Raw genomic sequence first — 230,686 nt, forward strand, 5'->3', positions numbered from 1 at the left:
TAACAAATGAAAAATGCCTGCTCCAAAAATTTAGGGGTAGGTCTTGGAGTAGGCAAGGCAAATTAATGCTAGTAGACTAAACCTTAAGAAAACACTTGACCTTGAAGTATTACCTCACCTATGCGGTCAGATCCTAATTGAGGCCTGACTTCAGCTATTATAGTAGGTAATGTTCCACCAAATTCCAATAAGGTTGTGCCCACCCAGTTCTCTTTATCCTTTGTGGGTATTAACGGTATTGTGGCTAATGGTTCAAGGGAATCTGGAACTGTGAGAGTAGCCACGTAGCTGTCATATGGACCGAAGGTATCTGGGTCAGGCAGGTTGATTCCCAAGATTGTAACTCGCTGAAGTGGTGGGGTAAATGTTGTTATTTCAAAGACCGAAGCTCCTGCTATAAAGAGGTCCTCAGCATGTTCCGTGGGGTACAAAGGGTTAGTTTCAATAAATAGTTGTCCCGTGTCGTTATTGTTTTGATTTTCAGTAATATTTTTTTTAGTCCAATTATTATCAGCGTCTGCCATAGTATACACCTCCTCTTCTCTTAGATGCTATATAGGCGTTTGCAAAACGCCGCAACCCTTGCAAATTCTATCTTTTTTCTTGCTTAGTTATATAGAACTCCTCACTTGTCTTGTGTAAAATATAGTTAACAGGCAATATCTACATTCAACAAGAAAGGAGATCTATTCTGTGAAATTTAAACAATTATCCCTATCTGATATTTATGACGGTTGTCTTGATTTCGTTGATAAGGATAAACCTCGGTTTCTAGCGCTTCTTGAAGAGCATATTCAACTTTCAGAGTATATTTCGCTGAGTTTCTATCAGGCTTTTTACAAGCACTTTGGTCGCAAACGAAAATTTAAGCTTGAGTCTTTTCTTTATGCACTCATCATTCAGAGAATCTTTTCTATTCCTACAGATGCGCTTCTGATTATTTTTTTGAATTTTTCCAAGGAAATCCGTGAATTCTGTGGTTTTTCTAAAGTACCTGATGCATCAAAATTTACACGATTTAAGCAAGATTTTTCTAAACATCTTCAAACACTTTTTGATAACCTTGTTGATCAAACTGAACCTATTTGTGAGCAAATTAACTCAGAACTTGCTTCATATCTCGTCTTTGATACCTCTGGCGTTGAAGCTTACGTTACTGAGAATAATCCTAAGTTTATCAATCGCTTAATCAAGCAGCTTAAGTCTCAATACAAAGGCAACTCTTCTGTTGACCCATACAAAATGGCATACGGCATTATGCCTTCCTGCGCATCATCAAATCCAAATGTCAAACAGCTTTACATCAATGGCCATTTTTGCTATGTCTATAAATTTGGTATGCTCACAAATGGCCTTGGTATAGTCAGAAATATTTCCTTTTTTGATGAAGACTTTATAAATGCACACCCTGAAATCCCAATAGAGAAAAAGTCTGATTCCCCTGATGAAGATAAATCCTTATCCGATTCTAAAGCACTTAAACCTGTTCTGCGCGACTTTTTTAAAACACATACTCATTTTAAACCCAGCACGTTTATTGGCGATGCTGCTTTTGATACAAACGATTCCTATAACTTTTTATTGAAGGATTGTCACTTTTTAAAAACAGTCATTCCTCTGAACGAACGAGGTTCTAAGAACCTCCCTGAACCCGGGTTCAACGAATCTGGACAACCTCTGTGTCCGTTAGATTCTTCTTTACCCATGAAATATGAAGGTAAAGCGCCCTTAAGGAGTGGCGTTGTTAGAGATAAATGGGTTTGCCCAAAAATGAAGTGGAAAGGTTCTAAACGCATTACTTTATGTGAACATCCTTGCTCCGACTCTCCTTCTGGTAGAATGTTTTATACCTATCCTGAAAAAGACTTAAGACTTTATCCTGGCATTATTAGAGACACCCCTGAATGGATTGATATCTACAAAAATCGTTGCGTTATTGAGCAAACCATTCAACACTTTAAATCCAATTTTGGCGTCGCCAACAGAAAAACTACAAATGCTTTAACCATTAAGGCTGACTTACTCCTTGCAGGAATTACTCAACTGCTTACCGTTATTCTTGCAGACAAACTCCATAAACACGAACTCATCAGAAGCCTTAAACCTCTTTTGGCTTAGCAAATCCTTTATACTTGCTCTTTCAACCCGCAAAATACTTGCGGTTATTTGTGCCGAATTTTTTCTGTCCAACCTCTGCTTAAAATTTTCTGTCCTCTTTATTAAACTTTCTGATTAGCTGCCTACGTTAAATTTTGAATTTCGCAATTACCTATAGATGCTATATAGTACGCTGCATAATGAGAGCGTGTGCAGAAAAAATACAGGCATTGTAAATATTGCTTTATGCATACCGAAAAACTATAGATTTTTTATGTTGGATTACTTGCGCAGCATAAGGTTATCTGCTATAATCCTGAGTTTTACAGCAAAAACGATTAAAAAAACCCGTTGCCCCAGTATTACCAAGGGCTAGCGGGTTTTGTATTTTGTCAAAAACTTGTAGTGTATTGACACTTATTTTTTGTATTGCAAAATTTTTTTGATCGCTGCCTGAGACATAATCTTTTTACTTAAGTCAAAGCCAAAGACAGACTCAATGGATTCTATTACATCATCTCGATAATCAAACAGGTAATAGTTTTGTTCCAAATAGGAGCAGGAATAGCTAATCAAAGAATTGCGAATCTGCTTCACAGTATGTTTTTTCTCTAGCATCTGTTCAAGAACCCGCATGATTACGAGTGCTACAAAACATACCAGAAAATGTGCTTCTACATGTGCATCTTTTTTTACATATACAGGTCTCGCCTTGAATTCACTCTTGATTACTTTAAAGGATTCTTCGATTTCCCAAAGTCCCTTGTAAATATCACGAATTTCTCTATCTGATAAATGCTTTTCACTGGTAACAATGGAATAGTATCCATCATATTTTTCTTCCTTCTGAATTCTTGCTTCATTCAGGGAAAGAACAAGCCCGTCAGGTATTTCACCTGTTTGTTTTAAGAATTTGATATTGCTTACATAGCCGGCAGCTCCAATGCTGGTAGCTCTTGTATATTTTCCGGGTTTGGCAATCAGTTCCTTTGCCTTCGCAATAGCCTTATCTCTGTCTTTTTTCTGTTTTTTGGCGTATTTATCGGAATAGTAGACCATCTGTTTCTGAAATATTTCCATCTTTTGGGCACGCTTGCCATCTGTTCCCTTTAACTGTATTTTCTTTGCATGAATGCGGAATTTGTGCTTAAAAAAGACGGTATTTCCATCCTTATCTTCTTCTTTGTCTATTAAATAATCTTCCTGATTTAATACCCATTCTTTAAATTCTTTGTCAGCACCGAGAACACTCTGTCCATAAACATAGCCGTCATTACCTGCCATGTCATCATGGTTCTTTCCCGAAAGAAAAGTGGTATTATCACTAGTGTTAAGCCCCCTGTCTGCTACAACGATAATACGTTCCAAGGCGAAATCTCTCTTTACACGGCGAATTGTTGGAAGTAGAGAGAGTTTTTCACTTTCGCCACCAGAAAAAGTATTGAAGGCCATGGGGATTCCATTAGTATCCATCAGGAGTCCCATTTGAATGATGGGATCTTTACGGTGCTCTTTAGATGGGCCACGTTTTTTTTGACCCTTTTTAATCATATTCCCGTCTTCATCGTATTCATCTTCATCCTCATAAGGGATCTCGAAGTAGTAGTTGGTGACATCATAATATCCAAGCTGGTTATCTCTTGCTATAAGTTCCGATATTCTACTATGGAGATGCCGTTGGATCTCATTTGAATATCCGGCAAAGTAATCCAGAGCACGGTAAATGTCAGCCAGTGAAAAGTCAAAGGATTCAAAGAAATAATCCTTGGTTTCAAAGGCGTGTCTTTTTGATGAAGGAAATAAAAAGCGGTTGAAAATGAGCAGACTGAATATGCTGTTTAGGTTATAATCTACGATTAAATGCCTTTGCTTGTTCTGGAAATATTCTCTAAGACCAAGTAGAGAGTATACTGATTTTGGCACAGTATAACCAAGATTTTTGCGCAATGCTGCTTGATCCGGAAGCTTAGCTAACAGGTCAAGTTCTAGTTTTTTTTGCGGAACTTCGTTCTTGGTACGTTCCTTTGCAACCCGCTTGAAATGTGCAATAGGATCAGGATATTCCTTTTCCAGATCTTCAAGATAGCCAAGTTTCTCAACTGTTTTTTGTTTTACCTTTCCATTCTGTCTATAACCTTGGACAAAAGACAAATAGACCTTACCATTACTGATACTTTTCTTTACATACATAAATTCACCTCTAATCCCATAATATCACAATACACGACGATATACAACATATAAATGCATAAAGATTGACAAAAGAAAAGCCCGACTTCTCGGGCTTCAGAGCGGTTTTTTATATGTAGTTGGTGTAAAACAACGGTGTCCAACCTCTGCTTAAAATTTTCTGTCCTCTTTATTAAACTTTCTGATTAGCTGCCTACGTTAAATTTTGAATTTCGCAATTACCTATAGATGCTATATAGTACGCTGCATAATGAGAGCGTGTGCAGAAAAAATACAGGCATTGTAAATATTGCTTTATGCATACCGAAAAACTATAGATTTTTTATGTTGGATTACTTGCGCAGCATAAGGTTATCTGCTATAATGGCATCAAGCACCATCCCTATAGAAATCTGGTTCAAATGTTCTTGAAAGACCATTTTGGTTTTTGCAGGTAGTTTAATCAGTCTAAGGATAGTGTTTTTTTCTTTACCAAAGTTGTTTCAATTTTGTTAGGGTTTGATTAGTTGAAGTATAAGTTAGGAAGTGTATTAAGTATCTGTATGGTTACAAATCTAGGTAAGTTCAAATTAAGTATGTTAAGTTGTTCGGTTAAACTATAGGGATGGTTGCTAAAAGGGGTTTGCAATATTGCAAACCCCTTTTTAATTATTTTTGGAGGAAAGGTTTTTAGAAAAACTTGCGCCGGAATGTACGTACATGACAGGTTTCAGGCCCCTCAGCATAGGGCGCGGTTTTCATAAGTTATAATGGCTTTGCCGATTAGTTTAGGCGAAATTCTGATATGCAGAAGAGGATATGTCTTCTAATAAGCGTTAACTATAGAGTGCTATTATGATAAAATAAGACTATACTAGCTGGTATAGGAAAGGTGAGGCCCATGTGGCAGCTGATAATAGCTCTGGGACTGCGAATGAGCGTAGTGGCGACTTTAGCATTTATATTCACGAGGACAAGGTTGTCCAGGAAGCTTATTAAAAGACAACTTACATGGAAGGATAAAGTACCCCTTATTCTAATTTTTGGCGGCATGGGAGTGTTGGGTACCTACAATGGTATCCAGATGGAAGGCGGTGCTATTGCCAATTCCCGTGTGGTAGGAGTCATGACCGGGGGTCTGCTGGGGGGACCTGTAGTGGGAATAGCTGCTGGTCTAATTGCCGGTATTCACCGTTATTTTGCGGGCGGGTTTACTGCTCTGTCCTGTGCCCTGGCAACCGTCGTTGAAGGAGCTGTGGGCGGGCTGGTTTACCGTCATGTTGGCCTTGAAAAACTTAACTGGCAGGTTGCTCTTTGGGCTGGTTTTGCGGCGGAAATTGTTCAAATGATAATAATCTTGATAGTTGCTAAACCTTTTTCTATGGCCTTGGAACTAGTAAAAGTTATCGGTATTCCAATGATTCTTGTAAATTCTGCCGGTGCCGCATTATTTATTATGATAATTCTTAGTATCTTTCAAGATCAGGAAAAAGCTGGTGCTGTACAAGCTCAAAAGTCTTTGGAAATTGCCGGTAAAACACTTTCGCACTTGCGGAAGGGCTTAAACATGGAGTCGGCTGCGAAGGTGGCAAGAATTATTTATGATAATTGTGATTTTAAAGCGGTGGCCATAACTAATCAAGAGCAAATCCTTGCTCATATTGGTGCGGGAGGTGACCACCACCGCCCTGGCGCAACTAACTTTACGGGTGCCACAAGAAAATGTTTAGCCGGTGGGCAAATTACATTAGCTAGAAGCAAAAAGGATATAAACTGCCAAAACTCTAATTGTCCCCTTGGCTCGGCGGTACTTGTTCCGCTTCGGCGTAAAGAGGCCATACTTGGAACTTTGAAATTATATCATGTTTCGGAGGGTTCCGTTAACACCATTGACCTTGAGTTTGCTAAGGGATTGGCACACCTGTTTTCCACCCAGTTGGAATTGGCAGCATTGGAAGAACAATCGAGGATGTTAGATAGTGTTAAACTAAAGGCCCTTCAGGCTCAGATTAACCCTCACTTCCTATTTAATGCGCTAAATACTATCGTTTCCCTGGTAAGGACAAAACCTGAAACAGCAAGGGAACTATTAATAGAATTAGGAGATTTTTTCCGGAATAATTTAAAATATGGAGAGGATTTTGTATCATTGAAGCAGGAACTGCAGCATGTTCAGTCGTATCTGGCAATTGAAGTGGCCAGGTTTGGTGAAAAAATCCAGGTTCAATATGATATGGATGAAAGTTGCTTTGACAGGAGGTTTCCTGCCTTATTACTACAGCCATTGGTGGAAAATGCAGTTAAACATGGTATTCTTCCGCAAAAGGGTGGTGGTAAAATCATTATAACAGCTAAAGAGGACGATCAAGAGATGCAGGTATCTGTGGAAGACAACGGTGTCGGTATGAATAGTAACACCATTAGTACACTATTTGAAAAGAAGTGTTCTTCAGCTTCCGGCATCGGCATCGGTATCGGTTTAACTAATGTAAATGAACGTTTAAAAAGTATATACGGAGTAGATTTTGCACTAATTATTAGAAGTTCACCCGGCGAGGGCACTGTTATGAGTTTTACTATACCATTTAAAACCATACGGGAGGTGGAAACGGATGTTGGAACCACCGGTGTTACGAGTGGTGTTGGTCGATGACGAGGCTCCCGCTCGGGATGAAATTCAATATTTATTGGCTGAGTTACCGGATATAATAATATGTGGGCAGGCGGATAATGGTAAATCAGCCTTGGATATTATTAGGGAAATTAAACCGGATGTTATATTTCTTGATATACAGATGTATGACTTAAATGGTTTTACAGTAGCTGAAATGCTGTTGCGAATGGAAAATCCCCCTTTAATTATTTTTATAACCGCCTATGAAGAGTACGCTGTACGTGCCTTTGAAGTTAATGCTATTGATTACGTTTTAAAGCCTTTTTCAAGAAAACGTCTTTATGATTCAGTTGACAAAGTACGAACCATTATTGCTAATAACGAGAAGGTAGATTTTTTAAAACGGGTTACTTCTCTAATTGAAGCAAAAAGTAATTTATCAAAAGAAAATTTGCTAGTGCCCTCATGTAATAAATATTTCAAGTTTACTGTGGAAAGAGACGGGAAAATATTTCCCCTTGATACAGACGAAATATATTTTGCTTATGTGGAAAATAAAGAAACTAAATTAGTTACCCAAAAAGGCGAATTTTTTGTTAATCGCTCACTTCAGTCTTTAGAGGAAGAGTTTGCGGACAAAGGTTTTTTTCGTACACACAAAGCCTGCGTGGTAAATTTAGATCAGATTGATGAAATAATTCCCTGGTTTAACTGTACCTTTAAACTGGTAATGAAAGATACAAACAAGACAAAAGTACCGGTTAGCAGGACTTATGGTAAAGAACTAAAGAAGCTTTTTAATCTGTAGGTTAGGCTGCCAAAAGTGCAGCTTAGCCCTTTTTTTGTGTATTTTGGCGGCAATTGTTCCTGCTAAGGGCAAATTTTGTATATAATTTTCTATAAATTCAGTTTATTCGGGAGAGTTCTTAGGAATAGTTGATACTTTTACTTTCTATTATGTTGAAGCAAAAATACCATTTGCCATAACCATAATAGGGTTGACTCTGTTGAGTAATTGGCGGGGGGAGATATCATGTAAATATTAGATGTAATTATACTTTAATTGGTGGTTTATTAAGGGTTAATTTAGAAAGGAGGAACTATATTGAACTCTCTTATTATTGCTGTACTGGCTTATGTAGGTTTTATCATTGCTTACCGCACATATGGTACGTATTTAAGCAAACGCATTTTCAATCTAGATCCAAATAGGCAGACTCCGGCCCACGAGTTTGAAGACGGTATGGACTTTGTACCCACCAAAAAGGAAATCTTATTTGGTCATCATTTTACTAGTATTGCCGGGGCTGCGCCCATTGTCGGGCCGGCTATTGCCGTAATGTGGGGGTGGGTGCCGGCGCTATTATGGGTTGTCTTTGGTTCAATTTTTATGGGTGCAGTGCATGATTTTGGTGCATTGGTATTATCAGCCAGACACCAGGGACGATCAGTCAGCGATATTACAAAAGATTTAATCGGCCCTCGGGCCAGAACGCTCTTCTTACTGCTTACAATGTTTGCCCTTTTGATAGTTATTGCGGTATTTGGATTGGTAATCGCTGTTCTCTTTACTTCTTATCCTCAGAGTGTACTGCCTATCTGGTTTGAGATACCAATTGCCATTGCTGTAGGCTATTATCTTTATAAGAAGTCGGGTAACAGCACTTTGGCCGGATTGGTGGCTGTTGTCTTAATGTACGTATTTGTGATTATTGGGGTATATTTTCCCATCGAAATACCGGCATTTATTGGCGGAAATATTATTTATACTTGGGTAGTTATCTTATTAATATACGCATATATCGCTTCAACCCTGCCGGTGTGGGTGCTGCTTCAACCCCGCGATTATATCAATTCCCACCAATTATATGTCGGTTTGGGATTGATGTTCTTAGGACTGGTGGTCAGTCACCCGCCAATTGTGGCACCTGCAGTTAATATGAATGTGGCCGACGGGCCGGCATTTTTACCATTTTTATTCATCACCATCGCCTGCGGGGCCCTGTCCGGATTTCACAGCATGGCGGCATCAGGTACCACGGTTAAGCAGCTAGACAACGAAACCGATGCCAAAGCTATTGGTTATGGTGCTATGCTGATGGAAGGTGCCCTGGCTGTTATGGCTATTTTGGCAGCGACTGCCGGGTTTAAGTCGTTGGAGGCCTGGAATGGGCATTATGCCAGTTGGGCAGCTGCCTCCGGTCTTGGGGCAAAGGTAGGTGCTTTTGTGGAAGGTGGAGCAACTTTCGTAAACGGGTTGGGTATCCCCTTGGATATCGCCACGGGCGTTCTAGCGGTGCTGGTAGTCAGCTTTGCCTCTACCACCCTGGATTCTGCCACCAGAATTCAGCGGTATATTATTGCCGAGTTGGCGGAAGACCTCAATATTAAGGTATTTACTAAGAGGCACCCGGCCACACTGTTGGCGGTAGTAAGCGCCTTTATTCTTGCTTCCATTAACGGTGGTAAAGGAGGCTTAATCCTGTGGCCGTTATTTGGTGCTACCAACCAGTTAATGGCGGGCTTGGCTTTATTGGTAGTTACCGTATGGCTGCTGAAATTGAAAAAGCCCACGGCAATCGCCATGGTGCCCATGATATTTATTATCTTTATGACATCCTGGGCCATGCTCATCAATGTACGTAATTTCATTGCCAGCGGAAATACGCTGCTGTTGGTGCTCAGTGTATTGATGATAGCTTTGGAGATTTGGGTAATTATTGAGGCGATTTTTGTCTATAGCAGTACTAAGAAAACAATAATGGATGAAAATATTAAGGCTTAGAAAAACTTGGCAGGTGAAAAACTAAAATAAAATAGTGTAACAAAAGGGCACTCCTGTTCAGCAGGGGTGCCCTTTTGAGGTGCTAAAAACAAGTAGCCAGTGCAGCCGGAGAGATACTTAAATTTAAGTTGATCAGACCTATTGTAAAGTATAAACAGTATGATACAATAGCTAGTATGCTTTAATTCAAATATGTAAAACTTTTAATATTTGCAATTACTAAAGGGAGGCTTCTTGTGGTGGAGTCAGCACAGATGATGTTAATTGCTATAAGTGTTTTTGGAATTGGTGCCTTTAGCGGTTTATTACTGGGTAGAAAAAGTAGGCTTAATAAAGAACTGCCTCTAATAATGGCGGGACTGGGCAGTGGTTTTTTTTTGGTTTTAGCTTTGGAAAATTTACTGCTAGGAGTACAGGTGGAGTTACTACTGCCAACAGGACTTCCTTTCGGATCTTTTAGTTTAGTAATTGATAAACTAGCAGCTTTTTTTGTACTCTTGACCTCGATAATGGGTTTATTGGTTAGCCTCTTTTCTTGGGGGTATATGGAGGGGTTACGTGAAAAACATAATTTAGGTTACATAGGTTTTTTGTATAATTTATTTCTTTTATCTATGTTTTTGGTGGTTACTGTGGCTAATGGTTTTTGGTTTTTAGTGGTTTGGGAGGTCATGTCGGTAACATCTTTGCTGCTGGTGTTGGTTGAACACCAGCTTAAGGAAGTGCGCCAAGCGGGTTTTATCTATGGAGTAATGACTCATTTTGGTACAGCCTTTATCATTGCCGCTTTTATGATTCTCTTTATCCAGGCAGGAACCTTTGACTTTTCAGGCTTTAAAGCGATTAGCCAGAATATTGACCTGCGATTAGCCGGAATGGTCTTTATGGCTAGTACAATTGGCTTTAGTACAAAAGCTGGTGTAATCCCTCTGCATGTCTGGCTGCCCCGGGCCCATCCGGCTGCACCCAGTAATATTTCAGCTTTAATGTCCGGAGTCATGGTTAAAACGGCTATCTATGGGATGCTGCGATTTTACTTTGACCTGTTACCTAGTGGCCCGCCTTGGTGGGGAATAAGCTTGATCTCTATAGGGGTTGTTTCAGCTCTGTTAGGAGTAATTTATACAGTTGTCCAACAGGATATTAAAAAACTTTTGGCCTACAGTACGGTGGAGAATATGGGGATATTATTTACCGGAATTGGACTAGCCCTTGTTTTTAGGGCCCAGGGGCTGCCAAGTTGGGCAGCTTTTGCCATGATAGCAGTTCTTTATCATGCCATAAATCACGCTGTTTTTAAAGGACTGCTTTTTATGGGTGCAGGTTCTGTTTTACATGTCACCCATACTAAGGATATGGAAAAGCTGGGTGGCTTAATTCATAAGATGCCTTATACATCGTTTTTCATGTTGATAGGGGTAATGGCAGTAATGGCGCTGCCGCCTCTCAATGGTTTCATGGGTGAGTGGTTGCTCTTCCAAGCTTTACTAGGGTTAAGCTGGAATCAGCTAGGTACCATTAGTTATGTCGGTGGCCCAATTTTAATCACAATTATTGCTTTGACTGGGGGGTTGGTTTTGGCCAGCTTTGTAAGGATGTATGGCATTACCTTTCTGGCGTTACCGCGAAGTTCCCAGGCGCAAGATGCTGTTGAAGTACCCGGAACTATGAGTTCAAGTATGGGGGTTTGCGCAGCACTGTGCATATTGCTAGGAATATTTCCTGGTGTAGTAGTGAGTATACTATCGGGAATTAGTTTAGCTTTAATCGGAGACCAAAAGGTGACTTCAGGAGACTTACTTGAACAGTTGACCATGACCACCGGGCAGATTTATCCACTTATAATATGGACTTCACTCATTTTGCTTGTTCCGGTCATCGTAATGGTCACTAGATTGCTTGGCGGTAAAACAACCAGGCGCAGAGCGGAGACTTGGTCTGGCGGAGTTTCAGCAAATCACTATATGGAATATACAGGTGCTGCTTTTGCCGAACCCCTCAGGATAATTTTTGCGCGGGTGTTACAACCCCATCGAGAGGTTTTGCCTAATGCTGATCAGGCACCCTATTTTTCCAGCGGTCTATGTTACCGGGAAAAAGTAGTTTCAGTCGTTGAAATTTACTTATACCGTCCTGTGATGAGTATTTTCTATCAAACATGTAAATATGTACAGTGGATGCAAACAGGTAATCTTCATACTTATTTGACTTATATGTTTATTACTCTTGTATTAGTTTTGTTGTTTACCAGATAGGAGGATGTAGCTGATGAATATAGTATTGACTGCGGTTTTGCAGGTTATCTTATTGGTGGTTTTAGCCCCTTTGGTTACAGGTGTTATAAAAAAAATCAAGGCACATTTGCAATGCCGTATGGGAGCAGGAATTTTTCAGGTTTACTATGATATTGGCAAACACATGAAAAAGGAAACGGTTATTGCTAACTCTGCTTCATGGATCTACATTGTTTCGCCCTACCTCGTCTTTTCCGCTTTAATTACTGCTGCTATGCTGCTACCGGTAATTGCAAAGGCACCTTTAAGTTTTACCGGGAATATATTTGTTCTAATCTACTTACTAGCTTTAGGGCGTCTAATGATGACTCTGGCTGCCTTAGAAAGTGGCAGTGCCTTTGGCGGCATGGCTAGCAGCCGTGAAGTATCTTTATCAGCTTTAATTGAACCCAGCTTAGTATTGGCATCAATTAGTTTGGCAATTAGTGGCGGTTCTACAAATCTTAGTACTATTATGGCCAATTTATCTGATCAGGGAGCAGGCCTACTAAACCCGGCGCATTTTTTGTCCGCTGCAGCACTATTAATAGTAGTGTTTGCCGAAATAGGTAGAATTCCTGTAGACAACCCGGACACCCATTTAGAGTTGACCATGATTCATGAAGGGATGCTGTTGGAGTATTCAGGTAAGGAACTGGCGCTGTTGATCTGGGCTGCCGCTGTAAAACAATTAATAATGCTCACTTTATTCTCTAATCTGTTTTTTCCATGGGGAATGGCTACTGGCTGGGGATGGGCACAGATTCCAATAGCAGTAATACTATATCTATTAAAAATTTTGGTTTTATCGGTACTTCTAGCCTTAATTGAAAGTGGTTATGCCAAAATGCGGCTTTTTAAAGTACCGGGCTTGTTGGCAACCAGTTTAGTACTGGCTTTTTTAGCAATAGTATCTCAGCTGATTTTAAGGGGGTAAGCAAATGAATGTCCTATTTTCGCTAATTGTAATTAGCGCTTTTTTGATGGTGGCAGGTAAGCGCATCGATTACGCCATCTGGCTGATGTCACTCCAAGGGTTTTTATTGGCACTAATCGGCACTGTTTTAGGTTTACAAGCAGGAAATGGCTATTTATATGCTAGCGCTTTTTTGTTGTTGATTGTGAAAGGAATATTAGTTCCCGCGGCCTTGTTTTACATTGTGAGAAAGATCCAGATTCGCAGGGAGATAGACTTGGTTTTTAGCCCCAATGTTCTATTTTTACTAGCGGCTGGATTGGTATTATTGTCATACTGGGTAGTATCGCCGCAAATTTTGCCCAGCGGTCTAGCAGCCAAGAGCGGGTTGCCGGTGGCCCTATCATTGTTGTTAATCGGCCTTTTAATTATGATTACCCGGAAAGTGGCTCTCAGTCAGTTAATAGGACTACTGATTATGGAAAACGGTTTATCGATGGCGGCAATGGCTGTCAGTCATGGGATGCCATTGATGGTGGAATTGGGAATATTTTTTGATTTGCTTGTTGCGGTTTTAATTATGGGGCTATTTCTTTTTCGTATCGATAAGACATTTGGCAGCATTAATACTGATAAATTGAAAAGCTTGAAGGGATGAGGCAGATGGTCATTTTAACATTATTTGCTCCTTTGGTTACGGCCATCAGCGGTTATTTGATAGGTAAGCCGGCATTGCGGAATTGGGTTACCGGCATAGGGGCATTGACCACTTTCGTCTCCAGCTTAATATTGACTTGGCAAGTACTAACTGGGGAAGCGTTAACGGCAATGGACAGTTGGCTATATATTGATGCCTTTAGTGCATATTTGTTGGTTATTATTGGTTTAATTGGGCTAATAGCCACCCTTTACTCAATCGACTATATGCAACATGAGGTTGAAATAGGGATGATTGGAGTATCCCAATTAGCTACCTATTACTTATTGTTCAACATTTTCATCTTTACAATGGTTCTGACTGTGATGGCTAATAACCTGGGACTGTTATGGATAGCTATCGAGGCTACTACGTTAGCCTCAGCAATGCTAGTAGGTTTTTACAAGCAGAAAGGTTCTTTGGAGGCAGCCTGGAAATATATTATTCTATGTACGGTCGGAATTGCTTTTGCACTATTGGGAGTTATCTTAACTTACTATGCCGCAAGTCAAATTGAGAGTGAAAGTGTACGCAGTTTACAATGGACTTTTTTAATGGCCAACAAGCAACAGTTAGATCCCCAGGTACTCAAACTGGCTTTTGTCTTTATTCTAATTGGATTTGGCACAAAGGCCGGACTAGCACCTTTACACCATTGGCTGCCGGATGCCCATAGTCAGGCCCCTTCTCCTGTCAGTGCGGTCTTGTCGGGAGTCCTTTTAAACTGTGCACTCTATGGTGTAATTAGGTATCACCTACTATTATCCCAAATAGTAGGCAGTCAATTTTCGGGGAATTTACTGCTGATTTTTGGTCTTATCTCGATGGCCATTGCGGTACCTTTTATTTCACTCCAACATGATCTCAAAAGGTTATTAGCTTATTCTAGCGTTGAACATATGGGTATCATTGCGGCTGGGATTGGTTTGGGTGGAAAATTGGCCTTGTACGGGGCTAGTTTGCACTTCTTAAACCATGCCGTAGCTAAATCCCTGTTATTTTTTTCGGCAGGCTCAGTCACTCAACATTATGGTACGCGGCAAATGGCTCGTATCAGAGGAGCCATAACAGCTTTGCCTTTTTCAGGGGTGTTGCTGTTGCTTGGAAGTTTAGCAATTACCGGGGTTCCTCCATTCAGTATTTTTGTCAGTGAGTTTAGTATTATTACTGGTGGTTTTGCTCAAGGCAAATATCTTGCCAGTGGTTTATTTTTGCTTTTTATAGCTTTGGTGTTCGCCGGTTTTATGTATCACATTTTGCAAATGGTCTTGGGTTTAAAACCTGATAGAGTAAAGGTGAGGCGAGAAAGTTGGTTGACTGTGACGGCTATGGGAATTCCTATAGTATTAATCGTGGTATTGGGGTTATATATTCCGTCCTTGCTTGACAATATGTTGAGTGAAGTTCTGGTAATATTAGGGGGAGGCAGATAAAATGGCAGCAAAGAACCCGGCTGTTATTGGGTTGTTATTACAAGAATTTAGACAGAAGACTAAATTTGTGGGAGTTAAAGCTGGTAATGAATATTATTTAGAGGTGGCGAAAGAGGCTCTGCCGGAAGTGAGCAGCTATTTGATTAAGCACTTGCGAGCTTCTTTGGCTACTATGATTGGCAATGATGAACGTGGTATTAATGGCAGTTTTCGTTTGTACTATTACTTTGCTGTTAACTTTGAAGAAATCTTTATTGTTATGACTATTGCCATAAACCCTACTGAACCGGCTTTTCCTTCTATCACGCCATCAGTACCTGCTGCCCACTGGTATGAGCGGGAAGTGCAGGATATGTTTGGATTAAAACCTGTTGGCCATCCCGACCCAAGGAGCTTGGTTCTTCATCATGATTGGTCACAAGGAACCCATCCCCTCCGCAAGGATTTTGATTCAGATTCCTTAGAAAAGATGCCGTCTCCTGATTACCATTTTGGTGAAATAAAGGGAAGTGGACCTTTCTATCTACCGGTTGGGCCGATTCATGCCGGTATAATTGAGCCAGGGCATTTTAGGTTCAGCGTGGCCGGGGAAACTGTTCTCAATTTGGAAGCCAGGTTATTTTATACTCACCGGGGAGTAGAAAAGCTAGCAGAAGGCAGTACTTTAGCCGGTGTCTTAGCTTTGGCAGAGCGAACTTGCGGTGCATGCGCTTTTTCCCATAGTGTTTCTTTTTGTCACGCTATTGAACGCATAGGGAATGTCCAAATACCCGATAGAGCATTATCTATCAGGGCAATATTATTAGAAATGGAACGATTATACAATCACATTGGCGATGTGGGTAATATTTGCGCTGGAGTAGGACTAGCGTTAGGAACCAGTCATGGTAACCGCATCAAGGAGGCGATTTTGCAGTTAAACCAGGGGTTGACCGGCAGCCGGTTCTTAAGAGGAATTAATACTATTGGTGGTTTGAAGAAGGACATTGCTGATCAGCAGCTTGCTTCTTTAGATACTCAATTGAAGCAATTAACAGAAGATTTTATTGACTTGGCTGAGGTTTTACTAGATCACGACTCTTTGATCCAGCGGTTGAGGGGTACCGGGAGGCTATCTTTGGTAGCTGTGCAGGATCTGGGGGTAGTTGGACCTGCGGCTAGAGCCTCTGGCTGTACCAAGGATTGGAGAAAAGATTTCCCTTATGGCATTTATGGGCAGCTGGACTTTGAGGTGGCTAGAGAAGAAGCGGGAGATGTATTGGCTCGATTTAAAGTACGTATCAATGAGGCGGTAACTTCTTTTAAAATAATATCCCAGTTGATTTGTCAGATACCTACCGGCCCGGTAGTACATCCTGTGGGAGAGTTACTTCCTTACCAAGCGGCTCTGGGTTGGAGCGAATCAGCTCGTGGCAGCAACCTGCATTGGGTAATGATTGGCCCAAATAATACCGTTTATCGCTATCGCATTCGTTCCGCTTCTTACTGTAATTGGCCGGCAGTACCTTTAGCTGTCCAAGGAAATCTTGTGCCAGATTTTCCTCTAATTAATAAAAGCTTTGAGTTGTGCTATGCTTGTACAGATCGGTAGAAGTAAGTAAGCTAAAAGGGGTGAAGATATGTTTGGGATTTTTATGAAGTCATGGCGGGTTGGAATAGTTACTAGACCTAAACAGAAGAAAAATAAAAACTTTGGTCGTTCTTGGCATATTCGTCATGTCGATTGCGGATCTTGTAATGGTTGTGATTGGGAGATGAATGCCCTATTAAATCCCGTTTATGACCTGCAACGTTATGGTTTGGATTTTGTAGCATCACCCCGGCATGCCGATATTCTGATGGTAACAGGATCTATGACCAAACATTTACAAGTTGCCCTGGTAAAGACGTTTGAGGCTACCCCTGCCCCTAAACAAGTCGTTGCTGTGGGAGACTGTGCGTGTAATGGAGGCATTTTTAAAAATAGCTATGCTACTTTGGGTGGAGTAGAACAGGTTGTTCCGGTTAATATAAAAATTGCCGGTTGTCCACCATCCCCACAGGAAATATTGGATGTTTTAACGCGCAACCTAAGAAAATCAGTAGTTTGATTTGAAAAAATATGGTAAGATGGAAAGTAGCAAATCATTATCAAGGAGGTTAATGACTTGCAAAAAGAACTATTTCAATTTGAAGCGGATTTCTTTAAAGCATTATCTCATCCTGCTCGCATTGGTATTTTAGAAAACCTACGTTCAGCGGATAAGAATGTCAATGAGCTAAGCCAGATATTAAATTTAGAAGGCTCAGCAGTCAGTCAGCAATTAGCCCAGTTACGGGCGAAAAATATAGTAGTCGGTATTAAGGAAGGGACTAAGGTTACCTATTCTGTAAAAGATCCGCTTATTTTTCAGCTATTAGACGATGCTCGACGAATTTTTGACAATCATTTAGCTGAAACCCTTTCGCAGTGGAAAGAAATTAAACAGGAAATTAATAAAACCAGAGGCTAAAATAGGAGGGCACTGAAAAACATGGTGTTTTGGCTAAAGCAATGTAATAAAAAAACCAGAAGATGAGATACATTATCTCAGTCTTCTGGTTTTTTCTATATGCATGTAACCACCTGGGTTATCGCTTTAATTCTTACCCATTAGGGTTATAATTCTTTTTAAATTAAGAAATTTTTTTACTAATTTGGCATAGCCCCAATAATATAGCATATGCCAGAGGCGTCTATGTGTAATTGGGTGATTGTTATACTTCTTTATATATTTTCAATTTGCCAGTCAATAGGTTCCTTGCCTATTGTATTAAGAAATTTATTAGCCTTAGAAAAAGGCTTGCTTCCAAAGAAACCTCGGTGTGCAGATAGTGGACTTGGATGAACGGATTTTATTATATAATGTCTGGAGTTTCTTATTATACCTAATTTAGATTGAGCATTCTTTCCCCATAATATGAAAACGGTAGGTTCTTCCCGGTCATTTAATAAATGAATTATCTTATCAGTGAAATTTTCCCAGCCTTTATTTTTGTGAGAATTTGCTTGTCCTGCTCTAACTGTTAATACAGTATTAAGAAGCATAACCCCTTGGTCAGCCCATTTCTTTAAGTAACCGTTATTAGGGATATAACAGCCCAAATCACTATGCAGTTCTTTGTAGATATTCATAAGAGAAGGGGGCGCTGACACCTCTGGTTTTACAGAAAAGCTCAAACCATGGGCCTGACTGGGACCATGATACGGGTCCTGACCTAATATAACTACTTTTACATCCTTAAACTCTGAAAAGTGTAAAGCGTTGAATATATCATACATATCTGGATATACAGTTTTTGTTCTGTATTCATTTATCAGAAACTTTCTAAGTTTTAAGTAGTAATCTCTTTCAAACTCCTCTTCCAATAAAAAATGCCAATCATTTTCTAATATTTGCATATAAATCACCCTAATAAATTATACCAAAAAAATCGCAGCTAGTTTAGGGTTAAAACTAAGAGGTGATGACCGTAAAAAATTAGAGGAATTGTATGGACAGGAGGAGAATGCTGACAACGCACACCACAGAGGATTCTTTTAACCCAGAAGTAAGGGGTCGCTTTTTTAATACAAAAAAAGCGACAGATTTATCAATACCCTCAAACTGTTACAGAATTACAAAGAAATAGCAAACCGCATTGCTACAACAGGTGATTTAAAAATTTCACAGCGTATTGATTATTTAAAAACAAATGGCATTAAATCTATGGAATAGTGGTTACGGGCCCCACGAAAGAAATATTGAAGTTACAGGAAGAGCCATGGATTGCTGGAATACATCTGGGTGAAGTAAAGTTATGGAACTGGGAAAAATAGATTATTCAAAAATTTGCGATTGGGAAGTTCTTTAAAAGATTTTCTTGTTATTTAATATGCTAACTTTAGGGATAATGCTTATTTATTGGGAAGTTAAATTTGACTGCGATTTTACATGAAAATAAAAAAAACTGCGGAAAATAACAATACCAACTGAGAAAGGAGTGAGTGAATTTTCATGCAAAAATTTTGGATAACTTTGGCGGTTTCTATGTTTATGTTTGTAGCAGTATTGGGAGCATTCCCGGCGCTAGCAGCAGATGTAACAGCGGATCCAGGAAAGGTGACTGTACAGTTAACTGAAACCCAAAAGAAAGAGTTAGCGACTCTTCACAGAGAGATTCTTGATAAGAAGAAACAAGTGATATCCAAATATGTTGAGTATGGAGTCATTCCCCAAGAAAAAGCAGATAAGATTATGTCTCGGTTGGAAAAACGCTATGAGAGGCTTGAACAAAACGGTTTTATCCCACAACGGGGTAAATGTAAAAGAAAGCATTTCCAGTAGTGTTAAGTGGGGGCTGCCCTAAACAATTGGGGCAGAACTCTTTTTTTGTTGCACATGGGACTAAACCTTACTGAAGCAGGCAGGCCTCCTGACCACTATTCTTTAAACACGGACTATGTTACTGTTCGAATTGGCCAGCATGACACAATATTTATCTACCAAATTCTGCTGGTTCAGCAGCCTGGGAAAGCAGCAGTCTGCCTACTATTAACTCAATCTATTTTGTAATGATTTAATAGACTCTAAACTGCCACTAACTAAGATCCTATCATTAACCAAGATACTAGTATCGCCATGAGGTGTTATTGGAATAGCATTTCTATATATTCTAAATATCGGAGTAATAAAAGCAATCGCAACAACAATCACTAATGATCCAATTGTTAAGTTATGTTCCATTAGCAGCCTCCTTCTACAATAATCTTCTTTTAAAAACTTTTTAATATTATACTTTAGCTGAAGCAATTTTAACAAGCTTAAGTTTAAATTAAAGTGATAAATCCTTATCCGGAGGGTCCTTTTTTATTGACTTTTTGAAGCAGACTGATACAATAAGAGTATGCCACTACCCCGTTAGGGTAGGGTATTGAGCAGGGAAAAGAACTGCTTAGATTTAGCCGAAGCTACTACGCTAGTTAGTAAATGTTTGATATTCCTAAAACAGGGAGGAATTTATTATGTCCGATTTTTTCTATCAGTATGGGGATTGGTTTCTGTTCGGGGGACTAATGTTTTTTATGATGCGTATGCATGGTAAAGGTGGGGGTTGTTGCGGCGGCGGTCACCATCAGCAAGGTGACAATAAGAATCATGGAACAGAAGATTGCCACCAGGAGCATGACGCCAAACAGCATCATAAACATATGTAATTTACCACGCACCCGGTAACAAGTATAAGGTATCTATAAGCCTGCCTCCTGTTTATGGATGACATTCTTGGTTGCCTGGGTGCGAATTTGTTTTCATGACTGTTATTACCTGTTTATTTTTCCAGATAGGTATAGTAAGATGTAGGTATCAATGATCGGAGTAAGGGGAGATGCCCATGGGTTTTTTTAAAAAAGTTTTTGGCGGCGGCGATAAGGGTAAGCCGGTGGTGCAGCGAAATGCCCTGAATTTAAAGGTAGGCGATATTGTCTCTTATGACCTGGAGGATTATGTCGTTATAGGCGTCTTGGAATACAATGATGAAGGGTGGGTCTGGAGAGATTACCACCTGGAGTCAGAGGGTAAGCATATCTGGCTTTCTGCAGAACAGGATGACGAGCTGTATCTGGGTATTTTCGAAAAAATTAAGATGCCGTTGGAAAAGCCTGAGAAGCGTATTACCTATGATGGTGTCCATTTTGAATTGGATGAAGCCAGCACTGCCCGTATCACTGTGGTAGAAGGTCAGGTTGGTGCTAGAGTAGGGAATGAGGTCCGCTATTGGGACTACTGTGATGATGAAGAAGAAAAATTTATTTCCATAGAGAATTGGGATGGAGATTTTGAGTGCAGCTACGGGTTTGAAATAGATCCACACGAAGTAAGCTTTATGGCGGGAAGCTAAAGGGAATACAAATACTAATTGATTAGGAGGTTTTTTAATGGGATTGTTTTCACGAATGAGAGACATCAGTACGTCGCAGCTTAATCACCTACTGGATAAGGCTGAGGACCCGGTGAAAATGTTGGATCAGTACATGAGAGATATGGAAGAGGATATTGCGGATGCAGAGAAGTCGGTAGCTAAGCAGATTGCTCTGGAAAAAAAGCTGCACCACCAGTTGACTGAGGCGCAGGAAATGGCCGAAAAAAGGCAGACCCAAGCGCTGCAGGCTTTGGAACAGGAAAAGGAAGACTTAGCCCGTAAAGCATTAGAGGACAAGAAGCGGCACCAGTCCAAGGCAGACGACATGCAGGGCCAGTGGCAGGTGGCTAAGGAGAATGCCGATAAGTTGAAAGACCAGCTACAGCAGATGAAGGATGAATATGAGACACTCAAGGGTAAGAAGCAGACATTGCAGGCCCGGGCAGAGGCAGCTAAAGCCCAGAAAAACATCAACCAGGCTTTTAGTGGTATGGGCAGCGGCAGTGCCCGCAAGGGTTTTGATAAGATGGAAGAAAAGGTAATGACGCTTGAAAGCGAAGCAGAAGCTTCTAACGAAATGCGCTCCGGTTCAAGCAGCCTAGACAAGGAACTGGGAAGCTTGGGCGGGTCCGATGTAGATCGTGAATTGGCAGAATTAAAGGCGAAGCTTAAGAGTAACAAAGAGGAGTAGTACTCCTCTTTTCTCTAGGAGGACTTTATTATGAAGCGTTGGTTGGCATTATTATTTGCGGTTACCACTTTTCTAGTAGTAGGGTGTACTGCTGCAACGGTGGAAAGTTATTTAGACAAAAATTATTCGTTGGTGGACGTGCAGCAGAGTCGTTATGGAACTAATGATGCGGCTCGGGTTTACCAGATACCTGATTCAGTGGACAATGCAGCGAAGTTTATAGCGGGCAAGTATCCACCTAAGTCCATGACTCCGCCGGGAACTGCTGAAGACCGCAGGGTATTGGTTTATCCGAAACTGGTGGTTGACATTTACTCCCAAGACGGGCAGACAATGGCTGAGGTAGCATCCCGGCAGTATATACGCGATCATTACTCTTCCGGTGGCTTCTTTCGGGGGTATTTGACTGCTGCAGTAATTGGAAATATTTTTAACGGACCTCGCAGCGTGAGGGATGGAGGTTTTTCGCCCTATACCGGCCGGAGCAGTGTACCCTCTTACGGTAAAACTGTTAGGGAGGGTTCGGTTGGCTCGCGTACTGTCCGCGGCGGCGGGATTTTCGGCGGGAAGTAAGAGTTAGGAGAGGAGTGTAAGTATGGTTTTAATAAACCCTTTTGTAGATACGATACTCTGGTGGGCCATATTTTTTGTAGTAATGTTTGTGGCCATTAAAGTGTTTGATTTGGTAACCCCTTATAAGCTGAGTCAGGAGACTAAAGAAAAAAATGGTGCCTTGGGGGCGGTGCTAGGTGGGCTGCTCATTGGTATTGGTATTATTATCTATAATGCCATGGTGCACAGTGATGGCTTGGTAAATGCCTTAATTTACAGTGCTTTGGGATTTGTACTTATGTTGGCGTCTTATTTCCTTTATGATTTGATCACTCCGGAAAAAATCAGTCAGGAAATTGATGATCATAATTTGTTGGTAGGATATAAAATTGCCGGGCTGTTTATTGCTGTAGCCTTAGTGGTCAGCGGCGCTATTACATGATTCTTTCTAACCCTTCTTTTGAAGGGTTTTTTACTGACTACGCAGGAAACAGGATACAGCCCTTCTTTTAATTTATCATAAGGGACGCAGCCCCTGGCGGGCGGGAAAAGTGGTTACCTTATACGTCGAAGGCGATGAAATGCTTTTTTCGTTGGCAGTTGTTGGGTAGTGGAATATTGTCATTTTACTGTTACAATTGATGTGATGATAGTCATATCTGGGTGAGGAGGAATTGACTTGCCGGTCCTTAATCATAAGATGCAGAACTATATACAGAAAAACAACCCAACGCTGATAATTTTCTCTTTGTTGATTGTTTCTACCTGTGCCATGAGTTACGAATATTTTCTGGGTGCTATGTCCAGCTACCTGCTGGGAGACGGGAGAATCCAGTGGGCATTGACTATTACGGCCATGATGGTTTCCATGGGGTTCGGTGGCTATAGCTCCCGTTATGTTAAAAGCCACGAGAAAATGGTGGTGATTAATGAGCTGGCGATTGCATTTGCCGGTGGTTTTTCTACCCTTTTTCTTTATGCTTTCAATGTATACATCGGATCTGCTCAGGTGGTTACCTTGGGTTATATTTCTATAAACGGTTTTATCCTGGGGTTTCAGGTACCCCTTTTTATGCATATCTTACGGAAAGCAGGAGAGTCTTTTGGTGATTTGGTGGCCAGGGTCACCCTATTTGATTTTTTGGGTGCCGTACCGGCCGTAATTCTTTATATTTACCTAGTGAAAGGCGTAGGCTTGGTACAAGGTACAATGCTGCTGGGCTTGATTAATGTAAGCGTAGTGCTGCTTGGTATAAAACTTTTTGAACCTGAGCTGTCCACCCGCTTTCGCCGGGTTGCAAAGATATTGGTTGTAGCCATTGTTTTATTACTGCTGCTGGGACTTACCTTTGGTGAAAGAGCAGTGATGGGATTGGAGCGGCAGTTATATAATGACCGGATAGTATACCAGGAGCAGAGTGACTTTCAGCGCATTATTCTTACCAAGCGCGGGGAAGATTTGCGGCTGTTTCTCAATGGTAATATTCAATTTTCTTCGCTAGACGAATACCGCTATCATGAAGCATTGGTACATCCGGCCATGGATTTGGCTGCTAACCGTGAGAAGGTACTGATATTGGGCGGCGGCGACGGCTTGGCGTTGCGGGAAGTGTTTAAATATCCTGAAGTGAAAGAAGTGACTTTAGTGGATCTAGACCCTGCTGTGGTAGGATTAGCACGTACCCACCCGGTCATTACCCGGCTTAACCGAGGCAGTTTGGACGACCCTAGGGTACAAATTGTTAATCAGGACGGCTATAAGTTTTTGGAGCAGGGCAGCGGTTTATATGGTGTGATTATTGTTGATTTGCCCGACCCCAACAACGAGGCCTTGGCTAAGCTTTATACTCGCGAATTTTATACAATGGTAAGACGGCATTTAGCCAAAGGTGGCGCTGTAGCAATTCAGTCTACCTCACCCTACTATGCGAATGAGGCCTTTTGGAGCATAGTTAATACAGTAGAAGCAGCGGGACTGGATGTGGCACCTTATCATACCTATGTACCAAGCTTTGGGGAGTGGGGCTTTACCTTGGCCTCTGATACTGCTATAAATAAAAGCAGGATAAAGGTCGAGGTATCTACAAGGTATTTAAAACAGGACATGCTGCCCGGTATGTTTGTCTTCCCCGGGGATGAAAGCGAAAGCACTAATGAAGCTGTTAATACCTTGATACATCCTGTGATAATAGATCTTTATCAGCAGGCCTGGGAAAACTGGTAGGGCAGATGGGTAAGGGGTGAATTAGTTTTGCCGTTCTTTTTTACGTTATTTCGACGCTTAAATATTTTTGGTCGCTGGCGTACACGCTATGGCATTTCAGTAATATTGCTGTTAACCGTAGTCCTAGTAGGTGCTTCTTTAGTTATATACTTTGAACGGGGTGTCAATGACCAGTTTCATACCTTTGGTGACGGTGTCTGGTGGGCGTTAGTGACTATCACTACAGTGGGTTATGGTGATAAATTTCCGTTAAGCATTGGCGGCAGGGCTGTAGCCCTAGTAGTGATGATCGCAGGTATTGGTACCTTTGGTTATTTGGCGGGGTCGCTATTGGAAGATATTTTAAAAAGGGGGCGCGGCTTAATGCCGGTAAACTATTGTAACCATTTCGTGGTCTGTGATTATAGTCATAAAACCAATGCCATTGTGGAGGAACTCTTGAAAGATGACTCGGCAGCTAAAATTGTATTGTTGGCAGACCGAGACGAAAACCCTATGCCCGGTCACGAGATACATTTCGTTAAGGGGTCAAGCACTGACGAAAATGCACTTAAAAAAGCCAATATTCAGCAGGCGCGGCTGGTAATTGTGTTGGCAGAAAGTTCTGTGGACGAGTCTTTGGCAGATTCCCATTCTGTCCTAACTACCTTGGCAGTACGTCATCTCAACCCTAAGGCGAAAATAATTGCGGAGGTACTGGACCCGAAGAATATTTCTCATTTCCAACGAGCCGGTGCGGATGAAATTATTTCTTCCGGTGAATTGGCCAGCAGCTTGATTGTACGGGCAGGTCTTTACAGCGGCGGCAGCAGGCTTATTCGTGAGTTGGTTACCAATAAGTTTGGTAATGAGGTTTACGAAAGCATAGTGCCCAGCAACCTGAAAGGTGAGACTTTCGCATCGGCTGCCCGATTGGTCAGACAGCAAAGCGGTATATTGATTGGTATTAATCGTAATAATGAGGTTCTTACCAACCCAAATGATGAATTGGTGATAAAAGCCGGTGACCATTTAATTTATATTGCTCAGGAACCGATCCTCAATGAAAGCACAATAAGTGACACTTATGGTGCCTGACACCACAAGTGTCACTTATTGGCTTTGTACTGCGCAGGCTGACACTTCACAGATTCTATATTAGATTTACACATTTTAGACACTTAATTTTGGTATACTAGGACCAAAGTTTATTAGGAGGTTCAAATATGAATTTTGACTATGCTTTGGTTACTAAAAAGTCACTGGAACAAGCGGTTGATGATGTAAAAGAGGCATTGAAGGAACTTAAGTTTGGCACTCTGTGGGAACTAGACGTACCTTCGAAGTTGAAGGAGAAGGGCGTAGACTTCAAGGGAAAAGCCAGGATTTTAGAAGTATGCAACCCGCATAAGGCCAAAGCAGTGTTGGAAAAGGACATGAATGTAATTTATTTCTTGCCTTGCAAAGTGGTAGTGTATGAAGATCAAGGAGAAGTCAGGTTGGGTATGGTAAGGCCCACGGTTTTTATGGAAATGCTAGAAAGTGAAGGGCTGCAGGACTTTGCCCGGGAAGTAGAAGAAACTATAAAAACTGCTTTGCACAAAGCACAATAAAATCCAATAAGCCCACACCTCATTGAGAAATGAAGTGCGGGCTTATCAATAGGCCGTTATTTGCTACCTACATTCCCATGCCGCCGCCCTCATCCACACCGGAGGGCCTTTTTTATTGAGTTAATTTTCTCAAAGGATAAAAAAGGGCTGGGGACATTTATCTAGAATTTTTTAAGTAAAGACACGAGCTTGCTGGGAATCAGTTGGGATTAATTAGTAACTAATGCAAGTAACATGTAATAGAAGTAATTATGCCAAAAGGGGAAGCTAAAATGAACATCAGGAATCAAGGGAAAAAGCCGGACACGAAGCTGAAGAAGCGTATTCTTGTAATAACTGCCGTCGCGGCGGAGAGGGATGCGGTGTTGCGGGGGTTAGGTAAAGATAAGCGCTTTGAAGTTTTAGCGGCGGGCGTTGGTTCGGCAGCTGCCGCAGTCAGTACCACGAAGGTGCTGGCTGCAAGCAAATACGGTTTGGTTGTCAGCGCCGGTATTGGCGGGGGATTTTCCGGACGAACTGAAGTCGGTTCTATCGTAGTGGCGAATGAGATTGTTGCTGCTGACCTGGGAGCGGAGACCCCTGAGGGTTTTAGCAGCTTGGATGAATTGGGCTTTGACTCAAGTCGCATGCAGGTTGATAATAGTTTGGTGAAAAAGGTCACTGAAGCATTACGTTCCGCCGGGATTTCGGTCGATACCGGAGCGGTACTTACTGTGTCTACTGTGACAGGCACGACCAAGAGTGCCATAGAATTAGCCAAGAGAGTGCCGGGGGCAGCTGCTGAGGCAATGGAAGGGTATGGTACGGCTCTTGCGGCTCATGAATTCGGTGTGCCAATTTTGGAAATCCGTGCTATCTCAAACCCGGTTGGCGCGCGTGACCGAGGCGCGTGGCGCATCAAAGAGGCACTGGCCACATTGGAAGCAGCAAGTTCAGTACTATTGGGGGTGTTGGTGTGAAAGTTGCTTTTTCACCATGTCCTAACGATACATTTATTTTTCATGCCTGGGTACATGGGCTAATACCCGGCGCACCCAAGATTGATGTTACCTATGCGGATATCGATATTACAAATAGTCTGGCTGCCAGCGGTAAGGGGCCTGATGTTGTAAAAATTTCATATGCTGCTTTACCTTGGGTCCTATCGGAGTACGCGCTGTTACCCTGTGGCGGTGCATTAGGTCGAGGCTGTGGCCCGCTGGTATTGACCCCAGGTAAGTTGGCTGACACCGAAGGGCCTGCGGCGTTAGCCGGCCGGAAGGTGGCGGTGCCTAGTGAACGGTCAACCGCTTACCTATTGTTTCGATTATGGGCAGCTCAGCAGGTGCCCGGTGGTATAGGGGAGATTATCGTTCTGCCGTTTCATGAAATTATGCCTGCCGTGCGCGATGGTGAAGTTGATGCCGGGCTGGTAATTCATGAGGCGCGTTTTACTTATCCGGCCTATGGTCTGACTCTCTTGGCGGATTTAGGTAGTTGGTGGGAAGCGGATACCAAGCTGCCAATTCCTTTGGGGGCAATTATCGCAAGGCGCTCACTTGACCTGTCTGCCATAGCCGGTTGGATTCGAGCATCGCTCAAATATGCTTGGGAACACCCGGAGGCCTCACAGCAGTTTATAATGCAGTACGCCCAGGAACTTTCGCCAGAAGTTGCCAGAGCGCATATCAATCTCTACGTAAACAATTTTTCCGCTGACTTAGGCGAAGCGGGATATAATGCGGTGTCCACCCTGCTTAAGCGGGCTTCGGACGAGGGATTAGTGCCAAAAGTAGATTTGGCGGCATTGCGGTCGTGAAAATTTATCTTTGGTGAGTAAAGAGTTGTGTAGAGGACAATGAGCGGTAAACCTATAGGGTGGTGTAAATTATTGTACAAAGGTGTTCATGGTGCGGTGATAATGAGCTCTATCTAAAATACCATGATGAAGAGTGGGGTGTCCCGGTTCACGATGACCGTACTCATTTTGAATTTTTGGTGTTGGAGTCTGCTCAGGCAGGATTGAGCTGGGTAACCATTTTAAAGAAAAGAGACAACTATCGAAGTGCTTATGATAACTTTGATCCAGTCAAAGTAGCTGCGTATGATGAGAAGAAAGTTGCTGAGCTGCTAAGTAATTCTGGTATAGTCAGAAATCGTAGAAAAATTGAGGCGTCCATTAACAACGCCAATAGGTTTATAGAGATACAAGAAGAGTTCGGTAGTTTTGACAAATACATATGGTCATTTGTTAATAATCTTTCGCTAAAAAACTCGTGGGAAGATGTATCGGAATTACCGGCCAAAACCGAATTATCTGATGAGGTAAGTACGGACCTTAAAAAACGTGGTTTCAAATTTATCGGCAGTACTATAATATATGCCCATTTGCAAGCAGTGGGATTGGTCAATGACCATGTAACGCGCTGCTTCAGGTACAATCAGGTTTGATTTATAAGTTTCCATTAGAGTATACAGAAGTATTTACTTAATGTCCTAAGCGGAATCGTATTAAGTTCGCGGTGAAAAAAAGCAAGGCGGTTTTCTGTATTATGCAGGACCGTCTTTTTTAATGTCAAGATTACCTTTTAAGCTTAACCTGCGTAAACATACAATAAATCTATCAAGGACTGGCAACAACTGGTCAGAGCATTAATGCTGTAAATCGTCGACGGCATTATTATTGTTTGACTGCTGCAGGACCAAAAACTTTAGCGGATAATTAAATAACTATAGACAAATAACAATAATGTCTAGTATAATACAGACAATACATGGAGGTGTTCGAAAGTGAATGTTTCAGAACTGTTTTGGAATGCATCATTGGAGGAGCTTAAATCCGGCTATGTCCGACAGGACAATCACTTTGTCTGTCTGCTCTGCGGCAAGGACTTTGAAAAAGGAATTATTTATTCAGACCAAGGTGTTCTCTATGAGGCGGAGAGGTATGTTCGTGTTCATATTCAAAGGGAACACCAGTCGGTATTTGATTATCTGATTAAGCTTAATAAAAAGTTTACCGGTATGACAGAGCATCAGAATAATCTACTGCAGTTATTTTATCAGGGAAAGAGCGATGCAGAAGTACAAAAAGAAATGGGCATTGGCAGTGCATCTACAATACGCAATCATCGCTTTGCATTAAAAGAGAAAGAACGTCAGTCAAAAGTATTTTTAGTGCTGATGGAGTTATTAAAAGAACAGGATAAACATGCACCGACTTTTATAAATCCTAGAAAAACGGCCCGAATGTTAGATGACAGGTATAACGTTACACAGGAAGAGAGCGAAAAAATATTGAAAAAGTATTTTCCCGAAGGTACGGCTGGGCGATTAGAGATATTCCCCGCGAAAGAAAAACACAAACTCGTTCTTCTTGGGGAAATTGTTAAAAGGTTTGAACGCGGGAGAAGCTATGACGAAAAGGAAGTCAACCGAATACTGAAAACTGCTTTTGACGACCATGTTACTTTGAGGCGGTATTTAGTAGAATACGGTTTTTTGGACAGAAAACCAGATGGGAGTCAATACTGGTTAAAGGGATAAATTTATAGTGAAGGAAGGTTAATAACATGCAGAAAAAAGCGGAACTGAAACAAATATATAAAGAAAAACAAAAATCAGTAGCAGGGGTCTATCAGATTAAAAATATTAACAATAATAAGGTTTTTGTGGGAACCAGTATGAATTTGAAGACCATGAATGGTAAACGCTTTGAATTGGAATTAGGTTCTCATAAAAACATGGAACTCCAAGACGAATGGAAAGAGTTTGGCAAAGAGGCATTTGCTTTTGAGGTTTTAGAGACTTTAGAAAAGAAGGAAACTGGATATTTGGACGCAAAAGATGCATTAAAGAAACTGGAGGAAAAGTGGTTAAACAAAGTACAACCGTTTGGCGAACGTGGCTACAACCGAAAGAAACCCGATTGATCCCTTTCACTTTATGGCCATTTTTACCTGCTGCCCAAATTAAACAAGGGCTCTTAATTATGTATAGGCAATTATGTCGGCCGAAGGCATGAAATGCTTTTGTTCTTTTACAGGGTTTAGCCCTGCTGATATTGAATTATCTATTTAGATAAAAAGATCATATAAAAGTGGGGAAGGTGTAGTTAATGGGGTCTAATTTGGATAATGTTCTTGATAGGCGGGGTACTAGTTGCTTGAAATGGGACAGTTTAAAGCCCTTTTACGGTCGTGATGATGTTCTGCCCATGTGGGTTGCAGATATGGATTTCAAAGCTCCTCCGGCAGTAATAGAGGCATTGTCCCAACGCGTGCAGCACGGAGTGTTTGGGTATACAGCCCAACCGGATTCATATGATGATGCTGTGATAAGCTGGTTCGACAGGCGATTTAACTGGCGAATACAAAAGGAATGGCTGAGTTTTAGCCCCGGCGTTGTTACCGGATTGACAATAAGTATTCGCGCCTTTACTCATCCTGGTGATAAGGTTATCATTCAGACACCGGTTTATTATCCTTTTTATCAAGTTATTAAGGATAACGGCTGTCAGGTGGTGGAAAACCCGTTAAAACTTGAGCACAATCGGTATTTAATGGACTTTGAGGACTTAAAGAAGAAGGCGAAAGATCCTGAAGTGAAGCTTTTAATTCTCTGTAGTCCCCATAATCCGGTGGGCCGGGTGTGGACGAAAGCGGAACTGCAGGAACTGGGGGATATATGTATTAATAACGATGTCATGGTAGTTTCTGACGAAATTCACTGTGATGTCATTTATCGCGATGCTAAGCATATTCCGTTTGCCTCAATCTCAGAGAAATTCGCAGCTAACTCCATAACCACGATAGCAACCAGCAAAACTTTTAATCTTGCCGGCTTAAAGAATTCTATAATTATTATTCCTAATAAAAAAATTCTTTCAGAATTTGATAATATGTCCGCCAAGCATCGGGTAGGTATGAATGTCTTTGGTATGCTGGCTACAGAAATGGCCTACACTGAAGGGGAGGAGTACCTAGAACAATTGATAGATTACCTGTCAGATAACCTGAATTATTTAACTGATTTTATTAAGCAAAACATTCCTGGAATAAAGGTTATAAAACCGGAAGGTACATATCTTGTTTGGCTTGACTGCCGCGAATTAGGCATGGATAGACACCAGCTAGATAGCTTCTTTATCAATGAAGCTAAGGTAGCCTTAAACAGCGGCTATGGTTTCGGGCTGGCTGGAGCAGGCTTTATGAGAATAAATATTGCCTGTCCAAAACCTATTTTGCAAGAAGGGCTGACAAGGATCAAAAACGCTGTTGACTCCTTGGTTTAAGTAAGACTCCCCGATTTTTTCGGAAAGGAGTGCGGTTAATGAGTAAGGTAATTATTAAAGAGTGCAAAAGCTATGTAGTAAGCGACGTAATAGAAAAGATAAACGATGGTATAAAAGAGATTGGCGGATGGAATAAGTTTGTAAAAGCAGGGGATAAAGTTTTATTGAAAGTCAACCTTATTGGTCCCAAGACTTCCGAAACGGCAGCGGTCACACACAGCGAATTTGTACGTGCTATGACTAGGATATTAAAACAAGAAGGGTGTACGGTATGGATAGGAGACAGTTCGGGCGGGGCAATTGCCGGTATGGCACCTACCGCTCGGAGTTTCCGTGTCGCAGGGTACGAATCAGTGGCTCAAGAGGAAGGGGCAGTTATCAAAAATTTTGATCGCGAGGGTGTAGTGGGAGTGCGTCCCGAAAGCAACAACGAGGAACAAATGTATCTTGCTAAACCCTTGTTTGATGCGGATGTGGTCATTAACCTGCCTAAGCTAAAGACCCATACAGCGGGTATTTTTACCGGAGCAGTAAAGAACGTCTTTGGGTGCATACCGGGTCTTAAAAAAGCCAATTATCATAAGATGTCGCCGGATCCCGAAGATTTTGGTGAAACTATTGCCGACATTCATCAGGGGGCCAGATTCCATTTGCATATCATGGATGGAATTACCGCAATGCAGGGAGAGGGTCCTACCGCCGGGGAAGTCTATCGGGCGAATAAAATCTTGATCAGTGAAGATCCATTGGCTCTTGATACAGTGGCCGCTAAGATGCTTGCCATGGAAATCGATGATATCCCCATCTTAATTGCAGCCAAAAAGAGAGGGTTGGGAGAAAGCAAAATAGAAGATATTACTTTGAATGGTGATTATCAATCAGTTCCCAATTTACCAGACTTCCAACTGCCAAAACGCTTTCGAAGTACCAAAAAGCGTAACCATAAAGCTTTGGTCAAGGTTATTGACTTCTTTAAGACCCGCCCGGAGATAAATCTTAAGAAATGCCAAAACTGCAATGTCTGCGTTGAAAGCTGTCCTATGGAGGCAATAGACCAGGAAACCAAGAAGATAGCCTATAATATATGCATTGAATGTATGTGCTGCCATGAGCTATGTATGCATAAAGCAGTAGACTTAAAAAAGGAAAAACTTCTGGCACAGATTGCTACAAAGCTGTACCGTGGTAAATATAGGTAATATTTTAAGATCTTAAAACAAAATCTTTAAACGCTGTTGCTAGAGGAGATAATGCCCTGCTTTTATGATAAACAAAGTAAAAACTTCGGGTGATTTCCAAGCCGTCCACGGATATTTCCTTAAAAATCCCCTGCTCAATTTCATCTACCACTGCTTTCGCAGAAATAAACGTCAAGCCCAAACCACCTTTAACACATTCCTTAATGGTTTGGGTATTTTCAATTATTGCTACCGGTTTTAATTGTTTTGCTACAAACTGTCGTTGCTGCAAGGCGGCCTCAACAACTTTTCGGGTTCCGGACCCTGTTTCCCTAAATATTAAAGCAAGACTATGTAGTTCATCGAGAGATATTTCATTTATAGCTGAATATTTGCCGTGGTTGGGCGCCGTCAGAATAATGCGGTCTTTCATAACCTCTATATAATCTAATTGGGAAGATTCTTTTTTAAATCCTACGAAACCAAAATCTATTTCCCCGCTCAATAATTTATCAATTACCTGTTGAGAGTCGTATTTCATCAATTTGAAGGCCACATGGGGATACTTTTTATTAAACTTTGACAAGATTCCCGGCAGGAGGTGCTGGCCTGGTATGGTGCTGGCGGATATCTCCAAAGTACCTTCTATTTTTCCCTTGTATTCGCGCAGGGAAAAAAGTGCACTTTCCTTCTTATTCAATAATTCCAATGCGTGTTGAAAAAAGACTTCACCGGCTTTGGTTAACGTCACATCTTTGTTATTATTTCTATTAAAAAGAATGGTTTGTAGCTCCTGCTCCAACCATTGGATATGGTTGCTTACTGTGGGCTGGGTCAAGTATAATGCTTTAGCTGCTTTAGAAAAGCTTTTTAACCGGGCCACACTAATGAATGTTTCTAACTGTTTAAATTCCACTTTACTCACCCCTGGATTTTCTCATGCTAATTATATCATAAAGCAAATAGTCAGTAACTGCCTCCAAAAGTTAGGGAACAGTCCCTAGTTGTTCTTTACGTTTTCACAAAACCAAAAAACGTAAAATTTGCAATCCCCCAAAATAGATAAATCTAATGCTGCAGTTATTCATTAAATGTTTGGGGTACTATATTAAAAAAACTTTTAATTGAGGTGTGGTAATGGGGACTAAAAGAAATTATGATAAGGTAGAATTGAATAAGTTAACTCCGCTCCAGTATGAAGTTACCCAGAAAAACAGTACGGAACCGCCTTTTAAAAATGAGTATTGGGATAATAATCGACAAGGCATTTATGTGGATGTTATATCCGGTAAGCCTCTTTTTAGTTCCCTGGATAAATTTGATTCCGGCTGCGGGTGGCCCAGCTTCACCAAGCCTCTGATACCGGAAAAGATAGAAGAAAAAAGGGACATTAGCCACTTCATGGTGCGAACCGAAGTGCGCAGCAGGGAATCAGATTCCCACCTTGGCCATGTCTTTAAGGATGGTCCGGCACCCGACGGTTTGCGGTATTGTATCAATTCCGCAGCCTTACGCTTCATTCCCAAGGAAGATATGGATAAGGAAGGGTATGGAGAGTTTCTTTACTTGTTTGACGATAACTTTAAAAAATAATTAAAATTTATTTTAATTATTATGCTTTTGGGGCATTATAGTAAAAGAAGGGTATTATTTGTTGCTGAGATGCCTTATAGAGAACATTGATGAAGTGACACTGAGCCAAGTAAACCCCTGCCATATGTTAACAAATGGCAGACGTACTTATAAGTGTGGTGATAGGCGCAAAAATAACATAAAAATTGGTCAATTATTATAAAAAACATGGAAAAAAACAGGAGAATCATCAAATTTCACGAAATAAATTTTGACTTTTTCAAGTTACATGGTATGATATAATGGTTAAAAAGATAAAAACGCAAAAACGATTTGACAGCCTCTGTTTTGAGCTTGGGAAATTAAGTTTTTGGTTTTAGCTTTTTAATCAAATCAATATTTAGTAAAAAGGAGGCTCAAAACATGGAAGGTACAGTAAAATGGTTCAACTCTGAAAAAGGCTTTGGATTTATTGAGCGCGAAGATGGCGACGACGTATTCGTTCATTTCTCCGCTATTCAGGGATCCGGCTTTAAAACTCTCGAAGAGGGTCAGCGAGTTGAATTTGAAGTTGTAGAAGGTCAAAAAGGACCGCAAGCTGCAAATGTGACTCGGGCGTAGGAGTTTGTTTGTTGACAAAACAGCAAATCCGGAAGGGCATTTTCCGAATTAGGAATAATGCCCTTTTTTATGGGAAATCTTATAGTAAATATTTATTCGAAGGAGATTTAAAATTTGGCTACATTTAAAGAATTTGGGCTACAACCGGCTATACTTGATGCAGTTGGCAATATGGGTTTTGAGGAGACAACTCCTATTCAGGAGAAAACAATCCCATATGGGCTGCAGGGTAAAGATCTAATAGCCCAAGCACAAACAGGTACAGGGAAAACAGCTGCATTCGGCATACCAATCATTCAACGATTAGAAACAGATGCATCGGATATTCAGGCATTGGTTTTGACTCCCACCAGGGAGTTAGCTGTGCAGGTTGCTGAAGAACTAAACAGAATTGGACAGTTTAAAAAGATACGGGCGCTGCCGATTTACGGCGGTCAAGATATCGGCAGGCAAATCAAGTCATTAAAGAAGCATCCAAATATTATTGTTGCAACGCCTGGTCGCTTAATGGACCATATGCGCAGGCGGACCATTCGGCTGCAGTCTTTGGAGGCAGTAGTACTGGATGAAGCAGACGAGATGCTTAATATGGGTTTTATTGAAGATATTGAGAACATATTAGCAGAAACCCCAAGTGAGCGTCAGACCCTTTTGTTTTCGGCTACCATGCCCATACCTATTCAGAGACTGGCGAAAAAATTCATGCGGGACCCCCAGGTGTTTTCGGTAAAGGCCAAGGAAATGACAGTGCCTAACATTACTCAGCAGTATATGGAGGTTCAAGAAAAAAAGAAATTTGATGTGCTGTGTCGTTTATTCGATGTTCAATCTCCTAAATCGGCTATTGTATTTGGCAGAACCAAGCGCAGAGTTGATGAGCTGGGCGAGGCATTAAACAAACGCGGTTATGCTGCCGAAGGAATCCACGGTGATTTGAACCAGGCCAAAAGGGATAGTGTCTTAGGTAAATTTAGAAGAGGTGCTATCGACTTTTTAATAGCGACTGATGTAGCTGCGCGAGGCTTGGATATCAGTGGAGTTACTCATGTATATAACTTTGATATTCCGCAAGATGCTGAAGGGTATGTTCATCGGATAGGTCGAACGGGCAGGGCAGGTAAGGAAGGGTTGGCACTTACTTTTGTCACCCCGCGAGAAATAGACCATTTACACACCATTGAAGCTCTTACCAAGCGTAAGATGGAACGTAAGCCGGTACCCAGCATAGGTGATGCCATAGAGGGTCAGCAGAGACTGGCGGTTGATGGTTTGCTTGAGGTAGTGCAGCAGGGTAATTTACAAGGTTTTAAGGTGTTGGCTGAAGAGCTGCTAGGTGAACACGATTCAGCGATATTAGTGGCAGCAGCATTGAAGATGCTTACCAAAGAGACCATAAAAGAAGATGCGATAAAGCTAACGGCAGAACCACCCCTTAGGGCTAAAAAGAGTAATAACCAAAGATACTCCAAGGGCCGTCCTCAAAACAAAGGCGGTAAGAATTGGGGTAAGCCTGGAGGCGGTAAAGGGAAGGGTCGTTCTAACCGTTCTTCTTCTAACAAATGGAAATAAGCAGACCATAGCAGTCTCAAGAGAGGCGGATAGTTTTAAATGAAGGTTTTCCCATTATTGCGGAGAACCTTTTTATATTGTATAGGAAATTATGGGTTGTCGGCATTTCCTATACTGGGGTTGATTACCTTCAGTCCGCGGAAGGTGATGAAATCGCCTTTGTTCTTTAAGGGAGAAAGTCACGTAAGGAGGGGAAAATAGTCAATGAGGGAAATTAACACTGTTTCAATTATCGGGCTTGGCGCGGTTGGAGCGGCTTATGCGGCGAGATTACACGATATGGACCCTGATTGTTTGCGCGTCATTGCCGACAATGATAGAAGCCAACGCTACTCTAAGGAAGGATTTATCATTAACGGTAAGAGATATCGTTTTAACTATATCGCCCCAGATGAGAAGGTGCTACCGGCAGATTTGCTGCTTATTGCATCCAAGTACCATCATTTAGAGCAAGTAACTGAGGATATCAGGCAGCATATTGGGTCGAACACTATCATTTTGTCACTGCTTAATGGTATTTCCAGCGAAGACATAGTGGGCCAAAGGTATGGAATGGATAAGATACTGTACTCAATGTGTTTGGGTATTGATGCGGTAAGAGAAGATGAAGAGATTAGTTTTGTTAAAACCGGCAAGGTTTATTTCGGTGAAAAAGATAATGAGGTTTACTCGGAAAAGGTACGTGCGGTGAAAGCACTTTTTGACCGGGCAGCTATTCCATATATAATACCGCAGAACATGCTGCGTACATTATGGTGGAAATTCATGGTCAATGTAGGCATCAATCAGGTGTCTGCGGTGTTGAGAGCTCCGTACGGAGTTTTTCAACGTTTTGAGGAGCCCAATGAATTGATGGAGTCTGCCATGCGGGAGGTAGTCCGTGTATCGCAGCAGACCGGCGTTTACCTCACGGAAGATGATATCAGGGATTATCGGGAGGTGCTTCAGGCGGCGGAGCCTCGCGGAAAGACTTCTATGCTACAGGATATTGAAGCAGGACGTAAAACTGAAGTAGAGATGTTGGCGGGTGCTTTAATCGAACTGGGGCATGAACACGGGGTGGACACTCCGATAAATGAAGCGCTCTACCAGGCAATCCGCACATTGGAACAGATGACAAGCGACGGCGCTAAAGAATTTACATAGGCAGAAGGAATTTCGGATATCATATGGAAATATGAACAAACCCCATGTAGATGGGGTGCCGAAGCCCTTTTAATATTAATATTTATTCGAACAGGAGGCATTTCGATGAATGACAGCATTGAAGAACGGGAGGGGAAGACCCCTGCTAATTTTATTGAACACTTAATTAGTGATGATTTGAAAGAAGGGAAAAATGACAGTCGCATACACACCCGCTTTCCTCCCGAGCCCAACGGATATTTACATATCGGTCATGCCAAATCCATCTGCTTGAATTTTGGTCTGGCGCTGCAGTATAACGGCCTTTGTAATTTGCGTTTTGATGATACTAACCCATCAAAAGAGGATACGGAATATGTGGATTCTATCCGAACAGATGTTAAGTGGTTGGGTTATGATTGGGATGAGCGGTTGTTTTATGCTTCCGATTACTTCGAGAAGCTATATCAATTTGCTGAGCAGCTAATTAGGAACGGTAAGGCTTACGTTTGTGATTTAAACCCGGAGGAAATCAGGGCTTACCGAGGCACCCTCACGGAACCAGGCAAGAACAGTCCGTATCGTGACCGTTCAGCAGAAGAAAATCTGGCCCTTTTTGAAAAGATGCGCGCCGGAGAATTTCCCGATGGGTCACGGGTACTGCGGGGAAAGATAGATATGAGCTCGCCCAATTTAAACATGAGGGATCCGGTGCTTTACCGTATTCAACGGGCGAGTCATCACCGCACCGGGGATGAGTGGTGTATTTATCCCATGTATGACTATGCCCATCCTGTCTCAGATGCGCTAGAAGGGATAACACACTCCATCTGCACTCTTGAATTCGCGGACCATCGGCCACTATATGATTGGGTAGTGGAAAACATAGACTTGCCCGCGCAGCCTCGACAAATAGAGTTCGCCCGGCTGAATTTAACTCATACGGTGATGAGTAAACGTAAACTGCGGCAGTTGGTGGAAGAAGGGCACGTTAATGGCTGGGACGACCCCCGTATGCCAACTATTTCCGGATTACGCCGCCGCGGTTATACTCCTGAATCCATCAAAGACTTTTGTAATCGGATTGGGGTGGCCAAGGCCAACAGTGAGGTGGATATCGCTTTTCTTGAGCATTGTATTCGGCAGGATTTAAATGCCAATGCCCCCCGGGTGATGGCAGTGCTGCAACCGCTTAAGGTAGTGATAGAAAACTATCCCGAAGATAATGTAGAAGAGCTAGATGCAGAAAATAATCCTGAGAAACCGGAAATGGGCTCCAGAAAAATGCCTTTTTGCCGTGAAATCTTCATTGAACAAGAGGATTTTCGCGAAGAGGCACCCAAGAAGTTTTTTCGCTTAAAGCCGGGTAAAGAAGTGCGTTTAAAGCATGCCTATATTATTAAGTGCGAAGAAGTAGTTAAGAATGAAAAGGGTGACATTATTGAACTACGCTGCACCTATGACCCCAGCAGCAAAAGCGGTGAGGATACCAGCGGCAAAAAAGTAAAGGGCACCTTGCACTGGGTTTCCGCAAAACATGCCCATAAGGCCGAAGTAAGAATATATGATCACCTGTTCACCAAAGAGAACCCGGAAGAGGAAGGGGAGGATTTTAAAACTAATATCAACCCTGACTCTTTAGAATTATTAAAGGACTGCAGGGTAGAGCCAAGTTTAGCGAATGCCAAACCTGGAGAGAGATTCCAATTTTTACGCAAAGGTTATTTCTGTGTAGATCCGGACTCCGATAACGACAATTTGGTGTTCAATAGAGTTGTTTCTTTAAAAGACACTTGGGCAAAAATGCAAAAAGGAAAGAAATAACGTTAAGATGACCGGGAAGCCTAACTGCGGGCTTCCTTTTTTAAATAGGAAATACCATGATAAGCCCGTTTCACAAAGTATAATGAAAATACCTGCGACTGTAATTGGGCCGTGGAAGGTGAAATTATTTTTTCTTTTAAAGGAACAACAATGATCAAGAGGCGTCTAAATTAATAAAGAAGAATTTCAGATTGACATGACGAAGCGTCCTAACACAAAAGGGTGGAAGAAGGAGAGAGTGGTTTGGGTCTCGTGAAAAGAGTTGTGTTGTTGACCATTTTAATTGGTTCTTTGTGGCTAACGGCCTGTGCCGCGGAAAAACCAGAAGCGCTTGACAGCCATCCAGTGGCAGGTACTGAGAGTCAGGTTAGTGGCAGTGGGTTTGGAATAAGGTTTGACACTGTTTTTTCGCAAATGTTCCCCGATATGATATATCGCGTGGCGGATGGTAACAGCATAGTCAATAACAACGAAGAGAATTATTATTTAGAGCGGGTATACTGGGGTGATTTCACCGGCAGGGGCAAAGAATTTTTGGTCGTAGTAAAAAGGCCCAAAAGCGAGTTGGCTCACGCAGCAGGTTTTTATAACGCTTATGCGGCAGTTTTCAACGGCGCTAACAGTGATATACTTACTTCCGTTCAGCAATTCACTGCTGATGAGGGTGATATAAGAATCTTTCACGGTGATAAACAAGATTACTTATTTTTTTCAGGGAATGTCACCTTTCAAGGTTGGAGCGAATGGAATGGAGGGCTGTTCAAGGCCGCTGCGGCTGGTTGGGAAAAAATCTGGCCTACAGAGGAAGGTTTTTGGGAAAATCAAGCGATACAGGCGGGAGGGGACAGACTAATTATTTACCGTCGAGAAACGAAACCAAGCCAAGGGGTTATACCTCAGTCCCGCTTTGTTTATGACCGAGAGCTGTTTTGGCATCCTGATGAGGAAAAGTTTCGAGAAAATCCAATTGAATAATCGCTAAACGAAAAACCCCCGAAACATTTCGGGGGTTTTTTAAAGTACCTTGGAGTGTGGTCGAATTTGTACTGGTCTGAGGTCCGACGAAAAAATTTGAGCCAATGTTTGGCAAAGGATATCCAAGAAATTACCTTCTGGCCGCTCAGGCAAACAGTTCGAATACTCCCAGCAGTTTAGCGGCCATCATTACCACTGCAATGACCAGAAACACTCGTATCCATTTATCGCCCTTGGCGACGGCAAAATTACTACCCAGCCAGCCGCCCAACCCGTGACCCACTGCCAGCGTCAAGCCCAGTACCCAGTTGACCTGGCCGCTGATGATGAATATAGCCAATGACGAAACCATGTAAATTGCCACTACAAAGACCTTAATGCTGTTGACACGTACTAAGGACATGCCGGTGATTAATGTTAGGCTGGCGATTATGATAAAGCCTACCCCCGCTTGAATAAAGCCCCCGTAGATGCCGACAAAGAAAAAAGTTATCACTGCGATTATCTTACTTTTCTTTGACAGGTTCTCTTCAGATGCCTCTAGTCGTTTTTGCGGCTGCCACAGGATAAGCACCAGCACCAGCAGCATAACCACGGCAAGAATTTTGTTAAAGACATTGTCCGGTAGAGAGATAGCTAAATTTGCACCTAAGACGGACCCCAGTACTGCCGGAATGCCCAGCATCAGACTCAATCTCCAATCAAAGAAACCCTTACGGCGGAAATTGGTAATGGCAACGATATTTTGCACCATTAGGGCAATGCGATTGGTACCGTTGGCCATCGCGGAAGGAAGCCCTAAAAAGATCAACATCGGCATAGTAAGAAGTGAACCGCCGCCGGCTAAAGTGTTTATAAATCCTGCGGCTATTCCTGTTATTAGAATTAAAATTATGTATGGTACGGGCATTTATAACTTAACTCCTTTATAATGTTTTGATAATTCATCATAACATATCAGAGCTTGGATTTGCACTAATTTGGATATTTTTAGATAAAAAGTGGGTGGCTGATTTAAAAAGCTTGAGCATTGCGGAGTGAGTGTTCTATAATGAAAAGGTATATTTTTCATATTAAGGATGTGGCATCATGGTGATTGATTTAGCAGCTAATGTTTGTCTTAAAGGCGTTACTTTTAGTTACGATAATGCGCCCCCGGTATTGGAACAGGTCGACCTTTCTTTTAGCCGGGGTTTTTATTTAATCAAAGGCCCGTCCGGTGCAGGAAAATCTACATTGCTGCGGCTGCTTTGTAAATTAGATATCCCTGTAGCAGGCGAAATCCTTTACCAAGGTGTACCGTACAGTCGGTGGGATACCGGTTTGCTGCGCACTAAGCTGAGTTACGTGCAGCAGATGCCTGTTGTCTTGCCCGGCACGGTAAAGGAAAATTTAATGCTGCCTTTCAAGTTCAATCAGCTGCGCAGCGCGCCGCGGCCCGACGATGATCGATTGCGGGAGTGGTTGGACTATTTCCTGCTGGATGGTGTCAGCTTGGATAGTAGGGCAGATAAGCTTTCTGTGGGGCAGAGGCAGAGGTTAACATTAATTCGTTCTTTAATGCTGGAGCCGGAGATGCTGTTATTGGATGAACCTACGGCTTCTCTTGACCCTCAAGCTCGGGAACTGGTGGAACAGCTGGTAGAAAAGTTGAACATGGAGCGTGGCATAGGTATCATTATGGTCAGCCATAATGATTTTGTTCCTCGGTCTGTGCCGGCGAGGCATATTTACGTTGAAGGGAAGAAAGTGGAGGAAAGAAAATATGACAGCGATTGATTTAAGTATTTATCAAATGATGTTTGCGTTAGTGTTTATTTTTGCTGCAGCGTTAAGCTCATTTTTGCTAAATTTGGGTTTGCATCGGGATATACTTTGGGGCTCAATTCGGATGATATCCCAGCTGGTGCTGATGGGTTATGTCTTGACCTATGTTTTTCAGTTGAATTCTCCCTGGTTAGTACTGCTGGTGTTTGGCGTGATGATATTTTTTGCGGCAAATATCATTAAAGGACGTGTCAAAGGAGGTAAAATTGCGTACTATTACCCTACCCTCATTTCTATGTTTTTAAGTTACATAATAGTGACTTATTTTATTACTGCGATAGTAATTAATGTCGAACCGTGGTATCAGCCACAGTACTTTATACCATTGGGCGGGATGGTTGTAGGCAATTCGATGAATGCAATTTCTATTTCTTTAGAGCGGCTTTTTTCTCAATTACGGGATAAAAGAGATTTGGTGGAGATGTATCTTACTGTAGGGGCTGATTATAAGGAGGCGTCAGCGGATATTACCCGTGAGGCAATTTCTGCGGGGATGATACCGGCCATTAATTCGTTAATGGGTATGGGTTTGGTCTTTTTGCCCGGAATGATGACCGGTCAGATACTAGCGGGTGCGGACCCGCTGTTTGCGATAAAATACCAGATTGTGATAATGATGATGGTGGTTGGCGCTACTGCCATGGGCAGCATCCTAGTTACTTTACTGGTACGCCGCCGCTGTTTTTCCCCAGATAATAGGTTATTGGTTAGATAAATATTTTTGTATTGACAATAAAGTATGAGGCAGGGTATAATTACAAAAAATTTGAAGTTGAGCTTAGAGAGTTTAGTGGAGTTTGAGTTGAGCCTAGTTGAGAATGTTTAGCAAAGCAGAGTTGAGTGAAAGGTAAATGGACTATATCGATTTTCCCCAGGAGCCACTTGGTAATGGCAGCTGGGGCACTCTGGCTTTTGTTAAAAATTCTTTTGGCTGTTAAAGCCGGTAGGTCTTAATTGACTTGCCGGCTTTTTCTAATTATTCCAAAAGGTGAATGAAAGGCGAAGGGAGAGGATTTTTTGAAAGATTTAGAAGGTGTTTCAAATTTTTACCCATGTGCAGGAAGCACGTACCCGTTGGAATTTGACTGCGCGCCCAAATGTTTTCCTGATATAGAGGAATATGTGCGGCAGGCTGGCAGGCAGCAAGTTGTTCCTGTTTATACGGAAATTAGCCAGGATGAACTAACCCCGGTAACCGTTCTGATGAAGCTGGGGCAGTCGGACCATTCATTTATTTTGGAAAGTGTGGAAGGAAATGAACAGATTGCCCGTTATTCATTTATCAGCAATGACCCGTATCTGATATTTAGCGCTTCGGGCGGAAATGTGTCTATAGGTACGGCGGAAGCAAGGGACAGTTTTCCTAACCGTGATTTCAGCTGGAAGAAAAAGGAAAATGCGGAACCGAGACAAGAATTGCAGCAGTTGCTTAATAGCTATACTGCCGAACCTTCTCCCGACTTACCGCGTTTTTTTGGCGGCGCGGTTGGTTATTTCGGCTTCAATGCGGTGGGTCATTTTGAAGAGGCACTGGCAGGCCTTTCGGGGCAAACGGAATTTGCTGATGTGCATATGGTTTTTACTAGGTCTGTTTTGGTTTTTGACCACTTAAAAGGTACCGTAAAAATAGTGATCAATACGCTGCCCGGTGCAGTTCCCCAGCAAACATACAGGCGTGCCCGGGAGCTGATTAAGAAAGTTTTACTCAGATTAAAAAAGAGCGTTAACCTGCCCGCGGTGGAAACACAGAAACATGCCGAACCCATTGAATATAAAAGTAATTTTACCAGAGAGGAATTCTACCGGGTAGTGGCCCAGGCAAAGGAATATATCAACAACGGGGATGTGTTCCAAGTGGTTTTGTCTCAGAAATTCACCCTAGCGGCAGACTTTGACCCATTGGTGCTTTTTCGTTGTCTGCGCGTAGTTAACCCTTCGCCCTACATGTTTTACTTGAATTGTGGCGGGACGGCTCTTACAGGGGCTTCCCCGGAAATGCTGGTACGCTTGGAGGGGGGAGAGGGAAGTGTTAGACCTATTGCGGGTACCAGGCGGCGGGGAAAGGATGGGGATGAAGATAGGTCATTGAGCAAACAATTGGTTGAAGACGAAAAAGAACAGGCAGAACATTTGATGCTGGTCGATTTAGGTCGCAATGACCTGGGGCGAGTGTGCACTTTTGGTTCGGTTGTGGTGAAAGAATTCGCTAAAGTAGAGTATTTTTCTCATGTAATGCATCTGGTATCAAGGGTAAAGGGGAAAGTTATGCCTGGGGTAAAGCCGTTGGATGTGTTGGCAGCTGCATTTCCGGCGGGTACTGTGTCCGGTGCGCCAAAAATTAAAGCAGTGGAAATTATCAACCGACTTGAAAAAGGATGTCGAGGGCCTTATGCGGGTTTGGTGGGGTATATTTCCTTCACCGGACAGATGGACACCTGCATCAATATTCGTTCGGTCACCTTATCCGGAGGTAAGGCATTGGTGCAGTCGGGGGCGGGGATTGTGGCGGACTCCCGTCCGGATTCGGAATTTCAGGAGACCTTAAATAAGGCCCGGGGAATGTTCGAGGCAATAAGCATGGCCAGGGGTGTGAAAGCAAGGTGAGGGTCCTGATAATCGATAATTATGATTCCTTTACTTATAACCTTGTGCAGATGTTTGGAGAATTGGGCGCTGCGGTAGAGGTAAGGCGTAATGACCGGGTGACTATTACAGAAATAAGAAGGATTCAGCCTCAATGTACGGTGGTTTCACCCGGACCGGGGCGACCTGAAGATGCGGGTATATCCATCAATATCATTAAGGAATTTTACAAAACCATGCCTATCATGGGGGTATGTTTAGGGCATCAGTGCATTGCCGCAGCTATAGGGGGAAGGGTGGAGCGCGGTAGAGGGCCGGTACATGGCAAAGTCTCCTCAGTAGTCCATTCAGGGGAGGGGATTTTTAAGGGGCTGCCCAATCCCTTTTCTGCAACCAGATATCATTCATTGGTAGTGTTGGAAGAAGGACTATCGCCAGAATTAAGCATTGTTGCCAGGGCTGAACTGGGTGAGGTGATGGCGATAAGGCATCTGCATTACCCCCTGTGGGGCCTGCAATTTCACCCAGAATCATTTTCAACCGCAGTTGGTAAAATGCTGATTAAAAACTTCTTGGCAGTGGTGCAATGAGATTAGTCCCAGTAATGGGAACGGAGTTTTTTAGCTAAGCGGAGGAGAGGAGAGACCAGTATGCAAAGGACGATAAACAAATTAGTGGATGGGCAGCATCTGGATAAAGAAGAGGCCCAAGAGGCTATGAGTTTGATTATGACAAATAGGGTTACCCCTGTTCAGGTGGCTGCTTTTATTACTGCGTTAAGAATGAAAGGGGAAACTGCCGCTGAAATTACCGGGTGCGCTCTGGCAATGCGTGACGCCGCTATTGCTATCTCCGCCAAATCGCCGGTAGTTCTTGACACTTGCGGTACCGGTGGGGATCGATTGGGCACATTTAATATTTCTACAGCCGCTGCTTTTGTAGTAGCAGGTGCGGGTGTAACAGTGGCCAAACACGGTAACCGATCCGTATCGAGTAAGTGTGGTAGTGCGGACGTGCTGGAGGCGCTAGGGGTAAGGGTAGATTTGATCCCTAAGCAGGTGGAAAAATGTTTGGCAGAAGTAGGCATTGGATTTTTCTTTGCACCTACCTTCCACCATGCCATGAAGTTTGCTGCCGGGCCGCGCCGGGAATTGGGTTTTCGGTCCATATTCAATTTATTAGGGCCGCTTACCAATCCTGCTGCCGCCGGTTATCAGGTGGTAGGTGTTTACCGCCGTGATGTGGCACCGATACTGGCCCAGGTGCTGCTGAATATGGGTTCTCAACGGGCTATGGTGGTCCACGGGGAGGATGGTATGGATGAACTTACTCTTACCGGCGCCACTTATATCAGTGAGACACATGACGGTGACATTATAAATTATCAAGTTACACCGGAGATGTTTGGTTTGACTCGATGTCTACCCGAGGAGGTAAGCGGGGGAACCGCTAAGGATAATGCCATAATCATTAGGCAAATATTTTCCGGCGAGGGAAACCTCGCCCGGCGGCAAATAGTGCTGTTAAATGCGGCCGCAGCTCTTTATGTCTGCGGTAAGGCAAAGGATTTGCATGATGGAATTCGCTTAGCGGCAGAGGTCATTGAAGGTGGTAAGGCGCTGGCCGTTCTTGATCGGTTGACTGCATTAAGCATTACTCTGCCAAACCCTGGGCGGGAATCCAAAGCCCTGGGGCACGAGGTGGGTTAAAATGAGTGGGTTTCTCAGTGAGATAGTGAAGATAAAAAAGGAAGAAGTTACTCGGGGATGCAGGGAACTGCCTATTACAGACCTAAAGACAATAATTACTTCAAGAGATTACCAGCCCGGAGCTTTTGTCCATGCCCTGCGCAGCGACGGTTTCAAGGTAATTGCCGAAGTAAAACAAGCTTCCCCGTCCCGGGGAAGTTTTGAACACCGGTGGGAGAAAAACGAACTAATTAATCAGTATCAACAGGGTGGTGCAGCTGCCATTTCCGTGATTACCGATGAAAAGTATTTTCAAGGGAGTTATCGCCTGTTAGGTAAAGTGGTGGATCGAACTATTCTGCCGGTACTTCATAAGGAATTTATTATTGACCCTTGGCAGATTTTGAGAGGGAGGGCAGCCGGTGCCTCGGCGGTATTGTTAATTGCTGCTCTGGTTGATGATGTTATGTTAAAGGAACTTTATTTAACGGCTAAGAATTTGGGTATGGACTGTCTGCTGGAAGTACATGACCGAAATGAATTGGACCGTATTCTTGGTCTACAGCCAGAGGTTATTGGAGTGAATAACCGCAATCTAAAAACCCTTACTGTAAACATTGATACCGCAGTTAGTTTAGCGGCCGAGCTGCCACAAACTGCTGTTAGCATCGCAGAAAGTGGTATAAAAACCTTCTGCGAAGCCCAGAGATTGGCCGACGCTGGTTACAACGGAGTGCTGATGGGAGAGGCTTTGGTGACCAATGTACAACCAAAGCAGCTGCTAAAAAAGTTAAGGCAGGTTAGGTAATGGTTAAGCCAGTTGTAAAAATCTGCGGTATCACTACGGCGGCTCAGGCTAAAATGGTTTCAACGGCCGGGGCCGACGCTATAGGGTTGGTTTTTGCAAAGCAAAGTACCCGCTTTGTTTCTCGGCAGCAGGCTAGTACAATCAGCCAAATGGTAGACAATGACACTTCGGTTGTTGGCGTTTTTTGCAATGATTCGGAAGAAGTGGTGGCGGCAGCAGCAGACTTTGTATCATTGAGTGCTGTTCAACTTCATGGAAATGAGTCCCCGGATTACTGTCGTCGGTTGCGTGAAAAGATGCATCTGGTTGAAAAGGGCTGCTGGCCAATGCTGGTTAAGGCTGTTCCCGTGCGCGGAGTCGAAACCTTGGAACAGGTTAAGCCTTATTTGCATTTAGTAGATGCGATAATGTTAGATACCTATCACCGGGGGCGGTTGGGGGGGACGGGAATGCAGTTTGATTGGCATGTGGCGGTTGAGTTTAACCGCCTGTGGCCGGAAAAAACACTCTTGATTGCCGGAGGTTTGAATGGTGTAAATGTGGGGACTTTGCTTGCCAGAATTAACCCTTGGGGGGTAGATGTGTCTTCCGGAGTGGAGGCGTATCCCGGGCAAAAAAGCCCGGAAAAGGTTTCGGCTTTTATCAAGCAGGTAAAAAAGGGCATAGATGAGGGGGAAGGACAGTGTTAACTAAAGACTTACTAATGGATAAACCGCTTAAGGGTTACTTTGGTCATTATGGCGGGCAGTATGTGCCGGAAACTTTGGTTTCCGCCCTTACGGAGTTGGAAAAAGCATATGAGTATTACACTGCCCAAAAAGAATTTTGGGCGGAGCTTAACAGCTATTACCGGGACTATAGCGGTCGGCCTACACCGTTGTTTCTTGCGCCCCGCCTATCAGAGCATTATTCCGCTGAGGACCTCAAGTTAAAAATCTATCTCAAACGTGAGGATCTAAACCATACGGGTGCGCACAAGATAAACAACGCTTTGGGTCAGGTACTGTTGGCTAAAAGGATGGGCAAGCAGCGCATCATTGCGGAGACGGGTGCGGGCCAGCATGGTGTTGCCACTGCCACGGTAGCCGCCCATTTTGACATGAAATGCTGTATTTACATGGGGGCGGTGGATATGCAGCGCCAAGCACTGAATGTATATAAGATGAGATTATTGGGTGCTGAGGTAATTCCGGCAACCGGCGGCACCCAGACTTTAAAGGATGCCTGTAATGAGGCCATCAGGGATTGGGTGGCGAATTCATTAGATACCCATTACATTATTGGGTCTGTGGTAGGCCCGCATCCGTATCCAGTTATGGTACGAGACTTTCAGCGGGTGATTGGCGAAGAGACAAAAGATCAGATTATTACTAAGGAAGGCCGACTGCCGGATATCATTGCTGCCTGCGTCGGCGGTGGAAGCAACGCCATGGGCATGTTTTATCCTTTTCTTCAGGAAGAAGAAGTAAAGCTGGTAGGTTTAGAAGCAGCGGGAGAGGGCTTGGAAAGCGGGCGGCATGCAGCGTCTTTAAGCCGAGGGAGGCAAGGAGTGCTGCATGGGGCGTTCAGTTACTTACTGCAAAACGATGACGGTCAAATTGAAGAAGCTCACTCCATTTCCGCAGGGTTGGATTACCCGGGAGTGGGGCCGGAACATTCCATGCTGAAGGATTCCGGTCGAGTGAAGTATTTGGGGGTCCAGGACCAAGCTGCATTAGCGGCATTTCACCAGCTAACTAAACTAGAAGGAATAATTCCTGCTTTGGAGAGTGCCCATGCCTTGGCTTTTTTAGAAGAACTGAAAAGTTTTATTCCCCGAGACGCAGAAAAGGAGACGATTGTCGTCATCAATTTGTCCGGCCGAGGGGACAAAGATATTGATACAGTCAGGGAGGAGGCAGGTCATGAGCAGCATAATGGAGCATAGTCGTTTGGAAACTGCGCTGGATGGTGCCCGGAGGAGGGATCGGAGAGTCTTTATGCCTTTTATTACCGCAGGGGACCCGCACCTTGATCGTACAGAAGAATTAGTTGCTGCTATGCGGCGGGGTGGGGCAGACATTATTGAGTTGGGTGTCCCTTTTTCTGACCCTTTGGCAGACGGTCCTGTTATTCAGCGAGCATCCAGCAGAGCGTTAAAAAATGGTACAACTATGCGGCAGATACTGGATTTGGCAGGACGGATGCGGGGTAATGGGACATTGGGAGCGACGCCGCTGGTACTTTTGCTTTACTATAACACTGTTTATGTCTATGGTGAGGAGAGGTTCGCCCGAGACGCAGCAGCAGCCGGCGTAGATGGTGTAGTTATACCCGACCTGCCGTTGGAAGCGGGAGGTTCACTGCGGAGTATGTGTAATAAAACGGGATTAACCATGATTGCTATCGTTACTCCAACTACCTCCGTAGATAGAATAAAGATGATTACAGATAATGCTGAAGGGTTTATTTATTATACCGCGGTCACCGGTGTTACTGGCATACGGGAAGGGCTTCGTCAAGAGTTGATGGGTGAAATTAAGCAGTTAAAACAGCTTACAAACCTGCCCGTATTACTAGGCTTTGGTATCAGTAACAGTCAACAGGCGCGGCAGGCAGCGGCGTTTGCAGACGGTATTATCATGGGTAGTGCATTGGTGGAATTAATCGAAAACAGCCTAGGGTCTGAAATGCCAAAGCTGATAGAAAGATTCGTGAGGGAGATCAAGCAAGTAATTTAAAGGGCTGCCAGTGAAATAACTCCACTTTTTCTGCAGACGGGTCTTGGATGTGGATTAAACTGCAATGTTTTATAGAAGATTCAGCGAAAAGGTAATTAGCAAATAATGACCCGGATTAGATCCTTGTTGTCCGGCAGGGGTAATGTTTTTTGGAGGAGTTGAGCCTCTCGAGAAAGAATATTAAAGGAAATGGTGTCGCATTTTGGCAGGCCATTGATTAATATTTCAACTCTTACTGCGGGGTAGTATTATATGGTACAGCTTCTGATAGTTTTCGGTATTATGCTCGCTACGGTATTCTTTTTGCTGGTGATTTTGACGGCGAACTACCTTTTAAACCCCAAATATAAGCTGGGCTTTCGGCGGCGAGTTTTTAGCACAACTTTCGTTATCGTTATTGCCCTGGTTTTTGTTGTCGCCGGGTGGTTTGGTATTGTTGGAATAGGACCGGCGGTGCAGGGTGCAAAGGATAAGGTGAGGCAATTAGGGCTTCTTTTTCAACGAGGAGGTAGTCCTGCGTATGATGTGGTTGTTTTGGGGGGAGAGCCTGAGGGCATTGCTGCCGCCGTGGCTGCAGCCCGTGCAGGGGCTGATACCTTATTAATTGTACAACGTCCTCAGCTTGGCGGCATAATTACATACAGCTGGCTGAATATGCTGGACATGAATTACGGCAAGGATAAACAACTGCTTACTCGGGGGATATTTTCGGAATTTTACGAGGCGGTAGGCGATACGTCCTTTGATATTGATGAAGCGCAAGCAGTGTTTGACAGGATGACTCGTGATGAAGGGAAAAAACTGAAGGTGGTTTTTGAAAGAATATTTTCCGAACCCATCATTGGTTGGGATCGGGGCACCCTGGTAGGCATTAAGGTTAAAAATGGTGACAAGGTGGAAAAGTACTTCGGCAAACGGTTGGTAGATGCTACCCAGGACGCTGACTTGGCGGCGGCAGCGGGGGTTAGATATACGGTGGGAGCTGAAGACATCGGCTGGGATAGAACCATGGCTGCTACCTTGATTTTTAAGTTAGCCGGGGTGGATTGGGATGTGGCGAGCCGCGCATTAAATACTGACGCATCCGCGATGACCGGGAGTAGAGGAAATTCTGCCTGGGGTTTTGAAAAAGAAATAAAGGGTTATCTACCAAGCAGTAATAAATTTCGTCTGCGTGGTCTAAACATGGGCCGACAGAGAGACGGTACAGTAATGATTAATGCCTTGCAGATTTTTGGCGTCAACGGCCTTAATGATGGGTCCCGCAATGAAGCTAAAATAAAAGCAGAAAAAGAGTTAGAAAGAATTATACCCTATCTGCGGGATAATGTGCCCGGTTTTGCCGAAGCACGTCTGGTTGCTGCGGCACCGGAACTCTATGTTAGGGAGACCCGCCATGTAATCGGCGAATACCGATTGGATATAAATGATGTGATGGAAAATAGAGATTTTACCGATGGTATTGCCATAGCATCGTATCCGGTAGATATTCAGGCCATGTCGCCGGACGACTGGGGCAATGTTGTGGGTAATCCGGTTCAGTATGCTATTCCCATCAGGTGTCTGGTAGTAAAGGAAGTGAATAATTTGCTGGTGGCAGGCCGGTCAGCCAGTTATACTTCTCTGGCAGCGGGAAGTGCCAGGGTCATTCCGGTAGGGATGGTGACCGGGCAGGCCGCAGGAGTTACCGCAGCTTATGCCGCAAAAGAGGGGTTAATAGTGGCTACAGCGGCTGCAAATGCTCTACATGTAAAACGAATACGCCAAAGACTAGTTCAACAAGGCGCTTATCTGGAACCTTTTGAAATAAAAAATCCCCAGCGCAAACACTGGGCCTATGATTCAGTCCGGGGATTACGCCCCATGGGGTTGGTAATGGTCGGCTATGAAAACGAACTGTCCTTGGAGGATACGTTTACCGAAGCTCAATTTGTGCGCATATTGTTCCAAGCACTGACTATAGCCATCCCGGAGTATACTCCCAAGCTTGAAGAAATAAAAGCATTGGCCGGCGATGAACTGTTGGCCGGTCCTAAGATGCTGGAGCTGCTCACCGTGGTGCATCGTCTGCCGGAATACTATCGGGAATACGATAGTAAAGACCTTTACCGCTTGATGAAGGATGTGGGCATGCTCAGTTATGAATTTCAGCGGCATTATGACCCACAAAAGCCCCTCACCCGCGGGCAGATTTATACATTGATACTTGATACCATCAGGTATTATAAAGAAGGAAACGGTTAAGCCTCGCCATCATGCTTCTGGATGATGTCACGGGCCTTCTCCAGTTTATCTTCTTCTACAACTACCGTTAGCAAAAAACCCTTGCCCCCCACCAATCCTGCCTCAGTGGAATTGCCGCTGGCTGCATTATCCACTGCCAGGAGCGGACCTACATCACCGGGGAGGCCGCCGCCGGAGTTTTCGGTGAGAGCCGCAAGACTTGTAGCTTCACCGGCGATGGGGTTATTGTAATGACTGTTGGGTTTACCCGGATATTTGCTGACCCGGTCTACTTGGGTGGTGTTTATACCCTGGTCATTTAATTCTTTTTCTGCTTCCATTGCCTTGGTATCACTGGGAAATGAGGCGAGAATAGTTCGTTCTGACAAAATAATCCCTCCATAGTTGGGCAATTTGTAATTATAATCTGCCCCGGGAGGGATTATTTATTCTATTTAAAACTAGTTACTTCTTTCCGGGAGCAGCACCTTTATCAGGTTATTGTCAGCATCCCAAGCCAGCTTGTACCCTAAAGCAGCAGCTGCAGTGCGTAAAGGGAGATAGGACCTGCCATTAATAATAAAAGCACTTTGATTGCCCACATTTTTTAATGGACGCACCGGAAAAACAATTTCTGTATCTTTATGAGAGAGCTGGATACTGCGTTCCCCAGGCTGCCACATTAAAGATGCTCCCAGAAGGTCCCGTAAGGATGCGGTCGAGACGTAGGTAGTACCATTTATCAGGTAGACCCTGTCAGTGATGTTGAAGAGTTCTTTATCTTTTTCCCCTTCCAGGTTTTTTGATATGTCACTGAGAAAATTCTCGTCGTCTATCAGGTTTGAATAGTTGCTTAAAATATCCATATTATCAGTCAAGGCATAATTGTTGATACGCCTATCGATGGGGGCGTTGATTAGGTTATTGACATCGAAATAGAAGATAGATTTCACTCGGGGGTACTTTGAACGGATACCCGTGTACATCCGGGAAAGCTTATCGATGGCAAAGGATTGATAATGTTTGCTATCGGTGATGGTATAATGAGTGACTCCGAATTCCGATATTTGAATGGGTTTTTTTCGACTAAAAGTGTTGTAGACGAAATCGAGAAGCTCCAGCGGATCCTCGTGGGCTGCAGGAGAGTTTATGTCATTATTATGATAGATTACATTGTAGATATTAACTCCTACCCAGTCTACATAATCATCCCCGGGATAATAATCCGTTACTGTAGCTGTGGGGAAAGTAAAGACAGTCCACACCATGATAACATTAGGCGCCTCTTCCGCCATTACATCATGCACCAACCGCCATTTTTCAATGTATTCTTTCGGGTTGCCGCTATAAGGGGCCCAAGTTCCATTCATCTCGGATGCGAAGCGCAGAAAGACGGGCACCCCGGTGGAAGACAACTTTTTAGCGAAATCTCTTAGGTATGCATTATCCTTGATCTCATCTAAACCCCTGTTTGGTTCCCAGGCCAGGTGGGGTACTGCACCTGCCTCTTCAACGTCGTCAAACCATTGCTGAGGGAATTGATGCCCATATCCTGAGTAAAGAAAAAAGGAAGCATGCTTTTTACCGGTCAATCGGTTAAATTCCGACATGCTGCCGTTAATTAAAGTATCCTGTAATACATACGCACCCAGGTATGTGCCCTGAACGGGTTCAAACTTCCCTAATTTATAATTGTTCACTTCCGCCAGCACTCTTGGGGCAGCGGGTCCCGCAGCTAAGGCGGGGCTTGGTACGGCCAGAAGCGCAGTTAATGCGGCTAATGTGAGTATTTTTGATAGTGTCACTATTATCGCTCCCATTAATTCAAAATAAAAGATTGCCTTGTCTAATTCGACAAGATGTACCGCTTTCCTGTTTAGTGTACTTCAATGAAAATTAAAAAAACCACCCCGCAGGGTGGTTGCTGTACAGTCCTATAATAATTACTGAATGGTAAAATAGTGTTCTGCTACTTTTTTGGCGGTAGTTTCAATTTCTACCATCTTTTTGAAATTATCCATCGTGGCATTGCTGGGTACCAAACTCCATTTGATATCGGTAAGCGGACTGCCGTAGAAATTTTCTTCCGAGCTGCTGTTTATGCGGAAAAAGTACCGATAACCGCTTTCTTTGGCTGCAATGAATGCGGTGGGTGTTTGTGGAGCCGGCCATGAAAGGGCCGTTGGTTTCGCGCCTGTTATCTCCTTAATTTTAGCATTAAGCTTTACAAAATCTTGCTTCAATCTCTCTCTATACGCTGTATCGCTTTCCTGAGAATTCTGGTAGAGCAGCTCTTTACTGTGCAGGTTGTAGCTGTGACTGGCGATAGTGAACAATCCCGAGTCAGCCAGCTTCTCTAATTCCTGCCAGTTCATGGCCAGGGCAGAAGGCCCTGTTGAATTGTCCAGGAAGTTTCCTAGAGTAAATAAAGCAGCTTTAAAATTAAGCTCTTTCAAAATGGGTAGTGCCCTGGTGTAGGTACTTTTATAGCCATCGCCAAAAGTAATAAGTACGGATTTCTCCGGCAGTTTTTGCCCTGTGGACATATAATTTGTCAGCTGTTCAAGGCGAATGGCTTGGTAACCGTTGCTGCTCAGGTACTGCATCTGCTTGCGAAAGTCAGCAAGACTTTCCGTATATAGGTTGACCTCTTTTGAGGCACTAATCTCGTGGTAAAGCAAGACGGGGACCCCTCTATTGTGCTGCTCTACTACATAATGATACCTTGCCGGTGCCAGCGGTTTGCTGTCTACTTTGGCCTGCCAGGTAATTTGCTGACTACCTTTTGACACCGGGTAATTTTCAAACGGTACGGCCACAGTTTTGCCGCCTGCATCTAATACCTTGATAGTAATAAATGCGCTGGTATCCATGTTAAAATCAAATGAAACTTCTTGTGAAGTTACTTCTTTCTCTTCTTCGGACTTCGACGATGTATTTTCTGTGCCATCGTCCTTTGCTGTAATTTCATCATTGCTGCTAGTTTCATGTTTTTCTTCATCAATTTCCGGTTTATCCGGTGCATCGGGCTCTACAGCCGTTTCGGCTTGAACCGGCTGTTCTGTTGCTTCCGCCTCATTTGCCGGAACTTCCACATTATCTTTATGTTGGGAGTCGGTGTTATCGTCATCCGCATGAGTTGTCACGTCGATGGTTTGTTCATGACCATGGCCCGTTTCTTCCGGGCCGAAAATATCCACACCAATAATGGAAAGCCCTAACAAAAACGTGAGCGCAAATATCACCGTGCTGGTAATAAGTAAGGTTAACCAATACCGCATTTCACCGCCCCCTTTCAATTTATAAATATTCAGCGCTCGCCAAATTATTTCTAACAAGTTTTACTTCTACATTTGTGAAAAAATTCCTTTAAGGGTAATACAAAAAATGGACTGCGCTAATGATGGTTTTCTATAAATACATAATCCCTACTTCCCGTTGACGGCGTATAAAATCGGCAGTAAAGTCGACATACTAGCAATGACTTTGGAAATAAACGCACAAGGGGTAAAATAATGGAATTTAAAAATCTTTATCATAAATATCAAAATAGGGATCGTTATCGGGAAATTCTACATATTTTAGGTCGACATGGGTTTAGGTTTCTGCTGCAGCGTCGTGGTTTTCGTAGTATCGGCTATTGGAAACAAAAGGTGCTGCCCCATTATCCCAAGCCGGCGGTACTGTCGGAATATGAGGGGGAAATGACGCTGCCACGGCGCGTCCGATTTTTATTCGAGGAGCTGGGCCCCACTTTTATTAAGTTGGGCCAGATATTAAGTACCCGGCCGGATTTGGTGCCCAAAGAGTACGCCCAAGAACTTGGCGTACTTCAAGACGGGGTCATGCAGGAAAGCGCCAAGAAAATTCGACAACAGTTTATAAACAGCTGGGGGCGGCCCCCGGAAGAACTATTTCGCGAATTTGATTATCAACCGGCAGCTGCCGCGTCAATTGCCCAGGTGCATCGGGCGGTGCTCCCTGATGGCAGGGAAGTGGCGGTTAAGGTCCAGCGCAGCGACGTAAAAAAAGTGATGGAAAAGGACCTGACAATACTGCAGGACTTAGAAAAACTGCTGCAGCATTCTTTAGTTGGTAAGGTTTGCGATGTAGCGGAAATTAACCAGATATTATTCCGCCAAATTAAAAGGGAACTGGACTTTACTGTAGAGGCGCTGAACATGGAGCGATTCGAAGAGGTTTTAGCCGGTAGCGGCATTTTAGTTCCTCGAGTATATTGGAACTATATCTCTCAGCACATTCTCACCATGGATTGGGTGGATGGTCGGCCTGCCAAAGAAGCGCTAGTGGATTGCGAAGCAACAGAGGCAGGGGAAAAATTTGCCCAAAAAGTAATGTATACGGTCTTGCTGCCATTTTTTCGTCATGGCATCTTTCATGGTGATCCTCATCCCGGAAATGTTTTTTGGCTGGATGGTGGTGACTTGGCTTTGGTGGATTTTGGTATCACCGGGCGACTAGACCAGGAATTTCGTTTCACCATTGCGGAACTGATGCTGGCGATAAACGAAAAAGATACTTGTTCGGTGGTAACCATTACCAAAAAAATAGGTAAGATGACACAACCAGTTAATGAAGAACACCTTTTCCAAGATGTTTCAGAGATGTTGGACAGGGCAGCGGGGCTCAGCGGCAGCATTAGCTTCAGTTATCTAATCAACGGTATGATTGATATTGCCATTAATCATGGGATTAAAATGCCCGGCAGTTTCTTTTTATTGGGTAAGGCACTGCTTACCGCTGAAGGGCTGGCCCGACGTTTCCACCCTGATATCGATGTCGTAGATATATCCAGACCCTTGGCGTTGGCCTATATGAAGACACACTTCCAACCGGTTCTTACTCAGGAGAGGATTTATAAACAGGGCGCGGGTTTGTTACGGGGGATGCTTTCCTTTCCCCGAGATGTAGCTGAGGTAATTTCCGATCTCGCCAAGGGAGAATTAAGCATCGTTTTTATCCATCGCGGGCTGGAGGTGCTTTACGATAAACTGGATGCTGTATCCACCAGATTGGCGATCAGTCTGATTATTGTGGCCATGATGGTCAGCTCCGCTTTGATTATCCATGCCGGGTCCGGGCCGGTGCTCAGCATGGGACTTCCTCTGCTGGGTTTAATAGGGTTTTCCGTGGCCGCCCTCTTAGGAGTATGGATGGTAATAGGGTTATTGCGGGACGGTAAAATCCGTTAAAATGGACTTTTTAAAAAAATTTTGCAAGATTTGTTCGGATTGGTTAGTATTTATATATAAAGCCGCATTTTTATGTGGCATTTATATGCAAATATTCCAGTCGGGGAGCGTAATACATGGATCGTTTGATGGATGAAGTGCTGGTGGGACTATGTCTTAATGGGGACCGAGAGGCATTTGCCGAAATAGTTCGCCGCTATCAAAAACAAATATACAGTCTTACCTTCCGGCTAACCAATGATAGTATGGACGCTCAGGATTTGGCTCAGGAAGTTTTTCTTCACCTTTATCAGGTGCTGGAGAAATTTGATGGAAGCAGGAAGTTTTTTTCCTGGATGTACAAGGTAGCGACCAATTATTGCTACACGGCATTGCGGAAGAAGGCTCCTAATGAGATTTCGTTGGAAAAGATTATCGATTTTACGCCGCTGAGGCCGGGTGACCACGGACAACCGGAAGACCAATGCGAGGTTAAAGAAACGCAGATGCTGGTGCGAGAAGCTATCAGCCAACTGCCGGAAAAATATCGTATTCCGTTAGTGCTACGCTATCTTGAAGAGTTTAGTTACCGGCAGATATCTGATGCCATGGATGTCCCGGTGACTACGGTGGAGACAAGGCTCTATCGAGGGAAGGCGCTGCTGCAGAAGAAGCTGGCCATTGTATTGGAAAGGGGGGGACAAAATGAGATGTCAGGAAACTAAACAGTACATTTACAGTTATATAGACGGGTATTTGACTGAGTCCCAAGAGAAGACATTGTATCAGCATCTCTCTCTGTGTCCTTCCTGCCAAAATGAAATGAATGTGGCCCGGCGGGTAAATGAGCTGCTGGAGGAGAACTGCACCACCGTTGAACCACCGGCGAATTTTACCCGGATGGTGATGCAGCAAATACCCGGTGCCCCTGAGGTTGAGGAAAGCCCGGTCCAAAAGAGGCGTAACCCTAAAAATAAGTTTTCTGTCGCGGGATGGCTCAGTTCCATGTTGGACATGGAGACAAGGGTATTGTTGGCGGCATCATATTTTGTTATTTTTATTGCTATTGGTGTTTTATTTGTCTACGGCAGCAACCAATTAAATGCATTAACTCCCGCACAGCAAGGTCCCGGGCAGCAGCTATCTGGGGATATCCTTGATGAGGAAGAGACGACAAAGGGTAACGAAGGCCAAAAGAAGACGGATACGCAGGAAGGCATTAAACAGAGTAATAACACTGATCCCAATGTAGTGGTACCGTCACCGGCAAAACCTGACCCCGATGACCGCGATGATAGATTATCAATTACTGATGATATAGATGTAGAAACAGTTTCTCCCACTGTTATCTTAACTCCGATGATAACGGACAACCGACTGAATAATATTCACCCTGCATGGGATAAAGATGGGAATATTGTTTACCTGTCTCAACGTCGAGCCGGTGAAGAACGATATGCTGTCTGGAGGACTTCGGCTGATGGTAAGGGCGGAAAGACCATAGCAGCCGGGCAATATGGTTTGCCGGTGATGCATGGTGGGGGGATTTGGTCGCCCGACCGTTCGGAAATTGCTTATGTAACTGACCGCAACGGTTATATGGAAATATGGGTAGATGATTTATCGGGAAGAGGTACTAATCTGACCATTGATACCACTGGTAAGGCTGTAGAGCGGGCAAAAGATAGTAAAGACTTTTGGGCATATAGTCCGGTATGGTCATCTCAAGGCGAGATTGCTTATCTGACTACGCGGTCCGGCAATGTGGATATTATGGCTATTGATATTAACGGTACCAATCGGGTGGTTACCATGACCCCGGCGGTGGAGACTAATCCTGATTGGTCTCCGGATGGAGAGAAACTTGCGTATTTCCGCTCTATGACCGATGAAGAGGGCGAGACGACCAATCAAATTTATGTAGTAAATAAGGACGGCAGTGACCCTCGGGCAGTGGTTTCTGACTTTGACGCTGCGTCGATGGTGCCGGCATGGCATCCTGACGGAAAGATGCTGGCAATAAATGCAGGCCAAATGAAGGAAGGTTCCCTGGAGAATAAGGGCATTTGGCTGGTTAACCTAGATAGCGGCACCGCTACTCAACTGACTAAAATAGGCGGCGGTGAGATGGTATCATGGTCACCCGACGGCAGCAAGGTTGCTTTTACTGATACAAATGGTGTTTTGCATGTTCTTTATTTAAAAGAAGACCTGACAGTGGACGGTATTTATCGTATTATGCCGGGTTCCGAAGGTGAAACCAAGGTCTGGGTTGATTGGTCTGCTGACTCTAAACAAATGTTGTTTGACTGGGATAAATCGGGATCGGCTCGGGGCGTTTGGGCTGCTACCCTGCCCGTGGTAAAAAAGAATGAAAACCCTGCTGAAGCTAATACTACCAGGCAGATGTTTGAATAATAAGCAAAAGATTTTATGGCCGAAAGTTTAACCGGTCATAAATGCAATTAACCCAAAGAGGGAAACCGCGGGACCATGTCCCGCGGTTTCCTGTTGCCGAGAATTTTTAGAGAGATTAGAAGTGGGTAATAATAGATAGACAATGATTTATTTTCCCTGAAAAATTGCATTGAGAATGTCTGTCAAGTTACTTGACAGTATCTTGTTTAAAGTATTAAGCTAATTATGAATTTTGTAGAAAATTGGCATTACCTGAAGGAGGTGTGCCCGCCACAGGCGGGATATAAGTGAACTTTTTTGCGGAAATTCAAAACCAATTGGTAAAAGAACTGCATATTGCTTTGGAGAATGCCCGGGATGCTGGTAAAATCAGCTTTGATACATTACCCGAATTTGTTGTAGAAGTACCGCGGGAAAAACAGCACGGGGATTTTGCCACCAACGTGGCCATGCTGTTGGCTAAGCAGGCCAAGATGTCTCCGCGCAGTATTGCTACCCTAATTGTAGAATATTTTCCTGCCGGGGATGACATAGAAAAATTAGAGATTGCCGGTCCTGGATTTATTAACTTTCGGTTGAAGAACAGATGGTTGTATCAAGTTGTACCTGAAGTGATTGCCCGGGGTTGTGATTACGGCAACGGTGATATAGGTGCCGGACAAAAGGTTCAGGTGGAATTCGTCAGTGCTAATCCCACCGGTTTGCTACATATGGGTAATGCTCGAGGTGCGGCGCTGGGTGATTCCATTGCCAACCTGCTGAAAAAGGCAGGTTATGATGTCAGTCGAGAATTTTTTATTAATGACGCAGGCAATCAAATAGAAAATTTTGCCCGTTCCTTGGAAGCGAGATACCTTCAGCAATTAGGGCAGGATGTACCCTTTCCCGACGAGGGATATCATGGCGCAGATATAATAGATACTGTTAAAGGTTTCATTGACCAGGTGGGAGACAAGTATCTTAGCGTAGATGAAGAGCTAAGGCGGGAAATGTTGGTAAAGTATGCCCTGGATGAGAAGTTAACTGCTATTAGAGAAGTGTTGGGACAGTTTGGGGTAAAGTATGATATGTGGTTTAGTGAGCAATCTCTCCATGATTCAGGTGAGATCAACGAAACTATTAAAAGAATGAATGAGCAGGGATACCTGGTGGAGCAGGATAATGCTCTTTGGTTCAAAGCCACCGAATTTGGTGAAGAAAAGGATGAGGTACTGGTTCGTTCTAATGGTATACCTACTTACTTTGCGGCGGACATTGCTTACCATCGCAATAAATTTGAACGAGGCTTTAAATGGGTGATTAACCTTTGGGGTGCCGACCACCACGGTCATGTCTCCCGCATGAAAGGAGCCATGCAGGCGCTGGGATACGACCCGGATAAGGTGCAGGTCGTGATCATGCAGCTGGTACGGCTCTTTCAGGGTGGAGAAAGTTTGCGGATGTCCAAACGTACCGGTAAATATATTACTCTAAGTGAATTAGTCGAAGAGGTGGGTCGTGATGCGGCGAGGTATTTCTTCGTTATGCGCGGTGCGGACAGCCACCTGGATTTTGATCTTGACCTAGCCAAATCTCAATCCCAGGATAACCCGGTTTACTATGTTCAGTATGCTCATGCGCGAATTTGTAGTATGATACGCCAGGCGGAGGAAGAAGGACGAAATATTCCTGATGCAGCCGGGGTGGATTTTACCCTCTTACATGAAGACGCGGAATTAGAATTGGTGCGTAAACTGGCTGAGTTTCCAGAAATAGTTGCGGGTGCGGCCCAGGCGCTAGAACCTCACCGCTTGACGCGCTATGCCCATGAATTGGCTGGCCAGTTTCACAGCTTCTACGGCCACTGTCGGGTGTTGGGTGATGACGTGGCACTAAGTGATGCCCGTATAACCCTGGTTCTCGCTGCTAGAATAGTATTGAAAAATGTTTTATCATTAATCGGTGTTTCTGCTCCTGAAAGGATGTAGCAATTTTATGTGGCAAATTATTTTTTCCGCAGTGACGGGTATGGTGGTTGGCCTACTCTTTGCCATTCTACGATTACCTGTCCCCGCTCCACCCACAGTGGCTGGTGTGATGGGTATTGTGGGTATTTTTTTAGGATATCTGGTAGGAAAAAGATTTCTGCCTTAGTGAGGCGCCTATACAGTCGGCGCTTATCCGATCGGACCGTTCTTTTGGGGTTTCCTCTTGGATAACAATCTTGACGGAGCATTACGATAAGGGATAGAATAAATGAGGTTAATTTAAGACGGAACAGGAGGTTTTCCCATGCCAAAATACATCTTCGTTACCGGTGGTGTTGTCTCTTCTCTGGGAAAGGGTATTACAGCTGCTTCTTTGGGGCGTCTTTTAAAGAGCAGGGGGTTAAAAATAGCGATACAAAAGTTTGATCCTTATATAAATATCGACCCCGGTACAATGAGTCCTTATCAACACGGGGAGGTTTTTGTCACTGATGACGGTGCTGAAACAGACCTGGACCTTGGACATTATGAGCGCTTCATCGATGAAAGTCTTAGTAAAAGCAGTAATGTTACCACGGGAAAGGTTTATTGGTCAGTAATAAGTAAAGAACGCCGTGGTGACTACTTGGGCGGTACGGTTCAGGTAATTCCCCATATTACCAACGAAATTAAGGAAAGAGTACATCGTGTGGCGCGGGAACATAATAACGATGTTGTCATAACTGAAATTGGCGGCACCGTGGGCGATATAGAATCTTTGCCTTTTTTAGAAGCCATTCGCCAATTGAAAAGCGACGTAGGCCGGGAGAACGTTATGTATATCCATGTTACCCTGGTCCCCTTTCTACAGGCCGCGGGGGAAGCGAAAACTAAACCCACCCAGCATAGTGTGAAAGAACTACGCAGCATTGGTATTCAACCGGATGTTATTGTCTGCCGTTCGGAGAAACCTATCTCTAAAGAAATGGAAGAGAAGATAGCGCTTTTCTGCGACATTGACAAAAATGCGGTAATTCAGGCGGTGGATGCGGATTCTATCTATGAAGTGCCATTGATACTGGCTCGTGAGGGACTGGATAAGATAGTCATCGACCGTCTCGCATTAAAGGCCCAAGAGCCGGCGATGGATGATTGGAAAAAGATTGTTGAAAAGATCAAAAATCCAAAAAGCGAAGTGACCATTGCCTTGGTGGGAAAATATGTGGAGCTGCAGGATGCTTACTTGAGTGTTGCTGAAGCGCTGCGTCATGCCGGCATTCATTATCAAACAAATATAGATATAAAGTGGATTTATTCAGGCCACTTAGAAGAACCTGGCGCCTTAAGCATGTTAAACGAAGTTGACGGCATCTTGGTTCCTGGCGGATTTGGAGATCGGGGAATTGAGGGCAAAGTGGCGGCAGTGACTTATGCCCGGGAAAACCGTATTCCCTTTCTGGGTATTTGTTTAGGTATGCAGTTGGCGGTGGTTGAATTTGCCAGGAATGTACTGGGCCTGAAGAATGCCAATAGTTCTGAGTTTGATGCGGATACCGATTATCCGGTTATTGACCTGCTCCCCGAGCAGAAAGAAATCGATGATTTAGGCGGCACCATGCGGTTGGGCACATATCCATGTAAAATTGTACCGGATACCTTTACCCAGAGCGCGTATTCTGACGAGATCATTTATGAGCGTCATCGCCATCGATATGAGTTTAATAATACGTACAGGGACGCGTTCGTTCAAGCTGGCATGGTAATTTCCGGAACCTCGCCTGACGAACGATTAGTGGAAGTCATCGAGCTAAAAGACCATCCGTGGTTTGTGGCCTCCCAATTTCATCCTGAGTTCAAATCTCGTCCTAACAGACCGCACCCTTTATTTAGCAATTTTATCGGAGCGGCAATTGAGAAAAAATTTGGCGAGAAATAAATTGGCATTTATCTTAGTTTAAAGGCCGCTGTTACTATAACGAGTATCAGCGGTCTAACTTATTTTGGCAAATGCATTCGCTGTTGATTCCGTTTATCATGCGTTTGGCTGCTAGAGGACGAGTTCCGTGAATTTAACCTTACCGATTAAGCAATAGATTTTCGAAAAATCCATTATTCAGCAGGAGTGAATATGCTTTACGGGGAAAGAAAAAACTAAACCAGTACCAGAAAGCATCTTTTTTGGAACATGCAGCTCAGGAGGGATTAGCTTGACTTTAAGGGGAAGGATTATAAATGAAAATGACAAAGACCAATTTAATCAATTTATTGCCGGACATCCAAAAGGCCATATACTCCAATCTTATCAATGGGGTGAAGTGAAGGCTGCCACCGGTTGGGAACCGCTTCGCTTGGTGATAGAAGACGGGGGAGAAATAGTGGCGGCGGTGTCTCTGCTGAAAAGAAGGCTGCCCGGTATGGGTAAGGCCATTTTCTATGCACCGAGGGGTCTGGTGGTAGACTTTAGCAATAAAGAGTTATTTTCCTACTTACTGGAACAAATAGCAGTTTTGGCTAAAGAACATGGGGCAATACTTTTAAAGATAGACCCAGATATAGCTGCTCCCAATCAAGCGGTGGAGCAATTACTACAAGACACAGGTTTTCATCCTGTCGGGTCCGGGGAAGGATTTGAGGGAGTGCAGCCCCGTTATGTTTTCCGTCTGGACATCACTCCATCGATGGAGGAACTTTTCGCGAATTTACATAGTAAGACCCGTTATAATATTCGCTTGGCAGGACGCCGGGGAGTGGAGGTAAAGGATGACTGTACCAAAGAGGATTTAAAGGATTTTTACAAAATTCTTAAAGTTACGGCTGAGAGAGACAAGTTTTTGGTTCGCTCCTATGATTATTTTGAAATCATCTGGGACCAGCTAGTGGAAAACGGCCTGGCTAAATTGTTTATGGCATACTATCAAGGGAAGCCCATCTCCGGCACTTTGGCCTTTCGCATGGGTCATATCACCTGGTATCTTTATGGGGCATCCAGCAACGAGCACCGTAAAGTGATGCCCAATTACCTGCTCCAGTGGTCAATGATTGAATGGGCCAAAGCGCAAGGTTCCACACTATATGATTTTCGCGGTGTACCGGGCCATCTTACCGAAGACAATCCGCTATATGGTTTGTATCGTTTTAAAAAAGGCTTTAACGGTGACTATGTGCAGTTTATCGGCGAATATGACCTGGTTTATTCCAAACTTTACTATAGCCTTTGGAATGTGGCAGAACCGGTGTATTATAAGGGTGTCCGCCGTTTAATCAACCTTAAGAAAACCTTGCGGGGGAAATAGGCAATGGATGATACGCGCTGGATTGAGGTAGATTTGGATAAGATTATTCATAATTACCGACAGGTAAAGGAAATGCTTGACCCTGAAACCCTTTTCATGGCGGTGGTTAAGGCTAACGCTTACGGCATGGGTATGGTCTCCGTAGCCAAGGCCTTATCAGAGGCGGGAGTGGACTGGTTTGGAGTCACTTACGCAAATGAAGGTATCACCCTGAGACAGGCTGGTATTTCCCTGCCGATTTTGGTATTTGCTCCTTTATTAACTAAGGAGATAGACAAAGCTATTTCTGCCGGTCTCACCTTGACAGTTAGCAGTGAGGACCAGGTGGAGGAGTTTAACCGTTGGGCCGGGGCCCTGGATAGTGAGCTTTCGGTTCATGTGAAAGTGGAAAGCGGCATGGGACGTACCGGGGTATTTTCCAGGCAGTTGACCGAGGTGGCGGAGAAAATAGTCCAATCCAGCCATCTGAAACTGCAGGGTATTTATACTCATTTTCCCAGAGCCGCTAAATCCGGGGTAACCGAAAAGCAATATCATCAATTTACTGCGGCATTGGAACAGCTGGAAGAAGCAGACATTGATGTGCCTTTGGTACACTGCTGTAACAGCACAGCAACCATAAATTACCCTAAGATGCACCGTTCCCTGGTGCGAGTGGGAACATTGCTTTACGGGCAGTATCCTGGCGGCGGCAGGGGGAACCTGGACATAAGGGACCCATGGTCTGCGCGCTGTCAGGTGACTTACCTGCGCAAGGTGCCCCGGGGTACCGGGGTTGGTTATGGCCAGGAATACTCTACCCGGCGCGATACGTTTATTGGCATTATTCCTTTTGGTACGGCGGACGGTTTTGGGGTTACTGCGGTCAGTCGGGCCAAATCATGGCTGGACCTGCTGAAAATGTTGGTCAAAACTATCCTCAACTTTCTTGGCCGGGTTGATACCCAACAGCAGGTTTATGTTGATGGCAGAACATACCCGGTGATAGGCAGGTTGGGCATGCAGCTAAGCATGGTAGACTTTGGCACTGATCCGCCCCTAAAGCCGGGAGACACAGTTAATGTCTTTTTGCGTCGGGTGACAGCTGCCGGATATCTGGAAAGACGCTATTACTTGGCAGGTGACAGGGTATTTCTAGATAATAAGCCGGCTGAAGAAACGGAGTGATGGGATGAGACGTTTAATGGTAGTGGGCGGCATTATGCTGATAAGTGTGGCAGTGCTGCTTATGGCGGTGATTTTTCCCGGCAGCCCCGGCAGGGCTGGGCAGGAAATAGCAGTAATCCACGTAGACGGTTTAATAACCGGAGGTTACAGCGGTTCCGGAGTCTTTGGCAGTGCCGTCGGTTCACAATCGGTAATGAGTCAGCTGCGTCAAGCGGCTCGGGATGATAGCATCCGGGCAGTGGTCATTAGGGTCAACAGTCCCGGTGGCAGCGCTGCAGCCAGTCAGGAAATCAGCCGGGAAATTGAAAAATTGCAAAAGACCGGCAAACTGGTTGTGACATCCATGGGTGATGCGGCGGCTTCAGGCGGGTATTGGATTGCTTCCGGGACTGATTACATTTTTGCCAACGAAGCGACCATGACCGGCAGTATCGGTGTTATCATGGAGTTCACTCAGTTAAAAGAACTTTATCAAAAACTTGGTGTGGATATCAACGTGATCAAAAGCGGTCCCCATAAGGACATGGGTTCACCTGCAAGAGATTTGACGGAGCAGGAACGGGAAATCCTTCAATCGATGGTGGATGATATCTACGAACAATTCATACAGGTGGTGGCAGATGGCCGCCAGATGTCTTCGGAACGGGTAAAAGAGTTGGCCGACGGTCGTATTCTTACCGGGCGTCAGGCTAAGGAGTTAGGCCTGGTGGATGACATGGGGAATTATTATGATGCCATCGATTTTGCGGCAGATAAGTTGGGAATAACGGGGTCGCCTCAAGTGAGAACCTTCGGTAAGCCCTCCGCTTTAGACATCTTTCTCAGTGGCAGCAGCCGGATGCTGCACGGTCTTTATTTAACGGATTATCGATTGCTGAACCCCGATTTTTTGTCCGGGAACCAATGGGGTGACAACTATGGAGCCCAGTGATTATCACCAATTTTATCAGCAATTTGATGAGTCTTCCCTTAATACCGGCACCTCGGTACCCGATATCGATAAGGACCCTCGGTTTAGTGATTATATTTATCTTGTTTTACTTAAGCCTTCCAGAGGTATGGAACTAATCAATCAGAATATACCACTTTTAGAAGGACTGGCGGTATACTTCTTTGTCCAATCACTGCAGTTAGCCTTGAACTGGCAGGGCATTACTCAAACCATGGCCTCAGCCTCCGTTTGGCTGGATGGAAGCTTTCGGGGTCTGGGGGCAGCTTTTGCGGTGCTTGGTTTGATAATCAGCATTAGCTTACTTTTTGTTAACACTGCAGTGATAAACCTTACAGCTCAGCTTTTTGGCGGAACGGGGAACGGGGTATCGTTACTTGCGGCCTTTTCCTTTGCCTCATTGCCGGGATTATTCGGCGGCATATTTAATTTTATCGGGGCTCGCACAGATATAGTTTTTGTTAGTACTCTGGCAGCTATCGCAGTTTTTGTTTGGGGTCTGATCCTCCATGTGATTGCGGTGGAGAAGTGCCATGGTATTACCACCGCTAAGGCATTCATGGTAATAATATTACCTTTTGCGGTTATCCTTACGCTTGTCTTTTTCCTATTCGTGCTGGCAGCGACAATTTTACCCGGGCTGTAAAAGGAGCATCCTTTCTATTTGGCTAATTTTGGTGCAAAGCAGGACTTCGATGATTTTTTTCGAAAACATATAGACAGAGTCAAAATTGTACCAGATTTACGACATCAGTAGAAAGGCGGGTGAAGCCTGGTTAGCGCCGGGGCACAGATGGGCAAAAAACATATTATCTTAGTTATTGATGACCAAGATGGAGTGCGCAAACTGCTGGCAGAGGTTCTTCGAAGTGATGACCGAGAAATTCACTTGTTAAACAATGGAGAAGAAGGGATGGAATTCATTCGCTCTACAACTCCCGAGCTAATCTTGCTGGATATGAAAATGCCCGGCATGAGCGGCTTGGAAGTTACCAGAGAACTAAAAAAAGCTGGTTTTGAAGGAGCGATAATTTTTATGACCGCCTATGGCGAATTAGAAATAATTACTGAAGCAAAATCACTGGGCATAACAGCATACATAAATAAGCCCTTTGATGTCAACGAAATAAGGAATCTTGTTACTGGGATATTGGATGGAACTTTTACAAGGGAATAATTTTTTCAAGAAAATGTAAAATATACCTGAAAGGGGGTGGTCAAATGCTGGTTTCTACCACTACGGTTATTACGCTTTGTTGTCCTGAATGTGGGAAGATGGAGCATAATGCTGTTTCGCTGTTTCAATTTGCAGGTAAGAACAGTGTGCCGTTGAACTGCGATTGCGGTACTGTGTTAGGAAAACTGAGCAGTAGAGATGCAAAGGTATTTTTATTGGACTTTACCTGCGGCATGTGTACAGAAAGGCATGGGTACACCTTTAGCCGTAATATGCTTTGGTCAGAAAGAGCTACTGCCATATTTTGTCCTGATACCGATTTGGAAGCCGGTTTTGCCGGCCGGAAGGAAGCAGTACGAGCGGCACTGCGGGAAATGGAACGATCCATTGCGCAGATGGCGTCTGAATTGGGCTATGACGAATTTTTCGACAATCCCGAAGTAATGTATAAAATTTTGGAACATCTTTATAATATAGCCGAAAAGGGAAAACTGTCCTGCCATTGTGGTAACAAGGATGTTGAAATAGAGGTATTTCCTGATTATGTGGAGCTAAGCTGTGAAACATGTCAACTCACTGAAACTATTGCTGCTTTAAACGGGGATGATTGGCACCAGGTTGAAAGTCTCGCAGAACTGGTGTTGGCCCCCGGGGGTATCGTTCGAACTAACATGGTACAATTATTTGGCCCTGGGAAAAAATAAAGTATTAAAGGAGGAAATATACTTGCCATTAGTTACAATGACAGAATTGTTGCAGGAAGCCGAAAAAGGGAAATATGCTGTAGGAGCATTTAATTGCAATAACATGGAGATTGTCCAGGCCATAGTGGCCGCAGCAGAAGAAGAGAGTGCCCCGGTGATTATCCAGGCAAGCCAGGGGGCAATCAAGTATGCCGGTTTGGAATATATCGTTGGTCTGGTTCGGGTGGCTGCGGCAGGCTCTAAAGTGCCCATTGCCCTGCACATAGACCATGGTACAAGTTTTGAACAGGTGATGCGCTGCATTCGTGAAGGATTTACATCAGTAATGATAGATGGTTCTAAGCTGCCATTAGAGGAAAACATTGCTCTGACCAATAGGGTTTTGGATGTTGCCAGGGCAGTAGGCGTCTCTGTAGAAGCTGAATTGGGTAAAATAGGCGGCACTGAAGACGATGTTTCAGTCAGTGAGCGGGAAGCATCCCTCACCGACCCTGAAGAAGCAAAGATATTTGTGGAGAAAACCGGTGTGGATGCATTAGCGATAGCCATTGGCACTGCTCATGGGCAGTATAAAGGTGAGCCGAAATTAGATTTTGACCGGTTAGAGAAGGTTCGTCAACTGGTGGATGTGCCTATTGTCCTACATGGTTCTTCCGGGGTACCCAGCGAAGCAATCGCCAAGGCCATTAAGATTGGGGTAAGCAAGGTTAACATCGACACTAACCTGCGGGAGGCATTTGTCAATCGTACTCGGGAGGTACTTGCGGCAAATCCCAATGAGATAGACCCGCGCAAAATACTGGGCCCGGCCCGTGAAGCTATGAAAGAGGTCATTAAAGAGAAAATTCGTTTATTCGGCAGTAGTCAGAAGGCCTAAGCAGCATAATCAACCAAGAATAGAACTGAGCAGACCCACGTTTGCTCAGTTTTATTATGTTTTTGAGAGTGAAATATGGATAAATATGGTTTTCCTAATAGCCTGATATCGTATATATAGTGCTTTCATGGCCAGATAAGCCTTAGGTGGGAGCATTTAAGAACATTCCCTGGGGGTTATTACATAATTGGCAGGTATTTGGGAACTATTATTGCTAGCGAGTGGGAGAGACGCTCAATAATTGCTCAGCTTGTCTGTGAAGGTTTGACCAAACCTGACATATGCCATAAACTGGTACAGTGTGCTAAGTTGCCGGATATTAGTGCCGGAAGGAGAGAAGGTATGGAAGAAGCTAAAATTGTGATAAAAGACCTTATTAAAGTATTTGGTAATAACCCTCAAAAGGCTATCAAGTTAATTAATGAGGGTATGAGTAAAGAAGATATTCTTGCAAAGACGGGGCAGGCCGTGGGTGTGAGAGGTGTCTCATTTGAAGTGAATCAGGGAGAGACATTTGTAGTGATGGGACTTTCCGGAAGCGGTAAATCAACTCTTATTCGCTGTTTGAACCGTTTAATTGAACCTACCAAAGGCCAGGTGCTTATTGACGGCGAGGATATTACTTCTATGGATGAAGGTCAGCTGCGGGACGTGCGCCGTAAAAAATTGGGCATGGTATTCCAACGGTTTGCCTTATTTCCTCACCGAACAGTATTGGAAAATACTGCATATGGTTTGGAAATCCAAGGAACTGACGCGGGGGAATGCGAGGAGCGGGCTATGGCAGCGTTAGAGCTGGTAGGCCTAAAGGGTTGGGAAAGCAATAAACCTGATCAGCTCAGTGGTGGCATGCAGCAGCGGGTTGGCTTGGCCCGGGCGTTGGCTATTGATCCGGACATACTTCTAATGGATGAAGCTTTTAGCGCGTTAGACCCGTTAATCAGAGCGGAAATGCAGGATGAATTACTAGACCTGCAGGAAAAAATGAGTAAAACAATTGTCTTCATTACCCACGACCTGGATGAGGCATTAAAGATTGGTGACCGAATCGCTTTAATGAAAGATGGCGTGGTGGTTCAAATAGGCACCCCGGAAGAGATTCTTACCGAACCCGCTAACGACTATGTGGCCAGGTTTGTGGAAGATGTGAATATGTCAAAGGTGCTTACTGCCGAAGGCGTTATGCTTTCACCAAAAGCAACCGCCAAGGAAAAGGATGGGCCCAGGGTAGCACTTCGCTTAATGAAAGAGCACAGCATCTCCAGTATCTTTGTGGTGGGTAAGGAGAGAGTGCTTAAAGGGGTAGTGACGGCCGAGGATGCAGTTAAGTCTGTGGAACAGAATAAAAATAGTTTAAATGATATTATTAGGACAGATTTTCCTAAGGTATCTCCAGATACCGTACTAACCGAGTTATTCCCAATCCTGGCTAATTCGTCGGTACCGGCAGCGGTGGTAGACGAGAAAGGCAAACTGAAGGGGGTTATTATTCGGGGAGCCCTCCTAGCGGGGTTGGTAGGGAAGGGGGGAACAGTAGATGATTCCTAAGTTGCCTCTGGGCCCGTGGCTGGAGTTTATTATCAACTTTTTAGATGATAACTTTAGCTTTATCACCAAGGCAGCATCCAATGTTGTTGAGGCAGGGATATTTAAATTTCAGGATTTTATGATGCTTATTCCTTATTGGCTAGTAATCGCTCTTGTGGTTGTTGTCGCCTGGCGTGTTGCCGGCAGGGGAGTGGCGATATTTGCAATTTTTGGGTTAGCATTAATTGTGAACCTGCAGATGTGGCCGGAAACTATTGAGACTTTAGCCATGGTGCTTTTCGCCACCCTTATTTCCATGCTCATTGGACTGCCGCTGGGCATTTGGTCCTCGCGTAATGAAGTGGTTAATCGCGTGGTGTCACCAGTACTGGACTTTATGCAAACCATGCCGGCGTTTGTCTATCTAATTCCGGTAATACCTTTCTTTGGTTTAGGTAATGTGCCTGCGGTGATGGCGACAGTAATTTTTGCCATGCCGCCGGTTATTCGTCTTACCAATCTCGGTATCCGGCAGGTGCCGGCCGAATTGATTGAAGCATCCGAGTCCTTTGGCTCTACCCCAAGTCAAAAGCTTTATAAAGTGCAGCTGCCTTTGGCACTGCCTACGATTATGGCAGGAGTCAATCAGACCATTATGTTATCCCTGTCCATGGTGGTTATTGCAGCGATGATTGGGGCCCGTGGTTTAGGCGGTATTATTTGGTCGGCCATTCAGCGCTTGGAGACCGGCAGCGGTTTCGAAAGCGGTATTGGTGTGGTAATTGTTGCTATTATTTTGGACCGTGTTACCCAAAAGGTAAGCGGTAAGAAAACAAGGGAGGAATGATAGGTTAATGAGTAAAAATGTTCTTAAACTAATTGTATTGCTGATCGTATCAATTATGATGGTTACTGCAGTGGGCTGTACTCAAACAGCTCCCGAGGGTGATCAGAAACAGGGGGACCAGGCGGACAAGGGCGGTAATAAGAATCAGGTCGTAGGTAAAATCATCGGTATTGACCCCGGTGCCGGCATCATGTCCACCACTGAGACGGCACTTGAAGAATACGACTTAAACTATGACATAGTTGCAGGCAGTGGTGCTACTATGACTGCTGCATTGGGAGATGCTATCGAAAGTGAGAAGTGGATTGTAGTTACCGGTTGGGCACCGCATTGGAAATTTAATAAGTGGGACCTTAAATTCTTAGATGACCCTAAAGGGATCTACGGCGAAACCGAGCAGGTAAATACTATTGCTCGTAAAGGTTTCAAAGAAGATATGCCCGAAGCATATGCGTTTATGGACGCCTTCCACTGGGATCCAGCTGATATACAGCAGGTGATGTTGATGAACGCCGAGAAAGGAACTACTCCAGCTGGAAACGCCAAAAAATGGGTTGAAGATAACATGGACCGTGTCCAGGAATGGATTCCGGAAGGTTTTGAGATGGGTTCCGGCCAAGGCACAGTTAAATTGGGTTATGTAGAATGGGCCGGCGAAATTGCCAGCACCAACGTAGTCAGTGAAGTATTAAAGAAAATGGGCTATGAAACAGACCTTCTTCCTCTTGGTGCTGCTGCTATGTGGCAGGGGGTTGCTGAAGGCGAATTTGATGTCATGACTTCCGCATGGCTGCCTACTACTCATAAAGCCTACTATGACAAGCGAGAAGCAGATATCGATGATTTGGGTGAAAACATGAAAGGTACCCGTATCGGTCTTGTTGTACCTAAATATGTGACTATCGATTCCATCGAGGAACTGAACGAGAATACAGAGAAGTTCCAGAAACCTTAAAACAAGGATAACTAAAAAGTATAGCGGCAGTGGTGATAGACACCACTGCCGTTTTCAACTCTAGGTCCGGCGCCACCTCCTTTTGGCAATAATAGCAGGATTTAATGAATTTGGCACGAATTAGGAATAATAATTGCGTCTCTGTAAAAATCAAATGTTTACACAGGAGGGCAAAAGATGCGTATTTTTATTGACAGTGCTAATGTACAGCATATCCGGGAAATTAGTGCCACGGGAATAGTCAGTGGTGTCACCACCAACCCGTCACTAATTGCTAAAGAGGGTCGTAATTTCCGGCAGGTGGTTCAGGAGATTACGGAAATAGTTGATGGGCCTATCAGTGCCGAGGTAATTAGTCTAGATGCGGCAGGTATGATTTCCGAAGCAGAGGAACTGGCCAAGATCCATCCCAATGTAGTGATTAAAATACCCATGACCCAGGAAGGTTTAGCAGCAGTCTACCGCCTTAATGACAAGGGGATTAGGACCAATGTGACGCTGGTTTTTTCTACCAACCAAGCCCTGCTTGCTGCTCGCGCGGGAGCTGCATATGTCAGCCCGTTTGTTGGCCGGCTTGATGATATTGGGCATGATGGGACGGCAATTATTGGTGAGATTGCCGCAGTATTTGATATCCACGCCTTGGAAACAGAGATAATAGCTGCGAGTATTCGCCATCCGCTCCATGTTACCCAGGCCGCATTGGCTGGAGCCCACATTGCTACCATACCGTATAAGGTAATTCAGCAAATGACCAAACACCCGCTCACAGATGCGGGTATAGAACGATTTCTTGCAGACTGGGAAACCGTCAAAAACAAATAACTTGACAAAATGGTGCCAGGCACCATTTTGTCAAGTTATTTAAAAAAAGGGAGAGATATCATGGAAAGAGAATTAGCACTTGAGTTTGCCCGAGTGACCGAATTGGCAGCACTTGCTGCCGGACGGTGGATGGGCAGAGGAGACAAAGAAGCAGCGGATGATGCGGCGGTTCGCGCCATGCGAGCGGTTTTCGATACTGTCAGCATCGATGGGACCATAGTAATCGGCGAAGGGGAAATGGATGAGGCCCCAATGCTTTACATTGGCGAAAAAGTTGGACAGGGTACGGCGCCCCAGGTGGATGTGGCGGTTGACCCGTTGGAAGGAACTAATATTGTCGCAAAAGGTCTTACTGGCGCAATCGCGGTATTGGCTGTGGCGCCTAAGGGCAATTTACTGCACGCGCCTGATATGTATATGGATAAAATAGCTGTTGGCCCACGGGCTAAAGGAACCATTAATCTGGATGCACCGGTGGAAGAAAACCTAAAGGCTGTAGCTAATGCTTTGGGCAAAGAAGTAGGCGACCTAACTGTGGTAATCTTGGACCGTTCTCGTCATAGTAAAATTATCGAAGCGTGCCGCAAGGCCGGAGCGCGTATCAGGTTGATTACAGACGGTGATGTATCCCCGGCTGTGGCTACTGCCTTTCCGGAATCCGGCGTAGATATCATGATGGGCATTGGCGGTGCTCCCGAAGGAGTGCTGGCGGCTGCCGCGCTGCGTTGTCTCGGGGGAGAAATGCAGGGGCGTTTGGTCCCAATGGAAGCTGGAGAAAAGGAACGGGCAGAAGAGATGGGTATCGTACCCGTAGATAAACTTCTCGGCATGGATGAACTGGCCTTAGGTGATGATGTCATCTTTGTCGCTACCGGAATAACCGATGGTAGTCTACTGCAGGGGGTACGGTATTATGCCGACCGGGCAACCTCTCATACTTTAGTAATGCGTGGCACTACAGGTACCATACGCTTTGTAGAAGCACATCATCGTTTGGACAAAAAGCCCTTCTGGGAAGATCTTAAGGTATAGTAATAATTATGTGCAGACTTGTGTGATGCACATAATTCGAAATATTAGTAAGGTGTAGTAGAGATAAATGCAAATAAGTGACAAAATGGTGCCTGACACCATTTTGTCACTTATTGTTTGTTAAATTGACTAGAATCTGCCAATAGTGGTATACTAATACTTAGACTGGACAGACAACCTTCTTCATTTGAAGAAGGTCCCTCTTTGTCTACCCTTCATTTAAGTCCGGCATTCAATTATAAATCCATTTAGATAATCCAAAAAAGTAAAGAAGTGCAGAGGTGAAAAAATGAATATTTCCGATCTTGAAGGTAAGACCATGGCGGAGCTTTTAAAAGTGGCCCGCGGGCTTGAGGTTTCCGGATACTCTAAGCTGCGTAAAAAAGAACTGATTTTTGAAATCCTTAAAGCCAAGACTGAAAAGGATGGGCATCTATTTGCTCAGGGGGTACTGGAGATACTTCCGGATGGATATGGTTTTTTACGTCCGTTCGCATACCTGCCCAGCAATGATGATATTTATGTATCCCCGTCTCAGATAAGACGTTTTGACCTGCGTACCGGGGATTTGGTAGCAGGCCAGGTGCGTCCGCCCAAGGATATGGAACGCTATTTTGCTCTGCTCAGGGTGGAAACTGTCAATAATCTGGACCCGGAATTGTCTCAGGAGAGATTGCATTTTGATGGGCTGACGCCCATTTATCCCTTGGAGCGGCTGACTCTGGAAACGGAAAAAACAGGAATAGCTACCCGCATTATTGATTTAATTGCTCCCTTGGGCAAAGGGCAAAGGGGACTAATTGTATCTCCGCCCAAGGCGGGAAAAACCACACTGTTGAAAAGGATTGCAAACAGCATTACCGCCAATTCACCGGATACAGAGTTATTGGTGCTGTTGATTGATGAGCGCCCGGAAGAGGTTACGGATATGCAGCGTTCGGTGGCTGGCGAGGTAGTCAGTTCGACCTTTGATGAACCGCCGGAAAATCATGTTAAGGTGGCGGACATGGTGCTGGAGCGCGCTAAGCGCCTGGTTGAGCACAAGAAAGATGTCATCATCCTGATGGACAGCATTACCCGTCTGGCACGGGCTCATAACTTAGTGGTGCCCCCCAGTGGGCGGACATTGTCAGGCGGGGTGGACCCCTCTGCGCTGCATAAGCCAAAACGGTTTTTTGGTGCGGCCAGGAATATCGAAGAAGGGGGCAGCTTGACTATCTTGGCTACTGCCCTGGTAGAGACCGGCAGCCGCATGGATGATGTCATTTTCGAGGAGTTTAAAGGCACCGGTAATATGGAACTTATACTTGACCGCCGCTTGGCGGAAAGAAGGGTGTTCCCGGCTATAGATGTTAAACGATCAGGTACCCGAAAGGAAGAGCTGCTGTTAAATAAAGAGGAACTGGAGCTCACCTGGAAGTTTAGGCATACTACCAATAATAAGGCGCCTCATGAAGTGACGGAAATGCTGATTGATGCTCTAAAGAAAACCAGCAGAAATGCCGACCTTTTACGGGTGCTGCCCCAGCTGTTTCCGTAAAAAAAGGCATTAATCAGCGAGAAATAGTTATTGCCCTCCTTTGCGAGGGCAATTTCGGTATAAAATAAAGGTGGTTCGGCAAAAATAATTGCTGTATCAAGCGTGCAGAAAATATTTCCATAAGGAGGAACTTTAGCATGCGTAGAAAAGTGATATTTTTGCTTGTTGTCATATTACTGACAGCCGGTACGGAAGCAGCCTTTGCCGGCCAATCAGTGACCGAACCACAGGAAAATAATTTTGTTACTGAATACCAGGTTTCCCCAGGGGATAGCTTGACCGCCATTGCCAAAAGGCATGAAATGGACTGGGAATTAGTGGCGGCCATGAATAATATCGATAACCCCAATAAGATCTATCCCGGCCAGCAGTTGTTTCTGCCGGTAATGCAGCAGGATCATGTTGTTGTCGGGCACGGGGACACTCTTTGGGCCATTGCTCAAAAGTTTGAAGTGAACGTGTCAGACCTGGCTTTTGAAAATGCAATTGAGAATCCGAATGCCCTGGAAGCGGGTATGAGGCTGCGTATTCCTAGTATGCCGGCGATACCTACCTTCTTACAGGATGAGGTGGTACCGGCACTATCGTCCCGGGGCGCAACCGATTTTTTTCTATCCTGGCCTTTAATTGGTGTCATTACCTCGCCCTATGGTCGGCGGGGTAATGACTTTCATCACGGTATAGACCTAAGCGGTAAAGACTCTGATACTATCCTTGCGGCTGCCGCTGGCAAGGTTACATTCTCGGGATGGTTAAACAGCGTCTACGGTCAGACGGTAATTATTACTCACAACCACAAATATCGTACTCTTTATGCACATAACCGGGGGAATCTGGTAGAAAAAGGTGACAGAGTGACAGTGGGGCAGCCGATCGCCCTTCAGGGTTCGTCAGGCAGGGCCACCGGCCCGCATCTACACCTAGAAGTGTACCGCGACGGCAGTCCGGTAAATCCGCTGGAACTTCTCCCGTAAGCTGTTCGATGGAGAGGAGAAGGAATGATATGTACAGGCTTTTATTTGCCAATGAACAAGGTGAACTGCGGGATCATCCCACCTGGGGGATGGTGGGGCGATCGGGTTTGAGCTTTATCGAACCGCTGCCTGAAGAAATGATACCGCTGCCTGAAGGTGCCACTCTTACGCTGGTGCCGTTCAGCACGCCGGTGGGTATTGACGAGCAGGGTCATTTTGCACCCCTGCACAGCAGCCCCTTTGACGACCAAGAACGGGTTTACCAGGTGGGAGCACTGCTTCCTCAGGGTTTTACCCGTTTACTTTTGCCGGGATTTACCGGCGGAAATGAGAGCGCGCCGCTGCTGGGTTATACTGCTGTGGGCGTCATGGATGGTCAATTTTATGTGGCAGCGGCTCAGACGGATGAACACCATAAGTGGCACCCCAAATTTTTTAATACCGAAGCATTGCCCGGCAAAGTAGCTCGGCTGTCGGCAATCTTTAAAGACAACCGAATTATCCAACAATTGGCCAAATGCGCATTGGACTATGGCTGCTTTACCGCCCAGAATATCTTCTACCGCCGTTGGGAAGCGGGTATTCCCGTATCGCCGGTATGCAATGCCGGTTGTCTGGGTTGTATTTCACTGCAGGAAAGCGAATGCTGTCCCTCGCCCCAGGAGAGAATAGACTTTGTTCCTACCAGCGATGAAGCGGCCCGGTTAATGATTTATCACCTTGCCGGTTCCAGGGGTGAGATTATCAGCTTCGGTCAGGGTTGTGAAGGGGAACCTTCACTGCAAGCAGAGGTAATAGCTAAAGCCATTGAGCAGGTGAGAAAGGAAACTTCCCGGGGTACTATCAATATCAACACCAACGCGGGCTATACCGAGGGCATCAAAAAACTTTGCAGCAGCGGATTAGATTCCATGCGGGTAAGCCTAATTTCTGCTGTTGAGGAGTGTTATCAAGCATATTACCGCCCGAAAAATTATTCACTGGCCAATGTAAAGGAATCCCTAAGCTTTGGTGCGGCTGACGGAGTGCTTACTTCATTAAATTTACTCGCATTTCCCGGCTTCACAGATACCGAACCGGAGTTAGAAGCGCTGATTAGTATGGCCAGGGAAACCCAATTATCCATAATTCAGCTGCGCAACCTTAATATCGACCCTGGGGTTCTGTTTGCTAAGATTAAGCCGGATGGCGAACCGCTGGGCATGTTGACGGCCATTGAAATTCTCCGGGAGGAACTGCCCGGCGTGACCATTGGCAGCTATTCCAAGCCGGTATAGCCATACTAAAGCAATAACTTGACAAAATGGTGCCTGACACCATTTTGTCAAGTTATTGCTGATTAAGATGCTAAAATCCAAAGGGTTGCAAAGGACAGGACCCTATGCTATAATGACAGAAGTGTAATTTAGTGAATGATTTAGGAAAGAGGTGAACCGCAATGAAAGAGGGCATTCATCCCAAATATGAGAAAACTACTATCCATTGTGCTTGCGGTAATGAAATTGAAACTAAGTCCACAGAAAAAGACATCCGGGTAGAAATTTGCTCAGCTTGCCATCCTTTTTACACCGGTAACCGTTCGCGGTTGGTAGACAAAGGCGGGCGTGTTGAGAGGTTTAAAAAGAAATACGGTATGTAAAAGCGGGGCAAGGGTCTCGCTTTTTTCTTATTTAGAATGAAATCACCTTGGCAAATTAGAACTAAGGTGTTTTCTTTTTCCTTGAGGTATATTTCTGATATAATGATTAATGTCTTGTACTTGAAATTAGTTAATAAAATTTTCCGTATGCCATTTAAATTGATGGTTTCGGTTAGAGGAGAGGTATCATGGCAAATAAATTTCAGTACGGGGGTCAGGCGGTTATCGAGGGTGTTATGATGCGCGGCAAAAATGGTATAGCCGTAGCAGTGAGACGTCCTTCCGGGCAAGTGGTGGTAGATGAACAACCGCTGGTTTCATGGCTGGATAAAATGCCCTTTTTCAAGAAACCTTTCTTGAGGGGATTTTTTGCACTGCTAGAAGCGTTAATAATCGGTGTTAAGGCCTTGAGTTTTTCCGCAAATCAGGCGGCTGAGGAAGAGGAAGAAGAGCTATCCGCCAAGGAAATAGCCATTACTATGGCTGTGGCTTTTGGTTTAGCTATCGGATTATTTGTCGTACTGCCTACATGGACTGCCCACTGGCTGGGCTCCAGCGGCGGCGAAATTTGGAAGAACGTTCTCGAAGGTATTATTCGTATAGCTGTTTTTTTGTTATATATTATAATAATCTCCCGTCTCAAGGATATCCAACGGGTATTTCAGTACCATGGAGCGGAGCACAAAGTAATTTCCACCTTTGAGCGGGGCGAGGAACTGACAGTGGAAAATGCACGGAAATACTCCACCCTTCATCCTCGCTGCGGCACCAGCTTTCTTTTAATCGTCATGGTGATGTCCATAGTAGTATTTTCTGTCTTGGCTTTTGACCAGATTATTTGGCGGATTTTATCTCGGGTGCTGCTTATGCCGTTGGTGGCAGGTATTGCCTACGAGATTATTAAATTTACCGGCAAGCATCAAGATAAAGGCTGGGTTAAAATGGTCAGCACTCCGGGTCTATGGCTGCAAAACTTAACCACCCGGGAACCTGATGACAGTCAAGTCGCAGTAGCGATTAATTCTCTTCAGGCGGTTCTTAAGCAGGACGATTCGGAAGTAGAAGAAGAATCCCCAAATGTAAATCAATGTATTTTAGAAGATGCTGTCAGAGGTGAAGGAGCATGCTAGAGAAACTAAAACAAGTAGTAGACAGATATGAAGAACTGGGACGGTTAATCAGTGACCCCGAGGTAATTGCTGATAATGCCCAGTTTCAAAAGCACGCCAAAGCCCATGCCGGGCTTCAGGAAGTGGTAGATACTTTCCAGCGCTATCAAAAAGTAGTGTCTGACTTAGAGGAAGCGCAGGCTTTACTGGAAGATGACCTGGATGCTGATTTTCGCGAAATGGCAGAAGCTGAGGTTGAGCAGCGTACAAAGGAAAAGGAGCAGTTAGAAGAGCAGTTGAAACTGCTGCTGCTGCCTAAAGATCCTAATGATGAGAAAAACGTCATCATGGAGATCCGCGGCGGTGCAGGGGGAGACGAAGCCGCTCTCTTTGCCGGTGATTTGTTTCGTATGTATAGCCGCTACGCCGAAAACCAAGGATGGAAGACCGAGGTTCTAAGTCTTCATGGAACAGACATCGGCGGTTTCAAGGAAATTTCTTTTCTGATAGAGGGTCAGGGTGCCTACAGTAGATTGAAATTTGAAAGCGGTGTGCATAGGGTCCAGCGGATTCCCAGTACCGAGTCAGGCGGTCGTATTCATACTTCCACCGCTACCGTGGCAGTGCTGCCCGAGGCGGAAGAAGTAGACATCGCTATTAATGCCAATGACCTGCGAGTGGATGTATTTTGCTCCAGCGGGCCCGGCGGACAATCCGTAAATACCACACAATCCGCCGTACGTATTACCCATCTACCCACCGGGTTAGTGGTATCATGTCAGGATGAAAAGTCTCAGCACAAAAATAAAGATAAGGCACTTAAGGTCCTAAGGGCTAGACTACTAGATAATGCTCAGCAGGAACAGCATGGTGAGCTTGCCTCTACGCGTAAATCCCAGGTGGGAACCGGTGACCGCAGTGAGCGTATCCGTACCTATAATTTCCCCCAGAGCCGGGTGACCGATCATAGGGTTGGCCTGACCCTGCATAAGTTGGAGACCATTCTTCAGGGGGATATGGACGAGATTATTGATACCTTAATCACAATAGATCAGGCGGAAAAAATTAAAGAGGTGGAATAAGTGACGTACCGGGAAATGCTGCGGCATGCTGCCGGTAAGTTGAAAGAGGTTGGGGTAGAATATCCCCGCCTGGATGCCGGAGTCCTACTTGGGCATCTCACCGGTTTATCTACCGCTAAATTAATGGTGCGAATAGATGAGGTCGCTTCCCGGCAGTTAGAAGAAGATTTTATGGATTTGGTGGCTCGGCGCGCCAAGAGAGAGCCGCTGCAATATCTCACCGGAATACAGGAATTCATGTCCCTGGAGTTTCACGTATCTCCCGCTGTGCTGATACCCCGGGGTGATACGGAGGTGCTGGTGGAAGAGGCGCTGCGCCTGATTGACCGCCATGCAATCAACCACATGGCCGATGTCGGCACCGGCAGCGGTGCTATCGCTTTAAGCATTGCCTATCACAGTGGCAAGAAGGTTTGGGCGACCGATATTTCAACCGAAGCATTGGCTGTGGCCGAAGAGAATGCCCTTCGCCTTGGTGTTCGGCACCAGGTTACCTTTTTGCAAGGCGATTTGCTGGCACCGTTGATAGAGACTGGCGTGCAAGTGGGGCTGCTTACCGCTAATCTGCCTTATATTCCCACTGCTGAACTGGCGGTACTGGCGCCGGAACTCTCCCGTGAACCGATAAGTGCATTGGACGGAGGGGCGGATGGCTTAGATTATTACCGCACAATACTGCCCCAGTTGAAGAAGGTGTTAGAACCTGGCGGGTTCCTATTGATGGAGATGGCTTGGGACCAGGCGGAAGGTTTGGCGCGGCTATGCCGCAACCATGGCATGAACCGTTTTGAAGTAATCAAGGATTACGGCGGGCGTGATCGAATTTTTAAGGTTCGGCTGAGTTAACTTAACTTAGCTTGATGCTGCATTCCTTAGTTAAAGCAGGTTTTCTTTATGCCCACACAACCAACCACAAAAACTGAACCCGAGGGAAAAGTTAATGCCTGGCTGCTCTTTGCCGGGTTTTTTCACATAGGTGCTTTTACCATTGGCGGCGGCTATGCCATGATACCAATCATTCAACGAGATTTAGTCAAACGGGAATGGTTTGAAGAGGAGGAGTTTCTGGACTTAATTGCTGTGGCTCAGTCTATCCCCGGCGCTATTGCGGTCAATGCAGCGATATTAGTAGGATATCGTTTGGGTGGCATTATTGGGGCACTGGCTGCCACGCTGGGAGCGGTACTGCCTTCATTTCTAGTGATCTTGCTTGTGGCCAGTCTGCTGGTTAAGTTTTGGGAGTACCCTTACATAAGCGGCTTTCTAGCTGGGGCCCGGCCGGCGGTAGTAGGGCTGCTGCTTTATGCAGCCCTTTCCTTAGGGAAGAAGGCAGTTGGCTCGGTCTTTGACTGGGTATCATTGGTATCGGGGTTCGTAGCTTTGGTGGTTTTTAATGTTCACCCCATTGCGGTAATAGTGTTAGCGGGATTAGCGGGGTTTGTCAGACATGGTAAGGGGAGATAGATATGCTTTTTAAGCTATTTTTGGCCTTTGCTAAAATAGGTGCATTTAGTTTTGGCGGCGGTTATGCTGTTATCCCGCTGCTTTACCGAGATACGGTTACGATAAATGGTTGGCTTACAAAATCTCAGATGACGGACATGGTGGCGGTGGCTCAAATGACCCCGGGTCCCATTGCTGTAAATCTGGCCACGTTTGTCGGTTACAGATTAGACGGGATACAGGGCGCTGCTGCGGCAACACTGGGCCTAATTACACCATCGGTGCTGCTAGCCTTATTGGTGGCAGGTTTTTTTGCCCGTTTTCAGGAGAAATATCAGGTGAAAAGCGTGCTGGCCGGTATTAGACCGGTAGTAATTGCACTTATAGCTGCAGCGGCAGTATTTTTAGTTCACGGCGCGGTGAAGGACGTTTTCGGTGTTATGCTAGCGTTGCTGGTGCTGTTTTTATCAGCTTTTACCCGATTGCATCCGATTTGGATGATTATGATTGCTGGCTTTTTGGGGATGATTATATATTAAGACACTTGGAGAAATTCATGCTTAAATAGCAGGAATTAGCTTTTAGGACAGGAATTATATTTATAATGTTTATAGTCAAGTCATTCAGGTTCATCAAACGGGGGGGATGCATTATGAAGCTAGTGATAGCAATGGTCCAGGATAATGATGCGGAAAACTTGTTACAAAAGTTAAATGATCGCGGCTTCATGGCAACTAAATTCGCTACTACCGGTGGCTTCTTGCGCCGAGGCAACACTACAATCCTTACCGGTGTTGATGATGATAAGGTTGAAGCGGTGAAGGATACTATCAAGTCCTGCTGTGAAGCACGACAGCTAGAAACGCTGGCCAGCGCCCAGCAGAGCCGAGGAAATCCGATAGACCTGTGCGGCGCGACGGTATTCGTTTTGGATGTAGCAGAGTTCCACAAATTTTGAATGATGGGGGAGTCGGTTTGGCCGGCTTCTTCTTTGTATCTAAATCAGACTATCGGGTTGAATGATTTTAAGTTTATAGGGGTTTAGTCGTTGTTGAAATGAGGTGGTCATATTGAAGACCAAATTACTGAAAATGCATTCGCAGGTACCAGATATTCAGAAACTGGTTCAGGCGGCGGAAATCATTAAAGGTGGCGGATTGGTGGCCTTTCCTACTGAGACGGTATATGGGTTGGGGGCAAATGCTATGGATCGGGACGCGGTGGCGGGAATATTTCGGGCTAAGGGCCGGCCGGCGGACAATCCGCTGATTGTACATATTGCTAAAGCGGTAGAAGTGAAATACCTGAGTACCTATCTGCCTGTAGGAGCAGGGGAATTAATGAAGGCCTTTTGGCCGGGGCCGCTGACCTTAGTATTGCCGCGTCATCCTCGGGTACCTAAGATTGTTTCCGCGGGTCTGGATACGGTGGCCATAAGGATGCCGCAGCACCCGGTAGCTCTGGCATTGATTAAAGCGGCAAGGGTACCTATTGCAGCGCCAAGCGCTAACCGCTCCGGCAAACCCAGCCCTACTACCGGCACCCATGTTCTTAAAGACCTGGCAGGAAAGATTGAAGCCATTGTAGACGCGGGTCCTTGCGATGTGGGTGTGGAATCTACCGTGGTGGACTTGACGGCTTCAGTGCCCACTATACTTAGACCAGGTGGCATTACCTTGGAACAACTGCAGGCGGTATTGGGCAAGGTAGAAATGGACCCGGCGCTGGCAGCCGGTGAAATGCCTAGGGCACCGGGAATGAAATATGTGCACTATGCTCCCGAAGGCGAATTGATATTGGTGGAAGGTGATTTGCCCGGTGTCTTTGATAAGATTTGCCAGCTTTATCGGCACTATCTTTCCCAAGGATTGCGGGTAGGAATATTGGCATCAGAGGAGAATAGCTTTCGTTACCGGCAGGAACTTCAACCGGAAATTATTGTTTCTCTTGGTTCCCATAAAAGACCGGAAACTGCAGCTAATAAGTTATTCAGTGCGCTGCGCAGTTGTGACAGGCGACACGCCCAGATAATACTATGTGAGGCCTTTCCCCGGGAAGGGGTAGGAGTCGCCTTGATGAATAGGCTGGAAAAAGCCGCTAAAAGAAGGATTTCCCTTTAGTTATATCCGGCAAAGATGAAGAATACCATGATAGCAAGGCTTTTTAGAAATGGAGCTATCGATGGTATGGAATTATTGATTCTTAGTATTTTTGCAGGGTTGGCCACATCACTGGGCGCTTTAGTGGTAGCGGTACAGCGCAATTTAAGCGAACGGTCTTTAGCGGTACTGCTTGGCGGTGCTGCTGGGATTATGGCAGGGGTGGTTATCTTAGATTTGCTTCCTTCCGCCTGGTATCAGGGTGGTTTGTCAGCGGTTGTCCAGGGGTTCCTTTTTGGGCTGCTATTTTTATTCTTGCTGGATCGTTTATTTGCTTTTACTGCACCTGCCGGCGGCCGTGATCGCGATAGCTACTACATGCTTAATATGGGCTATCTAATTGCCGTCGGTATTGCCCTGCACGACGTGCCCGAGGGGATGGCTATCGCGGTGGGGTATGCCGCAGAAGCCAAGCTAGGTGTGGTATTGGTTTTAGCCATTGCCCTGCATAATATCCCCGAAGGAATGGCTGCGGCAGCGCCGTTATTGATGGGGGGCAGCAGTTTTAAAAGAATAATGTTGGTAACCGGGATTATCAGCATGTTTACGCCCTTGGGTACCTTGGCAGGCATGCTGCTGGTAAAAATATCAATCAAAACACTGGGTGAGATGTTGGCAGTGGCCGCAGGTGCCATGACATACATAGTTCGTTTTGAGCTAATTCCTGAAGCTAGAATGCGACATCCCAATTATGCACTTTTGGGAATAGCCGGGGGTGCCGGCATCAGCTTGCTCTTAGCGCTTTGGCATGGCGCTTAAGCAAAATTAGTTTTTGCATTAGGGGATGCACTTCTAATAAAAGACAAACCCTAGTATTGATGTTACTCGAAGGAGGATGCTTGTGGATTATGTGACTTTAATGGCGGTTTCGGTAGCGCTGGGGACAGATGCCTTTTCCATGGCTTTGGGCTTGGGCACGACAGGCGTTCGCCTGCGTCGTATTGTGGAAATTTCCCTGGTGGTTAGTGTCTTCCATGTTTTTATGCCTTTGATTGGGCTGGTAGTGGGTGCTTTTCTTGGACGGGTGGTAGGTAATATCGCCACCGTGATAGGTGCGTTGGTGGTTATGTTTATCGGGCTGCAGATGTTATGGGGCAGCATTAAGCCCCAGTTGGCTCGGTACGGTTTTGCCGCGAAGGCGAACATTGAAAGGGAGCGCAATACGCAGGTAGTGACGGGCTTTTGGGCGATGGCTATGCTGGCGGCCAGCGTCAGCATGGATGCTTTGAGTGTCGGTTTTAGTTTGGGGACATTTAAAGCTAATTTGGTTACCACCGTGCTGGTAATGGGCATAGTAGCAGGTATTATGACCGCTTCGGGCTTTTTGTCCGGGCGCCAGCTGGGGTCATGGTTTGGCGATAAGGCTCAGGCACTAGGCGGGATAGTATTGGTGGCCATCGGTATCAAACTATTATTAAGTTAGGTTGATTGCCGGGCAAATCACTGCTATGGAGGTGGTGTGCAGTGTTTAAAATATTATTTGTATGTACAGGCAATACCTGCCGCAGCAGCATGGCAGAAGCTTTGGCAAAACAGATTATTGCTGACAGACAATTGCAGGACGAGTTGATGGTTTCTTCTGCGGGCATTTCCGCCATGAAAGGGATGCCTGCTGCTGAACAAGCGGTTGAAGTGATGTCCCGGCAGGGCATTGACCTCACGGGTCATCGCGCCAGTATGGTAAATAAAAACATTTTGACAGAGACCGACCTTGTGCTCACCATGACCGACAGCCATAAAGCGGCTTTAAGGGGACAGGTTCCTGAGGACAAGCTATACATCCTGGGGGAATACGCCGGTGAACCGGGGAATATATCAGATCCAATCGGTGGTCCTGTTGAAGTATATCAACAATGTGCGCAACAGCTGGCGCGTTTGATAGCCAAAGCTATAGAGCGAGCCTTAGCATAAAAGTATTAAAGCGAAAAAAAACAGCTCCGGAACCGTTGTTTTCCCAAAATCCGACAGGAAATATAAGTTTTGTGTAGAACCCCAAAATTGCAGCAGGAAAAAATAGAGCGTAATTTAAAATAGATTAAAGGATGGCACTGGGAGGTTATCAGATGAAAATTGCTTTGGGCAGTGACCACGGCGGCTTTGAATTAAAGGCAATAATAAAGGAATTATTCGATCAGCTCGGTATCCCTTATCAGGATTTTGGTACGTTAGATAAAGAATCGGTGGACTACCCCGACTTTGCCGCAAAAGTGGCAGAAGCAGTGGCCGGGGGCGACTTTGAACGTGGAATCGTGGTGTGTGGTACCGGCATCGGGGTATCCATTGCCGCCAATAAGGTGCGGGGTATCCGGGCGGCCCTTTGTCATGATGTTTTTTCGGCTAAGGCATCTCGGGAACATAACGACGCCAATGTTCTTACCTTGGGGCAGAGAGTAATAGGCCCCGGTCTAGCATTGGAAATTGTCAAGACATGGCTTGGCACCGACTTTGCCGGAGGCAGGCATTCCCGGCGAGTTGATAAAATTAAGGCTATTGAAGAAAGATATCTATAGTATGCTGATTTCCTCTGTATAAAGGGGGTATTTTTTCATGGAATTAAAAGATATATCTATCAGTACAAAAGCAGCAGTCGAATTTCTTATTGACCAGGCCCAGCCGGAAGCGGGGATGGTATTGGTTGTGGGCTGCAGCACTAGTGAAGTGATGGGCAAAAAAATAGGTTCAGCATCCAACGAAGAAGCTGCGCGAACCATTTACCAAGCCATTGCCGAGGCGTGTGACCAGCAGGTGGCACTGGCTTTTCAGTGCTGCGAGCATCTAAACCGGGCTTTAGTGGTTGAAAAGGAAACGGCCATGCGCTTAGGCCTTACCGTAGTCAGTGCGGTTCCCAAGCTTGGCGCCGGCGGTGCACTGTCCGCTCAAGCATTTCGGGAATTTTTGCAGCCGGTACTGGTGGAGCACATCGCGGCCCAGCTGGGCATGGATATTGGCGACACATTTATCGGCATGCACCTTCAGCCGGTACTAAAGCCGGTGCGCGCCAAGGTAACAAAGATAGGCAGCGCCAATTTAACTATGGGGTACAGCAGGCCGAAGCTGATTGGCGGTGAACGGGCTGTTTATTGCGATTAAGAGAGAGGAGAAAGACCATGGGACATTTGACTAACCTACAAAGAATTGACCCCCAGGTGGCCGATGCCATCGGCAGGGAAGAGAACAGGCAGAGGACAAGCTTAGAGCTGATTGCTTCTGAGAACTTTGTTAGTGAGGCCGTATTGGAAGCGTTGGGGACAGTGCTGACAAATAAATATGCCGAGGGATATCCGGGGCGGCGTTATTACGGCGGCTGCCAATTTGTAGATATTGCAGAAGAGCTGGCAATTGAAAGGGCCAAAGAATTATTTGGCGCTGAGCATGTCAATGTGCAGCCGCACTCCGGTGCCCAGGCCAACGGTGCCGTATATTTTGCGCTCCTCAAACCCGGTGATACCGTTTTGGGTATGAATTTGGCCCATGGCGGCCACCTGACTCATGGCAGCCCGGTGAATATTTCCGGAAAATATTATTCTTTTGTACCTTACGGGGTGAGCGAAAAGGATGAAAAATTGGATTACGAGGAAATAGAGCGTTTAGCCCAAGAGCATCAACCAAAGCTGATTGTTGCCGGCGCCAGCGCATATCCTCGTGAACTGGATTTCCCCCGTCTGCGTAATATTGCTGATGCCGTTGCTAGTAAGCTGATGGTGGACATGGCCCATATTGCCGGTTTGGTGGCCGCGGGGGTACACCCGTCGCCGGTACCGCTGGCAGATTTTGTCACCACCACAACCCATAAAACCTTGCGCGGCCCCCGGGGCGGAATGATACTATGCAAGAAAGAATACGGCCAAGCCGTTGATAAAGCCATTTTCCCCGGCACCCAGGGTGGCCCGCTGATGCATGTAATTGCAGCTAAGGCAGTTGCCTTTAAAGAAGCGCTGGGCGAGGATTTTAAGGTTTATCAGCATCAGATAGTTAAAAACGCCAAGCGCCTCGCGGCTGCCTTGGCAGATAAAGGTTTCAGGTTAGTTTCTGGTGGAACAGACAATCACATGATGCTGGTGGATCTGCGTTCTCATGGGATTACCGGGAAGGAAGCCGAAGATATGCTGGAGGAAATCGGTATAACCGTCAACAAGAATGCCATTCCCTTCGATCCCGAAAAGCCGACCGTTACCAGCGGCATACGGGTAGGCACGCCGGCCATTACTACCAGGGGACTGGATGAGGCGGCCATGGAAGAAGTTGCCGAAGCAATGGCCTTGGCTCTAGACAAGCATGATGAGGGCGCTAAGGCGAAAGCTCAGGACATAGTGCAAGCTCTTTGCCGCCGTTTCCCGCTATACTCTACATTTTAAATCAAGGATTATGTGAGCGTCGAACGCGTGTGAGTCAATCATAGGACAAAATAGCTTATAAGAAAATTTATAAATAGTTTAATAATGGTATTATGAAATTTGACAAATAGTTTGACAAATAACTTGACAAAATGGTGCCTGACACCATTTTGTCAAGTTATTGAAATCGGAAATTGGGGGTGCGCGCATGTCAAAAGTATACGTATTGGATCACCCGTTGATTCAGCATAAGCTGACGCTGATCAGGGATGAAAGCACCGGTTCTAAGGAGTTTCGGGAATTGGTGGAAGAGGTGGCAATGCTTATGGCCTATGAGGTGACCCGGGACTTCCCTTTGGAAGAAGTGAGTATAAAGACTCCGGTGGGGCCGGCCAAGGCCAGGGTTATTTCCGGGCGCAAGGTGGGGATTGTACCCATTCTTCGTGCTGGATTAGGAATGGTTAGTGGTATGTTGGAATTGATTCCTACGGCCAAGGTGGGTCATGTGGGTCTTTATCGTGACCCGGATACACTGCAGCCGGTGGAATATTACTGTAAGCTGCCTACCGATGTCACGGAACGGGACTTAATTATTATCGACCCGATGCTGGCTACCGGTGGTTCTGCTGCCGCGGCTATTCAGTTTCTTAAGGACCGGGGGGTCAAGAATATTAAATTGGTCTGTCTGATCGCAGCTCCTGAAGGTATTGACAATGTCCAAGAGCAACATGATGATGTGGATATTTATACTGCCGCAGTTGACGAAAAGCTTAATGAACATGGCTATATAGTACCCGGTCTCGGTGATGCCGGCGACCGGCTGTTCGGTACTAAATAACTGGGGAGAGGATGCCCTTGACTGAAAAAGTAGGTGCTCGTCCCGGCTGGGACGAGTATTTTATGGAAATAGCGCAAACTGTGGCCAGGCGTTCTACCTGTAAAAGACGGCAGGTGGGGGCGGTGGCTGTTAAGGATAAGCGAATACTGAGCACCGGCTATAACGGTGCGCCGGCCGGAATTGCTCATTGTGCTGAGACCGGATGCCTGCGGGAGCAGATGCAGGTGCCCCCGGGTGAACGGCATGAATTGTGCCGTGGGCTCCATGCCGAGCAAAACAGTATTATTCAAGCAGCGGTACATGGGGTGAGTATCAAGGGGGCAACATTTTATGTCACCCACCAACCCTGTGTGGTATGTGCGAAGATGCTGATAAATGCCGGCGCGGAAAAAATTATTATCTTGGAAGATTATCCTGACCAACTGTCTCGGGAGATGTTTCAGCAGGCAGGTATTTTAGTGGAAAAATTCGGGGAGAGAAACGAGGGGAAATAAGTGCAGAAAAAAATTGTCGCCCTGCCCCGGTTAAACCAACTTTCACCGACCTTGGAGTCCACCGCTTTGAAGCTGATGGAGGAGACCGGCGAATTGGCTCAGGCCATGGGCAAATTTCGCGGACTGAACGGTGAACAGGACCGGGTGGGGGAAAAAGAAGTTATGACCATGATTACCCAAGAATTATTGGATGTAGCCCAAACCGCAGTATCAATGATGTTTGTGCTGGAGGAACATTATGACGTCAATATTGATGATGCATTGGAAGAACATATCAATAAGTTGATCAGCAAAGGATATTTGTCGGATTAAATAGCGAAGTATTTTACTAGGAGGACGACGAATATGCCCAAAATACTAACGATATTTGGCACCAGGCCCGAGGCCATAAAAATGGCGCCGTTGGTCACTGCCTTAAAAAGGCAGCCGGAATATGAGACGGTAGTGGCAGTTTCCGCTCAACATCGCGAAATGCTTGATCAGGTGCTGGGTCTGTTTCACATTAGCCCGGACTATGATTTGGATATTATGCGGCACGGTCAGAGTTTAACTCAGGTGACCTCCAGAGTGCTAAATGGCCTAGAAGAAGTAATTGTCAAGGAACAACCGGACATGATTTTAGTGCACGGTGATACCACCACTACCTTTGTGGCGGCCCTCGCCGGATACTATCAGCAGACAGCGGTGGGTCATGTGGAAGCCGGACTGCGTACCGGCAATAAGTATTCGCCGTACCCTGAAGAAATGAATCGGCGCCTTGCCGGTGCACTTACCGACTTACATTTTGCACCTACGGATGAGGCCCGGGATAATCTGCTGGCCGAGGGGACAGCACCGGATAAGATATTTGTTACGGGAAACACGGTCATTGACGCATTGCTGACTACCGTAGATAAAAGATTTCAATTCGCTGACCCGGTCTTGGAGGAGTTAACTGCATCAGGTAAAAAGTTTCTGTTGTTAACTGCGCACCGTCGAGAAAACTGGGGTAAACCAATGGCAAGAATCTTTCGGGCAGTGAAGAGATTAGCCGACAATCACCCCGAAATGGCTGTGGTTTTTCCTGTCCACAAAAACCCCCGGGTGCGGCAGCTGGCCCATGAAATCTTGGGTGGCCATGCCGGGGTGGTACTTATTGAACCGTTAGACTACCAGCCATTTGCCAACTTAATGGATCGGTCCCAATTAGTTCTTACCGACTCCGGCGGTATGCAGGAGGAGGCACCCTCGCTCGGGAAGCCGGTACTGGTACTAAGAGATACCACCGAGCGCCCGGAAGCAGTGGTAGCAGGCACAGTACGACTTGTGGGTACCGACGAGGAAAAGATTTTTCGTCAGGCAGAGAAGGTACTTACTGATCCTGATGAATATGCGCAGATGGCCCAGGCAACCAACCCCTATGGAGACGGACAGGCTTGTAAAAGAATTATTCAATGTCTTGATTACTACTTTGGTTTGCGTTCGGAGCAGCCAATGGAGTTTAACTATTCTGGGGAGATAGGTAAGTATTAAGAATATTAAGTGATAAGGTTCAAAAAACTTTGTCTTAAAAAAAGGAATTTTTTACTTCAGCGAGAATATAAGTGTCTGTACCTTGTATACATACTTGAGAAGTAAAGCACATGATGGCTTAAAGAAAGGTGTCACCCGTTAAGACACCGACCAATTATAGAAATAAAAATTGTCAGAAAGTTTAATTATAGCAATAAATGCATAAATTTGGTGTCAAATGAAAAATTAAGAAGAGTACCCCAGAGATATCTCAGGGAAGTGAAACCATGAAAAAGGATTATTGGAATTACGCCCGTTACGCTAACTTTGCTCTCTCCTTCGGAATTACCATGGCACTGAGTATTTTTTTAGGCCTTTATGGAGGCAGTTGGTTGGACAAGCGGCTTGGTACCTCACCCTGGTTTCTGTTGACGGGCATCTTATTGGGGGTTGCGGTTTCCTTTAAAGCCCTCTTATCTGAATTAATGGTCTTACAGAAAACAGAGGACACGATCCCGGAGGATGATAACGAAAAAGAGGAATGAAAAGTTTGGGTCAATACCAGCAAGCTCAACTGCCAAAAATAAGACAAATCATAGTAATGGGTTTAGTCTTGGCCGGCATAGCCGTAATTTTCGGCCAGTTTTCTGTGGCAATGGGCATTGCAGCAGGAGTACCCGTCAGTGTTATTAATTATTACCTGATGGTAAGCGCTATAGATAGTGCTGCTACTGCTGAGGGAGAGACAACCCAAACCTTTTTTATGCGCCGATTTTTGTACCGCACGCTGATAACCTTTACTACTTTGTTTCTTTCCCTTCTGGGAGGTGTCCAATTTATGTTGGGCATGGCGGTGGGCCTGTCCCTACAGATGTTGGTGCACTTATTGGAAGGTATTAGTTTAATATTTTACAAAAGGGGGTGATTTTGTGGAAGAGAAACTACAGGAGCTTGCGGCAGTGATGGAACACTTAAAGCCCCATGATGTATTGGTCTTGGGCAGTGTCCATATCACCTCCACGGTGGTGACTACCTGGATGGTAATGGCAGTACTTTTCACCGCAGTCTTTTTGGCTACCCGCAATTTAAACAGCAAACCCCGCGGCGTGCAGCATCTGTTGGAACTTCTGATTGGTTTTATCGAGGGAATGCTGGAAGATGCTATGGGCAAAAAAGGTAAGAAATATTTACCGCTGGTTGCTACTTTGTTTGTCTTTATTCTCAGTCTGAATTTATCCTGGTTTATTCCTACGGTGAAACCGCCGACCATCGACTTGAGCACCACTGCGGCATTCGGTGTGGCTACTATTGTGCTTATTCAAATTTTTGCCATCCAGCACAAGGGCATAAAGGGTTACCTGCATCATTTCGCGGAACCTACTCCCATTTTGGCACCGCTTACCATCGTAGAGGAATTTGTAAAACCGATTTCGCTTTCTTTGCGTCTGTTTGGTAACATGTTTGGCGAAAAGATGGTTGTTACCATCCTTTTCATATTGCTGCCCTTAATTGTCCCTACCCCAATCATGCTTTTGGGTGTACTGATGGGATTAATTCAGGCACTGGTTTTCACCATTCTGCCTGTGACCTACATTCAGGCATTCATCCAAGGTCACTAAGCAAATCAGCTGCAAATTAGGGGCTTTATTGAAGACTTATATCAAATCTTTGAAAGGAGGGGAATTTAATGACAGCTTTGGGTTTTGTCGGCGTGGGTATTGCTATGGGTTTGGCCGCTATGGGTTCTGCTTTGGGCCAGGGTAATGCATCCGCCAGTGCTATGGAAGGTATTGCCCGTCAACCGGAAGCTTCCGGTGAGATCAGAACTACTTTATTGTTAGCCCTGGCATTCATGGAAGCTCTTACACTCTTCACATTTGTTATTGCCATCTTAATGTGGACTAAGCTCTAAGGATTAATTTAAAAGTCTTACGGGGCGAATAGGAGAAGTGTTCTTATTCGCCCACCTACTATTTATTGGGCAAGAGGGGAGGTAAAACCCATGGCAATTCTAAACGCGCTGAACTTTAACGTCTGGACATTCCTCTTACAAATAGTCAATCTTTTGGTTGTGATTGCTATTTTAAATAAATTGTTATATCAGCCTGTAGCTAAAATCATGCGTGAGCGTGAAGCACAGATAGAGGGTTCTATTAGTGAGGCTAACCGTGCCCAAAAAGACGCGGAAAAGTTGTTGGCCGAGTATGAAGAAAAAATGCAGACAGCTAAAAAAGAAGCTCAGGAGATTGTCAGCCGTGCTGATAAAATGGGCGAAGATATGAGGCAGAAGATGGTTAGCGATGCCCGGGAGGAATCGACGAGGACGCTGGCTAAGGCCAAAGAGGAAATCGCCGGTGAAAAAGCTAAAGCACTTGCTGAAATTCGCGACGAAGTGGCTACCTTGGCCATGTTGGCTGCCGGTAAGGTTGTAGGCCGTGCAATTGATGACGAAGACCAAAGAAAACTGGTGGAGGAATTTGTATCTGAGGTAGGCGAGTTGCAATGATAGACAGAACTATTGCGCGGCGTTATGCCCAGGCACTTTTTGCAATAGCCCGGGAAAGCGATAAGATTAAGCAGTTTGAAGACGAGCTCACACTGGTGGTAGATACAATCCAGGCCAGTCCCGAGCTGGAGCAGGTATTGGAACACCAGTTGATTGAACCGGAAGCGAAAAAAGAACTTCTTGAAAAGGTTTTCCGCAGTCAGGTCTCACAGGAGATCCTGAATTTTGTCAAACTGGTCTGCGACAAGCGTCGTGAGCGCTATCTCAGCCAGATGCTGCGGGAATATATCGCCTTTGCGGATGAGGCAAGGAATGTTTTGGCGGCTACGGTCAGGACCGCCAAGGAATTAACGCCGGAGCATTATCAGGGCATTAAGGAAAAATTGTCTAAAATGACCGGTAAGGAAATCCGCCTGGAAACCAAGGTGGATCCGGAGTTAATAGCCGGGGTGGTTGTGAAGATTGGTGACCGTGTTTATGATGGCAGTGTCGCTAACCGCCTTAGCGATCTAAAAACACACCTGACTAAAGTGCATTTTTCCAAAGATAGGGGTGAAGTAGCCGATGAGCATTAGGCCTGAAGAAATAAGCTCAATTTTGAAACAGCAGATTGAGCGTTACGAGGTACAAGTAGAAGTAACGGATGTGGGCACTGTAATCCAAGTAGGTGATGGGATTGCTCGTATCTATGGCTTGGAAAAGGCCATGGCCGGTGAGCTGCTGGAATTCCCCGGCGGCATTTACGGCATGGTGCTTAACCTAGAGGAAGATAACATCGGTGCTGTTATCCTTGGTCCCTACACTAAAATTAAAGAAGGGGACGAGGTAAAGCGTACCGGTAGAATTGTGGAGGTTCCTGTTGGTGAGGCCCTGGTGGGCCGGGTTGTTAACTCTTTGGGGCAACCTATTGACGGTAAGGGACCTATTGAAACAAAAGAGTTCCGGGCCATCGAAAGTTCCGCGCCCGGTGTCGTATACCGACAGCCTGTGGCAGAGCCGCTGCAGACCGGACTTAAGTCCATCGATGCATTGGTTCCCATTGGCAGAGGTCAGCGTGAATTAATTATCGGTGACCGCCAGACAGGTAAAACGGCGGTGGCAATCGATACCATTATCAATCAAAAAGGCAAAGGTGTCATTTGCGTTTATGTGGCAATCGGGCAGAAGGCATCGACAGTGGCCGGTTTAGTGAAGAGGCTGGAAGATAACGGTGCCATGGACTATACCATTATAGTATCCGCTACGGCCAGTGAACCTGCACCGCTTTTGTATATTGCTCCTTATACCGGCTGTGCCATGGCCGAACATTTTATGTATAAGGGCGGGCACGCACTTTGCGTCTATGATGATTTGTCTAAGCAGGCAGCAGCTTATCGTGAGTTATCACTGCTGTTAAGACGTCCTCCGGGTCGAGAAGCTTACCCCGGTGATGTTTTTTATTTACATTCCCGTTTGTTGGAAAGAGCAGCTAAGCTGAGTGACGCTGAAGGCGGCGGCAGCCTGACAGCCCTTCCCATTATTGAGACCCAGGCCGGGGACGTATCAGCATATATCCCCACTAACGTTATTTCCATCACTGACGGTCAGATATTCCTCGAGTCAGACCTTTTCTACGCAGGTTTCCGACCCGCTATTAACGTGGGTATCTCCGTATCGAGGGTTGGTGGTTCGGCCCAAATTAAGGCAATGAAGAAGGTTGCCGGTAGTTTGCGTCTGGACTTGGCACAGTACCGAGAGTTGGCAGCGTTTGCCCAGTTCGGTTCTGACCTAGACAAAGCAACACAAGCCAGGCTGGCCCGCGGCGAACGAATGATGGAAGTATTGAAGCAGGGGCAATATAGCCCCATGCCTGTTGAGGAAGAAGTAGTGGTGGTTTACACGGCTGCTAACGGATACCTTGACGATGTAGAAGTGGATAGTATCCGCAAGTTTGAGCAGGAGTTCCTAAACTTTATGCGCACCAGTAAGAAAGAATTGCTGGATAAGATTGCCTCAGAGGGCAAGTGGACTGATGAAATTGTAGAAAAATTAAAGGCCGCAATCGTAGAGTTTAAAGATAATTTTGCTGCCTAGTATATTAACTGTTTCGGCATTCAGTTCTTTACTATTATAATTCTGGATGACCGGGCAACCCCTGAAAAAGGTGGTGAGAAATTATGGCCGGCATACGAGATATTAAAAGGCGTATTCGCAGTATCACGAATACGCAGCAGATTACCAAAGCGATGAAGATGGTATCAGCAGCCAAACTGCGCAAGGCCCAAGAGGCAGTAACGGCGGCTCGTCCTTATTCTAACAAATTGGAGCAAGTTCTGGCTCGTCTGGCAGCTAACGCCGAAGAACTAAGCCTGCCGCTGGCAGAGACTCGTCCAGGGAAAAAGGCTGGGTATCTGGTCATCAGCGGCGATCGAGGCCTGGCCGGCGGTTATAATGCCAACATCCTTAAATTGGCTTTGGGAAGAATACATCAGCATGAGGAAGAAGCATCGGTAATTTGTGTCGGGCGTAAAGGCAGAGACTTTTTTCGCCGAAGAGGAATACCCATCGCCAAGGAATATCTAGATATCGGTGACAATCCCAATTTTATTCAGGCTAGGGAAATTGCCAAGGAAGTTACTGATATGTTTTTGGATGGGACCTTTGATAAAATTTATCTGGTTTATACCGAATTCATGACCGCCATGAGCCAAAATCCGACGGTCAGCCAACTGTTGCCCATAGAATCTGAAGTGGAAAATCAGGAGGAGCAGGGTGAAGAATACATTTTCGAACCCAACGCCATGGAAGTACTGGAGGTTCTGATGCCCCGGTTTGTGGATATGGCAGTTTACCGGGTGTTGTTAGAAGCTAAGGCCAGTGAACATGGAGCTAGGATGACCGCTATGGGCGCCGCTACGGATAATGCCGATGATATAATCGACAGGCTGACCCTGACCTTCAACAGGGCGCGGCAGGCGGCCATTACCAGAGAGATTTCCGAAATTGTGGGCGGTGCTGAGGCTCTAAATTAGAAAATTGCCGAATGTTTCGGCATGGCATAAAGATTTATTACGGCCGGTGAAAGTACCGGTTAGATGAATAGGAGGGACAATCGATGAATCTAGGCAAGGTAGTACAGGTTATCGGGCCTGTGGTAGATGTGCGTTTTGATGAAGAACTGCCTGAACTGTATAGCGCCGTCAAAATAACCTCCGACAATCAACCTAAGGATGCGGCCCGGCAGGATATAGATATTACCATGGAGGCAATGCAGCATCTAGGAAATGATACAGTTCGTTGTGTTGCTTTATCTTCAACCGATGGCCTGCAACGAGGTATGATTGCTGCAGATACCGGGGCACCTATTAGTGTTCCTGTTGGCAGAAATACTCTAGGAAGAATGTTTAATGTAATTGGTGAGACCATCGACGGTAAAGGTGACTTCGAAGTACAAGAAACGCTTCCCATTCACCGTCCGGCACCAGACTACGCAGATTTAGAACCGTCTACTGAAGTTTTGGAGACTGGTATTAAGGTGGTTGATCTGCTGGCACCATATGCTAAAGGTGGAAAAGTAGGTCTCTTTGGTGGTGCCGGCGTGGGTAAGACTGTATTGATCATGGAACTTATCCGCAACATCGCCTATGAGCACGGTGGATTCTCTGTCTTCGCCGGTGTAGGCGAGCGTACCCGTGAGGGTAATGATTTATGGTTGGAAATGAATGAGTCCGGCGTTATTGATAAAACCGCGCTGGTATTCGGTCAGATGAATGAACCTCCCGGAGCCCGCATGCGGGTGGGATTGACCGGCTTGACATTGGCTGAGTACTTCCGTGATCAGGAAGGCCAGGACGTATTATTTTTTATCGATAACATTTTCCGTTTCACCCAAGCAGGTTCTGAAGTGTCCGCGTTGTTAGGCCGGATGCCGTCGGCGGTGGGTTATCAGCCCACTTTGGCTACTGAGATGGGCCAACTGCAGGAGCGGATTACATCTACTAAGAAAGGTTCAGTTACATCAGTGCAGGCGATTTACGTACCTGCGGATGACTTGACTGACCCTGCCCCGGCAACAACATTCGCACACTTGGATGCGACTACAGTGTTGAACCGGGCAATTTCTGAAAAAGGTATTTACCCGGCGGTTGACCCGCTAGACTCTACATCTAGAATTCTTGAACCCGGTGTCATTGGGCAAGAGCACTACGATGTGGCCAGGGGTGTGCAGGAGGTACTGCAAAGATACCAGGAATTACAGGATATCATTGCTATTCTCGGTATGGACGAGCTGTCTGAGGATGACAAGCTGATAGTAGCTCGGGCTAGAAGAATAGAGCGCTTCTTATCTCAACCATTCTTCGTGGCGGAAGCATTTACCGGTATGGAAGGTGTTTACGTACCGTTAAAGGAAACTGTCCGCAGCTGTAAAGAAATTTTAGATGGCAAACATGACGATCTGCCGGAAGAAGCATTTCTGATGGTCGGCACTATCGAAGATGCAGTGAAGAAGGCCGAAGGTTTAGTGAAGTAGAAGGGCGTGGTATAAATGGCTGATAAAAAATTAACAGTGGAAGTTGTTACGCCTGAACGTTCGGTAGCCGGCAAGGAAATAGATTCGCTGGTGGTGCCCGCCAGTGAAGGGTATCTGGGTGTTTTGCCGGGCCATGCGCCGTTAGTAACGGGTCTGCAGGTTGGTGTGATTACCATGAAAAACGGCGGTCAGGACGAAACTATAGCTATCAGCGGCGGTTTTATGGAAGTAATCGAGGATAAGGTAACCATTATGCCTGATACCGCTGAGACAGCCGCAGAGATTGACGCTGCTCGGGCGGAGCGCGCTAAAGAAAGGGCCGAGGAAAGACTAGAGAAAAGGCCTGAGGGATTGGATGCAGCCCGGGCAGAGGCCGCATTACAGCGGGCAATAGCACGTATTAAGGCAGTTAAGGGAGTACGGTAATCGCTCCGTACGTTACAGATATTACCACGGGTCTCGTGCAGGAGATTCGTCCGTGAGCAAGAATAAGTATGGTAGTTGCTTTTAAGGCAAAGCAATTAACCTAAGGCACGAACACCACGGTGAAAACCGTGGTGTTCGTGTGTTTGCGTGGGTCTTGCGCCATACACCACCCTCACAATAGATTCCCATTGGGAGGACGAGTTTGATTAGAGTATATATGTATATGTAAAATTAACAATTTTTTCAACGTCATTACCAGGAATGTTTTCCGTTAAGAGAGGAAAAATATTTTGGAAGAGGTGATATTCCATGGGACGAAAGAAAATACTACTTTTACTTATTGTGGTTATGACGGTACTGGCCGCGGGATGCCTGAATGAAAAAGGAAATCCGCTGCCCAATGAAAAGGCGCCTGATCGTACGGCGCTGCAGCAGACCAATCCTAAAAGCGTAGCCGAAGAATTTATTCGCGCCCAGGCCAACAACAACCGAACTACCATGAATAAACTGATGACTACTGAATTAAAGAACAGTTTTCAGGAGAAGGATCTTTATCTCTTTAATAATGAAGCGCTAAAGGGTAAGGAAGTAGTGCTAAATAACATCAAGCTGATGGAAGAAAACACAGAAAAAGATAACGCCAAGCTGTACACAGTAGATTATGAACTGACTTTGACAGAAGATACTTTAAAAGATGTGCGGCAGGTAACCGATTTGGTGTTTGTCACCAAAAATATCGAAAGCGGCAAATGGTTCGTTTCCACCTACCAACACGTACTGCTGCAGTAAAGATGCGTCTTCTGAAAGTCCATCGCAGCTCACCCGCGGTGGACTTTTTGCAGGACCTAAAAAGATGATTTCTGCCGGGTCCCCCGACTAAACAACCGTTATCTGGTAACACTAGTATTATGGTTGTTTTGAAAAGGGGGATTTTTTCATGAAGAAATTATTAACTGCAGTTATTTTTTGCGGCGTTATTGCCGCCATGTACTTTCAACCAATCCAAGCTACTGTGGGACAGGACCGCCTCCATGAGGACCCAATTTTCCGGGCCTTTGACAAAAGCGGTGCCGCACCTTATGAATTAAATATTCAAGGGTGGGCGAAAATAAATGATGAATACATGGATTTTAGCAACCTGCAGCCAATGGTTACTAAGGTGGGTGAAGCTTTGGCGATTAATGAAGAGTTCACGCGAGAGACCATTAGAGAAGAAACTATGCGGGGCATCACCGCGATAAAGGAGATGAATCCCGGCGAATATGCGGTAATCGTGCTTCAGACACTAAAAAACGAGGACAAAAATTCCGGCGAGACATATCTTATTTTAACCCTATCCCGAGCGGGAGACATAAGCGCCATGCATACCTACCGTGATCAAATACTTAGTGCATTTCAATCTTTGCAAAGAAAGCCGGAAGTCTCCACATGGCTCACCGGAACACTGCCGGGGCAGTTGACCCCGACAGAAGCAAATCAGCTGTTAAAGGAAATGTTTACCGCAGCGGGAGTGAAAGATACTCGGGGTATAAGCAGCGATAAATTGGTCAGTCTTAGCGGCTACAGCCCATTAATACCCGAATATACCACTGTGGCCGGCCGTAAGGTAAACATCAATATTGCCGTAAGGTATCATACGAATGATGCTAAAACCTATGTTTATCTCGGTTCGCCATTGTTGGATGGTGAGTACTAGAATATAAATAGTTTATGACTAAAGTTGGGCGAAAAGTTAATGGACTGGATCACTAGGGAGGCAGGACAGGGTGAATAAGATAGTGGTATCAGGGGGCAGGACATTACAAGGGAAGGTAACAGTCAGCGGTGCCAAAAATGCAGTCTTACCCATTATTGCCGCTACGCTGCTTGCCGAAGAAGGCAAAAGTATTATTGAAGATACCCCGCGTCTCACTGATGTGGAAACTATCTACCAAGTGCTGCGCCACCTGGGAGTGAAGGTGACCGCAGAAGGCAGCACGCTGACAATGGACGCCGGGGAAATCCCTGCATGGGATGCGCCTTACGAATACGTTCGCCAAATGCGGGCATCTTTTCTCATCACAGGTCCGCTGCTGGCTCGAACCGGGCATGCCAGGCTGTCCCTGCCCGGGGGCTGTTCTATCGGCAGCCGGCCAATAGATCTACACTTAAAAGGACTCGCAGCACTGGGGGCTCAGATCGAGATCGGCCATGGTATCATCGATGTGTACAGCGATGGATTAAAGGGTAACAGAATTTACCTGGACTTTCCCAGTGTCGGTGCTACAGAGAATATCATGATGGCCGCGGCTCTTGCCCAGGGCAGTACAATTATTGAAAATGTTGCTGAAGAACCAGAAATTGTCGATTTGGCCAATTTCCTTAACAGCATGGGCGGACATGTTACCGGAGCCGGTACCAATATCATCAAGGTTGATGGTGCAAAGGTGCTGCGAGGCGCGACCCACACGGTGATCCCCGATCGGATAGAGGCGGGTACGTTTATGGTGGCAGTGGCTGCTGCCGGCGGTGATGTGCTGGTGGCCAACGTGATTGAGGACCATCTTAAACCTGTAGTTGCCAAGCTTAAAGAAGCTGGGGTAGAAATTACCGAAGAATCAGATGGGATCCGCGTAAAGAGCGGTGGTAGACTCTATGCTGTCGATGTAAAGACTCTGCCCTATCCGGGATTTCCCACAGATATGCAGGCCCAATTTATGGCGCTGATGGCTGTCTGCCAGGGAACGAGTATCGTGACCGAGACGGTTTTTGAAAACCGTTTTATGCACGTCAATGAGTTAAAACGTATGGGAGCTAATGTCAACATTGAGGGTCATAGCGCAGTAGTGAAAGGCGTTCAGCGACTTACCGGTGCGCCGGTGAAGGCGACTGATTTGCGGGCCGGTGCGGCACTAATTATAGCCGGACTGGTGGCCGAAGGAAATACGGAAATCGGCTGCACTTATCATATATATCGAGGATACGAAGATATTGTGGAAAAATTCAACAGCATCGGAGCCGACATTCGGCGTGCAGAGGATTAACCTGCCGCCGTTTTTTTATTTGATAAAGCATCTTAATAAAAATGAATCAGGGAGTATGCCTTACGAGCAAAAGATACGCCCTAAAAGGATGGCATAAACCTTTCAAGCAAGACATAGGATTTAGTGAGCTTGTCACACCATAAAGCGGGGAGGAAAAATGCGCAGAACACTTTTTTTGGTAATAGCAGCATGCGTGCTGCTGGTTTTGATTCTTCCTATGGTCGTGCTAAATATTTGGCGTACCCCCAGGGTAAGCATCAAGACAGCCGGTCCAGGTATCAGGGTAAAGATGCATGATACCGGCAAGGTAGTAGTGATGCCTTTAGAGGAATATTTAGTTGGTGTAGTGGCAGCCGAGATGCCGGCGTTGTTTCATGAAGAAGCGCTAAAGGCCCAGGCGGTGGCGGCACGAACCTATACCTTAAAAAAACTTAGCAGTAGCGTCAACAGTACCCACCATCCCGGTGCGGACGTTTGTACCGATCCCAATCATTGTCAGGCGTGGCTGTCTCCTCTGGCCATGCGTCGGCGCTGGGGCTTGGTTCAGTACTGGTCATATCATGATAAGATTGTCTCGGCGGTTAAGGAGACCGACGGTATGGTGGCGACTTACCGTGGTAAGCTGATTGAGCCGGTATATCACTCAACCAGCGGCGGCCGTACTGAGGCTTCCTCTGAGGTGTGGAAGTACAGTTTCCCCTATCTCCAGAGTGTAGTATGCAAGTGGGATAAGCAATCCCCTCGCTATTTAAATACTGCTGTTATGACCATATCCCAAGTAGCACAAAAACTCAATACCAACTTAGGGTCGGTGCCCGCAGCATCAGGTGGAGCTAAATCACTGCTAAAAGTATTAGAACGGACAGTGTCAGGCAGGGTAAAAACCATCCGGGTAGGTGACAAAACTTATAACGGTACGGAGTTCAGACGTTTATTAGGTCTTAGTTCCACTTATATCGATTGGGAGACAGACGGTGATAAAATAACCTTTAAAACCAAGGGATACGGCCACGGGGTGGGACTCTGTCAATACGGTGCAGACGGCATGGCTCGACAAGGGAAAAGTTATCAGGATATTCTCACTTATTATTATCGAGGCATAACTGTAGAAAAGTATGATTAAGCGGCAGGAAGTAGGCAATATTTGTAGAATTTTTCCCAGTGACCAATGGGGGAATGTCTATGCGAAAAATACTCAACTATATATTATTGGGGGCTGCAATCGCTTTATTAGTTTTTATTTTCATAGGCGCCTCTTATGCAGATAACGGTAAAGCTTGTATGAGCTGCCATGAAATGAAAGTACCGGTGGAGAAGTGGACTAATTCCGCCCATGAGGGAATCGAATGTATGGTTTGTCATGCTGAACCGGGGTGGAAGGGATTGGTGGCTGCTAAAAGTACCGGCCTGGGGGAAGTAACTAAGCACCTCTTAGCTGAAGTTTTGGCAGAACCGATAGACCCGGCTGCTATTCATGCCCAAGTTTCCACAGATAAGTGTCTTGGCTGCCATGTAGTTGCCGAACTAAAACCTTTTAATAAAGCTGTGGACCACCAGCTGCATTTGGACGCGAACTTTGACTGTTTTGACTGCCACAGGCGCACTGCCCACGGTAACTATGAAGAACGTCAGGTACGTAAGGATAAAGAGCGCTGTCTTAAGTGTCATGACAGCGAGGTTTAAAAAGGGAAATAATGGGTAATAATATGGCCGAGGTGATTATTATGATTAAGAAAACCTTGGCCTTTTTTATTGCTCAGGGTAACAGACTGGCCCGCGGGGCCAAAAAACTGGGTAATGGGCTGGTGCAGTACCGGTGGACGGTTGCCGCAGTGATGGTCATTGCTTCAGTACTTATTCCCGTATATTTTCTCCTTGACTCCCCCTATGCCAAACCGGAAAACCAAGTGACCGATGGCAAATCTCTTGACGGAGCCGACATTGGGAATGCTAAGCAGGATAGTGACTGGCCGGTGGCGGTAGAAGAACCGGCGGCACCGCCCACTGATGATACTTCAGCAACGCCGGCAGAGAGTAACGCAGAAGAGGAAAGTAAACCGGCGCTGAATGACATGGTCCTTCCGGCTACAGGCCAGGTGGTCACCGGTTACGGTTTCAATTATTCTCAAGAATTTGCCGATTATCGATTTCATGACGGATTGGACTTATCTGTGCAGCGGGATATGCCCGTAGGGGCTGTGCTACCGGGTGAAGTAACTGTCGTGGAATATGCCCAATTATATGGCTATCGCGTCACAGTGGACCATGGTAGCGGCTGGCAGACGCGTTATGCAAATCTTGCCAAAGTCAGTGTGGAAAGGGGTGACCAAGTTGAACAGGGTGATCAACTTGGTACCATCGGCGACCCGGGCACTGCTGAAGCCGCTTCCGGCACTCACGTGCACATGGAACTGCTGTCTGATGGAGAGAGCGTAAATCCGTCAGCTTACCTGCCGTTGGCAGAATAGTTAATAGCCCGTTAAAGGGCAAATATGTTGAAATAGACCAGGAAATGGTTGTCTCACTTGAGTTTCCGCCATTTTCCTGGTCTATTTTTATGGCCTCCACATATATATTTACAGAAAAATCGGAAGGAGGCCTCAGCATGCAAGAGTATATCCGCAAGCGGGTTCTGGAGATCAGTGGGTACATTATAGAGTCTTCGGCAACAGTCAGGCAGGCAGCTAAGGTATTTGGTGTTAGTAAAAGTACGGTACACAAGGATGTTAGTGAACGATTGCCGGTAATTGACGACAGATTGGCCGATAAGGTTCGAAAGGTATTGGAGACAAATAAAGCCGAAAGGCATCTCCGCGGCGGCGAGGCCACTCGTAAAAAATATAAAGAAACCAAGGTTTCATAGAGGAATTTGTCAGCAGATGAAGAATATGTATATGAAAATTGCCGTATTTTAGTTTTTTTATTCTTTTTCTTGTTTTAGGGACAAGCTATCGTGAGAGGAGTTGTGAAATGTTTGGATGGGGCACAGATATAGGTGTTGACTTGGGTACTGCCAGTGTGCTGGTTTATGTCAAAGGCAAAGGCATAGTTCTAAATGAGCCATCTGTTGTAGCCATCGACCGGGACAGCGGCCAGATAATTGCTGTGGGAGAAGAGGCACGAAAAATGCTTGGGCGAACGCCGGGTAACATTATAGCCATCAGACCTCTCAGGGAAGGCGTGATTGCAGACTATGATACGACTGAACGTATGCTACGCTACTTTGTTGAAAAAGCTTGCGGCAGCCGTAAACTTTTCTTTAAACCCAGAGTGATGGTCTGTATTCCTTCCGGGGTTACAGGCGTGGAAGAAAGGGCGGTGAGACAAGCCGCCATGCAGGCCGGAGCTAAACAGGCATTTTTAATTGAAGAACCCTTGGCAGCGGCGCTGGGTGCCGGGTTGGATATTTCCGAAGCCAGCGGCAGCATGGTGGTGGATATCGGCGGCGGCACTGCTGATATTGCCGTGTTATCTTTAGGTGGGATAGTATGCAGTAAGTCTTTGCGAGTTGGCGGTGATAAGTTTGACGATGCTATTGTACGTCATATCCGTCGAGAGTATAATCTGATGATTGGTGAACGTTCTGCTGAAGAAATGAAGATGAAAGTCGCTACTGCTTACCCACAGGGTAAGATTGAAGATACCCAGATGGATATCCGCGGACGGGATTTAGTCAGTGGACTGCCTAAGACCATTACCGTCACCTCAGATGAATCTTATGAGGCGCTCGCAGAAGCTGTGGAGCAGGTGGTCAGCGCGGTGAAAGAGGTCCTGGAAAAGACACCACCGGAGCTGTCTGCAGACATCATTAATAAAGGGATTGTCATGACAGGCGGCGGCGCTCTCCTTAACGGACTGGATATGCTGCTGAGAGAAGAGACCGGATTGCCGGTACATATTGCGGACGATGCTATTTCCTGCGTTGCACTGGGTACGGGAAAAGCATTGACCATGTTAAACATATTACAAGAAAATGGTATACTTTCGAAAAGAGTAGTCTAATAAAAAACACTTGTGGTGTCAGGCACCGCAGGTGTTTTTTTACCTTTAATGCCGGAAGGCATGAAATGCTTTTGTTCTATAGATACATAGCCCATCCTTTTACAGTAAATACTAGATTATTGAGATGTAAAGGAGGGGTGGGATTATGTTGTTTCGAAGAGGAATTTGGCGCGCCGTGGTGTGGGGTTTTGTCTTAGGCGGTCTTTTGGCGGTCTTTACTGATATTATCGTGTCTACCCCCAGTGTGCCGCAGCCGCTTGCCGAAAACATCCGCATTGAATCGATAAAGATACTTCCATCAGTGCCCGAAAGGGAGACAGCCAAAAGCGTCTGGCCCCGAGAGGAAATAATACCGGCTGAAAAAGAGCGAGAACAGCCCGATGAAAAAATTTGGCCGGCGAAAAAGGAACCCCTTAAAGCTGCTCGCAATTTCCCCCAGTTAGATACCGCTGCCGCCAAAGAAGTGGCGCTGCTCCCCAATTGGGATTTAGCTGCCGCCCCCAAGCTCAACCGCGAGACGGACAACCTCAATGTTCTTTTCGTGGGGGTGGATGGGGAACAATTAGAAATGGTAGCAGTATATAGTATAAATAATAGAGAGAATTTCAACTCGGGCGCTGTATTTTTTCCGGTAAATACTTACTTTAGCGGTAAGACACTGACGGAGACTTTCCGCCAAAAGGGCGTCGGTGGTGTCAGGGCAATTCTTCAAACTGAAATGGAAGTAGATATTTCTTATTTCGTATTAATGGATAAAAGAATTCTCGCTGAAGTGGACAGTTTTCTTAAGCCCATTGTCGTCAACGGTGAAGAGGTGGATATTAATAACCTCTTCAAAATGGAAGTGACTCCAAATGATGAAGAAATTCTCGGTCAGCTAATGACACAGCTCACCAAACCGTCGGTATATTTCCTGCGTCTGCCTAAGCTTCTAATTGCTTTCAATAGATATATGGAGACGGACTTCCGTCCGACCTTGGATAATCTGAGACTGCACTTTGAAATTGCCTCCCATATTGATACTAAGCAGATAAATAAAGTAATTGCCGGTGGACAGGGCAGATACTTAAATGGTCAGAAGGTGTGGGTAGTGCCGGATACGGTGCTTAAGAATGTGGTTTACCAGATTACCATTTAAAAGCAGAAAAAATAAGAGCGCGGCAGGTTAGCCGCGCTCTTATTTTTTTACATTAATTACTGGCTTCGCTCTGTTTATTTAGCTCTAACCGCTCGTCGATATCCATAATCCTCACCAGCAGCTTGGCCTTTTCTGTTTCCTTGGCTCTAAGCCATTCGGTTAACAGGGCATTGCGTTCCTGCTCTAACAAGTTGATGTTTCTCATTGCGTGGCCCCCTTTCAAAGAAAATAACCAATCTTCCTCGCAAATCTGCATATCAGATGGTCTGACCGCTGCGGAAAAAGTTAACGGCCTTTCCAAGTATTATTCCCATTACCAATATGTGAAATACAGCACAAGGGCTGGAAAATAAAAATCGTCCAGAAGGAAGATTATGCTAGTGAAATATAGTGCAATCAGGACGATTAAAAAAGGCGAAGTGCCTATTTGTAATTACATTTTAGCACAAAAAGAAGCTTTTGCAAATAGCATTTTTTCAAAAAACTATAAATTGTCACATTAAAGGACAATTGATGTTGGAAAAGGCTTCGTGCGCCAATAATTACCCCCAGGAAAAACACTGCTGATGTCGAACTATTTATGTGATATTATAGATAATGTAGTTTTTTGGGGAGAGGTGCACAAGTGAAGCGGAGATATTTCTTTTTATTAATGGTCGTCGTACTTCTTATCGGCTATGGGATGGGTCAGGCAGTACAGGCATCAGATCCGCTGCCGGGTTCTGACCAAGACCCTTTGGTTACCAAAAGCTATGTAGACAACTACATTAGCAGTCATTATACCGACCTTCAGGCCCAGTTGACCATGCTTACCCAGCAGGTAGTGACCCTTGAGCAACGGCTTGCCGACATGAAACAAACCGTTAAAGTAAAGATACAGTTAGTAATTGGCGAGAAAACTGCGCTGGTGGGCAGTCAATCGGCCCAACTTCCGGTGGCGCCATTTTTAGCTGAAGGCGGCTATACCATGCTGCCCTTTAGATTTATCGGTGAGGCCTTGGGCGCTGACATCGGGTGGGAAGCTGAGACAAAGACGGTAAGCTATACTGTGGGCAGTAAAGAGTTGAAGCTCCAAATAGGCTCAAAGACTGCTTTAGTAAATGGTGAAGAGATGACACTAAGCGCGCCGCCGATGCTGAAAGACGGCAGTACAGTGGTGCCGGTAAGAGTAGTGGTGGAAGGCCTGGGTGCTAAAGTCGATTGGGATAAGAGTACCAAGACTGTTACCATCATTCCGTAAATTAAGCAGAAACTCTGCCGCCGCCTCCAGTGAAACTTTTGGAGGTCTTTTCTCGTCAGTAGTATAATAAAGAAGTTTAAGTGTGATCTTTCATTGGAAGAGAGGGGGATACCGGAATGACAAAGAAAGATGACGAGCAGTTTTTGAAAAACTTTATGGTCTGGTTTTTGGGCGGGCTGATTTTTCTTGGTACCTTTTTCTTTGGTCTGGCGTACTTTATCGATGAGCACGCACCAAAACAGCCCCGGGTTTCCCAAGAGGAGGGTCAAAATCAAAAAGATGATACACCCAATGTGGATAAGATGAATATCCTAGTGCTGGGAATTGACAGCAGGGACAATGACTTTCGTGGTCGCACCGATACCATGATGGTAGCCGGCATCAACCCTGATGCGGGCGAAATCAGTCTTGTGTCCATACCCCGGGATACCCGCGTGAAGATTAAAGGGGCCTGGGATAAAATCAATGCTGCCTATGTATACGGCGGTGAGGAAATGGCCCAAAAGACAGTGGAGGATCTGCTGGATATTAGTATAGACTATTACGCCATTGTGGACTTTAGAGGTTTCGTCCGTCTGGTTGACATCGTTGGCGGTATTGAAGTGGATGTACCTATTAATATGGTCTATAAAGCCGAAGGAATTAACCTGACAAAGGGGCAGCAGACACTAAATGGTGAGGATGCCCTGGCCTATTCCCGCTTTCGCGGTACGGTTGAAGGAGATATCGGCCGGGCCAAGCGTCAGCAGCAGGTGATTAAGCTGCTAATTGAAGAAATGTTTCAGGCGAGGAACATTTTTAAAGCCCCGGCACTGATTGACGCTGTCAAAGAGAATGTAGAGACTGATATTCCGATAACTGAAATGGCCAAATTGGCCAAAGTAGGTAAGAATTTAAGTTCCACTACTGTTAACAGCCAGGTGCTTGACGGTACTAACGAAAAGATTAGCGGCATTTGGTACTATCTGATTAAGGAAAGTTCCATTCAAGAAGCTCACAAACTGCTTAGCTGAGTCATTTATTAAGCGGAATAGAGGCGATAATATGCGTGAGGAATCTAAATATGATTCAGAATTTTGGGGAGATACCGCGGTATCTAGGAAGGGGCGACGCAAACAGCAGGAAAAGCGCCGTTCCCGGGCCTTTTTTTGGCTGGCGGTACTACTGGTCTTTTTCGCCGGCTTTATGTATATAGGATATTCTGTTTCTAACAGCTTGCTGGACAATGGCCGGCCTGACGGAGAGAATGTGGGCGGAGATGTCCCTGCGGTTAAGAAGGGCGACCGGATGATGACTGTGCTGATGGTAGGGGTGGACCGCAGGAATGAGGAGGCCAGCCGTTCCGACACCATCATGGTGGCCTTTATCAATCAGGATACCCAGGAAGTAAAAATCCTTTCCGTTCCGCGGGATACCTACGCTAAAGTACCCGGTCACGGCAATACCAAGATCAACCACGCTCACGCCTACGGCGGCATGGACTTATTAACCACCTCGGTTGAAGAACTGCTGGGCACCGATATCGACCGTTATGTGGAGGTGGACTTTCAGGGTTTTATTAATATCATAGATATACTGGACGGCGTGGAAACAGATGTAGAAAAAGATATGTACTACGAACCGGAAAACATAAATTTGAAAAAAGGACTGCAGACACTAAACGGTGAAGATGCTCTGGCCTATGTGCGCTACCGCAGTGACGGCCGGGGAGACATCGGTCGGGTGGGTCGTCAGCAGAAGTTTCTGAACCTGCTTTTGGACCAGGCAGTGGAGGCAAAGACTTTATGGAAACTGCCGGAACTAATCGGCGAGTTGAGGAAAAACGTCAAGTCAGACCTCACCGTCAAAGATATGTTGCTCCTGGCCAAGGATTTAAACGGTATTACTTCCGCTAAATTAGATGCAGCCACACTACCGGGCGAAGCAACCTACATTGACGAACTGAGCTATTGGAGGCTTGACTATGATGCTGTGGAAAAGATGCTGGATGAATTCCGCAACGTCAAGGGCGGTACTGACAGCTAGTACCAGGAAAATCACCCCGACTGGGAGGGTACCATGGATAATATTAACATGATGGGCGTAAAAATTTCTAAAAAAAATCTGCAAGAAACCGTCAGTGAAATTAGTAGTTATATTATAGAAGGGACTTCTCATCACATTATCACACTGAATGCCGAGATTCTTTACCGGGCACAGCAGGATGAGAAGCTGATGGATACCATCAACAGTGCTGATCTGGTTACCCCGGACGGTGCAGGGGTGGTATGGGCCTCCCGGATACTTAACCGGCCGGTGCAGGAGCGGGTGACAGGAATTGACCTGGTTCAGGCAGTGACCGAAAGGGCCCAGCAGGAAGGGTGGAGGATGTGCCTCTACGGCGGCAAACCCGGCACAGCCCGGGAAGCAGCAAATAACCTGCAAAAAAAGTTCCCGAAATTAAAAATTGTGGGAACTTATCACGGTTACCAGTCGTCTAAAGAGTTGGAGGAGATGTACGGGCATATTGCCGACACAAATCCCGACATCCTGCTGGTGGCTTTAGGGGCACCGTTGCAGGAGTACTGGATCAGGGATAATAAGGAAACCCTGGGGATACCGGTGATGGTCGGAGTGGGCGGTAGTCTGGATGTATTGGCTGGCAAAGCCAAGCGGGCTCCCACGTGGTTGCAGAAAGCCCAGTTGGAATGGCTTTACCGCCTGATAAAAGAGCCCAAAAGGTACAAGCGTATGCTGGCACTGCCAAAGTTCATGCTGATGGTGCTGAAGATGAAGCTTCGCGGCAAGGCATAAAAGCAAAGCCACAAGCATACAATCTCCTAGTATTTGACACTGCAATCCCGACTCTATGTCATTGACTTGTCCCATACCTGTGATATAATTATGAGAGCAAGCTAAAGTTGCCATAATTATTAGTTTTAACCAGAATGTCCAGATTTTATTCAAGATTGATGTGGAAAAGCAGGTAATTAATACCAAAAGTCGAATATACATATTAAATATTCGGGTTTATTCTGTCTTTTTGTCTGCTTTTAAGCGTGTCCTCGCTTTATGGAGAGTGGGAGGCGCCTTAAAATATACTAAAGGTTTTTACCTTTAGGTCTTTGGGTTAATTGCATAAAAAATCTTTGAAGGGAGGGATCGCCCAGAAAAACTCGGTCCTAGCTGCCCGCAAGGCAGTAAAGTTACTTACATTTTTGGTTCATGGAGAAACCAAACAAAATTAAAAGGGGGATTTTTGAAGTGAAGAAGTACTCTAAGATTATTGCACTATTAACCGTAGCAGTATTAGTACTTGGCTTCGCAGGCATCGCTAGCGCTGCTGATTTCAGCGACATTGCTGACAGCGCTGCCAAGTCTGACATTGTGAAGCTTAATGCTCTCGGAGTTATCAACGGTTATGAAGACGGCACTTTCAAGCCCGATGGTAACATTACTCGCGCTGAATTTGCTAAAATTGCTGTTGTGGCTGCTGGATTGGGAAGCAGCGCTGACTTGCTGAAAGATGCTACACCTGCTTTCAGTGATGTAAAAACTGGTGCATGGTACACTGGTTGGATTAACCTGGCTGCTAGTCAAGGTTATGTAAAAGGTTATCCTAATGGTACCTTCAAGCCCGCTGCTACAATTTCTAATTCTGAGGTTGTAACTGTTCTGTTAAGAATTTTGGGTTACAACGATAACTTGGCTGGTTCCTGGCCGGTAGACTACATTGTTAAGGCTGCCGACTTGGATATCACAGAAGATGTTGCTTTCTCCGCTAAAGCAGCTGCCAAGCGTGGCGACGTAGCTGTAATGGCTGCTGCTACTTTAGACGCAACAATCGTTGAGTGGGATAATGACAAGGAAAAGTTTGAAGAGCAAACTATGGTTGAGGGAAGCAATACTGTAGAAGTTAGTCTGCTTGAAGATAAGTTCGAGGGCAGCATAACTAAGGACAAAGTAGTACTTGGCTGGAAATATGACGGCGACGAGTTTCAGGTTGTTACAGACAGCGGTAGCGTTGTTGTAAACGGAGATGCTAAATTCTCTGGTGCGGCTACTGTTGCGGCATTGGATGACCATGTAATTGACTACATTGTTAACGATGACGATGAAATCGTATTCGCTGAGGTTCAAGATTATGGTTTCTTTGTTGATGATGCAGCAACTCTTGATATCAACTCCGATGGCGATTACACAGACATTGATATTGATGATGAAAATTATGACTTTGCAGATAGCTATTACGCTAATGTAACTTCTTTGGTCAGTCCAACTGATGACACTGAATTTACAGCAGACGTAATTAAAGTTGCTTTAAACGACGATGGTGATGTTGTTCGTTTGGAAGTAGCTATCTATCCTGTTCCTGCAATTGTTAAAGAAGTTAGGTCTGATGACAGAATCGTAGTTAAGGAAACAGGTGATACTACTGTTCCTTCCGACCTTGACGAAGATGACGTTGATTACATCTTATTCAGAGATGGTAAGATTGTAGATGTTAGTGAATTAGAAGAGAACGACCTGCTTTATAACTTTGGTTCCGGTCTCGGCGTAGACTACTACCTGCGTGCTTACAGTGTTGCTAGACAAGCTAGCGGCGAACTGGAAGCTTCCTATGATAACGGAGCAAAAATAAAAATAGACGGAGTTAAGTATGATGTTGCTGCTAACGCTTGGGTATCCAAGAATGGTGGCGAGGACTTCGATTCCTTTGACCTTGCTAAGTTCTACGGTGAAGAGGTTACTGCAGTATTCAATATTGCTGGCGACGTTCAACTGGTTATTTCCGAAGTTGAAGGTTCCGCGGGCAGCACTATCTACGGTGTGGTAAGTGACGTTGACTATAAACTTACTGGTGATACTGATTCAAGTGGAAACCAGATAACTGAAGCTGACCAAGTAACAGTATTGTTATCCAACGGCAAGGAAGTTACCTACGATGTAAATAGTGACAGTGATGATGCTGCACTTGCTGCTGATGAAGGCGACTATGTTGAGTTTGACCTTGCTGATGATGGCGCTATTGATTACTGGTTCGATCGTGGAATCGGTGCTGTTGATATTACTGATGTGGACACTGACCGTGACCGCATACAAATTGACAACAACAGTTGGTACTTCTTAGATAGTGATAGCGTTATCTTTAATGCTAACGGTACTGATGACGCTGAAGTTGTAAGTGTAAATGATCTGGTTGACTACATTGATGGCGGAAATACTCCTACAGTTGATTTTGAAGCAGATGGTAATGAAATCGATTACCTGTGGATGAATGCAACTGTAAGCAGTTCAACTGATTACGCTATGGTTCTTGACAAAGGTGTTAACTCGGATGGTGAATATCTCTTTGTAGATATTGCTGGAACTACTTCTGAGATTAATGCTAAGGACAATAACGTAGACCTTGATGCTGCAGAGGAAGGCGTACTGATTTCCTTCGAGAAGTCTGGTGACGACCTTGCGTCAATCGACAAACTGACTACTAGTGTAACTTCAGAAGTCTATGATGTTGATGCTGACCGTAATGCTATCGACATTGCAGGTACACAGTACATCATCGATGAAGATACTGTAATCTACGATATTACTGGCGATGACCCGGTATATATCGAGTTAGATGAAGTATTTGATGGTGACTTCGTAGAATTCGGCAAAGAAGCTGACACTAGTGTGAACATGCTAGATTGGATAGTTGTTAGCGACTAACCTTAAAAAGTAATACTAAAGACCAGAAAGCGAGACCCTATTATAGTGTCTCGCTTTTTTTGGTTATAAGGGGGTCAGGCTTGAATTATTCACTAATTAATGAGGGGACATGCGGACAGGTTACTTGATTTGGCCCCACATAAATTTTATTTATCGTATCGGGACTGGATAATTAAAACGTTCTTTAATTAAAACGTTCTTTTATAGGTGGGGTTTTTTGAAATAATGATATAATAAAAGTAAGGGAGGACACAAGGGGACGGTTCTTTTGTGTCGGTTTTCGGTTACACGGGGGGGACGGTTCTTTTGTGTCGTTTTTTTACATAGCATTTATTATAAGAACTAGAAGGGTTGTTTTATTTCTTGTATGCACTATTAAAACTGATAAAATTAAATTGAAAGGAAGGAAAGGAAACTGCATATACAGCTTTCTCTTCCCCCAGATGTTATAATAATTACAGTTTATGAGGAACATACGGTATAACTGGAACACAGAGGGCCGGTTCTTGCGGTTCGTTTTTAGGGAGGTGGATGACGAACCTGAAAAGGATAAAGCTGAATATTCTCTCTCAAGTTATTTTAATCTTTTTGTCCAATAATCCGGTTTTCTGTTAAGATGCATAATGGCATATATCCTTATCTTTTTCTTATCTTCTGAGATTTGGTAAACTATCCCAAACGGAAAACGTTTAGTCAAGCATTTTCTGGTGTTTTCGGTGTACTCAGACCAGGCGTTAGGCATTTGGATTATTCGTTGTATGGTACTATAGATTTCATTGGTAAATTCCAAGCCAAGGCCTTTACTACACGATTCATAATACTCTATAGCATCTAAGAATTCTTTTTTTGCTTTTGAATGAAAATAATATTTCATTTATCAAACTTCTCCTGAATTTCTTTAAAAACTTCCTCCCCGGGGATAAGTTGAACCTTACCAGTTTGAAACTCATAGACTCTTTCTTCAATCTCTTTCTTCCATTCTTCTTCTATCTCTTTTTGAGTAGGGTAGATGCTGGCAAGTATTTTTTCAACCAATGCGGTTTTTACATCTACAGGTAGATCTTCAATTATGGAAAACAGCTCATCAGCTTTGGAACTCATGAATAACACCTCTCTTTTGATTTTGAGCTACCTTTAAAATTGCTTTAACTAATTATATCATAGGAGAACCGGTAAAACAGAGGGACACAAGGGGACAGTTCTTTTGTGTCGTTTTTCAAGTTCGAATTTGTTAAAACAAAATATGGGTGTAAAATGACCAGAAGAGCAAGAAAGAAAAGCAGCACAGTGATTTACCATGTTATTTTAAGGGGAATTAACAGAAGCCTAATCTTCAAATGGTTAAACCGCAGAAGTCAGAAAAATAGTTTTAACTGGAATAAATTCGCACTGTTCCTCAAGAAATATCCATTACCAAGAGCGAAAACATATGTGAGCATATTTGATTTAGGCGCCGGACAAAGCTATTTGATGTAAATGATGAAGTGAAGAGCCGTGTGCGTTAATGGCGCAAGCACGGTTCTGTAATCCTGAATTCAGGATAACTAAAAAGTCGGGATAAGTTCTGTGAGGGGTTGGAACTGTGAGGTTCCGCCTACTTGACCCTACAAAATTCGCTCACCTAAAAGGACACGAGAAACGTCCCCCTGTCTCTTAAGGTTCTAATTTTCATTCTCAGCTCACCTTTATTGAGACTATAAACTAAGAAGTGGCTTGTAGAAATTCCTGATACTCCTTCACCGACATTGATTGGTCAAGTTCACGTACGGAATTAACTATTGAATAATTTTTTGTCAATTTATGTACCACTTCCGGGTCCAAAGCTTGATTATCTGCCAATTTCTTAAGCAGTTGTAAAGACTCGGCCTTGTCCATGCCCTTTCGGTAGGGGCGATCTTCCTTAATAGCAGTAAAAACATCCGCCACAGCCATAACCCTGCTTCCTAGTGACAACTCCGATGCCTTTTTCCCAAAGGGATACCCCTTGCCATCCAATCGCTCATGATGTAATGACGCCCATTTGTTAATCGTTTCCAGGCCATGAATGCGTTCCAGTATGCGATGAGTGAAATAAGTATGACTTTTTATAATATTACGTTCGTGAGCGTTAAGTTTTCCTGGTTTTTGCAATATTTCCGGTGCTACAGCAAGTTTCCCCAAATCGTGAAGGTAACCGGCAATTCTCATTGTAAAACAATCCTTATCGGAAAACTGAAACAGTTTTGCCAGTTCTGAGGCACTAGCGGCAACGCCGGTTGAGTGATTTGCCGTAAAAGAAGAGCGAAAGTCAATCATTTGCCCAAAAACGCTGGCCAAATGAGCTAATTGCTGCAAATTCAGCTGAACAGGGCTACACCTAACTTTCCGCTCAATAAGCCCAGACAGCATGGAAGAAGATATATCAAACCAGAAAAAACTCTTATCCGCTAAACTATGAAATGCATCTACAATCTCCGGAACAAACAAAGTACCCCTGTGATTTTCTATTTTATTACGAATAGTATCAACTTGGCCCAGGGCTTCTTTTTTCCCATTGAGCAAAACACTAATCCGGTCCGAAAGATGAATAATATGACTTCCCATAGGAACTGTTTCACCACTGAAATTAGTTCCTTCCCCCAGGTTCCATGGTACATGATGAAAACGTATCAAATTAGAAATTTCTCCAAAAGGAGCAAATTTTTTTAATATTTGGTAACCTGCCTCAGCATGGTCATGGGGATGATCCAGTTCAAAGTTAAGCGCACCGATTCTTTCTTCCAGAGAAAAGGCACCCATATCATGGAGAGCACCTGCCAGCATAATATTCTCTTTTTCACTTTCCGGCAGTCCTATTTCGGTAGCAATACAGTAACTAATATAGGATACCTTTTTATGATGGTCTACCACTTCCCTGCTAACAAGGTCCATTGCATCTGATAAGGCCATCACCATATCAAACAAAGATATCTTCATTTCCTGTTCCATAATCTCACCTGCTCCAATAGTTTCTACAGTTAAATTTCATCACAGTTCGAACTTTTTCCTTCAAAGCTGCAAAAATTACAAGGACACACGAGGACACGAGGACACGAGGACACGAGGGGACGGTTCTTTTGTGTCGTTTTTTACATATCGTCGAAGGCGAAACGATGGCCGAGCTCAAAAAAAATACTAAGGTTGCAGGGGCATTCGATATTTACCTTTTCATGAGTGTTAGAAGCAATGCCAAGAGAAGCTAGAAAAAAAGTGAAACTGGAGCAGCAGAGGGGAATTAAGATTCAAGATGTAGTGGACTGTATATATTATCAGGCTTAAATAGAAGGCACGTTCTATGAGTTGGTCTTCCCGTATGTTATAGAGATGCCAAAGTATTCTAAGTATTCTAGCGGATAGAGGAAATCATTTGTAGGCAGTAAGATAACTCGCAAACTTTAAGTGGAACAGCAGTGCTAGGATTGACTGTCCTAGCAGTTCAAATGTCGCGGCACCCAGCAGTGCACCGGTGCCAAACGCCATAACAGCACTAAGTAGCCATCTTTTAAAATGAAAGACCATCCCGCTTACCGCGCCAAGCAAAACGGTAGACCCAGCTACGCCACCCCATAGTGCCGCTTCAAGCATAAATTCACCCCTTACTTTTATATAATATTAGTTTGTTATTAGCCAAATTTATATTCGGTGCCTGGCAAGGGGACAAAAAAAAATGTGAGAAAGCTATTTGAATACGCTGAAATATTGAATATCAAGAAAAAAGTGCAGACCTATATAGGATTATGGTTAAAATCTGCCCAAAAAAAAGAGATACTTCGTTTTTTGAAGTATCTCCACTAGAACCCATTTCTTAATAAGTAATTGTGACTGCTTTTGTTTCTTGATCCCAGTCTATAGACAAACCTAAACTTTCAGTAACGAACCTTACAGGGACCATGGTTCGCTCGTTTATTATTTGCGCAGGAACATCTATTTTTGTTAATACCCACTTTTGAGATTGTGTATCCTTTTTATAAGCTTCATTGGAACCAATAACCAACCTAATGGTATTGCCATCCAGCGATATCAACACTTGTTGAAGTGCACTATCCCAATCAATATTTCCACCGATTGTTTCAACTATGGTTCTTATCGGTAAAAGCGTCCTGCCTTTAACAATCAAAGGCTTAGTCTCTCTTCTTGGATCAACTTCCGTCGTTTGCCCATTTACTTTCATATATGGGTCGCCGATTTTCAAGATGATATTATTTGGTTTAGATATGGGTGCTGGAATCGGTGTAGGCTGAGGTTCAGAGGACGGCTCTGGCGTAGAGATGTTTTTCCAGCCGTAGTCGTGTGGTTTCCCAGCCTCAAGATAGGCTTTACCATTTTCATTCAAGTGTCTACTGCTGTCGTGGCAGTACGAACATTCATTACCGGTCCAAGAAGCAAATCTTTCCTCAGCTGCAGCGTATGACGATGCCGAAAATACGATAACTAACGATAGAAGCATGACAAATGTTTTCCTTGTCCTTCTCACTTTTTTGACCTCCAAATTATAGTTTACCCTAACCTTAATCGACATAAGTTTAAGTATTAGTTTAAGTATTATATATTACCCGAGAAAAATCCTCCCATAGGGTGACACATGTAGGGTGACACATGGGGACGGTTCTTTTGTGTTTTGCACCACAGGATTGTTATTAAATTGATTTTGATTAATAATTTATGGTAAACTAAATTTAGTAGAAAAGGGTTTGTGGGAGAGTGATAGTATGCCGTTGATTTCTCAATTTTATGGGATTTTAATAAGGATGTTTTATAATGATCAGGAACAGCATCATTTACCGCATTTTCATGCTGTTTATGGGGAATTTTCAGGTTCATTTACTCTTGAAGGCGATATTATTACTGGTAATATTCCAAAAAAACAACAGAAACTTATTGCTGCATGGGCTACAATTCATCAGGAGGAACTAGAAGCGTTATGGAAGACTATTCAAGAGACTGGAGAGTATTTTAAAATAAAAGGATTGGAGTGATCTATAATGGTGCCTAGACCAAAAACAGTTAAACCTTTGGATAACTATTGTTTACAAGTTACATTTGATAATGGAGAAACTAAAATATATGATATGTCCTCGCTAATTGAAAAGCCTTTTTATAGAGATTTGAAGAATAAAAACATTTTTAAAGCTGTTAAAGTAAGTGACATAACACTGGAATGGCCATCAGGAGAAGATATTTGCCCAAATGAGCTTTATTATAAAAGCAAATAGAAAAGACACAAGGGGACGGTTCTTTTGGGAGTGGCAAGGGGACGTTTCGTTTGCCACCAGCATACCAACAAAACCATTGATTTTGTGATACAATGTGATACAATTATATTAACAGGTGGGGTGTGTAGATATGATGCTGATAAAATCCATTCGATGGACAGTTGACAGAGAAGCTCATATAGCCAGACATAACCTTTTGCCCGACGAAGTGGAAGAAGCTATCTTTAGTGATCAACAAGGCAAAACTTTTTTTGTTTCTCAGGCCAGAAGGAATAAAGAGGAGAAAGTCTATGCCTACCTTGGGCGAACGGGTGGCGGTCGCTATATTAAATTTATATACATCTATGAGGGTTACGGAGTAGCTTTTCCGGTTATGGCTTTGGACATGAGCAAGACTGAAAGGAGGATTTACCATGGTAAGTGATAAAAAAATACCTGAATTTGACTCGGTTAAAGAGATGGCCGAATTCTTTGACCGCACTGACTTAACTGACATTGAGCTTTCTGATGCTAGAGTTGACTATCAAAAAGGGGAAAACAGTTCTAGAGAGATGAAACATATATCAATTAGAGTGCCCAAGGGTGACTTAGAGGCCTTACAGAACCTGGCTGAAAAAGCCGGCGTGGGTTATACTACTTTTGTAAGAATGCTGATAAAACAGGCAATTAGCAAATAAAGGGTGAATACAAGGGGACGGTTCTTTTGTGTCGTTTCTCCATTTCACATTGATTTTAATAGGGATGCTCAGTATTATAAAAAACTGCTGGAAATGCTGATGGGCTGATGTAGTTTGGCTGAAGGCATGAAATGGCTGGATTATTTTTTATACTATATGATATAATAGTAATTGACAATATTAGGCAAACAAAAAATTATAATGATTTTTGTCAGAGACATGTTATTTACCCAATCTTAAATAGCTGCTAATGTTTGGGGGAACTATTACAAATTGCCCAAAAGTATATTGATTCCCTTGAGGAGGAAATGAATATTTCAGCAGCCTATGTATATGGATCATATATTAGAGGTAATTTTGATGAGGATAGCGATATTGATATAGCGGTAGTTTCAGATGAATTCACAGGTGATGTTATTGATGATAGATTTAGATTGATGAAGTTTCGAAGAAAAGTTGATATCAGGATTGAACCGCATCCTTTCAGTTTAATAGACTTTAATGATAATCCGTTGAGTAAAGGTATTTTGCAGGATGGAGTCAAGTTAAAATAAAATGTGCCTAGTGCCTTGTGCCTGGCATCTACAAAATTATAATGATATTAAAAGGTCTATTATGATTTCAGGGAGATAAGTATATGGACGAAAGGAAAATAGATATAGGAACCATTACAAGACTTGTTGCTGAAGACAAAATGGTTTGGAGAAATCATATTCTTGCTCGTATGCAGCAGAGGGGAATTAAGATTCAAGATGTAGTGGACTGTATATTATCAGGGGAAATCATTGAACAGTATTTTGATGATTATCCTTATACAAGTTGTCTAATACTAGGCTGTACTGATAAGGGAAGATGCATTCATACGGTATGTGCTTTAGGGCAGGATAAGGTTTGGATGATTACCACGTATTTCCCGGACAAGGAAGAATGGCATGATGACTTTCGCACCAGAAGGAGGAAGGTTTAATGAACTGTATCGCCTGTAAGGCAAACGTTAATGACGGAGAAGTCAATCATACTGTTGACATTGAGGGGCGAATTATTGTTGTGAAAAATGTACCTGCAAAGGTGTGTCAACAATGTGGAGACTATTATATTGCACATGATACTGCATTAAAACTGGAAGAGATAGTAGAAGAAGCTAAAGGAAATGGAGCAGAAATTACAATAATCAATTATCATGACCGGGCTGCATAGCAAAACACAAAACACAAGGGGACGGTTCTTGAAGGGTTCAATCGGAAGTTTTGCGCACGAAAATAGGCTCAACTATCGCTATTTAGCTGATTGTTGGGCCTTTTATTAACCTTGCGCAAAATTTTTGATTGCCCTAGAAGAATGAAGTCGCGCCTCTCTTAGACAAACTTTGCTATGGGGATTCAATCTTTTGATTTCAATAAAAGAATACTTTAGCTAGTAGTCCATAATGCCTGATTTTGATAAATCCCTTCGGAAGTATATGCATTAAAAACCGACGAATGAATTCCACACCTTTAAGGGTTATTGTGCCTTTCTTATCACCTTTTTTGTAGTTCTTAACTGCAATTGTGACTGTATCCTTATCCATGGAAACAATTCTGTTATTGGATATGGCGATGCGATGTGTATAGCGACCTAGATATTGGACAACAGCCAAAGGGCCTGAAAAAGTCCTTTTTGTATAGGTGTACCAATCTTTGGTGTAGCATTGGTTAAGTAAAGATTGGAAAGCTTTTGGATTTTGGTATTGTACCGCCTCTTTAAAAAATTTAAGCAGGTCCTGCCGGTAGTATTGTTTCAGGTAGTATAGAAATTTACCGCGAAATTTTTTTGCCAGTACTTTCACGGGAATAAAGAACTTTTTACTGCTGTTTCGCCATTTTTTGTCTTTTGTCAGCCCTCCTGCCAGTACCACTGTATGAATGTGGGGATGAAAATGCAGATCTTGTCCCCATGTATGCAATAAGGAAAAAAAGCCAATCTGTGCACCAAGATATTTTTTATCCCGCGAAAGTTCCAAAAGGGTTTGGGCACTAGCTTTATACATCAAATCATATAAAAGTTTCTGGTTTTGATAAATCAGCGGCTGAAGTTCTTGAGGCATGGTGAATACTACATGAAAGTAGGGGGCATTGAGGATATCCTGACTTCTTTTATCTACCCAGATTGCCTTATTAACTCCTTGACATGAAGGGCAATGCCGGTTTCGACAAGAGTTGTAGTGCACCTCAATATGACCGCATTCTTTACATACATGGACATTTCCGCCTAAAGCCGCAGTCAGCCCTTTTAATATATTTTGTAATTTCACTGTTACGGTTCAGGTCATAGGCAGGTTTATTAGCCAGGCTATAGAAATATATCCTGTTTTAAGTAAAATACCTTAAGGCTGGAACTATGCACCCAAAGCTTTTTTCGGGAGTCTGTTATTCTTTCTGTTAGTCTTTCCACAGGATTCCTTCCTCCTTGACTCTTTTTAAAACTGGTGCTGCGTGATAAAAATTTCACAAGCGTGAGGCTATTTTCTTGAAATGTGCAGGAATTTGTCTGTTTAGCTAGAAATATATTATATTATTGGTAATGTTGGTATTTATTTCATTTGAATCGAAAAGAGGCACGGTTGGAGGTCTATTCCATGCAGAAGACTTACCTCAAAAAACTGGTTTTACTAATCCTTTTATTAATTGTAGTTATTCCTAATGGTACAGCATTGGCCCACGAGGTTTATAACGACAACATGGAGCCGGAGGATGGCCCTATGGGAGCGATAGGAACATATATTTATGGGACTAACGCCAATAAAACCGGTACCGGTACAGGTATTGTTGAAGGATATGACATGAGTAAAGATTACAAAGTGCGCCGGGCAGATGGTAATCCATATGTGCACGGTCAATTTAAGAAAAATACCAACGCTTGCGCATCCTGCCACATGACTCACACCGCCGCAGGGGGTTCGCTGCTCCTGCGAAACGGTGTTTACAACACTTGCACCGCATGTCACGATGGCACCTTAGGTAAACTCAATGTATTTGATATTCCCGTCTATGACAGTTCAGTGGAAGCGGCGGATTATGTCAATGTAGGCGGAGGTTCTTTCGGCGGAGTGGTTGATACGGTATACAATGCGTCTATGCATTTGGCAAGAGGCAGTATAACCTTAGTCACAGCGCCTGGCGGTAATAAGTCATTAAATGCTGATCTTAATGGTGACGGCATAAACGATACAGAGACGGAATCTTGGACAGGCGACTTTGACTGCAGCGCCTGCCACCAACCTCACGGCTCATATAGTGATAGATTACTAGTGCCTAATCCCGCCAATATAGAGCGTCAGGCGCTTACAGTAGCTAGTTGGGAAGTGATAGGTACCCAGGACGGGACTAATGTTTGGGGCGCGGTGTATGAGGGAGAGGTTGTTGAAGGCCCTTGGTTACATATGGAATCATATTCGTTAGGGAAAACCCAAACTGTAATCTACCAGGCTGTATATGAGGTGGACGTTTCTATTACTCCAATGGTGGTTGACCCCGATAAGAATCAAGGGGATGATGGCTACATACTGCCGAGCAGCGTACACTTAAATGATAACTTTGCTATTAATTATGCCCAAGGAATAGCAACCAAGAAGGATAGCTATACGCCTCCCGCCAACTTAAAGATTGCCATAGTACCGGCCTTGGTAGTAAAGGTTGATAAAGGGTATTTCGAGGGTGACGGTGATTCGGTTCCGGTAGGCCCATACAATGTTGATGTTCTCGGTGGCGGCAATAGTTATGAGCAGGGTTTGGATGGCACGATTATTAGATGGCAAGGTGTCAACGAAACCACTAACCTAGGCAAAAACGGTATCACATGGTTTTGCGCGGGATGTCATACCGACTATTACGCTGAAAAATATGATGCCGGAGGTGGTTTGGAGGGAAGGTACGCAACAGCGTACCGTCATACCATTAACCGCCAATCTGTAGACGGTTCCGGGGAACAATCTTTTGTATATGAATATGGGCTTTACCAAGGATCTCAAGAAGATGTACTAACATGTCTATCATGTCATTATGCACATGGTACCACTAAACAGATAATGCGTAACGCTGATGATACCCAGGCCCAGGATGCCGACGCAAACCCGTCCTCCGCGATTAAGAGGTATGTGAATATGGCGGTATGTTGGAAATGTCATGGTGAAGAACTTGACCCCGAGTTCCATTCTTTTTAAAAAGCAGGAACACAAGGGGACACAGAGGGACGGTTCTTTTGTGTTGTTTTTCAAGTTCGTATTTGTTAAAATAAAATAGGGGTGTAAAAATGCCCAGAAGAGCGAGAAAGAAAAGCAGCACAGGAATTTACCACGTTATTTTAAGGGGAATTAACAGACAAATAATATTTGAAGATGATGAGGATTATGAAAAATTGTTGGAAACGCTAAAGCAGCATAAAGACATAAGTGGTTGTAAAATTTTTGCTTACTGCTTTATGAGTAATCATATACATCTATTGCTCAAAGAAGGAGAAGAGGATTTAGGAACAACGTTTCGAAGGATTGGAGCAACTTATGTATATTGGTATAACTGGAAGTATAATCGGCGGGGTCATTTATTTCAAGATAGATATAAGAGTGAACCGGTTGAAACTGATAGATATTTTTTGACAGTCCTTCGTTATATTCATCATAATCCCTTAAAAGCAGGAATAGTAAAGAAACTTTCAATATACCCATGGAGTAGTTACAGAGAATACCTAGGAAAGCCAAGGATTTGCAATATAGAATTTACCTTTAATTTCTTTTCTGAAGATAGGGAAAAAGCCATAGAGCTATTTACGGACTTTCATTTAGAAGGAAATAATGATAGATGTTTAGAGTACGATCAAAATATGAGATGGAAAGATACAGAGGCCGTGGATTTCATAAAAGAGATTTCTGGGGTTCAAAGTCCAGTTGAGATCCAAAGCTTTGAAAAACAAAGGCGAAATGACATTTTAAGAAAATGTAAAGAGAAAGGGTTATCCATTAGACAAATTGAAAGGTTAACCGGCGTTAGTTTTGGAGTCATTCGAAGAATATAGACAACAAGGAAACAGTGCCAAATACTCCTGAAATTGGATAACATCAATAATTAAGGATTTTTTCGGCATATTTTCCCTGGGAGTGGTTTCCGGCCCGGTAGTTACGGGATTTTTGGCCCAATGGGTATTACACTTTTATTATAGCTGCCCGGTGACTCTTGCCGGCTCAATTATTATTAGAAAGCTAAGTCTACAAAAGCGAAAATTAAAAGAAGGGCTGTCCCTGTAAGTTCGGGATACAGCCCTTTTAATATATTTTGTAATTTCACTGTTACGGTTCAGGTCATAGGCAGGTTTATTAGCCAGGCTATAGAAATATATCCTGTTTTAAGTAAAATACCTTAAGGCTGGACTATGCACCCAAAGCTTTTTTCGTAATGAGTTCAATCCATTTTCCCATTAATATGAGGTAACCGGATAAACGACTGTAGATTTGTTTTGCTAGGCTTTCGTTGTATGTGTGTACGGCCAGATTTCGGTCGTCTACCATATTTAAGGCTGTTACAGTTTCCGCATCGCTAAAGATGTTGACTTCTCGGCAGGCGCGGATAACGCCTTTAGGCGAACCAATGTCAATTCCTTCAACCTTGTAAAGCATTTCCCGGGCTGCCTTCCATATTGCCTCAAAGGTAAATTCAAACCTCTGAATAGCAGCATCGCGTTCAATGGTAGTAGGTTGTTCTATCGCCATCACTTCACGAAATGCAATAAGTGCTTTTTCGGAGTCTGTTATTCTTTCTATTAGTCTTTCCACAGGATTCCTTCCTCCTTGACTCTTTTTAAAAATACTGGATCTACTTCGGATAAATCAACAACATCCACGCGGTACGGAATAGTAGATTCCTCTAAATGAGAACGAAGGTTAACGAGATATTCACTTGAAAGGGTATCCTTACTTAATATTCCGATATCAATGTCAGATGTATGTCTTTCCTTATTTTTTGCCCATGAACCAAATAGGTAGACATGCAGGGGTATATTCTTTGTGTATTCTAGTAGTGTATTTTTGACTCGGTTTAGAACTTCTTTTCGTTGCATGACATTTCACCTCGATTTCCTAGCAGGTGGAAAGGAATGGTATTTTTGTGCATTGTTATTATATCATAGTTACTTATTTGTTGAAAAGAACATAAGGGGACGGTTCTTTTGTGTCGTTCATGCTAAGCGTGTGAGGGGTGTTTTTCTTGAAAGTAAAAAAAGCCAAGCATGTAGGCTTGATAAGGCCGCGCTACTGAGCTTACCTAGTTGGCTGGTTATATATTACCCCCCGGCAGAACCTTGACAGGCGCTCAGGTTGCTCCTCAGCAGTGCCCTAAAATTCCGATATCGGAATCTTAGGGAATATTCCGACTTTTGATATATTCCGATGATTTTTCAAAACCTTTCCCTAACAAATAGACAACTTTTCCTACCGGGTCAAAATCACAAAAACGCATGGATAGCATTTCGCAGTCACGGGCAGCTGAGTCATACATTAACACCAGAAAGAACAAATCGCGAATCCCCATTTTCTTGGATGGGTCAGGTTGGCGAAGAACAGTAGTTATTGCATCCTTGGACATATACTCCAGCATGAAGGACTTGTTCACATCTTTTTGCATCGGAATACCTCGCAGATCTTCCAGATAAAAAACAAGCGTCGGTTCTATGCTAGCTACATAACGAAAAAATGCGCGGATGCGTGCCAACCTGTGATTTCGTGTAGACGGGGTCCATCCTTTTGTTTGCTGCATTTTATCCAGAAAGTTTATCACGTTTTCGCGGGAAAGATCCGCAAAGGTGAGGCTCTCAACACGCTTACCGGTTGCGTCACACACGAAGGAAAGCAGCATATTCCACACCTGTTTTGTGGCTAGGATTGTATGCGGGCTGCGCTGAGCCTGCTTAGTTAAGAAGATGGTAAAAAACTCTCGCAGATGTGAGAACAGGTTATCTTTAATCTTCTTCATAATCATAAGCCTCCGGTATGATACCATTTGAGCGAGTGAAGTCCATAAGAGCTAACCGCTCTGGCAGTAAATGAATGTAGTAGTATGTGGCAGAAAAGCTTTCGTGCCCCATATATGCACTGAGGTATGGGATCATCGCGTCTAAATCCCTTCCCTCTTCAATCCAGCGCATGAGTATTTGTGTAGCGAAATTGTGTCGGAGAGCATAGGGAGTACAGGAACCACGACTGGTTACATTCCCGCTCATCTCCCAACATATACGGAAAGCATCGCAGAGCCAGTCGGTTGTGTAGGCCTTTCCCAATTGAGTTTGAAAGAAATATGTTCTTTGGGGGGTAATTTTTTCCGCTATTTGGTTGTACCTCTTGCACATCTCCATAACGTCTGCGTTAGTAGGCAAGCACCGATCCTTGTGGCGCTTTCCATCGGCGATATAAATAGTATTATCAGTGAAGTTGAAATCCGTACACCGTAGACACCGCACCTCTTGTGGACGCATTCCGCATGCATACTGTAAACGGAAAATGACTGGCACTGTAAAATCATGCAGAACGTTTCTTTCACCGCTGGGGTAGCAATCCGTAGCCTCAAAAAAGTTCGTTAGTTCAACATGATTCATGATGATAGGTTGCTTGGCCTTTGGCATAGGAAAGAAAGATGATGGCATGACATATGCTTCTTTGCCTGCAAGGGAGATATAGCGAGCAAATCCGCGAAGCGCACTTGCTCTATTAAAGGCACCTTTACCATTGCCTTTGGCATCGTTGCACCAAGCGAACGCAATTTCTTTCGTAAGAATGGTTTCGTTTGGGAAATGATTCATACAAAACCGATCAAAGTTCGCAAAGAGCTTATTGTAATTTTTCACAGAATATCTCATTGTAGCTCTATGTTCCAGCATTTCTTGGATTTGCCCGGCAAATCCGCTTTTAAATTCATATGTCATAATAGACCAACTTTCTTGGTTCTGAACATGGATATGTCTAGACAGCATATGCGAAGGCCTTCTGTGTCTAAGGCAACATAACGTTTGGCGGAGTTTGGATTCGCATGCCCAAGCATCTCACCAACGGATCGAATGGGCACTCCAGCCCGAACCAGTCTTGTGCCAAAAGTTCTCCTTAATGCGTGGAATGACTTGCCATCCCAAGCTTCATGAGAAATGCCTGCTTTGCAAAGAGATCTAACCATAATGTCCCTACCTGCGGTATCACTTAACCTATCATAAGGCCTTCTATGACGGACAAATATGTATGGAGAATCCGTTTCGGGGCGACCGTTTAGAATATAGTCTGCTATAGCGTTGCCTACTCCCGACGATAATTCCGTTTGAATACCCACAACGGTTTTGCCTTGGACCACATCAATGACCTTGCGATTCCAATCGATGTCCGATCTCTTTAGGTCTAAAACGTCCACGCCTCGAAGCCCTGTCCAAAGTGCGAGCATTATGATAGCATAATCTCGTTTCCCGATAGGAGTAGTCCTGTCCACACTGTCAAGAATAGCATCCGCCTCTTTGTCGGAAAAGCAAGGTAGCAATTTTCGATACCTGGGTGCCGGGTTGATAAGATTCCATTCAGCGTTGATAGATGCAAGCCCGGTATCAGCTAGGTGTGAAAGAAATTTTCTTGTTGCACCCGTGAACTTTGACATACTGGCTTTGTTGTTTGGAGCTGCGTTCGCAATAAAATCCTTCACATTATTGGACCTTAATTTGTTGAAATTCTGCATGCCGTTTTGCTCAATGAAAACAAGAAACTGCCGTATAATGCCTATGTGCGTCCGAATAGTTCTAGGAGCTAAGGATTGAGAGAGGTGGGTGGAATAGTCAGCCAGAATCTCTTCAAAGTACTCGCACAGCTTTTGCTGTTTGAAATTCTTGTGCTCCCATACAAGCTCCCTGCCTTGCATGCAGTCTGTCAGTAGTGCAGCCGCTTTCCTGCGGTGTATCGCAGTAGATTTGCTAAACTCACCGTTCTTAGCCTTTGACATCTGTTCCTCTGCATAGGCATGCATTTCGTCATCAGAAAAGATTCTAATACAGTTGACCTCGCAGTAAGGAACAATGTTACTTAACAAATAAATCTTATACTGCCTAATGCTGCTACTACTGAGGGGGATATTTCTGAGAAATGCCAAAACACACTCAATTGCTTCCATGATCTTTTGCATAAAAAAACCTCCTTATTAGATTAGTCTTGGCTGATCGCCAGACATCTCTATTATAGAGGTGTAAACAAAAACAGTAGAATATAATATTCCGATTCTTTCAGCCAATAGGATAGTGACGGTGTTGCATATACAAAATACTAAGCATGTTTTGAAAAATCATCGGAATATATCAAAAGTCGGAATATGCCCTATCCTCCTGTCAAGTAAGAGCCAATAATAGCCCAAATTTTATGAAAAAAACTATTTACACAAAATAATTTACATTCCCCTCTCCCAGACCACCGTGCGAGTAATATGCAAAAAAAAATAGCCCTCTAGAAGATGAGAGCTATTTAATATACCGCTTTAGTTGTTCATAAAAATTTTCACGAGTACCGGCAAGAAGTAAAATGACTTTTTTACCATTGACTTCATTGATGGTGTAGGCAATTTCATAGTTTGTACCTTGATACCTTACATCGTAACCATAAATGCCAGCTAAATCGCCACGCTTTGGTTGACCAATATAGGGATCTTTACTTATTTCTTGTAAAGCTGCTTTATAAGTATCTTTAAGAGGTTTTTCTTTTAGTTTTTTAAAAAAGCGTGCGGCTGGGGAACTGAACTGTATCTCATACATATCTAGTTCTCCGGGCCAAAGATGTCTTCAAAGCTTTCGGATTCTTTTTCTCCAGCAGCTATAGCATCTGCATCCTCAAGCATATGAGTAACAGCTTTTTTGATATTTTTGCTTTGAGATTCAAATTTTTTTATTAATTCATTACCGGAGTAGCCTTGAGATATGAGGTCTTTGAGTATTTCAACAGAAAACTCACCAGAATTTCTATTTAGGGGTCTGATTACAATAGCACCGTCTTCAAGGGTACATTCGACTTCATTATCAAGACCAAGATGTTTATAGTATTTCAAAGGTATCGTAATCTGACGTTTCTTAGAAACACTGATTATTTTACGATCCATATTATCACGCTCCATAACAGTTGCATTCATAACTCTAACCTCCTTATAGTATATGCAAAATTTATATAATTAGTATAACAAAGAAACAAAGAAAAATCAATTAAAAAGAAAAAGAAAGGGTCAGGCTTGAATTATTCACTAATTAATGAAGGGACATGCGGACAGGTTGTTTTTTCTTAGTACGCTTAGTTCTTTTGATAGATTTAAGTACAAACCATATAATTGCAGTTGTTATAAGGGCAGCGACCGTGGCATTGATTAACGAGCCTACTATAAAGTCCAATGAAATAGACTTTACCTGAAACCAGGAAAAAAATGAAGCCGGCTGGTCAATCACTGTTTCCATGTTGCCCAAAGATTGTCCCAAAGAATGTTCTAATTGTGATTGGACTTCTGTATTAGTAGGGTTTGCTCCTATGACCATTGTTCCAGTTAAATAGTTTAGGGTGTAGAAAAAAGGGATAAAAATAGCAGTACTTATGTTGGTGGATACTGCCATAATGCTGCTAGACCGCATCAGTTTCGCAGTGACACCTGAAAGAACCACTCCTACACCAAGGGAGGGTATAAAGTTCCAGAAGATGCCGATAGCCATACCGACGGCAACGGCATATGGTTGGTTGGATGCTTTTTTTAACTTTTTCAGATAACTAAAAGGTAATTTCATGTCAACAACAAAACTCCATATGGTTGCATTTTTAATAAAAGTTTTCATATGAAATATGTCTAAAATTGTAATTCGCACTCTTCTCGTAAGTTTAGCACATAAAAGGACAATATTAAACTGATAATCGGTGGGTAGAAACATCACCAGATTTTCTTATCTAACAAGTGCATGTTCCAATATACAGGAAACTAGGACCCTAGTCCTATATAAAATAGGAAGCGTGGCATCTTTAAGATTTTTCGATATACTGGTAAGCTTATTTTGAAAAAGTAAAAAGATGTCATTGGAGGGAGTAAGATGAAAAAAATAGTTGCGATAATGGTAATGCTGCTGATGGTCTTAGCTCTTAGCACCACCGGCGTCCTTGCCGCTAAATCAGAAAATGGCCGGGATAAGTCTGCTAAGGATAAGCCACAAATTCAAGTTGAAGAACAGGAAGTTGATTTAGAGGTTGAAGCAGAAGAGGATGAAGAGCTGAAAGAGGATATTGAAGCAGAGGAAGAATTGGAAGCAGAACTGGAAGCAGAACTGGAGGAAGAGGAAAGTATCATAGAAGAAGTGTATGAAGAAGATGATGGTGAAGGTAACGGCTGGGCTAAAGGGCTCTGGAAACAGAATGAAGGGCTTCAGTCCAAGCTCGAAGAAAAGCAGGAAAAGATTGTAGAGAAAATGGAATGGTTTGAGGAAACAGGTAAAGGTGACCTTGAAGCGAAAAAGGCGGAGTTTGAACAGAGATTGCAGCAGCTTGAAGTTGATTACCAGGAGAAAGTGGAATTGCTGGCCGGGAAGTTGGCAGCAAGGGGTAATGTGATAGAATTTAGCGATGCTTTTCCTGTTATTAAGCAGGGTCGGACTTTAATTCCCGTCCGCGCGGTCATTGAAACTGTCGGTGCCGCCGTATATTGGGATGGCGAAAACAATCAGGTAACAATTCAGCGGGACGATATTACCTTGGTTTTGCAGCCGGGTGAAGCATCCTATACCGTAAACGGTGAGACAAAGACTTTTGACGTTCCCGCGGAAACCATTAATAACCGTACCTTTGTACCACTCAGGTATATAGCGGAGGAACTAGGTGAGGTAGTGGAATACGATGAAGAGACTGGTAATATTAATCTTGAGGAACCGGAAGAGGAAACCGGTGATCAAGTTTTAGATAACTAAAACCCACCCACCCAAAACTAAATAGATACAAGCCAAAAGCCCGGGATTTTTCAATTTCCCGGGCTTTTGGCATTATGCAAGACAAAACGGGCCTTTTTACCGGTGGTAACATGCTGCCACCTATAGTATAATTGAGTAAAATTAAGGTAATTGGGGTGACTTCATGAAGAGGTACGCAGGTATTATTAGTTTATTACTTATTTTAATGTTGGTTGGTACAACTGGCGCGTTGGCTGCCGGGGCTGCCGTTGCCCAGGGGGATGCGGATCAGCACGGCGCAAAGATTTCTCAGTCATTAACAGTATGGGAGGAGAGCACCAGTTCATCGGAGTTGGTACGTTATTTAGCACAAGGGTCCGGTCAGAGCCAAGCGCTGAAGAGTAACGGCACTCAGCAGAAAGAACCAGCGGCCTATGACGGTAAGCTGGTGTTTGCGGATAACAGATATTTAAACTGGGATATATTTGTGCTTGACGTTGCTACGGGCAAAGAAAGCTGGATTGGTAAGGGCCCGAAAGATCAGCTTAAGCCCGATATCTACAAAAATAATGTCGTATGGCAGGATAGGCGCGATGGCAACTGGGATATTTTCCTCTACAATCTAGATACCGGAAAGGAATTACCGGTTACCGGTAATGAGGATGACCAGATTAATCCTCAAATTTACGGTGACTACATCGTGTGGCAGGATGAGCGAGATGACAATTGGGATATTTACGGCTACGGAATTTCCACCGGTAAGGAATTTGTCATTGACAGTTCGCCTAAAAACCAGGTTAGCCCCAGAGTGGAAGGGGATTATGTGGTCTGGGCCGACGATCAGGCAGGAAATTGGGAGATATACCTTTATAACTTTAAATCCGCTAAGACTACTCGCATCACCAAGGCAGACGATGATCAGAGCAATCCCGTGGTTTCCGGCAGTGTAATTATCTGGCAGGATGACAGCAATGGCAACTGGGATTTATATGGCTATGACATCTATACCGATAAGAAATTTCCCGTGGCAGTGGAGCCGAAAAATCAGCTTCAGCCCGATATCTACGGTAATAAAGTAGTTTATACGGATGACAGCAATTATAACAATGATATTAAGATGCTAAAGCTTTCAACTAGTAACCCGGTAGACGACGTAAACGAAGAGCCATCGGAGCAAAAAAGCAGCGGGCTGACTGTTGAATTAAATGGTGGGGAACTTAGCTTATCCGTGCCGCCGGTGATGAATGCCGGTCGAGTGCTGGTTCCCCTAAGAGGGATTGCTGATGCCCTTGGACTTAGTACTCAGTGGCATAATGAAAGCCAATCTATTGCCATTACCGGTGATGGCACCAGTATAGCACTAGCCATCGGGAAGAAGGAAGTATCGGTTGGGCCGGATAACTTTACCTTGGACACGGTTCCTTTTCTCAATGCGGGCCATACCTATGTGCCGGTCCGCTTCGTTAGTGAAGCATTTGGTGCTTCTGTAGACTGGGATGATGCCGTCAGTACGGTGAAAATTTCTAAATAAGCAGGACTCAATGAACCCCGGATTCTGATGCCGGGGTTTTCTTGTGCGGCGGCAGTCGGATTTTATGGAACAACCCCCTCTAGGCCCGGCTAACCCCGAGCTTATTATTTTGAATCACCCGCGCAAAAAGAGGATATTTCCATCACACCGAGAATAGTCATAATAGTCAGATATACCATTTAAATAGGTACACACTGCCTATGCCGATGTTAAGTAAAGTTTTGCGTTTATCTTGTCTCCTAATTTTTAATCTGGGCGGTGTTTCTAATGTCCAACGACCCCAAAACATTACCAAATTCAAATACAGACAGACCTCTCCGCGGAACAATAGGCATAAAAGATGGAGTGGCCAGCGTTATCATGCCCGAACCCGATGCTGAACGGCCTAGCCTTACGCCCGGGGATAATGTCATTATTAACGTCAACAAACGAGAAATTACGGACAAGACCCCTATAAATGCTGAAGACGAAATTGAGATCAAGCCAGGGGAGAAGAAAGCATCGCTTGACTACACGGTTCAAGTGGATGCTGCCTTAATGCACGCACGTATGAGTGTCAACTATAAGTATGGTCAAAAGTTTAGCATCAATGACAGTAAACCCACTCAGGACCTGGTGGTTTCGGCGGAATTTAAAGAAGAAGTTTCGCCGCCGGCCTTGGACTATACTACCGTAATAATCGAGCTGGCTCAGAAGGGAATAACCCACTACATAAATGAAGGGAAAATTCGCACCCTGCTTACCTCCGGACAGAACTGCCAGAGGGAGTTAATAGCTGAAGGCGTATCGCCTAAGCCGCCGATGGACGAAAGTATCGAGTATGTCTTCCAAAATAAAGAGTTTGAAGAGGGGCGAAGACTGAGACGGATGGCAAAAATCCTTAGTGTAGAGGCCGGCGAAGTACTGGCAGTCAAACACCCTGGGATACCAGGCGAACCCGGAATAAACCTGAACGGCGCTCCGGTGGGGGTGCGTGACCCGAAGGCCATTAGCATTAAAACCGGAAAGGGAGTAACACTTTCGCCAGATGGCACAAAAGCTTATGCGGCTATAGACGGGCGCCCTGATGTAGTTAATGGCAAATTGAGTGTACTGCCCGTCTGCAATCATAAGGGTAATGTCAATCCGGAAACTGGGGATATTAGTTTTAAAGGTGATGTGATTGTGTCCGGCAATGTAGAGGATAATATGCTGATCAGCGCCACCGGCGAAGTCACGGTTACAGGATTTGTGGCCAACAGTACCATTAATTCAGGCGGAAGCATTACTGTTAATGGAAATATAGTCGGATGCAAATTGTTCGCCGGTAAAGTTTCCCTTATTTGCAGCAGTATATTAAATTATTTAACCAAGATGGAGCATCAAATTACCCTTATATTGAAATTTGTAGCCCAACTGCATTCACAGATGCAGGGGAAGATACCGTTAGACACAGCCGTTAGGGCCATTATTAAACAGAAGTACCCCAAATTATCTCAGGAGTGCGCAGCCTTCGCCGCTGATATTAGGGGAAAAGATGAATTTAAAATGATGGAAGGCCCGGTTGTGCAGGTCGTTAACCAATTGACCGAAGCATTTGACATCGTTAATAATGAGAAGATTTATACTGATGATATGTTTACCGAACTTCAAGAATCAATCACCAAAGCAAAAGATATACTGGATGCCATGAATCGCCCGGACGCAGCTTTGAATGGTAGATATGTCCAATCTTCTACATTGTTCGCCAGTGCCGATATTATTATTAACGGCGAAGGCTGTCACCAATCTATTCTCAATGCCGGAAGAAAAGTAGAAATCAAAGGTATTAAAGGTCTCTTCAAAGGCGGTGAGATTAACGCCGGCGGTAATATCTACATTAAAGAAGCAGGCTCCGAACTCGGAGTTGCTACTAAAATTGGGACTAAAGCCAAGCAGACAATTAAAATGGACATAGCTTGGCCCGGAGTTGAAGCCAGCACCGGGACCACCCGCAAAGTATTCTACCAAAAACAACACAAAATATTTTTATCTAATGGTGCCTGACACCAAATAAGTGACACCAAATGTGTCACTTATTCTAAAAAATTATGTGGCGGGAGGAAAGTGTGTTGCATAATAATTAAAGATATCAAAAGATATCAGAATATTATGAAATTGAAGGGGGAATTGAAATGATACTGTCCACACAGGAGCATATTACTGAGTATACTGACAAGGGATGGTGGGGGAAAAAGACTCTGATTGAATATTTCAAGGAGCATGTAGAACTGCAGCCGGAGCATACGGCGCTGGTGGACCCGCCGGATAGGCAGGAATTGACCGGTACTGCGCCGGAAAGATTGACCTATGCACAGCTTGACCGGGCGGTGGATGCTGTGGCCACGTCGCTGGCAGGGATGGGGATTGGCAAGGATGATATTGTCATGGTGCAACTGCCAAACACTTGGGAATTGGCTATGTTGTATCTGGCCATCTGCCGTACAGGAGCAATTATTTCTCCGGCCCCAATGCAGTGGCGTTTTAGGGAGTTACAATATATTGGCGACCTTACCCGTGCGAAAGCCCTGATTACGGTGACGGAGTTTAAAAACTTTGCCCATGGCACAATGGCCTACAAGCTTCAGGCCAATTCAAATAAGATGGAGCATGTGATTACTCTCGAGGATATCAGAAAGATGACCCGGGGCAATGGCGACAGTAGGCTGTTGGACAGCATCCCAATAGATGCTAACGATATTTTCACCATCTGCTGGACATCCGGCACTGAGGCAGAGTCGAAGGGTTGTCCCTTAAGCCACAATAACTGGTTATACCAGTGCAACGTCGGTATCGGCACTGCGGATATCCGTCCGGGGGATGTGCAGATGACGGCCGGGCCGCTGGTAAATATGGCTTCTCTGGGTACCACTTATATTCCATGGATTATTCTGGGCGGGACATTTGTGCTGCATCACCCGTTTAACCTGCCGGTTTTTATCCGCCAGATGATGGAGGAAAAGGTCAACTATACTTTATTGGTGCCTGCTGTGGCCAACATCATGGTGAAACATCCCCAATCAGATCAGTTTCGCTTTGAAAGTATTCGCTCCATAACGCTGGGTTCGGCGCCGCCGTCCTTGTTTACCATTCGTGAATTCAAAAAACGCTGGGGTATAGATATCGGTAATATCTGGGGCCAGAATGAAGGAACAGCTATTGTCTCCGGTGCCCGGGATGTTCCTGAAGTGGAGAAAAGAGTGGACCATCTGCCGCAGTTTGGCAAGGCCGGTGCCCAGTGGGCCAGTGATACATCCGGAATACACACTAAATTAGTGGATCCGGACACCGGCAGTGAGGTAACAGATATTGGAGGTGTGGGGGAGCTGGCCTATAAAGGCCCCAACGTCATTCCTGGTTATTTCCGCCGACCGGACTTGGATGCCAAGTCTTTTGACGAACAGGGGTATTTCTATACGGGAGATTTGTTTCAAATTAAAGAAGGTAATTATGTGAGTTTTTTTGACCGAAAAAAAGATATTATTATCCGGGGCGGTTACAACATCAGTGCCCAAGAGGTTGAGAATATACTGCTGTCCCATTCCAAAGTGGCAGAGGTGGCTGCGGTGGGTATGCCCGATGAGAAACTGGGCGAGCGTACCTGTATCTATGTGGTGCCTCGTCCCGGTGAGACCTTTGACCTACAGGAGCTGGTAGATTTTATGACGGAGCAGGGCTGTGCTGTTTACAAGCTGCCGGAACGGCTGGAGATTGTGGAAGAAATACCGCGTAACCCCGTAGGTAAGATTCTCAAATCCATCCTGCGCAGTGATTTGGAGAAAAAAATAAAGATGTCCAGCTAAGGCGCTGGAATAGGAAACGGCCCACCAGCACCCTGGAAATTATTAAAATAGGCAGGGCTCAATAAACCCCGGATTTTGGTGCCGGGGTTTTTCTTATATTTATCTCCACAAATTCCTATTGACACCCAAAATGTGGCTTAATATAATGTACATATGCCGACCGACTGGTCGGTTCTGAATTGTATACACAATTATAGTTTTTTTAATGGGGAGGAAAAAGAGAAATGTTACTTAGTAAGACTGTCAGAATGATTACTTACTTAACTTTGGTTGCCACATTACTGTTTGTATTAAGCGGTTGCGGAGCTCAACCGGTAGAGGCGCAAAAAGAACAGGTGGAAACCATTGCGGTTAGCGTAGTGAAAGCTGAAAAAGGTGATTTGCAAAAATTCAGTGAGCTAAGCGGTAAAGTTGAAGGCCAGTCCGAGGTTAATGTTATTCCTAAGATGGGCGGTAAAGTGGAAGAAGTAAAGGTGAAGGTAGGCGACCGGGTACAAAAAGGTGATGTAATGGTGCGTCTAGAAAGTGATGAGATTCGTGCTCGGTTAAATCAGGCCCAAGCCGGTTTGGCTGCCGCCCGGGCCAGTTTTACCAACGCTGAAAGCAACTATCAGCGTATGCAGGAATTATTTAAACAGGGAGCTATCTCTCAACAGCAACTTGATTCTGTGGAAATGCAATATGAAACGGCCAAATCCCAAGGCGTAAAGCAAGCTGAAGCACTAGTAGAACAGGCGCGAATTGCGTTAGATAGCGCTACCATTGAAGCTCCGATTGACGGTATTGTCGCTTTCCGTTACGTTGATCCGGGCCAAACTGCCGGACCGACATCGCCGGTAGTAACCGTAGTCAATATGGATACGGTGGTAGTAAGGGTGAATGTGCCGGAAACCGATATTAACACAGTTAAAATGGGCGATACGGTAAAGGTAACGGTGCCCGCAGCGGCAGCAGATGAAGCTTTCACCGGCGAGTTAACAATGGTAGCGCCGGCGGCGGACGCTCGTACCAAGGCGTATCCGATAGAAGTCGCCATTGATAATAAGGAGCATGTATTAAAGCCCGGCATGTTTGCTCAAGTGGCATTAGGTACCCGTTCGGTGGAAGATGCGCTTATTATTCCTCAAGAAGCTTTGGTTGATATTAACGGCATTAAAGTAGTTTATGTGGCTGTTGACGGTAAAGCGGTGCAACAAGATGTTAGTCTTGCTTTTACCACTGGTGAGCAAGCGGCTGTATTAACGGGTATTAATGCCGGCGACGCGGTGATTATTCAAGGTCAGCATCGGGTTGATGACGGATCACCGGTCACAGTTCAAGGTGGTGACAAGTAGTTTATGAAGCTATCCAATTTTGCGGTTAAACGCCCGGTCACCGTGGTGATGGCGGTGCTGATCGTTATGCTGCTGGGGGGGATATCCCTTACACGCATTGCGGTAGACCTTTATCCGGAGATAAAGCTGCCGGTGGGGGCTGTTTCCACTTCTTACAGCGGCGCCGGTCCTCAGGAAGTGGAGGAATTGGTCACCAAACCGCTGGAAGAAATTCTTGGTACGGTTAACGGTGTTGACCAGATTGTTTCCGATACTACTGAGGGGTCGTCTACGGTAATTGTCTGGTTTGACTGGGGCACTGATATGGATTTTGCCACCTTGAAGATGCGGGAAAAGGTAGATTTCATTAAGTCCTTTATGCCGGAGGACATCAGTAACCCGATGGTGATGCAGATGGACCCGGCGATGATGCCTATTTTACAAATCGGCCTATCCGGCGGCAGGGATTTATCCCGGCTAAAAGCTTTTGCGGAAGACGACATATCCAGCAGGCTGGAACGGCTGGAAGGTGTGGCTTCGGTTTTCATAACTGGCGGTTATACCAGGGAAATAAAGGTGTCGGTGGACCCGGTTAAATTGGAACAATACGGGCTCACCTTGGCGCAGATATCTCAGACGCTGCGTGCAGAAAACGTCAATATGTCTACCGGTCAGGTAGTGGAAGGTAAGCAGGAACTATTTGTACGTACCTTAGGTGAGTACGAAACTGTCGAGGATATTAGGAATGTGGTGCTGACTGTGCCCAATGGGGGCGGCGCCATTCGCCTGTCTGATTTGGCAGCGATTGAAGATGGATTTAAAGATGTTGATCAGATTACCCGCATGAACGGGGAACCAAGCATTGGCATAAGTGTTATGAAACAGAGCCACGCCAATACCGTCCAGGTGGCTGAACGAGTTAAAGCGGAGCTTGAGCAAATCAAAAGCAGTGCTCCCGGCGGGATGGACATCGCGATGATTTTTGACCAGTCAGAATTCATTAACCAATCAATCGGCCGGGTGGTAAGCAATACGATTCTCGGCGGTATTTTCGCGGTGTTAGTGCTATTCCTGTTTTTAAGGAATTTACGCAGCACACTGATTATTGCTATTGCTATTCCTATTTCTATCGTTTCTGCATTTACGTTAATTTACTTCAATGACTTGACATTGAATATGATGTCCATGGGCGGCTTGGCCTTAGGCGTGGGCATGATGGTGGACAGCGCTATTGTTATTTTGGAGAATATTTATCGATATCGCCAGGACGGACACGGCATGATGCAGGCAGCTATTCTTGGCTCCGATGAGGTTGCCAGTGCGGTGATAGCGTCTACCATAACTACAATTGCGGTATTTTTGCCCATTGTATTTGTGGAAGGAATAGCGGCACAATTGTTCAAACAGTTGGCGCTGACGGTTTCTTTCGCTTTGGCTGCAGCCTTATTAGTAGCGTTAACGCTGATACCGATGCTTTCTTCCAAGTTTTTGGTAATAACCAATGGCAACGGTAAGGTGAAAAAACGAAACCCGCTGCGAAAAATTATGGACGGATTAGCACAGGGGTTAGATAAATTAACTGCAGTGTACAGTAAATTACTAGCTTGGGCATTAGGCCACCGCAAAACTGTAGTGGCAGCTGTTACTGTGGCCTTGATATCAAGCTTTGCCCTAGTGCCCATGGTGGGCATGGAGTTTTTGCCTAGTATGGACAGCGGTGAACTGGCTGTCAATATTGAATTGAATAGGGGCTCCTTATTGGAAGAAACCGAGAAGATAACGGAGCAGGTTGAGGATATCCTTTATGATGTCCCTGAGGTGGATACCGTATTTACCAGTGTTGGCGTTTCGCAGAATCAACTGGGCATGGGCGGCGCCCAGCAGCACCGGTCCCAAATACGGGTAATGCTGGTGGATAAGGAACAGCGCAGCCGCGGCACTGACGTGGTGGCCGACGAACTGCGTAATAGTTTTGCCGGCATTGCCGGGGCGGATATTGAAGTTTCAGCAGTAGATGCCAATCAGATGGGCGGAGGAAGTTCTGCCCCTGTTGCGGTAAAAATTAAGGGTAATGATCTGGTTACTTTAGAAAAACTGGCTAACCAGGTTCTTACCATTGTGGAAAGTGTCCCAGGCACCCGGGAGGTGGAGTCAAGTTTTGTAGATGGCAGTCCAGAACTTCAGTTATTAATAAATCGCGATAAAGCCGCTAGTTACGGTATTAATGTGGCGCAGCTGGCTTCGGCGGTGCAAACTGCTATGCATGGTCAGGTTGCTACGAAATTTGGAATTGAAGACAACGAGATTGACGTACGCGTGATTTATCCTGAATGGGCTAGAAAAAACTTGCAGGACCTAAAGGATGTGACTATACCGTCGCCTATGGGCATCAATGTGCCGGTATCTGAAGTGGTGACCATCAAGCAGGATGTGGGTCCGGGTACAATTAGTCGTGAGGATCAAGCCCGGGTGGCTTCTGTACAGGCGCAAATTGCCGGCCGTGACTTAGGTAGTATCACCAGTGACTTGGAAGCCAAGCTTCAGCCGCTGCGGCAGCAGTTGCCAAAGGGATATGAGATTATTCTGGGCGGTCAGCAAGAAGAAATGATGGAAGCCTTCGGCAACCTAGGATTGGCTTTGATACTGGCGATTATCCTGGTGTATATGGTGATGGCGTCGCAATTTGAATCTTTGGTGCATCCGTTTGTGATCATGTTTTCTTTGCCCACCACATTTATCGGTGTAGTAGCTGCTTTAGTAGTTACCGGGCGCAGTTTCAGCGTACCAACTTTTATTGGAGTAATTATGCTGGCGGGTATTGTGGTCAATAATGCCATCGTACTGATTGATTACATTAATGTGCTGAGAGAACGCGGGCATGAGCGCGATGAAGCAGTACTGCAGGCGGGACCGGTACGGCTGCGGCCAATCTTAATGACCACGTTGACTACAGTATTGGCATTGCTGCCCACTGCCGCAGGGATTGGTTCCGGCTCTGAGGCTTCTGCGCCCATGGCAGTTGCGGTGGTCGGCGGTTTATCGGTGTCCATGATATTTACTTTAGTGTTTTTACCGGTGGTATACACTATCGTAGATGATTTTGGTCAGTGGACTAAGCGTAAAATAGGAAAAGGAAGCGCGGATAAGGCCGATTCCGGTCAAAGCATATAGGGGGAGGAGAAAGTGATGAAACGATTGGTTATATTGGCAATGGTGGCGATGCTGGTGATGGGTTCTGTAGCGGGGACATCTTTGGCTGGCCCTGCAGAAGAAAAGGTGATGGTACTTTCTTTGGATGAAGCGATAGATTATGCGTTGGAGCATAATTCAAATATACAACTCAATAAAGTGTCTTTGGATGAAGCGGAAAAAGACTTTAATCAGGCTAATGACTTGAAGGAGAAGATTGCAGATAACCCGGATAGTCCCTATTTTCCGCCCGGATTAAGTACAGCCCAACAAGAAGAGTTGTATCCTACCTTTGCAGAACGGGGCTATGAATTTGCAAAGGTGAAGCTTGACTATACCAAGCGTTCCATTCGTTTATCAGTGGAAAGTACGTATTATAATGTACTTAGCGCTCAAAAGAATGTTGCTGTAAATCAGGCCACCCATGATCGGGCTGCTGAACAATTAAAATCTGCAAAAGCGGCATTTAAAGCGGGTACTGTGGCTAAAAACGATGTATTGGGTGCGGAAGTACAGTTGGATAAAGCAACGGTGGATTTAAACACCGCCGAAAATGACCTTGATATTGCCTATATGGAATTAAATAGGGCCATGGGTCTTGAACTTGATCAAACGCTAGAGCTAACCGCTAAATTGGACTACGCTTCGATGGAGGAGATCGATGTGGCGGAGTTTATTGACCAGGCGTCGGATGCTGATATTGGTCTGATTGCGGCTAGGATTGATTATGAAAATAAGCAGGATGCTTTTGAACTCACAGCGGACTACTATACTCCCAATGTTTATACGTATAAAGATGCTAAATTTGCAACTGCTAAATCCGAAGTTAATTTCCAAGAAGCGCAAAAAGATTTTGAACTAAAAGTGATGAAATCTTACAAAAGACTAAAACAAGCTGAAGCTAATTACAAAATGCTGCTGAAGAGCGTTGACCGGGCTAAAGAAAACCTGCGGCTAGCTGAACTCCGCTATGAAGTGGGTGTAGCCACCAGCATCGAGGTACTGCAGGCATCGGAAATGCTGAACAGCCAGGAACTATACCTGTCCCAGGCACTGCAGGGATATAACCTGCTTAAAGCTCAATTCAAACATCAGGTATTTATTGGCAGCGGGGCAGCAGCGTCAGCCGGGGCTGGTCAAGCCTCGGGCATGTAGAAGGTGATTAAATGGATGGCATAGCCAGGGACAAACGCAGCCAGATATTAAGGGCTGCGGCCCGGGTGTTTAGCACCAAGGGCTTCCATAAGGCCAAGGTGGAAGAAATAGCAGCCGAGGCGGAAGTAGGCAAGGGTACCGTATACGAGTACTTTTCCAGTAAGAAAGAACTGTTTCAAGAGATGTTTAAGTCCAGCAGTATGTTTTATTTGGATGTGCTGGAGCGAAAATTAGACAACAAAGACAGCGTGGTGGAAAAGCTGCGTCAGGTGGTGTCCCTCCATTTAAATTTCATTGAAAAGCATAAGGACATAGCCCGGATAATCCTTAGAGAGCACATGGATTTGGGTGAGCATTTGACTAGTTGGATGATTGAGAAACAGGAAGAAAAAGTCGCATATATCCAGAAACTCATAGATGAAGGAATTGACCGTGGTGAGCTGAAAGTCATGGATACGGCGGTGGTCGCTAGGATGTTTTTAGGCGCGGTGGCTTTTAGCGGGCATATGCTCTTTTTCGGGCAAGAGGCGGATACTGAGCACCTTACAGAACAGGTGATGGAGACTTTGTTAAATGGAATGGCGCAGGGATAGTTTGGAGGGAAAATTTCCCTCCTTTTTTCTTTGGTGAATAATCCTGCCAAGAGAGGAATTTCGTACCTTTAGTCGAAAAAAGTAAAGAGGAGTAAAATTGAGGGGGAGTGTGTATTGATGCGCAGTGCGAAGAAGTTTAAATTGGTGGTTTTTGTATTGTTGTTTACGCTGGCGGCGGCCGGCACGGCTATGGCGGCGGGGAAGGTATTTAGTGATGTGAAGTCCGGTGTCTGGTACGAAAAACCGGTGGCCGAGATGAAGGCCAAAGGGATTGTTCAAGGTACCGGGGCGGATACCTTTTCGCCGGATACGGAAGTGACTGTTCAGGAATCTATTGTCTTTTTAGGCCGCCTGTTAGACTGGGAGGATGGTGCCACCACCCTGCCGTCAACGTTGATCAACCGCAGCCGGGTGGACACATGGGCCAAGGGCTACGTGACAGCTGCTGTGGGAAACAGGGTGATTTCCGGTGCGGATTTGTATTTAGACCCAAAAGCCGCGGCGCAGCGTTATGAAATCGCTATTTTTGCAGTGCGGGCACTAGGATTGGATGACCGGGCCAGAGGGCGCTCAGGGGTTAGTCTTGAATACGCAGATGCCGCTGATGTACCTGACCGGGCAGTAGGTTATATTGATGTAGCTGCTGAAGAAGGGATACTTACCGGTAATCCGGACGGTTCTTTTAAACCCAAAGACAGTATTACCCGCGCCCAAATGGCAGCGGTATTGGAACGGATGGAAGCAAAACTTGACGAGGAACGGGGCAATGTGGTCAAAGGTGAATTCTTCGGCGTTATCACTGCCAACGGCAATATTAGAATTCGTCAGACAGACAGTCAGATTAAAGAATACGAAGTCGCTGATAGCTTTTTAGTCTATGATGGCAGTAGCAGTATTCTTTTAAGTCAGGTCCAAGCGCTGGATGCCATGTCCCTGGTGCTGGATGAAACAGGTGAAACAGCCCTCTTTGGGGAAGTAATTGATGAGTCAGAAATTCAACCCCAGGAATTCAACCTTGACGGTGAAATAACCGGTGTTGATACGGATACTCCCTCTCTTACCATAGATAAAGAGGACGGCACGGACGTAACTTATACAATCGCTGACGATGCAGCAATCCGCCTAGATTATAAGGAAGCTGAGTTGGATGAACTGGTAGCGGGTCAAGCAGTGGAAATTAAGGTTGAAGGTGACCTGATTACTCAAATAATGGCAGAGAGTTTTGAAGAAACGGTAGAAGGCATTGTAGTTAAGGTAGAGTTTGGCAGCGACACCAGAATAATCGTATCTTTTGACGATGAGGATGAAGAAGAAAGTTATCTGGTGGATGAAGATGTGGATATTGATGGAGATGCTTCCGGCCTGCGGGATATCTTTGCCGGTCAGGAAGTGGAATTGGAACTGTTCAATAACCGCGTGATAAATATAGATGTCACCTCGGTGGAAGATGAGGCGGAGGGAACTATCACTAAACTTATCCTAGCGGCAGACCCGGAGGTAGTGGTAAATGTAGATGGTGTTGAACGCACATTTACCTTTGCGCCGGATGCATCTTTAGAAAAGGATAACGATGATATAGAGATTGAAGACGTGCGCATCGGTGACTACGTGGAGCTTGAAATCACCGGTCGGGTGGTTACCTATATGGATGTAACCGCGAAAGTGGTGGCGGATTATGTCATGGGTGAGATTGAAAACATTAATGATGATGCGGAAGTAATTATTTTCAAAGACAATAATACACCAATCTATTTAAATGATGATACTGTTATCATCAAATTTGGTGAAGAAGCGAGGCTGCGTCATTTGAATACCGGAGACGAAGTTTTTGCCGTCGGTATCTTCAAGTCCGGCATTCTCGAAGCCGATACCATAGTCGTAATCGCTGCAACTAAATAAAAATGTTACAACCACCCCCAGATTTTGTCTGGGGGTTTCGATTTATATTAACGAAATCACTTAAGTAAAGGAGAGGGCTTAATGAAAAAGTATTTTACATTTTTGCTCGCAATGGTAATGGTATTTTCACTGGTGACTACTGCAGTAGCGGGTCCGCCTCAGCGGGTCATGGAGAAAAAACAGCTGCACAGAATGTGGAAGGCGAAATTTAAAGACATGGGTGACCATTGGGCTGCGGAAGAGGTAGCGGAAATGAGCGTCAAAGGATTTATTAAAGGTTATGAAGACTTTACATTCAGACCAAAGGCATCGGTTACCAATGAGCAGGCACTGGCCATGATAGTTCGGGCAGTATACCCTGATGCTGAGGTAGACATCGAAGATGAAATGGTGGATATGAAACACTGGAAGCAGATCAGCTCTACTTGGGCACTGGAAGCATTAGCTGTGGCGCTTGATAAGGGACTGACTACTGATGAAGAAATGTTTAAATTTATCCCGAGAAAAGCTGCCAAGCGGATTGATGTGGCGCGTTACATTGCCCGAGCGTTGGATAGTGAAGATATTAAGACCGCGGATGTAGGCCTTGATTTTATAGACATGGATAAGGTTGATGATGACGATATGAGCATCATGGCCCAAGTAGTAGCAGTGGGAATATTCAACGGCAATCCGGACGGCACCTTCAAGCCCCACAAAGCGGTAACTCGGGCGGAAATGGCCCTGCTACTAGGCAGACTGGATGAAAACATTGAGAATCCCGCTGACGAAGATGAAGTCAAAGGTATTCTTGAAGACCTAGATGAAGATGTTATGGAATTGACCCTGGAAGGAAAAAGCGGCGTTTACGATATTAATGAAGACGTGGCTGTTTTCCGGAACAACCGCGGCGTTGACTTAGATGATTTGGAAATGGGCGATGAAGTACTTCTGCTCTTCAATGAAGACGGAGAAATCACCTTTATCGGTGCCAGGGAAGTTCAAGAGGAAGAAACTGTCGAAGGTGTGGTCACAGACGTCTATGACGGCGACGAGCCGTGGATTAAAATTGAAGATGATGACGATGATATCACCAAATACATGGTAGATGAAGATGCAGACATCGAAATTGACGGTGAAGACCGAGACCTGCACGATGTTGATGAAGATGACTTTGTCACGCTCAAGTTGGTAGACCACATGGTGGTTTCCATAGAGGTTGAAGCCGTGGAGCGGGAATACGAAGGAGAAATAGACGAGATAGATGATGACGAAATCGTGCTTTTAATAGACGATGAGAAAGTAAGCTTTGATATTGATGAAGATACTGAGATAGAACTTGACGGTGAAGAGGTAGATTGGCACGATTTGGCCGAAGGCGACTGGGCTGAAGTTGAGGTAGTAAGGGATACCGCAGTAACAATCAGTGTGGAGTATGAGGAAGAAGACATGGAAGGCTACTTCTTAAGCTATGACGATGACGATGATGAAATCGTGGTACTTATTGGCGGCGAACAAAGGACTTTGCCTTTAGCTGACGATGTAGAAATTGAAATCATTGATGACCTTGAACTGGATGAATTGATTGCGGGTACCAAGGTTGAGCTGGAGGTTAAAAACGGCGAGGTAACAAGATTAGAGGCCGACGTAAACTAAACCGAAAAAGATAAAATTGGCAGAACTATATTTGTGAGTGGTTGCTCATAGGTAAGCCAAGTAATACATTGATAGAAGCAATCCACCTATCCCATTTAACGGGTGCCTTAACAGGCGCCCTCTTTTTTTTGTACCAGGTAAGAAAATATGATTTCTGGGAGGTATACATTCAGCTAAGGCTTTCGCCTGCGTCTAAAGACTTGCCACAAGCCAAGTCTTCACTTCTTATTTCCAGGGCCTCTTTTCTCAATGTGACAAGGGATATAAAGCAGTGCTGTCGAATTATTGTACGATGCGTAGATTAAAGGGAAACGGGGTAATGTCGTTGCGTAAGTTTTTTGCTATTATAGTTATTGTTTTTAGTTTATTATCTTTTCTAGAACCTGCCGCTGCTGTGGATACTTTTTCTGATATCCGGGGGCATTGGGGTGAAAAGGCCGTATTGTTGGGTCAAAGCCGTGGGGTTATCAGCGGCTATCCTGACGGTTCATTTCAGCCGGAGAGGCCGGTTACCCGGGCGGAGTTTATCCGCATGTTGGTGACGGCACTGGGTCTTTCCTATCAGCGTCCTGCTGTGGCGCAGGCCTACAGTGAGTTTAGTGATGTGGAATACAATCATTGGGCTAAGTCGGATATTATCATAGGGCGGGAAAGTGGTTTGGCGAAGGGGTACAGCAGCGACAAATTTGCGCCGTCCAGTGTCATCAGACGTCAGGAAATGGCGGCCTTATTGGTGCGAGCGCTTCGCTATGCAGGGAAGACTGACATAGACCAGGTACCGCTCAATTTTACTGACCGGGACAGTATCGCCCCTTGGGCCGGTGAGTATGTGGCCATGGCGGTGGGCAGCGGCTTGATGAACGGCTACCCTGACGGCAGCTTCAAACCCGATTACCGAGCAACCAGGGCGGAAGCGGCGACGATGCTTTACCGACTTCTAAAATATACCGGCGGTGCTTTTGACTATGCAGGCGAACTGCTAAGAACCGACGGGCAGCTGATGTACATAAAAAACAGTTCGGGGACTGTGGCCTTTAGTGTCTATCGGGGTACTGTGTTTTCAAGTGAAACCGGCGTGATGGATTATAGCAAAACTGCGGCAATGACTGGTAAAAATGTTAGTGTCAATCTCAATGTCTATGGTGATGTGACTTATGGGGAAATCGCTGAGGGATTTAGCATCCCCGAGGTGGAGCTGGGCAAGAGGCAGTCGTGGGCGAGGACACTAATGAGCCATGTCCGAAAGGGCAGTTCCGAGGGAGAAATGACAGCCGAGACAGAGGGAAAAGTAAAAGATGAGTCGCGCAGTCTAAAGGTAACCGGAGATTTAATGGGTGTAACGGATTTTGTCTACCAGCATCAGGTCAGCGGCAGCGGGCAGTTGGTGGCGATTGTGGATACCGGGGTGGATGCATCCCACGGTGATCTGCAGTTTTTACCTGACGGCAGTTATAAAATAGCTGACTGGGTTGACTACACCAATGAAGGGCGGGTCGAACTCACCGGTACCGCCCCTGCCGAAGCCAAGATCAAGGTTGAAGGAGAAGAATACGAGACAAGTGGGATAACGTCTGTTAGCGGCAGTTATCGTTATGGCTTCTTTTTAGAAGAAAAACTGGGCTTTGATGTAAATTTCAACGGTGAGCTTGATGACCGCTATTTGGTGCTGGCATCAGACAGCAATACGGCCGGTGTCTATAATGTGGTTTATGTGGATACGAACGGCGATGGTAAGGTTGCTGAGGAAAAGGCAATGGTGGCCTACCGGGAAAGTCATCAGTTTAACAATTTTCTTTCCGAGAGTGAAGGACATCGGTTTCCCTTTGTAGTAAGCGAACTTAACAACAGCGGTGAAATGGTAAAGCTTGGCTTTGATGCGTACGGCCACGGGACACATGTTGCCGGCATCGTGGCGGCTAATGGCCAAATCAGTGGGATAGCACCAGGTGCTCGGCTGTTGGTGATAAAGGCGGTTAATTCATCCGGAGAGGTTGATTGGGGCAAACTGGAGGAGGCGGTTACTTACGCTGCGGTTGCCGGTGCAGATATCATTAACCTCAGCATGGGATATTATCAGGATATGACCAGCGGCGATTCTCATCTTGCCCGTACTATCACGGAACTGGTCAAGCGGTACGATGTGATGTTTACCGTGGCTAGCGGCAATAAGGGACCGGGTATCGGTACTATGGCGGCTCCGGGTAATTCCGCAGATGTAGTAAGTGTGGGAGCGTATATTTCTCCCACCATGTGGTCCCAAGACTTCCAGTGGCAGGTAGATGAAGGCGGGTTATGGTACTTCAGCTCAATGGGGCCGCGAAAGGACGGAATGCTCATGCCCACGGTAGTGGCCCCGGGCAGTGCGATATCAACTGCGCCGGGCTGGGCCGGAGTGGACTACTTCCTCATGGAAGGCACCAGTATGGCTGCACCTCATGCAGCAGGGGTAGCGGCGCTGCTTAGAGAAACTGCCGCTGATAATGGCATCAAGGTAAATGCGGCAAAAATGCGGCGTGCTTTTGGCGCAGGTGCAAAGAATATTTCTCACTTGAATATGGCCGAGGTCGGCAATGGCTTGCTGAATATTGGTGGTGCGTGGGAATATCTTCGTCAGGCCGATGACCCGGGCCAATTAGGTGCTGTAACTTATAATGAATTTTACGGTATGGGCAGCGGTCTATATGCCCGGGATTTTGTCCCTGGCCAACTGCCTTATCAGGTGCTTAATTATGGGGCAGAAAGCCGCAGCCTTACATGGAAGGCCACGGTGGATTGGATGAAACCTCTGTTTGATGAAACTACGTTAACTGCGGGACAGCATCGGGAACTGCCGGTGCGTTATGATATCCCTGATGAGCCAGGCCTTTACACCGGCTTGCTGATTGGCGATGACCCCGAAACTTATGGCAGGGACTTGGAGCTTCTTGGTACCGTAATCAGGCCCTACCGGCCGGCAGATGATGATGGTAAACTGAAAATGAGCGGGACTCTGGGGGCGGGCCAGGTGAAACGGTATTTTGTTCAGGTACCGCCAGGAACGGAAAAGATTAACGCTCGCTTAGCGGTACCCCGTGCGGATGGTAAATATATGGGCCGGGCGCGGATTCATTTGGTACAGCCGAACGGTGAAGAGAGAGTGATGACCGATTACGCCGGTAATGCGCCGCAGGGCTATCAAGCACAGGGCTTTATCACCGCGGAAATAGATGCACTGCTTCCCGGTGTCTGGGAAGTAGCTGTCTACAGCTCGGCAACTTTGAGTCTTTACGGGCAGGAAACATCCAGCTATGACTTGACGGTTTCGCTGGAGGGTGGCGAAGGGTCGGCTGCTACATCGGAGAAGCCCGCATTGGTGGTGGGCGTAATCCCGGGAATGGCTTCCGGGCGGGAAACCGGCTTTATGGGATTAACCTTACGGGACTTTGACACCAAGCAGCCTTATGACGGAGTGGTGGAAGTGAACGGGCTGCTGTACAATGTCAGAGATGGCCGATTGCGGCTTAAGGCCGAGGGCCCGTTGGTTTCGGTAAATATATAGCGGTTAGTGAAATTCGGGGCACCTGGAAAGGTGTCCCTTCTCGAATAATTTGCCGGGCGCTGGGTTACATTTAGCGGGGTTAATTTGCCGTGTGCTGGGCGGCTGGCGGATTAATCTGAGCGGCTTAGCAGCTGGATGAAATGGTATCCTGCATACTGGTTAAACTACTTGTGAGACAAGAGCAACACTGATAAAATAAGTTTGTCTTAAATAATTGCCGGGGGTATAAAGATGAAAAAATGGTATCGTTACTTATTATATGGTGTTATCTGTACGGCGGTGGTACTGGCAGGCTGGATGGGCTGGCAGCGGCACCTGCGCGAGGCAGCCAACAAGGAATTGGCTGTGGTAATTGACTATGACCAAGTAGTACAATTGGCGTCCAGGGAAAACCTGCCGGTGCGGGACGTACTGCAGGAATTTGCTCAAATAGGTGTTACCGGGGTTCTTTTTAAAGAGCAGAATATGGTTGATTCTCCCTCGGTGTATAGGTCTATTTGGACCGCCACAGGCAACGAACTGCTTACCAACCCGGTGTTTGCTGGGGACTGGGCTGAGATTAAGCCAAACTACACTTATTTTCTGACTAGAAGCGGGGAAGAATTTGACCGGTTGGCAGCTAATTTGGAAATAAAGCTTAAGGGCGTACAAAAATTAAGCGAACCTGCAGCGGGGCTCTATCTGGTTGGCGTACCGCTGCTGCCCGGTATGATTAAAGATGTGGGTATTGGCTTTCCTTCCGAAGGTTTGAAGCTTGTCAGCGATATGGGTTTGAGCATTCTACCTCAGATTCGTACTTGGCCGGGGGCGGATGCCACTGATATATCTCAGGTTTTTAGCCAATTCCAGGGGTATAACAATATTGCCGCAGTTCTTTTCAATGATGGGCAATTACCGCCGCACACCGAAGTCATGGCGAAAGAAATTGATAAGATCGGCGCACCTTTGGCCGGAATAGAATTTTTTCCACAGCAGGGTTTTAACAAGCTGGCTATGCTGATGGACAAAAATGTGGTGCGGCTGCACGCCATTTCCGCGGGCGAGATGGCCAAGACAACGCCGCGAGAAGCGGTGGATAGGTTCTTGCTGGCAGCTACTGACCGAAACAATAGGATTTTATTTGCCCGGTTTTTCTTTAATCCCAATTCACCGGATTGGCTGGGAGCCAATAAACAGTACCTGACCCAAGTGGTGGATGTTTTACAGCAGGAAGGGTTTGTCCTCGGACAGCCCAGCACATTTCCACCGATCATTAACTCTCGGGTTATCCTTTTTATCATCGGTTTAGGGGGAATAGCCGGGGGGATGCTGCTGCTGGATGTGATGGGTTACCGCCGCTGGGGAATAGCTGCGGGTATTTTATTGGTGCTGCTTTATGCGCTGCTGCTGGCATCGGGCCATGTCTCTTTGGGCAGAAAATTATTTGCTTTAGGCGGCACGGTGGTTTTCCCCACGTTAGCGATGATAATCTTTATTCGGGAAAAACCGCGAAACATCATGGAAAGTATATTTGCCTTGATTGGTACCGCAGCCTTGAGCTTGATTGGCGCAGTATTAATGGTGGGGCTGCTGGCAGATAAGAGTTTTATGCTTAAATTAGATCAATTTATGGGTGTAAAGGCTGCTTTTGCAGGGCCGCCGGTGTTGATATTTATTTATTTGGCTTTTTTGCGTTACCGACGGGAGGACTGGGTGCCCAGAATTAAAGCAGTGCTGGAGAGCTATATTTCGGTTAAATATCTATTGTTGGTGGGTGTTCTTGGGCTGGTCGGACTGGTCTATATTATGCGCTCCGGCAATGAGGGAGTATTTGTCTCTGACCTCGAACTGCGCGTTCGCAGTCTCTTGGAGCAGATATTGGTGGTGCGGCCCAGGACTAAGGAGTTCTTAATCGGGCACCCGTTATTGTTCTTAACTTTCTACTTGGGATATAAAGACTATTTACTGCCGGTGGTTGTACTGGCCTCCATTGGCCAGGTGTCTTTGGTAAATACTTTTGCCCACAGCTGGACGCCGCTGGCAATTTCCCTCTTTCGAACTTTTAACGGTCTGTGGCTGGGTATCTTGGGCGGTATAGCGTTGGTGCTGCTCTATCGGCTTTGGTTGTGGCTGGAAGCGAGGTATTTACGTGGGTAAGGTGGTTTTATCCGGGTATTTCGGTTTCAATAATTTGGGGGATGAGGCGGTACTGTGCGGTATGGTTCAGGGTATCCGCCGGGAAATTGAAGGAACGGATATTATTGTACTTTCCAATGCACCCGAAGAAACTGCCGTTAATTTGCGTGTTCAGGCAGTGAACCGCTGGAATCCCGTGCAGGTACTAAGTGCTATCCGCCAAAGTGATGTGTTGGTCAGCGGCGGCGGCAGCCTGCTGCAGGATGTTACCGGCGTAAAAAGCCTTTACTATTATCTGGGCATTATCACTTTGGCCAAGCGGCTGGGTAAACGGGTGATGGTTTTCGCTCAGGGAATGGGGCCGCTGCTAAGAGATAGCAGCCAGCGTAATACGGCCCGAATTTTGAACCGGGTTGATGCCATCACAGTGCGAGATGAGGATTCATATGCACTGCTGTGCTCTATCGGTGTAAAAAATGAGGTGACGGTGACCGCAGACCCGGTGCTAGGCCTGACTGGCAGTACCGCTGCCCAAGGGTTATCGGAAAAATATGGTTTAACCCAGGGGCGTTATATCTTGGTTTCGCCAAGGCGGTGGAAGGAAGATAATCACGTAGCACCGCTGGTGCAGGCGTTAAGAGATCTTCAAGATGAAGGATGGGATATCTGCCTCTTTCCCTTTCATAAACCCGAGGATACGCAGCTTTGCCGTGAAATTGCCAGGCAGCTGACTGGTGAAGTGCGGCTGTTGGAGGAACCTTTGTCTATGAATGTTATCCGCAGTATTTTCTCTGGGGCTGTTATGGTATTGGGGATGCGTCTTCACAGCTTGATTTTCGCGGCCGCAGGAAATACGCCCATGGTGGGAATTTCTTATGACCCAAAGGTCGACGCCTTTCTGCAGCGTGTGGAACAGCCCAATGCAGGGGCTGCGGGGACACTATCCGGTGATATATTGATGGCGTCATGCAGACAGGTGATTGAAGCGGCGCCCCGGTACCGCCGGTTGTTGGCGAAACGGCAGCAGGAATTGGCATTAATGGTTCAAGAAAATTACCGGCAGCTGGCGGAACTGGTTAAGTAGCTGTGCCGGCTAATTTTAGCGATCCTCTGCGGCAGAAGCTATCGGCGGGAACATTTTCCAGTGCCCGGTCGTCTATATCAAGGGAGAGATGGATAGCGCCATCCTCTTTAATTAGGTGAGTGACATGAAAAAAAGTAACACCATTGCCCGGGCTGCGGGCGTGGTGCTGATAATGAACTTAATCAGCAGAGTGCTTGGCTTTGGCCGGGATGCGGTGATTGCCGGCCAATACGGCGCATCCGCTGCTACTGATGCCTATTGGGTGGCTTATACCATCCCTTTTTTTCTGCAGGCAATTTTCGGTGTGGCTTTTGTTTCGGTAATGGTACCCATCTTTATGCCCTATATCTCCCCGGAAAAGAGAGAAGAAGGGTGGCAGGTGGCGGGTGGTATAGTCAACCTCACGGCAATCATTCTGCTCATCTTTACAATAGCAGGATATTTAGCTGCACCATGGTTGGTGCGCCTTACTGCACCAGGCTTTGAGGGGGAGCTGTTTACCCTTACCACTGATTTGACTCGAGTGATGTTTCCATCTATTGTCTTCATGGGTTTGGGGATGCTTGTTACTGGAATTCTCAATGCGTTTAAGATATTCGGTCTGCCTGCCTTTGCGCCCGGGGCCGCTAACTTGGTCATTATTGCGGCGGTGATACTCTTCGGTGCATCCTATAATATTTATGCGGTGGCTTGGGGAACGGTGGCCGGTTTTATGGTATTTCTTTTGATACAACTGCCGGTGTTGAAAAGGCAGGGCTTTAACTACCGGCCAGGCTTTAACCTAGGTCATCCGGCGGTGCACCGCTTTATTACCAGTGTTTGGGCAGTGGTATTGGGTATGTCTGTCAATCAGATTTACCTGGCGCTGAACCGTGTCTTTGCTTCTAATTTGGAGGCGGGGAGCATCTCTGCGCTTAACTTTGCCTATCGTCTAATGACCCTTCCTTTAGGAATTTTTATAGCAGCAGTAGCCACAGCCATATTTCCCGCTTTGGCTCAGTATGCAGGAGAGGGGCAGCGTCAGCAAATGGCCCAAACGCTGCAGCGGGGTCTCCGCATGGTACTGCTGGTATCGATACCGGCAGCGGTGGGATTGGCTGTACTGAATGTGCCGCTGGTCAAAATATTATTTCAGCGCGGTGCTTTTAGTGCCGGGGATACATTAATGACTGCTGACTCTTTGTTTTACTTTGCTTTCGGCTTACCGGCTTTAGGTATTAATTTAGTAGCTACCAGGGTGTACTATGCTCTGGACGATGTGCGCACTCCGCTATATACGGGAATGTTTTCTGTGCTGATAAATGTGATATTCAGCTTACTGCTGTTAGCACCGCTTCAGGCGGCAGGATTGGCATTAGCCGATACGCTGGCTGCTTTTACTAATGCGCTATTAATGCTTTACTTTTTGCAGCGCAAAGAAAAAGTATTTGCAGCCGCGCAGTTAGCCCGCCCGACAGCGAAAATAGTGGCCGTTTCTCTGATTATGGGTGCTGCTGCACTGGGCACTTTCGTCTGGGGCCAAGCTATTTTACCCTCTGCGACACTCTATTATTTGTTAAGCACTTTACTGGCGGTAGCTGCAGGTACCGTGCTGTTTGCCCTGGGGATGGTGCTGACCCGGGTGGAAGAAGCGGCGGAAGCATACCAAACGGTCATCCGACGCCTAAAACCAAAGCGGCAACGATAGAAATAAGTGACACTTGTTGCCGACACTCGGTGCCTGACACCAATAAGTGACACCAATAAGTGACACTTTTGACAACTGGTGCCTGACACCAATAAGTGACACCTTTGGTAATGAATGTAATTATGGTTATTTAAGCAGGACATTGGCGGGGTTTGTTGAAATAATTAAATTTAGTGCGAGCTATAAAGCACTGTATGGAGGTATGTAAATGATTTTGGATATAGAACAAATTAAGAAAATATTGCCTCACCGGTACCCCTTCTTATTAATTGACCGGGTGTTGGAAATGGAGGAAGGAAAACGGGTAGTGGCTGTAAAGAATGTCACTGCGAACGAACCGTTTTTCCAGGGGCATTTCCCCGAATACTCGGTGATGCCGGGGGTTTTGATTATTGAGGCCATGGCCCAGACCGGTGCTGTGGGTCTTTTAAGCAAAGAGGAATTCCACGGTAAGATTGCGTTCTTCACAGGGATAGATAATGCAAAATTCCGTCGTCAGGTGGTACCCGGTGATCAACTGCGGTTGGAGGTTGAGTTTACCGCTTTACGCGGCGGCTTCGGTAAAGGGAAAGGTAAGGCTTTTGTGGGGGGCGAATTGGCTGCTGAAGCAGAAATTAAGTTTGCTGTTCAAAGTTAGTTAGCGCCAAATTGACAAACAAACTTAATAAAAGATGAAGTGATTTCAAGTACGGGAGTAGTAGTTATATTTGAAGGCTTCTTGTCATGGATTTTATTAATTGAGCGGCATAAAGGGTCTTGTAAACATACCTGATTGGCGGTACAATAGGCTTGGTGCATTCTTAGGGAGAGGAAAATCATATGTATCTGATATTAGCAGCATTGGCTGTTGCATTTATAATTGTATATGTCCTTACACCGCATCTTATTAAAGTGGCGGGCCGGGTAGGTGCCATGGACAGCCCGGATGACCGCAAGGTTCACCAGCAGGCGATGCCCCGCATTGGCGGTTTGGCTATTTTTATCGGCTTTGTTAGCGCTGTGCTTTTATTTATCCCGCTGACAGGGGAGATTAAAGCCCTTTTGGTGGGCGGCGCCGTGGTGCTGCTTTTTGGTGTGGTGGATGATATCAAGGGGATATCACCTAAGGTGAAATTGTTTGGCCAGATTGCTGCGGCTATAATCGTTACCATGGGTGGGATACGGGTAGACTTTATTACTAATCCTTTTGACGGAATGATTCTGCTGGGCAAACTGGCAGTACCGGTAACTGTCTTTTGGATAGTTGGTGTGACTAATGCCTTAAATTTAATTGATGGGCTGGACGGCCTTGCCGCTGGTACTTCTGCCATTGCGGCAGTGACCATCTCTTTGGTAGCGGCGGTACAGGGTCAAACTGCGGTTGCGGTGATGGCGTTAGTGTTGGCAGTGAGCATTATGGGCTTTTTGAAATATAACTTTCACCCGGCGCAGATTTTTATGGGTGACAGCGGTTCTATGTTTCTAGGATTTACACTGGCTTCCATGGCAGTGATGGGATTGACCAAGGGTGCTACAGTGATTTCCCTGTTTATCCCGATTGTGGTGTTAGGCATTCCTATTTTTGATACTTTTTTTGCAATCGTGCGGCGCTATCTTCAAGGGAAGCCGATTTTTCAGGCAGACAAGGGTCACTTGCACCACCGGCTGTTGGATATGGGCTTTAGCCATAAACAAACGGTGCTGGCTATTTACGGGGTTAATCTTACCTTAGGCGGCAGCGGAGTGCTACTATCCCTGGTTACCACCGAGCAAAGCCTTTGGATATTACTTGCTATCAGCGTGCTGGCGGTGATCGGTGCAAATAAGGTCGTGGTTGCCGGTAAGCGCAGTCTGCCAGACCATAGTTTCCGGCAAACTGAAAAATTTTAATTTCTATGTCAGGCAACCGGAGTTACTTTCGGTTAACCTGACTTTTATCTTGATTGGAGGTTTCCCAGGGTGAAGAAGTTTAAATGGTTATTGGTAGTCGTGATGCTGCCTACCGGTTTTTTAATGGGGACAGCAGTACAGGCCGGCTCTCCCTCACCAGGGTCTCAGGCGGACCCTTTGGTTTCCAAAGCCTATGTGCGTTATGCGGTGGATAATAAGATTATTGATTTGCAGCAGCAGGTGCAGGCAGCGCAGCAGCGTATTAATGAACTAAATGATAATATTGCCGCGCTCGAAGAAATGGTCAGCAGCGGCAGTGCGGTGATTGAAGAGAAGTAAAACACCTTTGCGGGTGTTTTTCTATTTTGACAGTCTTGTAATTTTCCCGACGGGTCTAGGGTTTTGCTTTCATTGTAAAATGATGCCAAAATTGAGGGGCGGTTTTTAAAGGGATTTTATAGGAAAATGTCGAAATGAAAAATGTTCAAGAATTAGTAAAAAGTAATGTTTATATCTGGCGCATCTTAGTGTTTGTAGATAGCCAGTTGGCTTTTATGGGGGTGAGTGTAATTAAAGCAATGATTATGGCAGCCGGGGTGGGATCAAGGCTTGAGCCCTTAACACATGCGGTGCCAAAGCCCATGGTGCCAATATTGGATAAACCGGTAATGGAATACATAGTGCGTTTGCTGAAGCAACATGGAGTAACTGACATTATAGCTAACTTGCACTATTTACCGGATAAAATTAAGGAGTATTTTTTTGATGGGTCTGATTTCGGAGTTAAGATGCATTACTCTTTGGAAGAGGAATTGCTGGGGACTGCGGGTGGAGTAAAGAATAATGAGTGGTTTCTGGATGAAACATTTATAGTAATTAGCGGTGACGCTTTGACTAATATAGATATTACTGCTGCATACGCCTATCACAAGCGGAAGCAGGCCTTGGCGACAATCGTGCTAAAAGAAGTGGATGATGTCAGTCAGTTTGGTGTGGTTGCATTAGATTCTCAAGGAAAGATTAGTCAATTTCAAGAGAAGCCGGCACCAGAACAAGCGATTAGCAATTTGGCGAACACTGGTATTTATATTTTCGAGCCGGAAATTTTTAAATATATTCCTCCAGCCACATTTTTTGATTTTGGTAAGGATCTTTTCCCTAAACTGGTGGAAAGAGAACTTCCTTTTTACGGCGTAGATATCGGTCACTACTGGTCGGATATAGGCACTATTTTAAACTATATCCAGGGGAATTTTGATATGGCAGCGGGCAAGGTGCAGGGTATTAAAAAGGACATTAGTTTGTGGCACCCGGAAGCAGTAATAGAAGAACCCGGCGACATATTGGGACCGGTTTTTCTGGGCCGAGGTGCATATATCGAGCGCGGTGCCATTATATCCGGTCCTGCTGTTATTGGGGAGCACTGCCATATAAAATCCGGAACAGTGGTGGATAAAAGCATAATTTGGCCCCATACCAAGGTCGGTAATCAGTCTCAGCTATTCGGGTGTGTTGTAGGATATAAAGTCATCATCGGTGACAATGTCACTGTAAAGCATGGTGCAGTGCTGGGAAGTGGCTGCACCTTATCTGAGGAAACAGTGGCTGCCGGTGATTTAGTATGGCCGAACAAAATGAATGTAAAGTCAGATTTAGCATAGTTATTTCCCAAGCAGGAAGCAAATGATGGTATAACAGGGGGTAACCTCATGGGGAAGAAGTATCAATCTTCTTATAGAAAGAATTTAACATTTATGGATTTGCTGCTAATGAGTATTGTCATCTTTTCGCCCTTTTTTAGGGGCCTTTATTTTGAGGCGGAATTTTTATTCTTTCATCTGCTTACGGCAGCCACTTTCGTGTGGTTTGCCAAGCAAGCAGTTGACCGGAAGGCATTTACTTTTTTTCGGGCAGCGCCTGATTTCTTCAGTGCGGGGCTGTTATTAGCTTATTTTATATCTTTCTTATTTGCTGTCAATCATCGTTTGGCAGTTATGGAAAGCATGAAGATGCTCACTTATTTCTTGGTATATTGGGTGGCTGCTTACGGGATAAATGACGGGATAAAGGTCAATAAGTATCTCCAAGCAATTTTTTGCAGCGGTACGATAGTTTCTTTGCTGGGTCTGGGCGCTGCCTTTGGTACTTTTAATCTGACCGCAGCAGTGATAGACGGCATCATTACTTCCACGCTGCAATATAAAAATAGTTTTGGGATTTTTCTAGTAGTGATAAATTTGATTGGCCTATATTTTTTAATACGAGAAGAGAGCATGCTCAAAAGATACTTGTATGGCAGCGCTAATCTGCTAGTTTTTCTCGCGCTATTGGGAAGTCAGTCCCGAGGCGCATGGCTGATTTATCCTTTGGTTTTGCTGCTGGCTTTTGCGGGTATTGCCGGTGAGCACCGGCGTGTTTTTGTTCAGTCAGCTTTTATCCAATTCATTGCAGCTTTCGCGGTGGCTGCTCCAACATTTCGAGCTATAAGCAGTTCAGCAGCTGCGGGGTGGTTATGGGTATTAGCCGGGATAGTGTTGGTAATAGGACTCGAATTTGCTGCTGCTAAGCTTTTTGCTGGGCGCATGCTGACAGTACCGCGAACAGCCGTAGTTATCTGCAGTGTTGCCGTGCTCATAGTAGTATTTTTCTTTATGGCCCGGCCCGAGGTAATTACCGTTACTGCTCAAAAAGTACTACCAAAGCAATTGGCCCAAAGGGTGCAAACCATAAATCTAAATGTGCACCAAGTACAGGAACGTTTTGCTTTTTATAAGGATGCTTTAAAAATTGTCAAAGAACATCCGATCATAGGGATAGGCGGGCGCGGCTGGCGCACCGCTTATCAGGCATATCAAAGCTATTATTATGTTTCTAAAGAAATACACAGTTACTATTTTAAAGTATTAGTGGAAACCGGTTTTGTGGGTTTGACTATGCTTCTTGGCTGGTTATTTTCCGTAATCATTATAGGGTTTAAGAATACTTTCAAGACTAAGGGAGACGAACGATCCCTAAATGCCATCTTAACCATTGCAATTATTACTATTGCTGCACATAGTATCATTGATTTTAACTTATCCTTGGGTGCCATTTCCATACTACTTTGGTTTCTTGCCGGGTTATCTACAAGGTATAACCGGTTAAAACCGTCGAAACCTTCAAATGAAAAGGTTAAAGTACCCGAGGTGGTCCAATGGAGCGTCATAGGGCTGTTGGCTGCGCTGCTTATACTGATTCCCGGAAGTCTTGCGGTGGGCCGTCATTACGCGGGTGAAGCGGTAAGCGCTATGAGCAAGGGAAATATCCAGGCCGCGGAGCGGTTGTTTGAAAAGGCGGCAGCATTTGACCCTTTAACAGCATCATATAAGGGGGACCTGGCCCAATTGGCCTATCAGCAGGGCCGTCTTGTCGTTCGGTCTGATAGAAAAAAAGCAGAGGAATACTTTCAATCTGCTTTGAAACTGGTGAACAGTGCGGTTAAGTTAGATCCGTATAATAGAGACATTCTTTATGTGAAGGCGGAGATATTATCGCCTACGGGGCAGGTGGACGAGGCTATTGCTGAAGTTAAAAAGGGGATTAGCTTAGGCCCTTATGTCACTGACTCTTATACTAAACTAGCAAGGACTTATTTCATTGTAGCCCGCTACTCTATGGAGCGGGACCAGTATCCAAAAGCCTTAGAATACGCTAAGCAGTTGGTGGGTGTAGAAACATTGCTCAGGGACACAATGAATCAGGTGGAAGACAAGTATCTAAAGCTATGGGTAACTCAACCGCAGTTAAAGGTTACGCCGGAATTGGCTTTATACTTGGGTCAGGCCTACGCCTTTCTTGGTAATTACCAGCGGGCTGCCGAAAATTTCGAAATCGCGGCAGCGGAGAAAAGCCTAAAAAATGAAGCCCTGCTTTGGTGGGGCGTGGCCCTTGAACAAGAGGGTAAAAAAGAAGCAGCTTCAGTTAAATTACGGCAGGTTTTTAAGCTGAACCCGGATCTAAAAGTTCAGCTGGGGGTAATACAAAATATGTTAAGAGAATTTGAGGAAGTGAGATAGGCATGAAGGTATTGGTTACAGGGGCTGGCGGTATGTTGGGTACGGATATTATGCACGCCTTTAAGGAACATAATACCCTGGGTTTGACTAAACCAGAGCTTGATATCACCAAGATTGATCAGGTGACAAAAACTATTGGCCAATACAAGCCGGATTTGGTAATAAATTGTGCCGCTTATACCAAAGTGGATGATTGCGAGATAAATAAGGACCTGGCATTTAAGGTTAATGCACTGGGACCAAGAAATTTGGCGATAGCCTGCCAAAGTCAAGCTGCCGCAATAGTGCATATAAGTACGGATTATGTCTTTGACGGCACCGCTAACCGGCCTTACACCGAATTTGATAGTACCAAGCCGTTGGGAGTTTACGGACAGTCAAAGTTTGCCGGAGAACAACTTATTAAATCATTGATGACAAGACATTTTATCATCAGAACTTCATGGCTTTACGGAGCAAACGGGCCTAACTTCGTTGAGACGATGCTTAGGTTAGCCAAGGAATATTCGGAAATAAAGGTAGTTAATGACCAGCAAGGTTCGCCTACTTATACAAAGGATTTGGCTCAAGCTGTGGTTGAGTTGATTAAAACACCCGCCTATGGGCTGTATCATCTGACCAACAGCGGAAATTGTACCTGGTATCAATTCGCTAAGGAAATATTTAGGATCGAAGGAATAGATATCAAAGTTAATCCCTGTACTACCGAAGCGTTCCCCAGGCCCGCGCCGCGGCCGAAGTATTCGGTAATGGAGAACTATTTCTGGAAACTTCACGGCAGGCCGCCTATGCGGGATTATAAAGAAGCATTAAAAGAATACCTAGATTCAAGGGGGTAATTTAGTGAGCAAGACTGTACTAGTTACCGGTGGCGCCGGCTTTATCGGTAGCAATTTTATTAAGTATCTACTGGGTCAGCTGAATGAAGTCAAGATAATTAACTTGGACTGCTTAACCTATGCAGGAAACCTTGAGAATTTGCAGGATGTAGCGCATGATTCTAATTATCGGTTTGTTAAAGGAGATATAAAAAATCAGCAGCTCGTAGATGAACTTATTGGACAAGGGGTAGACTGTGTAGTTAACTTTGCGGCCGAAAGCCATGTGGATAGGAGCATTTTAGGACCGGAGGAATTTGTGCAGACAAACATAGTAGGGACTTTTAACCTGCTTGAGGCCTGCCGTAAACACTGGCAGGGTCAAGAGGGGAAAGTATTTCATCATGTCAGTACCGATGAAGTGTACGGTTCTTTAGGTGATAGCGGGCTGTTTACTGAGGAAACAAGCTATGACCCCAGCAGTCCCTATTCCGCATCTAAAGCTGCCAGTGATCACTTGGTAAGGGCATATCACCGAACATATGGCTTGCCGGTCAAAATCACAAATTGTTCCAATAACTACGGACTATACCAATTTCCCGAAAAGCTGATTCCGATTATCATTATGAAAGCCCTGGCAGGGGAGCCGCTTCCCATTTACGGCAAAGGTGAAAATGTCCGCGATTGGCTTTATGTTGAAGATCATTGTGAAGCCATTTGGACAGTAATCGAAAAAGGTGAAGTGGGCAAAACCTACAATGTCGGCGGCAATAACGAGTGGAAGAACATTGATATAGTCAATAAGATATGCGAAGTGCTGGCGGAGGAGACGGGAAAAGAAGTCCGAAATTTCACAGACCTAATAACCTTCGTCAAAGACAGGCCCGGCCATGACCTGCGCTATGCCATAGATTCCAGCAAGATTCAAAGAGATCTGGGCTGGAAGCCTAAAGAAACTTTTGAGAGCGGTTTGCGAAAAACCGTCAGGTGGTACTTAGCAAACCAAGAATGGGTAGAAAACATCAAAAGTGGTGAGTATCAAAATTGGCTGGATAAGAACTACAGCGAACGCTGAGAGAACTAGACCAATTATAAGGGGGAGCCAAATGAAAGGAATAATTTTAGCCGGGGGAGCAGGAACTAGGTTATACCCCAGCACTATGGTAACCAGTAAGCAGCTATTACCGGTCTATGATAAACCAATGATTTACTATCCTTTATCAACGTTGATGCTCGCTGGAGTAAAAGAAGTGTTGATTATTTCCACACCCCAGGATACACCTAATTTTAAAGCTATTTTGGGTGACGGGCATCAAATCGGCATGAGCTTTTCCTATGCAGTCCAGGATAAACCAGAGGGAATTGCCCAGGCTTTTATCATTGCAGAGGAGTTTATCGGCGACGATAATGTCTGTCTGATATTAGGGGACAATCTATTCTACGGGCACGGTCTGCCTGAGATGTTAAGCGGCGCAGGAAAATTGGATAGTGGCGCTGTGGTATTTGGGTATTGGGTAAGCGACCCGGAGAGATATGGCGTGGTGGACTTTGATGAAAGTGGAAAAGTGCTTAGCATTGAGGAAAAGCCTAAAAAGCCAAAGTCCCATTATGCAGTACCAGGACTTTATTTCTATGATAATCAGGTAGTGGAAATTTCTAAAAACCTAAAACCCTCTGCTCGAGGTGAGCTGGAAATAACTGATGTGAATTTGGAGTATTTAAACCAAGGCAAGCTAAGTGTCGAACTGATCGGCAGGGGTACTGCTTGGCTGGATACCGGTACGCCAGATAGTTTATTGGAAGCTTCGGAGTTTATCGCCACTATTGAGAAAAGACAGGGTTTAAAGATTGCCTGTATTGAGGAAATAGCTTACAGGCAAGGATATATAAACAAGGAACAGTTTATGGAATTGGTAGATACTCTACCGAACGGGAATTATAGCGATTACTTAAAAATGCTGGTAGGTTAAAGGAGTTAAGAGAAATGGAGTGGAAAAAAGGCACCATTGACGGAGTTATTACGCAAAAACTGGTAAAATATGTGGACGAGCGGGGTTTTCTAACGGAAACGGTGCGATTAGACCAGTTACCGGAAGGCCTGCAGCCGGTAATGAGTTATGTTTCGTATACTGAACCCGGAGTAAGTAGAGGGCCCCATGAGCATGAGGAACAAACTGATATATTTGCTTTTATTGGTCCCGGTAATTTCAAGGTGAGGTTATGGGATAACCGTGAAGGCAGCGAAACTTACGGTAAATACATGGAATTTTACGTGGGACAAGATAGTCCGACAACTGTTGTTATTCCGCCAGGGATAGTGCATGGATATAAAAATGTGTCAAAGACTGAACGGGGCATGGTTATAAACTACCCTGACAGACTTTTTATGGGTTGGGGCAAAAAAGAACTTATCGATGAAATTAGACATGAAGATGACACAACAAGCCCATTTCAGATGGAGAGCTAGCATGCGGTATTTCAAAGAACTAGTATATTTCATCAATGATTTAATAAATAATAGAAAACTTTTGCTGGATTTAACAAAAAAAGATTTTACTGCAAATTATTTAGGCTCTTATCTGGGCATTATTTGGGCATTTGTCCAACCAACTGTTACGATACTAATCTTTTGGTTTGTTTTTCAAGTAGGGTTTAAGGCGAGACCGGTGGAAGACGTGCCATTTATTCTTTGGCTTATGTGCGGCATGATCCCATGGTTCTTCTTTTCTGAGGGCTTATTAACAGCTACAAATTCAATACTGGAAAAGCACTATCTTGTCAAGAACATAGTGTTCAGGGTAGCATTACTACCCATTATTAAGATTATTTCAGCACTTTTTGTACATTTATTTTTTATTATATTTTTGATTATCATGTTTATTGCTTATGGTTACACCCCTAACCTATATTATCTGCAGCTTATCTATTACTTAGTTGCAACGATATTGTTAGTGGTTGGGTTATCATGGATAACATCTTCTTTAGCAGTTTTTACTAAGGATGTCAGCCAGTTTGTAAATATGGTTCTTCAGTTTGGTTTTTGGTTGACGCCCATTTTTTGGTCATTAGATATGCTGCCGGAAAGATATCAGTTTCTGATAAAACTTAATCCTTTTTACTATATTGTAACAGGTTACCGGGACACATTAATTTATCACAGCTGGTTCTGGAACAGCCCGCAGCTAACCGTGTATTTTTGGGCCGTTACCTTTACTTTGTTACTGGTGGGAGCCGTACTATTCAGGCGGCTGAGACCCCATTTCGCTGACTTACTATGAGGAGAACTGATTTATTATGAGTCATTTAAATACGGTAATTAGAGTTAGCCAATTATCAAAAGTCTATAAATTATATGATAACCCCACGGACAGGTTAAAAGAATCATTAAGTCCCTTACGTAGGATATACCACAAAGAGTTCTACGCACTAAAGGACATTTCTTTTAGCGTAAATAAGGGTGAGACAGTTGGGATTATTGGAAGGAACGGTTCGGGCAAATCTACGTTGCTTAAAGCTATTACCAATGTGATGACACCCACTTCAGGGCAAGTAAACGTCAGTGGGAAGGTTTCTGCATTATTAGAATTGGGCGCCGGTTTTAATCCCGATTTTACCGGTATGGAGAACATCTATCTTAACGGATCTATCATGGGCTTTTCCAAGGAAGAGATGGATAGTAAATTAGAGCAAATATTATCCTTTGCTGATATCGGTGATTTTATCAATCAACCTGTAAAGACCTATTCTAGCGGGATGTTTGTAAGGTTGGCATTTGGCGTAGCAATAAATGTTGACCCTGAGATACTAATCGTAGATGAGGCATTGGCGGTTGGAGATATTAGATTTCAACAAAAATGTTTTAGAAAAATAGAAGAACTTCAACAAGACAAAACAGTCTTGTTTGTGTCCCACGACATAGCGGCAGTTAATAAGTTTTGTAATAGAGTAATTTGGTTAAATGACGGGATGATAGTAGAGGATGGCGAACCGGAAGAAGTTGCGAAAAGATATCAAGCTTTTATGATAAATTCCCAGCTCAAGAAATATGAGAGCATGAGTGAAAGCAAGGAAGAAACACCAGTACGCGATGATAGTTATGAGCAGGATATTGAGCCAATTGACCCAAGTTTGGATGTGCTTGGGGATAGTAAGGCTAAGATTATAGGGATTTCTTTAATAGACGCACCAAGTAACGAGAAAGTTACGGTAGTTCAACCAGGACAAAAACTGAAGCTGTTTATTAAAGTAAAATACAATTGTGTCTTGCGATCGCCCATAATAGGGGCCTCCTTAAAAGACAGGCTGGGTAATATAGTTACTCAATTTAACAGTTATGTGTTAGATAACACCTTGGATAATGTTGATGAAAATGATTTAAAGGACTACTGCTTTGAATTTCTTATGCCTCCATTGAAAAGCGGCTTTTATTCAATATCGCCAGCGGTCGCTTCCGGCAGTCAAAGTGACCATGTACAGCATTGTTGGATTCATGATGCGCTAATCGTAAGAATGGAAGATGGACAAACCTATGACCTTCCTGGTTATATGTTTTTAGATGGTTTAAAATTTAGGGCTATAGATTGAGGGGTTATAGATGAAGTTTACCGGTGAGAGATTTGTTCCCAACGCATCAACAGATACGCAGTTAGAGATAGAGCATTATCAAAGATATTATTCGGCTGCAGATTTGGTTAAGGATAAAGTAGTAATTGATGCTGCTTGTGGGGAAGGCTACGGTTCCGAGATACTTTCACAACATGCGAAATTTGTTTATGGCTATGACATAAGCGATGAAGCAATAAATTATGCAAAAAGCAAATATAAGGGTAATAATTTAAATTTCGCCACTGCTTCAATTGATGCTTTGCCAAATGACGATAACTCTGTTGATGTGTTTATTTCTTTTGAGACAATAGAACACGTCAATGAAGAGACCCAAACAAAGTTTTTAAAAGAGGTCTCAAGAGTATTAAGAGATGACGGCATTTTTATTATTTCCACACCGGATAAACGCACCTATTCTGATGCGCCAAATTACAAAAATGAATATCATATAAAAGAATTTTATGAAAGTGAATTCGTAGATTTTTTATCTAGATGTTTTAGGCATGTAAATGTATTTTATCAAAGGTTTGAAGTTACTTCCATAATAGGTAATAGCAAGGGCAGCGAATTAAGTATTCAGAAATGGAATCAACGGCCAAAAGAGACTGGTAAGTATCTAATCGCCGTATGCAGCAATAAACCAGTAGCGTCTCTAATGATGAACTCTGTGGTAATGGATACTGAGAATAGATACGGTACTATTATGAATCGGGTTATTACCCTTCAGGATGAAGTGGAGGAGAGAAGCAGGCATCTTGGCACATTGAATGAGCTAATAAACTCCAAAGACCAACTGATTACTGATTTGCAGCAGCAATTACAAAGCAGAGTTAACTTAGAAAAAGGACAGTTGGCGGATACATTAGATAACTATTCCACTGAGCTTAAGCAAGTTATAGAAACAAACCTGGAGAATGGCAATGAAATTTCAACATTAATTGAAAAAATGGATGAGGTTGTCTTAGCCAAAGATGAGCAAATCAGTGAAAAAAATACTATCTTAATTGAACTTACCGAAGGGCATCAGAGATTACTTGATGAGCTTGGAAAAAATAAAAAGCGGCACTACCAGGAACTGCAGCAAAAAAAAATAGCTATCGAAGACTTAGAGCAACAGGTTGAACAGCGCGATCTATCAGTTGAGAACTTGCAACGAGATATTGAAGTGTTGACTGCGGCACACGAGGAACTGATTAATAATCTTAAAGAAATTAAAAAACAGCAAGAAGAGAAGCTTCAGGAGAAGAACTCAGTTATCGATGAACTAAAGCAGCAGATTGAACAGCGTGCTGAATATGTTGAGACTTTGAAACAAGATGTTGACAGTTTGAATGTCACTATTAACAATCAAGAAGGCCATATTAATAAACTACTGCAGGATGAACGTAAGCTGAATAACATACTGCAATCAGATGGTTGGAAGCTGCTGACAAAATATTATAGGTTAAGGGATTACGTCTTACCTAATAACAGTAAGAGAAAGTTAGCAGCTAAACTGTTAGTAAAGACGCTTAAGCATCCGACACAAATGCTAAAAAGTATGAATAAAGAAAATCTGCAAAAGTTTAGATTTTATTTTAGAACAGAAAATGCTGGGTTGTTAGAAAATAGAGTAGATGATTATCTTGAAAAACATTCAGAAGTAAAGCCGCAGCCAATAGACATTTACGATATCACCGATGCAAACGATAAACCCAAAATAGTTTTTCCTGTTAGCGAGCGGCCCGTTGTCTCCATTATTATTCCAGTCTACAATCAGTGGGATTACACGTATTCATGTTTAAAATCTATTAAAGAAAACACACAAGATGTTGATTATGAAGTAATTATCGCTGATGATGTTTCATCTGACGAGACAATCAACATCAAGGATTATATAGAAAACATTACCGTGGTACGGAACAAAACCAACAAAGGGTTTTTATTAAACTGTAATAACGCTGCGAAATACGCAAAAGGTAAATATACTCATTTACTTAACAACGATACAAATGTACAAAAAGGTTGGCTAGCATCACTAGTTGAATTAATTGAAAGCGATAATAAGGTTGGTTTAGTTGGTTCCAAATTAGTCTACGGCGATGGAAAACTTCAAGAAGCCGGGGGCATTATTTGGCGTGACGGCAGTGGTTGGAACTATGGCCGCCTGGACGACCCCGAAAAGCCGGAGTATAACTACGTCAAAGAAGTTGACTATATTTCCGGGGCTAGTATTATGGTTAGGTCCGATCTGTGGAATGAAATTGGTGGGTTTGATGAAACTTATGTTCCTGCTTACTTTGAAGATGCAGACTTGGCCTTTGAGATAAGAAGAAAAGGATATAAAGTGATGTACCAGCCAAAATCTGTTGTTGTGCATTTTGAAGGGCAGTCGCATGGTACGGATATTAATAGTGGGATTAAGAGTTATCAGGCTAAGAATAAAGAAAAGTTTATTGAAAAGTGGAGAAGTGAATTAGAACGCAGTCATTCTAACAATGGGCAAAATGTATTTCAGGCAAGGGATAGAAGTTCTGATAAAAAAACTATTCTTTTTGTAGATCATTACGTACCACATTTTGATAAAGACGCTGGCGGCAAATGCACGTACCATTATCTAAAATTGTTTAAACAAATGGGATTTAACGTCGTTTTTATAGGTGATAACTTTTATAAACATGAGCCATACACCACTAAACTACAGCAAATGGGAGTACAAGTCTTATACGGGAATTGGTATGCTCAAAACATTGAAAAATGGATTAAACAAAACGGCAATAATATCGACTATGCGTATCTTAATAGGCCTCATATTTCTATTAAGTATATAGACAAAATAAGAAATCATACTGATGCAAAAATTATATATTTCGGACATGACCTGCATTATTTGCGAGAACTAAGAAACCACGAATTTGACAAAAATGACGAATTATTAAAATCATCTAAGAGATGGAAACAGATTGAATTTGAGCTGTTTAATAAGGCAGACGTGATATACGTAGTTGGAAATTACGAGCAAAAGGTATTGCAGAAAGAATTTCCGTCTAAAGAGATTCGAAACATTCCAGTGTACATTTATGATGACTTCAAAAGCATATCCCCTCGAAACTTCCAAGATACAAAAGACATACTATTCGTGGGCGGCTTTAATCATAAACCTAACGGGGATGCAGTTTTATGGTTTGTCCGCGAAGTATTGCCTGGAATTAAGATAAGGTTGCCAAACGTCAAATTCTACATAGTGGGTTCAAAACCACCAGAAGACATTAAACAGTTGCAGTCCGAAGACATAATAGTCACTGGCTTTGTTTCAGATGAAGAACTGGATGAGCTGTATAAAAAATGTAGAGTAGTAGTAGTGCCTTTGAGGTTTGGGGCCGGAGTGAAAGGGAAGGTTGTGGAGGCCCTTTATTATCGTGTTCCAATTGTAACAACTTCTATAGGTGCTGAGGGCTTACCATCGGTTGAGAATAACCTTGTAATTGCTGATAATGAACAGGATTTTGCAAGTAGTGTGGTAGATTTATATTTTAATGAGGAATTATGGAGCAAATTGGCTGCAAATTCAGGTGAATACATTGCTGAGTACTTTTCAAAAGAGGCTGCTTATCACATTACTTCCAAAGATTTTTTGGGATAACCGAGGCATCAGGCCTCTTATCACAGCTTATACTGGGGGAACATAGTATTGATAGAACGAAGAAACATTGTCCAAAACAACAAAATTAGGTCTAGTAACGGTAAGGTGAAATTTATTTTAGCTAGTTTAGCCTTGTCAGTAATCGTGATTTATTTTTTTAGAGGTTTTCTAACTTACGGGATGGAATTCGACGAAGTGTTTAGAGCAAATAATTTATTGCCTTTCATAAACGAAAATGCGCATGAATGGAATCAAAGCATCTTTACCCTACCTTTGTTCAAACTACAAATACCATTAATGTACAAACAATATATTAGTTCTACTCCTTTGTTGAAGTATTTACCATTAATCTTCTTTGATAATTTTCTTATTGGAATCAGGTTTCTATATCTGATATATTTTTTAATTTCAATTACTGTTTTGTTTTATTTAGCTTCTAAATACAATTTTAATTTGGCATTAATTTTATCATTAATGATTATTACTTCTCCAATATTATATCCCGAGATTACCTTTGGTTTTGTATCTACATTACATTTGTTATTTTTTTCAATAGCTGCTTTTCTAATGTATATCTACTTTAATAGGGATAGAAAGGCACTGTATTTGTGGTGTGCGGTTTTTTTGTCCAGTTTTATGGTTAATCTGGAGTTTTACAGTTTGTGGATTTTGAGTTCTTTAGTTCTAACTAGTTTATTGTTTTTTTATCAAGAGTTTAAATCCTTGATGTCTGTCAAGAATGGAATTACAATAACTAGTGCCGTGTTTGTAGGCTTATTCAATTATATTATTTATAATGTCCTTACTGGTTTTGCGTCATTTAGGCCTTTATTTCTAAAGCTATTTATGCCAGATAAATACAATGCCAATCCAATAGACTATAAGAAGACTTTACCGTTGCAAAAAGAAGTGGCCTTAAAAATGGAACACGTTAGTAATTTTATGGGCAGTAGCTTTGATGTGTATTTGGTATTGTTTGGCTTGATAGTGATTCTGTATCTGATTGTTCTATATAAACTGGTATTATCGAAATCTGTGAAACAATATAAAATTTATTTTTTTCCAATAACAAATTTCTTGATAATATTTTTCTTTATACTAATAAGTCCGAATACTACCAGACCTGGCCATTATGCTTACCTATTACCTTTTTTTGAGCTTTCGTTACTTAGCTGTTTGGTTTTATTTTACAAAGTATATAAAAATTCAAGTGGTCGCTTGGTAAAAATTCTTTGCTTGTTTTTACCTTTGGTTTTAATAAGTTCGAATTTCTTTGCGTCTAATAAAATTGTAACAAAAGCCAGTGAAGTTAACGGACTAGGTTATTTTAGTCCAGCTATTTTCCAGTTAAATAAGTATATAGTTTCAAACAATATAGATTTTAATCGAGTTGTACATTTGGAATGGGGTTTGTATTCTCAATTATATTTTTTAAATAAAGGGGAGGCTGATATACATTCTGTAGTGTTCCAATTAAAGAACGCAAGAAATGAGGGAGAGAGGGAAGAAGTGCTCAAAAAAGAATTAACATCTCCTTGGTTTTTGGATGTTAAAGAACTGTATTTTCCACTTTATTCCGATTTAGATAAGGAAGTAGCTAAAACTTTTTTCCCTTTAATGGAAAGTCTAGATGGAGAAATACAAAAAGTTAAAGAGTTCTATGAGACAAATGGTAAGGAGGTTTTTGCTTTATATAAGCTTGCTAATTATAGTGATGTAAGAAAGAGATTATTATCGACCTTTCAAAATGTTAAAATATCTCCGAGCCTTAAAATACTAAAATTTGGGGCAAACGTAAAAAACATAAACCCCTCCAAAGACTTTGCAATGTGGTTTATTACCTTGGGTCATACCAGAAATACATCTGTAATTCTTAATAATTTCCAATTGGAAACTGTATATTATGCTGACCACTTAACAGCTACAGTTCCAAAAGAATTATTAAGTAAGGGAATAACTTATGAACTATATCTTTATGATTCCGCTAAAGGTGTTAAGTCTAATCCGGTTGTTTTTGACTTGCAGTAAAGTTGTGCTTTATTCTTAGAAATTATTTTATATCTTAACCGATTAAGGTGTGAAGATATTCATTGAGGTGATTTCATAAGAGAGTTTTGTTTATTACTAGGAAATATCCTCCGCAAGTAGGAGGGATGGAACAGCATAGTTACCACATCACTACGGGAATAGATTGCGAAAAGAAAATCCTAGCTTTGGGAAAGAGTCAGATTCATTTACTATGGTTTATACCGTATAGTTTAATACATGTATTGTTAACCCGTAACAAGTGGGATGTTATTCATTTAGGGGATTTTGTACTAGCGTTGGTTGGTTTTCCAAACTAGTGTCTCCCAAAACAAAGGTTGTTGCACAACTCCATGGCTTAGATATTACATATAAAAATTGTACCAGAAAGATTATGCAAGACGTTGAGTTTTATTTTAATGGGAAAAAAGTAGATTATGTAGTGAATAACTCGGATGAATTGGAATATGACATGTTCATCGATAAACGATTGCTAAATAAAGGGGTTCACCAAGAATTAACAATTAAACAAATAATCTATGGAATCCGATTAACTATGGGTATTCTGATAATAAAGACCAAGTATTGGCTACTGATTGGGTTAGAATTGAAACGTTAGAGTAACGACTGCTAAAATGTTGAAAAGTTTGTCTATGCGAATTCAAATAGTGCGGTGGTGATTATACTAATGGATAATGCAAAAAGGAAAATAGTAATTGTTGGGCCCGTTTATCCCTATAAAGGAGGTATTGCCCATTATACCAGTCTATTATATAAAGCATTAAACAAAAAATATGATGTAAAATTAATATCATTTAAGTTTCAATATCCAACCTTTCTTTATCCTGGTCAAGAACAAAAGGATTATGCAAACGATCAGTTTAAGGTTGAAAATACTTGCTTTTTGATAAATACGATTCATCCAGGGAGTTGGATAAGGACGGTATATCAAATAAAAAAGTATGGACCAGATGTTATAATACTTCAATGGTGGAATCCGTTTTTTGCGCCTTCTTATTTTGTTATATCTTTATTGTCAAGGATACTTACTAAAACAAAGATAATATTTACTTGTCATAATGTTTTGCCACACGATAGAATGCCGTTTGATAAACAGATGACTCGTTTAACGCTAGGCGTAGGACACCACTTTATTGTTCAGTCAGGGGATGATGAAAATAAGCTTCTGGCGTTACTGCCTAAAGCAAACTATAAGAGGGCTTTTCACCCAACATACAATGTTTTTAAAATTGAAGATTTGCCAAAGGTTCGGGCGAGAGAAATGTTAGGAATTGGTGCAAGAGAAAGAGTCCTACTTTTCTTCGGCTTTATTAGGGAGTACAAGGGTTTGCAATATTTAATAAGGGCCATGCCCCAAGTATTTCAATTTTATGAAGATATTAAGCTACTAATAGTTGGTGATTTTTATGATAATAAACAAAAATATGTTGAAGATGTACGTTCGCTTGGGCTAACTAATAATGTCAAAATTTATGATGGGTATATACCAGACAAGGAGGTAGGCAAATTTTTCGCTGCGTCTGATATTGTAGTGCTACCATATATCTCAGCTACACAAAGTGGGATTGTGCAGATTGCGTACGGATTTGAGCGTCCTGTTATAGTTACGAACGTCGGAGGCTTACCTGATGTAGTGGCGGACAATAGGACTGGGTATGTGGTTGAACCACACAATTCTGCTCAACTCGCTGATGCAATAATTAAATATTTTGCTAAAAATAAGGAAAGAACATTAACAAAAAACATAAAAAATGACCAGGAAAAATATTCGTGGGACCGAATGGTGGAAGTAGTTGAAGCACTACTTAATTGGTAAAGTATGGATTTTGCGTCTTTACATGTTGTAAGGCGTCTGAGGGTTCCCCACACTTTATTAGACCAAAATAAGCTTTTCTATATTGGGTGATTGTCAACCCAATATCAAGATTTAAAGACAAAACCATTTTGTGGCTACTATTGAATTGACCAGACGCTAATTTCATGTTACAAGGAAGTGAAGGGGAAATGAGAGACTATCAACGTAATTATTCCCAAACCAATAAGGAAATGTTAAATTATCGAAAGAGACGGGAAAAAGCAAAAAAAATCTATAAAGTTTTGCATGACTTTTCAACTGATAGGTCAAAAGAACTAACTGACGGTATTTGCCTAGACGTTGGTTGTTCAGGTGGTATTATAACGAGTTACTTGGCAGACTATTTTGAGTCAGTGGTCGGTTGTGATATAGACGAAGAGGCAATCAAGGTTGCCAATGCAAGTAATTCCCAACCAAATTGTAGTTTTATTGTTGGGGACTCGATGAAATTGCCATTTAACGATAATTCATTTGATGTTGTAATATGCAATCACGTTTATGAGCATGTCCCTGATGTAAATGTTTTAATGAACGAATTATACCGGGTGCTGAAGAAAAATGGTGTTTGTTATTTTGGCGTAGGTAATAAATGGATCATTATTGAGCCACATTACAAACTGCCCTTTTTGTCCTGGTTGCCTAAAAACATTGCAGATAAATACATTAAAACGTTCACATCTAATGATGAGTATTACGAAAAATTTTTAACCTATAAACAAACTTTGAATTTATTTTCTATTCATGGATTTAAGCATGTTGATTATACTGTAAAAATACTTAGTAAGCCGATGGAATTTAATGTAACAAACAATAAATTATTTCTGATAATTCTCAAAGTCGTTCCTAAATGGATATGGTCTTTAGGGCATTCTCTGATTCCAACATACATTTTTGTCTTAAAAAAGGCAAAGGAAACCAAAGCCTGATGAAAAACTTTATTAAGAATAAAGTGATAAAAAGAACTATCTTATATTTTTTTGGTGTCCTTATTTTATTGTTTATTGGAAAATCGTTATACAGTAATTGGGCCCAAATTAAAGGCCTAGCTATTACCATGGATTACTCTCTTTTGATCCTTTCTTTATTTTTGTATATTTTTTACTTATTTCTTGACGGAATAGGTTGGAATTTTATTCTGCATGCATTAAACGTGAAACTACGATATAGAGATTCCATAACTATTTTTTATTTGTCCCAAATGGCACGCTACTTGCCTGGAGGGGTAATAAATATCTTTGGACGAGTATATCTGGCCCAGAAGAAAAATATTTCTAAGACTCATTCTGGAGCTAGTATTGTTTTAGAAATGTTTATGAAAGTATTCTCTGCCTTCGTATTATCCCTATTCTTTTTGGGCCATTTATACAGGGAATGGCTCTGGGGATTTCTGGTCTTATTGTTGGTGATTTTTCTTGTTTTTTTTGATCTAAGATTACTCAATTATTTACTAAATGTATTTTCTAATAAATTTGGGAACAAGTTTGTTTTTAGTTTACAAAGAAAAACTTTCCTGGGCATATTATTTTATTATATTTCATCATGGTTTATATTCGGAATGGCTTTTAAAGTTTTTTGTAATAGTCTGGGTATCTATGGCAAAAGCCTGGTATTAGTTAGTGTTTTTCCTGCTTCGTGGATAGCAGGTTTCCTTAGTCCAATTCCCGGCGGTATTGGGGTTAGAGAAGGGGTTTTAAGCTATTTTCTTTCGTTTTATTTTGATAAACAGCTTGCATATATAATGGCATTATTGTCAAGGGTCTGGCTTATTGTTGGAGAATTATCAGCTGGTTTAGTTGTTTTTGTATTTTACAGCATTGTGTCTAAACTAATGGCAAAACAAAACAAATAAGTTTTTTCACAGCAACAGGGGGGATGGCGTTGAAGCTTATTATTCAAATACCATGTTATAACGAAGAAAAGACGTTACCAATTACATTGAAAGATTTGCCTAGGGAAATCTTTGGGGTAGATACAATTGAATATTTGATAATAAATGATGGTAGCAACGACAGAACCATAGAAGTCGCGAAAAAGTTGGGAGTACATCATATAGTAAGTTTCCCTAATAATAGGGGATTAGCGAAGGGCTTTATGGCGGGAATTGATGCATGCTTAAGGCTAGATGCAGATATTATTGTTAATACAGATGGTGATAACCAGTATAAGGGTCAGGATATACCTAAATTAGTAAAGCCCATCTTAGATGGAAGGGCTGAAGTTGTGGTGGGAGATAGACAGACTGATACTATAGAGCATTTTTCACCGCTTAAGAAAAAACTGCAGAAGCTTGGCAGTTGGGTTGTGAGATTAGCATCAGATACCAATGTCAATGATACTACCAGCGGATTCAGGGCTTATGCTAGAGAAGCTGCCATGAAACTAAACGTGATTTCAGAGTATAGTTACACATTGGAAACCATTATTGATACGGGCAGAAGGAAAATTGCCATAGAAAATGTTCCTATAGGCACCAATGAACAGCTAAGAGAGTCAAGACTGTTTAAAAGCATTAGGGGATACATCCAAAGGTCAGCAACAACAATAATTAGGATTTATACTATGTACAGGCCTATGAAAGTTTTTTTGACTTTGGGTTCCATTGTCTTCCTGTTAGGATTGTTAGTGGGCTTTCGGTACATGTATTTCTTCTTTAGTGGGCAAGGCGATGGGCATGTACAATCCCTGATATTAACTTCAATTTTTTTGAGTTCAGGTGTACAAATTATTATGTTCGGTTTACTGGCTGATGCGATATCCGCAAACAGGAAAGTAAACGATGAGATTTTATATAGGATAAAAAGAATCGAGTATGATAAGGTCGACAAAATAAAGGGTTACGAGAACTCAAACGTGAAAGTTGATATTGATTATTTATTGGAAACTGCAGTAACAATCGAAGAAAATGAAAAAGCATAGAGAGGAGCAGTTTTCATGAAACTTTCAGTGATTGGAACGGGGTATGTGGGCTTAGTGTCAGGGGTTTGTTTTGCAGAGCTAGGTAATCAGGTAATTTGTGTTGATAAAGATTCAGAAAAAATTAAAATGTTAAACAATCTGGAAATGCCAATATATGAGCCAGGACTAAAAGAATTGGTTCAGAACAACGTTCAGGAAAGTAGGATTAGCTTTACTTCTGATATCAAAGAAGCAGTCGCGAGTTCAGACGTTATTTTTATAGCAGTTGGTACACCGCCTTTACCAAATGGGCAAGCGGATTTAAGATTTATTGAAGCAGTAGCGGCAAGTATTGGCAAATACATGAATGACTATAAATTAATTGTCAACAAAAGCACGGTACCGGTAGGGACGGGTGATTTCGTTCGGGAAATAGTAATGAAACACCAAGCAGAACCTGTTGATTTTGATATAGTTTCGGTGCCTGAGTTTTTAAGAGAGGGAAATGCTATTCAGGATTCTATGAACCCGGATAGAGTGATAATCGGTGCAAGTTCTAACAAAGCGGCCGAAATTATGAAAAAATTGCATGAACCTTTTAATGCGCCAGTTTTAATTACTGATGTTAAGAGTGCAGAAATGATTAAATATGCTTCTAACGCATTTTTAGCAACAAAAATCTCATTTATTAACGAGATAGCTAACATCTGTGAAAAGGTGGGCGCTAACGTCAAAGAAGTGGCTAAAGGTATGGGATATGATAAAAGAATAGGCGATAAGTTTTTAAACGCCGGTATTGGGTACGGCGGCTCTTGTTTCCCCAAAGATACAACGGCATTAGTAGAAATTGCCGCTAGTGTTGATTATGATTTTAAAATTTTAAAGTCTGTAGTTGATGTGAATAAAAAACAGCGATTTAAAGTTATAGACAGCTTAAAACAGATTTATGATAACTTAGATGGAAAAAAAGTGGCCGTTTTAGGCTTGGCATTCAAACCCAACACAGATGACTTACGGGAAGCGCCATCTATAAATATAATCGAGGAACTGATAGCAAAAAATGTTCATGTAAAAGCCTACGACCCTATAGCTATGAATAATGCTACAAAGATTATTCGAAATACAATAACCTATAGTAGCTCGGTTTTGGAAGCAGTTGAAGGGGTAGACGCCATCATATTAGTCACAGAATGGCATGAACTAATTGAAGCAGATTGGTTCACAATAGGCAATCTGGTAAATAAAAAAATTATTATTGATGGAAGAAACGTTATTGATAGTGATTTAGTTGAGAGCTTAGGTTTTATTTACAAGGGTATAGGCGTGTAGATTGTTCGGCGGCCATTGTTAAAACAAAAACTGCAAACTAAAAAAGGTGTTAATATGGACTTATCTATAGTTATTGTAAGTTATACTTTTAATATGCTATTATATGATGCTTTAGTATCAATACCTCTTGGGGTCCCAAAGTTAGTTCGTGTGAAATATTCATAGTTAATAACAATTCTTCTGATGGCACTACGGAAATGATAAAGGACAAATTTCCCGATGTTATTAAAGCCCCAGGGGAGTTCATCCTGCTTCTTAACCCTGATACTGTGGTTTTGCCGGAAGCGCTGGATAGATTGGTGGACTATTTACGCTAAAATAATTATGTGGAGCAGTTGGACATAAAGTTGAGTTACGGGATGGAACCTTGGACAAGGCATGTATGGTTCTATTTTATATATACGCCTCAGCGGTCCAATATGTTTTTTGGTGAATTATGTAATTTTTAAAGAGCAATGTACTAGGCCTAATTGTCATTAGACGATGTTGTTAATATGGTACTAACGTTTATTTGATATTTTAATTTCAGCGTTAGTTTTAATTCTTTGTGCGCCTTTGTTTCTCGTTGTGGCCATAGCCTAAGTATATGGTCAAACACCAATGGGACTTGAGTGACAAACACTACAACAGAATGTTGATGGGGGGACTGACTAATGAAAGTAATTATTTTGGCTGGTGGAAGTGGTACTAGGTTGTGGCCACTAAGCCGGGATCGCTATCCTAAGCAATTTATCAAATTGCAAGGAAAGGAAGAATCTTTGTTTCAGGAAACATTTATTAGAAGTCTATTATTAGCGGATATCGATGATATATTTGTTGTTACAAATGAGAAATATAAGTTCTTAGTGATGGGTGAAGTTGAAGAACTAGGTTATGATTACAAAGAGAATAATATTCTAGTTGAACCTGAGGCAAAGAATACTTTACCTGCCATTTACGCAGGTGTTCATGAGATCACAAAAAAAGGACATGATTCAGTATTAGTTTTTCCTTCAGATCATAAGATTGCTGAAGGCAGCCGCTTTGCTGGACTAAGTTGGGCTTCAGAAGAGCTAACAAAAGACTATTTGATTACCTTTGGCATTAAACCGGACGGCCCAAATACCGGTTATGGATACATCTCGCCTGGGGAAGCTAAAGGCAATGGTTACGTTGTTAAGGAATTTAAAGAAAAACCTAATTATGATACAGCAGTGGAGTACATAAAAAAGGGTTACTATTGGAACAGTGGAATCTTTCTTTTTGACTCAAAGTTATTTACTGAAGAGGTTAAAATATATGCATCTGAAGTATTTGACGCCTTTGAATCAAGCTCGGATCTCGAGGGTGCTTTTTCAAAAATTCAGACAAAAATTTCCATAGACTGCGGCATTATGGAAAAAAGTTCAAGAGTGGCTGTGGTGCCTGCAGAGATTGGTTGGAATGATTTGGGTAGTTTTGATTCTTTGTATGAAGTGCTTGAGAAAAATTCATCCAACAATATTACGAACCAAAATAATATATTACTTGATACAACAAATACATTTGTACATTCGCAAGTTGGGAAATTGGTGGCAACTGTTAATGTTGACGATTTAATTATAATTGATAACCGCGATGCCTTATTAATCTGCAAAAAAGGCGAGTCTCAAAAAGTTAAAGAGATTGTAGATATTCTAAAAGAACAACAAGATTCAAGAACGGAATACCACGTGCAAGACTATCGCCCCTGGGGTCATTACAAGGTGCTAGAGGAAGAAAAGGACTCGTTTAAAATTAAAAGGATTACGGTTAATCAAGGGAAAAGGGTAAGCTACCAGCTTCATCATCATAGAAGTGAGCACTGGATCGTTGTTAAAGGAATGGCCAAAGTAACTATAGATGACGATGTGAAATTTGTTCGCCCTGGCGAGAGTATATTTGTGAAAGCGGGCCAAAAGCACCGACTTGAGAACCCTGGGAAATTCCCTCTTAAAATTATTGAAGTGCAAATGGGTGATTACTTGGAAGAAGACGATATTATAAGGTTTGATGATGATTATGGTAGAGAATGAAACCGGATTTAAGAGAAAAATCGTGTTTGTGGCAAGTAAAATTTGATAACACAGGAGTATGTTTTCGAAAAATAGGGAATAAGTAGAACCTTAAAAATTAAAGAATATGACAAATGAAATTACTATTACTTTCATTGGTAAAAAAATGGAGTGGTTAAAATGTCAAAAGTATCTGGTTCAGTCATCAAGGATATTAATCTAGCACCTGAAGGCAAACTAAAGCTAGACTGGGTAAAGGCACATATGCCTTTGCTAAATACCATTGAAGAACAGTTTAAAATGGAACAACCTTTTACAGGTTCTAAGGTCTCTATCTGTTTGCATCTTGAAGCCAAAACAGGATATTTGGCCCAAGTAATCCAAGCGGGCGGTGCTGAAGTAGCGGTTTGCGGTAGTAATCCGCTATCCACTCAAGATGATGTTGTCGCCGCGCTGGTTGAAAGTGGGATAACGGCATATGCTTGGTATAATGTTACTGATGAAGAATATCATGAGCATATTAATAAGGTCCTAGATTTTAAACCTGATGCTATCATTGATGACGGTGGAGATCTAGTAGGTACTTTACATAGCGAACGTATCGAACAGGCGAAGGAAATACTTGGCGGCTGTGAGGAGACAACGACAGGCATCGTAAGACTTAAAGCTTTAGACAACGAAGGTAAGCTTTTATTCCCCATGATGGCCGTGAATGATGCTTACTGTAAATATCTGTTCGACAATCGGTATGGTACAGGCCAATCGGTTTGGGACGGCATTATGCGTACTACAAATCTTGTTATTGCTGGGAAAACCGTTGTGGTTGTAGGATATGGTTGGTGTGGGAAAGGTGTAGCAATGCGCGCGAAAGGTTTAGGTGCCAAAATCGTTGTCACAGAAGTTGATCCAATTAAGGCAACAGAGGCTTTTATGGATGGGTTTGAAGTGGTGCCTATGTTGGAAGCGGCTAAAAGAGGGGACATATTTGTTACGGTTACCGGTAATTGTGATGTTATCGCGGACGAGCACTTTGAAGTAATGAAAGATAGAGCAGTAATGTGCAACGCGGGGCACTTTGATATAGAAGTGAATAAGAACGATTTGGCTAATAGAGCTGAAAGTGTCAGAGAGGTTCGTAAAAACATTGAGGAATTTCAAATGAAAGATGGACGGAAGTTGTATTTACTAGCCGGTGGGAGATTAGTCAATCTTGCTGCAGGGGATGGCCATCCGGTGGAAGTAATGGATATGACTTTTGCACTTCAGGCACTGGCTTTAAAGCATATTGTGGAGCATGGTAAAAAGATGGAGCCTCAAGTACATACGGTGCCGGCAGATATTGATAATTACGTTGCCAAATTGCGGCTTGATACATGGGGAGTAGATATTGATAAGCTTACAAATAAGCAAATAGAATATTTAGCTAGTTGGGGAGAATAAACATATTTTTAAGTGGAGAGGTGAAGGAAGATGGGAAATAGAAGATTATTTACATCGGAATCAGTGACTGAGGGGCACCCTGATAAAATCGCGGACCAGATTTCAGATTCTGTTTTAGATGCTATTTATCAAAAGGACCCTATGGCAAGAGTTGCGTGTGAGACTGCCATTACTACCGGGATGGTACTGGTAGCGGGAGAAATTACTACGAGTTGTTATGTAGATATTCCTAAAGTGGTTAGGCAAACCATTCAAGATATTGGCTATACGAGGGCAAAATACGGATTTGATAGTGAAACTTGTGCCGTATTGACTTCCATCGATGAACAATCGTCAGATATTGCTATGGGTGTAGATAAGGCTTTGGAAGCAAAAGAAGGCAGCATGAATGATGGGGAAATAGAGGCTATTGGCGCGGGTGACCAGGGGATGATGTTTGGGTATGCGACTAATGAAACGCCGGAAATGATGCCTATGCCTATTTTCTTGGCACATAAGTTAACTAAGAGGTTGGCCGAAGTTCGTAAGCAGGGGACGCTCCCCTACTTAAGACCTGACGGAAAGTCTCAGGTTACTGTTGAATATGAAGATAATAAACCTATTAGAGTTGATACTGTTGTTATATCTACTCAGCATAGTGCTGATATTTCCATGGATGTCTTAAAAAAAGATATAATTGAGCAGGTCATCAAACCAGTGATACCAGCGGAGTTTATGGATGAAAATATAAGATACTTAGTTAACCCAACCGGGCGGTTTGTTATTGGGGGGCCTCAGGGCGATGCCGGGCTTACCGGACGAAAAATCATTGTAGACACATACGGTGGTATGGCCTGTCATGGTGGCGGTGCATTTAGCGGTAAGGACCCCACTAAGGTTGACCGGTCTGCGGCTTATGCGGCCCGGTATGTGGCTAAAAACATCGTTGCAGCAAAGTTGGCTGAACGTTGTGAGGTGCAATTGGCCTATGCAATTGGAGTAGCTGAACCAGTATCCATCATGGTTGATACTTACGGAACAGGCACAATAAGTGAGGAAATTTTAGTCAAAATGGTACGTAAGTATTTTGACCTTCGCCCAGCAGGTATCATTAAAATGCTTGATCTTCGCCGCCCCATATTTAAGCAAGTTGCGGCGTACGGTCATTTTGGGCGTGATGATTTAGATTTAACTTGGGAACGAACTGATAAAGTTGAAGATTTACAACGAGAAGCAGAACGGTTATCTGCGGAGAGCCAAGTAGCTGCAACTAAATAAATTAGCAAACCTAAGTATTCTTTTCTATGAAAGAATGTTTGGGTTACCTGCATATATTATGGTTTGAGAAAGGGCTACAATGGACTTAACTATTATTATTGTCAACTATAACGTTAAAAACCTGCTTTACCAGGCTCTCAAAAGCATACCACGGGGAATAAGCCATATTTCTTACGAAGTGCAAGTGGTAGACAACCATTCGACCGATGGCAGTCAAGAGATGGTATTACGAGATTTTCCTGAAGTAGACCTGATTCAAAATAAGGAGAACGTGGGTTATGCCAAAGCCAATAATCAAGCTATACGTAAGGCTAAAGGAAAATATATTTTACTGCTAAATCCGGATACGGTTATTTTGCCAGGTGCTATAGATAAGTTAATGGATTATTTGTCTAAGCATAAACAAGTCGGCGCTATCGGGCCGAAAATTGAAATGGCTGATGGCAACTTAGACAAAGCGTGTAAGCGCGGCTTTCCAACACCATTAAACTCACTATTTAAAACGGTAGGCTTAGATAAGCTTTTTCCAAATTCAAGGTTGTTTGGCAGCTATAATCTAACGTATTTAAACAATGATATGGAACATTTGATAGACTGTTTAGTGGGAGCATGTATGCTTGTTCGCAGGGAAGTAATCGAAAAAGTGGGGATGTTGGACGAGCAGTTTTTCATGTACGGAGAGGACATTGACTGGTGTTATCGAATCAAAGATGCAGGATGGTATATTGTCTATTATCCGGAAGCAAAAATAATTCACTATAAACGTGCCAGTAGTTCTAAGCGGAAGCTAAAAACTACCTATGAATTTCATCGAGCAATGGTTTTATATTTTAAAAAACATTACTCCGAGAGATACAATGTTTTGATAATGTGGTTAGTTTACCTTGGAATTGGTGCCAGCTACTTAGTGTCACTATTAAAACTGCTTGTACTTGGTTTCAAAGGGGGAGGACCAAGTGATACGGGAGTATCAGAAGATACTTAATAGAATACTTATTCTGACGGATATCATTATAATAGGAATTTCTTTATTTATTGCTTATTGGTTTAAATTTACAAGTGGGCTTTTTCTTAAGGTTGACCACTTAAGTGCCGCCGAGTATGCCCAGGGACTCTTAATTTTTATACCGGTTTTTATTGTGATTAATTATTTGTTTGAACTTTATACCTCTCAGAGGGGAACTAGGTTTTTTAAGGAATTATTATCAGTTATAAAGAGTAACCTTTTGGCACTGCTGTTTGTTATGAGCTTTCTATTTGTATTTAAGGAAGTTCATTATTCGCGTTTTGTGCTGCTGCTGTTTGTAATGTTAAACACGCTGCTTAGTGCCGGTGTTAGGTATATTGGCAGAGCTTTTTTACGCTCGATGCGTAAACAAGGATATAACAAAAAGTTCCTGTTAATCTTAGGTGCCGGGAATTTGGGGAAAACCATGCTTACTAAGATCCGCCAGAACAAGGAATTTGGCTATGAAGTAATCGGGTTCCTGGATGACGATGAGAAAAAACAGGGGCAGGACATTGATGACGTAAGAGTAATTGGCCAATTAAATGATATTGAAAGAGTTACTGAAAGCCATCTAGTGGATGAAGCAATAGTGGCTTTACCTCTAAACGCTTACGACAGGCTGCAGGGAATTATCAATACCTGTGAAAAAATTGGCTTGAAGATGTTAATTATTCCGGATTATTTCGATTATATACCGGCACGTCCCAAGGTTGTGGAGTTTGCCGATATTCCACTGCTAAATGTTAGGCATGTCCCCTTGGATGATATCGCTAATATGGTTCTTAAGCGTGCTATTGACATAAGCATATCCCTAGTTGTGCTTATTATCTGCAGTCCTTTACTGCTGATGATAGCGTTGGGTATCAAGGTGACCTCTCCCGGGCCGGTAATTTTTAGACAGGAAAGAGTGGGGCTGCATAGAAAACCTTTTACCATGTATAAGTTCAGAACTATGAGGGTTCAGAAAAAGAAACAGGAAGACCAGAACTGGACCACCAAGGGGGATAGCCGCAAAACCAAGTTTGGTTCTTTTTTGCGGAAAACCAGTTTGGATGAACTGCTGCAGTTTTTCAATGTACTTAAGGGTGATATGAGTATCATTGGGCCAAGACCGGAAAGACCGCATTTTGTGGAACAATTTAAGGAAAAGATACCCAAGTATATGGTGAAGCATCATGTGCGGCCGGGTATTACCGGGTGGGCCCAGGTCAACGGCTGGCGAGGGGATACTTCCATTGCAGAGCGAATAAAATGTGACCTTTACTATGTAGAAAACTGGACTTGGACTTTGGAATGGAAAATATTCATCATGACTTTTTATGCTGGGTTTATTAATAAAAATGCTTACTAGGGTGAGGATATGTCAAAGGTATTAGTTACCGGGGGCGCCGGTTATATCGGTAGTCATGTGGCAAAGGCCTTGTTACAGCAGGGATACGATATAATTATTTATGATAATATGGAAAATGGCTGCGAAAGTGCAATAGTTGGCGGCACTTTGGTTAAGGCGGACTTAGCAGATGAGACTTCATTGAGTGAGGTTTTTAGCAAAGCTAAGGTTAATGCGGTTATTCATTTTGCAGGTTACAGCCTGGTGGCCGAATCTATGGCCGCGCCTCAGGAATATTATTATAATAATGTGGTCAATGGATTGAACCTTCTTAAGGTCATGCGCAGATATAATGTTAAAAAGTTTGTATTTTCTTCTTCAGCGGCGGTGTACGGGGAACCACTTAAGTTACCGATAACAGAGAAACATCCCACTTCGCCTACTAATACTTACGGTGAAACCAAATTAATTTTTGAAAAGGTGTTGGAGCGCTATGCCGGAAGTTATGGATTGGCAAGTGTTTCTTTAAGGTACTTTAACGCTGCCGGTGCTGACCCGGAAGGTCAAATAGGTGAGAACCATAATCCCGAAACCCACCTTATTCCCTTATTATTACAACGAGTGCTAAAAGGGGACCGCTCTGAGTTTTCAATTTTTGGTGATGGTTACAATACTCCCGACGGAACCTGCATACGGGACTATGTTCATGTTACTGATCTGGCCCGGGCACATGCTTTAGCGCTGGAAGCATTGGAAACTCCTAAGAAGAAGTTTTCGGTATATAATTTGGGCTGCGGTACCGGCTATTCCGTGCTGCAGGTGCTAAAAGCGGTTGAAAGAGTAACCGGCTCTAATATTCCCTATAAAATTTGTGCGCCTAGGACGGGAGATCCGGCCGTGCTGGTGGCTGGTTGGGAAAAAATAAAATGCGACTTGGGTTGGGTGCCGGAGTTTAACGATTTAGACAAGATAATAGCAACCGCCTGGTGTTGGTTAAAAAAATCAAGGCGGGTATAGGTGGCGGATTAGAAAAATAAAATACATATAGAGGATGTTCAAAAAGTCCATCGCAGGTGAGCGGCGAATTTCTGCGTTGCTCAGTCTTTGAGACTGCTCACGTACGCCACCAGTACGCTCCGCGTCTCAAAGCCTTCGCGCCTTGAACTTCTTGCTCCTGCTACGATGGTCTTTTTGAACACGCACATATAGTAAATGAAGCTGATAACGCACCTTTTTAAGGTGTTTTTTTATGACCTAAAAAGGATATAATCAAATTTCCCTGTCATTAACGCCTGACCTGGGCCATAAATTAGTGGTAGTGAGAGTTTGTTGAGAAAGGGTGGTGGGGGTAAAGATGATTTTGGGGCCTACCAAGGAAGGAGGGCTGACGGGGTGAGGAAATATGCAGTGTTGTTGATGCTGCCGGTATTGTGGTTATTATTAACGGGGTGTGCTTTTGCTGCAGATCTGTTTCCACCGCCGTCCCAATATTTTTACGGAACGGTGGCTGTGGAAGCGGATGGCACCGAATCACCTGCTCCGCCGGGAACTGTGGTTATGGTGAAACAAAAAGGGCAGGACCGGTTATTGGCAATTTATGCTTTGTGGCGCACCGGTACCATCGGTAATGTCCGTTCAAAGGGACGTTGTTTGACTGTCAGCAACCGGGCGTTGAATAATGGCGATATTTTGGAATTTTACGTTAACGGCCGCCGTACCGCTACCGAGGCGGTATTTCGGCGTGGGGTGATGGCAGAAATAAATATTGGCGCGAATTATAGACAAGAAACTGTATTGACAGAAGTTGAGCCGCTGCAGCAAGAGGAAGAGAAAGTTCAGAGGCAGCCTGAGCCAATTGGTGCGGAAGCGGGTGGTGCCAAAAGGGAGAATGACGCAGGGGAACAAGTGATACCAAGCACCGTAGAGGAACAAACTGTGCCGCAGGCCTTAGAGGAACAAACCACCACTGATGCTGCAGGGGAAAAAGCGGGCTTGGATGTCGCTGCACCGGATAGTTCAGTGACTGAGGGAGCAGCCGGCAGTGATAGGTTAAACGAGCAGCAGCCGGCAAAAGACGAGGCGCGGCCCGAAGAACAGGCGGAGCCAGCGGTGACATTTGCTGATATTAAGGGACACCCTTTGCAGCAGGAAATCGAGCAGGCCGCTGCTAGTGGACTGGTGGCGGGAGTTACCGAGACGGAGTTTGAACCTGACAGACCGGTAACTCGGGCGGAGTTTATCGTCATGCTGGTGAAGGCACTAGATATCAAAGGAAAAGAAACCCAGTTTACTTTCATGGATGTATACAGCACGGATTGGTTTTATCCGGCGTTAAAAAAAGCATATTCTACGGGAATTATTAAGGGCTACAACAGCGTGGAATTTAAACCAGAGGAAGCCATTAACCGTCAGCAGGCAGCTGCTATAGCGGCTAAGGCACTGCAGCTGCTTAACAAGGCACCGCTAGTGGATCGGCAAATCTTAAAGAAGTATAAAGATGCCGGTGAGCTTGAACCCTATGCAAATGCGGGGATGGCCATTAGCCTGCAGCTGAACTTACTGGAACCGATAAACAATAAATTGATGCCCCGGGATAAGGTTACCCGGGCCCAGGCGGCAGCCATGTTGGTACGTATTAAATAAAAATATATATTTAAAGCGGTACCACTTAAAAGGCAGCAATAATGGTGGGGAATTTTGCCGGCGAAAAAGCTGCTCGGAAATCCAGAAGGAGTTTAAGAAGGTTGTAAGCAAGAAAAAATTTGTGAGAGAAGCATTATTTATAATGTTTCTCTCTTTTGAATTTAAAAGCTGAATTTATCAGTATAAAACTTGCATTATATTTTTAAAATACATACTAACAAGAAATCTAACAAATAATTAGATTATAGCTAGGCAAAGGAGTTCTCATAATGTTTCCGATTTTGACGGGTAACAAAGAAAAAAAGAATGCATTGTTAAATGCAGCGGAAGCGTTCCATCTCTGGGATGTTACCAAGTCTAAATATGCAGCATTAGAAAGGGTGGGAGTTTGGGGGAACTTCGTGCATGACAAAGAACTTCTGCGTTATCTTGATTTATATATTAGTTCAACGAAAGAATTCACTAAAATTTTGGAACAAAATTTAGAGAAATACGGGCTCAAAGGGCCGGACTCTCATACCTTTGCGGTACGCACGAAAATAAATTCAGATATAATCCGGGACCAACTTATTGCCTTTGATATGTTTACTCTAATGCAGGAATTTATTGAAATGCTTTTGACCGCTATTGTAAGTTCTACCACTAATGACGAACTGCGGGCCCTCTATATCAAACAGGCGAAAATAGACATTGATCGAATTAGCTTAATTGTCAAATATTTAAAAGTTAAAGGATGGTTAGGTATACCCCCTATTTACCCCCTTGTGCCAACGAACTCTGGTTCAAAGCTTGATGCCGGTGAAGCAGCTAGCTTGTGGAGTCATCTTACCTATCGTTACGATAATATACAATTGACGGAAATATTTTTGGCTCTCGCAAATGATGGTGATTTCAAAGCGATGTTAAAGGTGGGTCAGCGGATGCTGATTAAACAGGCAAGGAAGCTGGAAAAAGAGCTTGAAAATTTCTGTATCCCAGCTCCTGTTAAGCCTGCTAGTGTTATGGCTCAGGGTAACACCCAATTTGAGAATGACGACACCTTATTTCGGAGTATTTTTTCCGGTGTAACCGGTGCTTTGTCAGTTCATGCCAAAGCACTAAAACAAGCGACAACCAATGATAGGATAGCAACTCTTTTTAAGGACCTGCTGATAGATGAGATAGATACCTTTGATAAACTTGTAAAGTTTGGCAAGCTAAAGGGATGGCTTAACCCAACTCCCAGTTTCGGAATTTTTAAGCAGTAAATTTACGAGTAAAGAGAAAGGCATAACTTTTCTGGGCCAAGGCCATGTTCTTTTATCAACTGTATTTAACAGCCCCAAAACGCGCCGATAGCTAATGGGGACATATTCTTTCGCCCAAAAGTAAATGATAGGGTAAGAGGAGGCATAATGAAATGAGCTTATTGCTGGAGGTAATTCTTACTTTGCTGTTTATATTTTTTGGTACTATTTTACTTTACCATCTCTCTAAACAAGAAAAGCTATAAGTTTTTACGCCGTTGAATTATTTGCTATTTGTTTAAAGAGGAGTTGACATATATGCAGGCTTTCGAAGTATTTGTGCAGACTTTATTGGCATTTTCCGCAATTTTCATTTATGCCCGTATTTTAGGTAAGCAGTTGGTCAGTCAACTGACCTTTTTTGAATATGTTACCGGTATTACATTTGGCAGTATTGCGGCCACCATAGCCACGGATGTGAATCAGCGTACTATTACCCATTTCATTGGTTTGACTATTTTTTCCCTGTTGACGTACCTGATGCAGGTAATAACGCTGAAAAATCGCCCGGCCCGAAAGATTATTGAAGGTGAACCGGTGGTGGTGATTCAAAACGGTAAGCTGCTGGAGGATAAGATGGCGGTTATGCACTATAACGTGGATGAATTGCAGATGCAGCTGCGTAGTAAGGGGTATTTTAACATTAACGATGTGGAATATGCTATCATGGAGCCCAACGGAGAATTAAGCGTATTGGCTAAATCTCAAAAACGGCCGGTCACACCGGAGGATTTACAGCTATCAACTGATTATGAAGGTATTGATTTGGAACTGATAATAGATGGTGAGGTCATTTATCAAAATTTAAGTCAGGATAATTTGGATATGGATTGGCTGAAGGATCAGCTCAGGCAGCGAGGGGTACAGGATCTCAATCAAGTTGTCTATGCCGGGCTGGACTGCCAAGGGAATTTATTTCTGGACCTTGTTGATGACAGCAAAGTAAATAATGTTGATGTAACAGATAACCCGCCGGATTGACGGCGGGTTAAGTAATATTTGCGTCGGATATTGAATGTTTGACATTTAATCAAGATAGTTTCGTAGTTCCTCCTCATTGAGGTTTCTATAACATTCCGGGCATAATTCCATGCCACCTTTCATTTTTACCGGGGCATATTCCGGTGGGAAGCTTTCCATAAGTTGAAAATTCTGGCCGCAGCGATGGCAGCAGTTATCTTGTTTGCTCATGTTAAAAACCTCCTTCTCACATTATTATTTCTTGAAATGGGGAACTATTATTCCCGTTTTGGCGTTAAGTGCATATGATATGTCACAAAAACGCTGGGGGGATTTTGATGGAGCGGATAGCAGATTTAACAATCGCTTTTTTAGCTGTATACGGTATGATTATGCTGGCGAAGCGTTTTAATCACTGGCTTTATCGTAAGAGTCTCGAAAATAAGGATACTACTGTTAGTTGGGTACTGATGGTAAAAGACCAGGAAAAGGCAGTAGAGGGCTTGCTGCGCCAATTAGTGGCCATTTATCGGGAAGATCTTCAGATTGCTGACCTTTATGTAATGGATTTAGGATCTGCAGATGCTACGGTTGACATAATCCGGCGGCTGAGCAAAAGTAACCGAGAATTTATTGTGGTGGAAAGAAGGGACGGCGCGGGTTGGGATGAGGTGATCACACAATGCCGTGGTCGAGCAATTTGTATTCTTGATTTGAAACAGATGGATACTGCTGATTTACCGCATGTGGCTCTTAAATTGTCTAAAAAGATATCAGCTAACAGAAATTTACAACGAAAAACCCAGTTTAGCAGGAATTAGTTATAATAAAGGCGAAATATACAGGCGATTCAAGGGTTTTAAAGCCAAAGAATTTAGCTGGGTAAAGTGGAAGCGGTGGCCTTCGATGTTTCGATCTACGGAAAAAAAACTGTGGTATATAATCGCTTTTGCGGGTATTCCGTACCTGTTCTTGCTTTTGATGCTCAAAACCATACAAACAAATATGCGCCCGCTTTTCTTTTTAGTCGCCTTTGTATTTATTTTTGACTGGATATTTATACCGTTCTATTTTTTTCAGAATAGATTTACTTGGTGGAAGAAGCTTATTACCGTCGGGTTAAATGTGGTATTGTCCTTTGTGTTTATTGAGTTTACCGGTGGAGCGGCCAGCGTCTTTTATCCGGGATTTTATTACCTGCCCGTTTTGATCGCCTGTGTCTATGGGGGGTTGTGGGAAAGTCTTGCTACAGCGATATTGGTAATTGTATTAAGCATTTATGGTTTTGAATGGCAGATACTGTATAGCGGTTATTATTTGGCTGCTCATTCGCTTACTCTATTTTTGGTGGCCGTAGTGCTGGGATTTGTCATTGGTGAAGAAAAGAAACAGCGGTGGGAGAATGAAAGAATGGCCCGGAAGCTGAAGCTCGCCTATGAGGAGCTCAGCTCTTCACATTCACAACTGAAAGCTTATACGGAAATAGTAGAAGATATGAATGACGAAATGGAACACCTGGCAGTTACTGATGACCTTACGTTACTATATAATTACCGATATTTCCAAAACTGCTTGGAACGGATGATCCGGCAAAAAAATACCCATCCCATCGCTTTGATAATGCTTGATATAGACCATTTTAAAAAGGTCAACGATGGTTGGGGTCACTTGGTGGGGAATAAGGTGTTGGTTCGTATTGCGGAGATTATTCGCAGCTTGGTGCGGGACAATGATGTGGTGGTACGCTACGGCGGTGAAGAATTTGCCATTTTACTGCCTAATACGGGTAGCAAAGGTGCTCATATGGTTGCCGAAAGAATCCGAGAAACTGTCGCCGGGGAAGTTTTTTATGAATTGGATGGTGAGGAACTGCGGGGAACGGTGAGCCAGGGAATTACAATCTTTCCTGAGGAGGCTGCGGACCCCAGTGTTCTTATTAGTAACGCTGATAAGGCGATGTATTGCGCCAAGAAAATGGGGCGTAACCGGGTAGTTTTATTTAAAGATATCGACGATAAGCAGCAATCACGATAAAACTGCTGCGTTTCCTAACTTAATTAAATGTGTTGTGAGACTGATTAGCGGCTTAACGCCGCTTTTTTTGTTTGCGAGGCACGTTGCCGAGCCAAGCCCCCGCTTTTCCGCGAGAATATGGTCGTTTTTTGTCAGGAGGAAAAGGGAGACAGTTGTAGAACAAAAGTGCAAAAGTATAAATTGCCGGGGGCAATAATATGTCTAGCTTGAAGTGTTTCCTGTACATAGCCTGGAGCGACGCAGCTTATCGGGTGGGAATCAGCCATGACCCCATGTTAGATTTAAAGTTCTTACAACAAAAAGGATACAGGCAGATGCAGATCCTATCCCAAGCCATACCGATCGGCTTGGCAGATTTTCTTCTGGGTCAAGTTGCTAATGAGCGCCAGCGCTTGGGACAACCATATATTAATCAAGCCTTGGCCAATCACAGACCGCTGGTTAAACAGGCGGTAAAAATGTGGTTGAAATATGAATGGCGGCACCCGATTGAAGAAGTAGTGGAAAGTATCTACAAAAAATTGCGGAAATTAGGAGATAAACTTCAGGTAGATATTCTGTCACGACGGGAAGAAATTGCTGGAGCGGAAGTTGCTGATTGCTCACTGCCTGAAGACATGGACTTAGATAGTTTGCGCCAGGTGTTAGACGGCAGGCTTCTTTTTCTGGAAGAAATAGAGCAGGTGTTATTGGAAAGAAAAATTCGTCTGCAGGCAGACCTAGAAACAGTGCTGCAGTGTCTCTTTCTGCAGGGGGATATTGACTTTATTCCGGGTATTACTTGGGAAGGGGAACATTTACGCTGTCAGCGCTGCGGGCAGAGTGATAATATTCGTCAAACCCAGTGTTTCAGCTGTGGGGAATATCATTGTTATTATTGTGAGGGTTGTCTTTCCACCGGAGAATCAAGATTATGTAAACCTCTCTATGGTAAAAGGGCTGGATGCCGTGGTGTGCAGGGTGAGGCGATTTCCGTACGCTTGGATTTTTCCCTCTCCCGGGCCCAAAAGGACACGGCTTCGGCGTTAAAGACCTTTGTACGAAATGATAAGGAAAGATACTGCCTGGTGTGGGCGGTGTGCGGTGCCGGTAAGACAGAGGTCAGTTTTTGGGCAGTGGCCGAGGCACTGAATAATGGTGGTAAAGTGCTTTATGTTTCGCCGCGCAAGGGCGTGGTCACGGAACTGCTGCCTCGTTTCAAGAAAGCATTTCCCGGTATTCAGCCTGCGCTTCTGCACGGGGGCATTAGGGAGAAATATACCGATTCGCCGCTGACCTTCGCTACAACCCATCAAACTATTCGATTTTACCGCCGTTTTGACCTGGTGATATTGGATGAGGTGGATGCTTATCCCTATCAGGGTGCTGCCGTACTACATCATGCGGTTCAGCGGGCAACCAGAGAGACAGGAAAAACTATTTATCTGACAGCCACCCCAACCTCTGATCTAATGCGAAGAGTCAATACCGGAGAAGTAAAACTAGTACGCATACCAGCTCGCTATCACGGTTATCCACTCCCTGAGCCGGAAATTTTGGTGGAGAAGGCTTTACACTCAGATAATGATGGGCAGGTGGTGCTACCTCAGGCGGTATTAGAACTAATCCATCTGACGGTGGAGGGTGACTTGGCTCAGTTATTTGTGTTTGTGCCGTCGGTTTTTTTGGCCCAAAGAGTAGGAGAAACCCTGCAGCAGTTGGTGGGTAAGCCGCCATTTAACGACTTCGCCGGCGAATGGGTGCAGTATAGTCATTCTAAAGATCCGCTGCGGGAGGAGAAAAGAAAACGGTTTTCTCGGGGCGATTTTCCTATTTTTGTTTCCACTACCATTATGGAGAGGGGTATTACGGTTCCGCGCACAAATGTAGTGGTTTTGTTTGCGGAAAAGGACCGGATATTTGATACCGGTACCTTAGTTCAGATGGCCGGTCGTGCCGGGCGGTCCGCGGAAAACCCTTTTGGGCGTGTATGGTTTGTCGGAGCAAGGACTACACCGAGTATGAAAACTGCTGTGGAGTGGGTTAAAAACATGAATCAGGAGGCTTATCAGTTAGGGTATTTACGGGAAGATTTGTACCGCAGCACTGGTGAGAGGGGGTAGTCCGGTGACTTGGCAGGATTTATGGAAAGTTTTATTGGACCTGGTATATGGGCATGACGGTTACTGTACTCTATGTGGGCGTAAAATACGCGAAAAAGAACCGGTCTGCAGTATTTGCCGGCGAAATCTGGCGTATCTGCGTGCGGGATACGAAAAGTGCACATTGTGCGGGCGTTTTATTTTGCATGGGAAATTATGTGTAGATTGTGGAGAAGCGGCACCCGTTTTTTTAGCCGTTCGAACATTGGGTCCTTATCGGGGTGAGCTAAAAGAAACTCTGCAGCGCTTTAAATACCGCGGCCAGCGAAGTATAGCCGCTGGCTTTGCGTATCTGATGGCGGAAACACTGCAATCTTACTTGACCCAGCACAGGGTAGATCTGATTATTCCCGTACCAATGTACTGGCGCAAACAACAGAGCAGGAACTACAATCAGGCCAATTTGTTGGCCAGGGAATTGGCGCATTACTTAAAAGTGCCTTTGGCTGACAGTATCCTGCTTAAGGTGAAAGATAACCCGTCTCAAACAAAACTTGCTAAAGAACAAAGAATGGCCAATGTATCTGGCGTTTTTCGCGTGGCTTCATCGGGGGCGGTTAAAGATAAGAATATTTTGCTGGTGGATGATATTATTACCACTGGCAGTACCATCTCAGAATGCGCTAAAATGTTAACTTTTGCCGGAGCGAAGGAAATAAATGTGGTTAGTGTTGCTGCGGGTATTACTGCATCTAAAGAAGAGAGCGATTTCGACATTGGGCCAGCATAAGTTCATGGGAATATGACAAAATTCTCATGTCCACATTTTTATCCACAAGAAAAAAGCTGATAACAGGGCTTATTAACAGGGTTATCCACATTGTCCACAGGATTTTATTCCACATAAAAGGATGGAGAAACCTGTTTTCGACATCTATTTGCTGGCCTAGGCGGACACGATTGCCGGAAAAATGACATAAAACTAACTTTGGTTGGGGTAATTTCCCAGTATAATCCTGGAAGAATTTGAAGGAAGATTGTCTTGAATAATCATTCACCACGGTGTATAATAAAACCTAGCTTTTGGGGGGGTGACGCTTTAAATTGGTAAAGGAAATTAGGATGGGACATAATTTCAGGCAAAATATTATTTGTCAATAAATTATTTTTGAAGGGGGTCTTCATATGAAAAAGTATACTAAGTTAGTATTGTTGGCCATGTTGGCTTTAGGTTTGATAGTATTTGCTGCGGGATGCGGCGGCGAGAAGGCTGCAGAAGGGGACAAGGTTATAGTGGGCACTGAAGCTGCCTATGCTCCTTTTGAATGGCAGGAAGACGGCGAAATCCTGGGTTTCGATGCTGAAATAATTCAGGCAATTGTTAAAGAAATGGGTGCGGAGTTAGAGCATAATCATGTTGCCTGGGATGCTCTTTATCCTTCTTTGAACAATGGTTCAATTGAGGCAGTTATTTCCGCTATGACCATTACTGAGGAAAGAGAAGAAGAAGTAGATTTCTCTGATCCTTATTTTGAGGCTATGCAGATCATTGCCCTTCCGGATGGTTCCACCATTGCCGGGCTGGAAGACCTGGTAGGCAAGAAAGTAGGCGTTCAGGCCAATACTACCGGTCAATACGCACTGGAAGAATTGGATGGCATGAAGGATGGGGATATCCAAAAGTACCCAACTACCCCTGATGCGATGATGGCTTTAGCTACCGGCGAACTTGCTGCGGTTGTGGCAGACAGCCCGGTAGTGCTGAATTACATCAAGACTAACCCTGAAGCCAATTTAAAGACGGTGACCGACGATTTTGACAAAGAATATTATGGCATCGCTGTCAAGCAGGGTAACACAGAGTTATTGGAAAAAATCAATGCCGCTCTGAGTACGATCAAGGAGAACGGCAAATATGACGAAATCTATAATAAGTACTTTGGCGAATAAACTGTTATTCTAGACAGTGGGTAACATTCAAGATATAATAAGTGCGTACTGCGTATAATGCAGGCGCACTTATTTTTTTGAGGAGGAGAAATAGCACTTATGGATTTTAAATGGGACTTTGTGGTTGACATACTGCCAAGGCTGCTATACGGCTCCGTACTTTCCATGGAACTGACTATAATTGGTATATTTATTGGCATTTTTATCGGTCTGGTTATCAGCCTTTTTCGTTTATCCAGCGCCTTGCCGTTAAAGTGGGTGGCCAAGGGGTATGTAGATTTCTTTCGGGGTACGCCGCTGCTGGTGCAGATAATGATTATTCATTTCGCTCTGCCATTGGTCTTTGGCTATACACCCGTAAAGTTTATTTCTGGTATAGCGGCACTGGGTGTTAACAGCGGTGCCTATATTGCGGAAATATTCCGCGCCGGAATCCAGGCGGTAAACAAAGGTCAGACGGAAGCTGCACGTTCATTGGGAATGACATGGGGACAATCCATGCGTTACGTTATTCTGCCCCAGGCATTTAAAATTAGTATCCCGCCTTTGGGTAACGAATTTATTGCCTTACTGAAGGACTCATCGCTTGTTTTTGCAATTTCCGTGGAGGAACTGATGACCACCGGGCGGTTGATTATCGGGGCTAAACCCCGTCCCACAGAGGTGTGGATCACCGTTGCAGTCCTTTACTTAATTATGACCCGTACTATTTCATTATTGGTTAACTGGACGGAAAAGAGATTTAATACCGGTAATGATGTAAGACTATAGGGATTGTATGGCGGCTGAGGTCTTTTCTTTATAATGCAACAAATTACAGAAAGGTTTGACACTGCTGGGTTAAATATAGTATAATTGCATTGCTTTTGGGCAATAAATGACCCTGAAGATAGTTTAATTTTAGGAGGAATGTTTTAATGCAAGGCAAAGTTAAGTGGTTCGATGCAAAAAAGGGCTTTGGATTTATTGAGAGAGAAGATGGTGACGATGTATTCGTACACTTCTCCGCTATTCAGGACGAAGGTTTCAAGAGCCTGAACGAAGGCGAAGAGGTAGAATTTGAAATCGTTGAAGGCCCTAGAGGACCTCAAGCTGCTAACGTGGTCAAATTATAAATCTTAATATAGATTTGTATTTTAAATAGTTAGCAACATCGACCCCCGGTTTCCGGGGGTTTTTCGTTTTACTAAAAAATTTATAGATAAATCCAACCGTGAAAGAATAATGGGCAGGAATTATAGATATTTTAATGAATAATATAGTTAAAGCGCGGAAAGGGGTTGAGTTTTTGTGAATATCATTGTTCGAGGCAAGCAGGTAAATGTCACCAATGCCCTGCGCCAACACGTAGAAAAACGAGTGGGCAAACTGGAGAAGTATTTGGACGAGTTGGAAGAAGCTCAGGTAACCCTATCGGTAGAAAAGGATCGGCACCGGGTAGAGGTGACAATACCGGTTAAGGGCATAATTATCCGGGGGGAAGAAGAGTCAGGGGATATGTATGGCTCAGTCGATGCGGTAATTGAAAAACTGGAAAAACAAATTAAGAAATATAAGACCAAGCTGGCTAAAAAGACCCGCCTTAACGGTCTACGGGAGCTTGTCGCCCAGAGTCAGGGAAACGGCGCTGATGAAGAAGAGGAGCCTCAGGTACTGCGCACCAAACGATTTGCCATCAAACCAATGCCGGTGGATGAAGCTATCATGCAGATGAACTTGTTGGGACATAATTTCTTCGTTTTCTCTAATGCGGAAACCGAGCAGGTCAATGTGGTTTACCAACGTAAAGATGGTAATTACGGCTTAATAGAACCAGAATTTTAGAATTTACAGGTGCCGCGAATATTGCGGCACTTTTTTTATTTACTTAAAATTATGGTTATTACAGGAAATTATGGAATCGGTGTCGAATGGAGAATGAAATCAGACGGTTAACGGGGAGTAGATGCAATGGCGATTGAAAAAAGTTTAAACGAAAACCTAGTAGCCGAAATGGAAGACGTAATTAATCAAGTGGACGGTGTCTTGTCCAGCAGAATTATTTGGGCTGAAGAGGAGATATCCGAAGTTCACGTGCTGTCAAGCAAGGGACGTAACCCGAAGCAGTTGGTTCGGGATATTGAAACCGTGTTACAGGTACGTGGGGGCATCAACGTTGACCATAAAAAAATAAGCATTGCTCAGGTGTCCCAGGGAAAGCAGTCGTTTATTCGGCCAAAATTGACTAACGTCAATGTGGAAAGTGCGAATATCACGGCAGTTGTAAGGGTATCCATCAAACATGAAGAAGAAACCTTTACAGCAGAAGTGGAAGGGGCGAAGTCCGAGAAGAATGTTCTGCGTTTAGCAGCGCAGGCGACATTGGTAGCCCTAGAGCAGGCGATAAGTGCAGACATTAGATTTGCGGTTGACCAAGTTATGGTAATGCCTGTGGAAATGTCACAACTGGTATCCGTATCGGTAACGGCGGTAACGTCCGCCGGAGAAGATAACCTGCTTGGGTCCGCGTATGCCCGGGGTAACGCCAGGGAAGCGGCCTGTAAAGCGGCGCTGGACGCAGTAAACCGTCGTTTGCTGCGTTTGGCTGAGTAGTTATCAGTCGCATGATTAAACTAACAATGCTAAAAATTTGGGCCGACAGTTTGTTTTACGGGATTAGTTAGCGGAGCGGAAATACCCATGAGCGGAGCGGTATTCCTGCAGCCATTAGCGGGGCTGTAGAGATGTACCGTGAAGGGGGTATTTCTAATGGCAAGACTGATTGCGATTTTTACAACACTGGCTACATTAATTTTGGCCGGTGGCGCCAGCCATCGTTGGTAAGTAGTTTTACTGTCGGTCCAAAAAACATATTTGGAAGTGGCGTTCATGTCAGAAATTCCATTGAAAGCAAGAGCATACATAATTGGCATGATTATATCAGCAGTTGGAATAGTCCCGCTGCTATATTACTATGTAGAACCTGCGGTCAACACAAGCTTGGTTGATCTTTTTGTTTTTTTTATCGCAACGCTAATCGCAGAATTATTGCCGGTAAAATTGCCTCATGGGACAAAAGTCTCAGTTGGTTTGGCTATTTGGTTTGCCAATATTATCCTTTTTACACCGTTTGAGGCCACTGTAATTACCAGCGCGGCCTTTGGTGTGGCGATGATCTTTGACGAGGATCAAAATATTGTAAAAACTTCTTTTAATATTGCCCAAACAGTCATTACAATCGCGGTCTCAAGCATTTTGTTACATCAAATACTGATGATAGTCCCTGAAAGAGGAGCCGCATATATTTTAAGTTTAATAGCAGTAATGCTGTTTTGTTCAATATTAAACTTATTTTTCGTCATAATTGTGGTTAGTTTGGTTACCAATGTTACGTTTATGCGCATTTGGAAAACCAACCATCGATGGGAAATATCCAATATAGTTGCATTAATCCCGCTGGGTTTTTTGATTTCTATGGTTTATAAGGTTACCGGGGTGACAGGGGTACTGCTTTTTTTGGTACCATTATTGATTGCCCGCCGTTCATTTCAGCTATACATAGACATGCGTCGGGCATACATGGAGACTGTCGAAAGCTTAGCAAATACCATCGACGCGAAGGACCGCTATACCAGGGGGCATTCGGACCGGGTGGCCCGTTATAGTATCGCATTAGCCGGGCAGCTGGGTTTGCCCGATGATCGAATCGAAATAATAAAATCCTTGGCACTGCTGCACGACACCGGTAAGGTGGGGGTAAACGAAAGTATTCTAAATAAACCCGGTCGCTTGGATGACGATGAATTTGCTATGATGAAGAAACATTCCGAGGTCGGGGCACAGATCGTCAAGGGGATAACGTTCTTAAAAGATGGCCACGAGACGATTAAGCACCACCACGAGCGGTGGGACGGCAGAGGCTATCCGTCAGGACTTGTGGGAAAGGAGACACCACTTGGGGCTCGGATAATAGCTGTGGCGGATGCGTTTGATGCCATGAGTTCCGACCGCCCATACAGGAATGCGATGACACCGCAGCAGGCATACGATGAGATCGTATCCGGCTCCGGCAGCCAATTTGACCCGCAGGTTGTGGAGGCATTTAGAACTGTCTATCCTGACCTTGTAGAGGTAATACAGGAAAAAACGCGGCAGGATACATCGCTGTTGGCGGAGCAGGATGAAATAGCCGAAGAAATTAACGATATGGATGAAAGTGGCGAAAGTAAGGAAGATATAAAAGATGACGACATGGTGGAAGGTGATGTCGGCAATGTTTATTGAAGCAGCAGTAATAGGACTTGTGGTGGGATACATTCGTGGTGGTAGGTTAAGTAACTTGAAAAATCTATCAATTAAGCGGGGCTGGGCAGTATTGATTGCGTTTCTGCTTCAATTTGGCCTTGGACGCCTGCCGCTTGGCGTGGGCTCACTCCATTATGCAGTGCACATGTTATCATATCTGCTGCTGTTTTATTTTGTTTGGGTGAATTTCCAGCCGTGGGGCATTAGACTTATTGGCCTTGGCATAATGCTAAATTTTGTGGTGATAGCAGCTAATAACGGAATTATGCCGGTTGGTACGGCGGGGATGTCCCAAGAATTCAGCTACAATTTGCAAACGGTAAGTGACGGCATTCACGGTTTGTTGACCGGGGCTACTAGGTTACCCATATTGGCAGATATAATAAAAGTAAAAAACCCCCTAACAGGTTCGGGGGGATGGTACAGCATCGGTGATATTGTCATGGACCTAGGTATTATTGTATTAATTAGCAGTATTATGGCAAATATTTCTTCTTATTATAAGGTTGTCTCAGTAAAGGGCGGCAGGAGTTGAAGGAAGGAATTATAAGTGATAAAATAACTTGATAAGAATTTTTATATGGGGGATCCGGGTTGGATTCCTTATTTAATTATTGTGGGAGGAGCTTGATCAATGCTGAAGATGCTTCGCAGCCTACTAGATGAAAACGCGAAAGTTATAAAGAAGCTTTCTAAAATGGTCAATCAGATTAATGACCTGGAAGAGGACATGCTTGCTTTGACTGAAGATGAGCTAAAGGATAAGACGGCTGAATTTCGCAGCCGGCTTGAAGAAGGCGAAACGTTGGACGACCTTCTGCCCGAGGCCTTCGCAGTGGTGCGTCAAGCGTCCCAAAGAGTATTGGGGATGCGGCACTTTGATGTCCAATTGATGGGTGGTATGGTGCTGCACCAGGGCAGGATTGCCGAGATGAAGACTGGTGAGGGTAAAACCCTAGTCGCTACTTTACCAGTCTATCTTAATGCGCTGGCGGGCAGTGTGCACGTTGTTACTGTAAATGATTATCTTGCCAGCCGGGACAGCGAATGGATGGGTCAGCTGTATAAATATTTGGGTCTAACTGTCGGTCTGATAGTACATGGTTTAGACCATGAGCAGCGGCGGGAGGCCTATGCCTGTGATGTGGTATACGGTACCAATAATGAATTTGGTTTCGATTACCTGCGGGATAATATGGCCATGTATGGTGATCAATTGGTTCAGGGCGATTTGAACTATGCCATTATTGACGAGGTGGACAGTATCCTCATTGATGAGGCACGGACACCATTAATTATTTCCGGTCAGTCAGATAAGGCAACAGACCTTTATTATACCGTTACCAAGATTATTCCCCGGTTGAAAAAAGAAGAACATTACACCATGGACGAAAAGGCCAATGTAGTCACCCTCACCGAAGAAGGGGTGGCGAAGGTTGAGCAGATGCTGGGCGTTGAGAACCTCTATGACGATAAGCATATGGAATTGAGCCATCACGTCAATCAGGCCTTAAGAGCCCATGTAATGATGAAACGTGACCGTGACTATGTGGTTAAGGATGGTCAGGTAGTAATTGTAGATGAATTTACCGGTCGTTTGATGTTTGGACGACGGTTCAGCGAAGGGCTGCACCAATCGATTGAAGCTAAGGAAGGCGTCAAGATTGAGCGGGAATCTCAGACTCTGGCAACCATTACCTTCCAGAACTTTTTCCGAATGTATAATAAGCTGGCGGGTATGACCGGTACCGCTGAAACAGAGGAACAGGAATTTAGGAAAATTTACGGTCTTGATGTTGTGGTGATGCCCACCAACGAGCCGATGATTCGTGAGGATTTATCTGATCTGGTCTATCGTACCGAACAGGGCAAATTTAACGCAGCAGTGGAAGAAATTGCAGAAAAACATGAAATAGGGCAGCCGGTATTGGTAGGTACCATTTCTATTGAGTTTTCAGAACATCTTAGTAAGCTGTTGAAACAAAGAGGTGTTCCGCACAATGTTCTTAACGCTAAGCATCATGAAAAAGAGGCGGAAATTGTGGCCCAGGCGGGTAGGTTCGGTTCGGTAACCATTGCTACCAATATGGCCGGCAGGGGTACTGACATTGTGCTGGGAGGTAATGCGGAGTTTTTGGCTCAACAGGAACTGCCGGAAGGTGCGGAGCCGGATGAAATGGCGGCGCTGATTGAAAAGAAAAAGGAAACTGCTAAAGTGGAACGGGAAAAGGTATTAGCTGCCGGCGGTCTGCATATTATCGGTACTGAAAGGCATGAAAGTCGCCGCATTGATAATCAGCTGCGGGGTCGTTCCGGGCGTCAGGGTGACCCGGGTTCCAGCCGCTTCTATGTTTCTCTTGAAGATGATTTGATGCGGTTGTTTGGGTCTGATAATATTTCCGGCATTATGGATAAACTGGGAATGGATGATTCAACACCTATTGACCATCCTCTGATATCCCGGTCTATTGAATCAGCCCAGAAAAAAGTGGAAGCCAGAAACTTCGATATTCGTAAACATGTGCTTGAATATGATGATGTAATGAATCAGCAGCGGGAAGTTATTTATGACCAGCGTCTCAAGGTGCTGATGGGTAATAATCTGAAAGAAACTGTAATAGGTATGATTGAAACAGTAATTGACGGCACAGTTGATTTGTATGGAGCAGAGAGCAATTTCCCGGAAAACTGGGATTTGAAGAGTATGCTCGATTATGTGGAACAGCTGTTTTTACCTGGACATGACTTGACGGAAGACCAGATGAAAAATATGGATAAAGAAGATGTTCGCGAGATGTTCAAGGAAAGGGCCCTGGCTCTTTATGAGCAGCGGGAAGAGGAACTAAGCGCCGAGACGATGCGCGAACTGGAACGAATGGTAATTCTTAAGGTTGTAGACGCTAAGTGGATGGATCATTTGGATGCCATGGACCAATTGCGTCAGGGTATCGGTCTGAGGGCAGTGGGTCAGCAGGACCCATTAGTTGCCTATAAAAAAGAGGGCTACGAAATGTTTAATGATATGATTGCCAGCATTCAGGATGATGTGGTGCGTTACGTGTATCGGGTGAAAGTGGTGGAAAGACCGGAGGAACGACAGAATGTGGTAGAAAATAGATACTCCGAGGACCAGGAGATGCGTCCGGTAAGGAATGAAAATAAGGTTGGCCGCAACGACCCTTGTCCTTGTGGCAGCGGTAAAAAATATAAAAAGTGCTGCGGTAGAAATTAAGGAGGGTGAGCATGTTAGCAGAGCTCAAAACGGAACTGGAAAAGCTAAGCAAAAGAATTGAGGAACTGAGGGTTTCTCTTTGACGTAGCGGGAAACCAAGAGCGGCTGAAAGAGTTAGAGGCGGCAATGGCCAAACCTAATTTTTGGGATGATGCTGAGCAGGCCCCAAAAATGACCCGTGAAGTGGCTGCGGTAAAAGAGGAGCTCGAAACCTACAGTAAGCTTGCTTACAAGGTGGAGGAATTGGAAGTGCTGCTTGAACTTGGCCAAGAGGATGAAGATCTGGCTCGGGAGAGTACCCGGGCAGTGCAGGAATTAAAAATTAAGCTGGAGCAGGTGGAAATGGCCGTGCTTCTCTCCGGCCCATATGATAAAAATAATGCCATTGTCTCACTTCACCCCGGTGCCGGCGGTACTGAATCTCAGGACTGGGTTGAGATGCTCTTTCGCATGTATCAGCGTTGGGCTGAGATAAGCGGTTATCAGGTGGAGGTCATCGATCTGATGCCCGGAGATGAAGCTGGTATCAAGAGTGCCACTTTTATAGTCAAAGGGATTAATGCTTATGGTTATATAAGGGCGGAACGGGGCGTCCACCGCTTGGTGCGCATCTCTCCTTTTGATACTTCCGGCAGAAGGCATACTTCATTTGCGTCTGTAGATGTTACACCGGAAGTGGAGCAGGATGACGAGATTGATATTGACGAGAGTGATTTGAAAATTGATACCTATCGTTCCGGCGGCGCCGGTGGTCAGCACGTCAATAAAACAGACTCTGCCGTACGAATTACGCACCAGCCTTCGGGCATTGTGGTTCAGTGCCAGAAGGAACGGTCCCAGCATGCTAATCGACTTACCGCGATGCGTATTTTGAGGGCCAAGCTTTTTGAACAGAAGATGCGGCAGCAGGAGGAAGAAATGGCAGCGATAAGGGGCCAGCAGAAGGAAATTGCCTGGGGCAGCCAGATACGTTCCTATGTATTTCATCCGTACTCGATGGTAAAAGACCATCGTACTAATGTTGAAGTGGGAAATGTGGATGCAGTAATGGATGGTAAGTTGGATAAACTTATCTTTGCCTTTCTCAGACAGCAGTCAAGGTAATGAATTTGTTCTAAGCACCGCCTGAATTAAGGCGGTGTATAGTTTTGTACCGGGGGAATGGATCATGAAATTAAGATGGCGGTTGGTGCTGCTGCTGGTAGCATTCTTGGCTGTCGGGCAGTTTCTGCTTCCGGATGCGGCGGAGTGGGGGATTAAGAATGCTATGGTGGGCACTTATCCTAATCTGAGCCAAGCCAGGGTGGAGGTGGTCGCTCGGCCCGGCGTTAAAGTCTTAGCCGGCAGGATGGATAGGGTGCGGCTTCACGCTGAGGAGGTTGATTTTGGCTCAATTCAGGCTGCTTCAGTTGATTTAGAATTGGAGCAGGCTCGCTTGGATTTGCGTAAACTATTGTTAGACAAAAAGTTGTTTTTTAGTGCCCGTTCCCGCCGCTTAGAAGTAGAATTAAAAGAAGAAGGTATAAACCGATATTTACGGCAGGTGAATGTACCGTTAATCGGCGAGCCTACTATAGAAATTAAGGCGAAAGAAGCGTTGCTTTCTGGCAAGGTTACGCTGGTAGGCAGGGAAGTTAATATCGGCGTCCGCGGTGCCTTGACTTTAGAAGACGGCAAACTGAAATATAAGCCGGAAAGAGTATCTTTTAATGGTAAAGAGCTTGCTCCTGCCATGCAGCAGCGGCTGCTTAGCCGCATTGCATTTATTATGCCGCTAAGCAGCATGCCCGTAGAGGCATATTTTTCGAAAATGAGACAGTATCAAGGCAGGGTAATCTTAGTTTCAGAGGGAACCGGCATTCATTAGTGTTGGTATAGTAAGCCATATTTGGAGGGATAAATAAACCATACACTGGTGTATGGAGGTATTCTGGTATGGCTTATGAAATCACATCTGATTGTATAGCCTGCGGCAGCTGTACTGTAGTATGCCCCAACGGTGCTGTAGACGATGGTTATGGCAGCGATTATACCGGAAAAGGGAATTCGGCAGCTGAGGGCAGCTCAATGGGAATCCCGCATTACCGTCTCACGGATGGTTGTGACGGTTGTGGTGACTGTCTTGAGGTCTGCCCTACCGGGGCAATAATTGTAGAAACTTAGTGAAAAAACGTGATTGGGGCAGGAGTTTGTCGGCAAATTATAGAAGAATAGAGCTTTAAATAATTGGTGAGGTCTGTTTTATGAGATTAAAAGGTTTAATTAACATGTTGGGAATTACCCTGGGCGCTCTTATTACTGCTCTTGGGCTGATATTATTTTTAATTCCAAATAAGATTGCTGCTGGTGGTGTCAGCGGTCTTGCCACCGTCATTTTTTATGTGCTGAACCTGCCGGTGGGCCTTACCATGCTGGTTATTAATATACCTTTATTTCTGATCAGCCTGCGGCAGTTGGGTGTGCGTTTTGGTATCAAGACCCTTTTCGGCACGGTAATGTTGTCTGTTTTTACCGATGGACTCAACCCATTATTTACTCCTCTGACTTCCGACCCGCTGCTGGCAGCGATTTACGGCGGCATCAGTACCGGTTTGGGCTTAGGTTTGGTATTTAAGTTTGGCGCTACTACCGGCGGTACTGATTTGGCGGCACAGTTAATTCACAAGTACATAAAAGTCAGCGTTGGTAAGGGGTTACTGCTGATTGATGCCATGGTGGTAATTTTGGCAGGGATTGTTTTTGATGTGGAATTGGCCCTCTATGCATTAATTGCCTTGTTTGCTACCACCAAGATGATTGACTTGGTGCAGGAGGGGTTGGGATATGTCAAAGCTGCATTAATTATCTCTGATAAATCGGAAGAATTGGGGCGGGTCATTATTACCAAGTTAGATCGGGGGGCAACTGCTTTACATGGCCGCGGTCTCTATACCGGTAAGGACAGGGATGTCATTCTGGTGGTTCTCAGCCGCACTGAGGTTGCCAAAATAAAGGGAATGGTGCAGGCTGTTGACCCCAAGGCATTTGTTATTGTCACCAATGTCAATGAGGCGTTGGGTGAGGGATTTAAAGATATGTCCCATGAAGTCATCTAATTTTGGCTCAAAAAAGCTACATATTAAAAAGGATTATATAGTAAAACAAATTCGGGGAGGTTGCTGTATGAAGGACAACCAAAAGCTAGAGGATTTAGCGCGCAGCATTAGAAGGCATATCGTTGAGATGGTTGGTGAAGCAGGGTCCGGACATCCCGGCGGTTCTCTTTCCGCTGCGGATATTGTGACCGCGCTTTATTTTCGGGAAATGCGTCTTGACCCAGAGCGACCGGATTGGCCGGAACGGGATCGTTTTGTACTTTCTAAAGGGCATGCTGCACCGGTGCTTTATGCTACATTGGCGGAGAGAGGTTATTTTCCCCAAAAAGAGCTGCTGACTTTGCGCAAACTGGGCAGCCGGCTGCAGGGGCACCCGGATTCCAAACATCTACCCGGGGTAGAAATGGCTACCGGCTCACTGGGACAGGGGCTGTCTGCTGCTAATGGTATGGCTTTAGCAGCTAGGTTAGACGGGCAGGAAACAAGGGTATATGCACTGGTGGGCGACGGTGAAATTCAAGAGGGGCAGATTTGGGAAGCTGCCATGGCTGCGGCTCATTATAAATTGGACAACCTGGCAGCGTTTTTAGACCATAACGGGCTGCAAATTGATGGAGAAAACCGGGAAGTGATGGGTGTGGAACCGGTTGATGCCAAATGGCGTGCCTTCGGCTGGCATGTGATTGGCATTGACGGGCATGATTTCGATCAGATTTTTGCTGCTTTGGAGGAAGCCAAAAAGACCAAAGGTAAGCCGACGATGATTATTGCTAAAACCATTAAAGGCAAGGGTGTTTCTTATATGGAAAATGAGGTGGGTTGGCACGGCAATGCGCCCAAAACTGACCAAGTGGAAAAAGCTCTAGCTGAGCTTGTCTGAGGAGGTAGAGATAATGACTGAAAAAATAGCGACCAGGGAAGCTTACGGCAAAGCATTAGTGGAGCTGGGCAAGAGTAATGGGAATGTGGTGGTGTTGGATGCGGACTTGTCCAAATCCACCAAGACGGCATTATTTGCCAAGGAATTCCCCGAGCGTTTCTTTGATATGGGGATTGCCGAACAGAACATGATTGGCACCGCAGCAGGGTTGGCCCAAGGCGGCAAGATTCCCTTTGCCAGTTCCTTTGCGGTTTTTGCTACCGGCCGGGCATTTGAGCAAGTGCGCAATTCGGTCTGTTATCCGAAGGTCAATGTGAAAATCGCCGCTACCCATGCCGGGGTTACCGTAGGTGAAGATGGGGGCTCTCATCAGAGTATAGAGGATATTGCCATCATGCGGGTTCTGCCCAATATGACGGTAATTGTCCCCGCTGATGCCGAAGAAGCGAAACAAGCGGTTTTCCATGCTGCGGAAACTGAAGGACCTTTTTATATTCGGTTGGGACGTTCGGGCGTGCCGGTAATCCATGGTGGGCAGTATCGTTTCCAATTAGGTAAAGCGGAGGTCATGAAACAGGGTAAGGATGCTGCCGTGGTTGCTTGCGGGTTGATGGTGGCGGAAGCATTGGCTGCAGCTGATATGTTAGCAGCAGACGGCATTGATATTGAGGTAATCAACTCGGCAACCATCAAGCCTCTGGATGGAAAGACTATTGCCGCTGCCGCTGAGAAAACCGGGGCTGTAGTGACTGCCGAAGAGCATAGCATTATTGGCGGTCTGGGCAGTGCGGTGAGTGAACTGCTGGGTGAATGCTGTCCGGTGCCTGTGGAAAGGGTGGGTGTTACCGATAAATTTGGCGAATCCGGTGCGCCGGGTGAACTGCTTGAGCACTTTGGTTTGACAGCCGATGAAATTGCCAAGGCAGTAAAACGCGTGCTGAAAAGAAAGGCATAATTATCCAGTTTAATATTGACATATTATGCAAGGAAAATGCCTGCTGCTGTCGAAACAACTCTTTATGGGTTGTTTCTTTTTTTACCCGATTTTGATTTTGATAATGGCGAGATAGGAGTGTTAACGTTGATACAGATGTACAGTGTTTTTAAAGAATATCCCAACGGGGTTAAAGCGTTGGCAAGGTTAAACCTACATATAACCAAGGGCGAGTTTGTCTTTTTGGTTGGCGCCAGTGGTGCTGGTAAGTCATCGCTTATCAGGTTAGTTTTTCGAGAGGAACTGCCCAGTCGGGGGCAGGTGATCATCGGCGGCAAAAGCATTGCTCGGCTGCGTGCTTCCCAGGTGGCAAAGCTTCGCCGCAATATCGGCGTGGTCTTTCAGGATTTTCGTCTGTTGATGGACCGAACCGCTTTTGACAATGTGGCTTTTGCCCTGCGGGTACTGCAGTATTCCGGCAAAGAAATCAAGGCCCGGGTCCCCGAGGTGCTGGCTATGGTCGGCCTAAAAGGCAAGGAACAGTGCTATCCCAATCAACTATCCGGCGGCGAACAGCAGCGTCTGGCTATTGCCCGGGCAGTGGTCAATAACCCCAAAATTTTGGTGGCGGATGAACCCACTGGAAATTTGGACCCTGATACTTCCTGGGAGATTATGCATCTGCTGGATGAAATAAATCAGCGGGGAACCACTTTGGTGATGGCTACTCACGACCAAAGTATAGTGGACAATATGAAACGGCGCACCTTGGTGCTGAAGAAAGGTATTGTTATTGACGACCGGCGTGAAGGAGGGTACATATTATGAAATTTAGTACCTTCGGTTTTCTCGGCGGTCAAGCAGTCTCGTCTATCAGGAGAAATGGGCTGATGAGTTTGGCCTCAATTGGAATCGTTGCCGTATCCTTGTTTTTATTGGGGACATTTTTAATGATGGCCCTCAATGCGAATATGATGGCCACTGCTATCGAAACCGATGTGGAAATTGCGGTGCTGTTAGACAGTAATGCTTCTGCTGCGCAGGTGCAGTCTGTCTCGGACGATGTTTCCGCTCTCGGTGAGGTAATTAATGTTACTCATATTGCCAAGGACCAAGCGCTTGATAGCATGGAAATGCGCTTTGGGGAGGAGCATGATCTCCTTCAGTCGTTGGGAGGTATCAATCCTCTGCCGGACAGTCTGATAGTTAAGGTAAGGGAACCCCGGTTGGTGGGGGAGGTTGCCGACACCATCGGCAGGTTTAATTTTGTGGATAAGGTGCGTTACGGCCAGGGATGGGTGGAGCAGTTGTTTGCGGTTCTTGATTGGGTTCGTTGGCTGGGCGCCGGGGTGGTAGTGTTATTATCCCTGGCAGCGGTGTTTCTGATAGCGATTACGGTGCGGTTGACTGTCTTTGCTCGGAAGGATGAGATTGCTATCATGAAGTATGTAGGTGCAACCAACTGGTTTATCCGGCTGCCCTTTTTCGTTGAGGGTTTGCTGCTTGGCACATTTGGGTCGTTACTGGCCGGTATCGGTTTGTATTTCGGTTACAGCCAACTGGTGGGGTATGTCGCGGCCACGGTTAATTTTGTGCCGATGATAACTGATATGGGCTACCTGCTCAATATCTTGGTTTATCTGCTGGCGGGCGGTGCGCTGCTGGGTGCCTGCGGCAGCGCTGTATCTGTTCGCAAGTTCTTAAAGGTTTAAAAAATTCTATGGGCTGCACAGCGTTAGACTTAGCAAGAAAGGCGATTTCTTTTTACCGCTGAAATCGCTTTCTTGTATTTGTATTTATATTATTGTAACATAATACATATAAATTAGATGTATAAAGCAAAGAAAGCAGGTGGCTTATGATAAGACGCTCCATACCGCGTATTCTGACCACAGTAATTATCCTACTGTTGCTGATTACCGGGGTTTTTGGCTATGTAATTGCAACAGATTTTATGCATTTAGGCAGAATGTTAAAGGTGATTGGCTTTATCGAGACTCAGGCCATGGACCCGGTACCGATAGTAGACCTGGTGGATGGGGCTTTGGCGGGCATGGTTGACTCCTTGGAGGACCCTTATTCGGTTTATATGGAACCCAAGGTATATAAGGATTTATCTGCCCATATTAAAGGGTCCTACGGCGGTGTAGGGCTGCTTATTACGATGAAAGATAAGCAGTTGGTGGTATTATCACCTTTTAAAGGAACACCGGCGCATAAAGCCGGTATTAAGGCAGAGGATATCATCACCAAAATTGACGGTAAGGAAACAACGGGGATGACTTTGGATGATGCGGCGGAATTGATGAAGGGTAAACCCGGTACGGAAGTGGTGCTGACAGTATCCAGGGAGGGAACTGAGCCTAAGGATTATCCCATCGTCCGAGAGGAAATCGATTTACCTACAGTTACCGGTGAAATGCTGAAAACAGCTGAAGTCGATGGCATCGGCTATATAAATATTTCCATGTTTAGCGATACTACGGGCAAGGATCTGAATAAAACGCTAACAGACTTGCAGTCTAAGGGTCTTAAGGCGGTTGTGCTGGACCTTCGTAATAATCCCGGCGGTGCGTTAAATGCTGCCGTTGATGTGGCCGAAGCGTTTGTGCCTAAGGGACCGATAGTGCATATTGTCGGACGAGAAGGCACCAATGTCTATGAAGCGGATAGTGAATACCTGAATCTGCCTCTGGTGGTGCTGGTGAATAAGGGCAGCGCTAGTGCATCTGAAATTGTATCCGGTGCCATTAAGGATACCGGTACTGGCACAATTGTCGGAACAACCACTTTTGGTAAGGGCCTGGTGCAGACTGTTTACCCATTAGGTAAAGGGGCAGCGGTAAAACTAACCACCGCTAAGTATCTTACTCCTGATAAAAGAGACATTAACGAAAAGGGGATTGTCCCTGATGTGATAGTGGAGCTGGATGCGGAAACGGAACAGGAAGCGCTGCTGACCGCGCCCAATCTAGAAAAGGATTCCCAGCTGCAGAAAGCCGTAGAAATACTGGCGGGTAAACTTAAATAGCGACATGGGCTGTGGGGCTGTCGGTTCCACGGCCTTTATTTCTTGTATAGGAAGCCGAAATGCTTTTGTTCTTTGCAGCATGGAAATCAACGGATTAGGAGTGATATCTAATGCAGGAGTTTTTACCCGTGGTACCAAAGATACTGCAGGCCTTTTGGCAGATGCTGATAAATCCTATTTTTTGGCTGGTGGTAATATTTGTCGCTTATCAGTACCGCCGTTATTCGCGTATGAAGGAGGACCTTTTCGGAGTCAAAGGCGAGCCCATTTGGCAGCATACCCTGCTGGCTACGGGTCATGGGATTATCGGCGGCTTGGTGGGTAGTTTTTTAATGGTACTGGTGGGCATATCTCTTGGCGATATTGGTATCGGTTATCTATGGTTGTTGGCTGTATTGCTGATGTTTGTCAGCCCAAGGTTCCTGTGTTTTTCCTATTCCGGCGGCATTATTTCTTTAAGTTACCTGCTATTGGGCTGGCCGCGGGTGGATGTACCGCAGTTAATGGGCCTGGTGGCTATTTTACATATGGTAGAGTCGGTGTTGATACTGGTGAGTGGTCATCTGGGGGCCATGCCAATCTACACCAGGGCTAAAGACGGTCGCGTGGTGGGTGGCTTCAACCTGCAGAAGTTTTGGCCTATTCCCATTGTCGGTATGCTGCTGATGCAGCTGCCCGGGAGCCAAGTAGTGCAGGGAATGGTATCTATGCCTGAATGGTGGCCGCTGATCAAACCGAGCCTGGTGGCAAATTTGGATAATGTGGTGTATTTGATACTACCGGTGGTAGCCGGTCTTGGCTACGGCGATCTGGCCTTGACTTCCGTGCCGGAAAAGAAAAGCCGACGTACCGCTGTTTTTCTAAATATCTACAGCTTGGTGCTGCTTTTATTGGCCATTGCTGCGTCTTATTGGCCCATATTGGCAATTTCCGCCGCCTTATTCGCGCCCCTGGGGCATGAATATGTCATTAAGCTGGGGCGGCAGTCGGAATTGAAGGGTGAACCTCTTTATGTTTCCCCGGAAGAAGGGGTTATGGTGCTTGATGTACTGCGTGGGACTGCCGCTGCCAGAGCCGGTCTTAAAAGCAGTGACATTATAAAAACCATGAACGGGGCGTCCATTAATAATGGTTCCGACCTGCGCATGGTGCTGGAAAAAATAGATGAACCGCGGTTGGAGATTAGTTATATCAACCGCAGCGGTCAAAGTGTGCGCAAAGTGGTGGCGAAAGATGATCGGGAACCGTTTGGTACCATTTTGGTGCCTGAGCCCTATCAGCAGCCTCAAGTGGAATTTGGTTCAGCGGGATTGTTGGTGAGATGGTGGCGTCGACTAATGGGAAAATTAGGGCGCGGCTAATATCTGAGGGGGCCGGGCGTATGTCTGGAATAGCAGAATATGATATAATGTGCTGATAGCCCGGAATGGGCTGGGATTTGGAGGTGGTGAGACCATGGCAGGATTTAAGTTAAAATCCGAATACCAACCCCGGGGAGACCAACCTAAGGCAATAGACCAATTAGTAGAGGGGCTAAATAGAGGTGAACGACATCAGACTCTGCTGGGTGTCACCGGGTCAGGTAAGACTTTTACCATGGCCAATGTAATCGAAAAGGTGCAGCGTCCGACGCTGGTTATTGCGCATAATAAAACACTGGCTGCCCAGTTGTGCAGTGAATTTAAGGAGTTTTTTCCGGATAATGCTGTAGAATATTTTGTCAGCTATTATGATTATTATCAGCCGGAGGCCTATGTACCTCAATCTGATACCTATATTGAAAAGGACGCATCGGTTAACGATGAAATAGATAAACTGAGACACTCTGCTACCGCCGCTTTATTTGAACGGCAGGATGTAATTATTGTGTCCAGCGTTTCCTGTATTTATGGTTTGGGGTCGCCTGAGGACTATGAGCAGATGATGCTTTCCCTGCGGGTGGGCCAGGAGTACGACCGGGATGAAATCCTGCGCAAACTGGTAGAGATACAGTACAATCGTAATGATATAGATTTTTCCCGTAATACTTTCCGAGTACGGGGTGATGTGGTGGAGATATTTCCCGCTTCTTTCAGCGAGAAAGCGATCAGAGTGGAACTATTTGGTGATGAGATAGAGAATATCTTAGAAATAGATACTCTTACCGGTGAAATTTTAGGGCGGCGCAGTCATATAGCAATTTTCCCGGCCAGTCACTATGTTACCGAAGAGGACAAGCTGAAAAGGGCCATTATCTCTATTGAAGAAGAATTGGAAGAGCAGCTTAAATATCTGCATAGTCAAAATAAACTGCTGGAGGCCCAACGCATTGAACAGCGCACCCGCTATGACTTGGAGATGATGCGGGAGATGGGCTTCTGTCAGGGGATAGAAAATTATTCGCGGCACCTTACCGGCAGGAAGACCGGGGAACCGCCCTTTACATTAATTGATTATTTTCCGAAGGATTTTATGTTAATCGCAGATGAATCTCATGTGACAATCCCTCAGATAGGCGGGATGTATCATGGGGACCGTTCCCGTAAGAATACCCTGGTGGAGCATGGCTTCCGCCTGCCTTCGGCTATGGATAACCGGCCGCTTAGATTTGAAGAATTTGAAAGTAAGGTTACCCAGATGGTATTTGTTTCCGCTACACCGGGACCTTATGAACAGCAGCACAGTAAGCAGGTGGTAGAGCAGATAATCCGCCCTACCGGACTTTTGGACCCTGAAATTCATGTGCGTCCTGTTAAAGGGCAAATAGACGACCTATTGCATGAAATAAATCAGCGGGTAGATAAGCAACAAAGGGTATTGGTCACCACTTTGACCAAACGGATGGCTGAAGACCTTACCGACTATTTTAAAGAGATGGGTACTAGGGTTCGCTATCTCCATTCGGAAATTAATACCCTGGAGCGGATGGAAATTATCCGTGACCTGCGCTTGGGTGAGTTTGATGTGTTGGTGGGTATTAATCTTCTGCGTGAGGGCTTAGATTTGCCTGAAGTATCATTGGTTGCCATTTTAGATGCCGATAAGGAAGGCTTTCTCCGTTCGGAGCGGTCACTGATCCAGACCAGCGGACGGGCTGCTCGTAACGTTGACGGCATGGTCATCATGTACGGTGACGTGATTACCGAGTCTATGCGAAAAGCGATTAGTGAGACCAATCGCCGCCGGCGGATTCAGACTCAATTCAACCGGCAGCACAATATCACTCCGGCTACCATCAGAAAGGCGGTGCGTGATGTGATTGAAGCAACTAAGGCCGCCGAGACTGAGAGTAAGTATCTTACTCGTAAAGATATGCAGAAGATGCCTCAGAGTGAATTGAAACAGATGATTAACGATTTGGAAAGAGAAATGCAGCAGGCGGCCAGGGAGCTGCAATTTGAGCAGGCGGCGAAGCTGCGCGACTTGGTTATTGAACTGCAAGGTCAATTAAAGGGATTAAAGAAGTAAACGGTGCCGGCAAATAAAACAAGCTAGCTGCGGGAGGAAATATAACATGACAAAGGACCTGATCATCAAGGGTGCCAGAGCACACAATCTGAAAAATATAGATTTGACTATTCCCCGGGACAAGCTGGTGGTATTTACCGGCCTCAGCGGGTCCGGCAAGTCTTCCCTGGCGTTTGATACCATTTATGCCGAGGGTCAGCGGCGCTATGTGGAATCCTTGTCCGCTTATGCCCGGCAATTTCTCGGACAGATGGACAAACCGGATGTGGACTATATCGAGGGGCTTTCCCCGGCTATTTCCATTGATCAGAAAACTACCAGCCGCAACCCCCGGTCTACGGTGGGTACGGTAACGGAGGTTTACGATTATTTACGGCTGCTTTTTGCCCGGGTGGGTGAACCTCACTGCCCGGATTGCGGCAGACCCATTACGCAGCAGACCGTAACTCAGATGGTAGACCAGCTGATGGAATACCCGGAAAAAACAAAGCTGCAGATTTTAGCACCTGTAGTGCGGGGGCGTAAGGGAGAACACCAACGGTTATTGGATAACATCGTTAAGGAAGGATTTGTGCGGGCCAGGGTAAACGGAGAAGTGCGCGACTTGAGTGAAGATATTACGCTGGAAAAGAATAAAAAACACAGTATTGAAGTTGTGGTGGACCGGATAGTAATTAAAGCCGGGATTGAAAGTCGTTTGGCGGATTCTTTGGAAACCGCCCTGTCATTAAGTGAAGGGACAGTGGTGGTGGATATAATCGATGATACGGAAATAATGTTTAGTGAACACTTTGCCTGTGTGGATTGCGGTATCAGCCTGGAAGAGATCACCCCCAGGACATTTTCTTTCAACAGCCCTTATGGTGCCTGTAGTGACTGCAGTGGGCTGGGTTCTAAAATGGAAGTGGATATGGACCTGGTCATTCCTGATAAAGACAAGAGCATTAACCAAGGTGCGGTGGCCCCGTGGAGCAAACGTACCCATGGATACTATCGACAGCTTTTGGCTGCGGTGGCGGAAAACTACGGTATAGAGTTGGATACGCCTATTAAGGAGATTCCGCCTGAACAGATGGATATTATTCTCTGGGGCAGCAAGGAGGAAAAGGTTACGGTGCAGTATGTTAATCGCTTTGGCCGCCGCCGGGTTTACGAAACCATCTATGAAGGAGTTATTCCAAACCTGGAACGTCGTTATCGTGAGTCCCAGTCCGATGGGTCAAGGACTGATATAGAATCGTATATGAGTGCAAAAACCTGCCCCAGCTGTAAGGGGGCAAGATTGCGCCCCGAGGCCTTGGCGGTGATGGTGGGGGGCAAAAATATTAATGCGGTTACCGGTATGTCCATTAAGGAAGCCCAGGATTTCTTTGAGAAGGTGACGCTGACTGAACGACAGCAGTTGATTGCCCGGCAGATTTTTAAAGAGATTAACAATCGCTTAGGTTTTCTGGTCAGTGTGGGCCTTGACTACCTAACTTTAGACCGAGCAGCGGGCAGTTTATCCGGGGGGGAGGCCCAGCGGATACGTTTGGCTACTCAGATTGGTTCGAGCTTGGTAGGGGTGCTGTATATACTGGATGAGCCCAGCATTGGTCTGCATCAGCGGGACAACAGCCGGTTGATTGATACCCTGAAAAAACTACGGGACTTGGGCAATACCCTGATAGTGGTGGAACATGACGAAGAAACCATCCGTGAAGGGGATTATATAGTGGATATAGGGCCCGGGGCCGGAGAGCACGGCGGGGAAGTGGTAGCAGCCGGGTCCTTAGACACAGTGCTTGAATGTCAGCGTTCCGTAACCGGTCAGTATTTAAGCGGCTGTAAGAACATTCCCTTGCCTCTTTTCCGGCGGCCGGGAAACGGGAAGCGGTTGATGATAAAAGGAGCGCGGGAGCATAATCTTAAAAATATAGATGTAGAAATTCCCTTGGGCGTGTTTAACTGCATTACCGGGGTTTCCGGGTCGGGGAAAAGTACGTTGATTAATGAAATCCTCTATCGGGCCTTGGCAGGAAAACTCCATCATGCCAAGATGAAGCCGGGCGAACATGATGAAATTACAGGGGTTGATTATCTAGATAAGGTTATTGATATTGACCAGTCACCGATTGGTCGAACTCCGCGGTCAAATCCCGCCACATATACCGGTGTTTTTGATTATATTCGCGAACTTTTTTCTAATACCGCGGAATCAAAAATCCGCGGCTATAAGCCCGGCCGCTTCAGCTTTAATGTCAAGGGCGGGCGCTGTGAGGCCTGCCGGGGTGACGGAATTATCAAGATAGAGATGCATTTTTTACCTGATGTTTATGTGCCCTGTGAAGTTTGTAAGGGTGCACGCTATAACCGGGAAACGCTGGAAGTGAAATATAAGGGTAAGACCATTGCCCATGTGCTGGATATGACGGTGGACCAGGCAGTGGACTTTTTCCGCAACATCCCTAAAGTCTTCAGAAAGCTAAAGACCATGCAGGACGTGGGGCTAGGCTATATTCGTCTGGGGCAGCCGGCTACTACCTTATCAGGCGGTGAGGCTCAGCGGGTCAAACTGGCTGCTGAATTAAGCCGACGCAGTAACGGTAAGACTTTATATATCCTGGATGAGCCAACCACCGGGCTGCACATGGCCGACATTCATAAGCTGTTGGATGTGTTGGCACGACTGACCGATGCCGGGGATACGGTACTGGTAATTGAGCACAACCTGGATGTGATAAAATCGGCTGACTATATCATTGACCTGGGCCCGGAAGGCGGCTATAAGGGGGGGGAGGTATTGGTTACCGGTACCCCTGAAGAGATTATTTGTGCTGAACAGTCGCATACGGGACAGTATCTCAGACCTATGTTGGAGTGTGACCGTGATGACGCTGGAAGAAAAACTGAAGTATCTGCCGGCTAAACCCGGCGTTTATCTGATGAAAGATGCAGAGGGTCAAATAATCTATGTGGGTAAGGCTCGGTCACTTACGGCTCGGGTACGCTCATATTTTCGTGGTGTTAACAGTCATACTGCCAAGGTACAGGCCCTGGTGGAAAGAATAGTTGACCTTGAATATATTGTGACTGATACGGAAGTGGAAGCACTGATATTGGAGTGCAACCTGATAAAACGCTATCGGCCGCGTTACAACATTAACATGAAGGACGATAAGCACTATCCTTATCTTAAGGTGACCGTTAATGAAGAATTCCCCCGCGTGGTAGTTACGCGCGCAATGAAGAAGGACGGCGCCAAGTATTTTGGACCATATACTCAGGTTGGTGCCCTGCGGGAAACGATGCGCCTGCTGCAGAAGCTTTTTCCAGTACGCAGATGTAGACAGCCGGTGGTGGATAAGAAAAGTCGGCCCTGTCTCAATGCTCACATCAAACGCTGCCTTGCGCCCTGTGGCGGGCAGGTCAGTGCGGTAGAATACGGGGAAATGGTAAAAGAATTAATACTCTTCTTAGAAGGCAGACAGGATAAGGTGATAAAACGGTTGGCAGACCGAATGAACGCTGCTTCTGCCCGACTGGAATATGAAAAGGCGGCTAAATTACGGGATCAACTCCAAGCGGTGGAAAACGTGGTGTCCCGGCAGAAAATCATTTCTTCGGCCCAGGAAGACCAGGATATTATTGCCTTTGCCCGGGGGAATAATGAGGTGTGTGTGCAGGTATTTTTCGTGCGTCAGGGGAAATTATTGGGTAGAAACCATTTTTTCCTTAAGGGTACTGATGAGATGTCACGTAGTGAGGTAATGACTGCATTTGTGAAACAATATTACAGCAGGGCGGAGCAGCCGCCTAAGGAAGTACTATTGCAAGAGAAGCTGGAGGATGAAGAAGTTATCGCTGCCTGGCTTGGTGACAAAAGAGGCAGTAAGGTTTATCTGAAGGTGCCTCAGCGAGGTGAAAAGTTGAAACTGGTGGAGATGGTGGGCCGTAATGCTCTGATGCAGCTGCAGGAAGATGAGCTGTCCCGGCAGAAAAAAGAGATGAGCGGCGAGCAGGCCCTGCTGGAGCTCAGGGAAAGACTGGGCTTAGAGACGGTACCCCAGCGGATAGAGTGCTACGATATTTCCAATACTCAGGGCACTAATTCGGTAGCATCCATGGTAGTGTTTGAAAATGGCCAGCCAAAGAATGACCGCTATCGGCGTTTTAAGATTAAGACGGTACAGGGTCCCGACGATTTTGCTTCCATAGCGGAGGTTATCGGCCGCCGCTTTCGCCGCAGTGAGCATGACGGCGAGGGAGGATTTAATGTTCCGCCTGATGTGGTGATTGTGGACGGCGGCAAAGGGCAATTAAGTGCCGCCCGGCGCGTAATGCATCAGTTAGGTGTAGCTCATATCCCCACCTTTGGCTTGGCTAAGGAAGAAGAGTTGTTGTTTCAGGAAAACAGTTCGGAACCTATCCGGCTGCAAGCAAACAGTGAGGCGCTTTATTTGGTGCAGCGCATCCGCGATGAGGCCCACCGGTTTGCTATTACCTACCATCGCAGCTTGAGGCAAAAAGAAAGTATTCGTTCGCTGCTGGACGAAGTTCCGGGTATTGGCCCAAAGCGAAAACAAGCATTACTCAAACGGTTTGGTTCCGTAAAAAAAATCAGTCAGGCGGATATGGAAGAACTGTTGGATGTACCGGAAATGAACGAAAAGGCCGCCCTGCAGCTGCTTGAATATTTGGGACGCGGTGTCTAGGAGAGCGGCAGTAAAAATGGAGGGGATATCTTTGCAGATAAAACTAGTTGCCATAGATATTGACGGAACGTTATTGGGTGATGATCTGGTCATTTCGCCGGGGGCCAAGGAGGCAATTCGGGCGGCTATGGCTAAAGGTGTACATGTGACCTTGGCCACCGGTCGGATGTATCAATCGGCTCTGCCTTACGCTCGGGAATTGGGGGTAGCGGTGCCGTTGATTACATATCAAGGCGCTTTGGTTAAACTAAGCAGTAACGGGCAGGTGCTTTATCATCGAGAGCTTCCGCTCGAGTATGCCCGGGAAATCATTATTAGAGCTCGCAAATTTGGTTTTCATATTAATGCATACCATGAAGACAGTCTCTACATGGAACAGGATACCAATCGCGGCAGAAAGTACAGCCAGGTTACCGGGGTGGAGATGCACTTGGTGGAAGATTTGACTGAATTTCTGCATCAGGATCCGACTAAGATTTTGCTAATTGGGCGAGAAGGAGAACTGGATGTGATGCAGGAGGAATGCCGGGAGCTTTTTGGCGATAAGGTGTACATAACAAAATCAAAGAACCACTTCTTGGAATTTACGCATCCCCAGGCCACAAAAGGGTGTGGTGTTCAGGCGGTTAACGATTGGCTGGGTATTTCTCCCCAAGACACCATGGCTATAGGCGACAGTTATAATGACCTAGAAATGTTTCGACATGTGGGCTTGAGTGTGGTTATGGGTAATGCCAGGGATGCTGTAAAGCAGGCAGCTGATTACGTCACTGCCCGGCAGGAGGATGACGGTGTAGCAGAAGCGATTCGGAAATTTGTTCTTCTTTATGACTAAAATGATTAAAAATTTTTTTTATCAAGTAAAACCCATGGGAGAAGGGGAAGCGAGAGAACTGTAACTTTCTGATTGCCTGCCGGAGGGCAGGGAAACAAAAGGAGGAGATTAGATGCAGTTTACCGCAGACCTTCATATGCACACCAAATACAGTGACGGGCGGGGTACGATGGAACAGATGGCTCGGGCAGGGTTTAAAAAGGGCTTGGGCAAAATTGCGATCACTGACCATGGACCGGCCAATATTGGTGTAGGTGTAAAAAGTGCCGAACAATTGTTGGAAATCAAACGGGAGGCGGCAAGAATATCCCAGGAGGTAGGTATCCGGGTATTAGTGGGTGTGGAGGCAGATATCATTGGAGTAGATGGCGAGATAGACGTGCCCCCTTCAATTTATCAGCAGTTGGATTTGTTACTGGTTGGGCTTCACCCTCATGTTTTTCCTCATGACTGGGGGGACGGTTATAACTTTATTCTGCCCAATCAAATATACCGGGCCTCCTCTTTGATGCGGGATAAGGTGATTGGGGTTAATACCCAGGCGGTAGTTGCAGCTTTGGAAAAACACCCGGTGGATATTTTAACCCACCCGGGGCTGCTGATGCCGGTAGATTATCTGGCGGTGGCTAAGGCCTGTACACGTACCGGAACTTATTTTGAAATAAATACGGGACACCTGCACGAGCATTTCATGACACCGGCTATTATTAAACGGGTTTGTGATCAGGGCGTAGATTTTATCGTTAATAGTGATTCGCATTACCCGGAGACAGTAGGTGAACTTGAGGCCGGCTGGGCGATGTTGGAGCAGGCCGGAGTGACTGCTGCTCGGGTGGCCAATGTGCGTATGAACTGATGAGTGGGACTTTATGGGAGGTGGTTAAATGCAGTTGGTGATAGTTACGGGTTTGTCCGGGGCAGGAAAAACCCAAGCAGTCAGGGCTCTGGAGGATTTAGGTTACTTCTGCGTGGATAATATGCCGCCTAATCTTATTTCCCGCTTTGCGGAACTTTTCCGTGAGAACGAAGGGGAAATTCAAAAGGTAGCCCTAGTAATGGATATCCGCGGTGGTAAGTTTTTTGAGTCGGTGTTTGAAGCATTGACTTTTTTGGATGCCCATAATCATAACTACGAGATCTTATTTTTGGAGGCATCGGAGGAAGTACTGGTGAAGCGTTTCAAGGAGACTCGCAGAAGGCATCCCCTTTCGACCCAGGGGCGCATTTTGGATGGAATAATTGAAGAGCGTAAGCGCCTGCAGGACCTCCGCGGTCGAGCCAGCAAGGTTATTGATACATCGGACTTAAATGTGCACCAGCTGAAGGAACAGGTTGTGGATTTGTACGGGGACAGCAAGGATAATCGCATGGTAGTGACGCTGATGTCCTTTGGTTTCAAATACGGCATCCCTCTAGATGCTGACCTGGTTATGGATGTACGCTTTTTACCAAACCCGCATTATGAGCCGCATCTGCGAAATTTTACCGGCCACGACCAAAAGGTCCAGGAATATGTGCTTGAGTCTCCGGTCACTCGCATTTTTCTAGAAAAGTTTGAGGGCATGCTCGCTTTTTTACTGCCCTATTATGTCCAGGAGGGTAAAAGTCATTTGGTGATTGCCATTGGCTGTACCGGTGGCAGGCATAGGTCTGTCACCCTGGCCAATGAAATCGGCGGCAGATTGGATTGCAAAGAGGAATGCCGTATTTCCGTAAAACATCGTGATATTATGCGAAATTCCGGTGAGCAAGCATGAATTTGATACTGAAATGGCTTTATCCCGGGTTGGGGGTGAAGCGCTGGATATTGTTAGCGGTGTTGGGGATTATTCTGCTGGGTACGGGTATAGCAGTTCTACTGGATTTTACCATTTGGTTTCAGCTGATGCAAACGGCGGGGACTACGGCAATAGGTTATCTCGGCGGGCAGCTGTCACGTTTTTTTGCCATTTTAACCGCCATTCTCGGATTGATATTTTTAATAATCAGTCTTCGCCGCTTAGTACAGTCACTGCTGCTGGGATTTTTACCTGGTAATGAAAATAAAGTGGTGGAAATTCTTTACCATCAGCGTCGGCTGAAGCAGGGGCCGAAGATTACGGCCATTGGCGGCGGCACCGGCCTTTCTGTGCTGCTCAGGGGCTTGAAAAAATACACCAGTAACCTAACGGCGGTGGTTACGGTAAGTGATAACGGCGGCAGTTCGGGGCGTCTGCGTGGCGAACTGGGGATACTGCCGCCGGGGGATGCGCGCAACTGTTTGGTTGCTTTGGCGGATACGGAAAGTCTAATGGAGGAAATGTTCAACTATCGTTTCGATAAGGGGGCACTGGAGGGTCATAGCCTGGGCAACCTTTTACTGGCTGCCATGACCGATATCACCGGCAATTTTGATAGCGCGGTACAAGAAATTAGTAAAGTACTGGCCGTGCGCGGACAGGTATTTCCTTCTACGCTTTGTGATGTGGGGCTTAAGGCCAGGATGACCGATGGCAGCTGGGTGAATGGCGAAACGGAATTAGTGGAGCATCCCGGGAAGATAGAAAGAATCTTTCTTGAGCCCCATGATGCAGAGGTCCTGCCCGAGGTGCTGAGACAGATTGCTGAAGCTGATGCGGTGGTGCTGGGGCCGGGCAGTCTCTATACCAGTATTATTCCTAACCTTTTGCTAAAGGGAATGATATCGGCTTTGCAGAAAACTAAAGCACCGGTGTTTTATGTCTGTAATGTTATGACTCAACCCGGTGAGACAGATGGTTATACGGTTGCTGACCATGTGCGCGCGATTAATTATCATACAGGAGCATCGCTAATAGATTATGTGCTTATCAATAACCGGGAGGTATCCCCGCAGGCGGCGGCAAAATATAGTCATCAGCAGTCCTTCCCGGTGATTATCGATGAAAAGGAATTGATGGATTTAGATGTTATTTTGATTACCGATGAATTGATAGACGACACGGCAGTGGTGAGACATCAGCACGAAAAATTAGCGCGAAGGTTGGTTAAGGAGATTTTCCGTGCAAACAGTATGGTGGAGCGGCTGCGCATGCTCAATGCTTACTTAGGTCACCGATTAAAAGGGATCGGTGAAGATGTTGGAGGGTGAAGATATGTCCTTTTCTGCCAAGTGTAAAAATGAGCTAGCCCGAAAAGTGCCGGAAAAAGAATGCTGCCGATTGGCAGAATTAAGTGCCTTAATACGCATGGACGGTACGATTAAGCTGGAAGCAGGGCAAAAAATCAGTCTCTGGATAGATACTGAAAATGCTGCGGTGGCAAGAAAAACCATTAAGCTGATAAAAAACCTTTTTGATATTGATACTCAAACCTTGGTCCGACGTAGGCAGCGTCTGCGTAAGAACAATGTTTATCGGGTGGAGGTAGCACATCAACCGGGATTAATGCGGATGCTGCAGCAGACAGGCACCGATTGGATAATGGGCCGGGGTATGGAACAGTGGGAAGGGAAGCACCTGGACAAACTGTGCTGTCAAAAAGCCTACCTGCGAGGGGCTTTCCTGGCAGCTGGCTCAGTAAATGATCCCCAAGCAGGTTCATACCATCTGGAGATAGTGAGTCATGATCACGGCCAGTTGAATTTGCTGCGGCGTATGATAAATCGCTTTAAGTTGGAACCGCGGTTGACTAACCGCAAGGATGGTGAGATGTTATATCTAAAAGGAGCAGAAAAAATAATTGGCTTTCTCAGCCTGGTGGGGGCGCATTCGGCCCTGCTTAACTTTGAAAATATTCGCATTTATAAAGATATTCGTAATAACGTTAATCGGTTAGTAAATTGCGATTCGGCTAATCTTAATAAATCAGTAAATGCTGCTGCTCGACAAATAGAAGCAATACAGCTCATTGCCGCTGAAACTGGCCTGGATAAACTCAGCCCGGCCCTAAGAGATATTGCTTATATGCGTATGGAGAACCCGGATGTAAGCTTAAAGGAGTTGGGAGAAATGATGGACCCGCCTTTGGGGAAGTCGGCGGTAAACCATCGCATTCGGCGTATTGAGCAGGCAGCGGCGAAATATAAAAGGTAAAAAACATTATCTTTGGCGTACCCGGTTGGCTTATAGATGGTACTGCCCCTGCACTGCTATGCCCCAGGTAGTTAGAAGTTGATTGGTGTCTAGGAGGTGAAATAATTGCGGCGTATTCAACGGTACCCTGTAGAGGGAAAGAATTCCCTGCAGTATTGGCCCCAGGTGGTGGGACGGTGGAAAAGCATTAGGAATTTCATCATTATTCAGTTAAGCAGGTATTCTCCGTCCATGGGTCTGAAAACCTGGCTTTTTAGGCATCTTCTCGGGATGGAAGTAGGGAAGAATGTTTCCGTGGGCCTGATGGCTATGGTTGATATCTTTTATCCGGAGATGATCACTTTGGGAAACGAGGTTATCCTTGGCTATAATAGTACTATTCTATGCCATGAATTCTTGCGCCACGAATATCGATTGGGGCCTGTACGGGTAGAGGATGATGCAGTCATCTGTGCCAATAGTACGTTGCTGCCGGGTGTAACAGTGGGTAAAGGTGCCATTGTGGCAGCAGGTTCAGTGGTGACCCGTGATGTAGCACCATATACGATGGTGGGCGGTGTGCCGGCGCAAGTGATAAAGAAATTACCGGGAGGGAAACGGGAAAATGTGGTCCAAATGCATTGAAGTAGTGCGTGCCCCTGAACGCAAGTGGTTTATGCAGCTGCTAATAGTAGTTAATGTGTTGGGGTCCGCTTATGGTTACTACTGGTATCGTGCCCAGTTAGCAGCAAATCCATTAACTCTGTGGCCGGTGATACCGGACAGTCCACGCTCCACAACCTTTCTTGCCCTGGCACTATTGTTGTTGTTGGCCGGGCGGAAAGTGAGCTGGCTGCAGGCGGTGGCTTACACCGGCGTAATTAAATACGGCATTTGGGCAGTGGCGATGATCTTGCATGCCTGGGCATTAGGTGATTCCCGCAATTTTACTGATTGGATGCTGCTGGTCTCCCATGGGGGGATGGCAATTCAGGGGGTAGTGTTCTTGCGTCCTGCCTATATCAGCGCCGCAGCGGTGGTTGTGGCGATTGTGTGGATGGTTTTTAATGATGCGGCGGATTATATATTCATGCTGCATCCCTACCTATTCAATTCTGAGCAGCTATCTTTGGCAATGGCCACGGCCATCGGGTTAACTATCTTGCTTTCTTTTCTATTGCTAGCCAAACAGCGGGTTGTTTCGAAGGATTAAATGCCAACATATCCCTGTAATATGGATGAGCCGGGGCCGAATAAATATTTACCAATTAGCTTAAGCAGGAAAAGGATGATGCCGGGCAGAATATAAAGAATATAAAGTCTATTGTTTACACGGTTATTAATAGGATGGCGGGGAGTGGCCGAGATGCGTATGGGTTATGATTTAACCCTTCAACAAACTCAAAAACTGGTGATGACGCCTGAACTGCGTCAGGCCATTACCATCCTGCAGTTTTCTACTATTGAATTGGCTGATTATTTGGAACAAGCGGTGTTGGAAAATCCGGTCTTAGAATTAAAAGACGAAGCACCTGAAGAAAAACCTGCAGATGAGGAGCCTACTGATAAGTTTGATGTTGACTGGCAGGAATATTTTCAAGATGGCAGTGACATCGGCTATGTGGGCAGGTCCGGCGGCAGTCGCAATGAATTTTCCTACGACCAGTTTGTAACTCGATCGCCTAACTTACATGACCATCTGTATATGCAGCTTTATTTGACAGTAGAAACGGAACAGGAAAAGAAAATTGGCGAATTTCTTATCGGTAATATAGATGATAACGGCTATCTTTGTACAACTGTGGATGATGCTGCTGAGCAAATGGCGGTTTCCGCTGCGGCCGTAGAACGGGTATTACAAATGGTTCATACTCTGGACCCCCCCGGTATTGGCGCTCGGGATTTGATAGAGTGTTTACTCCTTCAGCTCAAGCATGAAAAAGGGGAGACATATGCCTTAGCGGAACAGATTATTCGTTTTTATTTAGACGATTTGGCTGCCGGCAGAATAAGCCGCATTGCTCAGAAATTAAGGGTTGAATCTCGTCAGGTGCAGCAGGCGGCAGATGTAATCAAACGGCTGGACCCTAAACCCGGCTGTAAGTTTAGTGATGGCAATGATGTTAAGTACATTATTCCCGACGTCGTGTTGGAGCGGGTGGAAGGCGAATATATAGTATTGGTCAATGATGTCAATACACCGCGATTGGGGATTAACCCTTTTTACCGCACTATCTTGAAAAACGGTACTAAATTTGATTCCGGTACAAAAGAGTTTCTAGAAAGCAAATTAAATGCAGCATCATGGATTATCCGCAGCATTGAACAGCGGCGTTTGACTCTTTACCGGGTAGTTAATACCATTGTAGATTTTCAACGGGAGTTTTTTGATAAAGGCGTTAAACATTTAACACCTTTAAATCTGAAGCAGGTGGCCGATATTTTAAGCATACATGAATCCACGGTCAGCCGTGCCACTGCTAACAAATATGTGCAGACTCCGTTGGGGGTATTTCCGTTAAAATTTTTCTTTGCCAGTGGTGTACACACCACCGGCGGCCCCAGCACATCTTCTGAAAGTATTAAAAAGATGCTTGAAGAAATTATCCAGGAAGAAAATAAGAAGAAACCACTTTCTGATCAAAGATTAACTAAAATGCTGAACATGCAGGGAATTAATATTTCTCGCCGTACTGTAGCCAAATACAGGGGTGAGATGGGTGTACCCTCGGCAAATAAGCGACGACGTTACTAATCCTCCTGCTGGGAGGTTATTTTTTTTGTTTGATGATCTTTTTATTGCTAGATTTTTTTACCAATACAAAAGGAATTCTTCGCCGCGATGTTGAATACTTATCATGTTTTGACCTGAGCCGGGATAAGGGATAAATTGGCTTGGCTTAAGACACAATAAAACTTAGTATGGGAAGTAATGACCGGTCTTCGCGGCAGGAGAGCGTTTTGCCGGTAAAATTATATTATCATTAAGGAGGAATTATATATGGCAGTAAAAGTAGGCATTAATGGATTTGGCAGGATTGGCAGAATGGTATTTAGGGCGGCATTGAGTAACCCCGATGTTGAAGTGGTGGCGGTGAACGATCTTACCGATGCCGAGACTAACGCTCATCTGTTGAAGTACGATTCCATCCATGGCATTTTGGATGCGGAAGTATCTGCAAAAGAGGGCAGCATAGTAGTTAACGGTAAGGAAATTAAAGTTTTGGCTGAAAGAGACCCGAAGAATCTGCCCTGGGGAGAATTGGGTGTGGATATAGTGGTGGAGGCCACCGGCTTATTCCGGGAAGGGTCAAAAGCAGCAGCTCACCTGGAAGGCGGGGCTAAAAAGGTGATCATTTCTGCCCCGGGCAAAAATGAAGATCTGACCATGGTATTAGGAGTTAACCAGGACAAATATAATGCCGCTGAACATAAGATTATTTCTAACGCTTCATGTACAACTAACTGCCTCGCTCCAGTTGCCAAAGTATTAAACGACAAATTTGGCATCAAGCGCGGTCTGATGACTACGGTACATTCCTATACTAATGACCAAAGTATATTGGACATGGCTCATTCCGACCTGAGACGCGCTCGGGCGGCAGCCGAATCCATCATTCCTACTACCACCGGTGCAGCAAAAGCAGTAGCTTTGGTACTGCCTGAATTGAAGGGGAAACTTAACGGTTTTGCTATGCGGGTTCCCACTGCCAATGTTTCCGTGGTTGATTTGGTGGCAGAATTAGATGCCGATGTCGATGCAGATACTATTAACGCTGCTTTGAAGGAAGCAGCAGAAGGTGATTTAAAAGGTATCCTGCAATATTGTGAAGAGCCGCTGGTATCCAAGGACTTTAACGGTAATCCTCATTCTTCCATTGTGGATGCACTGTCTACTATGGTAATCGGAGATAGAATGGTAAAGGTTGTCTCGTGGTATGACAACGAATGGGGCTATTCTAACCGCGTGGTGCAGTTAGCTGACTTTATTGCTAAACAGGGGCTGTAAAAGAGGGATTGAATAAAGACTTTTTTAGGGGGGAGGGGTAACCTCCCCCTAAAAAAATACTTTCTTGATGTATAGGAAATTATGGATTGTGGATAATTTCCTATACATGGGGGTTGTTAAGGGGGCATGCCCCCTTAAAACTAATGTGGAGGGTCACTAATGAACAAACTGACGCTGCAGGAAGTGGATGTAAAGGGTAAGAGGATACTGGTGCGGGTGGACTTCAATGTGCCGATGCAGGATGGGAAGGTAACCGATGATACTCGTATCCGGGCAGCTTTGCCCACCATTAAATATTTGGTGGAGGAAGAAGCTAAAGTAATTTTGATAACGCACTTGGGCAGACCAAAGGGGCAGTACAAGGAAGAATTAAAATTAGATCCGGTGGCCCAAAGGCTTGCCGATGTCCTACATATGCAGGTAGGAAAGGTTAACGGAGTAGTTGGTGAAGCTGTTAAGCAGGCGGTTGACCAGCTCAAACCCGGAGAAGTGCTGCTGTTAGAGAATGTGCGCTTTGAGCCGGGTGAAAAGGCCAATGATGCGGAATTTGCTGCTCAATTGGCAGAGCTGGCCGATATCTATGTTAATGATGCTTTTGGTACAGCTCATCGGGCACACGCTTCAACAGCCGGCGTAGCCAAGCACTTGACAGCGGCTGCCGGGTTCTTGATGGAAAAGGAAATCGAAGCAATGGGTCAAGCTCTAACAGATCCTCAGCATCCGTTTTCCGCCATTTTAGGCGGCGCTAAGGTTTCGGATAAAATCGGTGTTATAAATAACTTATTAAATAAAGTGGACGCTTTGATTATCGGCGGCGGCATGGCCAATACCTTTCTACAGGCTCAGGGTCTTGATATGGCAGATTCTTTGGTAGAGAAGGAAAAGCTTGAAGCGGCAAGAGTCATCATGCAGCAGGCGGAGAAACAGGGTGTAAAGCTGCTGCTGCCTGTGGACGTAGTGGTAGCTGAGGAGGTTTCGGCCGACAGCAGCCACAAAACAGTGGCTGTCGACCAGGTGCCTGCAGGATGGAAAGCGGTGGATATAGGCGACAGTACGGTGCAGTTATTTACCGAACAGATACGGCAATCTCGTACTATTATCTGGAATGGGCCGATGGGTGTCTTTGAGATGGAACCATTTGCCGGCGGCACCAATGCCTTAGCGCGAGCTATGGCTGAAGTGGAGGGTACTACTATTGTAGGCGGCGGTGATTCC

216 protein-coding genes and 2 pseudogenes (1 of these 218 only partly in view) are annotated in these 230,686 nt (G+C 44.5%); 192 read left to right on the forward strand and 26 right to left on the reverse strand.

Annotated elements, in window-relative coordinates; genetic code table 11:
• Nucleotides 1-83: 83 nt before the first annotated feature.
• A complete protein-coding gene (locus MFMK1_RS02660; protein ID WP_366923620.1) occupies nucleotides 84-524 on the reverse strand; it encodes a YoqH family protein in 441 nt (146 codons plus the stop codon).
• Nucleotides 525-684: 160 nt separating this feature from the next.
• Between MFMK1_RS02660 and MFMK1_RS02665 the strand changes: the two genes are divergently transcribed.
• On the forward strand, nucleotides 685-2,118 hold the full coding sequence (locus MFMK1_RS02665; protein WP_428846297.1) for a transposase: 1,434 nt from the start codon (nucleotides 685-687) through the stop codon (nucleotides 2,116-2,118).
• A 396-nt stretch (nucleotides 2,119-2,514) separates the two neighbouring features.
• Here the strand turns inward: MFMK1_RS02665 and MFMK1_RS02670 are convergent, their stop codons facing one another.
• Complete coding sequence (locus MFMK1_RS02670; RefSeq protein WP_366922124.1) at nucleotides 2,515-4,287, reverse strand: IS1634 family transposase; 1,773 nt, start codon at nucleotides 4,285-4,287, stop codon at nucleotides 2,515-2,517.
• Between the two features lie 880 nt (nucleotides 4,288-5,167).
• Between MFMK1_RS02670 and MFMK1_RS02675 the strand changes: the two genes are divergently transcribed.
• The 10 genes from MFMK1_RS02675 (at nucleotide 5,168) to MFMK1_RS02720 (ending at nucleotide 17,476) form a co-directional block, all read left to right on the forward strand.
• Nucleotides 5,168-6,919 (forward strand): LytS/YhcK type 5TM receptor domain-containing protein, encoded by a 1,752-nt coding sequence (locus tag MFMK1_RS02675; RefSeq protein WP_366923621.1) that lies wholly within the window; start codon nucleotides 5,168-5,170, stop codon nucleotides 6,917-6,919.
• On the forward strand, nucleotides 6,879-7,688 hold the full coding sequence (locus MFMK1_RS02680; protein ID WP_366923622.1) for a LytR/AlgR family response regulator transcription factor: 810 nt from the start codon (nucleotides 6,879-6,881) through the stop codon (nucleotides 7,686-7,688). Before MFMK1_RS02675 ends, MFMK1_RS02680 begins: the two co-directional genes overlap by 41 nt.
• Before the next feature lie 297 nt (nucleotides 7,689-7,985).
• Nucleotides 7,986-9,665 (forward strand): carbon starvation CstA family protein, encoded by a 1,680-nt coding sequence (locus MFMK1_RS02685; protein WP_366923623.1) that lies wholly within the window; start codon nucleotides 7,986-7,988, stop codon nucleotides 9,663-9,665.
• Between the two features lie 236 nt (nucleotides 9,666-9,901).
• Nucleotides 9,902-11,920, forward strand: coding sequence for a proton-conducting transporter transmembrane domain-containing protein (locus MFMK1_RS02690; RefSeq protein WP_366923624.1), 2,019 nt, complete (start codon nucleotides 9,902-9,904; stop codon nucleotides 11,918-11,920).
• A gap of 13 nt (nucleotides 11,921-11,933) precedes the next feature.
• On the forward strand, nucleotides 11,934-12,875 hold the full coding sequence (locus tag MFMK1_RS02695) for a respiratory chain complex I subunit 1 family protein (RefSeq protein ID WP_366923625.1): 942 nt from the start codon (nucleotides 11,934-11,936) through the stop codon (nucleotides 12,873-12,875).
• A gap of 4 nt (nucleotides 12,876-12,879) precedes the next feature.
• Nucleotides 12,880-13,512, forward strand: a complete 633-nt coding sequence (locus tag MFMK1_RS02700) for an NADH-quinone oxidoreductase subunit K (RefSeq protein WP_366923626.1) — start codon at nucleotides 12,880-12,882, stop codon at nucleotides 13,510-13,512.
• A 5-nt stretch (nucleotides 13,513-13,517) separates the two neighbouring features.
• Entirely contained in the window at nucleotides 13,518-14,984 is a 1,467-nt protein-coding gene (locus MFMK1_RS02705; protein ID WP_366923627.1) for a hydrogenase 4 subunit F, read from the forward strand.
• A gap of 1 nt (nucleotide 14,985) precedes the next feature.
• On the forward strand, nucleotides 14,986-16,575 hold the full coding sequence (locus MFMK1_RS02710; protein WP_366923628.1) for a hydrogenase large subunit: 1,590 nt from the start codon (nucleotides 14,986-14,988) through the stop codon (nucleotides 16,573-16,575).
• Between the two features lie 28 nt (nucleotides 16,576-16,603).
• The gene (locus tag MFMK1_RS02715; protein ID WP_366923629.1) at nucleotides 16,604-17,074 is read left to right on the forward strand and encodes an NADH-quinone oxidoreductase subunit B family protein; all 471 of its coding nucleotides are present in this window, start codon (nucleotides 16,604-16,606) and stop codon (nucleotides 17,072-17,074) included.
• Nucleotides 17,075-17,131: 57 nt separating this feature from the next.
• On the forward strand, nucleotides 17,132-17,476 hold the full coding sequence (locus MFMK1_RS02720; RefSeq protein ID WP_366923630.1) for an ArsR/SmtB family transcription factor: 345 nt from the start codon (nucleotides 17,132-17,134) through the stop codon (nucleotides 17,474-17,476).
• A gap of 254 nt (nucleotides 17,477-17,730) precedes the next feature.
• Here the strand turns inward: MFMK1_RS02720 and MFMK1_RS02725 are convergent, their stop codons facing one another.
• A complete protein-coding gene (locus tag MFMK1_RS02725) occupies nucleotides 17,731-18,405 on the reverse strand; it encodes a uracil-DNA glycosylase (RefSeq protein ID WP_366923631.1) in 675 nt (224 codons plus the stop codon).
• 315 nt (nucleotides 18,406-18,720) lie between these two features.
• Between MFMK1_RS02725 and MFMK1_RS18465 the strand changes: the two genes are divergently transcribed.
• Together MFMK1_RS18465 and MFMK1_RS02735 are read left to right on the forward strand one after the other, a co-directional pair.
• On the forward strand, nucleotides 18,721-18,822 hold the full coding sequence (locus MFMK1_RS18465) for an anti sigma factor C-terminal domain-containing protein (RefSeq protein ID WP_428846284.1): 102 nt from the start codon (nucleotides 18,721-18,723) through the stop codon (nucleotides 18,820-18,822).
• Nucleotides 18,823-19,000: 178 nt separating this feature from the next.
• The gene (locus MFMK1_RS02735) at nucleotides 19,001-19,330 is read left to right on the forward strand and encodes a YckD family protein (protein WP_366923632.1); all 330 of its coding nucleotides are present in this window, start codon (nucleotides 19,001-19,003) and stop codon (nucleotides 19,328-19,330) included.
• Between the two features lie 207 nt (nucleotides 19,331-19,537).
• Here MFMK1_RS02735 and MFMK1_RS02740 read toward each other — a convergent pair whose 3' ends face one another.
• A complete protein-coding gene (locus tag MFMK1_RS02740; protein ID WP_366923633.1) occupies nucleotides 19,538-19,729 on the reverse strand; it encodes a hypothetical protein in 192 nt (63 codons plus the stop codon).
• A 278-nt stretch (nucleotides 19,730-20,007) separates the two neighbouring features.
• Here MFMK1_RS02740 and MFMK1_RS02745 point away from each other — a divergent pair, with 278 nt between their 5' ends.
• From MFMK1_RS02745 to MFMK1_RS02815, 15 genes are all read left to right on the forward strand, one after another.
• Complete coding sequence (locus MFMK1_RS02745; RefSeq protein WP_366923634.1) at nucleotides 20,008-20,199, forward strand: hypothetical protein; 192 nt, start codon at nucleotides 20,008-20,010, stop codon at nucleotides 20,197-20,199.
• Between the two features lie 176 nt (nucleotides 20,200-20,375).
• On the forward strand, nucleotides 20,376-20,882 hold the full coding sequence (locus MFMK1_RS02750; protein WP_366923635.1) for a DUF4178 domain-containing protein: 507 nt from the start codon (nucleotides 20,376-20,378) through the stop codon (nucleotides 20,880-20,882).
• Between the two features lie 37 nt (nucleotides 20,883-20,919).
• Nucleotides 20,920-21,594 carry a PspA/IM30 family protein gene (locus MFMK1_RS02755; RefSeq protein WP_366923636.1) on the forward strand — a complete coding sequence of 225 codons (675 nt, stop codon included), beginning with the start codon at nucleotides 20,920-20,922 and terminating at the stop codon, nucleotides 21,592-21,594.
• A 30-nt stretch (nucleotides 21,595-21,624) separates the two neighbouring features.
• On the forward strand, nucleotides 21,625-22,167 hold the full coding sequence (locus tag MFMK1_RS02760; protein WP_366923637.1) for a DUF4247 domain-containing protein: 543 nt from the start codon (nucleotides 21,625-21,627) through the stop codon (nucleotides 22,165-22,167).
• Nucleotides 22,168-22,189: 22 nt separating this feature from the next.
• Complete coding sequence (locus MFMK1_RS02765; RefSeq protein WP_366923638.1) at nucleotides 22,190-22,588, forward strand: DUF350 domain-containing protein; 399 nt, start codon at nucleotides 22,190-22,192, stop codon at nucleotides 22,586-22,588.
• 237 nt (nucleotides 22,589-22,825) lie between these two features.
• Entirely contained in the window at nucleotides 22,826-24,370 is a 1,545-nt protein-coding gene (locus MFMK1_RS02770) for a polyamine aminopropyltransferase (RefSeq protein ID WP_366923639.1), read from the forward strand.
• Between the two features lie 27 nt (nucleotides 24,371-24,397).
• A complete protein-coding gene (locus MFMK1_RS02775; RefSeq protein WP_366923640.1) occupies nucleotides 24,398-25,447 on the forward strand; it encodes a potassium channel family protein in 1,050 nt (349 codons plus the stop codon).
• Between the two features lie 128 nt (nucleotides 25,448-25,575).
• A complete protein-coding gene (locus tag MFMK1_RS02780) occupies nucleotides 25,576-25,962 on the forward strand; it encodes a DUF302 domain-containing protein (RefSeq protein ID WP_366923641.1) in 387 nt (128 codons plus the stop codon).
• Nucleotides 25,963-26,234: 272 nt separating this feature from the next.
• Nucleotides 26,235-26,921, forward strand: coding sequence for a futalosine hydrolase (locus MFMK1_RS02785; protein ID WP_366923642.1), 687 nt, complete (start codon nucleotides 26,235-26,237; stop codon nucleotides 26,919-26,921).
• A complete protein-coding gene (locus tag MFMK1_RS02790; RefSeq protein WP_366923643.1) occupies nucleotides 26,918-27,760 on the forward strand; it encodes a 1,4-dihydroxy-6-naphtoate synthase in 843 nt (280 codons plus the stop codon). Before MFMK1_RS02785 ends, MFMK1_RS02790 begins: the two co-directional genes overlap by 4 nt.
• A 68-nt stretch (nucleotides 27,761-27,828) precedes the next feature.
• Nucleotides 27,829-28,392, forward strand: coding sequence for a DNA-3-methyladenine glycosylase I (locus tag MFMK1_RS02795; protein WP_366924855.1), 564 nt, complete (start codon nucleotides 27,829-27,831; stop codon nucleotides 28,390-28,392).
• Between the two features lie 339 nt (nucleotides 28,393-28,731).
• Nucleotides 28,732-29,487 (forward strand): DUF2087 domain-containing protein, encoded by a 756-nt coding sequence (locus MFMK1_RS02800; RefSeq protein ID WP_366923644.1) that lies wholly within the window; start codon nucleotides 28,732-28,734, stop codon nucleotides 29,485-29,487.
• Nucleotides 29,488-29,513: 26 nt separating this feature from the next.
• On the forward strand, nucleotides 29,514-29,873 hold the full coding sequence (locus MFMK1_RS02805) for a GIY-YIG nuclease family protein (RefSeq protein ID WP_366923645.1): 360 nt from the start codon (nucleotides 29,514-29,516) through the stop codon (nucleotides 29,871-29,873).
• A gap of 185 nt (nucleotides 29,874-30,058) precedes the next feature.
• A complete protein-coding gene (locus tag MFMK1_RS02810) occupies nucleotides 30,059-31,234 on the forward strand; it encodes a MalY/PatB family protein (RefSeq protein WP_366923646.1) in 1,176 nt (391 codons plus the stop codon).
• Between the two features lie 38 nt (nucleotides 31,235-31,272).
• Entirely contained in the window at nucleotides 31,273-32,433 is a 1,161-nt protein-coding gene (locus MFMK1_RS02815; protein ID WP_366923647.1) for a DUF362 domain-containing protein, read from the forward strand.
• A 4-nt stretch (nucleotides 32,434-32,437) separates the two neighbouring features.
• On the opposite strand, the gene MFMK1_RS02820 is transcribed toward MFMK1_RS02815, so the two are convergent.
• Nucleotides 32,438-33,328, reverse strand: coding sequence for a selenium metabolism-associated LysR family transcriptional regulator (locus MFMK1_RS02820; protein ID WP_366923648.1), 891 nt, complete (start codon nucleotides 33,326-33,328; stop codon nucleotides 32,438-32,440).
• 242 nt (nucleotides 33,329-33,570) lie between these two features.
• Here MFMK1_RS02820 and msrB point away from each other — a divergent pair.
• The 6 genes and pseudogenes from msrB to MFMK1_RS02850 form a co-directional block, all read left to right on the forward strand.
• A pseudogene (gene msrB / locus MFMK1_RS02825) lies at nucleotides 33,571-34,005 on the forward strand (peptide-methionine (R)-S-oxide reductase MsrB); the annotation flags it as partial.
• A 402-nt stretch (nucleotides 34,006-34,407) separates the two neighbouring features.
• Nucleotides 34,408-34,605, forward strand: a complete 198-nt coding sequence (locus MFMK1_RS02830; RefSeq protein ID WP_366923650.1) for a cold shock domain-containing protein — start codon at nucleotides 34,408-34,410, stop codon at nucleotides 34,603-34,605.
• Between the two features lie 114 nt (nucleotides 34,606-34,719).
• Complete coding sequence (gene cshA, locus MFMK1_RS02835; RefSeq protein ID WP_366923651.1) at nucleotides 34,720-36,174, forward strand: degradosome RNA helicase CshA; 1,455 nt, start codon at nucleotides 34,720-34,722, stop codon at nucleotides 36,172-36,174.
• A gap of 204 nt (nucleotides 36,175-36,378) precedes the next feature.
• Nucleotides 36,379-37,320 (forward strand): ketopantoate reductase family protein, encoded by a 942-nt coding sequence (locus tag MFMK1_RS02840; RefSeq protein WP_366923652.1) that lies wholly within the window; start codon nucleotides 36,379-36,381, stop codon nucleotides 37,318-37,320.
• A gap of 105 nt (nucleotides 37,321-37,425) precedes the next feature.
• The gene (locus tag MFMK1_RS02845; protein WP_366923653.1) at nucleotides 37,426-39,123 is read left to right on the forward strand and encodes a glutamine--tRNA ligase/YqeY domain fusion protein; all 1,698 of its coding nucleotides are present in this window, start codon (nucleotides 37,426-37,428) and stop codon (nucleotides 39,121-39,123) included.
• Nucleotides 39,124-39,366: 243 nt separating this feature from the next.
• Nucleotides 39,367-40,098 (forward strand): hypothetical protein, encoded by a 732-nt coding sequence (locus tag MFMK1_RS02850; protein ID WP_366923654.1) that lies wholly within the window; start codon nucleotides 39,367-39,369, stop codon nucleotides 40,096-40,098.
• Nucleotides 40,099-40,243: 145 nt separating this feature from the next.
• Here the strand turns inward: MFMK1_RS02850 and MFMK1_RS02855 are convergent, their stop codons facing one another.
• The gene (locus tag MFMK1_RS02855) at nucleotides 40,244-41,008 is read right to left on the reverse strand and encodes a sulfite exporter TauE/SafE family protein (RefSeq protein ID WP_366923655.1); all 765 of its coding nucleotides are present in this window, start codon (nucleotides 41,006-41,008) and stop codon (nucleotides 40,244-40,246) included.
• A gap of 179 nt (nucleotides 41,009-41,187) precedes the next feature.
• On the opposite strand from MFMK1_RS02855, the gene MFMK1_RS02860 reads away from it, so the two are divergent.
• The 10 genes from MFMK1_RS02860 (at nucleotide 41,188) to MFMK1_RS02905 (ending at nucleotide 51,968) form a co-directional block, all read left to right on the forward strand.
• Nucleotides 41,188-41,877 carry an ABC transporter ATP-binding protein gene (locus tag MFMK1_RS02860; protein ID WP_366923656.1) on the forward strand — a complete coding sequence of 230 codons (690 nt, stop codon included), beginning with the start codon at nucleotides 41,188-41,190 and terminating at the stop codon, nucleotides 41,875-41,877.
• Nucleotides 41,864-42,640 (forward strand): ABC transporter permease, encoded by a 777-nt coding sequence (locus MFMK1_RS02865; protein ID WP_366923657.1) that lies wholly within the window; start codon nucleotides 41,864-41,866, stop codon nucleotides 42,638-42,640. Before MFMK1_RS02860 ends, MFMK1_RS02865 begins: the two co-directional genes overlap by 14 nt.
• Before the next feature lie 302 nt (nucleotides 42,641-42,942).
• The gene (locus MFMK1_RS02870; RefSeq protein WP_366923658.1) at nucleotides 42,943-44,529 is read left to right on the forward strand and encodes an anthranilate synthase component I family protein; all 1,587 of its coding nucleotides are present in this window, start codon (nucleotides 42,943-42,945) and stop codon (nucleotides 44,527-44,529) included.
• On the forward strand, nucleotides 44,526-45,098 hold the full coding sequence (locus MFMK1_RS02875; protein WP_366923659.1) for an anthranilate synthase component II: 573 nt from the start codon (nucleotides 44,526-44,528) through the stop codon (nucleotides 45,096-45,098). Before MFMK1_RS02870 ends, MFMK1_RS02875 begins: the two co-directional genes overlap by 4 nt.
• Before the next feature lie 60 nt (nucleotides 45,099-45,158).
• Nucleotides 45,159-46,217 carry an anthranilate phosphoribosyltransferase gene (gene trpD / locus MFMK1_RS02880; RefSeq protein WP_366923660.1) on the forward strand — a complete coding sequence of 353 codons (1,059 nt, stop codon included), beginning with the start codon at nucleotides 45,159-45,161 and terminating at the stop codon, nucleotides 46,215-46,217.
• A 1-nt stretch (nucleotide 46,218) separates the two neighbouring features.
• A complete protein-coding gene (gene trpC, locus MFMK1_RS02885; protein ID WP_366923661.1) occupies nucleotides 46,219-47,004 on the forward strand; it encodes an indole-3-glycerol phosphate synthase TrpC in 786 nt (261 codons plus the stop codon).
• A complete protein-coding gene (locus tag MFMK1_RS02890; RefSeq protein ID WP_366923662.1) occupies nucleotides 47,004-47,693 on the forward strand; it encodes a phosphoribosylanthranilate isomerase in 690 nt (229 codons plus the stop codon). Before trpC ends, MFMK1_RS02890 begins: the two co-directional genes overlap by 1 nt.
• A 14-nt stretch (nucleotides 47,694-47,707) precedes the next feature.
• A complete protein-coding gene (gene trpB / locus MFMK1_RS02895) occupies nucleotides 47,708-48,931 on the forward strand; it encodes a tryptophan synthase subunit beta (RefSeq protein ID WP_366924856.1) in 1,224 nt (407 codons plus the stop codon).
• On the forward strand, nucleotides 48,909-49,724 hold the full coding sequence (trpA, locus tag MFMK1_RS02900) for a tryptophan synthase subunit alpha (RefSeq protein WP_366923663.1): 816 nt from the start codon (nucleotides 48,909-48,911) through the stop codon (nucleotides 49,722-49,724). The genes trpB and trpA overlap by 23 nt, the downstream gene beginning before the upstream one ends.
• Nucleotides 49,725-49,976: 252 nt before the next feature.
• Complete coding sequence (locus MFMK1_RS02905) at nucleotides 49,977-51,968, forward strand: FAD-dependent oxidoreductase (protein ID WP_366923664.1); 1,992 nt, start codon at nucleotides 49,977-49,979, stop codon at nucleotides 51,966-51,968.
• On the opposite strand, the gene MFMK1_RS02910 is transcribed toward MFMK1_RS02905, so the two are convergent.
• From MFMK1_RS02910 to MFMK1_RS02920, 3 genes are all read right to left on the reverse strand, one after another.
• On the reverse strand, nucleotides 51,965-52,336 hold the full coding sequence (locus tag MFMK1_RS02910) for a hypothetical protein (RefSeq protein ID WP_366923665.1): 372 nt from the start codon (nucleotides 52,334-52,336) through the stop codon (nucleotides 51,965-51,967). The two genes, MFMK1_RS02905 and MFMK1_RS02910, sit on opposite strands and share 4 nt — an antisense overlap.
• A 72-nt stretch (nucleotides 52,337-52,408) precedes the next feature.
• Nucleotides 52,409-53,752, reverse strand: a complete 1,344-nt coding sequence (locus MFMK1_RS02915; protein WP_366923666.1) for a stalk domain-containing protein — start codon at nucleotides 53,750-53,752, stop codon at nucleotides 52,409-52,411.
• A 138-nt stretch (nucleotides 53,753-53,890) separates the two neighbouring features.
• Nucleotides 53,891-55,228 carry a polysaccharide deacetylase family protein gene (locus MFMK1_RS02920; protein ID WP_366923667.1) on the reverse strand — a complete coding sequence of 446 codons (1,338 nt, stop codon included), beginning with the start codon at nucleotides 55,226-55,228 and terminating at the stop codon, nucleotides 53,891-53,893.
• Between the two features lie 234 nt (nucleotides 55,229-55,462).
• On the opposite strand from MFMK1_RS02920, the gene MFMK1_RS02925 reads away from it, so the two are divergent.
• The 58 genes from MFMK1_RS02925 (at nucleotide 55,463) to MFMK1_RS03210 (ending at nucleotide 107,564) form a co-directional block, all read left to right on the forward strand.
• Nucleotides 55,463-57,160 carry an ABC1 kinase family protein gene (locus MFMK1_RS02925; protein WP_366923668.1) on the forward strand — a complete coding sequence of 566 codons (1,698 nt, stop codon included), beginning with the start codon at nucleotides 55,463-55,465 and terminating at the stop codon, nucleotides 57,158-57,160.
• Between the two features lie 116 nt (nucleotides 57,161-57,276).
• Nucleotides 57,277-57,864 carry a sigma-70 family RNA polymerase sigma factor gene (locus tag MFMK1_RS02930; RefSeq protein WP_366923669.1) on the forward strand — a complete coding sequence of 196 codons (588 nt, stop codon included), beginning with the start codon at nucleotides 57,277-57,279 and terminating at the stop codon, nucleotides 57,862-57,864.
• Nucleotides 57,845-59,557: a zf-HC2 domain-containing protein gene (locus MFMK1_RS02935; RefSeq protein WP_366923670.1), complete on the forward strand. Its 1,713-nt coding sequence runs from the start codon at nucleotides 57,845-57,847 to the stop codon at nucleotides 59,555-59,557. The genes MFMK1_RS02930 and MFMK1_RS02935 overlap by 20 nt, the downstream gene beginning before the upstream one ends.
• 287 nt (nucleotides 59,558-59,844) lie before the next feature.
• Nucleotides 59,845-61,524: an arginine--tRNA ligase gene (gene argS / locus MFMK1_RS02940; RefSeq protein ID WP_428846285.1), complete on the forward strand. Its 1,680-nt coding sequence runs from the start codon at nucleotides 59,845-59,847 to the stop codon at nucleotides 61,522-61,524.
• A gap of 7 nt (nucleotides 61,525-61,531) precedes the next feature.
• The gene (locus MFMK1_RS02945; protein WP_366923671.1) at nucleotides 61,532-61,690 is read left to right on the forward strand and encodes a XapX domain-containing protein; all 159 of its coding nucleotides are present in this window, start codon (nucleotides 61,532-61,534) and stop codon (nucleotides 61,688-61,690) included.
• 138 nt (nucleotides 61,691-61,828) lie between these two features.
• Nucleotides 61,829-63,439: a CTP synthase gene (gene pyrG, locus MFMK1_RS02950; RefSeq protein ID WP_366923672.1), complete on the forward strand. Its 1,611-nt coding sequence runs from the start codon at nucleotides 61,829-61,831 to the stop codon at nucleotides 63,437-63,439.
• Nucleotides 63,440-63,710: 271 nt separating this feature from the next.
• A complete protein-coding gene (locus tag MFMK1_RS02955) occupies nucleotides 63,711-64,796 on the forward strand; it encodes a lipid II:glycine glycyltransferase FemX (protein WP_366923673.1) in 1,086 nt (361 codons plus the stop codon).
• Between the two features lie 3 nt (nucleotides 64,797-64,799).
• On the forward strand, nucleotides 64,800-65,963 hold the full coding sequence (alr, locus tag MFMK1_RS02960; protein WP_366923674.1) for an alanine racemase: 1,164 nt from the start codon (nucleotides 64,800-64,802) through the stop codon (nucleotides 65,961-65,963).
• 4 nt (nucleotides 65,964-65,967) lie between these two features.
• Nucleotides 65,968-66,894: a signal peptide peptidase SppA gene (gene sppA, locus MFMK1_RS02965; RefSeq protein ID WP_366923675.1), complete on the forward strand. Its 927-nt coding sequence runs from the start codon at nucleotides 65,968-65,970 to the stop codon at nucleotides 66,892-66,894.
• A complete protein-coding gene (locus tag MFMK1_RS02970) occupies nucleotides 66,881-67,558 on the forward strand; it encodes a YIP1 family protein (RefSeq protein WP_366923676.1) in 678 nt (225 codons plus the stop codon). The genes sppA and MFMK1_RS02970 overlap by 14 nt, the downstream gene beginning before the upstream one ends.
• A 147-nt stretch (nucleotides 67,559-67,705) precedes the next feature.
• On the forward strand, nucleotides 67,706-68,089 hold the full coding sequence (locus MFMK1_RS02975) for a response regulator (protein ID WP_366923677.1): 384 nt from the start codon (nucleotides 67,706-67,708) through the stop codon (nucleotides 68,087-68,089).
• Between the two features lie 44 nt (nucleotides 68,090-68,133).
• Nucleotides 68,134-68,793 (forward strand): hypothetical protein, encoded by a 660-nt coding sequence (locus tag MFMK1_RS02980; protein ID WP_366923678.1) that lies wholly within the window; start codon nucleotides 68,134-68,136, stop codon nucleotides 68,791-68,793.
• Between the two features lie 22 nt (nucleotides 68,794-68,815).
• On the forward strand, nucleotides 68,816-69,670 hold the full coding sequence (locus MFMK1_RS02985; RefSeq protein ID WP_366923679.1) for a class II fructose-1,6-bisphosphate aldolase: 855 nt from the start codon (nucleotides 68,816-68,818) through the stop codon (nucleotides 69,668-69,670).
• Nucleotides 69,671-70,012: 342 nt separating this feature from the next.
• On the forward strand, nucleotides 70,013-71,218 hold the full coding sequence (locus MFMK1_RS02990; protein ID WP_366923680.1) for a quaternary amine ABC transporter ATP-binding protein: 1,206 nt from the start codon (nucleotides 70,013-70,015) through the stop codon (nucleotides 71,216-71,218).
• On the forward strand, nucleotides 71,208-72,044 hold the full coding sequence (locus tag MFMK1_RS02995) for an ABC transporter permease (RefSeq protein WP_366923681.1): 837 nt from the start codon (nucleotides 71,208-71,210) through the stop codon (nucleotides 72,042-72,044). Before MFMK1_RS02990 ends, MFMK1_RS02995 begins: the two co-directional genes overlap by 11 nt.
• Nucleotides 72,045-72,051: 7 nt before the next feature.
• Nucleotides 72,052-72,999 (forward strand): glycine betaine ABC transporter substrate-binding protein, encoded by a 948-nt coding sequence (locus tag MFMK1_RS03000; RefSeq protein WP_366923682.1) that lies wholly within the window; start codon nucleotides 72,052-72,054, stop codon nucleotides 72,997-72,999.
• 177 nt (nucleotides 73,000-73,176) lie between these two features.
• Nucleotides 73,177-73,824 (forward strand): fructose-6-phosphate aldolase, encoded by a 648-nt coding sequence (fsa, locus tag MFMK1_RS03005; RefSeq protein WP_366923683.1) that lies wholly within the window; start codon nucleotides 73,177-73,179, stop codon nucleotides 73,822-73,824.
• A gap of 60 nt (nucleotides 73,825-73,884) precedes the next feature.
• Nucleotides 73,885-74,856 carry a class II fructose-bisphosphatase gene (gene glpX / locus MFMK1_RS03010; protein WP_366923684.1) on the forward strand — a complete coding sequence of 324 codons (972 nt, stop codon included), beginning with the start codon at nucleotides 73,885-73,887 and terminating at the stop codon, nucleotides 74,854-74,856.
• A 289-nt stretch (nucleotides 74,857-75,145) separates the two neighbouring features.
• The gene (gene rho, locus MFMK1_RS03015) at nucleotides 75,146-76,396 is read left to right on the forward strand and encodes a transcription termination factor Rho (protein ID WP_366923685.1); all 1,251 of its coding nucleotides are present in this window, start codon (nucleotides 75,146-75,148) and stop codon (nucleotides 76,394-76,396) included.
• Nucleotides 76,397-76,533: 137 nt separating this feature from the next.
• Nucleotides 76,534-77,370 (forward strand): LysM peptidoglycan-binding domain-containing M23 family metallopeptidase, encoded by an 837-nt coding sequence (locus tag MFMK1_RS03020; protein WP_366923686.1) that lies wholly within the window; start codon nucleotides 76,534-76,536, stop codon nucleotides 77,368-77,370.
• A gap of 29 nt (nucleotides 77,371-77,399) precedes the next feature.
• Nucleotides 77,400-78,647, forward strand: coding sequence for a radical SAM family protein (locus MFMK1_RS03025; protein WP_366923687.1), 1,248 nt, complete (start codon nucleotides 77,400-77,402; stop codon nucleotides 78,645-78,647).
• A 161-nt stretch (nucleotides 78,648-78,808) separates the two neighbouring features.
• Entirely contained in the window at nucleotides 78,809-79,009 is a 201-nt protein-coding gene (rpmE, locus tag MFMK1_RS03030) for a 50S ribosomal protein L31 (RefSeq protein ID WP_366923688.1), read from the forward strand.
• Between the two features lie 188 nt (nucleotides 79,010-79,197).
• The gene (locus MFMK1_RS03035; protein WP_366923689.1) at nucleotides 79,198-80,139 is read left to right on the forward strand and encodes a DUF1385 domain-containing protein; all 942 of its coding nucleotides are present in this window, start codon (nucleotides 79,198-79,200) and stop codon (nucleotides 80,137-80,139) included.
• A complete protein-coding gene (gene prfA, locus MFMK1_RS03040; RefSeq protein ID WP_366923690.1) occupies nucleotides 80,133-81,200 on the forward strand; it encodes a peptide chain release factor 1 in 1,068 nt (355 codons plus the stop codon). The genes MFMK1_RS03035 and prfA overlap by 7 nt, the downstream gene beginning before the upstream one ends.
• A complete protein-coding gene (prmC, locus tag MFMK1_RS03045) occupies nucleotides 81,201-82,046 on the forward strand; it encodes a peptide chain release factor N(5)-glutamine methyltransferase (RefSeq protein ID WP_366923691.1) in 846 nt (281 codons plus the stop codon).
• A gap of 48 nt (nucleotides 82,047-82,094) precedes the next feature.
• Nucleotides 82,095-82,664, forward strand: coding sequence for a chromate transporter (locus MFMK1_RS03050; RefSeq protein ID WP_366923692.1), 570 nt, complete (start codon nucleotides 82,095-82,097; stop codon nucleotides 82,662-82,664).
• A 2-nt stretch (nucleotides 82,665-82,666) separates the two neighbouring features.
• Nucleotides 82,667-83,182, forward strand: a complete 516-nt coding sequence (locus MFMK1_RS03055) for a chromate transporter (protein WP_366923693.1) — start codon at nucleotides 82,667-82,669, stop codon at nucleotides 83,180-83,182.
• 113 nt (nucleotides 83,183-83,295) lie between these two features.
• Complete coding sequence (locus tag MFMK1_RS03060) at nucleotides 83,296-83,601, forward strand: cyclic-di-AMP receptor (RefSeq protein WP_366923694.1); 306 nt, start codon at nucleotides 83,296-83,298, stop codon at nucleotides 83,599-83,601.
• A gap of 112 nt (nucleotides 83,602-83,713) precedes the next feature.
• Nucleotides 83,714-84,763 carry an L-threonylcarbamoyladenylate synthase gene (locus MFMK1_RS03065; RefSeq protein ID WP_366923695.1) on the forward strand — a complete coding sequence of 350 codons (1,050 nt, stop codon included), beginning with the start codon at nucleotides 83,714-83,716 and terminating at the stop codon, nucleotides 84,761-84,763.
• Nucleotides 84,764-84,829: 66 nt separating this feature from the next.
• On the forward strand, nucleotides 84,830-85,561 hold the full coding sequence (locus MFMK1_RS03070; protein WP_366923696.1) for a ZIP family metal transporter: 732 nt from the start codon (nucleotides 84,830-84,832) through the stop codon (nucleotides 85,559-85,561).
• An 82-nt stretch (nucleotides 85,562-85,643) separates the two neighbouring features.
• Nucleotides 85,644-86,225 (forward strand): manganese efflux pump MntP, encoded by a 582-nt coding sequence (locus tag MFMK1_RS03075; protein ID WP_366923697.1) that lies wholly within the window; start codon nucleotides 85,644-85,646, stop codon nucleotides 86,223-86,225.
• Nucleotides 86,226-86,266: 41 nt separating this feature from the next.
• Complete coding sequence (locus MFMK1_RS03080; RefSeq protein ID WP_366923698.1) at nucleotides 86,267-86,713, forward strand: low molecular weight protein arginine phosphatase; 447 nt, start codon at nucleotides 86,267-86,269, stop codon at nucleotides 86,711-86,713.
• Nucleotides 86,714-86,865: 152 nt separating this feature from the next.
• The gene (rpiB, locus tag MFMK1_RS03085; RefSeq protein ID WP_366923699.1) at nucleotides 86,866-87,312 is read left to right on the forward strand and encodes a ribose 5-phosphate isomerase B; all 447 of its coding nucleotides are present in this window, start codon (nucleotides 86,866-86,868) and stop codon (nucleotides 87,310-87,312) included.
• Between the two features lie 37 nt (nucleotides 87,313-87,349).
• The gene (locus MFMK1_RS03090; protein ID WP_366923700.1) at nucleotides 87,350-87,892 is read left to right on the forward strand and encodes a TIGR01440 family protein; all 543 of its coding nucleotides are present in this window, start codon (nucleotides 87,350-87,352) and stop codon (nucleotides 87,890-87,892) included.
• A gap of 17 nt (nucleotides 87,893-87,909) precedes the next feature.
• Entirely contained in the window at nucleotides 87,910-89,157 is a 1,248-nt protein-coding gene (locus MFMK1_RS03095; protein ID WP_366923701.1) for a serine hydroxymethyltransferase, read from the forward strand.
• Nucleotides 89,158-89,344: 187 nt separating this feature from the next.
• Nucleotides 89,345-89,974, forward strand: a complete 630-nt coding sequence (gene upp / locus MFMK1_RS03100) for a uracil phosphoribosyltransferase (RefSeq protein WP_366923702.1) — start codon at nucleotides 89,345-89,347, stop codon at nucleotides 89,972-89,974.
• 11 nt (nucleotides 89,975-89,985) lie between these two features.
• The gene (locus tag MFMK1_RS03105) at nucleotides 89,986-90,468 is read left to right on the forward strand and encodes a deoxycytidylate deaminase (RefSeq protein ID WP_428846286.1); all 483 of its coding nucleotides are present in this window, start codon (nucleotides 89,986-89,988) and stop codon (nucleotides 90,466-90,468) included.
• Nucleotides 90,469-90,780 (forward strand): MazG-like family protein, encoded by a 312-nt coding sequence (locus MFMK1_RS03110; protein WP_366923703.1) that lies wholly within the window; start codon nucleotides 90,469-90,471, stop codon nucleotides 90,778-90,780.
• Nucleotides 90,781-90,813: 33 nt separating this feature from the next.
• Nucleotides 90,814-91,980 (forward strand): non-hydrolyzing UDP-N-acetylglucosamine 2-epimerase, encoded by a 1,167-nt coding sequence (gene wecB, locus MFMK1_RS03115; RefSeq protein WP_366923704.1) that lies wholly within the window; start codon nucleotides 90,814-90,816, stop codon nucleotides 91,978-91,980.
• A 266-nt stretch (nucleotides 91,981-92,246) separates the two neighbouring features.
• Nucleotides 92,247-92,504 carry an AtpZ/AtpI family protein gene (locus tag MFMK1_RS03120; RefSeq protein WP_366923705.1) on the forward strand — a complete coding sequence of 86 codons (258 nt, stop codon included), beginning with the start codon at nucleotides 92,247-92,249 and terminating at the stop codon, nucleotides 92,502-92,504.
• Complete coding sequence (locus tag MFMK1_RS03125) at nucleotides 92,501-92,884, forward strand: ATP synthase subunit I (protein ID WP_366923706.1); 384 nt, start codon at nucleotides 92,501-92,503, stop codon at nucleotides 92,882-92,884. The genes MFMK1_RS03120 and MFMK1_RS03125 overlap by 4 nt, the downstream gene beginning before the upstream one ends.
• Before the next feature lie 4 nt (nucleotides 92,885-92,888).
• On the forward strand, nucleotides 92,889-93,578 hold the full coding sequence (atpB, locus tag MFMK1_RS03130) for a F0F1 ATP synthase subunit A (RefSeq protein ID WP_366923707.1): 690 nt from the start codon (nucleotides 92,889-92,891) through the stop codon (nucleotides 93,576-93,578).
• Between the two features lie 68 nt (nucleotides 93,579-93,646).
• Nucleotides 93,647-93,871 (forward strand): ATP synthase F0 subunit C, encoded by a 225-nt coding sequence (gene atpE, locus MFMK1_RS03135; protein ID WP_366923708.1) that lies wholly within the window; start codon nucleotides 93,647-93,649, stop codon nucleotides 93,869-93,871.
• Between the two features lie 90 nt (nucleotides 93,872-93,961).
• The gene (atpF, locus tag MFMK1_RS03140; RefSeq protein WP_366923709.1) at nucleotides 93,962-94,465 is read left to right on the forward strand and encodes a F0F1 ATP synthase subunit B; all 504 of its coding nucleotides are present in this window, start codon (nucleotides 93,962-93,964) and stop codon (nucleotides 94,463-94,465) included.
• Nucleotides 94,462-95,040, forward strand: coding sequence for a F0F1 ATP synthase subunit delta (locus MFMK1_RS03145; RefSeq protein ID WP_366923710.1), 579 nt, complete (start codon nucleotides 94,462-94,464; stop codon nucleotides 95,038-95,040). The genes atpF and MFMK1_RS03145 overlap by 4 nt, the downstream gene beginning before the upstream one ends.
• Nucleotides 95,030-96,538, forward strand: coding sequence for a F0F1 ATP synthase subunit alpha (gene atpA, locus MFMK1_RS03150; RefSeq protein WP_366923711.1), 1,509 nt, complete (start codon nucleotides 95,030-95,032; stop codon nucleotides 96,536-96,538). Before MFMK1_RS03145 ends, atpA begins: the two co-directional genes overlap by 11 nt.
• A gap of 83 nt (nucleotides 96,539-96,621) precedes the next feature.
• A complete protein-coding gene (gene atpG, locus MFMK1_RS03155; RefSeq protein ID WP_366923712.1) occupies nucleotides 96,622-97,476 on the forward strand; it encodes an ATP synthase F1 subunit gamma in 855 nt (284 codons plus the stop codon).
• Between the two features lie 83 nt (nucleotides 97,477-97,559).
• The gene (gene atpD, locus MFMK1_RS03160; protein WP_366923713.1) at nucleotides 97,560-98,975 is read left to right on the forward strand and encodes a F0F1 ATP synthase subunit beta; all 1,416 of its coding nucleotides are present in this window, start codon (nucleotides 97,560-97,562) and stop codon (nucleotides 98,973-98,975) included.
• A gap of 15 nt (nucleotides 98,976-98,990) precedes the next feature.
• Entirely contained in the window at nucleotides 98,991-99,401 is a 411-nt protein-coding gene (locus MFMK1_RS03165) for a F0F1 ATP synthase subunit epsilon (protein WP_366923714.1), read from the forward strand.
• 309 nt (nucleotides 99,402-99,710) lie between these two features.
• Nucleotides 99,711-100,190, forward strand: coding sequence for a hypothetical protein (locus tag MFMK1_RS03170; RefSeq protein ID WP_366923715.1), 480 nt, complete (start codon nucleotides 99,711-99,713; stop codon nucleotides 100,188-100,190).
• A gap of 148 nt (nucleotides 100,191-100,338) precedes the next feature.
• Complete coding sequence (locus MFMK1_RS03175; RefSeq protein ID WP_366923716.1) at nucleotides 100,339-101,097, forward strand: YwmB family TATA-box binding protein; 759 nt, start codon at nucleotides 100,339-100,341, stop codon at nucleotides 101,095-101,097.
• Between the two features lie 70 nt (nucleotides 101,098-101,167).
• On the forward strand, nucleotides 101,168-102,424 hold the full coding sequence (gene murA / locus MFMK1_RS03180) for a UDP-N-acetylglucosamine 1-carboxyvinyltransferase (protein ID WP_366923717.1): 1,257 nt from the start codon (nucleotides 101,168-101,170) through the stop codon (nucleotides 102,422-102,424).
• Between the two features lie 157 nt (nucleotides 102,425-102,581).
• On the forward strand, nucleotides 102,582-103,547 hold the full coding sequence (gene spoIID, locus MFMK1_RS03185) for a stage II sporulation protein D (RefSeq protein ID WP_366923718.1): 966 nt from the start codon (nucleotides 102,582-102,584) through the stop codon (nucleotides 103,545-103,547).
• Nucleotides 103,548-103,606: 59 nt separating this feature from the next.
• Nucleotides 103,607-104,107, forward strand: coding sequence for a NapC/NirT family cytochrome c (locus tag MFMK1_RS03190; RefSeq protein WP_366923719.1), 501 nt, complete (start codon nucleotides 103,607-103,609; stop codon nucleotides 104,105-104,107).
• A gap of 41 nt (nucleotides 104,108-104,148) precedes the next feature.
• A complete protein-coding gene (locus MFMK1_RS03195; protein WP_366923720.1) occupies nucleotides 104,149-104,892 on the forward strand; it encodes a peptidoglycan DD-metalloendopeptidase family protein in 744 nt (247 codons plus the stop codon).
• 137 nt (nucleotides 104,893-105,029) lie between these two features.
• Nucleotides 105,030-105,287: a sporulation transcriptional regulator SpoIIID gene (gene spoIIID / locus MFMK1_RS03200; RefSeq protein ID WP_366923721.1), complete on the forward strand. Its 258-nt coding sequence runs from the start codon at nucleotides 105,030-105,032 to the stop codon at nucleotides 105,285-105,287.
• A gap of 107 nt (nucleotides 105,288-105,394) precedes the next feature.
• Nucleotides 105,395-106,426, forward strand: coding sequence for a rod shape-determining protein (gene mreB, locus MFMK1_RS03205; protein WP_366923722.1), 1,032 nt, complete (start codon nucleotides 105,395-105,397; stop codon nucleotides 106,424-106,426).
• 145 nt (nucleotides 106,427-106,571) lie between these two features.
• Nucleotides 106,572-107,564 carry an LCP family protein gene (locus tag MFMK1_RS03210; RefSeq protein WP_366923723.1) on the forward strand — a complete coding sequence of 331 codons (993 nt, stop codon included), beginning with the start codon at nucleotides 106,572-106,574 and terminating at the stop codon, nucleotides 107,562-107,564.
• Nucleotides 107,565-107,616: 52 nt separating this feature from the next.
• Here MFMK1_RS03210 and MFMK1_RS03215 read toward each other — a convergent pair whose 3' ends face one another.
• The gene (locus MFMK1_RS03215) at nucleotides 107,617-107,769 is read right to left on the reverse strand and encodes a chromosome segregation protein SMC (RefSeq protein WP_366923724.1); all 153 of its coding nucleotides are present in this window, start codon (nucleotides 107,767-107,769) and stop codon (nucleotides 107,617-107,619) included.
• Nucleotides 107,770-108,189: 420 nt separating this feature from the next.
• Between MFMK1_RS03215 and MFMK1_RS03220 the strand changes: the two genes are divergently transcribed.
• The 5 genes from MFMK1_RS03220 to MFMK1_RS03240 all read left to right on the forward strand — a co-directional run bounded on the left by MFMK1_RS03220 (nucleotide 108,190) and on the right by MFMK1_RS03240 (nucleotide 114,495).
• Entirely contained in the window at nucleotides 108,190-108,804 is a 615-nt protein-coding gene (locus tag MFMK1_RS03220; protein ID WP_366923725.1) for a copper amine oxidase N-terminal domain-containing protein, read from the forward strand.
• 116 nt (nucleotides 108,805-108,920) lie between these two features.
• On the forward strand, nucleotides 108,921-109,817 hold the full coding sequence (locus tag MFMK1_RS03225; protein ID WP_366923726.1) for an LCP family protein: 897 nt from the start codon (nucleotides 108,921-108,923) through the stop codon (nucleotides 109,815-109,817).
• 31 nt (nucleotides 109,818-109,848) lie between these two features.
• A complete protein-coding gene (locus MFMK1_RS03230) occupies nucleotides 109,849-110,829 on the forward strand; it encodes an LCP family protein (protein WP_366923727.1) in 981 nt (326 codons plus the stop codon).
• A gap of 33 nt (nucleotides 110,830-110,862) precedes the next feature.
• Entirely contained in the window at nucleotides 110,863-111,597 is a 735-nt protein-coding gene (locus MFMK1_RS03235) for a WecB/TagA/CpsF family glycosyltransferase (RefSeq protein WP_366923728.1), read from the forward strand.
• Between the two features lie 450 nt (nucleotides 111,598-112,047).
• On the forward strand, nucleotides 112,048-114,495 hold the full coding sequence (locus tag MFMK1_RS03240; RefSeq protein ID WP_366923729.1) for an S-layer homology domain-containing protein: 2,448 nt from the start codon (nucleotides 112,048-112,050) through the stop codon (nucleotides 114,493-114,495).
• Between the two features lie 574 nt (nucleotides 114,496-115,069).
• Here the strand turns inward: MFMK1_RS03240 and MFMK1_RS03245 are convergent.
• From MFMK1_RS03245 to MFMK1_RS03265, 5 genes are all read right to left on the reverse strand, one after another.
• Nucleotides 115,070-115,369: a type II toxin-antitoxin system RelE/ParE family toxin gene (locus tag MFMK1_RS03245; RefSeq protein WP_366923730.1), complete on the reverse strand. Its 300-nt coding sequence runs from the start codon at nucleotides 115,367-115,369 to the stop codon at nucleotides 115,070-115,072.
• Nucleotides 115,366-115,596, reverse strand: coding sequence for an addiction module protein (locus MFMK1_RS03250; RefSeq protein WP_366923731.1), 231 nt, complete (start codon nucleotides 115,594-115,596; stop codon nucleotides 115,366-115,368). Before MFMK1_RS03250 ends, MFMK1_RS03245 begins: the two co-directional genes overlap by 4 nt.
• Before the next feature lie 600 nt (nucleotides 115,597-116,196).
• Nucleotides 116,197-117,462, reverse strand: a complete 1,266-nt coding sequence (locus tag MFMK1_RS03255) for an HD-GYP domain-containing protein (RefSeq protein ID WP_366923732.1) — start codon at nucleotides 117,460-117,462, stop codon at nucleotides 116,197-116,199.
• A 414-nt stretch (nucleotides 117,463-117,876) separates the two neighbouring features.
• Entirely contained in the window at nucleotides 117,877-118,098 is a 222-nt protein-coding gene (locus MFMK1_RS03260) for a ZIP family metal transporter (protein ID WP_366923733.1), read from the reverse strand.
• Nucleotides 118,099-118,318: 220 nt separating this feature from the next.
• On the reverse strand, nucleotides 118,319-118,987 hold the full coding sequence (locus tag MFMK1_RS03265; RefSeq protein ID WP_366923734.1) for a copper amine oxidase N-terminal domain-containing protein: 669 nt from the start codon (nucleotides 118,985-118,987) through the stop codon (nucleotides 118,319-118,321).
• A gap of 235 nt (nucleotides 118,988-119,222) precedes the next feature.
• Here MFMK1_RS03265 and MFMK1_RS03270 point away from each other — a divergent pair, with 235 nt between their 5' ends.
• The 7 genes from MFMK1_RS03270 (at nucleotide 119,223) to MFMK1_RS03300 (ending at nucleotide 121,600) form a co-directional block, all read left to right on the forward strand.
• Nucleotides 119,223-119,489, forward strand: coding sequence for a DUF4160 domain-containing protein (locus tag MFMK1_RS03270; protein WP_366923735.1), 267 nt, complete (start codon nucleotides 119,223-119,225; stop codon nucleotides 119,487-119,489).
• Nucleotides 119,490-119,495: 6 nt separating this feature from the next.
• On the forward strand, nucleotides 119,496-119,726 hold the full coding sequence (locus MFMK1_RS03275) for a DUF2442 domain-containing protein (protein WP_366923736.1): 231 nt from the start codon (nucleotides 119,496-119,498) through the stop codon (nucleotides 119,724-119,726).
• A 130-nt stretch (nucleotides 119,727-119,856) separates the two neighbouring features.
• Nucleotides 119,857-120,150, forward strand: a complete 294-nt coding sequence (locus MFMK1_RS03280) for a hypothetical protein (RefSeq protein WP_366923737.1) — start codon at nucleotides 119,857-119,859, stop codon at nucleotides 120,148-120,150.
• Nucleotides 120,140-120,403 (forward strand): CopG family antitoxin, encoded by a 264-nt coding sequence (locus tag MFMK1_RS03285; protein ID WP_366923738.1) that lies wholly within the window; start codon nucleotides 120,140-120,142, stop codon nucleotides 120,401-120,403. The genes MFMK1_RS03280 and MFMK1_RS03285 overlap by 11 nt, the downstream gene beginning before the upstream one ends.
• Nucleotides 120,404-120,711: 308 nt before the next feature.
• On the forward strand, nucleotides 120,712-120,957 hold the full coding sequence (locus MFMK1_RS03290; RefSeq protein WP_366923739.1) for a nucleotidyltransferase domain-containing protein: 246 nt from the start codon (nucleotides 120,712-120,714) through the stop codon (nucleotides 120,955-120,957).
• An 83-nt stretch (nucleotides 120,958-121,040) separates the two neighbouring features.
• On the forward strand, nucleotides 121,041-121,370 hold the full coding sequence (locus tag MFMK1_RS03295; protein WP_366923740.1) for a DUF4258 domain-containing protein: 330 nt from the start codon (nucleotides 121,041-121,043) through the stop codon (nucleotides 121,368-121,370).
• The gene (locus MFMK1_RS03300; RefSeq protein WP_366923741.1) at nucleotides 121,370-121,600 is read left to right on the forward strand and encodes a type II toxin-antitoxin system MqsA family antitoxin; all 231 of its coding nucleotides are present in this window, start codon (nucleotides 121,370-121,372) and stop codon (nucleotides 121,598-121,600) included. The genes MFMK1_RS03295 and MFMK1_RS03300 overlap by 1 nt, the downstream gene beginning before the upstream one ends.
• A gap of 214 nt (nucleotides 121,601-121,814) precedes the next feature.
• On the opposite strand, the pseudogene MFMK1_RS03305 reads toward MFMK1_RS03300, so the two are convergent.
• Nucleotides 121,815-122,678: pseudogene (locus tag MFMK1_RS03305) on the reverse strand (IS91 family transposase); the annotation flags it as partial.
• A gap of 339 nt (nucleotides 122,679-123,017) precedes the next feature.
• Here MFMK1_RS03305 and MFMK1_RS03310 point away from each other — a divergent pair.
• Together MFMK1_RS03310 and MFMK1_RS03315 are read left to right on the forward strand one after the other, a co-directional pair.
• On the forward strand, nucleotides 123,018-124,601 hold the full coding sequence (locus tag MFMK1_RS03310) for a cytochrome c3 family protein (RefSeq protein ID WP_366923743.1): 1,584 nt from the start codon (nucleotides 123,018-123,020) through the stop codon (nucleotides 124,599-124,601).
• A gap of 89 nt (nucleotides 124,602-124,690) precedes the next feature.
• On the forward strand, nucleotides 124,691-125,449 hold the full coding sequence (locus MFMK1_RS03315) for a transposase (RefSeq protein ID WP_366923744.1): 759 nt from the start codon (nucleotides 124,691-124,693) through the stop codon (nucleotides 125,447-125,449).
• A gap of 352 nt (nucleotides 125,450-125,801) precedes the next feature.
• Here MFMK1_RS03315 and MFMK1_RS03320 read toward each other — a convergent pair whose 3' ends face one another.
• From MFMK1_RS03320 to MFMK1_RS03355, 8 genes are all read right to left on the reverse strand, one after another.
• Nucleotides 125,802-126,203 (reverse strand): HI0074 family nucleotidyltransferase substrate-binding subunit, encoded by a 402-nt coding sequence (locus MFMK1_RS03320; RefSeq protein WP_366923745.1) that lies wholly within the window; start codon nucleotides 126,201-126,203, stop codon nucleotides 125,802-125,804.
• Nucleotides 126,191-126,487 (reverse strand): type VII toxin-antitoxin system MntA family adenylyltransferase antitoxin, encoded by a 297-nt coding sequence (gene mntA, locus MFMK1_RS03325; protein ID WP_366923746.1) that lies wholly within the window; start codon nucleotides 126,485-126,487, stop codon nucleotides 126,191-126,193. Before mntA ends, MFMK1_RS03320 begins: the two co-directional genes overlap by 13 nt.
• 296 nt (nucleotides 126,488-126,783) lie before the next feature.
• Nucleotides 126,784-127,398 (reverse strand): tyrosine-type recombinase/integrase, encoded by a 615-nt coding sequence (locus MFMK1_RS03330; RefSeq protein ID WP_366923747.1) that lies wholly within the window; start codon nucleotides 127,396-127,398, stop codon nucleotides 126,784-126,786.
• On the reverse strand, nucleotides 127,385-128,344 hold the full coding sequence (locus tag MFMK1_RS03335) for a tyrosine-type recombinase/integrase (protein WP_366923748.1): 960 nt from the start codon (nucleotides 128,342-128,344) through the stop codon (nucleotides 127,385-127,387). Before MFMK1_RS03335 ends, MFMK1_RS03330 begins: the two co-directional genes overlap by 14 nt.
• Nucleotides 128,341-129,573, reverse strand: a complete 1,233-nt coding sequence (locus MFMK1_RS03340) for a site-specific integrase (RefSeq protein ID WP_366923749.1) — start codon at nucleotides 129,571-129,573, stop codon at nucleotides 128,341-128,343. The genes MFMK1_RS03335 and MFMK1_RS03340 overlap by 4 nt, the downstream gene beginning before the upstream one ends.
• A gap of 328 nt (nucleotides 129,574-129,901) precedes the next feature.
• Nucleotides 129,902-130,192 carry a type II toxin-antitoxin system RelE/ParE family toxin gene (locus MFMK1_RS03345; RefSeq protein WP_366923750.1) on the reverse strand — a complete coding sequence of 97 codons (291 nt, stop codon included), beginning with the start codon at nucleotides 130,190-130,192 and terminating at the stop codon, nucleotides 129,902-129,904.
• Nucleotides 130,193-130,194: 2 nt separating this feature from the next.
• Complete coding sequence (locus MFMK1_RS03350) at nucleotides 130,195-130,563, reverse strand: AbrB/MazE/SpoVT family DNA-binding domain-containing protein (RefSeq protein ID WP_366923751.1); 369 nt, start codon at nucleotides 130,561-130,563, stop codon at nucleotides 130,195-130,197.
• Nucleotides 130,564-130,675: 112 nt separating this feature from the next.
• Complete coding sequence (locus tag MFMK1_RS03355; RefSeq protein WP_366923752.1) at nucleotides 130,676-131,248, reverse strand: DUF2062 domain-containing protein; 573 nt, start codon at nucleotides 131,246-131,248, stop codon at nucleotides 130,676-130,678.
• 249 nt (nucleotides 131,249-131,497) lie between these two features.
• Here MFMK1_RS03355 and MFMK1_RS03360 point away from each other — a divergent pair, with 249 nt between their 5' ends.
• From MFMK1_RS03360 to MFMK1_RS03560, 41 genes are all read left to right on the forward strand, one after another.
• Nucleotides 131,498-132,364, forward strand: a complete 867-nt coding sequence (locus MFMK1_RS03360) for a copper amine oxidase N-terminal domain-containing protein (protein ID WP_366923753.1) — start codon at nucleotides 131,498-131,500, stop codon at nucleotides 132,362-132,364.
• Nucleotides 132,365-132,527: 163 nt separating this feature from the next.
• Nucleotides 132,528-133,874: a stalk domain-containing protein gene (locus tag MFMK1_RS03365; protein ID WP_366923754.1), complete on the forward strand. Its 1,347-nt coding sequence runs from the start codon at nucleotides 132,528-132,530 to the stop codon at nucleotides 133,872-133,874.
• Between the two features lie 267 nt (nucleotides 133,875-134,141).
• A complete protein-coding gene (locus MFMK1_RS03370) occupies nucleotides 134,142-135,899 on the forward strand; it encodes a flagellar assembly protein A (protein ID WP_366923755.1) in 1,758 nt (585 codons plus the stop codon).
• Nucleotides 135,900-136,027: 128 nt separating this feature from the next.
• Complete coding sequence (locus MFMK1_RS03375) at nucleotides 136,028-137,695, forward strand: class I adenylate-forming enzyme family protein (protein WP_366923756.1); 1,668 nt, start codon at nucleotides 136,028-136,030, stop codon at nucleotides 137,693-137,695.
• Between the two features lie 224 nt (nucleotides 137,696-137,919).
• Complete coding sequence (locus MFMK1_RS03380) at nucleotides 137,920-139,029, forward strand: efflux RND transporter periplasmic adaptor subunit (protein WP_366923757.1); 1,110 nt, start codon at nucleotides 137,920-137,922, stop codon at nucleotides 139,027-139,029.
• 3 nt (nucleotides 139,030-139,032) lie between these two features.
• A complete protein-coding gene (locus MFMK1_RS03385; RefSeq protein WP_366923758.1) occupies nucleotides 139,033-142,179 on the forward strand; it encodes an efflux RND transporter permease subunit in 3,147 nt (1,048 codons plus the stop codon).
• Between the two features lie 15 nt (nucleotides 142,180-142,194).
• Nucleotides 142,195-143,352 carry a TolC family protein gene (locus MFMK1_RS03390; protein ID WP_366923759.1) on the forward strand — a complete coding sequence of 386 codons (1,158 nt, stop codon included), beginning with the start codon at nucleotides 142,195-142,197 and terminating at the stop codon, nucleotides 143,350-143,352.
• Between the two features lie 11 nt (nucleotides 143,353-143,363).
• A complete protein-coding gene (locus tag MFMK1_RS03395) occupies nucleotides 143,364-143,945 on the forward strand; it encodes a TetR/AcrR family transcriptional regulator (RefSeq protein WP_366923760.1) in 582 nt (193 codons plus the stop codon).
• Between the two features lie 117 nt (nucleotides 143,946-144,062).
• Complete coding sequence (locus tag MFMK1_RS03400) at nucleotides 144,063-145,844, forward strand: S-layer homology domain-containing protein (RefSeq protein WP_366923761.1); 1,782 nt, start codon at nucleotides 144,063-144,065, stop codon at nucleotides 145,842-145,844.
• Between the two features lie 81 nt (nucleotides 145,845-145,925).
• Nucleotides 145,926-147,479 (forward strand): S-layer homology domain-containing protein, encoded by a 1,554-nt coding sequence (locus MFMK1_RS03405; protein WP_366923762.1) that lies wholly within the window; start codon nucleotides 145,926-145,928, stop codon nucleotides 147,477-147,479.
• Nucleotides 147,480-147,804: 325 nt separating this feature from the next.
• Nucleotides 147,805-151,017: a S8 family serine peptidase gene (locus tag MFMK1_RS03410; RefSeq protein ID WP_366923763.1), complete on the forward strand. Its 3,213-nt coding sequence runs from the start codon at nucleotides 147,805-147,807 to the stop codon at nucleotides 151,015-151,017.
• Nucleotides 151,018-151,248: 231 nt separating this feature from the next.
• Entirely contained in the window at nucleotides 151,249-153,153 is a 1,905-nt protein-coding gene (locus MFMK1_RS03415; RefSeq protein WP_366923764.1) for a DUF5693 family protein, read from the forward strand.
• The gene (csaB, locus tag MFMK1_RS03420) at nucleotides 153,146-154,216 is read left to right on the forward strand and encodes a polysaccharide pyruvyl transferase CsaB (protein WP_366923765.1); all 1,071 of its coding nucleotides are present in this window, start codon (nucleotides 153,146-153,148) and stop codon (nucleotides 154,214-154,216) included. The genes MFMK1_RS03415 and csaB overlap by 8 nt, the downstream gene beginning before the upstream one ends.
• A 124-nt stretch (nucleotides 154,217-154,340) precedes the next feature.
• Nucleotides 154,341-155,903 carry a murein biosynthesis integral membrane protein MurJ gene (gene murJ, locus MFMK1_RS03425; protein ID WP_366923766.1) on the forward strand — a complete coding sequence of 521 codons (1,563 nt, stop codon included), beginning with the start codon at nucleotides 154,341-154,343 and terminating at the stop codon, nucleotides 155,901-155,903.
• A gap of 211 nt (nucleotides 155,904-156,114) precedes the next feature.
• A complete protein-coding gene (gene fabZ / locus MFMK1_RS03430) occupies nucleotides 156,115-156,540 on the forward strand; it encodes a 3-hydroxyacyl-ACP dehydratase FabZ (protein WP_366924859.1) in 426 nt (141 codons plus the stop codon).
• Nucleotides 156,541-156,722: 182 nt separating this feature from the next.
• Nucleotides 156,723-157,772, forward strand: coding sequence for a glycosyltransferase family 4 protein (locus tag MFMK1_RS03435; RefSeq protein WP_366923767.1), 1,050 nt, complete (start codon nucleotides 156,723-156,725; stop codon nucleotides 157,770-157,772).
• Nucleotides 157,773-157,841: 69 nt separating this feature from the next.
• Entirely contained in the window at nucleotides 157,842-158,111 is a 270-nt protein-coding gene (locus MFMK1_RS03440) for a hypothetical protein (protein ID WP_366923768.1), read from the forward strand.
• A 134-nt stretch (nucleotides 158,112-158,245) separates the two neighbouring features.
• On the forward strand, nucleotides 158,246-159,433 hold the full coding sequence (locus tag MFMK1_RS03445; RefSeq protein WP_366923769.1) for a nucleotidyltransferase family protein: 1,188 nt from the start codon (nucleotides 158,246-158,248) through the stop codon (nucleotides 159,431-159,433).
• Between the two features lie 48 nt (nucleotides 159,434-159,481).
• A complete protein-coding gene (locus MFMK1_RS03450) occupies nucleotides 159,482-161,827 on the forward strand; it encodes an O-antigen ligase family protein (protein WP_366923770.1) in 2,346 nt (781 codons plus the stop codon).
• Nucleotides 161,828-161,829: 2 nt separating this feature from the next.
• Nucleotides 161,830-162,666, forward strand: coding sequence for a dTDP-4-dehydrorhamnose reductase (gene rfbD, locus MFMK1_RS03455; protein ID WP_366923771.1), 837 nt, complete (start codon nucleotides 161,830-161,832; stop codon nucleotides 162,664-162,666).
• Between the two features lie 4 nt (nucleotides 162,667-162,670).
• Nucleotides 162,671-163,720, forward strand: a complete 1,050-nt coding sequence (rfbB, locus tag MFMK1_RS03460; protein ID WP_366923772.1) for a dTDP-glucose 4,6-dehydratase — start codon at nucleotides 162,671-162,673, stop codon at nucleotides 163,718-163,720.
• Between the two features lie 31 nt (nucleotides 163,721-163,751).
• Entirely contained in the window at nucleotides 163,752-164,615 is an 864-nt protein-coding gene (gene rfbA, locus MFMK1_RS03465) for a glucose-1-phosphate thymidylyltransferase RfbA (RefSeq protein ID WP_366923773.1), read from the forward strand.
• A 14-nt stretch (nucleotides 164,616-164,629) separates the two neighbouring features.
• A complete protein-coding gene (locus tag MFMK1_RS03470) occupies nucleotides 164,630-165,112 on the forward strand; it encodes a dTDP-4-dehydrorhamnose 3,5-epimerase family protein (protein ID WP_366923774.1) in 483 nt (160 codons plus the stop codon).
• Between the two features lies 1 nt (nucleotide 165,113).
• Nucleotides 165,114-165,923 (forward strand): ABC transporter permease, encoded by an 810-nt coding sequence (locus MFMK1_RS03475; protein WP_366923775.1) that lies wholly within the window; start codon nucleotides 165,114-165,116, stop codon nucleotides 165,921-165,923.
• A 16-nt stretch (nucleotides 165,924-165,939) separates the two neighbouring features.
• Complete coding sequence (locus MFMK1_RS03480; protein WP_366923776.1) at nucleotides 165,940-167,229, forward strand: ABC transporter ATP-binding protein; 1,290 nt, start codon at nucleotides 165,940-165,942, stop codon at nucleotides 167,227-167,229.
• Between the two features lie 10 nt (nucleotides 167,230-167,239).
• Entirely contained in the window at nucleotides 167,240-170,872 is a 3,633-nt protein-coding gene (locus tag MFMK1_RS03485; protein ID WP_366923777.1) for a glycosyltransferase, read from the forward strand.
• Between the two features lie 48 nt (nucleotides 170,873-170,920).
• The gene (locus MFMK1_RS03490; protein ID WP_366923778.1) at nucleotides 170,921-172,900 is read left to right on the forward strand and encodes a hypothetical protein; all 1,980 of its coding nucleotides are present in this window, start codon (nucleotides 170,921-170,923) and stop codon (nucleotides 172,898-172,900) included.
• A 685-nt stretch (nucleotides 172,901-173,585) separates the two neighbouring features.
• Nucleotides 173,586-174,734, forward strand: a complete 1,149-nt coding sequence (locus tag MFMK1_RS03495; protein ID WP_366923779.1) for a glycosyltransferase — start codon at nucleotides 173,586-173,588, stop codon at nucleotides 174,732-174,734.
• A 188-nt stretch (nucleotides 174,735-174,922) separates the two neighbouring features.
• Nucleotides 174,923-175,699 (forward strand): class I SAM-dependent methyltransferase, encoded by a 777-nt coding sequence (locus tag MFMK1_RS03500; protein ID WP_366923780.1) that lies wholly within the window; start codon nucleotides 174,923-174,925, stop codon nucleotides 175,697-175,699.
• Nucleotides 175,699-176,622 (forward strand): lysylphosphatidylglycerol synthase transmembrane domain-containing protein, encoded by a 924-nt coding sequence (locus MFMK1_RS03505; RefSeq protein ID WP_366923781.1) that lies wholly within the window; start codon nucleotides 175,699-175,701, stop codon nucleotides 176,620-176,622. Before MFMK1_RS03500 ends, MFMK1_RS03505 begins: the two co-directional genes overlap by 1 nt.
• A gap of 29 nt (nucleotides 176,623-176,651) precedes the next feature.
• Nucleotides 176,652-177,689: a glycosyltransferase gene (locus MFMK1_RS03510; RefSeq protein WP_366923782.1), complete on the forward strand. Its 1,038-nt coding sequence runs from the start codon at nucleotides 176,652-176,654 to the stop codon at nucleotides 177,687-177,689.
• 15 nt (nucleotides 177,690-177,704) lie between these two features.
• Nucleotides 177,705-178,997 (forward strand): UDP-glucose dehydrogenase family protein, encoded by a 1,293-nt coding sequence (locus tag MFMK1_RS03515; protein WP_366923783.1) that lies wholly within the window; start codon nucleotides 177,705-177,707, stop codon nucleotides 178,995-178,997.
• A 653-nt stretch (nucleotides 178,998-179,650) separates the two neighbouring features.
• A complete protein-coding gene (locus MFMK1_RS03520) occupies nucleotides 179,651-181,030 on the forward strand; it encodes a mannose-1-phosphate guanylyltransferase/mannose-6-phosphate isomerase (protein WP_366923784.1) in 1,380 nt (459 codons plus the stop codon).
• A 159-nt stretch (nucleotides 181,031-181,189) separates the two neighbouring features.
• On the forward strand, nucleotides 181,190-182,449 hold the full coding sequence (locus tag MFMK1_RS03525) for an adenosylhomocysteinase (protein ID WP_366923785.1): 1,260 nt from the start codon (nucleotides 181,190-181,192) through the stop codon (nucleotides 182,447-182,449).
• 30 nt (nucleotides 182,450-182,479) lie between these two features.
• The gene (gene metK, locus MFMK1_RS03530) at nucleotides 182,480-183,706 is read left to right on the forward strand and encodes a methionine adenosyltransferase (RefSeq protein ID WP_366923786.1); all 1,227 of its coding nucleotides are present in this window, start codon (nucleotides 182,480-182,482) and stop codon (nucleotides 183,704-183,706) included.
• A 79-nt stretch (nucleotides 183,707-183,785) separates the two neighbouring features.
• A complete protein-coding gene (locus MFMK1_RS03535) occupies nucleotides 183,786-184,691 on the forward strand; it encodes a glycosyltransferase family 2 protein (RefSeq protein WP_366923787.1) in 906 nt (301 codons plus the stop codon).
• Nucleotides 184,663-186,066 carry an undecaprenyl-phosphate glucose phosphotransferase gene (locus MFMK1_RS03540; RefSeq protein ID WP_366923788.1) on the forward strand — a complete coding sequence of 468 codons (1,404 nt, stop codon included), beginning with the start codon at nucleotides 184,663-184,665 and terminating at the stop codon, nucleotides 186,064-186,066. The genes MFMK1_RS03535 and MFMK1_RS03540 overlap by 29 nt, the downstream gene beginning before the upstream one ends.
• Before the next feature lie 9 nt (nucleotides 186,067-186,075).
• The gene (gene galE, locus MFMK1_RS03545) at nucleotides 186,076-187,062 is read left to right on the forward strand and encodes a UDP-glucose 4-epimerase GalE (RefSeq protein ID WP_366923789.1); all 987 of its coding nucleotides are present in this window, start codon (nucleotides 186,076-186,078) and stop codon (nucleotides 187,060-187,062) included.
• A gap of 375 nt (nucleotides 187,063-187,437) precedes the next feature.
• The gene (locus MFMK1_RS03550) at nucleotides 187,438-188,688 is read left to right on the forward strand and encodes an S-layer homology domain-containing protein (RefSeq protein WP_366923790.1); all 1,251 of its coding nucleotides are present in this window, start codon (nucleotides 187,438-187,440) and stop codon (nucleotides 188,686-188,688) included.
• A 269-nt stretch (nucleotides 188,689-188,957) separates the two neighbouring features.
• Nucleotides 188,958-189,935, forward strand: a complete 978-nt coding sequence (locus MFMK1_RS03555; protein WP_366923791.1) for a DUF3231 family protein — start codon at nucleotides 188,958-188,960, stop codon at nucleotides 189,933-189,935.
• A 297-nt stretch (nucleotides 189,936-190,232) separates the two neighbouring features.
• Nucleotides 190,233-190,955 (forward strand): YetF domain-containing protein, encoded by a 723-nt coding sequence (locus tag MFMK1_RS03560; protein ID WP_366923792.1) that lies wholly within the window; start codon nucleotides 190,233-190,235, stop codon nucleotides 190,953-190,955.
• Nucleotides 190,956-191,000: 45 nt separating this feature from the next.
• On the opposite strand, the gene MFMK1_RS03565 is transcribed toward MFMK1_RS03560, so the two are convergent.
• Nucleotides 191,001-191,165 (reverse strand): hypothetical protein, encoded by a 165-nt coding sequence (locus tag MFMK1_RS03565; protein ID WP_366923793.1) that lies wholly within the window; start codon nucleotides 191,163-191,165, stop codon nucleotides 191,001-191,003.
• Nucleotides 191,166-191,272: 107 nt separating this feature from the next.
• Here MFMK1_RS03565 and MFMK1_RS03570 point away from each other — a divergent pair, with 107 nt between their 5' ends.
• From MFMK1_RS03570 to MFMK1_RS03610, 9 genes are all read left to right on the forward strand, one after another.
• A complete protein-coding gene (locus MFMK1_RS03570) occupies nucleotides 191,273-191,755 on the forward strand; it encodes a glycosyltransferase family protein (protein WP_366923794.1) in 483 nt (160 codons plus the stop codon).
• Between the two features lie 85 nt (nucleotides 191,756-191,840).
• A complete protein-coding gene (locus tag MFMK1_RS03575; protein ID WP_366923795.1) occupies nucleotides 191,841-192,968 on the forward strand; it encodes a diguanylate cyclase in 1,128 nt (375 codons plus the stop codon).
• Between the two features lie 197 nt (nucleotides 192,969-193,165).
• Nucleotides 193,166-195,070, forward strand: coding sequence for a DEAD/DEAH box helicase (locus tag MFMK1_RS03580; RefSeq protein ID WP_366923796.1), 1,905 nt, complete (start codon nucleotides 193,166-193,168; stop codon nucleotides 195,068-195,070).
• Between the two features lie 4 nt (nucleotides 195,071-195,074).
• Entirely contained in the window at nucleotides 195,075-195,839 is a 765-nt protein-coding gene (locus tag MFMK1_RS03585; RefSeq protein WP_366923797.1) for a ComFC family protein, read from the forward strand.
• A 395-nt stretch (nucleotides 195,840-196,234) separates the two neighbouring features.
• On the forward strand, nucleotides 196,235-196,999 hold the full coding sequence (locus tag MFMK1_RS03590; protein ID WP_366923798.1) for a basic amino acid ABC transporter substrate-binding protein: 765 nt from the start codon (nucleotides 196,235-196,237) through the stop codon (nucleotides 196,997-196,999).
• A gap of 99 nt (nucleotides 197,000-197,098) precedes the next feature.
• Entirely contained in the window at nucleotides 197,099-197,770 is a 672-nt protein-coding gene (locus MFMK1_RS03595; protein WP_366923799.1) for an amino acid ABC transporter permease, read from the forward strand.
• 146 nt (nucleotides 197,771-197,916) lie between these two features.
• Nucleotides 197,917-198,114, forward strand: coding sequence for a cold shock domain-containing protein (locus MFMK1_RS03600; protein ID WP_366923800.1), 198 nt, complete (start codon nucleotides 197,917-197,919; stop codon nucleotides 198,112-198,114).
• 175 nt (nucleotides 198,115-198,289) lie between these two features.
• A complete protein-coding gene (hpf, locus tag MFMK1_RS03605) occupies nucleotides 198,290-198,823 on the forward strand; it encodes a ribosome hibernation-promoting factor, HPF/YfiA family (RefSeq protein WP_366923801.1) in 534 nt (177 codons plus the stop codon).
• Between the two features lie 126 nt (nucleotides 198,824-198,949).
• Entirely contained in the window at nucleotides 198,950-199,591 is a 642-nt protein-coding gene (locus tag MFMK1_RS03610; protein WP_366923802.1) for a hypothetical protein, read from the forward strand.
• Between the two features lie 29 nt (nucleotides 199,592-199,620).
• On the opposite strand, the gene MFMK1_RS03615 is transcribed toward MFMK1_RS03610, so the two are convergent.
• On the reverse strand, nucleotides 199,621-199,869 hold the full coding sequence (locus MFMK1_RS03615; protein ID WP_366923803.1) for a hypothetical protein: 249 nt from the start codon (nucleotides 199,867-199,869) through the stop codon (nucleotides 199,621-199,623).
• Here MFMK1_RS03615 and MFMK1_RS03620 point away from each other — a divergent pair.
• From MFMK1_RS03620 to MFMK1_RS03745, 26 genes are all read left to right on the forward strand, one after another.
• Nucleotides 199,868-201,262: an HD-GYP domain-containing protein gene (locus MFMK1_RS03620; protein WP_366923804.1), complete on the forward strand. Its 1,395-nt coding sequence runs from the start codon at nucleotides 199,868-199,870 to the stop codon at nucleotides 201,260-201,262. The two genes, MFMK1_RS03615 and MFMK1_RS03620, sit on opposite strands and share 2 nt — an antisense overlap.
• Entirely contained in the window at nucleotides 201,222-201,818 is a 597-nt protein-coding gene (locus MFMK1_RS03625) for a DUF5317 domain-containing protein (protein ID WP_366923805.1), read from the forward strand. Before MFMK1_RS03620 ends, MFMK1_RS03625 begins: the two co-directional genes overlap by 41 nt.
• Nucleotides 201,819-201,917: 99 nt before the next feature.
• Nucleotides 201,918-204,515 (forward strand): preprotein translocase subunit SecA, encoded by a 2,598-nt coding sequence (secA, locus tag MFMK1_RS03630; protein WP_366923806.1) that lies wholly within the window; start codon nucleotides 201,918-201,920, stop codon nucleotides 204,513-204,515.
• 11 nt (nucleotides 204,516-204,526) lie between these two features.
• A protein-coding gene (prfB, locus tag MFMK1_RS03635; protein ID WP_366923807.1) for a peptide chain release factor 2 occupies nucleotides 204,527-205,619 on the forward strand; the annotation gives its coding sequence in 2 pieces (ribosomal slippage) (nucleotides 204,527-204,595 and nucleotides 204,597-205,619; 1,092 coding nt in all).
• Nucleotides 205,620-205,683: 64 nt separating this feature from the next.
• Complete coding sequence (locus tag MFMK1_RS03640; RefSeq protein ID WP_366923808.1) at nucleotides 205,684-206,382, forward strand: LmeA family phospholipid-binding protein; 699 nt, start codon at nucleotides 205,684-205,686, stop codon at nucleotides 206,380-206,382.
• Between the two features lie 68 nt (nucleotides 206,383-206,450).
• Nucleotides 206,451-206,678, forward strand: a complete 228-nt coding sequence (locus tag MFMK1_RS03645; RefSeq protein ID WP_366923809.1) for a DUF362 domain-containing protein — start codon at nucleotides 206,451-206,453, stop codon at nucleotides 206,676-206,678.
• 80 nt (nucleotides 206,679-206,758) lie between these two features.
• A complete protein-coding gene (locus MFMK1_RS03650; RefSeq protein ID WP_366923810.1) occupies nucleotides 206,759-207,610 on the forward strand; it encodes a YitT family protein in 852 nt (283 codons plus the stop codon).
• Between the two features lie 67 nt (nucleotides 207,611-207,677).
• On the forward strand, nucleotides 207,678-208,490 hold the full coding sequence (locus MFMK1_RS03655) for a transketolase (RefSeq protein WP_366923811.1): 813 nt from the start codon (nucleotides 207,678-207,680) through the stop codon (nucleotides 208,488-208,490).
• Nucleotides 208,491-208,503: 13 nt separating this feature from the next.
• Entirely contained in the window at nucleotides 208,504-209,445 is a 942-nt protein-coding gene (locus MFMK1_RS03660) for a transketolase family protein (protein ID WP_366923812.1), read from the forward strand.
• Between the two features lie 126 nt (nucleotides 209,446-209,571).
• A complete protein-coding gene (gene ftsE, locus MFMK1_RS03665; RefSeq protein ID WP_366923813.1) occupies nucleotides 209,572-210,252 on the forward strand; it encodes a cell division ATP-binding protein FtsE in 681 nt (226 codons plus the stop codon).
• Nucleotides 210,249-211,136 (forward strand): permease-like cell division protein FtsX, encoded by an 888-nt coding sequence (gene ftsX / locus MFMK1_RS03670; RefSeq protein WP_366923814.1) that lies wholly within the window; start codon nucleotides 210,249-210,251, stop codon nucleotides 211,134-211,136. The genes ftsE and ftsX overlap by 4 nt, the downstream gene beginning before the upstream one ends.
• A gap of 146 nt (nucleotides 211,137-211,282) precedes the next feature.
• Nucleotides 211,283-212,455 (forward strand): S41 family peptidase, encoded by a 1,173-nt coding sequence (locus MFMK1_RS03675; RefSeq protein ID WP_366923815.1) that lies wholly within the window; start codon nucleotides 211,283-211,285, stop codon nucleotides 212,453-212,455.
• Between the two features lie 110 nt (nucleotides 212,456-212,565).
• Nucleotides 212,566-213,816 carry a PDZ domain-containing protein gene (locus tag MFMK1_RS03680; RefSeq protein ID WP_366923816.1) on the forward strand — a complete coding sequence of 417 codons (1,251 nt, stop codon included), beginning with the start codon at nucleotides 212,566-212,568 and terminating at the stop codon, nucleotides 213,814-213,816.
• A 94-nt stretch (nucleotides 213,817-213,910) separates the two neighbouring features.
• The gene (uvrB, locus tag MFMK1_RS03685; RefSeq protein WP_366923817.1) at nucleotides 213,911-215,902 is read left to right on the forward strand and encodes an excinuclease ABC subunit UvrB; all 1,992 of its coding nucleotides are present in this window, start codon (nucleotides 213,911-213,913) and stop codon (nucleotides 215,900-215,902) included.
• A 46-nt stretch (nucleotides 215,903-215,948) separates the two neighbouring features.
• On the forward strand, nucleotides 215,949-218,810 hold the full coding sequence (gene uvrA / locus MFMK1_RS03690) for an excinuclease ABC subunit UvrA (RefSeq protein WP_366923818.1): 2,862 nt from the start codon (nucleotides 215,949-215,951) through the stop codon (nucleotides 218,808-218,810).
• Nucleotides 218,773-220,596 carry an excinuclease ABC subunit UvrC gene (gene uvrC / locus MFMK1_RS03695; protein ID WP_366923819.1) on the forward strand — a complete coding sequence of 608 codons (1,824 nt, stop codon included), beginning with the start codon at nucleotides 218,773-218,775 and terminating at the stop codon, nucleotides 220,594-220,596. Before uvrA ends, uvrC begins: the two co-directional genes overlap by 38 nt.
• Before the next feature lie 31 nt (nucleotides 220,597-220,627).
• Complete coding sequence (locus MFMK1_RS03700) at nucleotides 220,628-221,431, forward strand: Cof-type HAD-IIB family hydrolase (RefSeq protein ID WP_366923820.1); 804 nt, start codon at nucleotides 220,628-220,630, stop codon at nucleotides 221,429-221,431.
• A 112-nt stretch (nucleotides 221,432-221,543) separates the two neighbouring features.
• Nucleotides 221,544-222,287 carry a PHP domain-containing protein gene (locus MFMK1_RS03705; RefSeq protein WP_366923821.1) on the forward strand — a complete coding sequence of 248 codons (744 nt, stop codon included), beginning with the start codon at nucleotides 221,544-221,546 and terminating at the stop codon, nucleotides 222,285-222,287.
• Between the two features lie 28 nt (nucleotides 222,288-222,315).
• Nucleotides 222,316-223,188, forward strand: a complete 873-nt coding sequence (gene rapZ / locus MFMK1_RS03710) for an RNase adapter RapZ (protein ID WP_366923822.1) — start codon at nucleotides 222,316-222,318, stop codon at nucleotides 223,186-223,188.
• The gene (gene yvcK, locus MFMK1_RS03715) at nucleotides 223,185-224,540 is read left to right on the forward strand and encodes a uridine diphosphate-N-acetylglucosamine-binding protein YvcK (RefSeq protein WP_366923823.1); all 1,356 of its coding nucleotides are present in this window, start codon (nucleotides 223,185-223,187) and stop codon (nucleotides 224,538-224,540) included. Before rapZ ends, yvcK begins: the two co-directional genes overlap by 4 nt.
• 4 nt (nucleotides 224,541-224,544) lie before the next feature.
• Nucleotides 224,545-225,483, forward strand: coding sequence for a DNA-binding protein WhiA (whiA, locus tag MFMK1_RS03720; RefSeq protein ID WP_366923824.1), 939 nt, complete (start codon nucleotides 224,545-224,547; stop codon nucleotides 225,481-225,483).
• A 105-nt stretch (nucleotides 225,484-225,588) separates the two neighbouring features.
• A complete protein-coding gene (locus MFMK1_RS03725) occupies nucleotides 225,589-226,107 on the forward strand; it encodes an acyltransferase (RefSeq protein ID WP_366923825.1) in 519 nt (172 codons plus the stop codon).
• Entirely contained in the window at nucleotides 226,088-226,675 is a 588-nt protein-coding gene (locus MFMK1_RS03730; RefSeq protein ID WP_366923826.1) for a DUF1405 domain-containing protein, read from the forward strand. Before MFMK1_RS03725 ends, MFMK1_RS03730 begins: the two co-directional genes overlap by 20 nt.
• Before the next feature lie 153 nt (nucleotides 226,676-226,828).
• Entirely contained in the window at nucleotides 226,829-228,217 is a 1,389-nt protein-coding gene (gene rpoN / locus MFMK1_RS03735; RefSeq protein WP_366924860.1) for an RNA polymerase factor sigma-54, read from the forward strand.
• A gap of 246 nt (nucleotides 228,218-228,463) precedes the next feature.
• The gene (gene gap, locus MFMK1_RS03740) at nucleotides 228,464-229,471 is read left to right on the forward strand and encodes a type I glyceraldehyde-3-phosphate dehydrogenase (RefSeq protein ID WP_366923827.1); all 1,008 of its coding nucleotides are present in this window, start codon (nucleotides 228,464-228,466) and stop codon (nucleotides 229,469-229,471) included.
• Between the two features lie 159 nt (nucleotides 229,472-229,630).
• Nucleotides 229,631-230,686, forward strand: the 5' portion of a protein-coding gene (locus MFMK1_RS03745) for a phosphoglycerate kinase (protein WP_366923828.1). It continues 126 nt past the right edge of the window; the window shows 1,056 of its 1,182 coding nt (coding positions 1-1,056); it begins with the start codon at nucleotides 229,631-229,633; its stop codon lies off the right edge, out of view.

Source organism: Metallumcola ferriviriculae (genome assembly GCF_035573695.1).
Taxonomy (GTDB): domain Bacteria; phylum Bacillota; class JADQBR01; order JADQBR01; family JADQBR01; genus Metallumcola; species Metallumcola ferriviriculae.

Coding starts and splice junctions, on each gene's coding strand:
- MFMK1_RS03370 (WP_366923755.1), top strand. CDS start 134,142: ATGTCCAACGACCCCAAAACATTACCAAATTCAAATACAGACAGACCT.
- MFMK1_RS03450 (WP_366923770.1), top strand. CDS start 159,482: ATGGGGAAGAAGTATCAATCTTCTTATAGAAAGAATTTAACATTTATG.
- rapZ (WP_366923822.1), top strand. CDS start 222,316: ATGCAGTTGGTGATAGTTACGGGTTTGTCCGGGGCAGGAAAAACCCAA.
- MFMK1_RS03020 (WP_366923686.1), top strand. CDS start 76,534: ATGCGTAGAAAAGTGATATTTTTGCTTGTTGTCATATTACTGACAGCC.
- sppA (WP_366923675.1), top strand. CDS start 65,968: ATGAGACGTTTAATGGTAGTGGGCGGCATTATGCTGATAAGTGTGGCA.
- MFMK1_RS02920 (WP_366923667.1), bottom strand. CDS start 55,228: ATGCGGTATTGGTTAACCTTACTTATTACCAGCACGGTGATATTTGCG.
- MFMK1_RS02860 (WP_366923656.1), top strand. CDS start 41,188: ATGGTGATTGATTTAGCAGCTAATGTTTGTCTTAAAGGCGTTACTTTT.
- MFMK1_RS03415 (WP_366923764.1), top strand. CDS start 151,249: ATGAAAAAATGGTATCGTTACTTATTATATGGTGTTATCTGTACGGCG.
- galE (WP_366923789.1), top strand. CDS start 186,076: ATGTCAAAGGTATTAGTTACCGGGGGCGCCGGTTATATCGGTAGTCAT.
- MFMK1_RS02805 (WP_366923645.1), top strand. CDS start 29,514: ATGCAGAAAAAAGCGGAACTGAAACAAATATATAAAGAAAAACAAAAA.
- MFMK1_RS03120 (WP_366923705.1), top strand. CDS start 92,247: ATGAAAAAGGATTATTGGAATTACGCCCGTTACGCTAACTTTGCTCTC.
- MFMK1_RS02995 (WP_366923681.1), top strand. CDS start 71,208: ATGATTCCTAAGTTGCCTCTGGGCCCGTGGCTGGAGTTTATTATCAAC.
- MFMK1_RS02755 (WP_366923636.1), top strand. CDS start 20,920: ATGGGATTGTTTTCACGAATGAGAGACATCAGTACGTCGCAGCTTAAT.
- MFMK1_RS02925 (WP_366923668.1), top strand. CDS start 55,463: ATGGAATTTAAAAATCTTTATCATAAATATCAAAATAGGGATCGTTAT.
- MFMK1_RS02705 (WP_366923627.1), top strand. CDS start 13,518: ATGGTCATTTTAACATTATTTGCTCCTTTGGTTACGGCCATCAGCGGT.
- MFMK1_RS03505 (WP_366923781.1), top strand. CDS start 175,699: ATGAAAAACTTTATTAAGAATAAAGTGATAAAAAGAACTATCTTATAT.
- MFMK1_RS02845 (WP_366923653.1), top strand. CDS start 37,426: ATGAATGACAGCATTGAAGAACGGGAGGGGAAGACCCCTGCTAATTTT.
- MFMK1_RS03210 (WP_366923723.1), top strand. CDS start 106,572: ATGTTGTTTCGAAGAGGAATTTGGCGCGCCGTGGTGTGGGGTTTTGTC.
- MFMK1_RS03485 (WP_366923777.1), top strand. CDS start 167,240: ATGAAGTTTACCGGTGAGAGATTTGTTCCCAACGCATCAACAGATACG.
- MFMK1_RS03660 (WP_366923812.1), top strand. CDS start 208,504: ATGACTGAAAAAATAGCGACCAGGGAAGCTTACGGCAAAGCATTAGTG.
- MFMK1_RS03645 (WP_366923809.1), top strand. CDS start 206,451: ATGGCTTATGAAATCACATCTGATTGTATAGCCTGCGGCAGCTGTACT.
- whiA (WP_366923824.1), top strand. CDS start 224,545: ATGTCCTTTTCTGCCAAGTGTAAAAATGAGCTAGCCCGAAAAGTGCCG.
- rpiB (WP_366923699.1), top strand. CDS start 86,866: ATGAAAATTGCTTTGGGCAGTGACCACGGCGGCTTTGAATTAAAGGCA.
- MFMK1_RS02750 (WP_366923635.1), top strand. CDS start 20,376: ATGGGTTTTTTTAAAAAAGTTTTTGGCGGCGGCGATAAGGGTAAGCCG.
- MFMK1_RS02935 (WP_366923670.1), top strand. CDS start 57,845: ATGAGATGTCAGGAAACTAAACAGTACATTTACAGTTATATAGACGGG.
- MFMK1_RS03395 (WP_366923760.1), top strand. CDS start 143,364: ATGGATGGCATAGCCAGGGACAAACGCAGCCAGATATTAAGGGCTGCG.
- pyrG (WP_366923672.1), top strand. CDS start 61,829: ATGCCAAAATACATCTTCGTTACCGGTGGTGTTGTCTCTTCTCTGGGA.
- MFMK1_RS03050 (WP_366923692.1), top strand. CDS start 82,095: ATGCCCACACAACCAACCACAAAAACTGAACCCGAGGGAAAAGTTAAT.
- glpX (WP_366923684.1), top strand. CDS start 73,885: ATGGAAAGAGAATTAGCACTTGAGTTTGCCCGAGTGACCGAATTGGCA.
- MFMK1_RS02740 (WP_366923633.1), bottom strand. CDS start 19,729: ATGGAACATAACTTAACAATTGGATCATTAGTGATTGTTGTTGCGATT.
- MFMK1_RS03195 (WP_366923720.1), top strand. CDS start 104,149: ATGATTAAGAAAACCTTGGCCTTTTTTATTGCTCAGGGTAACAGACTG.
- MFMK1_RS02695 (WP_366923625.1), top strand. CDS start 11,934: ATGAATATAGTATTGACTGCGGTTTTGCAGGTTATCTTATTGGTGGTT.
- mntA (WP_366923746.1), bottom strand. CDS start 126,487: ATGCAACGAAAAGAAGTTCTAAACCGAGTCAAAAATACACTACTAGAA.
- MFMK1_RS03270 (WP_366923735.1), top strand. CDS start 119,223: ATGCCGTTGATTTCTCAATTTTATGGGATTTTAATAAGGATGTTTTAT.
- MFMK1_RS03165 (WP_366923714.1), top strand. CDS start 98,991: ATGGCTGATAAAAAATTAACAGTGGAAGTTGTTACGCCTGAACGTTCG.
- MFMK1_RS02660 (WP_366923620.1), bottom strand. CDS start 524: ATGGCAGACGCTGATAATAATTGGACTAAAAAAAATATTACTGAAAAT.
- trpD (WP_366923660.1), top strand. CDS start 45,159: ATGCAAAGGACGATAAACAAATTAGTGGATGGGCAGCATCTGGATAAA.
- mreB (WP_366923722.1), top strand. CDS start 105,395: ATGTTTGGATGGGGCACAGATATAGGTGTTGACTTGGGTACTGCCAGT.
- MFMK1_RS03380 (WP_366923757.1), top strand. CDS start 137,920: ATGTTACTTAGTAAGACTGTCAGAATGATTACTTACTTAACTTTGGTT.
- MFMK1_RS03335 (WP_366923748.1), bottom strand. CDS start 128,344: ATGACATATGAATTTAAAAGCGGATTTGCCGGGCAAATCCAAGAAATG.
- rho (WP_366923685.1), top strand. CDS start 75,146: ATGAATATTTCCGATCTTGAAGGTAAGACCATGGCGGAGCTTTTAAAA.
- MFMK1_RS02930 (WP_366923669.1), top strand. CDS start 57,277: ATGGATCGTTTGATGGATGAAGTGCTGGTGGGACTATGTCTTAATGGG.
- MFMK1_RS03310 (WP_366923743.1), top strand. CDS start 123,018: ATGCAGAAGACTTACCTCAAAAAACTGGTTTTACTAATCCTTTTATTA.
- MFMK1_RS03675 (WP_366923815.1), top strand. CDS start 211,283: ATGATAAGACGCTCCATACCGCGTATTCTGACCACAGTAATTATCCTA.
- alr (WP_366923674.1), top strand. CDS start 64,800: ATGGATGATACGCGCTGGATTGAGGTAGATTTGGATAAGATTATTCAT.
- MFMK1_RS03375 (WP_366923756.1), top strand. CDS start 136,028: ATGATACTGTCCACACAGGAGCATATTACTGAGTATACTGACAAGGGA.
- MFMK1_RS03640 (WP_366923808.1), top strand. CDS start 205,684: ATGAAATTAAGATGGCGGTTGGTGCTGCTGCTGGTAGCATTCTTGGCT.
- MFMK1_RS03680 (WP_366923816.1), top strand. CDS start 212,566: ATGCAGGAGTTTTTACCCGTGGTACCAAAGATACTGCAGGCCTTTTGG.
- MFMK1_RS03355 (WP_366923752.1), bottom strand. CDS start 131,248: ATGAAAACTTTTATTAAAAATGCAACCATATGGAGTTTTGTTGTTGAC.
- MFMK1_RS03705 (WP_366923821.1), top strand. CDS start 221,544: ATGCAGTTTACCGCAGACCTTCATATGCACACCAAATACAGTGACGGG.
- spoIID (WP_366923718.1), top strand. CDS start 102,582: ATGCGCAGAACACTTTTTTTGGTAATAGCAGCATGCGTGCTGCTGGTT.
- MFMK1_RS02725 (WP_366923631.1), bottom strand. CDS start 18,405: ATGCAAATATTAGAAAATGATTGGCATTTTTTATTGGAAGAGGAGTTT.
- MFMK1_RS03215 (WP_366923724.1), bottom strand. CDS start 107,769: ATGAGAAACATCAACTTGTTAGAGCAGGAACGCAATGCCCTGTTAACC.
- MFMK1_RS02810 (WP_366923646.1), top strand. CDS start 30,059: ATGGGGTCTAATTTGGATAATGTTCTTGATAGGCGGGGTACTAGTTGC.
- MFMK1_RS03090 (WP_366923700.1), top strand. CDS start 87,350: ATGGAATTAAAAGATATATCTATCAGTACAAAAGCAGCAGTCGAATTT.
- MFMK1_RS02715 (WP_366923629.1), top strand. CDS start 16,604: ATGTTTGGGATTTTTATGAAGTCATGGCGGGTTGGAATAGTTACTAGA.
- atpA (WP_366923711.1), top strand. CDS start 95,030: ATGAGCATTAGGCCTGAAGAAATAAGCTCAATTTTGAAACAGCAGATT.
- MFMK1_RS02700 (WP_366923626.1), top strand. CDS start 12,880: ATGAATGTCCTATTTTCGCTAATTGTAATTAGCGCTTTTTTGATGGTG.
- uvrC (WP_366923819.1), top strand. CDS start 218,773: ATGACGCTGGAAGAAAAACTGAAGTATCTGCCGGCTAAACCCGGCGTT.
- MFMK1_RS03035 (WP_366923689.1), top strand. CDS start 79,198: ATGGCAAATAAATTTCAGTACGGGGGTCAGGCGGTTATCGAGGGTGTT.
- MFMK1_RS03535 (WP_366923787.1), top strand. CDS start 183,786: ATGGACTTAACTATTATTATTGTCAACTATAACGTTAAAAACCTGCTT.
- MFMK1_RS03600 (WP_366923800.1), top strand. CDS start 197,917: ATGCAAGGCAAAGTTAAGTGGTTCGATGCAAAAAAGGGCTTTGGATTT.
- MFMK1_RS03280 (WP_366923737.1), top strand. CDS start 119,857: ATGATGCTGATAAAATCCATTCGATGGACAGTTGACAGAGAAGCTCAT.
- MFMK1_RS03360 (WP_366923753.1), top strand. CDS start 131,498: ATGAAAAAAATAGTTGCGATAATGGTAATGCTGCTGATGGTCTTAGCT.
- MFMK1_RS03340 (WP_366923749.1), bottom strand. CDS start 129,573: ATGCAAAAGATCATGGAAGCAATTGAGTGTGTTTTGGCATTTCTCAGA.
- MFMK1_RS03070 (WP_366923696.1), top strand. CDS start 84,830: ATGGAATTATTGATTCTTAGTATTTTTGCAGGGTTGGCCACATCACTG.
- MFMK1_RS03475 (WP_366923775.1), top strand. CDS start 165,114: ATGCGGTATTTCAAAGAACTAGTATATTTCATCAATGATTTAATAAAT.
- MFMK1_RS02710 (WP_366923628.1), top strand. CDS start 14,986: ATGGCAGCAAAGAACCCGGCTGTTATTGGGTTGTTATTACAAGAATTT.
- uvrB (WP_366923817.1), top strand. CDS start 213,911: ATGGCAGGATTTAAGTTAAAATCCGAATACCAACCCCGGGGAGACCAA.
- MFMK1_RS03175 (WP_366923716.1), top strand. CDS start 100,339: ATGAAGAAATTATTAACTGCAGTTATTTTTTGCGGCGTTATTGCCGCC.
- MFMK1_RS03580 (WP_366923796.1), top strand. CDS start 193,166: ATGTCTAGCTTGAAGTGTTTCCTGTACATAGCCTGGAGCGACGCAGCT.
- MFMK1_RS03250 (WP_366923731.1), bottom strand. CDS start 115,596: ATGAGTTCCAAAGCTGATGAGCTGTTTTCCATAATTGAAGATCTACCT.
- MFMK1_RS03105 (WP_428846286.1), top strand. CDS start 89,986: ATGCCCTTGACTGAAAAAGTAGGTGCTCGTCCCGGCTGGGACGAGTAT.
- MFMK1_RS02760 (WP_366923637.1), top strand. CDS start 21,625: ATGAAGCGTTGGTTGGCATTATTATTTGCGGTTACCACTTTTCTAGTA.
- MFMK1_RS03595 (WP_366923799.1), top strand. CDS start 197,099: ATGGATTTTAAATGGGACTTTGTGGTTGACATACTGCCAAGGCTGCTA.
- MFMK1_RS03000 (WP_366923682.1), top strand. CDS start 72,052: ATGAGTAAAAATGTTCTTAAACTAATTGTATTGCTGATCGTATCAATT.
- MFMK1_RS03445 (WP_366923769.1), top strand. CDS start 158,246: ATGAAAAATGTTCAAGAATTAGTAAAAAGTAATGTTTATATCTGGCGC.
- yvcK (WP_366923823.1), top strand. CDS start 223,185: ATGAATTTGATACTGAAATGGCTTTATCCCGGGTTGGGGGTGAAGCGC.
- rfbA (WP_366923773.1), top strand. CDS start 163,752: ATGAAAGGAATAATTTTAGCCGGGGGAGCAGGAACTAGGTTATACCCC.
- rpoN (WP_366924860.1), top strand. CDS start 226,829: ATGCGTATGGGTTATGATTTAACCCTTCAACAAACTCAAAAACTGGTG.
- MFMK1_RS02980 (WP_366923678.1), top strand. CDS start 68,134: ATGCTGGTTTCTACCACTACGGTTATTACGCTTTGTTGTCCTGAATGT.
- MFMK1_RS03520 (WP_366923784.1), top strand. CDS start 179,651: ATGAAAGTAATTATTTTGGCTGGTGGAAGTGGTACTAGGTTGTGGCCA.
- MFMK1_RS03225 (WP_366923726.1), top strand. CDS start 108,921: ATGACAAAGAAAGATGACGAGCAGTTTTTGAAAAACTTTATGGTCTGG.
- MFMK1_RS03275 (WP_366923736.1), top strand. CDS start 119,496: ATGGTGCCTAGACCAAAAACAGTTAAACCTTTGGATAACTATTGTTTA.
- MFMK1_RS02865 (WP_366923657.1), top strand. CDS start 41,864: ATGACAGCGATTGATTTAAGTATTTATCAAATGATGTTTGCGTTAGTG.
- MFMK1_RS03480 (WP_366923776.1), top strand. CDS start 165,940: ATGAGTCATTTAAATACGGTAATTAGAGTTAGCCAATTATCAAAAGTC.
- MFMK1_RS03190 (WP_366923719.1), top strand. CDS start 103,607: ATGCGAAAAATACTCAACTATATATTATTGGGGGCTGCAATCGCTTTA.
- spoIIID (WP_366923721.1), top strand. CDS start 105,030: ATGCAAGAGTATATCCGCAAGCGGGTTCTGGAGATCAGTGGGTACATT.
- MFMK1_RS02990 (WP_366923680.1), top strand. CDS start 70,013: ATGGAAGAAGCTAAAATTGTGATAAAAGACCTTATTAAAGTATTTGGT.
- atpF (WP_366923709.1), top strand. CDS start 93,962: ATGGCAATTCTAAACGCGCTGAACTTTAACGTCTGGACATTCCTCTTA.
- MFMK1_RS03260 (WP_366923733.1), bottom strand. CDS start 118,098: ATGCTTGAAGCGGCACTATGGGGTGGCGTAGCTGGGTCTACCGTTTTG.
- MFMK1_RS03125 (WP_366923706.1), top strand. CDS start 92,501: ATGAAAAGTTTGGGTCAATACCAGCAAGCTCAACTGCCAAAAATAAGA.
- MFMK1_RS03555 (WP_366923791.1), top strand. CDS start 188,958: ATGTTTCCGATTTTGACGGGTAACAAAGAAAAAAAGAATGCATTGTTA.
- MFMK1_RS02890 (WP_366923662.1), top strand. CDS start 47,004: ATGGTTAAGCCAGTTGTAAAAATCTGCGGTATCACTACGGCGGCTCAG.
- MFMK1_RS03615 (WP_366923803.1), bottom strand. CDS start 199,869: ATGAACGCCACTTCCAAATATGTTTTTTGGACCGACAGTAAAACTACT.
- MFMK1_RS03170 (WP_366923715.1), top strand. CDS start 99,711: ATGGGACGAAAGAAAATACTACTTTTACTTATTGTGGTTATGACGGTA.
- MFMK1_RS03400 (WP_366923761.1), top strand. CDS start 144,063: ATGCGCAGTGCGAAGAAGTTTAAATTGGTGGTTTTTGTATTGTTGTTT.
- MFMK1_RS03495 (WP_366923779.1), top strand. CDS start 173,586: ATGGATAATGCAAAAAGGAAAATAGTAATTGTTGGGCCCGTTTATCCC.
- MFMK1_RS02830 (WP_366923650.1), top strand. CDS start 34,408: ATGGAAGGTACAGTAAAATGGTTCAACTCTGAAAAAGGCTTTGGATTT.
- MFMK1_RS03525 (WP_366923785.1), top strand. CDS start 181,190: ATGTCAAAAGTATCTGGTTCAGTCATCAAGGATATTAATCTAGCACCT.
- MFMK1_RS03610 (WP_366923802.1), top strand. CDS start 198,950: ATGGCGATTGAAAAAAGTTTAAACGAAAACCTAGTAGCCGAAATGGAA.
- prfA (WP_366923690.1), top strand. CDS start 80,133: ATGCTAGAGAAACTAAAACAAGTAGTAGACAGATATGAAGAACTGGGA.
- atpG (WP_366923712.1), top strand. CDS start 96,622: ATGGCCGGCATACGAGATATTAAAAGGCGTATTCGCAGTATCACGAAT.
- MFMK1_RS03145 (WP_366923710.1), top strand. CDS start 94,462: ATGATAGACAGAACTATTGCGCGGCGTTATGCCCAGGCACTTTTTGCA.
- gap (WP_366923827.1), top strand. CDS start 228,464: ATGGCAGTAAAAGTAGGCATTAATGGATTTGGCAGGATTGGCAGAATG.
- wecB (WP_366923704.1), top strand. CDS start 90,814: ATGCCCAAAATACTAACGATATTTGGCACCAGGCCCGAGGCCATAAAA.
- MFMK1_RS03570 (WP_366923794.1), top strand. CDS start 191,273: ATGGAGCGGATAGCAGATTTAACAATCGCTTTTTTAGCTGTATACGGT.
- trpA (WP_366923663.1), top strand. CDS start 48,909: ATGAGCAGCATAATGGAGCATAGTCGTTTGGAAACTGCGCTGGATGGT.
- MFMK1_RS02680 (WP_366923622.1), top strand. CDS start 6,879: ATGTTGGAACCACCGGTGTTACGAGTGGTGTTGGTCGATGACGAGGCT.
- MFMK1_RS03655 (WP_366923811.1), top strand. CDS start 207,678: ATGAAGGACAACCAAAAGCTAGAGGATTTAGCGCGCAGCATTAGAAGG.
- MFMK1_RS03625 (WP_366923805.1), top strand. CDS start 201,222: ATGACGACATGGTGGAAGGTGATGTCGGCAATGTTTATTGAAGCAGCA.
- MFMK1_RS02735 (WP_366923632.1), top strand. CDS start 19,001: ATGCAAAAATTTTGGATAACTTTGGCGGTTTCTATGTTTATGTTTGTA.
- MFMK1_RS03365 (WP_366923754.1), top strand. CDS start 132,528: ATGAAGAGGTACGCAGGTATTATTAGTTTATTACTTATTTTAATGTTG.
- MFMK1_RS02815 (WP_366923647.1), top strand. CDS start 31,273: ATGAGTAAGGTAATTATTAAAGAGTGCAAAAGCTATGTAGTAAGCGAC.
- fsa (WP_366923683.1), top strand. CDS start 73,177: ATGCGTATTTTTATTGACAGTGCTAATGTACAGCATATCCGGGAAATT.
- MFMK1_RS03300 (WP_366923741.1), top strand. CDS start 121,370: ATGAACTGTATCGCCTGTAAGGCAAACGTTAATGACGGAGAAGTCAAT.
- MFMK1_RS03055 (WP_366923693.1), top strand. CDS start 82,667: ATGCTTTTTAAGCTATTTTTGGCCTTTGCTAAAATAGGTGCATTTAGT.
- MFMK1_RS02765 (WP_366923638.1), top strand. CDS start 22,190: ATGGTTTTAATAAACCCTTTTGTAGATACGATACTCTGGTGGGCCATA.
- MFMK1_RS03060 (WP_366923694.1), top strand. CDS start 83,296: ATGAAGCTAGTGATAGCAATGGTCCAGGATAATGATGCGGAAAACTTG.
- MFMK1_RS03405 (WP_366923762.1), top strand. CDS start 145,926: ATGAAAAAGTATTTTACATTTTTGCTCGCAATGGTAATGGTATTTTCA.
- MFMK1_RS02905 (WP_366923664.1), top strand. CDS start 49,977: ATGGTACAGCTTCTGATAGTTTTCGGTATTATGCTCGCTACGGTATTC.
- MFMK1_RS03470 (WP_366923774.1), top strand. CDS start 164,630: ATGGAGTGGAAAAAAGGCACCATTGACGGAGTTATTACGCAAAAACTG.
- MFMK1_RS03565 (WP_366923793.1), bottom strand. CDS start 191,165: ATGAGCAAACAAGATAACTGCTGCCATCGCTGCGGCCAGAATTTTCAA.
- MFMK1_RS03345 (WP_366923750.1), bottom strand. CDS start 130,192: ATGTATGAGATACAGTTCAGTTCCCCAGCCGCACGCTTTTTTAAAAAA.
- MFMK1_RS02785 (WP_366923642.1), top strand. CDS start 26,235: ATGAACATCAGGAATCAAGGGAAAAAGCCGGACACGAAGCTGAAGAAG.
- MFMK1_RS03255 (WP_366923732.1), bottom strand. CDS start 117,462: ATGGAACAGGAAATGAAGATATCTTTGTTTGATATGGTGATGGCCTTA.
- MFMK1_RS03730 (WP_366923826.1), top strand. CDS start 226,088: ATGTGGTCCAAATGCATTGAAGTAGTGCGTGCCCCTGAACGCAAGTGG.
- rpmE (WP_366923688.1), top strand. CDS start 78,809: ATGAAAGAGGGCATTCATCCCAAATATGAGAAAACTACTATCCATTGT.
- MFMK1_RS02780 (WP_366923641.1), top strand. CDS start 25,576: ATGAATTTTGACTATGCTTTGGTTACTAAAAAGTCACTGGAACAAGCG.
- atpD (WP_366923713.1), top strand. CDS start 97,560: ATGAATCTAGGCAAGGTAGTACAGGTTATCGGGCCTGTGGTAGATGTG.
- MFMK1_RS03385 (WP_366923758.1), top strand. CDS start 139,033: ATGAAGCTATCCAATTTTGCGGTTAAACGCCCGGTCACCGTGGTGATG.
- MFMK1_RS03095 (WP_366923701.1), top strand. CDS start 87,910: ATGGGACATTTGACTAACCTACAAAGAATTGACCCCCAGGTGGCCGAT.
- MFMK1_RS02745 (WP_366923634.1), top strand. CDS start 20,008: ATGTCCGATTTTTTCTATCAGTATGGGGATTGGTTTCTGTTCGGGGGA.
- metK (WP_366923786.1), top strand. CDS start 182,480: ATGGGAAATAGAAGATTATTTACATCGGAATCAGTGACTGAGGGGCAC.
- MFMK1_RS02670 (WP_366922124.1), bottom strand. CDS start 4,287: ATGTATGTAAAGAAAAGTATCAGTAATGGTAAGGTCTATTTGTCTTTT.
- murJ (WP_366923766.1), top strand. CDS start 154,341: ATGAAAAAAAGTAACACCATTGCCCGGGCTGCGGGCGTGGTGCTGATA.
- MFMK1_RS03515 (WP_366923783.1), top strand. CDS start 177,705: ATGAAACTTTCAGTGATTGGAACGGGGTATGTGGGCTTAGTGTCAGGG.
- MFMK1_RS03590 (WP_366923798.1), top strand. CDS start 196,235: ATGAAAAAGTATACTAAGTTAGTATTGTTGGCCATGTTGGCTTTAGGT.
- MFMK1_RS03650 (WP_366923810.1), top strand. CDS start 206,759: ATGAGATTAAAAGGTTTAATTAACATGTTGGGAATTACCCTGGGCGCT.
- MFMK1_RS03560 (WP_366923792.1), top strand. CDS start 190,233: ATGCAGGCTTTCGAAGTATTTGTGCAGACTTTATTGGCATTTTCCGCA.
- MFMK1_RS02855 (WP_366923655.1), bottom strand. CDS start 41,008: ATGCCCGTACCATACATAATTTTAATTCTAATAACAGGAATAGCCGCA.
- MFMK1_RS02970 (WP_366923676.1), top strand. CDS start 66,881: ATGGAGCCCAGTGATTATCACCAATTTTATCAGCAATTTGATGAGTCT.
- ftsX (WP_366923814.1), top strand. CDS start 210,249: ATGAAATTTAGTACCTTCGGTTTTCTCGGCGGTCAAGCAGTCTCGTCT.
- MFMK1_RS03330 (WP_366923747.1), bottom strand. CDS start 127,398: ATGAAGAAGATTAAAGATAACCTGTTCTCACATCTGCGAGAGTTTTTT.
- MFMK1_RS02945 (WP_366923671.1), top strand. CDS start 61,532: ATGTGGCAAATTATTTTTTCCGCAGTGACGGGTATGGTGGTTGGCCTA.
- MFMK1_RS03500 (WP_366923780.1), top strand. CDS start 174,923: ATGAGAGACTATCAACGTAATTATTCCCAAACCAATAAGGAAATGTTA.
- MFMK1_RS02975 (WP_366923677.1), top strand. CDS start 67,706: ATGGGCAAAAAACATATTATCTTAGTTATTGATGACCAAGATGGAGTG.
- atpE (WP_366923708.1), top strand. CDS start 93,647: ATGACAGCTTTGGGTTTTGTCGGCGTGGGTATTGCTATGGGTTTGGCC.
- rfbD (WP_366923771.1), top strand. CDS start 161,830: ATGAAGGTATTGGTTACAGGGGCTGGCGGTATGTTGGGTACGGATATT.
- MFMK1_RS03230 (WP_366923727.1), top strand. CDS start 109,849: ATGCGTGAGGAATCTAAATATGATTCAGAATTTTGGGGAGATACCGCG.
- trpB (WP_366924856.1), top strand. CDS start 47,708: ATGGATAAACCGCTTAAGGGTTACTTTGGTCATTATGGCGGGCAGTAT.
- MFMK1_RS03435 (WP_366923767.1), top strand. CDS start 156,723: ATGTATCTGATATTAGCAGCATTGGCTGTTGCATTTATAATTGTATAT.
- MFMK1_RS03390 (WP_366923759.1), top strand. CDS start 142,195: ATGAAACGATTGGTTATATTGGCAATGGTGGCGATGCTGGTGATGGGT.
- MFMK1_RS03245 (WP_366923730.1), bottom strand. CDS start 115,369: ATGAAATATTATTTTCATTCAAAAGCAAAAAAAGAATTCTTAGATGCT.
- MFMK1_RS03295 (WP_366923740.1), top strand. CDS start 121,041: ATGGACGAAAGGAAAATAGATATAGGAACCATTACAAGACTTGTTGCT.
- upp (WP_366923702.1), top strand. CDS start 89,345: ATGTCAAAAGTATACGTATTGGATCACCCGTTGATTCAGCATAAGCTG.
- MFMK1_RS03575 (WP_366923795.1), top strand. CDS start 191,841: ATGTTTCGATCTACGGAAAAAAAACTGTGGTATATAATCGCTTTTGCG.
- trpC (WP_366923661.1), top strand. CDS start 46,219: ATGAGTGGGTTTCTCAGTGAGATAGTGAAGATAAAAAAGGAAGAAGTT.
- uvrA (WP_366923818.1), top strand. CDS start 215,949: ATGACAAAGGACCTGATCATCAAGGGTGCCAGAGCACACAATCTGAAA.
- secA (WP_366923806.1), top strand. CDS start 201,918: ATGCTGAAGATGCTTCGCAGCCTACTAGATGAAAACGCGAAAGTTATA.
- MFMK1_RS03025 (WP_366923687.1), top strand. CDS start 77,400: ATGTACAGGCTTTTATTTGCCAATGAACAAGGTGAACTGCGGGATCAT.
- MFMK1_RS03350 (WP_366923751.1), bottom strand. CDS start 130,563: ATGAATGCAACTGTTATGGAGCGTGATAATATGGATCGTAAAATAATC.
- MFMK1_RS03290 (WP_366923739.1), top strand. CDS start 120,712: ATGAATATTTCAGCAGCCTATGTATATGGATCATATATTAGAGGTAAT.
- MFMK1_RS03620 (WP_366923804.1), top strand. CDS start 199,868: ATGTCAGAAATTCCATTGAAAGCAAGAGCATACATAATTGGCATGATT.
- MFMK1_RS02840 (WP_366923652.1), top strand. CDS start 36,379: ATGAGGGAAATTAACACTGTTTCAATTATCGGGCTTGGCGCGGTTGGA.
- MFMK1_RS02675 (WP_366923621.1), top strand. CDS start 5,168: ATGTGGCAGCTGATAATAGCTCTGGGACTGCGAATGAGCGTAGTGGCG.
- MFMK1_RS03285 (WP_366923738.1), top strand. CDS start 120,140: ATGGTAAGTGATAAAAAAATACCTGAATTTGACTCGGTTAAAGAGATG.
- MFMK1_RS03315 (WP_366923744.1), top strand. CDS start 124,691: ATGCCCAGAAGAGCGAGAAAGAAAAGCAGCACAGGAATTTACCACGTT.
- MFMK1_RS03235 (WP_366923728.1), top strand. CDS start 110,863: ATGGATAATATTAACATGATGGGCGTAAAAATTTCTAAAAAAAATCTG.